Annotated in this window: 202 protein-coding genes, 4 tRNA genes and 1 pseudogene (1 of these 207 cut by a window edge); 145 read left to right on the forward strand and 62 right to left on the reverse strand. The window is 64.3% G+C overall.

Annotation, left to right across the window (positions count from 1 at the left end):
- Positions 1 to 298: 298 nt before the first annotated feature.
- The 3 genes from AC56LG_RS10145 to AC56LG_RS10155 all read right to left on the reverse strand — a co-directional run bounded on the left by AC56LG_RS10145 (position 299) and on the right by AC56LG_RS10155 (position 2,959).
- On the reverse strand, positions 299 to 931 hold the full coding sequence (locus AC56LG_RS10145; protein WP_497165995.1) for a DUF4276 family protein: 633 nt from the start codon (positions 929 to 931) through the stop codon (positions 299 to 301).
- Positions 931 to 2,151 carry an AAA family ATPase gene (locus AC56LG_RS10150; RefSeq protein WP_497165996.1) on the reverse strand — a complete coding sequence of 407 codons (1,221 nt, stop codon included), beginning with the start codon at positions 2,149 to 2,151 and terminating at the stop codon, positions 931 to 933. Before AC56LG_RS10150 ends, AC56LG_RS10145 begins: the two co-directional genes overlap by 1 nt.
- A gap of 361 nt (positions 2,152 to 2,512) precedes the next feature.
- Positions 2,513 to 2,959 (reverse strand): response regulator, encoded by a 447-nt coding sequence (locus AC56LG_RS10155; protein ID WP_497165997.1) that lies wholly within the window; start codon positions 2,957 to 2,959, stop codon positions 2,513 to 2,515.
- A gap of 158 nt (positions 2,960 to 3,117) precedes the next feature.
- On the opposite strand from AC56LG_RS10155, the gene AC56LG_RS10160 reads away from it, so the two are divergent.
- Positions 3,118 to 3,498 (forward strand): hypothetical protein, encoded by a 381-nt coding sequence (locus tag AC56LG_RS10160; protein ID WP_497165998.1) that lies wholly within the window; start codon positions 3,118 to 3,120, stop codon positions 3,496 to 3,498.
- 159 nt (positions 3,499 to 3,657) lie between these two features.
- On the forward strand, positions 3,658 to 7,788 hold the full coding sequence (locus AC56LG_RS10165; RefSeq protein WP_497165999.1) for a CheR family methyltransferase: 4,131 nt from the start codon (positions 3,658 to 3,660) through the stop codon (positions 7,786 to 7,788).
- Positions 7,789 to 7,803: 15 nt separating this feature from the next.
- On the opposite strand, the gene AC56LG_RS10170 is transcribed toward AC56LG_RS10165, so the two are convergent.
- From AC56LG_RS10170 to AC56LG_RS10180, 3 genes are all read right to left on the reverse strand, one after another.
- Positions 7,804 to 8,427: a LysE family translocator gene (locus AC56LG_RS10170; RefSeq protein ID WP_497166000.1), complete on the reverse strand. Its 624-nt coding sequence runs from the start codon at positions 8,425 to 8,427 to the stop codon at positions 7,804 to 7,806.
- A 177-nt stretch (positions 8,428 to 8,604) separates the two neighbouring features.
- Positions 8,605 to 11,190, reverse strand: a complete 2,586-nt coding sequence (gene cphA, locus AC56LG_RS10175) for a cyanophycin synthetase (protein WP_497166001.1) — start codon at positions 11,188 to 11,190, stop codon at positions 8,605 to 8,607.
- Between the two features lie 69 nt (positions 11,191 to 11,259).
- Positions 11,260 to 13,431: a cyanophycin synthetase gene (locus tag AC56LG_RS10180; protein ID WP_497166002.1), complete on the reverse strand. Its 2,172-nt coding sequence runs from the start codon at positions 13,429 to 13,431 to the stop codon at positions 11,260 to 11,262.
- 289 nt (positions 13,432 to 13,720) lie between these two features.
- Here AC56LG_RS10180 and AC56LG_RS10185 point away from each other — a divergent pair, with 289 nt between their 5' ends.
- From AC56LG_RS10185 to AC56LG_RS10210, 6 genes are all read left to right on the forward strand, one after another.
- On the forward strand, positions 13,721 to 16,000 hold the full coding sequence (locus AC56LG_RS10185; protein WP_497166003.1) for a cyanophycin metabolism-associated ABC transporter: 2,280 nt from the start codon (positions 13,721 to 13,723) through the stop codon (positions 15,998 to 16,000).
- Between the two features lies 1 nt (position 16,001).
- A complete protein-coding gene (locus tag AC56LG_RS10190) occupies positions 16,002 to 16,466 on the forward strand; it encodes a cyanophycin metabolism-associated DUF1854 family protein (protein ID WP_497166004.1) in 465 nt (154 codons plus the stop codon).
- Between the two features lie 230 nt (positions 16,467 to 16,696).
- A complete protein-coding gene (locus AC56LG_RS10195; RefSeq protein ID WP_497166005.1) occupies positions 16,697 to 17,098 on the forward strand; it encodes a GFA family protein in 402 nt (133 codons plus the stop codon).
- A 117-nt stretch (positions 17,099 to 17,215) separates the two neighbouring features.
- Positions 17,216 to 17,752, forward strand: a complete 537-nt coding sequence (locus tag AC56LG_RS10200) for a pyridoxamine 5'-phosphate oxidase family protein (protein ID WP_192050949.1) — start codon at positions 17,216 to 17,218, stop codon at positions 17,750 to 17,752.
- 154 nt (positions 17,753 to 17,906) lie between these two features.
- Positions 17,907 to 18,974 (forward strand): SDR family oxidoreductase, encoded by a 1,068-nt coding sequence (locus tag AC56LG_RS10205; RefSeq protein ID WP_497166006.1) that lies wholly within the window; start codon positions 17,907 to 17,909, stop codon positions 18,972 to 18,974.
- Positions 18,975 to 19,041: 67 nt separating this feature from the next.
- Positions 19,042 to 20,283 (forward strand): glycosyltransferase, encoded by a 1,242-nt coding sequence (locus tag AC56LG_RS10210; protein WP_497166007.1) that lies wholly within the window; start codon positions 19,042 to 19,044, stop codon positions 20,281 to 20,283.
- A gap of 79 nt (positions 20,284 to 20,362) precedes the next feature.
- Here AC56LG_RS10210 and AC56LG_RS10215 read toward each other — a convergent pair whose 3' ends face one another.
- Together AC56LG_RS10215 and AC56LG_RS10220 are read right to left on the reverse strand one after the other, a co-directional pair.
- The gene (locus tag AC56LG_RS10215; RefSeq protein WP_497166008.1) at positions 20,363 to 21,187 is read right to left on the reverse strand and encodes a CPBP family intramembrane glutamic endopeptidase; all 825 of its coding nucleotides are present in this window, start codon (positions 21,185 to 21,187) and stop codon (positions 20,363 to 20,365) included.
- 11 nt (positions 21,188 to 21,198) lie between these two features.
- Positions 21,199 to 21,681, reverse strand: coding sequence for a MarR family winged helix-turn-helix transcriptional regulator (locus tag AC56LG_RS10220; protein ID WP_497166009.1), 483 nt, complete (start codon positions 21,679 to 21,681; stop codon positions 21,199 to 21,201).
- Between the two features lie 312 nt (positions 21,682 to 21,993).
- Here AC56LG_RS10220 and uvrA point away from each other — a divergent pair, with 312 nt between their 5' ends.
- From uvrA to AC56LG_RS10285, 13 genes are all read left to right on the forward strand, one after another.
- Positions 21,994 to 24,516, forward strand: a complete 2,523-nt coding sequence (gene uvrA / locus AC56LG_RS10225) for an excinuclease ABC subunit UvrA (protein WP_497166413.1) — start codon at positions 21,994 to 21,996, stop codon at positions 24,514 to 24,516.
- Positions 24,517 to 24,627: 111 nt separating this feature from the next.
- Positions 24,628 to 28,098 carry a response regulator gene (locus AC56LG_RS10230; RefSeq protein WP_497166010.1) on the forward strand — a complete coding sequence of 1,157 codons (3,471 nt, stop codon included), beginning with the start codon at positions 24,628 to 24,630 and terminating at the stop codon, positions 28,096 to 28,098.
- 22 nt (positions 28,099 to 28,120) lie between these two features.
- Positions 28,121 to 28,951 carry a CheR family methyltransferase gene (locus AC56LG_RS10235; protein WP_497166011.1) on the forward strand — a complete coding sequence of 277 codons (831 nt, stop codon included), beginning with the start codon at positions 28,121 to 28,123 and terminating at the stop codon, positions 28,949 to 28,951.
- The gene (locus AC56LG_RS10240) at positions 28,948 to 29,559 is read left to right on the forward strand and encodes a chemotaxis protein CheB (protein ID WP_497166012.1); all 612 of its coding nucleotides are present in this window, start codon (positions 28,948 to 28,950) and stop codon (positions 29,557 to 29,559) included. The genes AC56LG_RS10235 and AC56LG_RS10240 overlap by 4 nt, the downstream gene beginning before the upstream one ends.
- Positions 29,556 to 30,770, forward strand: a complete 1,215-nt coding sequence (locus AC56LG_RS10245) for a hybrid sensor histidine kinase/response regulator (protein ID WP_497166013.1) — start codon at positions 29,556 to 29,558, stop codon at positions 30,768 to 30,770. The genes AC56LG_RS10240 and AC56LG_RS10245 overlap by 4 nt, the downstream gene beginning before the upstream one ends.
- A 343-nt stretch (positions 30,771 to 31,113) precedes the next feature.
- On the forward strand, positions 31,114 to 31,677 hold the full coding sequence (ahpC, locus tag AC56LG_RS10250) for an alkyl hydroperoxide reductase subunit C (protein ID WP_192050927.1): 564 nt from the start codon (positions 31,114 to 31,116) through the stop codon (positions 31,675 to 31,677).
- 101 nt (positions 31,678 to 31,778) lie between these two features.
- Entirely contained in the window at positions 31,779 to 33,371 is a 1,593-nt protein-coding gene (gene ahpF, locus AC56LG_RS10255) for an alkyl hydroperoxide reductase subunit F (RefSeq protein WP_497166014.1), read from the forward strand.
- 635 nt (positions 33,372 to 34,006) lie between these two features.
- A complete protein-coding gene (locus tag AC56LG_RS10260) occupies positions 34,007 to 35,713 on the forward strand; it encodes a RecQ family ATP-dependent DNA helicase (RefSeq protein WP_497166015.1) in 1,707 nt (568 codons plus the stop codon).
- A 132-nt stretch (positions 35,714 to 35,845) separates the two neighbouring features.
- A complete protein-coding gene (locus AC56LG_RS10265; RefSeq protein ID WP_497166016.1) occupies positions 35,846 to 36,892 on the forward strand; it encodes a ligase-associated DNA damage response exonuclease in 1,047 nt (348 codons plus the stop codon).
- Positions 36,885 to 38,525 carry an ATP-dependent DNA ligase gene (locus AC56LG_RS10270; protein WP_497166017.1) on the forward strand — a complete coding sequence of 547 codons (1,641 nt, stop codon included), beginning with the start codon at positions 36,885 to 36,887 and terminating at the stop codon, positions 38,523 to 38,525. Before AC56LG_RS10265 ends, AC56LG_RS10270 begins: the two co-directional genes overlap by 8 nt.
- Positions 38,522 to 40,990, forward strand: a complete 2,469-nt coding sequence (locus AC56LG_RS10275; RefSeq protein WP_497166018.1) for a ligase-associated DNA damage response DEXH box helicase — start codon at positions 38,522 to 38,524, stop codon at positions 40,988 to 40,990. Before AC56LG_RS10270 ends, AC56LG_RS10275 begins: the two co-directional genes overlap by 4 nt.
- Positions 40,987 to 41,637: a ligase-associated DNA damage response endonuclease PdeM gene (pdeM, locus tag AC56LG_RS10280; protein ID WP_497166019.1), complete on the forward strand. Its 651-nt coding sequence runs from the start codon at positions 40,987 to 40,989 to the stop codon at positions 41,635 to 41,637. Before AC56LG_RS10275 ends, pdeM begins: the two co-directional genes overlap by 4 nt.
- A gap of 72 nt (positions 41,638 to 41,709) precedes the next feature.
- On the forward strand, positions 41,710 to 42,825 hold the full coding sequence (locus tag AC56LG_RS10285; RefSeq protein WP_497166020.1) for an outer membrane lipoprotein: 1,116 nt from the start codon (positions 41,710 to 41,712) through the stop codon (positions 42,823 to 42,825).
- Positions 42,826 to 42,945: 120 nt separating this feature from the next.
- Here AC56LG_RS10285 and AC56LG_RS10290 read toward each other — a convergent pair whose 3' ends face one another.
- From AC56LG_RS10290 to AC56LG_RS10300, 3 genes are all read right to left on the reverse strand, one after another.
- Positions 42,946 to 43,743 (reverse strand): Crp/Fnr family transcriptional regulator, encoded by a 798-nt coding sequence (locus AC56LG_RS10290; protein WP_056332926.1) that lies wholly within the window; start codon positions 43,741 to 43,743, stop codon positions 42,946 to 42,948.
- A 445-nt stretch (positions 43,744 to 44,188) separates the two neighbouring features.
- Positions 44,189 to 44,833 carry a response regulator gene (locus tag AC56LG_RS10295; RefSeq protein ID WP_056332929.1) on the reverse strand — a complete coding sequence of 215 codons (645 nt, stop codon included), beginning with the start codon at positions 44,831 to 44,833 and terminating at the stop codon, positions 44,189 to 44,191.
- Between the two features lie 72 nt (positions 44,834 to 44,905).
- Positions 44,906 to 45,373 (reverse strand): universal stress protein, encoded by a 468-nt coding sequence (locus tag AC56LG_RS10300; RefSeq protein ID WP_497166021.1) that lies wholly within the window; start codon positions 45,371 to 45,373, stop codon positions 44,906 to 44,908.
- A 385-nt stretch (positions 45,374 to 45,758) separates the two neighbouring features.
- On the opposite strand from AC56LG_RS10300, the gene AC56LG_RS10305 reads away from it, so the two are divergent.
- From AC56LG_RS10305 to AC56LG_RS10405, 21 genes are all read left to right on the forward strand, one after another.
- Positions 45,759 to 46,619, forward strand: a complete 861-nt coding sequence (locus AC56LG_RS10305; protein ID WP_497166022.1) for a protein phosphatase CheZ — start codon at positions 45,759 to 45,761, stop codon at positions 46,617 to 46,619.
- A complete protein-coding gene (locus AC56LG_RS10310; protein ID WP_497166023.1) occupies positions 46,619 to 48,511 on the forward strand; it encodes a chemotaxis protein CheA in 1,893 nt (630 codons plus the stop codon). Before AC56LG_RS10305 ends, AC56LG_RS10310 begins: the two co-directional genes overlap by 1 nt.
- Positions 48,512 to 48,751: 240 nt before the next feature.
- On the forward strand, positions 48,752 to 50,152 hold the full coding sequence (gene leuC / locus AC56LG_RS10315) for a 3-isopropylmalate dehydratase large subunit (RefSeq protein ID WP_497166024.1): 1,401 nt from the start codon (positions 48,752 to 48,754) through the stop codon (positions 50,150 to 50,152).
- Between the two features lie 32 nt (positions 50,153 to 50,184).
- Positions 50,185 to 50,307, forward strand: coding sequence for a hypothetical protein (locus AC56LG_RS10320; protein WP_497166025.1), 123 nt, complete (start codon positions 50,185 to 50,187; stop codon positions 50,305 to 50,307).
- A 27-nt stretch (positions 50,308 to 50,334) separates the two neighbouring features.
- The gene (leuD, locus tag AC56LG_RS10325; RefSeq protein ID WP_497166026.1) at positions 50,335 to 50,982 is read left to right on the forward strand and encodes a 3-isopropylmalate dehydratase small subunit; all 648 of its coding nucleotides are present in this window, start codon (positions 50,335 to 50,337) and stop codon (positions 50,980 to 50,982) included.
- 13 nt (positions 50,983 to 50,995) lie between these two features.
- Positions 50,996 to 52,066: a 3-isopropylmalate dehydrogenase gene (gene leuB, locus AC56LG_RS10330; protein ID WP_497166027.1), complete on the forward strand. Its 1,071-nt coding sequence runs from the start codon at positions 50,996 to 50,998 to the stop codon at positions 52,064 to 52,066.
- 25 nt (positions 52,067 to 52,091) lie between these two features.
- A complete protein-coding gene (gene asd, locus AC56LG_RS10335; RefSeq protein ID WP_497166028.1) occupies positions 52,092 to 53,219 on the forward strand; it encodes an aspartate-semialdehyde dehydrogenase in 1,128 nt (375 codons plus the stop codon).
- 455 nt (positions 53,220 to 53,674) lie between these two features.
- A complete protein-coding gene (locus AC56LG_RS10340; protein WP_497166029.1) occupies positions 53,675 to 56,689 on the forward strand; it encodes a motility hub landmark protein FimV in 3,015 nt (1,004 codons plus the stop codon).
- Positions 56,686 to 57,486, forward strand: coding sequence for a tRNA pseudouridine(38-40) synthase TruA (truA, locus tag AC56LG_RS10345; RefSeq protein ID WP_497166030.1), 801 nt, complete (start codon positions 56,686 to 56,688; stop codon positions 57,484 to 57,486). The genes AC56LG_RS10340 and truA overlap by 4 nt, the downstream gene beginning before the upstream one ends.
- Positions 57,487 to 57,495: 9 nt before the next feature.
- Positions 57,496 to 58,221, forward strand: a complete 726-nt coding sequence (locus AC56LG_RS10350) for a phosphoribosylanthranilate isomerase (protein ID WP_497166031.1) — start codon at positions 57,496 to 57,498, stop codon at positions 58,219 to 58,221.
- A complete protein-coding gene (trpB, locus tag AC56LG_RS10355) occupies positions 58,172 to 59,449 on the forward strand; it encodes a tryptophan synthase subunit beta (protein ID WP_497166032.1) in 1,278 nt (425 codons plus the stop codon). The genes AC56LG_RS10350 and trpB overlap by 50 nt, the downstream gene beginning before the upstream one ends.
- A 194-nt stretch (positions 59,450 to 59,643) precedes the next feature.
- Positions 59,644 to 60,444, forward strand: a complete 801-nt coding sequence (gene trpA, locus AC56LG_RS10360) for a tryptophan synthase subunit alpha (RefSeq protein WP_497166033.1) — start codon at positions 59,644 to 59,646, stop codon at positions 60,442 to 60,444.
- A 118-nt stretch (positions 60,445 to 60,562) separates the two neighbouring features.
- On the forward strand, positions 60,563 to 60,838 hold the full coding sequence (locus AC56LG_RS10365) for a hypothetical protein (RefSeq protein ID WP_497166034.1): 276 nt from the start codon (positions 60,563 to 60,565) through the stop codon (positions 60,836 to 60,838).
- A 242-nt stretch (positions 60,839 to 61,080) separates the two neighbouring features.
- Positions 61,081 to 61,953, forward strand: coding sequence for an acetyl-CoA carboxylase, carboxyltransferase subunit beta (gene accD, locus AC56LG_RS10370; RefSeq protein ID WP_497166035.1), 873 nt, complete (start codon positions 61,081 to 61,083; stop codon positions 61,951 to 61,953).
- Positions 61,954 to 62,029: 76 nt separating this feature from the next.
- Positions 62,030 to 63,328 (forward strand): bifunctional tetrahydrofolate synthase/dihydrofolate synthase, encoded by a 1,299-nt coding sequence (folC, locus tag AC56LG_RS10375; RefSeq protein WP_497166036.1) that lies wholly within the window; start codon positions 62,030 to 62,032, stop codon positions 63,326 to 63,328.
- A gap of 11 nt (positions 63,329 to 63,339) precedes the next feature.
- A complete protein-coding gene (locus AC56LG_RS10380; protein WP_497166037.1) occupies positions 63,340 to 64,344 on the forward strand; it encodes an SPOR domain-containing protein in 1,005 nt (334 codons plus the stop codon).
- Positions 64,345 to 64,357: 13 nt separating this feature from the next.
- Positions 64,358 to 64,846, forward strand: a complete 489-nt coding sequence (locus AC56LG_RS10385) for a CvpA family protein (protein WP_497166038.1) — start codon at positions 64,358 to 64,360, stop codon at positions 64,844 to 64,846.
- A 76-nt stretch (positions 64,847 to 64,922) separates the two neighbouring features.
- Positions 64,923 to 66,449 (forward strand): amidophosphoribosyltransferase, encoded by a 1,527-nt coding sequence (gene purF, locus AC56LG_RS10390; protein ID WP_497166039.1) that lies wholly within the window; start codon positions 64,923 to 64,925, stop codon positions 66,447 to 66,449.
- Between the two features lie 15 nt (positions 66,450 to 66,464).
- Positions 66,465 to 67,706 (forward strand): cystathionine gamma-synthase family protein, encoded by a 1,242-nt coding sequence (locus AC56LG_RS10395; RefSeq protein WP_497166040.1) that lies wholly within the window; start codon positions 66,465 to 66,467, stop codon positions 67,704 to 67,706.
- A 95-nt stretch (positions 67,707 to 67,801) separates the two neighbouring features.
- Positions 67,802 to 68,611, forward strand: a complete 810-nt coding sequence (locus AC56LG_RS10400; protein WP_497166041.1) for a tetratricopeptide repeat protein — start codon at positions 67,802 to 67,804, stop codon at positions 68,609 to 68,611.
- A 63-nt stretch (positions 68,612 to 68,674) separates the two neighbouring features.
- Positions 68,675 to 69,436 carry a sel1 repeat family protein gene (locus AC56LG_RS10405; protein WP_497166042.1) on the forward strand — a complete coding sequence of 254 codons (762 nt, stop codon included), beginning with the start codon at positions 68,675 to 68,677 and terminating at the stop codon, positions 69,434 to 69,436.
- Positions 69,437 to 69,496: 60 nt separating this feature from the next.
- On the opposite strand, the gene lexA is transcribed toward AC56LG_RS10405, so the two are convergent.
- Complete coding sequence (gene lexA / locus AC56LG_RS10410) at positions 69,497 to 70,144, reverse strand: transcriptional repressor LexA (protein WP_497166043.1); 648 nt, start codon at positions 70,142 to 70,144, stop codon at positions 69,497 to 69,499.
- Positions 70,145 to 70,397: 253 nt separating this feature from the next.
- On the opposite strand from lexA, the gene rpsF reads away from it, so the two are divergent.
- From rpsF to AC56LG_RS10445, 7 genes are all read left to right on the forward strand, one after another.
- Complete coding sequence (gene rpsF / locus AC56LG_RS10415) at positions 70,398 to 70,793, forward strand: 30S ribosomal protein S6 (protein ID WP_497166044.1); 396 nt, start codon at positions 70,398 to 70,400, stop codon at positions 70,791 to 70,793.
- Positions 70,794 to 70,841: 48 nt separating this feature from the next.
- The gene (gene priB / locus AC56LG_RS10420) at positions 70,842 to 71,135 is read left to right on the forward strand and encodes a primosomal replication protein N (protein ID WP_497166414.1); all 294 of its coding nucleotides are present in this window, start codon (positions 70,842 to 70,844) and stop codon (positions 71,133 to 71,135) included.
- Between the two features lie 33 nt (positions 71,136 to 71,168).
- The gene (gene rpsR / locus AC56LG_RS10425) at positions 71,169 to 71,459 is read left to right on the forward strand and encodes a 30S ribosomal protein S18 (RefSeq protein ID WP_056332995.1); all 291 of its coding nucleotides are present in this window, start codon (positions 71,169 to 71,171) and stop codon (positions 71,457 to 71,459) included.
- Between the two features lie 36 nt (positions 71,460 to 71,495).
- A complete protein-coding gene (gene rplI, locus AC56LG_RS10430) occupies positions 71,496 to 71,948 on the forward strand; it encodes a 50S ribosomal protein L9 (protein ID WP_497166045.1) in 453 nt (150 codons plus the stop codon).
- A gap of 141 nt (positions 71,949 to 72,089) precedes the next feature.
- Positions 72,090 to 73,475, forward strand: coding sequence for a replicative DNA helicase (locus AC56LG_RS10435; protein ID WP_497166046.1), 1,386 nt, complete (start codon positions 72,090 to 72,092; stop codon positions 73,473 to 73,475).
- 77 nt (positions 73,476 to 73,552) lie between these two features.
- Positions 73,553 to 74,179 (forward strand): DUF47 domain-containing protein, encoded by a 627-nt coding sequence (locus AC56LG_RS10440; RefSeq protein ID WP_192050851.1) that lies wholly within the window; start codon positions 73,553 to 73,555, stop codon positions 74,177 to 74,179.
- 24 nt (positions 74,180 to 74,203) lie between these two features.
- A complete protein-coding gene (locus AC56LG_RS10445) occupies positions 74,204 to 75,214 on the forward strand; it encodes an inorganic phosphate transporter (protein ID WP_497166047.1) in 1,011 nt (336 codons plus the stop codon).
- A 294-nt stretch (positions 75,215 to 75,508) separates the two neighbouring features.
- Here AC56LG_RS10445 and AC56LG_RS10450 read toward each other — a convergent pair whose 3' ends face one another.
- The 3 genes from AC56LG_RS10450 to AC56LG_RS10460 all read right to left on the reverse strand — a co-directional run bounded on the left by AC56LG_RS10450 (position 75,509) and on the right by AC56LG_RS10460 (position 78,546).
- Entirely contained in the window at positions 75,509 to 77,287 is a 1,779-nt protein-coding gene (locus AC56LG_RS10450; protein WP_497166048.1) for a PhoH family protein, read from the reverse strand.
- Positions 77,288 to 77,521: 234 nt separating this feature from the next.
- On the reverse strand, positions 77,522 to 77,992 hold the full coding sequence (locus AC56LG_RS10455) for a peroxiredoxin (RefSeq protein ID WP_497166049.1): 471 nt from the start codon (positions 77,990 to 77,992) through the stop codon (positions 77,522 to 77,524).
- Positions 77,993 to 78,159: 167 nt separating this feature from the next.
- Positions 78,160 to 78,546, reverse strand: a complete 387-nt coding sequence (locus tag AC56LG_RS10460; RefSeq protein WP_497166050.1) for an Mth938-like domain-containing protein — start codon at positions 78,544 to 78,546, stop codon at positions 78,160 to 78,162.
- A 170-nt stretch (positions 78,547 to 78,716) separates the two neighbouring features.
- On the opposite strand from AC56LG_RS10460, the gene AC56LG_RS10465 reads away from it, so the two are divergent.
- Entirely contained in the window at positions 78,717 to 79,952 is a 1,236-nt protein-coding gene (locus tag AC56LG_RS10465) for a pyridoxal phosphate-dependent aminotransferase (protein WP_497166051.1), read from the forward strand.
- Positions 79,953 to 79,973: 21 nt separating this feature from the next.
- Positions 79,974 to 81,293, forward strand: a complete 1,320-nt coding sequence (locus AC56LG_RS10470) for a homoserine dehydrogenase (RefSeq protein ID WP_497166052.1) — start codon at positions 79,974 to 79,976, stop codon at positions 81,291 to 81,293.
- 3 nt (positions 81,294 to 81,296) lie between these two features.
- On the opposite strand, the gene AC56LG_RS10475 is transcribed toward AC56LG_RS10470, so the two are convergent.
- Positions 81,297 to 81,497: a hypothetical protein gene (locus AC56LG_RS10475; protein WP_497166053.1), complete on the reverse strand. Its 201-nt coding sequence runs from the start codon at positions 81,495 to 81,497 to the stop codon at positions 81,297 to 81,299.
- Between the two features lie 265 nt (positions 81,498 to 81,762).
- Here AC56LG_RS10475 and AC56LG_RS10480 point away from each other — a divergent pair, with 265 nt between their 5' ends.
- From AC56LG_RS10480 to AC56LG_RS10490, 3 genes are all read left to right on the forward strand, one after another.
- Positions 81,763 to 83,649, forward strand: a complete 1,887-nt coding sequence (locus tag AC56LG_RS10480; RefSeq protein ID WP_497166054.1) for an MFS transporter — start codon at positions 81,763 to 81,765, stop codon at positions 83,647 to 83,649.
- A 94-nt stretch (positions 83,650 to 83,743) separates the two neighbouring features.
- A tRNA-Pro gene (locus AC56LG_RS10485) sits at positions 83,744 to 83,820 on the forward strand.
- A gap of 172 nt (positions 83,821 to 83,992) precedes the next feature.
- Complete coding sequence (locus AC56LG_RS10490) at positions 83,993 to 84,592, forward strand: arsenate reductase/protein-tyrosine-phosphatase family protein (protein WP_497166055.1); 600 nt, start codon at positions 83,993 to 83,995, stop codon at positions 84,590 to 84,592.
- Here the strand turns inward: AC56LG_RS10490 and AC56LG_RS10495 are convergent.
- The 5 genes from AC56LG_RS10495 to AC56LG_RS10515 form a co-directional block, all read right to left on the reverse strand.
- Positions 84,589 to 85,677: a glycosyltransferase family 9 protein gene (locus AC56LG_RS10495; RefSeq protein WP_497166056.1), complete on the reverse strand. Its 1,089-nt coding sequence runs from the start codon at positions 85,675 to 85,677 to the stop codon at positions 84,589 to 84,591. The genes AC56LG_RS10490 and AC56LG_RS10495 overlap by 4 nt on opposite strands.
- On the reverse strand, positions 85,661 to 86,290 hold the full coding sequence (locus AC56LG_RS10500) for a D-glycero-alpha-D-manno-heptose-1,7-bisphosphate 7-phosphatase (RefSeq protein WP_497166057.1): 630 nt from the start codon (positions 86,288 to 86,290) through the stop codon (positions 85,661 to 85,663). Before AC56LG_RS10500 ends, AC56LG_RS10495 begins: the two co-directional genes overlap by 17 nt.
- 26 nt (positions 86,291 to 86,316) lie before the next feature.
- Positions 86,317 to 87,612 carry a glycosyltransferase gene (locus AC56LG_RS10505; protein WP_497166058.1) on the reverse strand — a complete coding sequence of 432 codons (1,296 nt, stop codon included), beginning with the start codon at positions 87,610 to 87,612 and terminating at the stop codon, positions 86,317 to 86,319.
- A gap of 168 nt (positions 87,613 to 87,780) precedes the next feature.
- Entirely contained in the window at positions 87,781 to 88,779 is a 999-nt protein-coding gene (locus tag AC56LG_RS10510; protein WP_497166059.1) for a glycosyltransferase family 2 protein, read from the reverse strand.
- 336 nt (positions 88,780 to 89,115) lie between these two features.
- Positions 89,116 to 89,973, reverse strand: a complete 858-nt coding sequence (locus AC56LG_RS10515) for a hypothetical protein (protein WP_497166060.1) — start codon at positions 89,971 to 89,973, stop codon at positions 89,116 to 89,118.
- A 354-nt stretch (positions 89,974 to 90,327) separates the two neighbouring features.
- On the opposite strand from AC56LG_RS10515, the gene AC56LG_RS10520 reads away from it, so the two are divergent.
- From AC56LG_RS10520 to AC56LG_RS10540, 5 genes are all read left to right on the forward strand, one after another.
- A complete protein-coding gene (locus AC56LG_RS10520; protein WP_056333040.1) occupies positions 90,328 to 90,618 on the forward strand; it encodes a KGG domain-containing protein in 291 nt (96 codons plus the stop codon).
- A gap of 197 nt (positions 90,619 to 90,815) precedes the next feature.
- On the forward strand, positions 90,816 to 91,181 hold the full coding sequence (locus AC56LG_RS10525; RefSeq protein ID WP_497166061.1) for a hypothetical protein: 366 nt from the start codon (positions 90,816 to 90,818) through the stop codon (positions 91,179 to 91,181).
- A 121-nt stretch (positions 91,182 to 91,302) separates the two neighbouring features.
- On the forward strand, positions 91,303 to 92,424 hold the full coding sequence (locus AC56LG_RS10530) for a M14 family metallopeptidase (protein ID WP_497166062.1): 1,122 nt from the start codon (positions 91,303 to 91,305) through the stop codon (positions 92,422 to 92,424).
- A gap of 14 nt (positions 92,425 to 92,438) precedes the next feature.
- Positions 92,439 to 92,915, forward strand: a complete 477-nt coding sequence (locus AC56LG_RS10535; RefSeq protein ID WP_497166063.1) for a CYTH domain-containing protein — start codon at positions 92,439 to 92,441, stop codon at positions 92,913 to 92,915.
- On the forward strand, positions 92,912 to 94,087 hold the full coding sequence (locus AC56LG_RS10540) for a serine hydrolase domain-containing protein (RefSeq protein ID WP_497166064.1): 1,176 nt from the start codon (positions 92,912 to 92,914) through the stop codon (positions 94,085 to 94,087). The genes AC56LG_RS10535 and AC56LG_RS10540 overlap by 4 nt, the downstream gene beginning before the upstream one ends.
- Positions 94,088 to 94,308: 221 nt before the next feature.
- Here AC56LG_RS10540 and AC56LG_RS10545 read toward each other — a convergent pair whose 3' ends face one another.
- On the reverse strand, positions 94,309 to 95,568 hold the full coding sequence (locus tag AC56LG_RS10545) for a DUF2863 family protein (RefSeq protein WP_497166065.1): 1,260 nt from the start codon (positions 95,566 to 95,568) through the stop codon (positions 94,309 to 94,311).
- 319 nt (positions 95,569 to 95,887) lie between these two features.
- Here AC56LG_RS10545 and AC56LG_RS10550 point away from each other — a divergent pair, with 319 nt between their 5' ends.
- Positions 95,888 to 98,221 (forward strand): TonB-dependent receptor, encoded by a 2,334-nt coding sequence (locus AC56LG_RS10550; protein WP_497166066.1) that lies wholly within the window; start codon positions 95,888 to 95,890, stop codon positions 98,219 to 98,221.
- A gap of 77 nt (positions 98,222 to 98,298) precedes the next feature.
- Positions 98,299 to 98,979 carry a Fe2+-dependent dioxygenase gene (locus AC56LG_RS10555; RefSeq protein WP_497166067.1) on the forward strand — a complete coding sequence of 227 codons (681 nt, stop codon included), beginning with the start codon at positions 98,299 to 98,301 and terminating at the stop codon, positions 98,977 to 98,979.
- A 226-nt stretch (positions 98,980 to 99,205) separates the two neighbouring features.
- On the opposite strand, the gene AC56LG_RS10560 is transcribed toward AC56LG_RS10555, so the two are convergent.
- The 5 genes from AC56LG_RS10560 to AC56LG_RS10580 all read right to left on the reverse strand — a co-directional run bounded on the left by AC56LG_RS10560 (position 99,206) and on the right by AC56LG_RS10580 (position 105,436).
- Positions 99,206 to 99,712, reverse strand: coding sequence for a hypothetical protein (locus tag AC56LG_RS10560; RefSeq protein WP_497166068.1), 507 nt, complete (start codon positions 99,710 to 99,712; stop codon positions 99,206 to 99,208).
- Positions 99,713 to 99,998: 286 nt separating this feature from the next.
- The gene (gene acnA / locus AC56LG_RS10565) at positions 99,999 to 102,707 is read right to left on the reverse strand and encodes an aconitate hydratase AcnA (protein ID WP_497166069.1); all 2,709 of its coding nucleotides are present in this window, start codon (positions 102,705 to 102,707) and stop codon (positions 99,999 to 100,001) included.
- An 87-nt stretch (positions 102,708 to 102,794) separates the two neighbouring features.
- Complete coding sequence (locus AC56LG_RS10570; RefSeq protein WP_497166070.1) at positions 102,795 to 103,358, reverse strand: hypothetical protein; 564 nt, start codon at positions 103,356 to 103,358, stop codon at positions 102,795 to 102,797.
- Complete coding sequence (locus AC56LG_RS10575) at positions 103,358 to 104,347, reverse strand: HpcH/HpaI aldolase/citrate lyase family protein (protein WP_497166071.1); 990 nt, start codon at positions 104,345 to 104,347, stop codon at positions 103,358 to 103,360. Before AC56LG_RS10575 ends, AC56LG_RS10570 begins: the two co-directional genes overlap by 1 nt.
- A 99-nt stretch (positions 104,348 to 104,446) precedes the next feature.
- Complete coding sequence (locus AC56LG_RS10580; protein WP_497166072.1) at positions 104,447 to 105,436, reverse strand: malate dehydrogenase; 990 nt, start codon at positions 105,434 to 105,436, stop codon at positions 104,447 to 104,449.
- 292 nt (positions 105,437 to 105,728) lie between these two features.
- On the opposite strand from AC56LG_RS10580, the gene AC56LG_RS10585 reads away from it, so the two are divergent.
- The 8 genes from AC56LG_RS10585 (at position 105,729) to rnk (ending at position 112,893) form a co-directional block, all read left to right on the forward strand.
- Positions 105,729 to 106,496 carry a GntR family transcriptional regulator gene (locus AC56LG_RS10585; RefSeq protein WP_497166073.1) on the forward strand — a complete coding sequence of 256 codons (768 nt, stop codon included), beginning with the start codon at positions 105,729 to 105,731 and terminating at the stop codon, positions 106,494 to 106,496.
- A 297-nt stretch (positions 106,497 to 106,793) separates the two neighbouring features.
- A complete protein-coding gene (gene sdhC / locus AC56LG_RS10590; RefSeq protein ID WP_497166074.1) occupies positions 106,794 to 107,216 on the forward strand; it encodes a succinate dehydrogenase, cytochrome b556 subunit in 423 nt (140 codons plus the stop codon).
- A gap of 2 nt (positions 107,217 to 107,218) precedes the next feature.
- Positions 107,219 to 107,587, forward strand: a complete 369-nt coding sequence (gene sdhD / locus AC56LG_RS10595) for a succinate dehydrogenase, hydrophobic membrane anchor protein (protein ID WP_497166075.1) — start codon at positions 107,219 to 107,221, stop codon at positions 107,585 to 107,587.
- A gap of 2 nt (positions 107,588 to 107,589) precedes the next feature.
- Entirely contained in the window at positions 107,590 to 109,368 is a 1,779-nt protein-coding gene (gene sdhA / locus AC56LG_RS10600) for a succinate dehydrogenase flavoprotein subunit (protein WP_497166076.1), read from the forward strand.
- 28 nt (positions 109,369 to 109,396) lie between these two features.
- Positions 109,397 to 110,107: a succinate dehydrogenase iron-sulfur subunit gene (locus tag AC56LG_RS10605; RefSeq protein WP_497166077.1), complete on the forward strand. Its 711-nt coding sequence runs from the start codon at positions 109,397 to 109,399 to the stop codon at positions 110,105 to 110,107.
- A 320-nt stretch (positions 110,108 to 110,427) separates the two neighbouring features.
- Positions 110,428 to 110,691, forward strand: a complete 264-nt coding sequence (locus AC56LG_RS10610) for an FAD assembly factor SdhE (RefSeq protein WP_497166078.1) — start codon at positions 110,428 to 110,430, stop codon at positions 110,689 to 110,691.
- 53 nt (positions 110,692 to 110,744) lie between these two features.
- Entirely contained in the window at positions 110,745 to 112,046 is a 1,302-nt protein-coding gene (gltA, locus tag AC56LG_RS10615; protein WP_497166079.1) for a citrate synthase, read from the forward strand.
- Positions 112,047 to 112,485: 439 nt separating this feature from the next.
- The gene (gene rnk / locus AC56LG_RS10620; protein ID WP_497166080.1) at positions 112,486 to 112,893 is read left to right on the forward strand and encodes a nucleoside diphosphate kinase regulator; all 408 of its coding nucleotides are present in this window, start codon (positions 112,486 to 112,488) and stop codon (positions 112,891 to 112,893) included.
- A gap of 3 nt (positions 112,894 to 112,896) precedes the next feature.
- On the opposite strand, the gene AC56LG_RS10625 is transcribed toward rnk, so the two are convergent.
- Positions 112,897 to 113,274 carry a hypothetical protein gene (locus AC56LG_RS10625; protein WP_497166081.1) on the reverse strand — a complete coding sequence of 126 codons (378 nt, stop codon included), beginning with the start codon at positions 113,272 to 113,274 and terminating at the stop codon, positions 112,897 to 112,899.
- 123 nt (positions 113,275 to 113,397) lie between these two features.
- On the opposite strand from AC56LG_RS10625, the gene AC56LG_RS10630 reads away from it, so the two are divergent.
- Both AC56LG_RS10630 and gluQRS read left to right on the forward strand, forming a co-directional pair.
- Entirely contained in the window at positions 113,398 to 113,892 is a 495-nt protein-coding gene (locus AC56LG_RS10630; RefSeq protein WP_497166082.1) for a nuclear transport factor 2 family protein, read from the forward strand.
- 43 nt (positions 113,893 to 113,935) lie between these two features.
- Positions 113,936 to 114,883 (forward strand): tRNA glutamyl-Q(34) synthetase GluQRS, encoded by a 948-nt coding sequence (gluQRS, locus tag AC56LG_RS10635; RefSeq protein ID WP_497166083.1) that lies wholly within the window; start codon positions 113,936 to 113,938, stop codon positions 114,881 to 114,883.
- On the opposite strand, the gene AC56LG_RS10640 is transcribed toward gluQRS, so the two are convergent.
- Both AC56LG_RS10640 and AC56LG_RS10645 read right to left on the reverse strand, forming a co-directional pair.
- Positions 114,858 to 115,322 (reverse strand): DUF421 domain-containing protein, encoded by a 465-nt coding sequence (locus AC56LG_RS10640; RefSeq protein ID WP_497166084.1) that lies wholly within the window; start codon positions 115,320 to 115,322, stop codon positions 114,858 to 114,860. The two genes, gluQRS and AC56LG_RS10640, sit on opposite strands and share 26 nt — an antisense overlap.
- A gap of 87 nt (positions 115,323 to 115,409) precedes the next feature.
- Positions 115,410 to 115,781, reverse strand: a complete 372-nt coding sequence (locus AC56LG_RS10645) for a hypothetical protein (RefSeq protein ID WP_497166085.1) — start codon at positions 115,779 to 115,781, stop codon at positions 115,410 to 115,412.
- A gap of 195 nt (positions 115,782 to 115,976) precedes the next feature.
- Between AC56LG_RS10645 and AC56LG_RS10650 the strand changes: the two genes are divergently transcribed.
- Both AC56LG_RS10650 and AC56LG_RS10655 read left to right on the forward strand, forming a co-directional pair.
- The gene (locus AC56LG_RS10650) at positions 115,977 to 116,210 is read left to right on the forward strand and encodes a hypothetical protein (protein WP_497166086.1); all 234 of its coding nucleotides are present in this window, start codon (positions 115,977 to 115,979) and stop codon (positions 116,208 to 116,210) included.
- A gap of 9 nt (positions 116,211 to 116,219) precedes the next feature.
- Positions 116,220 to 116,930: an RNA-guided endonuclease InsQ/TnpB family protein gene (locus tag AC56LG_RS10655; RefSeq protein ID WP_497166415.1), complete on the forward strand. Its 711-nt coding sequence runs from the start codon at positions 116,220 to 116,222 to the stop codon at positions 116,928 to 116,930.
- Here AC56LG_RS10655 and AC56LG_RS10660 read toward each other — a convergent pair.
- From AC56LG_RS10660 to AC56LG_RS10690, 7 genes are all read right to left on the reverse strand, one after another.
- Positions 116,832 to 117,401, reverse strand: coding sequence for a hypothetical protein (locus tag AC56LG_RS10660; RefSeq protein ID WP_497166087.1), 570 nt, complete (start codon positions 117,399 to 117,401; stop codon positions 116,832 to 116,834). The two genes, AC56LG_RS10655 and AC56LG_RS10660, sit on opposite strands and share 99 nt — an antisense overlap.
- 141 nt (positions 117,402 to 117,542) lie before the next feature.
- Complete coding sequence (locus tag AC56LG_RS10665; RefSeq protein WP_497166088.1) at positions 117,543 to 119,849, reverse strand: catecholate siderophore receptor Fiu; 2,307 nt, start codon at positions 119,847 to 119,849, stop codon at positions 117,543 to 117,545.
- A 353-nt stretch (positions 119,850 to 120,202) separates the two neighbouring features.
- Complete coding sequence (locus AC56LG_RS10670) at positions 120,203 to 121,540, reverse strand: sulfite reductase subunit alpha (RefSeq protein WP_497166089.1); 1,338 nt, start codon at positions 121,538 to 121,540, stop codon at positions 120,203 to 120,205.
- Positions 121,537 to 122,541, reverse strand: coding sequence for an FAD:protein FMN transferase (locus AC56LG_RS10675; protein WP_497166090.1), 1,005 nt, complete (start codon positions 122,539 to 122,541; stop codon positions 121,537 to 121,539). Before AC56LG_RS10675 ends, AC56LG_RS10670 begins: the two co-directional genes overlap by 4 nt.
- An 8-nt stretch (positions 122,542 to 122,549) precedes the next feature.
- On the reverse strand, positions 122,550 to 123,374 hold the full coding sequence (locus AC56LG_RS10680) for a DUF4198 domain-containing protein (protein ID WP_497166091.1): 825 nt from the start codon (positions 123,372 to 123,374) through the stop codon (positions 122,550 to 122,552).
- Positions 123,375 to 123,383: 9 nt separating this feature from the next.
- A complete protein-coding gene (locus tag AC56LG_RS10685) occupies positions 123,384 to 123,896 on the reverse strand; it encodes a DUF2271 domain-containing protein (RefSeq protein WP_497166092.1) in 513 nt (170 codons plus the stop codon).
- A gap of 43 nt (positions 123,897 to 123,939) precedes the next feature.
- Positions 123,940 to 124,605 carry a PepSY-associated TM helix domain-containing protein gene (locus tag AC56LG_RS10690; protein ID WP_497166093.1) on the reverse strand — a complete coding sequence of 222 codons (666 nt, stop codon included), beginning with the start codon at positions 124,603 to 124,605 and terminating at the stop codon, positions 123,940 to 123,942.
- A 291-nt stretch (positions 124,606 to 124,896) separates the two neighbouring features.
- Between AC56LG_RS10690 and AC56LG_RS10695 the strand changes: the two genes are divergently transcribed.
- The 6 genes from AC56LG_RS10695 (at position 124,897) to AC56LG_RS10720 (ending at position 132,943) form a co-directional block, all read left to right on the forward strand.
- Positions 124,897 to 127,761, forward strand: a complete 2,865-nt coding sequence (locus AC56LG_RS10695) for a 2-oxoglutarate dehydrogenase E1 component (RefSeq protein ID WP_497166094.1) — start codon at positions 124,897 to 124,899, stop codon at positions 127,759 to 127,761.
- A gap of 88 nt (positions 127,762 to 127,849) precedes the next feature.
- Entirely contained in the window at positions 127,850 to 129,118 is a 1,269-nt protein-coding gene (gene odhB / locus AC56LG_RS10700) for a 2-oxoglutarate dehydrogenase complex dihydrolipoyllysine-residue succinyltransferase (RefSeq protein ID WP_497166095.1), read from the forward strand.
- 78 nt (positions 129,119 to 129,196) lie between these two features.
- Positions 129,197 to 129,589, forward strand: a complete 393-nt coding sequence (locus tag AC56LG_RS10705; protein WP_497166096.1) for a PspC domain-containing protein — start codon at positions 129,197 to 129,199, stop codon at positions 129,587 to 129,589.
- Positions 129,586 to 131,019 (forward strand): dihydrolipoyl dehydrogenase, encoded by a 1,434-nt coding sequence (gene lpdA, locus AC56LG_RS10710; RefSeq protein ID WP_497166097.1) that lies wholly within the window; start codon positions 129,586 to 129,588, stop codon positions 131,017 to 131,019. The genes AC56LG_RS10705 and lpdA overlap by 4 nt, the downstream gene beginning before the upstream one ends.
- A 132-nt stretch (positions 131,020 to 131,151) precedes the next feature.
- On the forward strand, positions 131,152 to 132,249 hold the full coding sequence (gene zapE / locus AC56LG_RS10715) for a cell division protein ZapE (RefSeq protein WP_497166098.1): 1,098 nt from the start codon (positions 131,152 to 131,154) through the stop codon (positions 132,247 to 132,249).
- Between the two features lie 19 nt (positions 132,250 to 132,268).
- On the forward strand, positions 132,269 to 132,943 hold the full coding sequence (locus tag AC56LG_RS10720) for a hypothetical protein (RefSeq protein ID WP_497166099.1): 675 nt from the start codon (positions 132,269 to 132,271) through the stop codon (positions 132,941 to 132,943).
- Between the two features lie 37 nt (positions 132,944 to 132,980).
- Here AC56LG_RS10720 and AC56LG_RS10725 read toward each other — a convergent pair whose 3' ends face one another.
- On the reverse strand, positions 132,981 to 133,772 hold the full coding sequence (locus AC56LG_RS10725) for a PP2C family protein-serine/threonine phosphatase (RefSeq protein ID WP_497166100.1): 792 nt from the start codon (positions 133,770 to 133,772) through the stop codon (positions 132,981 to 132,983).
- Positions 133,769 to 133,957 carry a hypothetical protein gene (locus AC56LG_RS10730; protein ID WP_497166101.1) on the reverse strand — a complete coding sequence of 63 codons (189 nt, stop codon included), beginning with the start codon at positions 133,955 to 133,957 and terminating at the stop codon, positions 133,769 to 133,771. The genes AC56LG_RS10725 and AC56LG_RS10730 overlap by 4 nt, the downstream gene beginning before the upstream one ends.
- Here AC56LG_RS10730 and AC56LG_RS10735 point away from each other — a divergent pair.
- Both AC56LG_RS10735 and yoaA read left to right on the forward strand, forming a co-directional pair.
- Positions 133,956 to 134,156: a YdcH family protein gene (locus AC56LG_RS10735; RefSeq protein WP_056333185.1), complete on the forward strand. Its 201-nt coding sequence runs from the start codon at positions 133,956 to 133,958 to the stop codon at positions 134,154 to 134,156. The two genes, AC56LG_RS10730 and AC56LG_RS10735, sit on opposite strands and share 2 nt — an antisense overlap.
- Positions 134,157 to 134,196: 40 nt before the next feature.
- A complete protein-coding gene (yoaA, locus tag AC56LG_RS10740; RefSeq protein ID WP_497166102.1) occupies positions 134,197 to 136,227 on the forward strand; it encodes a DNA repair helicase YoaA in 2,031 nt (676 codons plus the stop codon).
- Between the two features lie 270 nt (positions 136,228 to 136,497).
- On the opposite strand, the gene AC56LG_RS10745 is transcribed toward yoaA, so the two are convergent.
- Positions 136,498 to 137,472, reverse strand: coding sequence for an NADPH:quinone oxidoreductase family protein (locus tag AC56LG_RS10745; protein ID WP_497166103.1), 975 nt, complete (start codon positions 137,470 to 137,472; stop codon positions 136,498 to 136,500).
- Between the two features lie 177 nt (positions 137,473 to 137,649).
- Between AC56LG_RS10745 and AC56LG_RS10750 the strand changes: the two genes are divergently transcribed.
- From AC56LG_RS10750 to AC56LG_RS10785, 8 genes are all read left to right on the forward strand, one after another.
- Complete coding sequence (locus AC56LG_RS10750) at positions 137,650 to 138,258, forward strand: toll/interleukin-1 receptor domain-containing protein (RefSeq protein ID WP_497166416.1); 609 nt, start codon at positions 137,650 to 137,652, stop codon at positions 138,256 to 138,258.
- An 8-nt stretch (positions 138,259 to 138,266) separates the two neighbouring features.
- Positions 138,267 to 140,885 carry a tetratricopeptide repeat protein gene (locus AC56LG_RS10755; RefSeq protein ID WP_497166104.1) on the forward strand — a complete coding sequence of 873 codons (2,619 nt, stop codon included), beginning with the start codon at positions 138,267 to 138,269 and terminating at the stop codon, positions 140,883 to 140,885.
- A 246-nt stretch (positions 140,886 to 141,131) separates the two neighbouring features.
- Positions 141,132 to 141,869, forward strand: coding sequence for a 5'/3'-nucleotidase SurE (gene surE, locus AC56LG_RS10760; RefSeq protein ID WP_497166105.1), 738 nt, complete (start codon positions 141,132 to 141,134; stop codon positions 141,867 to 141,869).
- Positions 141,866 to 142,741 carry a protein-L-isoaspartate(D-aspartate) O-methyltransferase gene (locus AC56LG_RS10765; RefSeq protein WP_497166106.1) on the forward strand — a complete coding sequence of 292 codons (876 nt, stop codon included), beginning with the start codon at positions 141,866 to 141,868 and terminating at the stop codon, positions 142,739 to 142,741. The genes surE and AC56LG_RS10765 overlap by 4 nt, the downstream gene beginning before the upstream one ends.
- Positions 142,742 to 142,775: 34 nt before the next feature.
- The gene (locus AC56LG_RS10770; RefSeq protein ID WP_497166107.1) at positions 142,776 to 143,702 is read left to right on the forward strand and encodes a peptidoglycan DD-metalloendopeptidase family protein; all 927 of its coding nucleotides are present in this window, start codon (positions 142,776 to 142,778) and stop codon (positions 143,700 to 143,702) included.
- 131 nt (positions 143,703 to 143,833) lie between these two features.
- Entirely contained in the window at positions 143,834 to 144,856 is a 1,023-nt protein-coding gene (rpoS, locus tag AC56LG_RS10775) for an RNA polymerase sigma factor RpoS (RefSeq protein ID WP_497166108.1), read from the forward strand.
- A gap of 130 nt (positions 144,857 to 144,986) precedes the next feature.
- Entirely contained in the window at positions 144,987 to 146,330 is a 1,344-nt protein-coding gene (rlmD, locus tag AC56LG_RS10780) for a 23S rRNA (uracil(1939)-C(5))-methyltransferase RlmD (protein ID WP_497166109.1), read from the forward strand.
- A 119-nt stretch (positions 146,331 to 146,449) separates the two neighbouring features.
- Entirely contained in the window at positions 146,450 to 148,177 is a 1,728-nt protein-coding gene (locus AC56LG_RS10785) for a hybrid sensor histidine kinase/response regulator (RefSeq protein WP_497166110.1), read from the forward strand.
- A 262-nt stretch (positions 148,178 to 148,439) separates the two neighbouring features.
- Here the strand turns inward: AC56LG_RS10785 and AC56LG_RS10790 are convergent, their stop codons facing one another.
- Entirely contained in the window at positions 148,440 to 149,126 is a 687-nt protein-coding gene (locus AC56LG_RS10790) for a Bax inhibitor-1/YccA family protein (RefSeq protein WP_192050697.1), read from the reverse strand.
- A gap of 275 nt (positions 149,127 to 149,401) precedes the next feature.
- Between AC56LG_RS10790 and ndk the strand changes: the two genes are divergently transcribed.
- The 20 genes from ndk to AC56LG_RS10890 all read left to right on the forward strand — a co-directional run bounded on the left by ndk (position 149,402) and on the right by AC56LG_RS10890 (position 170,182).
- Positions 149,402 to 149,815: a nucleoside-diphosphate kinase gene (ndk, locus tag AC56LG_RS10795; RefSeq protein WP_497166111.1), complete on the forward strand. Its 414-nt coding sequence runs from the start codon at positions 149,402 to 149,404 to the stop codon at positions 149,813 to 149,815.
- A 77-nt stretch (positions 149,816 to 149,892) separates the two neighbouring features.
- Positions 149,893 to 151,065 (forward strand): dual-specificity RNA methyltransferase RlmN, encoded by a 1,173-nt coding sequence (gene rlmN, locus AC56LG_RS10800; protein WP_497166417.1) that lies wholly within the window; start codon positions 149,893 to 149,895, stop codon positions 151,063 to 151,065.
- Between the two features lie 8 nt (positions 151,066 to 151,073).
- Positions 151,074 to 151,883 (forward strand): type IV pilus biogenesis/stability protein PilW, encoded by an 810-nt coding sequence (pilW, locus tag AC56LG_RS10805; RefSeq protein ID WP_497166112.1) that lies wholly within the window; start codon positions 151,074 to 151,076, stop codon positions 151,881 to 151,883.
- A 7-nt stretch (positions 151,884 to 151,890) separates the two neighbouring features.
- Positions 151,891 to 152,889 carry a RodZ domain-containing protein gene (locus AC56LG_RS10810; protein ID WP_497166113.1) on the forward strand — a complete coding sequence of 333 codons (999 nt, stop codon included), beginning with the start codon at positions 151,891 to 151,893 and terminating at the stop codon, positions 152,887 to 152,889.
- A gap of 46 nt (positions 152,890 to 152,935) precedes the next feature.
- The gene (gene ispG / locus AC56LG_RS10815; RefSeq protein ID WP_497166114.1) at positions 152,936 to 154,210 is read left to right on the forward strand and encodes a flavodoxin-dependent (E)-4-hydroxy-3-methylbut-2-enyl-diphosphate synthase; all 1,275 of its coding nucleotides are present in this window, start codon (positions 152,936 to 152,938) and stop codon (positions 154,208 to 154,210) included.
- Between the two features lie 149 nt (positions 154,211 to 154,359).
- Positions 154,360 to 155,703 (forward strand): histidine--tRNA ligase, encoded by a 1,344-nt coding sequence (hisS, locus tag AC56LG_RS10820; RefSeq protein ID WP_497166115.1) that lies wholly within the window; start codon positions 154,360 to 154,362, stop codon positions 155,701 to 155,703.
- A 52-nt stretch (positions 155,704 to 155,755) separates the two neighbouring features.
- Positions 155,756 to 156,415, forward strand: coding sequence for a YfgM family protein (locus AC56LG_RS10825; protein WP_497166116.1), 660 nt, complete (start codon positions 155,756 to 155,758; stop codon positions 156,413 to 156,415).
- Between the two features lie 86 nt (positions 156,416 to 156,501).
- Positions 156,502 to 157,656, forward strand: a complete 1,155-nt coding sequence (gene bamB / locus AC56LG_RS10830) for an outer membrane protein assembly factor BamB (protein WP_497166117.1) — start codon at positions 156,502 to 156,504, stop codon at positions 157,654 to 157,656.
- Positions 157,657 to 157,665: 9 nt separating this feature from the next.
- Entirely contained in the window at positions 157,666 to 159,003 is a 1,338-nt protein-coding gene (gene der, locus AC56LG_RS10835) for a ribosome biogenesis GTPase Der (protein ID WP_497166118.1), read from the forward strand.
- Positions 159,004 to 159,274: 271 nt separating this feature from the next.
- Positions 159,275 to 159,511, forward strand: coding sequence for an RNA chaperone Hfq (hfq, locus tag AC56LG_RS10840; protein WP_019141241.1), 237 nt, complete (start codon positions 159,275 to 159,277; stop codon positions 159,509 to 159,511).
- A 5-nt stretch (positions 159,512 to 159,516) separates the two neighbouring features.
- Positions 159,517 to 160,731, forward strand: a complete 1,215-nt coding sequence (gene hflX, locus AC56LG_RS10845; RefSeq protein WP_497166119.1) for a GTPase HflX — start codon at positions 159,517 to 159,519, stop codon at positions 160,729 to 160,731.
- Positions 160,732 to 160,736: 5 nt separating this feature from the next.
- On the forward strand, positions 160,737 to 162,035 hold the full coding sequence (hflK, locus tag AC56LG_RS10850) for an FtsH protease activity modulator HflK (protein ID WP_497166120.1): 1,299 nt from the start codon (positions 160,737 to 160,739) through the stop codon (positions 162,033 to 162,035).
- The gene (gene hflC / locus AC56LG_RS10855; RefSeq protein WP_497166121.1) at positions 162,035 to 162,907 is read left to right on the forward strand and encodes a protease modulator HflC; all 873 of its coding nucleotides are present in this window, start codon (positions 162,035 to 162,037) and stop codon (positions 162,905 to 162,907) included. Before hflK ends, hflC begins: the two co-directional genes overlap by 1 nt.
- A 313-nt stretch (positions 162,908 to 163,220) precedes the next feature.
- Positions 163,221 to 164,375 carry an ATP phosphoribosyltransferase regulatory subunit gene (locus AC56LG_RS10860; RefSeq protein WP_497166122.1) on the forward strand — a complete coding sequence of 385 codons (1,155 nt, stop codon included), beginning with the start codon at positions 163,221 to 163,223 and terminating at the stop codon, positions 164,373 to 164,375.
- A 3-nt stretch (positions 164,376 to 164,378) separates the two neighbouring features.
- Positions 164,379 to 165,695, forward strand: a complete 1,317-nt coding sequence (locus AC56LG_RS10865; protein ID WP_497166123.1) for an adenylosuccinate synthase — start codon at positions 164,379 to 164,381, stop codon at positions 165,693 to 165,695.
- Between the two features lie 21 nt (positions 165,696 to 165,716).
- Positions 165,717 to 166,256, forward strand: a complete 540-nt coding sequence (locus AC56LG_RS10870; RefSeq protein WP_192050664.1) for a phosphoribosyltransferase — start codon at positions 165,717 to 165,719, stop codon at positions 166,254 to 166,256.
- 157 nt (positions 166,257 to 166,413) lie between these two features.
- On the forward strand, positions 166,414 to 167,010 hold the full coding sequence (locus AC56LG_RS10875) for a MarC family protein (protein ID WP_497166124.1): 597 nt from the start codon (positions 166,414 to 166,416) through the stop codon (positions 167,008 to 167,010).
- A gap of 1 nt (position 167,011) precedes the next feature.
- Positions 167,012 to 169,054 carry a hybrid sensor histidine kinase/response regulator gene (locus tag AC56LG_RS10880; protein ID WP_497166125.1) on the forward strand — a complete coding sequence of 681 codons (2,043 nt, stop codon included), beginning with the start codon at positions 167,012 to 167,014 and terminating at the stop codon, positions 169,052 to 169,054.
- Positions 169,055 to 169,139: 85 nt separating this feature from the next.
- Positions 169,140 to 169,580, forward strand: a complete 441-nt coding sequence (locus tag AC56LG_RS10885; protein ID WP_497166126.1) for an FKBP-type peptidyl-prolyl cis-trans isomerase — start codon at positions 169,140 to 169,142, stop codon at positions 169,578 to 169,580.
- Between the two features lie 140 nt (positions 169,581 to 169,720).
- Positions 169,721 to 170,182: an RES family NAD+ phosphorylase gene (locus AC56LG_RS10890; RefSeq protein ID WP_497166127.1), complete on the forward strand. Its 462-nt coding sequence runs from the start codon at positions 169,721 to 169,723 to the stop codon at positions 170,180 to 170,182.
- A gap of 169 nt (positions 170,183 to 170,351) precedes the next feature.
- Here the strand turns inward: AC56LG_RS10890 and uvrB are convergent, their stop codons facing one another.
- Positions 170,352 to 172,457: an excinuclease ABC subunit UvrB gene (uvrB, locus tag AC56LG_RS10895; protein WP_497166128.1), complete on the reverse strand. Its 2,106-nt coding sequence runs from the start codon at positions 172,455 to 172,457 to the stop codon at positions 170,352 to 170,354.
- Between the two features lie 115 nt (positions 172,458 to 172,572).
- Here uvrB and AC56LG_RS10900 point away from each other — a divergent pair, with 115 nt between their 5' ends.
- On the forward strand, positions 172,573 to 173,784 hold the full coding sequence (locus AC56LG_RS10900; protein ID WP_497166129.1) for an amino acid aminotransferase: 1,212 nt from the start codon (positions 172,573 to 172,575) through the stop codon (positions 173,782 to 173,784).
- A gap of 52 nt (positions 173,785 to 173,836) precedes the next feature.
- Positions 173,837 to 173,912, forward strand: a tRNA-Asn gene (locus AC56LG_RS10905).
- A 105-nt stretch (positions 173,913 to 174,017) separates the two neighbouring features.
- Here AC56LG_RS10905 and AC56LG_RS10910 read toward each other — a convergent pair.
- Positions 174,018 to 174,926, reverse strand: a complete 909-nt coding sequence (locus AC56LG_RS10910) for a LysR family transcriptional regulator (protein WP_497166130.1) — start codon at positions 174,924 to 174,926, stop codon at positions 174,018 to 174,020.
- Positions 174,927 to 175,082: 156 nt separating this feature from the next.
- Here AC56LG_RS10910 and AC56LG_RS10915 point away from each other — a divergent pair, with 156 nt between their 5' ends.
- The 3 genes from AC56LG_RS10915 (at position 175,083) to AC56LG_RS10925 (ending at position 177,201) form a co-directional block, all read left to right on the forward strand.
- Positions 175,083 to 175,616 (forward strand): 2,4'-dihydroxyacetophenone dioxygenase family protein, encoded by a 534-nt coding sequence (locus AC56LG_RS10915; RefSeq protein WP_497166131.1) that lies wholly within the window; start codon positions 175,083 to 175,085, stop codon positions 175,614 to 175,616.
- Between the two features lie 90 nt (positions 175,617 to 175,706).
- On the forward strand, positions 175,707 to 177,050 hold the full coding sequence (locus AC56LG_RS10920) for an MFS transporter (protein WP_497166132.1): 1,344 nt from the start codon (positions 175,707 to 175,709) through the stop codon (positions 177,048 to 177,050).
- Positions 177,051 to 177,125: 75 nt separating this feature from the next.
- Positions 177,126 to 177,201 (forward strand) — tRNA-Asn (locus AC56LG_RS10925).
- Positions 177,202 to 177,424: 223 nt separating this feature from the next.
- On the opposite strand, the gene purT is transcribed toward AC56LG_RS10925, so the two are convergent.
- Entirely contained in the window at positions 177,425 to 178,639 is a 1,215-nt protein-coding gene (gene purT / locus AC56LG_RS10930; RefSeq protein WP_497166133.1) for a formate-dependent phosphoribosylglycinamide formyltransferase, read from the reverse strand.
- A gap of 136 nt (positions 178,640 to 178,775) precedes the next feature.
- Between purT and AC56LG_RS10935 the strand changes: the two genes are divergently transcribed.
- Positions 178,776 to 178,851: transfer RNA gene (locus AC56LG_RS10935), tRNA-Asn, on the forward strand.
- Between the two features lie 143 nt (positions 178,852 to 178,994).
- Here the strand turns inward: AC56LG_RS10935 and AC56LG_RS10940 are convergent.
- Complete coding sequence (locus AC56LG_RS10940; protein WP_497166134.1) at positions 178,995 to 185,024, reverse strand: ESPR-type extended signal peptide-containing protein; 6,030 nt, start codon at positions 185,022 to 185,024, stop codon at positions 178,995 to 178,997.
- Between the two features lie 403 nt (positions 185,025 to 185,427).
- On the reverse strand, positions 185,428 to 185,721 hold the full coding sequence (locus AC56LG_RS10945; RefSeq protein ID WP_497166135.1) for a hypothetical protein: 294 nt from the start codon (positions 185,719 to 185,721) through the stop codon (positions 185,428 to 185,430).
- Between the two features lie 170 nt (positions 185,722 to 185,891).
- On the opposite strand from AC56LG_RS10945, the gene AC56LG_RS10950 reads away from it, so the two are divergent.
- The gene (locus AC56LG_RS10950) at positions 185,892 to 187,544 is read left to right on the forward strand and encodes a response regulator (protein ID WP_497166136.1); all 1,653 of its coding nucleotides are present in this window, start codon (positions 185,892 to 185,894) and stop codon (positions 187,542 to 187,544) included.
- Between the two features lie 12 nt (positions 187,545 to 187,556).
- Here the strand turns inward: AC56LG_RS10950 and AC56LG_RS10955 are convergent, their stop codons facing one another.
- The gene (locus tag AC56LG_RS10955; RefSeq protein WP_497166137.1) at positions 187,557 to 188,012 is read right to left on the reverse strand and encodes a response regulator; all 456 of its coding nucleotides are present in this window, start codon (positions 188,010 to 188,012) and stop codon (positions 187,557 to 187,559) included.
- Positions 188,013 to 188,017: 5 nt separating this feature from the next.
- Positions 188,018 to 190,294: an ATP-binding protein gene (locus AC56LG_RS10960; protein ID WP_497166138.1), complete on the reverse strand. Its 2,277-nt coding sequence runs from the start codon at positions 190,292 to 190,294 to the stop codon at positions 188,018 to 188,020.
- A gap of 242 nt (positions 190,295 to 190,536) precedes the next feature.
- On the opposite strand from AC56LG_RS10960, the gene AC56LG_RS10965 reads away from it, so the two are divergent.
- Together AC56LG_RS10965 and AC56LG_RS10970 are read left to right on the forward strand one after the other, a co-directional pair.
- Positions 190,537 to 192,447, forward strand: coding sequence for a hybrid sensor histidine kinase/response regulator (locus AC56LG_RS10965; protein WP_497166139.1), 1,911 nt, complete (start codon positions 190,537 to 190,539; stop codon positions 192,445 to 192,447).
- Between the two features lie 21 nt (positions 192,448 to 192,468).
- Positions 192,469 to 193,383, forward strand: a complete 915-nt coding sequence (locus AC56LG_RS10970; protein ID WP_497166140.1) for a pyridoxal-phosphate dependent enzyme — start codon at positions 192,469 to 192,471, stop codon at positions 193,381 to 193,383.
- A gap of 157 nt (positions 193,384 to 193,540) precedes the next feature.
- Here AC56LG_RS10970 and AC56LG_RS10975 read toward each other — a convergent pair whose 3' ends face one another.
- Together AC56LG_RS10975 and AC56LG_RS10980 are read right to left on the reverse strand one after the other, a co-directional pair.
- Positions 193,541 to 194,728 carry an esterase/lipase family protein gene (locus AC56LG_RS10975; RefSeq protein ID WP_497166141.1) on the reverse strand — a complete coding sequence of 396 codons (1,188 nt, stop codon included), beginning with the start codon at positions 194,726 to 194,728 and terminating at the stop codon, positions 193,541 to 193,543.
- Between the two features lie 132 nt (positions 194,729 to 194,860).
- Complete coding sequence (locus tag AC56LG_RS10980) at positions 194,861 to 196,144, reverse strand: dienelactone hydrolase family protein (RefSeq protein WP_497166142.1); 1,284 nt, start codon at positions 196,142 to 196,144, stop codon at positions 194,861 to 194,863.
- Between the two features lie 251 nt (positions 196,145 to 196,395).
- Here AC56LG_RS10980 and AC56LG_RS10985 point away from each other — a divergent pair, with 251 nt between their 5' ends.
- The 3 genes from AC56LG_RS10985 (at position 196,396) to AC56LG_RS10995 (ending at position 199,140) form a co-directional block, all read left to right on the forward strand.
- Entirely contained in the window at positions 196,396 to 197,007 is a 612-nt protein-coding gene (locus AC56LG_RS10985) for a tRNA-uridine aminocarboxypropyltransferase (RefSeq protein WP_497166143.1), read from the forward strand.
- A 118-nt stretch (positions 197,008 to 197,125) separates the two neighbouring features.
- Positions 197,126 to 197,869 (forward strand): hypothetical protein, encoded by a 744-nt coding sequence (locus tag AC56LG_RS10990; RefSeq protein WP_497166144.1) that lies wholly within the window; start codon positions 197,126 to 197,128, stop codon positions 197,867 to 197,869.
- Positions 197,870 to 197,964: 95 nt separating this feature from the next.
- Entirely contained in the window at positions 197,965 to 199,140 is a 1,176-nt protein-coding gene (locus AC56LG_RS10995) for a PA0069 family radical SAM protein (RefSeq protein ID WP_497166145.1), read from the forward strand.
- 148 nt (positions 199,141 to 199,288) lie between these two features.
- Here the strand turns inward: AC56LG_RS10995 and AC56LG_RS11000 are convergent, their stop codons facing one another.
- The 6 genes from AC56LG_RS11000 to AC56LG_RS11025 form a co-directional block, all read right to left on the reverse strand.
- The gene (locus AC56LG_RS11000; RefSeq protein ID WP_497166146.1) at positions 199,289 to 199,591 is read right to left on the reverse strand and encodes an IS3 family transposase; all 303 of its coding nucleotides are present in this window, start codon (positions 199,589 to 199,591) and stop codon (positions 199,289 to 199,291) included.
- On the reverse strand, positions 199,591 to 199,761 hold the full coding sequence (locus tag AC56LG_RS11005) for a hypothetical protein (protein WP_497166147.1): 171 nt from the start codon (positions 199,759 to 199,761) through the stop codon (positions 199,591 to 199,593). Before AC56LG_RS11005 ends, AC56LG_RS11000 begins: the two co-directional genes overlap by 1 nt.
- Positions 199,762 to 199,855: 94 nt before the next feature.
- On the reverse strand, positions 199,856 to 200,104 hold the full coding sequence (locus AC56LG_RS11010; protein WP_497166148.1) for a hypothetical protein: 249 nt from the start codon (positions 200,102 to 200,104) through the stop codon (positions 199,856 to 199,858).
- A 74-nt stretch (positions 200,105 to 200,178) separates the two neighbouring features.
- Positions 200,179 to 200,562 (reverse strand): hypothetical protein, encoded by a 384-nt coding sequence (locus AC56LG_RS11015; RefSeq protein WP_497166149.1) that lies wholly within the window; start codon positions 200,560 to 200,562, stop codon positions 200,179 to 200,181.
- A gap of 104 nt (positions 200,563 to 200,666) precedes the next feature.
- The gene (locus AC56LG_RS11020; RefSeq protein WP_497166150.1) at positions 200,667 to 201,236 is read right to left on the reverse strand and encodes a gamma-glutamylcyclotransferase; all 570 of its coding nucleotides are present in this window, start codon (positions 201,234 to 201,236) and stop codon (positions 200,667 to 200,669) included.
- Positions 201,237 to 201,253: 17 nt separating this feature from the next.
- On the reverse strand, positions 201,254 to 202,177 hold the full coding sequence (locus tag AC56LG_RS11025) for a LysR family transcriptional regulator (RefSeq protein ID WP_497166151.1): 924 nt from the start codon (positions 202,175 to 202,177) through the stop codon (positions 201,254 to 201,256).
- A 92-nt stretch (positions 202,178 to 202,269) separates the two neighbouring features.
- Between AC56LG_RS11025 and AC56LG_RS11030 the strand changes: the two genes are divergently transcribed.
- Positions 202,270 to 203,295, forward strand: a complete 1,026-nt coding sequence (locus AC56LG_RS11030; RefSeq protein WP_497166152.1) for a fumarylacetoacetate hydrolase family protein — start codon at positions 202,270 to 202,272, stop codon at positions 203,293 to 203,295.
- Complete coding sequence (maiA, locus tag AC56LG_RS11035; RefSeq protein ID WP_497166153.1) at positions 203,292 to 203,936, forward strand: maleylacetoacetate isomerase; 645 nt, start codon at positions 203,292 to 203,294, stop codon at positions 203,934 to 203,936. The genes AC56LG_RS11030 and maiA overlap by 4 nt, the downstream gene beginning before the upstream one ends.
- A 40-nt stretch (positions 203,937 to 203,976) precedes the next feature.
- Here maiA and AC56LG_RS11040 read toward each other — a convergent pair whose 3' ends face one another.
- Positions 203,977 to 204,423, reverse strand: a complete 447-nt coding sequence (locus tag AC56LG_RS11040; protein ID WP_497166154.1) for a CBS domain-containing protein — start codon at positions 204,421 to 204,423, stop codon at positions 203,977 to 203,979.
- Positions 204,424 to 204,567: 144 nt separating this feature from the next.
- Here AC56LG_RS11040 and AC56LG_RS11045 point away from each other — a divergent pair, with 144 nt between their 5' ends.
- The 11 genes from AC56LG_RS11045 to AC56LG_RS11095 all read left to right on the forward strand — a co-directional run bounded on the left by AC56LG_RS11045 (position 204,568) and on the right by AC56LG_RS11095 (position 214,014).
- On the forward strand, positions 204,568 to 205,344 hold the full coding sequence (locus AC56LG_RS11045; protein ID WP_497166155.1) for a uracil-DNA glycosylase family protein: 777 nt from the start codon (positions 204,568 to 204,570) through the stop codon (positions 205,342 to 205,344).
- Positions 205,345 to 205,696: 352 nt separating this feature from the next.
- Entirely contained in the window at positions 205,697 to 206,170 is a 474-nt protein-coding gene (gene iscR / locus AC56LG_RS11050; RefSeq protein WP_192050599.1) for a Fe-S cluster assembly transcriptional regulator IscR, read from the forward strand.
- Between the two features lie 20 nt (positions 206,171 to 206,190).
- Complete coding sequence (locus tag AC56LG_RS11055; RefSeq protein ID WP_497166156.1) at positions 206,191 to 207,447, forward strand: IscS subfamily cysteine desulfurase; 1,257 nt, start codon at positions 206,191 to 206,193, stop codon at positions 207,445 to 207,447.
- Between the two features lie 24 nt (positions 207,448 to 207,471).
- Positions 207,472 to 207,858 carry a Fe-S cluster assembly scaffold IscU gene (gene iscU, locus AC56LG_RS11060; RefSeq protein ID WP_192050594.1) on the forward strand — a complete coding sequence of 129 codons (387 nt, stop codon included), beginning with the start codon at positions 207,472 to 207,474 and terminating at the stop codon, positions 207,856 to 207,858.
- Between the two features lie 28 nt (positions 207,859 to 207,886).
- Positions 207,887 to 208,210, forward strand: a complete 324-nt coding sequence (gene iscA, locus AC56LG_RS11065) for an iron-sulfur cluster assembly protein IscA (RefSeq protein WP_379725405.1) — start codon at positions 207,887 to 207,889, stop codon at positions 208,208 to 208,210.
- A gap of 6 nt (positions 208,211 to 208,216) precedes the next feature.
- Positions 208,217 to 208,732 (forward strand): Fe-S protein assembly co-chaperone HscB, encoded by a 516-nt coding sequence (gene hscB / locus AC56LG_RS11070; protein ID WP_497166157.1) that lies wholly within the window; start codon positions 208,217 to 208,219, stop codon positions 208,730 to 208,732.
- A gap of 193 nt (positions 208,733 to 208,925) precedes the next feature.
- Complete coding sequence (gene hscA, locus AC56LG_RS11075; RefSeq protein WP_497166158.1) at positions 208,926 to 210,815, forward strand: Fe-S protein assembly chaperone HscA; 1,890 nt, start codon at positions 208,926 to 208,928, stop codon at positions 210,813 to 210,815.
- Between the two features lie 162 nt (positions 210,816 to 210,977).
- Positions 210,978 to 211,319, forward strand: coding sequence for an ISC system 2Fe-2S type ferredoxin (fdx, locus tag AC56LG_RS11080; RefSeq protein ID WP_192050585.1), 342 nt, complete (start codon positions 210,978 to 210,980; stop codon positions 211,317 to 211,319).
- Between the two features lie 4 nt (positions 211,320 to 211,323).
- Positions 211,324 to 212,232 carry a class I SAM-dependent methyltransferase gene (locus AC56LG_RS11085; protein WP_497166159.1) on the forward strand — a complete coding sequence of 303 codons (909 nt, stop codon included), beginning with the start codon at positions 211,324 to 211,326 and terminating at the stop codon, positions 212,230 to 212,232.
- A 16-nt stretch (positions 212,233 to 212,248) separates the two neighbouring features.
- A complete protein-coding gene (gene ltaE, locus AC56LG_RS11090; RefSeq protein ID WP_497166160.1) occupies positions 212,249 to 213,271 on the forward strand; it encodes a low-specificity L-threonine aldolase in 1,023 nt (340 codons plus the stop codon).
- The gene (locus AC56LG_RS11095; protein WP_497166161.1) at positions 213,268 to 214,014 is read left to right on the forward strand and encodes an rRNA pseudouridine synthase; all 747 of its coding nucleotides are present in this window, start codon (positions 213,268 to 213,270) and stop codon (positions 214,012 to 214,014) included. Before ltaE ends, AC56LG_RS11095 begins: the two co-directional genes overlap by 4 nt.
- A gap of 119 nt (positions 214,015 to 214,133) precedes the next feature.
- Here the strand turns inward: AC56LG_RS11095 and AC56LG_RS11100 are convergent, their stop codons facing one another.
- From AC56LG_RS11100 to AC56LG_RS11115, 4 genes are read right to left on the reverse strand one after another with little or no spacing between them, the layout of a single operon-like run.
- A complete protein-coding gene (locus AC56LG_RS11100; protein ID WP_497166162.1) occupies positions 214,134 to 214,670 on the reverse strand; it encodes an RDD family protein in 537 nt (178 codons plus the stop codon).
- Positions 214,657 to 215,445: a DUF3106 domain-containing protein gene (locus AC56LG_RS11105; RefSeq protein WP_497166163.1), complete on the reverse strand. Its 789-nt coding sequence runs from the start codon at positions 215,443 to 215,445 to the stop codon at positions 214,657 to 214,659. The genes AC56LG_RS11100 and AC56LG_RS11105 overlap by 14 nt, the downstream gene beginning before the upstream one ends.
- Positions 215,442 to 215,837: a DUF3619 family protein gene (locus AC56LG_RS11110; RefSeq protein WP_497166164.1), complete on the reverse strand. Its 396-nt coding sequence runs from the start codon at positions 215,835 to 215,837 to the stop codon at positions 215,442 to 215,444. The genes AC56LG_RS11105 and AC56LG_RS11110 overlap by 4 nt, the downstream gene beginning before the upstream one ends.
- Positions 215,834 to 216,403: an RNA polymerase sigma factor gene (locus AC56LG_RS11115; protein ID WP_192050568.1), complete on the reverse strand. Its 570-nt coding sequence runs from the start codon at positions 216,401 to 216,403 to the stop codon at positions 215,834 to 215,836. The genes AC56LG_RS11110 and AC56LG_RS11115 overlap by 4 nt, the downstream gene beginning before the upstream one ends.
- Before the next feature lie 239 nt (positions 216,404 to 216,642).
- Between AC56LG_RS11115 and AC56LG_RS11120 the strand changes: the two genes are divergently transcribed.
- The 10 genes and pseudogenes from AC56LG_RS11120 (at position 216,643) to AC56LG_RS11165 (ending at position 227,739) form a co-directional block, all read left to right on the forward strand.
- Complete coding sequence (locus AC56LG_RS11120; RefSeq protein WP_497166165.1) at positions 216,643 to 217,533, forward strand: TauD/TfdA dioxygenase family protein; 891 nt, start codon at positions 216,643 to 216,645, stop codon at positions 217,531 to 217,533.
- A 13-nt stretch (positions 217,534 to 217,546) separates the two neighbouring features.
- Entirely contained in the window at positions 217,547 to 218,554 is a 1,008-nt protein-coding gene (locus AC56LG_RS11125; RefSeq protein ID WP_497166166.1) for an ABC transporter substrate-binding protein, read from the forward strand.
- Position 218,555: 1 nt separating this feature from the next.
- Positions 218,556 to 219,401 (forward strand): ABC transporter ATP-binding protein, encoded by an 846-nt coding sequence (locus AC56LG_RS11130; protein WP_497166167.1) that lies wholly within the window; start codon positions 218,556 to 218,558, stop codon positions 219,399 to 219,401.
- Positions 219,398 to 220,282, forward strand: coding sequence for an ABC transporter permease (locus AC56LG_RS11135; RefSeq protein ID WP_497166168.1), 885 nt, complete (start codon positions 219,398 to 219,400; stop codon positions 220,280 to 220,282). The genes AC56LG_RS11130 and AC56LG_RS11135 overlap by 4 nt, the downstream gene beginning before the upstream one ends.
- A gap of 570 nt (positions 220,283 to 220,852) precedes the next feature.
- On the forward strand, positions 220,853 to 222,583 hold the full coding sequence (locus AC56LG_RS11140; RefSeq protein WP_497166169.1) for an acetolactate synthase 3 catalytic subunit: 1,731 nt from the start codon (positions 220,853 to 220,855) through the stop codon (positions 222,581 to 222,583).
- Positions 222,584 to 223,075 carry an acetolactate synthase small subunit gene (gene ilvN, locus AC56LG_RS11145; RefSeq protein WP_192050554.1) on the forward strand — a complete coding sequence of 164 codons (492 nt, stop codon included), beginning with the start codon at positions 222,584 to 222,586 and terminating at the stop codon, positions 223,073 to 223,075. It abuts the gene before it with no gap.
- 129 nt (positions 223,076 to 223,204) lie between these two features.
- Positions 223,205 to 224,224: pseudogene (gene ilvC, locus AC56LG_RS11150) on the forward strand (ketol-acid reductoisomerase); the annotation flags it as partial.
- Positions 224,225 to 224,354: 130 nt separating this feature from the next.
- On the forward strand, positions 224,355 to 225,131 hold the full coding sequence (locus tag AC56LG_RS11155) for an SIMPL domain-containing protein (RefSeq protein WP_497166170.1): 777 nt from the start codon (positions 224,355 to 224,357) through the stop codon (positions 225,129 to 225,131).
- 139 nt (positions 225,132 to 225,270) lie between these two features.
- Positions 225,271 to 226,140, forward strand: a complete 870-nt coding sequence (pssA, locus tag AC56LG_RS11160; RefSeq protein WP_497166171.1) for a CDP-diacylglycerol--serine O-phosphatidyltransferase — start codon at positions 225,271 to 225,273, stop codon at positions 226,138 to 226,140.
- 54 nt (positions 226,141 to 226,194) lie between these two features.
- The gene (locus AC56LG_RS11165; RefSeq protein WP_497166172.1) at positions 226,195 to 227,739 is read left to right on the forward strand and encodes a 2-isopropylmalate synthase; all 1,545 of its coding nucleotides are present in this window, start codon (positions 226,195 to 226,197) and stop codon (positions 227,737 to 227,739) included.
- A 114-nt stretch (positions 227,740 to 227,853) separates the two neighbouring features.
- Here AC56LG_RS11165 and AC56LG_RS11170 read toward each other — a convergent pair whose 3' ends face one another.
- On the reverse strand, positions 227,854 to 228,576 hold the full coding sequence (locus AC56LG_RS11170) for a hypothetical protein (protein ID WP_497166173.1): 723 nt from the start codon (positions 228,574 to 228,576) through the stop codon (positions 227,854 to 227,856).
- Positions 228,577 to 228,676: 100 nt separating this feature from the next.
- Here AC56LG_RS11170 and AC56LG_RS11175 point away from each other — a divergent pair, with 100 nt between their 5' ends.
- Positions 228,677 to 229,322 carry the 5' portion of an alpha/beta hydrolase gene (locus AC56LG_RS11175; RefSeq protein WP_497166174.1) on the forward strand. Its footprint extends 221 nt past the window's final position, so 646 of the gene's 867 nt are visible here — the first part of the coding sequence; it begins with the start codon at positions 228,677 to 228,679; its stop codon lies beyond the right edge, outside the window.

Here is a 229,322-nt window from a genome sequence, read left to right on the forward strand (position 1 = left end):
TTCATGTTTACACCGACGAGCCGCTACCGCTGCAACGCGTAAGTGGGCTCGTATGGTAGCAAAATCTGCTCTACAAAACGAAACAGGCCCGCATGGATAGCGGCTTTCGGGAGGTCGAAATCTTCTATTTTGTGGAGCGGATTTGTGGTGCAACCCGCATGGATGAGCCATTTTTAGATACGGGTTCCCAAGCTGATGATCTTACTGCTATAAAGCGACACATCAAAGCTTTTGCTTACAATACTAAGTCTGGCCTGTGGTAATAAATTTATAATCTTTAAGAATTGATGGGCTTAAATTATTTAATTGCCGCTACGATAGAGTTAACACGTTGAGCATGATTAGGATGCGTTACATGCGGGTAGTTCCCGATCCCGCTTTGAACCATTTCAAACAAGGGAAGCGAGGATGGGCATGCCCGTGCAAGTGCTTTTAAGTCCAGATGCTCAGCAATGCCTTTGTTGTGGAACGTGTTTGTATAACGCGGCTTGCTATCTGACCGCCTGCAAAGTCGTTCTAGGAGTTCTTTTGGGTCAGGTTCGGCTTCGGGATTGGCGAACCTTTTGGTGATTCTTACTGAGCTAATCACACGAGTTACGGCACTTGGATCAGCTAATAGCCAAGCCTCGATCTCTTGCACAGGGACCAAAGCACAATACGATGCAACCACGCCGGATTTTTTGATAATCTTACTGACAATCTCTTGGTATCGAATTTGAGGAGACTCTTTATCAGAGTCATAGCAAATTACAAAGCGTGTGCAGCCCAGAGACTTCAAAACCTTTATGTCTTTATGTGCGTTCTTGAGCAAGTCGCCACATCCCCCATAGGGCTTATCTCGGATTTTTAGATTTGCAATTCCTGAGATACGGCGAATCAAAACTTTCAGCATTTCGATATCTGTTTCATCTTCACCTAAAACTCCGTACATCAGTCGTCCCCAATCATGCCAACGAAATCTGAAAGCGATCCTTCTTCGCGCAAATACGACTCTGCAATGCAGAGTTCTTCCTGGCTAAGGGCGCGTGCCATTGTCGCGCCGTCTTTCTTTGAAATGAAGTAGATTTCCTCAGGTTGTGCCCGGTTCAGGATAGTTGTTGAGTGGCTAGCTATCACGAACTGTGAGTGCTCTGCGTATGATCTAAATAGCGGAACGAGTTTATCCACAAGTCCAATGTGCACTCCATCTTCAGGTTGCTCGAGCAATGCGACCGATGCTTTATCATAAAGCATAGCGACCACCAAAAACAGAAGGCGCTTTGTTCCAAATGATAAATCGTTGACCGAAAACTGGTACATTCCAGTTGAGGTCGGCTGCGAAAAAGTGATGAAGTAGAATGAATTGTCTTTCGATGTGCCAGACGAATCAGCGCTACCACCCATCGGATATTCAGCAATATGAATGTCTTCAATTAGTCCTAGGCCGTTTGAGCCCATCAAATGCACCAACTCAGAAAATTTTTCAGGCCGGTTAAGTTTTAGGTCTACAATTTTATATAATACCGACGAGAGCGAATCCGGCTCGTTCGACTTCTCACTAAGCCACTTTAAATAGTTTCTCCCGAGGACAAAAACTTCGTCAATAGTTTCATCGAAATTGTGTAAGGGGTAATACTGAATCGAAGAAAAAAATCCTAACAGGGAACTTGCAATCTTCCTAAAGTAGCTATCCTCCGGAAATAATGCATTGATCGCAAGAATGCAGGGCACGGTTCTTGATATTTCAACTACGAGCTCTTCTCCAGCTTTAGGACCATGGAGCTTCAAGGACTCGCCGGTCCTGTGGATAATGAGTTTATTGCTTTTCCCAGTACATAGGTACACCCGCTCATCGATAGATGTGGTACTTTCAGGCAGCGTCCGGTCCCGCACAGTGTATTTCGTTATTTTGCTTACTTCATATCGGTATGAAGTGCCTTCGATAGAAAATGTTATCCCTACACTTCCGTCTTCCAGGCTTTTAGCCTGCCGCGCTTGAGACGAGGGTGTCTCTAGGCCGTGACAAGCAAATTTACAAGCCCACTCAATCGCTTTTAAAATGTTTGTCTTACCGGCGCCATTACGACCGATAAGCACAAGTACATCACGAATGTTGGCTAAGTGAACATTTCGGCAAGAACGAAATTGCCTAATGCTGATATCTGAAAGCATGGATTTTCTTATAGTCAAGGTTGCGGACTTCGTCACCAAATACCATGTCATTGATGAAATGGCAACGCGTATTGCTTAATAGTGTACGCTATTAGGCTTGCAGAGAGAGCTGGCTGCAGAAAAAAGTCTGATCTAACACAATCGACCAACTTGTCTCCGCGTAGCATTTGGCGTAACTTTCCGGGCTTCTAGACTCCTCTAGTAGGAGAACACGCTGAGCCATCATCGGGGTGACTTTTTCGGACGTTGCGCGGGCCGCGGCGGCGTTGATTTCGGTGGGGACGGTGGTCATGTGGGTTGTATTCGGGAAGGCAGGAACGGATCGCCGTACCAGGACCGCCATTCTACAACCTTCGGCTGCTCAGCTGCGCAGCAGCTTCATGATGGTCTCGATCCGGTAGGGCTTGGTGGTGAACAGGTAGCTGCGCTCGCGGTCGGCCAGCATGCCCGGCACCGTGAAGCCCGAGGTCAGGACGATCTTGATGCGGGGGAAGAACTCGCTGACGGCGTCGGCCAGCTGCAGGCCGTTCATGCCAGGCATCATGATGTCGGAAAAGACGGCGTCGATATCGCTGTCCCCTTCCAGGATGCGCAGCGCTTCCATGGCCGAGTTGGCGACCACGACGTCGAGGCCGCGGCTGGTGAGCAGCGCGTCGGCCAGGTCGGCCAGGTCGGCTTCGTCGTCGACGACCAGCACCTTGCGCACCAGGCCCGCGCCGGCGCCGGCATCTTTTTCATCGGCCCGCGCACCCATGGCCCCGGGTGGGACGGCGTTCGACAACCAGCGGACATGCGGCGTACCGTGCACGGCGACTCCATGATGTATCAACAGAATAACGATTATAGACCAGCGGGCGTGCCGTTCCGACACGTTTTGCTGCCGCATGGTCATGCCTGATGGCAGCTCGGCAAAATAAAGGGGGCATGCGCCCTTGATATCGGCAAAACAGCCATAAACCCATGTATATGGCTACCCAACGCAAAACCATCCTCGTCATCCACCCTTCGGCGCACGACCCGGCCGACATCCGCCGCCTGCTCGGCGCCATGGGCCACATCGCCGTTAGCGCGGCCGGCCGGCGCGCGGCGCTCAAGGCGCTTTGCACGGTGCGCTTCGACGTCATTCTCACGAGTATCGGCACGGTACAGCCGGGGGGCGAGCGCAGTTTCGTACAGGAGTTGCGCGCGGTCGCACCCGGGAGCGCCGTGGTCGGCTTCAACGAACAGGCGCCCGAGGCCGCCAACGAGGCCTGGATGGGCGAATGCGACGCCACCATCCGGGCGCCGCTGTCGTCCTCGAAGCTGCAGTGGGCGCTCGACTTCGAACTGCGCTATTTCGGGAGCTGAGCCGGTAGCCGGAGCGAGCGCGGGGCCGATTTCAGTAGCAAGCGCCAGAAAAAGATATAAATTTTTTCACATTCCAGCCAAAATACATAACGGATAGTCTAAACTTGGCATTTCATCTATCGCTCTGAAAACATGTCCGAATCCGCCGACGCGCCCAGCATGCCCATGTCAGCCGGCACTGTCCGCAGTACGCTCGCGTTTCCCGTGGTCGGCATCGGCGCTTCGGCCGGCGGCCTGCCGGCCCTGTTGCAGCTGTTCGAGAACATGCCGGCCGTGCACGAAATGGCCTTCGTTGTCGTCCTGCACCTGTCGCCCAAGCACCCCAGTTCCGCTGCGGCGATCCTGCAGCGCGCCACGCGCATGCCCGTCATCCAGGTCAATTCGCGTGTGCAGATCGAATCCGGCCATGTGTACGTGATCGCGCCCAACCAGCAGATGGCGATGCGGGACGGCTTGCTGCTGGTCGACGAGCTCGAACGTCCGCGCGGCCGCCACATCGCGATCGACATGTTCTTCCGAACCCTGGCCGAAACCCACCGCGAACGCGCGATCGCGATCGTGTTGTCGGGCACCGGGGCCGATGGGGCCGTCGGCCTGGCGCGGGTCAAGGAGCAGGGCGGCGTCACCCTGGTGCAATTGCCGGAGGATGCCGAGCACGACGGCATGCCGGCGGCCGCGATCCTGACCGGCGCGGTCGATTTCGTGTTGCCCGTGGTCGAGATGCCGCAAAAGCTGATGGAGCTGTGGAACAATGCACGGGCCATCGAGTTGCCGCCGGCGGGCGACGGCGAGCAGCCGGTCGCCCATGTGAGCGAGCCGGTCGATACCGTGGCCGCCGAAAGTGCGCTGCAGGAAATCATCGGCATGCTCCTGAACCACTCCGGCCACGATTTCCGCCATTACAAGCGCGCGACCGTCCTGCGCCGCATCGAACGGCGCCTGCAGGTGTGCGGAGTCCGCACCCTGCCCGAATACCGCGACGTGCTCGCCTCCAACAGCGCCGAGTACAAGTCGCTGCTGGCCGACATGCTGATCGGGGTGACCAATTTCTTCCGCGACCGCGAAGCCTTCGAGTCGCTCGAACGCGAGATCCTTCCCGACCTGTTCAAGGACAAGGGGCCGACCGACGAGGTGCGGGCCTGGGTGGCGGCCTGCGCCACCGGCGAGGAAGCGTATTCGATGGCCATGCTGCTGGCCGACCAGGCGGCGCTGTCGGAACATCCCCCTGTTTTCCAGGTGTTTGCCTCGGACATCGACGAGCGCGCCATTACCACTGCGCGCGCGGGCAATTACCCGGCATCGATCATCACCGACGTGACGCCCTCGCGCCTGCGCCAGTATTTCACCAAGGAAGACGACCGCTACCGGATCCGCAAGACGCTGCGCGACCGGGTCCTGTTCGCAGCCCACAACCTGCTGCGCGATCCGCCGTTCTCGCGCCTCGACCTGATTTCGTGCCGCAACCTGCTGATCTACCTGAACCGCGAGGTGCAGATCCGCGTGCTGCAGACTTTCCACTTCGCGCTGAAACCGGGCGGCTACCTGTTCCTGGGGAGCTCGGAGTCGGCCGAGTCGGTCGCGGAATTCTTCATCCCGGTCGACAAGAAGAACCGCATCTACCGCGCCCGCGGCGGCACCCGTACCCTGCAGTACCAGCCCCACCATGGGGCGGCGGCCACCACGCGCCTGGTCGACCCGATGCGCGTGAAGTTGCCGGGCAAGCGCCGCTTTTCGTATACCGAGCTGCACCAGCGCGCGCTGGCCCAGTTCGCACCGCCTTCGGCCGTCATCGACAGCGAGGGCAATATCGTGCACATGTCGGAAGAGGTCGGCCGTTACCTGCGCATGGGCGGCGGCGAGCCGTCGCGCAACCTGCTGGCCCTGGTGCTGCCGGAGTTGCGGCTCGAATTGCGCTCGGGGATCTACCAGGCGACACAGAACGCGGTCAGCGTCGAGTGCCGCCCGATCGAGTTGCCGGACAGGAAGGAGCTCGGCACCGTCGCCATGACGGTGCGCCCGTTCCGCGACGAAGAGGCCGAAACCGACTTCCTGCTGGTGCTGTTCAAGCATGTCGAGCAGACGGCCGACCAGGCGGCGGGGCTGCTGCCGAACGGCAGCCAGGACGTGGTGCTGTCCCAGCTCGAGGCCGAACTGCAGCGCAAGCGCATCCAGCTGCAGGAAACGATCGAGAGCGCGGAAGTCTCCACCGAAGAGCTGCGCGCCTCGAACGAGGAGCTGCAAGCCATCAACGAAGAGTTGCGCTCGGCCACCGAAGAGCTGGAAACCAGCAAGGAAGAGCTGCAGTCGGTGAACGAGGAACTCGTCACCGTCAACTACGAGCTGAAGGTGAAGGTCGAGGAGACCGGCAAGGCCAACGACGACCTGAACAACCTGATCGCCTCGACCGACATCGCGACGATTTTCGTGGACAGCGGTTTGCGCATCAAGCGCTTCACGCCGCGCGCGGCCGAGCTGTTCTCGATCATCGGGTCCGACATCGGCCGTTCGCTGCTCGACCTGACCCACCGCCTCGATTACGACCAGTTGGCCGAGGACGTCAATACCAGCTTCGACACGCTGCGCCTGGTCGAGCGCGAAGTGCGCAGCATCGAGGGCCGCCATTACATCGTGCGCATGCTGCCCTACCGCACCAACGAGGACCGCATCGAAGGCGCGGTGATGACCTTCTTCGACATTACCGCCCGGCGCGAAGCCGAGGAAAAGGCGCGCACCAGCGAGGCGCGCATGCGCATGGTGGCCGAAAGCGCCGCCGACTACGCCATCATCACGATGGACGAAGAAGGCCGCGTCACCAGCTGGAACAGCGGCGCGGCCCACCTGTTCGGCTGGACGCTGGAGGAAATGGAAGGCCACCACACGACGCGCCTGTTCGTGCCCGAGGACGTGGCCGCCGGCGTGCCGGCCGGGGAACTCGCGCGTGCGCGCGGCGACGGGCGCGCCGAGGACGAACGCTGGCACTTGCGCAAGGATGGCAGCCGCTTCTTCTGCAGCGGCGTCACGACCCCGCTGCGCAATGGCGGCTTCCACGGCTACGTGAAGATTGCGCGCGACGTCACCGAGCGCGAATTCAACGACGAGCACCCCACCACCGGGCGCCTGGAACGCGAGCGGGCGGCGCGCCAGGAAGCGCAGAACGCGGCGGCAATGAAGGACGAGTTCCTGTCGGTGATGTCGCATGAACTGCGCCATCCGCTGAACATGATCAACATTAACGTCGAGCTGCTCTCGCGCATGCCGGAAATCCGCAAGTCGGCGCCGTTCATGCGCGCCGCCGCCATCATCCGCAACGCGGTGCTCAGCCAGGCCAAGATCATCGACGACCTGATGGACATGTCGCGCATACGTACCGGCAAGCTGTCGCTGGCGATGGCGCCGGTGGCGCTGGGGCCGATGCTGCAGGGGATCGTCGACGTCCAGCGTGCCGACCCGGCCGCGCGCGAGATCCAAATCGAACTCGTCAACCAGGCCGAGGGACTGTACGTGCAGGCCGACCTGGTGCGCATCGAACAGGTGCTCATGAACCTGCTGAGCAATGCGGTCAAGTTCACCCCGGGGGGCGGGCGTATCGAAGTACGGCTCGAACGCGATGCCGACCTGGCACGCGTCGACGTGGCCGACACCGGCCAGGGCATCGCGCCGAGCTTCCTGCCGCACGTATTCGACATGTACGGCCAGAGCGTCTCCGTGACCACGCGTTCGACAGGCGGCCTGGGCATCGGCCTGGCGCTGGTGCGCGAGATTGTCACGCTCCACGGAGGGCGTGTGGAAGCCTTCTCGGAAGGCGTCGGCAAGGGCGCCCGCTTCAGCTTCTGGCTGCCGCTGCTCCACGGCGGCGCCGCCCTGTCGGCGGGCGGCGGGGGCAATGCCGAAGACTGCATGGCGGGCCTGCGCGTGCTGGTGGTCGATGACATGGAGGAGATGCTGACCGCGTTCCAGTCGCTGCTCGAGGTGAGCGGGGCGATCGTTTTCGGCGCCACCAGTGCCGAGCAAGGGCTCGCTTTCCTGGAGCGCGAGCAGGTCGACCTGCTGATTTCGGATATCTCGATGCCCGGGATGGACGGTTATGCGTTCATCGAGCGCATCCGCGCCAATCCGAAGCTGGCCGCCTTGCCGGCGATCGCGGTCAGCGGCGTACGGCGCGACAACGATGTCGCACGGACGCGCGGCGCGGGTTTCTCGGCCCATCTCGGCAAGCCGGTATCGATCGACCGCCTGCATGCGATCGTGGCCGAGCTGCTGCCGCGGCGGCCGGCGCCGGACGCATCCTGACCGGGATATGTCCCATCAACGCGACACGATCAGCTTGACGCCGAGCGCGACGAACACGGTCCCGGCCAGGCGGTCCAGCCATTTGCCGGCGCCGGGCTTGCGCTCGAGCCAGGCGCCCACGGCGCCGGCAAAATAGCCGAGCAGCCCGAACAGCACCGCTGCCTGCAGCGTGAAGGTCAGGCCCAGCGCCAGCATCTGGCCCGGCACGTTGCCGTTGGCCGCGATCACGAACTGCGGCAGCAGGGAGAGAAAGAACAGCACCACTTTCGGGTTGATGGCGTTCGCCAACAAGCCCTTCATGAACAGGCTGCGCAGCGACTGCGTGCCTGTGTCCTTGCTCGCTGCCTGGCCGCCCTGGCTGCGCAGCGCCCCGATCCCCAGGTAGACCAGGTACAGCCCGCCGCCGATGCGCAGCAGCGTAAACGCGGTGGGCGAGGCGGCAATGATCGCGCTGACGCCGATCACGGCCAGGAAGGTATGGCTCAGGCAGCCGAGCGCGCAGCCCAGGCCGAAGACCATGCCTTGTTTGCGGCCCTTCGACATGCCCAGGCCGAGGACCATCAGGTTGTCGGGGCCGGGGGAGGCGGTGAGGAGGAGGGCGGCGAGCAGGAAGCCGAAGAATTGTTCGGGTGCGAGCATGGGAGTGAGGTTGGTTGGGCGGTTAAGCGGAGGGACGTAAGGTGGGCGGCTTCGCCGCCCACGCGTTCAGCCAGTGCGAGATCAGCCAGACCAGCACATTATGCGTTAGTTGAACGCGTGGGCGGGAGACCCGCCCACCTTACGTCGCAGAGGCAAACGTTACGATATGCAGAGGCGTCAGTTTGCTTCCGCGACGCGTTTCGCAATATGCGCCAGCGCCTCATCGACCTGGTCGATCAGGATCAGGCACAAATCCCCCTCGCTCAGCCTGGCCAGCGCGCGGTCGATCGCAATGAACTCGCCATTGATCTCCTCGACGTGGCTGGTCCGGGTGGCGCCAGTCAGGCCCTGGCGCAGCAGGGCGACGACTTCGCCATCCGGCCGGCCGCGCTGGCACTGGTCCTGGTACAGCAGCACGTCGTCGAAGGCCTGGCCGAGGATTTCGGTTTGCTGGGTGATGTCCTGGTCGCGCCGGTCGCCGGCGCCGCTGATGACAACAAGGCGGCGCTTGGCCGGCATGTTCTCGACCGCCGACACCAGCGCCGCGATCGCGTCCGGGTTGTGGCCGTAGTCGGCGATCAGGGTCGCGCCACGGTAGTCGAAGACGTTGAAGCGGCCCGGCGCATTGTCGCTCTCGCCCACAAACGTTTTCAGGCCAAGGCGGATCTTGTCCCAGTCCAGCCCGACCGCCCAGGCGGCGGCCACCGAGGCCATCACGTTCTCGACCTGGAAGCCGATGACGCCGCCGCGGGTGATCGGCACCTCCTTGAGGTCGATCTTCGTCTCGTTCCGGCCCTGGGCGCAGACCAGCTGCGCATCTTCCACGTAGACGACGCGCCGGCCCTGGGCGCGGTGCATCGCCATCAACGGGTGGCCGCCATCCTGGGCGAAGAAGGTGACGTCGCCGCGGGTGTGTTCCGCCATCTCGGCCACCACCGGATCGGCCGCATTCAGCACGGCCATGCCGCCGGCCTTGACGTTCTGGACGATCACGCGTTTCAGCACGGCGAGATCTTCCAGCGTGGTGATGTAGTTCAGGCCGAGGTGGTCGCCAGCGCCGATGTTGGTCACCACCGCCACTTCGCAGCGGTCGAAGGCGAGGCCTTCGCGCAGCAGGCCGCCGCGCGCGGTTTCGAACACGGCGGCGTCGACGTCGGGGTGCAGCAGCACGTTGCGCGCGCTGCGCGGGCCGCTGCAGTCGCCGCTGTCGATGCGGCGCCCTTCGATGTAGACGCCGTCGGTGTTGGTCATGCCGGTGCGCAGGCCGGAGGCGCCCAGCAGGTGCGCGATCAGGCGCACCGTCGTCGTTTTACCATTCGTGCCGGTAACGGCGACGACCGGGATGCGGCCATCGTCGCCATCCTTGAACAGCGTGTCCATGATGGCGCCGCCGACGTCGCGGCCCTTGCCGAACGAGGGCGACAGGTGCATGCGCAGGCCCGGCGCGGCATTGACTTCGACGATGCCGCCGCCTTGTTCTTCGATGGGCTTGAGCACGCTGTCGCAGACCAGGTCGACGCCGCAGATGTCCAGGCCCACCATGTGCGCGGCGGCGATCGCGCGCTCGGCCACTTCCGGATGGACGTCGTCGGTGACGTCGGTGGCGCTGCCGCCGGTCGACAGGTTGGCGTTGTTGCGCAAGACCACGCGCTGGCCCTTGGCCGGCACCGTGTCGGCGTTCATGCCCTGCTTGGCCAGGCTGCCGAGCGCGATGTCGTCGAAGCGGATCTTGGTCAGCGAGGTGGAATGCCCGTTGCCGCGGCGCGGATCGAGGTTGACCTGGTCGACCAGCTGGCGCACCGTGTGCACGCCGTCGCCGACCACGATCGGCGGATCGCGCCGCGCGGCGGCGACCAGCTTGTCGCCGATGACGAGCAGGCGGTAGTCGTGGCCCGGCAGGTAGCGCTCGACCAGGATGTCGTCGCGGAAGCCCGACGCCGAGTGGAAGGCAGCCGTGATCTGTTCTTTGGTCGTGATGTTGACCGTGACGCCCTTGCCCTGGTTGCCATCCTTTGGCTTGACCACGACCGGCAGGCCGATCTCCTGGGCGGCGGCCCAGGCGTCATCCGGATCGACCACCGTGCGGCCGAGCGGGACCGGCACGCCGGCGGCGTCGAGCAGGCGCTTGGTCAGCTCCTTGTCCTGGGCGATGGTTTCGGCGATCGCGCCGGTGGCGTCGATCTCGGCGGCCTGGATGCGGCGCTGCTTGCTGCCCCAGCCGAACATCACCAGGCTGCCTTCGGTCAGGCGCCGGAACGGGATGTTGCGTTCGACGGCGGCCTGCACGATCGAGCCGGTGGACGGGCCGAGGCGCACGTCTTCGTCGAGGTCGCGCAGCTGGGTCAGCACCGCTTCGAGGTCGAAGGGCGCGTCGCTGCGCGCGGCGGCGATCAGTTGCTGCGCCAGGTCGAGCGCCAGACGGCCGACGTCTTCTTCCGAGTATTCGACCACCACCTGGTAGATGCCGGTTTCGACCGTGGCGGTGGTGCGGCTGAAGGTGACCGGGCAGCCGGCCGCAGCCTGCAGGGCCAGGGCCACGATTTCCAGTACTTCGGCCATCGGCACCGGGTCGAGCGCATCTTCTTCGTGGCCGAAGGGCTGCAATGGCCCAAGCTGGGGAAAGCGCGAACGCAGGCGCGACTCGAAGCCAGGCAGGCTGGCGATCGATTCTTCCTCCGGGGTGCAGGCGACGATCGCCTCGACCGAGGTGTGGTGGCTCCAGAGGTTAGGGCCGCGCAAGGCCCGTACGCGAGATACTTCCATAAACCGTCATTCCTTTAATGTGGGGAGGCTGTCCCCGGGTCCGGCGAACCGGCACTGCCAATTAATCAATTAATAAGCTGTTTTTTTCGTGGCATCGAAGGCGCGCAGGCCGCCGCAGATCAGGTCGTGCTCCAGGCCCAGCGCCCAGGCGGCAGCCGTCGCCGCCAGCACGCTGGCCGGATGCTTGACCGTGGCCGGCTTGATCTTGCCGAGGTCGAGCAGGACCGTCTCGTCGGCGCCGTCGGCCAGCACGATGCGGTTGTCGCGCGCAAAGACGATTCGCTCGCCGGCAGCGCGGTGCTGCGCCATGACCGGATTGGACTCGTCCATCGCGTAGAAGATCACGCGGCCATCCGACAGTTCGGCCAGCTTGACCACTTCCGGATCGGCCGCGTTCAGCACGGCCGAACCGTTCGACAGGATCACGTCGACCTGGCTGCGCACGACATTGGCCAGCGCTTCGTCGTCGTTGATGTGGAATTCAGTCACGTCGTCCAGCTTGCCCATGTCGGTCACCACGCCCACCGAACAGCGGTCGTAGGGCAGGCCGCCGGCCAGGATGCTGCGCGCGTTCGACTCGAACACGGCCGCTTCGACGTTGCGGTTGATGAGCAGGCGCTCGCCGGCGGCGAAGCCGGTACAGTCGCCCTTGTGGACCTGGCGGCCGTCGAGGTACAGGCCTTCGCCATTGGCCACGCCGGCGTGCTTGCCGGCGGCGTTGAGCAGGCAGCCGAGCAGGCGCGTGATCAGGCTGGTGCCGAGCGTGCCGGTGACGCCGACGACCGGAATGCGGCCGCTTTCGCCCTCGGCGAACAGGTGCGCGACAATCGCCTTGCCGACGTTGCGCGGCTGGCCGCTGCCCGGCTTCAGGTGGGCCAGCAGGCCCGGACTCGCATTGACTTCGATGATGGCGCCGCGCTGTTCGGCCAGCGGTTTCGAGATGTCGTTGCACACCAGGTCGATGCCGGCGATGTCGAGGCCGACGACGCGCGCCGCCAGGGCGGCTACGTGCGCCACTTCCGGGTGGATCAGGTCGGTGACGTCGTCCGAGACGTTGCCGTTCGGCTGGATCAGCACTTTCTGGCCATCCTGCGGTACCGAGTCGGGCGTCAATCCTTGGCGCTTCAGGTCGAGCAGGATTTCGTTGTCGCCCACGTTGACGGCGCCGAGCGGGTGTTCCTCGGTCTCGCCGCGGCGCGGGTCGGTGTTGATCTGGCTGGCCACCAGTGCGGTGACGTTTGACGCGCCGTCGCCCGTCACCCACAGCGATTCGCCGCGCGCCACCGCCACGACCTGCTTGCCGACCACCAGCAGGCGGTGTTCGTTGCCGGGAATGAAGCGCTCGACCAGCACGGCGCTGCTGTCGCCGGCTTCCGAGGCGATGGCGTAGGCGGTGTGGACGTCGGATTCGGTCATGAGGTTGAGCGTGACGCCGCGGCCATGGTTGCCGTCGACCGGTTTGACCACCACCGGCAGACCGATGTCCCGGGCTTCTTCCCATGCCGCTTCGGCACTGCGCACCAGGGCGCCTTCGGGCACCGGCACGCCGCACGAGGCGAGCAGGGTTTTGGTCAGATCCTTGTCGCTGGCGATCGATTCGCCGATGGCGCTGGTGCGGTCGGTTTCTGCGGTCCAGATGCGGCGCTGGGCGGCGCCGTGGCCGAGCTGGACCAGGTTGCCTTCGGTAAGGCGGATCGAGGGAATGCGGCGGTCGGTGGCGGCGTCGACGATGTTGGCGGTGGACGGGCCCAGGCAGTAGCGGTCTACCAGGTCGGTCAGGGCGGACACGGTGCCCGCCATGTCGAAGGCTTCATCGTTGATCGCAGCCATCATCAGGCGATGGCCGGCATCGAGGGCGGCGCGGCCGACGATGGCGTCGCGCGTACGGAAGGCCATCTTGTAGACGCCGTGCTGGCCAGTCGAGCGGGTCTTGCCGAAACCGGTCTTCATGCCGGCCATGTTCTGCAACTCGAGCACGATGTGTTCGAGGATGTGGCCGGCCCAGGTGCCGCCTTCGAGGCGTTCGAGGAAGCCGCCGCGCTCGCCGATGCCGCAGCGGTGCTCGACCAGGCCGGGCAGCAGCTTCGTGATGCGCTCGTTAAAGCCGGGCAGTTTGTTCGAAGGGAAGTCTTCCAGCTCGCCAATGTCGAGCCAGACCTCGATCACCGGACGATAAGTCCAGATATTCGGACCGCGCAGGTGAGTTACACGGAGAAACTTGATGTCATTCTTCTTTGTCATGTAATGATTCTTGCCCACAGTGTCCGCTCGTTCACCATGATGGCGTTGCCTATGTTTGCCTGCCTGTGCGTTACCGCACCCAATCCGGGTGAAGCGGCGCACTTGTTGTATACTTGCGGGCCGAAGCTTACAGCCCCATGCCGATTTCTGCCAAACGCCCACCGAATGGCGCTGCGCTCCGGTCCCGCAGTGGAACTTTTCCTCTGATCCATGTAAACCGCCGAGCCGGTCACCGCGTTACCCCTTAGTTACCCTTTCCAGAACTTGCCTGTCACGGGCGGCACCATCAATGACAACTCAACAACTCGCTCTTCCGACATCGCTGGCGGCTGCCGCCGGATTCCTGCCTGACGGTTGGGAAAATGACGTTCGGAAACAGCTTGCACCAGGGGAAAACGTTCTAACTGGCGTGGAGGTTGACCTCGACACGAAATTACGTTTCACAAAGGGCATCCTGGTGGTCACCAACCGCCGCCTGCTGGCGCGCGCACCCGGGGAAACCGCCTGGCGCGACTGGGCATTCAGGCCTGGCCTGGCGTTGCGCCACCACGATCACGCCGGCGTCGGCCACCTGGAACTGGTCGATGCGCACGGCTTGCTGGGGTCCTGGCGCTTCACGCTTGGGCAGAACCTGCATGCGATCCGCGTCGCCGACGCGTTTACGGACCAGATCAAGGGCGTCGAGACCGGCAATCCGGTGCTGGCGCCCGAACAGCACACCTGCCCGAGCTGCAAGGCGCCGCTCGAACCGAACCAGGAAGAATGCCCGATCTGCGCCAAGGTCGTGCATACGCCGCCGTCCACCTGGACCCTGTTCCGCCTGTGGCGTTTCGCGCGGCCATACAAGGTCCAGCTGCTGGTGGGTTTCCTGCTGATGCTGGGGTCGACGGCGGCGCACATGATTCCGCCCTATCTGACCAAGCCGCTGATGGACAACGTGCTGATTCCTTACCAGAACGGCCAGACCATCGACGACTCGCTCGTCTGGCTGTACATGGGCGGCCTGTTCGGCGCATCGATGCTGGCCTGGGCGCTGGGCTGGGGCAAGACCTATGTGCTGGCGCTCGCGTCCGAGCGCATCAGCGCCGACCTGCGCTCGACCACGTATGAACACCTGCTGCGGCTATCGCTGGAATATTTCGGCGGCAAGCGCACTGGCGACCTGATGAGCCGTATCGGCAGTGGCTCGGACCGGATCAGTGTCTTCCTGTCGCTGCACCTGCTCGACTTCCTGTCGGATGTGCTGTTGATCATCATGACCGGCGTGATCCTGTTCAGCATGAACCCGTGGCTGGCGCTGGTGACACTGGTGCCGCTGCCTTTCATCGCCTGGATGATCCACGTCGTGCGCGACAGGCTGCGCACCGGCTTCGAAAAGATCGACCGCGTCTGGGGCGAAGTCACCAACGTGCTGGCCGATACCATTCCCGGCATCCGCGTGGTGAAAGCCTTCGCTCAGGAAAAGCGCGAAGCCGCGCGTTTCCGCGAAGCGAACAAGCACAACCTGGCCGTCAACGACAAGCTGAACCGGGTCTGGTCGCTGTTCTCGCCCACCGTGTCGCTGCTGACCGAACTGGGCCTGCTGGTGATCTGGATCTTCGGCATCTGGCAGGTGTCGCAGGGCGACATCACGGTCGGCACGCTGACCGCCTTTATCGCCTACAGCGGCCGCTTCTACGTGAAGCTCGATTCGATGAGCCGCATCGTCTCGGTCACGCAAAAATCGGCCTCGGCCGCCAAGCGCATCTTCGACATTCTCGACCACGTGTCGAGCGTGCCAGACCCGGTCAATCCGGTGAAGGTGCCGAAAGTGTCGGGCAATATCGAACTGCGCGAAGTCGGTTTCCGCTACGGTAACCGGGCTGTGAACCGCGGCATTTCGCTGAATATCAAGGCCGGCGAAATGGTGGGGCTGGTCGGCCACAGCGGCTCCGGTAAAAGCACGCTGGTCAACCTGATCTGCCGCTTCTACGACGTGGCCGAAGGCGCGATCCTGCTCGATGGCGTTGATATCCGCAGCTTTGCCGTGGCCGACTACCGCCGCAACATCGGTCTCGTGCTGCAGGAACCCTTCCTGTTCTTCGGCACCATCGCCGAAAACATCGCTTACGGCAAGCCGGATGCGACCCGCGAAGACATCATCGCCGCCGCGCGCGCCGCGCATGCCCACGAATTCATCCTGCGCCTGCCGCAGGGTTACGATTCGATGGTGGGCGAGCGTGGCCAGGGTCTGTCGGGCGGCGAGCGCCAGCGCATCTCGATCGCGCGCGCCTTGCTGATCGATCCGCCGATCCTGATCATGGACGAAGCGACGTCCTCGGTCGACTCGGAAACCGAAAAGGAAATCCAGAAGGCGCTCGACAACCTGGTGCAGGGCCGCACCACGATCGCGATCGCGCACCGCCTGTCCACCCTGCACCGCGCCGACCGCCTGGTGGTGCTCGACCGCGGCGTGGTGGTGGAAGAGGGCAGCCACGACGAATTGATGGCGCGCGAAGGCGCCTACCACCGCCTCTACGAAGCGCAGGCGCGCAACGTGGACCAGGACATGGACGACAAGGACGATTGAGATGAGCACTTTTGCACTGCGCCGCGACAGCTTCGGCAAACTGGTGTTCACCGGCGACGACGGCGTCGACGTCGTCGGCGTGATTCCGGTACGCGCCTTTCCGATCCAGGCGCCGACCCGCGGCATCTCGCTGGTGCGCGATGGCGGCAAGGAAGTCGCCTGGATCGACGACCTGGCGACTGCGCCTGCGCACGTGCGCGATCTCGTCACCGAGGAACTCGAAGGCCGCGAATTCATTCCCGAGATCGAGCACATCCGCGAGGTATCGAGCTTCGCCACGCCCTGCACCTGGACCGTCAAAACGGACCGCGGCGAGACTGCCTTCGTGCTGAAGGTCGACGAAGACATCCGCCGCGTGGGAGAAGCCTCGCTGCTCATTGCCGACAGCCACGGCATCAACTTCCTGGTGCGGGATATGTTCAGGATCGATAAGCACAGCAGGAAAATTCTGGACCGGTTCCTGTAACCCGCGTACGCCAGCATTGGCATACACGTAGGGTGGACTCCCGAGTCCACGCGGTGCAAGGCCCGCATGTCGACGGCGCACGCGCTGTACCGCGTGGAGTCAGGACTCCACCCTACATATTGGGCCTCATCGAGCCGAACCCGACCCGGACAATTCCTAACGCGCGCTGCGCTTGAACCGCGCCGCAGCCTGGCTTATGCTGGTCCCATCCACGGACATCGGGAGGCAGCATGTTGCAAGGTGGCTGTTTTTGCGGCGCGGTGCGCTATGTCGTCGAAGGCGAACCCTTCAATAGTACGCTCTGCCATTGCAGCGACTGCCGGCGCATCGCCGGGGCGCCGGCGGTGGCCTGGTTCAGCGTTCCGGTGCAGTCAATGCGCTTTACAAAGGGCAACCCCGCGACCTTCCGCTCGAGCGAGCAAGTGCTGCGCGGCTTTTGCGCCAGCTGCGGCACGACCTTGACCTACCAGGCCGAGGGGTCGCGCGACGAAATCGACATCGCCACCGCCAGCCTCGATGACCCGGAAACCGCACCGCCGCGCGACCATACCTTTGCCGGTGAACGGCTGAGCTGGATACACACCGACGGTTTGCCTGCCTACCCGCGCACGCGTTCGGAGGGCGCAAGTTAGTCCGCGCCTGACCTGCCTTTGACCCGCGTTCGAGGGAATCAACGTGAAACTGCTCACAGACCGGCAAGCGCTGCGTGCATAAGCTGGGGCCATTACCAACTTGAATGGAAACCGACCATGGATTCGATCAACCGTAACCAGCCAGAACAAAACCACCGCGACCTCGCCGGCGCCGAAGCGCGCGAGCTGATCCGCGACATGGCCAAGGAAATTGAAACCTGCTTTTTCTGCACGACGGGCGGCACCGGGCAGAGCCGCGGCGTGCGTCCGATGAGCGTGCAGCAAGCCGACGACAACGGCCACCTGTGGTTCCTGAGCGCGAGCGACAGCCACACGAATGCCGAACTGGCGCACGACCCGGCCGTCAAACTGTTCTTCCAGCGCAGCGCCCATGCCGGCTTCCTGGAACTGGACGGCATCGCCACGGTGTCGACCGACCGCGCCAAGATCAAGGAACTGTGGGACCCGATCCTGAAAACCTGGTTCACCGAAGGCGAGGACGACCCGCGCATCACCGTCATCCAGGTCGTGCCGCGTGAAGGCTATTACTGGGACAACAAGCATGGCCAGGTGGTCGCCGGCGCCAAGATGCTGATCGGCGCGGCCATCGGCAAAACGCTCGACGACTCGATCGAGGGCATGCTGACGCCGTAAGCCTGCATCGACGGCAAGACACCCGACCGCAAGCCATGCGCGCCGGCCGGGGCAGCCGTGCGGGCGCGCACGGTTGACCGTTTTTCATCCCTCGCGCACGCCGTTTGCGACCCGCAGTTAAAATGGGTTCCATCGAAAAACGCAGGGGAATCACATGCAACGAACGGCTTTGGTAGTGGGCATCACGGGAATCGGCGGCAACCACGTCGCGCGCGAATTGCTGGCCAACGGCTGGAACGTGGTCGGCCTGTCGCGCCGCGCGCCGAAGGATTTGCCGCAGGTCCGCCACGTCGCGGCCGACCTGCTCGACCCGGCTGCGCTGTCCACCGCACTGGCCGACGTCGACCCGACCCACGTCTTCATCACCACCTGGATGCGCCAGGACACCGAGCAGGAAAACATCCGCGTCAACGCCGCCCTGGTGCGCAACCTGCTCGACGCGCTGTCGCCGAAAAAGAGCGTGCGCCACGTGGCGCTGGTCACCGGCCTGAAGCATTATCTCGGCCCGTTCGAAGCCTATGCCAGCTCGGGCACGCTGCCGGACACGCCGCTGCGCGAAAGCCAGCCGCGCCTGCCGCTGGATAATTTTTATTATGCGCAGGAAGACGAAGTGTATGCCGCGGCCGAGCGCGACCGCTTCACCTGGAGCATCCACCGCCCGCACTCGATCATCGGCCAGGCAGTCGGCAATGCCATGAACATGGGCACCACGCTGGCCGTGTACGCCACCATCTGCAAGGAAACCGGGCGGCCGTTCCAGTTCCCCGGCTCGGCCGCGCAGTGGAATGGCCTGACCGACGTCACCGATGCGCGCATGCTGGCCAAGCAGCTGGTCTGGGCCGCCGATACCGACGCCGCAAAAAACGAGGCGTTCAATATCGTCAACGGCGACGTGTTCCGCTGGAGCTGGCTGTGGCCGAAGCTGGCGGCTTATTTCGGCGTCGAGGCGGCTGGCTACAGCGGCGAGATCCAGCCACTGGAACCGGCGATGGCAAACGACGGTCCATTGTGGCGCGAGATCGCGACGCGCCACAACCTGGCCGAACCCGAGCTCGACCGCCTGGCGTCGGCCTGGCATACCGACCTCGACCTGGGCCGGCCGCTCGAAGTCATGACCGACATGGCCAACAGCCGCCGCCTCGGCTTTGCCGCTTACCAGGCCACCGACTCCTCGTTCTTCGCGCTGTTCGACCGCCTGCGGGCCGAACGCCTGATTCCTTGATGTTGCCGGCCGCGGCCTGACTGCGATGGACACGCGGACACAGGGCAGTTCCCGACTACCTCACGTCGTGCTGGTCACGATTGGCTCGGCCGGCGACCTGTTTCCCTTCATGCACCTGGCGCTGGCCTTGCGCGCGGCTGGACACCGGATCAGCTTCCTCGGGCCGGTGCAGCACGAACCCTTCGTGCAGGCCGCCGGCCTGCAGTTCCATGGTCTGCCGGCCGATCCGGCAGTGCTCGACCACCCGGACCTGTGGCATCCGACGCGTGGTTTCGGCGTGGTCTGGGAAGCGACGCGGCCGGCCATGGCCGAGGTTCCCGCCTTCATGGCCACGCTGCCGTCCGACGAAAAATGCACCATGCTGGTGCATCCACTGGCGCTGCCGGAAGCGGCCCTGTGCCGTGCCGCGCGTCCCGGACTGGCCATCGCGGCGGCCTATCTGGCGCCCTCGAACCTGCCCACTGTCCACGACCCGTTGCTGCTCGGTCCCTGGCGCGTGCCGCGCTGGGTGCCGCATGGCGCGCGCCGCTGGCTGTGGCGTACCCTCGCCAGCCGCTTCGTCGATCCGATCGCGCTGCCCGGCGTGAACGCGGCGCGGCGCACGGCCGGGCTGGCGCCGGTCGGCTCGCTATTGGACGCCATCGTGTCGATCGCCGACCTGTCGATCGCCCTGTTTCCGCCCTGGTTCGCGCCGACCCAGCCGGATTGGCCGCGCCCGCTGGTGCGCAGCAGCTTTCCCCTGTTCGATCCGGACCCGCATGCGGCTTTGTCAAGCGAGCTGCAGGGGTTCCTGGCGCAGGGCAGCCGGCCGCTCGTGTTCACGCCCGGCACCGGCAACCGCCAGGCGCGGGCGTATTTCCAGCACGCGCTGGCTGCTGTGCGCCTGCTGGGCGAACGCGCGATTTTCCTGACGCCGCATCGCGACCAGTTGCCTGCCGAACTGCCGCGCCACGTGCTGTGGCAGGACTACGTACCGCTGCGCGCCTTGTTGCCACAGGTGGCGCTGCTGGTGCACCACGGCGGCATCGGCACCACGGCCGAAGCCCTGCATGCCGGCACCGCGCAGCTGGTGGTGCCACTGGCGCACGACCAGTTCGACAACGGCGCGCGGGTCGAGGCGCTCGGGGTCGGGCGGTCGCTGCCGGCCACGCGCTTGAGCACGCGGCGCCTGGCTGCTTGCCTGGCGGGCTTGTTCGATGACGACGGATTGCGCGCGCGCTGCCGGGCGGTGGCCGGGAATTTTGCGGGGGATGATGGGGTGGAGGAGGTGGTAAAGGCGGTGGGAGGATTAGTCGCCGCACCTGGCTAGAAGATACGTGCGTAACGCGTGGGCTTTTCGAGCCCACGCGTTCGTGCAGCAGATCAGCCCCACCGTCTCCGAAAACCGCTTACTTCCCGTTCCGCCGCCGTGCCACCACGGCCAACACCACCCCCACAACGCTCCACGCCACCAGCGTCACCACCGACCCCTCGATCCCATACGCCCCGCCGGTCAGCCACGCCGGCCCGTTCGCGCCGACCTGTACCCAGCCCCGCGCGGCATGGCCCGACACCGGCACGGCAACGCCGGCATCGAGCAGATAATTCCACCCGAAGTGCAGCCCGACCGGCAGCCACAGGCGCCGCGTGACGAGCCAGGCGAAGGTGAATGCCAGCGAAGCCACGCCCGTCATCGTTGCGGCGAGCAGGCTGAAACCGTCGTTCGGCATGTGCGCAAGCACGAACAGCAGCGTCGACCCGACCAGCGCGGCTTTCCTGCCCCAGGATTGCTCGAGCAGCCGGAAGATCACCGCGCGAAACAGGATTTCCTCGAACAGGGCCACCATGATTTGCTCCGGCAGCGGCTTGAGCATCACGCCGGGCGCAGCCAGTCCGGTGACCGACCAGGCGCCGCTGGCCAGCAGGATGATGCTGCAGGACACCGCCAGCAGTGCGCCGATCCCGATCCCGCTGCCCAGTTCGCGCCACGCGCCCGCTGCCGATAATTCCGTGGGCGCGCGCCGTTCGACCTTGCGCACGTAGAACGCATAACCAGCGACTACGGCGGCGGCCGCCAGCAGCAGCGGCCAGGTGGCGCGCCACGGCTTGGGCACCGCGTTCGCCAGCACCATGGCCAATGCAAAGGGCACCAGCACGCACAGCAGGGCCAGCACGGCGCGCACCGAGGGCCGCGCCAGCATGCGTTCGCTGAAACGCGGGGAGGGAGTAGACATCGATGTGCTCGTCATGATTGCTCCTTGTCGTCAGGGGGAAGCGAAGCCCGGGCAGCGCGGATGCGTGCGCCGAACGGCCGTTGTTCGAGTGCGGCAATGGCGTGCGCCAGGGTGTCGGAGAGCGGATGCGGCAAGTCCGCGTCCAGGCCGGCGGCAGCGGCAGCCGTGGCGCGCCAGCAGCGCTGCAGGCGCGGCAGCAGGGCCTGGCCGCGTTTCGACAAGCGCACGATCTTCTGGCGCGCGTCGGTGGGCGACGGCGCGACGTCGACCAGGTCGTGCTTGCGCATCAGCGCCACCGTCTGCGTCGCCGCCGGCTGGGTAATGCCCGCGGCCGCCGCGATGTCGCCGACGCTCAAGGCGCCATTCGTCAGGGCGCGCATCACCGGCGTATAGCGCGGGCGGTAGTCGATGCCTTCCTCTTCGTAGGCGGCAGCGACGGCGCCGTCGAGCAATTCGATCAGGTGACGCAATTGGGTTCCGAGTCCTTGTTTCATGAACAAATAGTAACGCGAATACATAAGTGCTTATATTTTTTTAATGCATACGTCTGGTGAAGCGTCGCAAGGTCTCCGGGGCTGGTTGAACGCGTGGGCGGCGCTGACATGAGCGATGATCGTCAGGCGCCGGTGCAGCCGCCCATCCTACCGGTATGCCAGACGCGGTGAGACCGTCTCGGTGTGTCAACGCACCGTCAACTTCCCTCCAGCACGATTTAATACTTCCATCGACAGCACACGGCAGGGCAGGCAATGCGACGGAAAGCGGAAGGCAACCAGGAAGCAGGCGGGCAGACGGGCGGGCAGACGATGAGCGGCGCGGGGCGCCCCGGCTATGTGCGCGTGCGCGGTGCGCGCGAACACAACCTCAAGGACGTCAGCCTCGACATCCCGCGCGATGCGCTGGTAGTGTTCACTGGCGTGTCGGGTTCGGGCAAGTCCTCGCTCGCCTTTGGCACCCTGTACGCGGAAGCGCAGCGGCGCTACCTGGAATCGGTCTCGCCCTACGCGCGCCGCCTGTTCCACCAGATGCCGGTGCCGGAAGTCGACGAGATCGACGGCTTGCCGCCGGCGGTGGCCCTGCAGCAACAGCGCGGCTCGCCCACTACGCGCTCGTCGGTCGGCAGCGTGAGTACCCTGTCGAATTCGCTGCGCATGCTGTATTCGCGCGCAGGCGATTATCCGGCCGGGCAGGAGCTGCTGTATGCCGAATCGTTTTCGCCGAATACCCCGGAAGGCGCCTGCCCCGAATGCTCGGGCCTGGGCCGTGTGTATGAAGTGACCGAACAATCGCTGGTGCCGGACGATTCGTTGACCATCCGCGAGCGCGCGGTGGCGGCCTGGCCACCGGCCTGGCATGGCCAGAACCTGCGCGACATCCTGGTGACGATGGGTTACGACGTCGATACGCCCTGGCGCGAGCTGCCGAAGAAGGACCGCGACTGGATCCTGTACACCGACGAGACGCCGTCCGTACCGGTCTACGCCGGCCTGACGCCCGAGGAAGTGCGGCAAGCGCTGAAGCGCAAGGACACGCCCAGCTACCAGGGCACCTTCACCGGCGCGCGCCGCTACGTGCTGCAGACCTTCGCCACCACCGAAAGCGCCTCGATGAAAAAGCGCGTGGCGCGCTACATGGTGAGCACCGAGTGCCCCCTGTGCCGCGGCAAGCGCCTGCGCCAGGAAGCGTTGTCGGTCACCTTCGGCGGCGTCGACATCGCCGACATTTCGCGCATGCCGCTGGCGCGCCTGCACGACATGCTCGCACCGTATGCGACCGGCAAGGGCATCGAAGACAAGGCGCGCGCCAAACTGCATCCGGAACAACTGATCGTCACCCAGCGCATCGCCGAAGACCTGGTCGCGCGCCTGGACGTGCTGCTGGCGCTGGGCCTGGGTTACCTGGCGCTCGAACGCAGCACGCCGACGCTGAGTCCTGGCGAACTGCAGCGCCTGCGCCTGGCGACGCAGGTGCGCTCGAACCTGTTCGGCGTCGTCTACGTGCTCGACGAACCCTCGGCCGGCCTGCACCCGGCCGATACCGAGGCGCTCTTGAGCGCACTCGACCAGTTGAAAGCCTCGGGCAATTCGCTGTTCGTGGTCGAACACGCGCTCGACGTGATCCGCCGCGCCGACTGGATCGTCGATGTCGGCCCGGCCGCCGGCGAACAGGGCGGCGAAGTGCTCTACAGCGGCGAACCGGAAGGTCTGAAAAAGATCGAAGCCTCGCAGACGCGGCGCTACCTGTTCGACGACGCGCCGATTGAACAACGCACGCGGCGCGAACCGGCCGGCTGGCTGCGCCTGGAAGGCGTCACCCGCAACAACCTGAACAAGCTGAAGGTCGAATTCCCGCTCGGCGTCTTGACCGCTGTCTGCGGCGTGTCCGGGTCCGGCAAGTCGAGCCTGGTGAGCCAGGTACTGGTCGACCTGGTCGCACGCGAACTGGGGCAGGGAGCCCCGGCGGCGGAGCAGGAAGAAACCGATGACCTGGAACAGGAAGCGGCCATGCCGCTGGAAGGGCGCATCGTGTCCGGCATGGAAGCGGTGCGGCGCATGGTGCGGGTCGACCAGAAGCCGATCGGGCGCACGCCGCGTTCGAACCTGGCCACCTACACCGGCCTGTTCGACCAGGTGCGCAAGCTGTTCGCCGCAACGAAGATGGCCAAGGCGCGCCGCTACGACGCCGGCCGTTTCTCGTTCAACGTCGCCAAGGGCCGCTGCGAGAACTGCGCCGGCGAGGGTTCGGTCATGGTCGAGCTGCTGTTCCTGCCGAGCGTGTACGCGCCCTGTCCGGTCTGCGCCGGCGCGCGCTACAACGCCAGGACACTGGAAGTGACCTATAAAGACAAGAACATCGCCGAGGTGCTGGGCATGACGGTCGATGCCGCCGCCGAATTCTTCGCCGGGGAGGCGCTGGTCGAACGTTCGCTCGAAGTGCTGCGCGAAGTCGGCCTGGGTTACCTGCGCCTGGGCCAGCCGGCCACCGAATTGTCCGGCGGCGAAGCACAGCGCATCAAGCTGGCCACCGAACTGCAGCGCACCGGGCGCGGCAACACCTTATATATCCTGGACGAGCCGACCACCGGCCTGCACCCGTCCGACGTCGACCGCCTGATCCTGCAACTGGAACGCCTGGTCGATGCCGGCAACACGGTGGTCGTCGTCGAGCACACCATGCGCGTGGTCGCCGCCTGCGACTGGGCGATCGACATCGGGCCGGGCGCCGGCGACGAGGGCGGCACCGTGGTCGCGGCCGGTCCGCCGGAAACGGTGGCGCGCGCGGCGAAGAGCCGAACGGCGCCGTACTTAAGGCCTTATCTGCCGGCGTAAACACGTTGTAACTCTGCCGCTGCGCTGCCTGGGCAGCGCACGGTTGACGCGCCCGAGGAGGTGACATTTGCGTTACACTTAAGAACTTTTTTCTTAAGATTATCGCAATTCATGACCGGCACCTCGCTCGACAATTCCCAGTTCCGCCGCATCCTGACGCGTAACGTGGCCCTTCCGCTCGGCCTCTCCGTGCTCAGCGCGGCCGTCTTCGTGGCGGTCATCGCCTACCTGGTCAGCGTGCTGAACTGGGTCGAGCATTCGCAGGAAGTCATCGGCAAGGCCAACGAAGCCAGCAAACTCGTGGCCGACATGGAAGCCGGCATGCGTGGCTACGTGATTTCGGGCGACGAGAGTTTCCTTGCGCCCTACACGGTCGCCAAGCCGAAGGTCGACGTCGAACTGGACGGCTTGCTTCGTCAGGTCGCCGATAACCAGGCCCAGGCCGACCGCCTCAATCGCGTGCGCGGCGCCTATAACGAGTGGCTCAAGTTCACCAACGAAGTCATCGACCGCCGCCGCAGCAAGCAGGACGTGCTGGAGACCATCCTCAGCGGGCGCGGCAAGAGCCTGACCGACGACATGCGCGCCCAGTTTGCCGCCTTCGGCAACAGCGAGAATGCGCTGCTGGTCGAGCGTGGCGAAGAAGCGCGCTCGGTCATTACCTGGTCGGTGGCCTGCTTCCTGCTGTTCACGCTGGTGGTCGGCGGCCTGCTGGCCGCCTTTGGCCGGCGCGAACTGGTGCGCCTGTCGTCGAACTACGACGAGATCCTCCAGCACGAAAACCAGCACAATGCCGAGCTGCGCCACCTGAGCTGGCTGCGCAGCGGCCAGACCGAACTGGCGGCAAAGAGCATCGGCCTCAATTCCCTGGAAAACCTGGCCGAGGCCGTGCTCGACCATGTGGTGCGCTACCTCGGCGGTTCGGTGGCGGCGATGTATTTCCGGAACGAGGAGGGCGTGCTGCGCCGTATCGGCGCGTATGGCTTCTCGAACGACGAGGAACGCGCCAAAGTGATCCAGCCGGGCGCCTCGCTGGCCAGCCAGGCCGCCAACGAAAACCGCCTGATCCGCGTGAAGGAATTGCCCGAGGATTACATCCGCATCGTCTCCGGCCTGGGCGAGACGGCGCCGCGCGAAATCGTGATCGCGCCGTTCAACAACTTCGGCAAGGTCAAGGGGGTGATGGAGATCGGCTTCCTGCACCCGGTGCGCGAGCGCGACATCGAATTCCTGAAACTGGTCGGCGACGCCGTCGGCGCCTCGGTCGGCGCGGTGGTGTACCGCCAGCGCCTGCAGGATGCGCTGTCGGAAAGCCAGGCCCTGAACGAGGAACTGCAGGTGCAGCAGGAAGAGCTGCGCACCGCCAACGAGGAACTCGAAGAACAGTCGCGTGCGCTGGAAGAATCGCAGAGCAGCCTGGAAAACCAGCAGGCCGAACTTGAGGTAACCAACGACCAGCTGGCCGAACAGGCACTGAACCTGGACATGAAGAACGCGGCCCTGACCGAAGCCCAGGAACAGTTGCGCGCACGCGCGCTCGACCTGGAGCGCGCCAGCCGCTACAAGTCGGAATTCCTGGCGAACATGTCGCACGAACTGCGCACGCCGCTGAACAGCTCGCTCATCCTGGCCAAGCTGCTGTCCGACAACGTGCCGGGCAACCTGAACGAAGAGCAGGTCCGCTTTGCCCAGACGATTTATTCGGCCGGCAATGACCTGCTGCATTTGATTAACGACATTCTCGATATCTCGAAGGTCGAAGCCGGCAAGCTGGAACTGATGCCGGAAGACTTGCCGATCCGCCGCACGGTCGAGGGGCTGGGCCGCACCTTCGAGCCGCTGGCCAAGCAGAAGGATTTGCGCTTCGCGCTCACCGTCGAGCCGAACGTGCCGGCCACGCTGCACACCGACCGCCAGCGCCTGGAACAGATACTGAAAAACCTGCTGTCGAACGCCGTCAAATTCACCGAACAGGGCGAGGTCAGCCTGACGGTCAGCGGCACGGACGAAGGCTGGGTCCAGTTCACGGTGGTCGATTCGGGTATCGGCATCGCGCCCGAGGAGCAGGAACGCATTTTCGAAGCCTTCCACCAGGCCGACGGCACGGTCAACCGCCGCTTCGGCGGCACCGGCCTGGGGCTGTCGATTTCGCGCGACCTGACCAGCCTGCTGGGCGGCACGCTGGTGGTGTCGAGCACGCCGGGCGAGGGCAGTACCTTTACCTTGAGCATGCCGCGCAACGGCATGGTCTCGGCGGCGCCGCCGGCTCCGCGGGCGGCCGCGCCGCAGCCTCGTCCTGCCCGTCCTGCACATGCTCCCGTGGCGCCTGTCGCGCCGCAGGAGCAAGCCCCGGCAATGGTCTCGTTCCCGGACGACCGTGCGCGCCCGGCCGACGGCGTGCGCACCGTGCTCGTGATCGAGGACGAACCCGACTTCGCGCGCATCCTGTTCGACCTCGCGCACGACCTCGACTACCGCTGCCTGGTCGGCCTGACCGCGGGCGAGGGCCTGGAACTGGCCGCCAGCGAAAGCCCGGACGCGATCCTGCTCGACATCCGCCTGCCGGACAGCTCGGGCCTGTCGGTGCTGCAGCAATTGAAGGACAACCCGGCCACGCGCCACATCCCGGTGCACGTGGTGTCGAGCATGGACAATGCCGGCGAAGCGCTGCACCTGGGCGCGATCGGCTACGCCCTGAAGCCGACCAGCCGCGAAGAGCTGGAAGACGTGTTCCGCAAACTCCAGCAAAAGAGTTCGCAGCAGATCAAGCGCGTGCTGCTGGTCGAGGACGACGAACGCCAGCGCGACAGCGTGGTGCAACTCATCGCCGACGAAGACGTCAAGATCGACGCCGTCGGCTCGGGCGAGGAAGCGCTGGCGCTGTTGCGCACCGAGATTTTCGACTGCATGATCATCGATCTCAAACTTCCGGACATGCAGGGCAAAGAGCTACTGGAACAGATGTCGCAGGAAGACCTGTTCTCCTTCCCGCCGGTCATCGTCTACACTGGACGCAACCTGACGCGCGACGAGGAGGCCGAGCTCATGAAATATTCGCGCTCGATCATCATCAAGGGCGCGCGCTCGCCCGAGCGCCTGCTCGACGAAGTGACGCTGTTCCTGCACAAGGTGGAGTCGCAACTCTCGACCGAGCGCCAGCACATGCTGAAAACCGTGCGCGGGCGCGACCGCGTGTTCGAAGGGCGCACCATCCTGCTGGTCGACGACGACGTGCGCAACGTGTTCGCCCTCACCGCCGCGCTCGAGCAGCGTGGCGCCAACGTCGAGGTGGGCAGGAACGGATTCGAGGCGATCGCCAAGCTCGACGAAGTGCCGGGCGTCGACCTGGTGCTGATGGACGTCATGATGCCGGGCATGGACGGGCTGGAAGCGACGCGCCGCATCCGCGCCGATGGCCGCTTCAACCGCCTGCCGATCATCGCCATTACCGCCAAGGCGATGAAGGACGACCAGGAACAGTGCCTGGCCGCCGGCGCCAACGATTACCTGGCCAAGCCGATCGACCTGGCGCGCCTGTACTCGCTGCTGCGGGTCTGGATGCCGACCATGGAGCGGGTATGAGTTTGCGAGTGCGAGTCAGCCTATGAAACATCCGATCGAAGACATCGACATCGAACTGCGCATGCTGGTCGAGGCGGTCTACCTCAAGTACAACTACGACTTCCGCGACTACACGGGCGCGTCGCAAAAGCGGCGCGTGCTGGTGGCCTTGCGCGAGATGGAATGCGCGACCGTCTCCGAGTTGCAGGCCAAGGTGCTGCACCAGCCGGAAGCGTTCGCGCGGCTGCTGCAGTTCCTGACGATCCCCGTCACCGAGATGTTCCGCGACCCCGAATACCACGAGGCGCTGCGCACCCAGGTCGTGCCGCACCTGCGCACCTACCCGTCGCTCAAACTGTGGGTGGCCGGCTGCAGCACCGGCGAGGAAGTCTGGTCGCTGGCGATCCTGCTGCACGAAGAAGGCCTGCTCGAGCGCAGCCTGATCTACGCGACCGACATCAATCCGCAATCGCTGGACGCGGCCCGGCGCGGCGTGTTCCCGCTCGACCGCATGCGCCTCTATACCGAGAACTACCAGAAGGCGGGCGGCAAGCGCGCGTTTTCCGATTACTATACGGCGGCCTATGGCGGCGCCCTGTTCGAGCGCCACCTGGTCGAGAACGTGACCTTCGCCGACCACAGCCTGGCCACCGACAGCGTGTTCTCGGAAACCCATTTCATCAGCTGCCGCAACGTCATGATCTACTTTAACCGGCGCCTGCAGAACCGGGTGCTGGGCCTGTTCCACGAGTCGCTCTGCCACCGCGGCTTCCTTGCGCTGGGCAGCAAGGAAAGCATCGACTTTTCGAACCACGCAAACAAATTCGAATCGGTCGCGCGGCGCGAACGCATCTTCCGCAAGGTCGGGGTATGAGCGCGACGGCAGAGTCAATAGAGGCCGCCCTGGCGGGCCGCAGGGTCGAGGCGATCGTGATCGGCGCGTCGGCCGGCGGCGTCGATGCGCTCGTCGAGCTGCTGCCGGCGCTGCCGTCCGATTTCAAGCCGGCCACGGTGTGCATCCTGCACCTGCCCGCCGACCGCGAAAGCCGCCTGGCCGAACTGTTCGGCGCGCGCCTGTCGCTGCCGGTGCGCGAAGCGGTGGACAAGGCGCCGGTCGAAGGCGGCACCGTGTATTTCGCCGGCGCCGGCTACCACCTGTCGATCGAGCAGGACCGCGTTTTTTCCATCAGCTGCGAGCCGCCCGTACACTATGCGCGTCCGGCCATCGACGTGCTGATGGAGTCGGCTGCCGACGCCTATGGCGACGGATTGGCCGGCATTTTGCTGACCGGCGCGAATACCGATGGCGCCGACGGCATGCAAAGCATCTGGCGGCGCGGCGGCCTGACGGTCGTGCAGGACCCACGAGAAGCGCAGGCGAGCGCGATGCCCGACGGGGCGATCCGCAAATGTGCCCCGCACCTGGTCCTGCCGCTGGCCGCCATCCGCGCGCTGCTGCCCCAGCTGGAGACAAGAATATGAACGTCCAAACCAAAAGCAAACTTCTCATCGTCGACGATCTTCCCGACAACCTGCGCGCCCTCGACGCCCTGATCCGCGACGAGCAGCGGCTCGTGTTCCATGCCCACTCGGGCGACGAGGCGCTGGCGCTGCTGCTCGAGCACGAGTTCGCCCTGGCCATCCTCGACGTGCAGATGCCCGGCATGGATGGTTTCGAGTTGGCCGAACTGATGCGCGGCACCGAGCGCACCCGCCACATCCCGATCGTCTTCGTCTCGGCCGCCGGGCGCGAGCTGAACTACGCCTTCAAGGGCTATGAGACCGGTGCGGTGGACTTCCTGTACAAGCCGCTCGACCCGGACGCGGTGCGCGGCAAGGTGAACGTGTTCGTCGCGCTCGACCAGCAGCGGCGCGAGACGCGGCGCCAGATGGAAGCGCTGGAAAAGAGCCGGCGCGAACAGGAAATCCTGTTGCAGGAATTGAACGCCACCCAGGCCGAACTGCAGCGCTCGCTGCGCATGCGTGACGAGTTCATGTCGCTGGTCGCCCACGAGTTGCGCACGCCGCTGAACACGCTGTTTCTGGAAACGCAGATGCGCACCCTGCATCTCAAGCGCGGCAATCTGCAAGCCTTTGCCGGCGAGCAGATGGGCGCGATGATCAAACGCGACGAGCGCCAGATCAAGGCCATGATCCGTCTGATCGACGACATGCTCGACGTTACCCGCATGAGGAACGGCACGCTGTCGGTGCGCCCGGCCCAGGTCGAACTGATCGGCATGCTCGAACGCGTGGTGAGCGACCTGTCGCTGCAGGCGGCGGCCAGCGGCTGCGCCATTTCGCTGGCACCGCACGCGCCCGTCACCGGCTGCTGGGACGAGTTCCGCATCGAGCAGGTGGTGGTCAACCTGCTCACGAATGCGCTGCGCTACGGCGGCGGCTGCAACGTCGAGGTACGCGTGGTCGTGGAAGGCAAGTGCGCCCGCATCGACGTCATCGACCAGGGCAAGGGGATTTCGCCGGAAGACGTCGAGCGCATCTTCCAGCCGTTCGAACGCGGCGCACGCAACGGCGAGCCGAAAGGTCTGGGCCTGGGCCTCTACATCTCGCGCCAGCTGGCCACGGCCCACGGCGGCGAATTGACGGTGACGAGCACGCCGGGGCAGGGCTCAACCTTCAGCCTGGCGCTGCCGTGCGACGTGGCAGTGGCGTGCTCACCCGTCTCCGCCTGACGTCGAAAAACCCGGGATCAGGTCTGACATTTGGACTCCCGCCTTGGCGCGGCCTCAGCCATCATTGATGCGGCACCGTCGAGTTCGTGTCTAAATGTCAGCCCTGACCCCAGCCTTGCAGCCCCGCATTCAATTGGCGCGCGGTTGCAAAGACCGCGCGTTTCCCTCACACTGACAAGTCTCTTGCGAGATTGACAGCCCTGCCAGCCACGGCCGGACTTGTTTCCTCCTCGCGATAGTAGAAATTAATCGAAATCATCTGATCAATTAATTTTACAAGCGACCGCAAGCGCTTTACACTTGCATTCATCAACTTTGATTCAACACACAAACAGGAGCTTCCATGTCCCTTATCAACACCGAAATCAAGCCATTCAAAGCAACCGCTTACCACGCTGGCAAGTTCATCGATCTGACCGAAGAACAATTCAAAGGCACCTGGTCCATCCTGATGTTCTACCCGGCCGACTTCACCTTCGTCTGCCCGACCGAACTGGAAGACCTGGCTGACTTCCAGCCGCAGTTCGAACAGATGGGCGTCAAAGTCTACGGCGTGTCGACCGACAGCCACTTCGCCCACAAGGCATGGCACGACACTTCGGACGCGATCAAGAAAGTCAACTACCCGCTGATCGGCGACCCGACCGGCATCCTGGCCCGTAACTTCCAGGTCATGATCGAAGAAGAAGGCATGGCGCTGCGCGGCACCTTCGTCATCAATCCTGAAGGCCAGATCAAGGTCATGGAAGTGCACGACAACGGCATCGGCCGCGACGCATCGGAACTGATGCGCAAAGTCAAGGCTGCCCAGTACGTCGCTGCTCACCCAGGCGAAGTCTGCCCAGCCAAGTGGACCGAAGGCGCTGAAACCCTGACCCCGTCGCTGGACCTGGTCGGCAAGATCTAAGCAGTAGGTAGTAAGTAGTTAGCTAGTCATACCCGTTGTACCGGACACTGGCCCGCCTCAGCCGGCCAGTGTCCGACACTCACCGAATACAAGGAAAAACCATGCTGGATGCAAATCTCAAAAAGCAGTTACAAGCCTATTTGGAAAAAGTGGTGCAGCCGATTGAGATCGTTGCATCGCTCGACAACTCGCCCAAGGCGCGAGAAATGGAAGAACTGCTCAAGGAAATCACTTCCCTGAGCACCAAGATTACCTACCGTGAAGACGGCAAGGGCACGCGCAAGCCATCCTTTGCCATCAACCGTGTCGGCACCGACATCGGCATCGAATTCGCCGCGATTCCGCTCGGCCACGAATTCACCTCGCTGGTGCTGGCCCTGCTGCAAGTGGGCGGCCATCCGATCAAGTTCGACCAGGCAGTGATCGATCAGATCAAGAACCTCGACGGCGACTACGTCTTCGAAGCTTTCATCTCGCTGTCCTGCCATAACTGCCCGGAAGTGGTGCAGTCGCTGAACTCGATGTCGATCATCAATCCACGCATCAAGGTCACGACCATCGACGGCGGCCTGTACAAGGATGAAGTCGAGTCGCGCCAGATCCTGGCCGTGCCGATGATGTTCCTGAACGGCGAGCATTTCGGCCAGGGGCGCATGAGCGCCGAGGAAATCCTCGCCAAGCTCGACACCGGCGCCGGCAAGCGCAAGGCCGCTGAACTGTCCAAGAAAGAAGCCTTCGACGTGCTGATCGTCGGCGGCGGTCCTGCCGGCGCGGCCGCGGCAATCTACGCCGCCCGCAAAGGCATTCGTACCGGCGTCGTCGCCGACCGCTTCGGCGGCCAGGTGCTCGACACGCTGGCGATCGAAAACTTTGTCTCGGTGAAGGAAACCGAAGGACCGAAGTTCGCCGTCTCGCTGGAAGAGCACGTCAAGCACTACGACGTCGACATCATGAATTTGCAGCGCGCCGCCAAGCTGGAGAAGAACGACAAGCTGTTCGAAGTGACGACCGAAGATGGCGCCGTCCTGAAATCGAAGTCGGTCATCATCTCGACCGGCGCCCGCTGGCGCGAAATCAACGTGCCGGGCGAAAAAGAGTACAAGAACCACGGCGTGGCCTATTGCCCGCACTGCGACGGCCCGCTGTTCAAGGGCAAGCGCGTGTCGGTGATCGGCGGCGGTAACTCGGGCGTCGAAGCGGCCATCGACCTGGCCGGCATCGTCGAGCACGTGACCCTGATCGAATACGGCAACGAACTGCGCGCCGATGCGGTCCTGCAGCGCAAGCTCTACAGCCTGAATAACGTGGACGTGATCAAGGGTGCGCAGACGACGGAAGTCCTGGGCGACGGCAAGAAAGTCACCGGCCTGGTCTACAAGGACCGCGCCAGCGGCGAGTTGCATACGGTGGAACTGGCAGGTGTCTTCGTCCAGATCGGTCTGCTCCCGAACGCCGAATGGCTCAAGGGCACGCTCGACCTGACGCCGCACGGCGAGATCGAAGTCGACGCCAGAGGCGAAACCTCGATCCCTGGCGTGTTCGCGGCCGGCGACGTCACCACGGTGCCGTTCAAGCAGATCGTGATTGCCGTGGGCGAGGGCGCCAAGGCCTCCTTGGCAGCCTTCGACTACATGATGCGCCTGCCGACCGAAGAGACCGATGCGGTCGACATGCCGGCGCAAGCGGCTGCCTGATCTTCAGTAGTGCAGTAAATGGAAACGCCATCCCGGTGCAAGCCGGGGTGGCGTTTTTTTATTATTTGTTGGATGGATTGCCTACTGCATAAGCAGCCGGTATAAATAAAAAGCGCCATCCGGTCCGAGCGGATGGCGCTGTTGTCTGCTTATTAATTGCCGGTGCATCCGGTGCACCGGTCTGAAACTTGTTGCCTGGCGTTATCGTGCGCCGATCAGCCCGATGTTTTGCGACAATGATTTGGTCAAGACGTCATCATGTTCAAGACAACCGGCCACGCCTGTGGCGGAATTCGTTTAGTGAAACATCAGCACCGCTGCCCCCTGCAGCGCGTTCGTTTCATACACCAGCCAGGCTGCGGCGCCGGCGAGGGCAAGTTGGAGTGCGGTCAGGGTGGTGGGGATCGAGCGCATCATGATGGGTTCTCCTGCTTTCGGGTGTGTGTTTTCGCTTGGTATGGTGCCATTCTGAGGCCGGGCCACATTCCGTGGCATCGGCGGGGACTCCGCCGTTCTGTAGGAAAAGACCTTGTGGCGCTGTCTCAGCCGCAGGAAGGGGCTCAGAGAGCCGCTCCTACGCGGCCTTTGGCGTGCGTCCTATAGCCGGGTTCGCGCGTGCGAATTACAGTGCTCGCATGACCCGACACGATCCCCAACTCCTCCACAATGGCCTGCTCGCAGTGCGCCGCCATTCCATCAAAAAACTGCTGCGCTCCGTGTTCGGCATCGAACGCCTGCGCGATGGACAGCAGCGCGTCATCGACAGCGTCCTCGACGGTAAGGACACGCTGGCGATCATGCCCACCGGCGGCGGCAAGTCGCTGTGCTACCAGATTCCCGCGCACATCCTGAAGGGCACGACGGTCGTCGTCTCGCCCCTGATTTCGCTGATGAAGGACCAGCTCGAGAAGCTCGACGAGTTGGGCATTCGCGCCTGCCAGGTCAACAGCAGCCTGAACGCCGAGGAAGAGCATGGGGCCCTGGCCAGCATCGCCGCCGGCGAGTGCGAGATCGTGTTCTGCACGCCCGAGCGCCTGACCTCGCCCGATTTCCTCGACGTGCTCAAGCAAACGAAGATCGTGCTGGTCGCGATCGACGAGGCGCACTGCATCTCGCAGTGGGGCCACGATTTCCGCCCGGCCTATATCGAAATGGCGGCGGCGATTGCCGCGCTCGGCCAGCCGCCGGTGCTGGCGCTGACCGCCACCGCCACCGACGAGGTGATGGACGACATCGGCCGCCAGCTGAACCGGCCGCGCATGAACGTCATCAATACCGGCATTTACCGCCCGAATCTGCACTACAGCGTGCGCCAGGTGACCAACCTGGACGAGAAATTCCAGGAAGCGCGGCGCCTGGTGGCGGAAAACGAGGGCGTCGGCATTGTCTACGCCGCCACCGTCAAGGCGGCCGAGGAAATGCACCGCATCCTGGAAGAAGCCGGCGAATCGGTGACGATCTACCATGGCAAGTTGCCCAGCGCCGAGCGCAAGGCCAACCAGGACCTGTTCATGAACGACGAACGGCGCATCATGGTCGCAACCAATGCCTTCGGCATGGGCATCGACAAGAGCGATACCCGTTTCGTGGTCCACCTGCAGATTCCCGCCAACCTCGAATCGTATTACCAGGAGTCGGGGCGAGCAGGACGCGACGGCAAGGATGCCAGTTGCACGCTGCTGTTCCTGCAGGACGACAAGCGCCTGCAGCAGTTCTTCCTGGTCAAGCACTACCCGGACGCCGCCGAGATCCGCTCGGTGTATGACGCCGCCTGCGAACTGGCGGAAGAGGGCGCGGTCACGAGCGAGCGCATCGAGGAGAAACTGGTCGACCTGAACGAAGCGAAGATCAAGGTTTGCCTGAAGCTGCTGAAAGACGGCAAGCTGGTGCGCCAGAACCGCAAGCTCGAATTTGTCGTCACCAAGGCCGAGCCCAAGGCCGCCACCTTCGAAGCGCTGGCCGCCGTCTACGTGCAGAAGCAGGAACACGACCGCGAGTCGCTCGAAAAGATGGTTGGTTATGCGGTCAGCGGTTTCTGCCGCTGGAAGCTGATGCTCGATTACTTCGGCGACGAAGTCGAAGGCTTCGAGAAGTGCTGCAAGTGCGACAACTGCAAGAACCCGCCGTCGATGAACCTGGACGACATCGAGATCCGCGACGACGAGTTCGACCATGCGCCCGAGCCGGAACCGGCCGGCCCGCATTTCGAAACCGGCATGCAGGTGACGGTGCCGAAGTATGGGCAGGGCATCGTCGTCTCGGTCGCCGGCGACCAGATCGGCATCGACTTCCCGGACGGCGAGCATCGCTCCTTTATGGCAGACTTCGTCACGATTGTCTGAAAAGACTCCCATGGCTGCGTTGCAGCGTCTCGCCGTACTAGCGTACTGTCTTCGCGGTTCGCCGATGCGACGCTGCGCCTTGCCCTGGGAGCCTTGTCGGACGATCGTCAAAACGTATTGAGAAAGGACCGCATGGCAGATATGGTGGTGGTACGCAAGGAGGGGCTGTACTGCGTCCCTGGCGGGTTTTATATCGATCCCTGGCGCCCGGTCGAGCGCGCCGTGATCACGCATGCGCACGGCGACCATGCGCGCTATGGCCATGGCAAATACCTGACTGCCGCCAGCGGCGTGCACGTGCTGCGCTCGCGCCTGGGCGACATCAACGTCGACGGCCTGGAGTACGGGCAAACCGTGGTCCACAACGGCGTCACCATCTCGCTGCACCCGGCCGGGCACGTGCTCGGCTCGGCGCAGGTACGCATGGAATACGGGGGCGAAGTCTGGGTCGCGTCCGGCGACTACAAGATCGAGCCGGATAAAACCTGCGCGCCGTTCGAACCCGTGCGCTGCGACACCTTCATCACCGAATCGACCTTCGGCCTGCCCATCTACCGCTGGGACCCGGAGCAGTCGATCTTCGACGACATCAACCGCTGGTGGCAGAAGAACGCCGCCGAGGGCCGCCCGAGCGTGATCTTCGGCTATTCGTTCGGCAAGGCGCAGCGCATCCTGTCCGGGCTCGACCCGGCCATCGGGCCGATCGTCTGCCATGGCGCGGTCGAGCCCTTGAATCGCGTGTACCGGGAAGGCGGCATCGCGTTGCCGCCGACGCTGATGGTGAGCGACGTCGACAAGGCGGCGCTGAAGGGATCCATCATCGTCGCGCCGCCGTCCGCCTCCGGCTCGCCCTGGATGAAGCGCTTCGGCGATTACAGCGACGCCTTTGCCAGCGGCTGGATGCAGTTGCGTGGCGCACGCCGGCGGCGTGGCGTCGACCGTGGCTTCGTTCTGTCCGACCACGCCGACTGGCCGGGGTTGATGTCGGCAATCAGCGCCACCGGCGCCCAACGCGTCATCGTCACCCACGGCTCGATTCCGGTGCTAGTGCGCTGGCTCTGCCAGCAGGGGCTGGACGCGGCCGGCTTCGATACCGAATACGGCGACGATGACGATGATGTCGGTATCCCGCCCCAGCCGGCGGAGGCCGCGCCAGTGGAGGAGTCCGGCAATGCGTGAATTCGCCCGCCTGTTCGCCGAACTCGACGAAACCACAGCCACCAACCGCAAGCTCGAAGCGCTGCAGCAGTATTTTTCCACGGCCGCACCGGAAAACGCCGCCTGGGCCGTGTACTTCCTCGCCGGCGGCAAGCCGCGCCAGGCCGTTCCCACTAAGCTGTTGCGCCAGTACGCGATCGAATACGCGGTGCTCGACGAATGGCTGTTTGACGAGTCCTATAACGCGGTGGGCGACATGGCCGAAACCATCGCCCACATCCTGCCGCCGCCGGAAAAGAAGAGCGACGTCGGCCTGGCCGAATGGATGACGGAACGGATCGGCCCCTTGCGCGGCGCCGACCCCGCCGTCATCCGCGAAGCCCTGTTTGGCTACTGGAACGAGCTGACCACGCCCGAGCGCTTCCTGTTCTGCAAACTGATCGGCGGGGGTTTTCGCGTCGGCGTCTCGAAACTGCTGGTTACGCGCGCGCTGGCGGCGATTGCCGCGGTGGACAGCAAGCTGGTGGCGCAGCGCCTGATGGGCTGGACCGACGGCAGCGTACGTCCGACCGCGACCAAGTTCCTGCAACTGATCGCGGCGCAGTCCGACGAAGAACACAAGCTGCGCGGCGGCCAACCCTATCCCTTCTTCCTGGCGCACCAGTTGCAGGGCGACCCGGCGGCGCTGGGCGATGTGCATGACTGGCAGGTCGAGTGGAAGTACGACGGCATCCGCGCCCAGCTGGTACGGCGCGGCGCGCAAAACTACCTGTGGTCGCGCGGCGAAGACCTGATCAGCGAGCGCTTCCCGGAACTGTGCGGCGTGCGCCTGCCCGAAGGGACGGTGGTCGATGGCGAAGTGCTGGTCTGGGACCATGCCATTGACGCGCCCGCGCCCTTCGCCGAACTGCAGCGCAGGATCGGACGAAAAACCCTGTCGGCCAAATTGCTGGCCGAACTGCCGGCGGTGCTGGTCTGCTACGACCTGCTCGAACTCGACGGCGTCGACCTGCGCGCGCTGCCCCAGCACGAACGGCGCGCGCTGCTGGAAACGCAGGTGGCCGCGGTCGACCAGCCGCAGCTGAAGATTTCGCCGCTGGTCCATGCGCAGAACTGGGAAGCGCTGGCGACGCTGCGTATGGAATCACGCAACCGCGGCGTCGAAGGCATGATGGTCAAGGCGAAAAGCGCCCAGTACGGCGTCGGCCGCACCAAGGACGTCGGCACCTGGTGGAAGTGGAAGGTGGACCCGTATTCGGTCGACGCGGTGCTGATCTATGCCCAGGCCGGCCATGGACGGCGCGCCTCGCTCTACACCGACTATACCTTCGCCGTGTGGGACGACGACGAGGGCCATGGCGAGCGCAAGCTGGTGCCGTTCGCGAAAGCCTATTCCGGCCTGACCGATGCCGAGATCGCCCAGGTCGACAATGCGATCCGCAAGACCACGGTCGAAAAATTCGGGCCGGTGCGCTCCGTAAAACCGACGATGGTGTTCGAGATCGGCTTCGAAGGCATCGCGCTGTCCTCGCGCCACAAGGCGGGGATTGCCGTGCGCTTCCCGCGCATCCTGCGCCGGCGCGACGACAAGCTGGTGGACGATGCCGACACGCTCGACACATTGAAAGGCCTGCTGGCCGCCGCCGGTGCATGAGCGGGCCGACGCCGACAAAAGTCAAGGAGTGGTTCGCCGCGCGCGGCTGGAAGGCCTTCCCGTTTCAAAAGGAAGTGTGGAAGGCGGCGCTGGCGGGCCAGTCCGGGCTGCTGCATGCGAACACGGGCGCAGGTAAAACCTATGCCGTGTGGCTGGCAGCGCTGCAGCGTGGGGCTTTGAGTAAAGGCCGGATGAGCGGCCTGCGCGTGTTGTGGATCACGCCGATGCGCGCGCTCGCCGCCGACACCCAGCGCGCGCTGGAAGAATCGGCGGCGGCGCTGGCGCCCGAGTGGACCGTCGGTGCGCGCACCGGCGACACCGGTTCGGCCGAGCGCGCGCGCCAGTCGCGCAAGTGGCCGACAAGCCTGATCACGACGCCGGAAAGCCTGTCGCTGCTGCTCAGCCACGCGGCTGCCGAAGAACAGTTCAAGCACCTCGACATGATCATCATCGACGAGTGGCACGAGCTGATGGGCAGCAAGCGCGGCGTACAGGTGCAGCTGGCGCTGGCGCGGCTGCGCCATTGGCGCCCTGGCCTCGTGATCTGGGGCGTGTCGGCGACGATGGGCGACCTCGACCTGGCGCGCCAGGTGTTGTTGGGAGAAGTTGGGCAAAATTCGCCGGGCGTACTGGTCGAAGGCGATACCAAGAAACAGATCGTGGTCGATTCGTTGATCCCGAAGGACGTCGCGCGTTTTCCCTGGGGCGGACACCTGGGCCTGCAGATGCTCAAACCCGTGATCGACGAGATCGAGCATTACGACGCCACGCTGGTATTTACCAATACGCGCTCGCAGTCGGAGATCTGGTACCAGAACATCCTCGAAGCGCGTCCCGACTGGGCCGGCGTGATCGCGCTGCACCATGGCTCGCTGGCGCGCGAGGTACGCGACTGGGTCGAGATGGGCTTGAAAAAGGGCGAACTGAAAGCGGTGATCTGCACCGCCAGCCTCGACCTGGGCGTGGATTTTTTACCGGTCGAGCGCGTGCTGCAGGTCGGCAGCGCCAAGGGTATCGCGCGCCTGCTGCAGCGCGCCGGGCGCAGCGGCCACGCGCCGGGACGGGTCTCGCGCGTGACCCTGGTGCCGACCAACAGCATGGAGATCCTGGAAGCGGCCGGCGCCAAGGTGGCGGTGGCCGCGCGCAGGATCGAGGGCCGCTATGTGCCGAACAAACCCTTCGACGTGCTGGTCCAGCACATGGTCACCGTCGCCCTGGGCGGCGGCTTCCGCTCCGAGGCGTTTTACGAGGAGGTGCGGCGCGCCTGGTCGTACCGCCACCTGACCGAGGAAGAATGGCAGTGGGCGCTCGATTTCGTCGCGCGCGGCGGCCAGAGCCTGACCGTGTATCCGGAATACCGGCGCGTGCTGCCGGACGAGGAGGGCGTGTATCGCGTACCCGATACGGCGATCGGCCGCCGCCACCGCATGGGCATCGGCACCATCGTTTCCGACGCCACCATCCAGGTGAAATACGTCAGCGGTGGCCGCATCGGCAGCATGGAAGAGTCCTTCATCGGGCGCCTGAAACCGGGCGACCATTTCCTGTTCGGCGGACGCATCCTCGAATTCGTGCGCGTGCACGAGATGACGGCGTTCGTGAAACGCGCCACGGGAAGCCGCGGCGCGATCGCGCGCTGGCAGGGAACCAAGATGCCGATGTCCTCGGAACTCGCGCATGCCGCGCTCGAGCAGCTGCGCCAGGCGGCCGAGGGACGCTTCGAAGGACCGGAAATGGGGGCGATCCGGCCGCTGCTCGACATCCAGGCCAAATGGTCGGCGCTGCCCACCATCGACACCCTGGTGCTGGAATCGATGAAGAGCCGCGAAGGCTACCACCTGTTCGTGTACCCGTTCGCCGGGCGCTCGGTGCACATGGGCCTGGCCTCGCTGTTCGCTTACCGCATCGGGCGGCGCCAGCCGATCACGTTTTCGATTGCGATCAACGATTACGGCTTTGAACTCATGTCGCCGGAACCGGTCGACTGGGAGCGCGAATTCGCCGGCGCCACCGGGGCGGACGTTGGCCTGTTCGACACCGAGCACCTGCTCGAGGACGTGCTCGACAGCCTGAACGCGACCCAGCTGTCGCAGCAGCGTTTCCGCGAAGTGGCGCGCATTGCGGGCCTGGTGTTCCAGGGCTATCCGGGCCAGCCGAAATCGAACCGCCAGGTGCAGGCGTCGTCGTCGCTGTTTTTCGAAGTCTTCCGCAAGCACGACGCCGGCAACCTGCTGCTCACGCAAGCGCAGCGCGAAGTGCTGGAGCAGGAACTGGAATTGACCCGCCTGCGTGACACGCTGGCGGAACTCCATGCACGCAAAGTGGCGTATCGTGTCGTGAAACGCGCGACGCCGTTTGGCTTTGCGTTGATGGTCGAGCGCTTCCGCGAAAAGGTGAGCACCGAAAAACTGAATGACCGCGTGGCGCGCATGGTGCGCGAACTGGAGAAGGCTGCTGCCGTATGACGGTGTCCGAAGTTGAAGTTGCTGGTGAACGACTCTTGCTGTTGCCCGAAAAGGCCGTGTTCTGGCCGGCGCAATCGATGCTGATCATTGCCGACATCCACTTCGGCAAGGCGGCCTCGTTCCGCGCGCAAGGCATCCCGGTGCCGCGCGGCACCACCAGCGAAAACCTGCAAGGGCTCGACGCCCTGATCGATGCCCACGGCGCGCGCCACGTCGTCTTCCTGGGCGACTTCCTGCACGCGCGCGCCGCCCACGCGTCGAGCACCCAGCAGGCGATGCTGGCCTGGCGCGAGCGCCGCCGCGACCTGCGCCTGACCCTGGTGCGCGGCAACCACGACAAGCACGCGGGCGACCCGGCGGCCACCCTCGGCATCGAACTGGTGGACGAACCGCACATGGTCGGGCCGTTTGCCTTTTGCCATCATCCCGATGTCGACACGGGAGGCTATGCGTTGGCCGGCCACGTGCACCCGGCCTGGATGCTGGCCACGCGTTTCGATTCGCTGCGCCTGCCGTGCTTCGTGGTCGGCAGCGAGCGCATGATCCTGCCGTCGTTCGGCTCGTTCACCGGCGGCCACGTGGTCACGCGCGAGGCCGGAGACGCCATTTTCGTCACCTCAGGCGAGGCCGTGCACAGCGTTCGTTAGCGCACTGTTTTCTTTTGGGCATTGGCGTACTGTGTATGTACGTGAAGGCGGCCCATCGAAAGGAGACATGCCATGAAGCTTCGCCATACCCTGAGTGCCACGCTGGTTGCGCTGTTGCCGCTGTGCTCCATAGCGCTGGCGCCGGCTGCCGCGCATGCGCAGCAATATGAACGCGACAGCCGCGGACCGCTGATTCGCGGTTTCAATGTCGAGGAAGTGCGGCGCCTGGCGCCCGGCGTGGAGCTGCATTTCGACCTGTACGGCACGCCCGGCGGCAACGCCACGCTGCGCATCGACGGCGCCACGCGCAACGTGTACATGACGGAAACCGAACCCGGGCAATACGTCGGCACCTATGTCATCGGCGCGCGCGACCGCATCGTCAATACCAGCGCCGTCACCGCCAACCTGCGTGTGGGCAACCGCGTGGCGACCGACGTGCTGAGCGAATCGGTGGTGCGCGACGGCGCCCCGCGTCCGAACCGGCGCGGCGACCTGGCCTCGGTGCCGCGCATCGAACGCTTCGAAGTGCGCGCCAGCGACGAGCTGGCGCCCGGCAACGACCTCGGCTTCACCGTCTTCGGCACGCCCGGCGCCCGCGTCGAACTGACCATGGCGGGCGCGCGCGGCGTCTTTTTCCTGCCGGAAGTGCGTCCCGGCGAATATGCTGCCGACTACACGATCCGCCGCGACGACCGCATCGCCCCCGACAGCCGGGTGACGGCGACGATCCGCGCCAACGGCCGCTATACGGAGCAGGTGCTGGGCCGTCCGCTGCTGGCCGGTCCCACGCTGCGTCCGGTCGCAGGACCCGCCGTGGCCACCAGTGCGCCGGGCACGGCGCGCTACTGCACCAACTGCGCCACCGTGGAAGCGGTCAACGTGGTCGAAGTGAGCGGCCAGGGCAATTACCTCGGCACGGCGGCCGGCGCGGTGGTCGGCGGCCTGCTCGGCAACCAGGTCGGCAGCGGCAGCGGCCGCAAGGCGGCCACCGTGGCCGGCGCCGTCGGCGGCGCGGTCGCCGGCAACGCCATCCAGCGCAACGGACGGCAGGCCCAGCGCTACGAAGTCGTGGTGCGTTATGCGGGCAATGGAGCGACGCAGACGCTGCAGTATGACAACGATCCCGGCTTCCGCGTCGGCGATCCGGTACGCGTCAACAATGGCGTGTTGTCGCGGGATCAATAACGGAACGCACTTTCAACAATCCACAAAATAAAACAACTCCGACATTCTGGTCTCGCGAAGAAACCACCATGTCGGAGCTGTTTTTGCCCCTGCCGCACTTGCCGGCAAGGAGGCAATCAATCAGGCCGTGGCCAGCACCTGGTCGTCGCCGGCTGCGTCGAGCTCGGCTTTCTGCTTGGCGCCGGCTGCCTTGGTGCGCGAGCGCGACGGTGGCAGGCGGCGCAGGGTTTTCAGGGCTTCCGGGTCCTTGATGCCGATGGTACGCTGGTCGACGGTAATGAGCCCGATCTCGTTGAAGGCGGACAGGGTGCGGCTTACCGTTTCCAGCGTCAGGCCCAGATAGCTGCCGATCTCGTGGCGCGTCATGCGCAGGTTGAACAGCTTGCTCGAGTAGCCCATGGCGGCGAAACGGTCAGCCAGCGAGACCAGGAAGCGCGCCACGCGTGCCTCGGCGGAGAGGGCGCCGAGCATGCCAATCATGGCCTGCTCACGCACCAGCTCGCGGCTCATGACGCCGTACATCAGGTTTTCCAGCTCCATGTGCACGCGGCCGAGGGCGGTCAGTTTCTTGAACGGCAGCAGGATCAGGTCGCAGTCCGACAGCGCCACGGCTTCGGAGGCGTAGTGGCGGGTGTGGATGCCGTCGACGCCGAGCATGTCGCCCTTCATCGGGAAGCTCAGCACCTGTTCGTTGCCGAACTCGTCGATCAGCACCGTTTTCAGGAAGCCGGAGTTGACGATGTACAGAGTGTCGAAGGCCTGGCCGATGGTGTGGACGCGCTGGCCGGTCTTGAACTGTACGTGCTGGAACAGCAGTTCTTCGGAATTGATGGAGACCGCGGCCGGGATGTGCAGCAGGTCGCAGACTTCTTTCAGGTTGGACCACAGGCGGCCCTGGCGTTGGCGGCCTGCTTCCATTGGTGTGGAATGCATGGTCGACGAGGCGTTGCGTTGTTCTGGCGTTGGCTGGGACTGCATGCTCATCTCCGGTGAAGAAATCTTCTGGCAGGGCAGGTGGCTGGGGCCGCTACCGGGTGCTTCAATAGGATTCATCAAGCGGGAGGCTTGGCTTACGGAGAGAAATTAGATCGCAAGCAAGTCGATACGCTGAATTCAGTATGCCAACACGAGTTCGGCATGGGTATCAGCAATGGCTGAATGTGTAGGTAGGAGAGGAACTAGTAACGTAGGAATTTTCTTACCAAAACGGGGCGTCGCGGGCACTATCCGGTACAACAACTTGCTGGCAGGGCAGCAAAGCGTGGATTGCAGCGTGGCGGGCAAGGCACAAATGGCCGCCCGCCACTGTCAAACGTTGTTAATACGGCGAAGGCAATGCCGCCGTTTCAGAAGCTCGACCGGTTCAGGCTTTCAGAGGCGCCAGCAGACGATGCGCCACGGCATACTGCACCATTTCCGACAGCGACGTCATCCCCATCTTCTGCATGATGCGCGTCTTGTGGGTACTCACGGTCTTCACCGACAAATGCAGGTTGTTGGCGATTTCGGTGATCGACTTGCCGCCGACGAGCAGCGAAAACACTTCGAATTCGCGGTCCGAGAGTTGTTTGTGCAACAGCTGCTCGTTGGGCGCCATGATGTTCAGCGCCAGCTGCTCGGCCACTTCGGTACTGATGTAGGGCCGGCCCGAGGCCACCTTGCGGATCGCGCCGACCAGCTGGGTGCCCGCGCTCTCCTTGGTGAGGTAGCCCTGGGCGCCGGCGCGGATGGCGCGCACCGCATACTGTTCCTCTTCGTGCATGGTGAGGATCAGGATGGCCAGCTTGGGCGCCTCGCTGCGTACCTGGCGGATCAGGTCGACGCCGCTGCGCCCGGGCATCGACAAATCGAGCAGCAGCAGGTCGAAGCCGCCCTGGCGCACCAGCGACAGGACTTCGAAGCCGTTGGTCGCTTCGCCGACGATCTCGACGTCGAGCGCGCCGTCGAGGATCCGCTTCAGCCCTTCACGCATGATCGTGTGATCATCTGCGATGACGATTCTTATCATGAATGCACCCCCTTGCCACGTGGTCCGCGGCTTATAGTGTGCACGCCGCGGCGCGGCGTGCCGGCGCCGGCATCAGGTCGAGGCTGGCTCGTTGATCAGCCGGTGCACCAGTACCGGCTTGGTGGTATGCGACAACACTTTATTGGTGACGCTGCCCAGCAGGAGCTGGCCCCAGCCGCTGCGCCCGTGCGAACCCATGAAGATCAGGTCGCAGCCTTCCTGCTCGGCGACGTCGACGATCTTCAGGGCCGTGGCGTCGGAAAACGCGGTCATGCAGCTGTGCTGCAGTCCGGCCTGCTCGCAGGAGCGCATGATCCTGCCCATGTAGTCTTCGCCGGTGCGGCGCATCTGGCTGATGTAGTCGTCTTCGCTGGGATACGAGGGCGGAATGATCTCGACGTACACCGGGTACTGGTAGTCCGGTGCGACGAACAGGGCCAGCACTTCGGCACCCATCTGGTGCGCGAACTTGACCCCGGCGCAGGCAGTGTGCTGGGAAACGGCGGAGCCGTCGGTGGTGATCAGGATTTTCCGGTACATGATGAGCCCCTCCAATACGCTATGTATTCTGGCTGCTGCTGAATGTGCCGGGCTTGCGATAGCGCAACCTGTTGACTTCGCTCAATGATGAGCCCGCCTTCGCTGGAAGGCTTGCAAAAACAGTGCACAATCGACGCGACCACAAAAACAACACCTGACTTGTGAAAATATTCAGGAACGGCACGGTTTTATTGTCGCGGAATTAAGTTTCCTTGTCCATTTCGGCGTATTGCTTTTTCCGATATTTACCTACGGCAACTGCGCTGCTACACTCGCTAACGATTTTTGGGCTTCCGGCGGCGGCACGACGCGCGTGGAAGTCCGCATCCACCGGACCGAAGCACGCAAGATTGCGAGACATTCATATTATGGAGAAGCAGGGATTATGACCGACGCCGCCGACGATTTCGACGCACTATTCGAGGAAGTGGCAGCCCAGCGCGCCAGCGCGCCGGCCCCGGCTGCAGCGGCTGCAGCGGCTGCGCCCGCCTCTACCGCCACCGCCGATGAAGACGACCTGGACGCACTGTTCGACCAGATCGCTACCAACAAGCCCGCCGCGCCGGTTGCTCCGGCCGCGGCCGTTTCCGTCGCTACCGCGCCCGCAGCTGCGAGCGCTGCCGACGACGGCGCCGAGGGCGACAAGAACATGTACGAACGCCTCGGCGGCATCGTGCGCCTGCTGCACGACTCGCTGCGCGAACTGGGCTACGACCGCGCGTTGTCCGAGGCTTCGTCGCAGATCAACGACGCCCAGGACCGCCTGGAATACGTCGCCACCCTGACCGAGCAGGCCGCCAACAAGGTCCTGAACACCCTGGACGAAGGCATGCCGGCGCAGGACAAGCTGTCGAAGCAGGCGCAGGACATGTCGGGCCGCTGGGATGCGCTGTTCGCCGGCAAGCTGAGCCTGGACGAATTCAAGGCCCTGGCCGGCGACTCGCGCCAGTTCTCGCAAGCCGTGTCGGCAGCGACCGAGGCGGAAAAAGCGCGCCTGCTGGAAATCATGATGGCCCAGGACTTCCAGGACATCACCGGCCAGCTGATCAAGAAAGTAGTCGCGATCACCAAGACCGTGGAAAACGAGCTGGCCCAGCTGCTGCGCGATAACGCGCCGCCGGAAACGCGCGCCAAGCTGGCCGAGAAAGAAGCTGCACCTGTGCAATTGATGTCGGGCCCGTCCGTGCCGGAAGCGGCGCTGGACCAGGATAACGTCGACGACCTACTTGCCGATCTGGGATTCTAATGGACGATATGCTCAAGGACTTCGTCGTCGAGGCGATGGATCTGGCAGTCAATGTTGAAGAGCACCTCCTGCGCCTCGAACGCGATCCGGACAACAAGGAAACGCTGAACGCGGTGTTTCGTTCGTTCCACACGATCAAGGGCGGCGCCGGCTTCATGGGCCTGCCTGCGCTGGTTGCGGCCTGCCACCTGACGGAGAATCTGTTCGACGCCCTGCGTACGGGCGCCGCGCCGGTCACGCCGCTGTCGATCGAAGCGGCGCTGCAAGCTTCCGGCTTCGTCGCCGACCAGTTGAACGACCTGAACAACGGCGCCACGCCGGAACAGCTGGCGCCGATGCCGGCCGACCTCGAGCGCATCCTGACGGACGCGATCGAAGGCAAGGCGCAGGTGGCACAGGTGGCCGCGCCTGCTCCGGTAGCTGCACCGGTGGTTGCCGCCGCGCCGGTTGCCGCGCCTGCCGTCGCTGAAGACGGACTCGACTGGCCCGCGATGTACAACGCCGTGGTGCCGGCCAGCGCCGCGATTGCGACTGCCGCGACTGCCCCGGTTGCTGCAGCCACTGCCGCGCCGACGCCAGTCGCCGCGGTCGCGCCGCAAGCACCCGCCGCAGCACCTGTTGCGCAGCACGATGCCGCGCCGGCCGCGAAAGCCGGCTGGGATGGCGTCGACCGCCGCAACGACGTCAAGCCCGTTGCCGCCGCCCCGGCCAAGGACGAAAGCATCCGTATCGATGCCGTGAAACTCGACGCGCTGCTGGAAGTGGCCGGCGAATCGGTGCAGGCCGCCAACCAGGCTGCCGTGCTGCTCGAACGCCTGTCGCAGTTCAAGTTCGAAGGGCAGGCCGCCACCCTGATGGCGACGCTGACCGAAACGCTGGAACGCGCCTCGCGCTATTCGGCCGAACTGCAGCGCGCCACGCTGGCCACGCGCATGCAGCCAGTGGGCCGCCTGTTCCAGAAATTCCCGCGCCTGGTGCGCGAGCTGGCGAAAGACCTCGGCAAGGACGTCGAGCTGACCATCGAAGGCGCCGAGACCGAAGTCGACCGCGTCGTCGTCGACAGCCTCTACGATCCGCTGGTACACATGCTGCGCAATGCGCTCGACCATGGCGTCGAGTCGCCGCAGGAGCGTGTCGCCGCCGGCAAGCCAGCGAAAGCATTCATCCTGCTGAAAGCCTGGCAGGAAGCCAACAGCGTCATGATCGTGCTGCAGGACGACGGCAAGGGCATGGACCCGATCAAGCTGCGCCGCAAAGCCATCGACAAGGGCCTGATCGGCGAAAACGGCGCCCAGAGCGACGAAGACGCCTACCAGCTGGTGTTCCTGCCGGGTTTCTCGACCAAGGAAGTGGCGTCGTCGGTCTCGGGCCGCGGTGTCGGCATGGACGTCGTGAAAACGGCGGTGGAAAAGAACCGCGGCGCGATCCGCATCGATTCTTCGCTCGGCCACGGCACCAAGTTCGCGATCCGCCTGCCGATCGAACTGTCGATCGTGCCGACCATGCTGGTCTCGACGTCCGGCGCTTCGCTGGCGCTGCCGATGGCGGTGGTCGAGCGCGTGGTCGAACTGCCGGAAACCTTCTCGATGGTCGGCGGCGCCCCGGTGCTGAAAGACCAGGGCCGTCCGCTGCCGGTGCGCTCGCTGGCCGGTTCGCTCGGCTACGAGGAAGCGGTGGAACGCGTCGGCATCGTCATCAATGCGCCGCAGCCGTATATCCTGGCGGTGGAAGCGGTCGACGGTACCGCCGACCTGGTGATCAAGCCGATGACGGCGTTGACCGTCGAGGGCATCACCGGCACCGCGCGGTCGGCCGAGGGCGAACTGGTACTGGTGGTGGGCCTGTCGTTCCTGATGGATGGCTGCCGCAGCACGGTGCGCATGGCCGCATGAATGCACTAAACGAGTGAAAAAGGGGGACATTGGCCCTTGCAATAAAAGCCTGCGCAGCCGATGCGCAGGCTTTTTTTATTTGCACCTGAGCCGTTCCATGCAAATCTTGTTTGCCACACAAGTGATTTATTGGCAGAAACGTGCAAAACGGCCTTACTTCTGCCGCAGTGCACAATTATGGCATAATCAAAATCCCACTATCGACAGTGGCCGCACGTAAGACTCAGCACGGGACACAGCATGTTAAAAACGCTCTACGACAAACTCTGGGAATCGCACGTCGTGCGTGCCGATGCCGACGGCACCACGGTGCTGTATATCGACCGCCACCTGGTGCACGAAGTCACCAGTCCGCAAGCCTTCGAGGGTCTGCGCGAAGCCAACCGGGGCCTGTGGCGCAATGCCGCCAACCTGGCCGTGGCCGACCATAACGTGCCGACCACCGACCGCCGCGAAGGCATCGCCGACCCCACCTCGCGCCTGCAGGTCGAGACGCTCGACAGCAATGCGAAGAGCTTCGGGCTCACCTACTTCAACATGAACGACAAGCGCCAGGGCATCGTCCACGTGATCGGGCCGGAGCAGGGCGCGACCCTGCCGGGCATGACGGTGGTCTGCGGCGACTCGCACACGTCCACCCACGGCGCCTTTGGCTGCCTGGCGCACGGCATCGGCACCTCGGAAGTCGAGCACGTGCTGGCGACGCAGACGCTGCTGGCGAAAAAATCGAAGTCGATGCTGGTGCAGGTCGACGGCACGCTGCCGCCGGGCGTGACCGCCAAGGACATCGTGCTGGCCGTGATCGGCCGCATCGGCACCGCCGGCGGCACCGGTTACGCCATCGAATTCGGCGGCTCGACCATCCGTGCACTGTCGATGGAAGGGCGCATGACGGTCTGTAACATGGCGATCGAAGCGGGCGCGCGCGCCGGCATGATCGCCGTCGACGACACCACGATCAACTACGTGAAGGGCCGTCCATTTTCCCCAAGCGGCCCGCAGTGGGAGCAGGCCGTCAGCTATTGGCGCACCCTGCACACCGACCCGGGCGCGAAGTTCGACATGGTCGTCACCCTGGACGCGGCGCAGATCCGTCCGCAAGTCACCTGGGGCACCTCGCCGGAAATGGTGACCTCGATCGACGGCCGCGTGCCCGATCCCGACCAGGAAAAGGATGCCGTGCGTCGCGACGCCATGGAAAAGGCGCTGACCTACATGGCCTTGACGCCGAACACGCCGATCGAGAACATCCGCATCGACAAGGTCTTCATCGGCTCGTGCACGAATTCGCGCATCGAGGATTTGCGCGAGGCCGCCGCCATCGTGCGCGGACGCCAGCGCGCTTCGAATGTGAGACTGGCGCTGGTGGTGCCGGGTTCGGGCCTGGTCAAGGAACAGGCCGAGCGCGAAGGCCTCGACCAGATCTTCAAGGCCGCCGGCTTCGAGTGGCGCGAGCCGGGCTGCTCGATGTGCCTGGCGATGAATGCCGATCGCCTGGAGCCGGGCGAACGCTGCGCCTCGACCTCGAACCGCAATTTCGAAGGACGGCAGGGGCAGGGCGGACGTACCCACCTGGTGTCGCCGGCAATGGCCGCCGCGGCCGGGATCGCGGGCCACTTCGTCGACGTGCGCGCACTCTGAATAAATAATATAAACAGATTTACAGGACCATCATGAAAAAAGTATTCGCCCTCTCCCTGGTTGCCATCGTTCTCGCAGGCTGCAACACGATTTCCGGCATCGGCCGCGACGTGCAAAAGGTCGGCCAGGTCGTCACCGGCGCTGGCGGCAAGTAATTCCATTGAACGAACCGGGTAGAGGACATGGATAAATTCACCGTACATGAAGGCCTGGTGGCGCCGCTCGACCGCGCCAACGTCGACACCGACGCCATCATTCCGAAGCAGTTCCTGAAATCGATCCGCAAGACCGGCTTCGGCCCCAACTTGTTCGACGAGTGGCGTTACCTCGACCATGGCGAGCCGGGGCAGGACAACAGCAACCGTCCACTGAATCCGGACTTCGTGCTGAACCAGCCGCGCTACCAGGGGGCGTCGATCCTGCTGACCCGCAAGAACTTCGGCTGCGGCTCCTCGCGTGAACACGCGCCATGGGCGCTGCAGCAGTACGGTTTCCGCGCCATTGTCGCGCCGAGCTTTGCCGACATCTTCTTCAACAACTGCTACAAGAGCGGGCTGCTGCCGATCGTGCTGACCGAAGCGCAGGTCGAGCAGCTGTTCAATGAAGTAAAAGCATCGAGCGCTTTCAGGCTCGTGGTCGACCTGGAACACCAGGTGCTGCGCAGCCTGGACGGCAGCATCGGCTTCGAATTCGCGATCGACGACTTCCGCAAGTACTGCCTGCTGAACGGCCTGGACGACATCGGCCTGACGCTGCGCCACGCCGACGAGATCCGCGCCTTCGAAGAACGCCACCTGGCGCGCCAGCCCTGGCTGGCCAACACGATTTGACAAGAAAGCGACCATGAAGATTGCAATCCTGCCGGGCGACGGCATCGGTCCCGAAATCACGGCGCAAGCGGTGCGCGTGCTCGAAGCGCTGGGTGAATCCTTCGAGATGGAGCATGCCGAGGTCGGCGGCGCCGGTTATGCGGTGCATGGCCATCCGCTGCCCGCATCGACGCTGAAGCTGGCGAAGGAAGCGGACGCCGTGCTGTTCGGCGCCGTCGGCGATTATCAGTACGACACGCTCGAGCGCGCGCTGCGCCCGGAGCAGGCGATCCTCGGCTTGCGCCGCGAACTTGGCCTGTTCGCCAACCTGCGACCGGCGATCCTGTATCCGGAACTGGCCGGCGCCTCGACCCTGAAGCCGGAAGTGGTGGCGGGCCTCGACATCCTGATCATCCGCGAACTGACCGGCGACATCTATTTCGGCAAGCCGCGCGGCGTGCGCGAGTGCCCCGACGGGCCCTTCAAAGGCCAGCGCGAAGGTTTCGACACGATGCGCTATGCCGAAGGCGAAATCCGCCGCATCGCCCACGTGGCCTTCCAGGCTGCGCAGAAAAGGGATAAACGCGTGACCAGCGTCGACAAGGCGAACGTGCTGGAAACCTTCCAGTTCTGGCGCGACATCGTCACCGACGTGCACAAGGAATATGAGGATGTCGCGCTCGAACACATGTACGTCGATAACGCGGCCATGCAGCTGGTGCGCGCGCCGAAGAAATTCGACGTCATCGTCACCGGCAACATGTTCGGCGACATCCTGTCGGACGCCGCCGCGATGCTGACCGGCTCGATCGGCATGCTGCCTTCGGCCTCGCTCGACGCCAGCAATAAAGGCCTGTACGAACCCTCGCACGGTTCGGCACCGGACATCGCCGGCAAGGGCATTGCCAATCCACTGGCGACGATCCTGTCCGCCGCAATGATGCTGCGCTTCTCGCTGAACAAGGCCGAGCAGGCCGACCGCATCGAGACCGCCGTAAAGCGCGTGCTCCAGCAAGGATTGCGCACAGCGGATATATTCGAGGATGGCACGCAGCGCGTGAGCACGGAACAGATGGGCGACGCGGTCGTGCGCGCGCTCGGATAACTTTTAAAAACAAACGGGAAATAAAATGAAATTGGTAGGCCTGGTAGGTTGGCGCGGCATGGTAGGTTCGGTCCTGATGCAGCGCATGCAGGACGAGGGCGATTTCGACCACATCGAGCCGGTGTTCTTCACCACCTCGAATGCGGGCGGCGCCGCGCCAGCGATGGCGAAGAACGAAACCACGTTGAAGAGCGCGCACGAAATCGCCGAACTGGCGAAGTGCGAGATCATCATCTCCTGCCAGGGCGGCGACTACACGAGCGAGGTCTTCCCGCAGCTGCGCGCCAGCGGCTGGGACGGCTACTGGATCGACGCCGCCTCGACCCTGCGCATGAACGACGACGCCGTCATCGTGCTCGACCCGGTCAACCTCGACGTCATCAAGAACGCACTCGCGCGCGGCGTGAAGAACTACGTCGGCGGCAACTGCACCGTGTCGTGCATGCTGATGGGCCTGGGCGGGCTGTTCGAACAGGGCCTGGTCGAGTGGATGACCTCCATGACCTACCAGGCCGCGTCCGGCGGCGGCGCCCAGCACATGCGCGAGCTGCTGACCCAGTTCGGCACCATCAACGGCGCCATCAAGCCCCTGCTCGACAACCCGGCCTCGGCCATCCTCGAGATCGACCGCACGGTGCTGGCGACCCAGCACGGTTTGTCCGCTGACGAAACCAAACAGTTCGGCGTGCCGCTGGCCGGCAACCTGATCCCATGGATCGACAAGGACCTGGGCAACGGCCAGTCGAAGGAAGAGTGGAAGGCCGGCGCCGAGACCAACAAGATCCTGGGCCGCGGCGAAGGCTTCGGTACCGCTGCGATTCCAGTCGACGGCCTTTGCGTGCGCATCGGCGCGATGCGCTGCCACTCGCAGGCGCTGACCATCAAGATGACCAAGGACGTGCCGCTCGACGAGATCAACGACATCATCGCCTCGCACAACCAGTGGGTGAAGGTGGTGCCGAACACGCGCGAAGCGTCGATGCATGACCTGTCGCCGGCCGCCGTCACCGGCAGCCTGAACATCCCGGTGGGCCGCCTGCGCAAGATGTCGATGGGACCGGACTACCTGTCGGCGTTTACGGTCGGCGACCAGCTGCTGTGGGGTGCGGCCGAGCCGCTGCGGCGCATGCTGCGGATCGTGCTGGAGAAGTAAAACAACGCCCGCGAATGCGGGCGTTTTTGTTTTTGTAGGGTGGGCTTCGCCCACGCGGTACGACAGTTGATCAGCGGTTGTTCAACAATGGCACGCTCGCATAAGGTAAGAAGTTTGTCGTTTCGACGGAGTTACCGCCGTACCGCGTGGGCACACGTGCCCACCCTACGGTAGACTTGGCGATTCGATCACACCTGTTGGTGCCCTGATAATCTCTGCTCATCAATACGATATCTAAACATTATCGATAGCTCATCCATCCCACAGAATCACAAGCCTACGCCCCGCAGCGCTTGCATGCTCCAGTGCATGATGATATGTTGAGACTTCCGGGAAACCGTCCTTTCCCTCCTGCCAACCTTCTCGACACCAACTCCAACCCTATGCCACTGAACCGCCGCCCTCAGATCATGTCGTCCGCGTTGAAAACGCTTACCGCAGCGGTCGCCAGTGCAGTGTTGTTGACTTCGGTGGCAAACGCGGCGGGACTGGGTAAACTCACCGTCCTCTCGGCCCTCGGCCAGCCGCTGCGCGCCGAGATCGAACTGACCGCCGTCTCGAGCGAAGAAGCGTCGAACCTGGTGGCGAAACTGGCCAGTCCCGAAGCCTACCGCGCCGCCAACGTCGACTTCAATCCGGCACTGCTGTCGCTGCGCTTCGCGGTCGAGGGGCGCGGCGGGCGCCAGTTCGTGCGCATCACCTCGCCGCAGCCGTTGAACGAGCCCTTCGTCGACCTGCTGCTGGAGCTGTCCTGGGATGGCGGCCGCCTGGTGCGCGAATACACCTTCCTGCTCGATCCGGCCGAGCTGCGCTCGACGCAATCGGCGCAGGTGGCGCCGGCACCGGCTGCGCGTTCCGGTGCGGCCCAGACGCCAAGGCCGGCGCCGGCCGAGAGCGCGCGTCCGCAACGTGGCGCACGCGCCGACGAGACCGCGGGCGAACCGGCCGCACGAGCGGCTGGCACGGCTGCCAGCCCCTCGCGCTACCGCGTCAAGGCCGGCGACACGCTCAGCCGCATCGCAGGCAAACTGAAACCGGTCGACGTCTCGCTCGACATGATGCTGGTCGCCCTTTACCGCGCCAACCCGGACGCGTTCATCAGCAACAACATGAACCGCCTGAAGTCGGGTCAGATCCTGTCGGTGCCGAGCGGCGACAGCATGCGCGGCATCGATGCGGAAGAAGCACACGGTACGGTCGTGGCGCACGCGGCCGACTTCAATGCCTACCGCAGCAAGCTGGCCGGCCAGGTCGCCACCAGCGCGCCGGCACGCGAGGCGCCGGCAGGGCAGAGCGCGACCGGCCGCATCACGGCCAAGGTCGAGGAGCGCCCGACCGCCGCCAACGAATCGCAAGACCAGCTGCGCCTGTCGAAAGCGGCGCCGAACCGTCCGGCCACAGGCGCGGCGGCGCCGAACGCGGAAGACGCGATCGCCAGGGAAAAGGAATTGGCGGACGCCCAGACCCGCGTCAAGGAGCTGGAAAAGAACGTCAACGAGCTGGAAAGCCTGATCACGGTGAAGAGCCAGACCGGCGCCGACGCGACCCAGCGCGCCGCCGATGCGCCGGCCACGCCGGCAGCGCCGGTGGTCGTCGCCCAGGCCGACACCGAACCCAAGCCCGCACCGAAGATCAAGACCGCGCCGAAACCGATCGTGTTCGACACCCCGGCCGAGCCGGGCCTGCTCGACACCCTGATGGACAACATCCTGTACCTGGGCGCCGGCGCCGCCGTGCTGCTGCTGGCCGCGCTCGGCCTGTCGCAGCGCCGCAAGCAGAAGGTGGCCGTGCAGGCGTCGCCGAATCCGCCGACCATCCTCGGCAGCGCGGCCCAGCCGGGACAATCGATGTTCGCCGAAACCGGCGGCCAGAGCGTTGACACCCACGACAGCGTGTTCAACTCCAGCTTCGCGCCCTCGGCCAGCCAGCTCGATACCAACGAAGTCGACCCGCTCGCAGAAGCCGAGCTGTACCTCGCCTACAACTTCGACACCCAGGCCGAAGACATCCTCAAGGAAGCGCTGCGCAACGACCCGTACCGCCATCCGGTGCGCCTGAAATTGCTCGAGATCTACGCGGCGCGCAAGGACGTGCGCGCCTTCGAGACCCAGGCGACCGAGCTGTACAGCCTGTCGGGCGGCAAGGGCGACGAGTGGGCGCAAGCCGCCGCGCTCGGCCATACGCTCGATCCGGCCAACCCGATGTATGCGCAGGCCGCCGGCGGCGGTGCGGCGCTGGCCGTCGGTGCCGCGGTGGCGGGAGCCGGCGTGGCCACTGTCGCCGCAAACAACGATGCCGATCCGCAGGCCATGCTGTCGCAACAGCTCGAACAAGCCTTCCGCAGCCGCGAGGCATCGCCCGAGATCATCGAGCCCGATGCGACCGTGGACGCCGTCACCGGTGCGCCGCTGGGCAGCGACTTCGACTTCAACAGCCTGGGCCTGGACCACGATGCCACGGCGCTGCCGCAGGCCGATGCAAACAAGGCTGACGACAACCTTCTCGACTTCGACCTCGGCGGCCTGTCGTTCGAACCCGTAGCTGCCACCGCCACCGGCACGGCCAATGCCGTGCACGACGACCCGACCGCCGTGCCCGACCTGCAATTCGACATGGAGCCGTTCGCGCCGCTCGAGCCGGCATCGGGCACGCCAGTTGTCGCCAACAGCGCCAGCCTGGACGACCTCGCCTTCGACATCGACTTCGATTCGCCGCCGGCAGGCGCGCCGACGGCCGCACCGGTGTCCGACGAGGACGACGCCTTCGTCCTCGACCTCAGCAAGAGCGGCCCGGACACCGACATCGACATCGCCCAGCTGGCGCGCGAATTTGAACTGAACGAAGTAAATGAGCCGGCCGCACTGCCGCCGCTGCCGGACGTCCCGGCAACGCCAGCGGAATCCGACCTGAAGGACCCGCTGTTCGACCTCGACGCGATGGACTTCAGCCTGACCGACACGACCCCGGTGACGCCTGTGGGCGCGCGCCAGGAACCGGTGTTCGACTTCGGTTCGACCGACTTCGACCTGACCCCGCCGGTGGCCGACGCGTCGAAGGAGACGACGGCGCCCGTCGACAAGGACCCGCTGTTCGACCTCGACATGATGGACTTCGGCCAGCCGGCGGCAGCGGCCGCGCCGCAGGACGATCCGTTCGCGCTGGACGACGTGCCGGCGATCCCGAACCCGGGCACGCCGGTGCCGCGCTTCGACCTGTCCACCATGGACCTCGACCTGCCGCCCAACGACTTCGCCCTGACGCAGCCGGAGACGCCCGCAGGCAGCCCGGCAGGCACCACTGCCGAGCTGACCGCGGCGCAAATGGAAATGGAAACCAAGCTCGATCTGGCGATTGCCTACCAGGAGATCGGCGACAAGGAAGGTGCGCGCGAATTGCTCGACGAAGTCATCAAGGGCGGTAACGTCGAACAGTCCACCCGCGCCAGTGCCATGCGCGCCCAGTTAGCGTGACCCGGATTGCACTCGGACTCCAGTACGTCGGCACCGGCTGGAATGGATACCAGAAACAGCCAAGCCGTGACACCATCCAGGACGCCCTCGAGATCGCCCTCGAGAAGTTCGCGCGCACGAAGCTGAGTACTACCTGCGCCGGCCGCACCGATGCCGGCGTCCATGCGGTCGAGCAGGTCGTGCACTTCGATACCGAACTCGATCGACCGATGCAAAGCTGGGTGCGCGGCACGAATACCTTCCTGCCCGATTCGATCGCCGTGCGCTGGGCCAGCGAAGTGGCGCCCGACCCCGAGGGCCAGGAGTTCCACGCGCGTTATTCGGCGCGTTCGCGCACCTATCACTACGTGTTGTACAACAACCCGAATCCATCTTCGCTGCTGGCCGGGCGCGCCGGCTGGGTGTTCCGTCCGCTCGACGTCGAACGCATGCAGCAGGCCGCGCGCCACCTGATCGGCCTGCACGACTTTTCCTCGTTCCGCGCGTCGGGCTGCCAGGCCAATACGCCGATCAAGGACATGCAGGAAATCGGCATCGAGCGGCGCGGCGACATCATCGTGTTCACCGTGCGCGCCAGCGCTTTCCTGCATCACATGGTGCGCAACCTGGTGGGCGCGCTGATCTACGTCGGCGTCGGCCGCAACGAGCCGGACTGGATGGCCGGCGTGCTGGCCGCGCGCAACCGCGACGCCGCCGCGCCCACCTTCATGCCCGACGGCCTGTACTTCGCGAAAATCGATTACGATCCGAAGTGGGGATTGCCGCAGGAAGCGATCTCGCCTTTACCGTGGCTTTGAGGTTTTAGCATGCACCGTACCCGTATCAAAATTTGCGGCATCACGCGCGAAGAAGATTTGCGCGCCGCAGTGACCGCCGGCGCCGACGCGCTCGGCTTCGTGTTCTACCCGAAGAGTCCACGCTACGTGTCGCCGTCGAGGTTCGCCGAACTTGCAGCGGGCTTGCCGCCTTACGTCAGCTCGGTTGCCCTGTTCGTCAACGCCAGCCTGGAAGAGGTGAGGGCGGTGGTCGACGCCGGCCCGGTCGCGCTGCTGCAGTTTCACGGCGACGAAACAATGGACGAGTGCGCGCGCATCGCCGCTGCCGTGCAGCGCCCGTTCGTGCACGCCTACCGCGTCAAGCCGGACACGGCGCCATCGGATTTGCTAGAATGCGAACTCGCATACCGCGCCGCCAGTCCCTGGTTTTCCAGCCTCCTGCTCGATACCTACGTGGACGCCTACGGTGGCGCTGGAAAGGTCTTCGATTGGTCTCTTATCCCAAAAGAGCTCGCGCCTCGGGTCGTTTTGAGTGGTGGCTTGAGCGTGCAAAACGCGACTGACGCAGTCGCCCGCGTACGTCCCTGGGCCGTCGACATCAGCAGTGGTGTCGAGGAGGCCAAGGGTATCAAGGACGCCCGCAAGATCGCTGGTTTCATCGCCGCGGTGCGGGCAGCCGATGCCAACATTGAAAGCGAACATTCCCATGAAATCAGTACAGGAAGCAGCCCTGGAGACCCAGGAAGCCGTCCTTGAACGGTCGATCAACGCACTGTTCCAGACCGTCGACTATCAATTCCCCGATGCGAAAGGCCACTTCGGCCCCTACGGCGGCAGTTTCGTCGCCGAGACGCTGACCCACGCGCTGGCCGAGCTGAACGAAGCCTACGCGCGCTATTCGCAGGACCCTGAATTCCTCGACGAATTCCGCTATGAGCTGGCGCACTTCGTCGGCCGTCCGTCGCCGGTCTACCACGCCAAGCGCTGGTCGGAACTCGCCGGCGGCGCGCAAGTCTTCTTCAAGCGTGAAGACCTGAACCACACCGGCGCCCACAAGATCAACAACGTGATCGGCCAGGCTTTGCTGGCACGCCGCATGGGCAAGCAGCGCATCATCGCCGAAACCGGCGCCGGCCAGCACGGCGTGGCCACCGCCACCATCTGCGCCCGTTTCGGCCTCGAATGCGTGGTCTACATGGGCAGCGAAGACGTCAAGCGCCAGGCCCAGAACGTCTACCGCATGAAGCTGCTGGGTGCGACCGTCGTGCCGGTCGAGTCGGGCAGCAAGACCCTGAAGGACGCGCTCAATGAAGCGATGCGCGACTGGGTCACCAACATCGAAAACACCTTCTACATCATCGGCACCGTCGCCGGACCGCACCCGTATCCGATGATGGTGCGCGACTTCCAGTCGGTGATCGGCGAGGAATGCCGCGTGCAGATGCCGGAAATGACCGGCCGCCAGCCCGACTACGTGGTGGCCTGCATCGGCGGCGGTTCGAACGCGATGGGCATTTTCTATCCCTACATCGACGAACCGGGCGTGAAACTGGTCGGCGTCGAGGCGGCGGGCGAGGGACTCGATTCGGGCAAGCACGCCGCGTCGCTGACGGCCGGTTTCCCGGGTGTGCTGCACGGTAACCGCACCTACCTGCTGCAGGATGCGAACGGCCAGATCATCGAGACGCATTCGGTCTCGGCCGGCCTGGATTATCCAGGCGTCGGTCCCGAACACGCATGGCTGAAGGATTCGCTGCGCGCCGAGTATGTGTCGGTGACGGACGACGAAGCGCTGCAGGCCTTCCACGACTGCTGCCGCATCGAAGGCATCATTCCGGCGCTGGAATCGTCGCACGCGATCGCGTATGGCGTGAAGCTGGCGGCCACGCTGCCGAAGGACCAGCTGATCCTGGTAAATCTGTCGGGGCGCGGGGACAAGGACATGCATACGGTGGCGCAGCGGATGGGGCTGGATTTTAGTTAATCCGCGCCATTCGACTGTTCGTTGAACGCGTGGGCGGGAGACCCGCCCACCTTACGGCCCTCCGAACTACGTTACGGATAAGCGTAGGGATGTAAGGTGGGCAGGGTAATTTCAGCCAATGGCTGAAATTACGCCCACGCGTCCAACAAACGCATGCACACCGTCACATCGATTACTCCAATAGAGAACAAAGCATGTCCCGAATCGAACAAACCTTCGCCGCCCTGCGCGCGCAAAACAAAACCGGTCTCGTCACCTTCATCACCGCCGGCGACCCCGGTCCCGAGATGACCGTCCCGCTGATGCACGCGCTGGTCGCGGGCGGCGCCGACGTGCTGGAACTGGGCGTTCCCTTTTCCGATCCGATGGCCGAAGGCCCGGTCATCCAGCGCGCCTGCGAGCGCGCACTGACCTTCGGCATCGGCCTGGGCGATGTCTTCAACTACGTGCGCGAATTCCGCAAGACGAATAGCGACACCCCGGTCGTCCTGATGGGCTACGCCAACCCGATCGAACGCATCGGCCCCGACAACTTCATCGCCCGCGCCAGAGAAGCCGGCGCCGACGGCGCCATCGTCGTCGACTACCCGCCGGAAGAGTGCGAAGCCTTTGCCGACGCCATGCGCGCCAATGGACTCGACCTGATCTTCCTGCTGGCCCCGACTTCGACGCAAGAGCGCATCCGCCAGGTGGCGCGCTACGGCAGCGGTTTCAGCTATTACGTGTCATTGAAGGGCGTGACCGGCGCCGGCAGCATCGATACCGAGGACGTCGCGCGGCGCGTGGCCGCGATCCGCGAACACGTCAGCCTGCCGATCGGCGTCGGCTTCGGCATCCGCGATGCGCAGACGGCGAAGGCGGTGGCCTCGGTGGCGGACGCGGTCGTGATCGGCAGCCGCATCATCCAGGAGCTGGAGAATACGCCGAAGGAGGATGGCCCCGAAGCCGTGCGCGCCTTCTGCGCCAACATCCGCGCGGCGCTCGACGGCGCGTAAGGCCTGCGTACTGCTTTCTGCGTTCGCTCAACGGGACAACTGCGCCGTATGCATAGGGCGCCGCGTCGGATTACGGTACATTTAATTTCCGTATCCCAACATTTCATGGAGCCGTTGAATGAAGAAGCAGATCAAAAGCGTGTCGCTGGTCCAGAACGCGAAAGTAGTTGCAGCAATTTATCTCGTCATATCCCTGCCGCTTCTTGTGATCATGCTGGCAATCGGCGGCGTGGCAAATCAGGTGGGCATGTCGATGGCGGCCATGTGTGCTTTTGTGGCCGCCTATGCCGGTAGTGGTTTCATCTTCACGCTGATCGGGGCGGGAATCTACAACCTGGTCGCCGCGCGCGTGGGCGGCTTCGAAATCACGACCGCCGAGGTCAAAGAGGCTTGACCCCGTACGCGCTCGACGCGCGGCGCAGCACAGCCGGTCCCGGGAAACCGGCGCCGGCTTTTTTATTCGTGTGCGCGCTGTTTTACGGCTGGTGTATAACTTCCTTTGCGATGCCGTCGGCAGGGCGGGGTCCTGATGAGAGAGCTCAGGAACAATTGATTGCCAGACAAGCAAGCGGTGACAAGCCCGGCGCTAGCGGCTACACTACGCCCCATTCCAGAAACGCCGCACAGGAGAAGAACATGAGTTGGTTGGAAAAACTGCTGCCCCCACGAATCCAGCGCTCCGATGCCGCCAACCGCAAGACCATGCCCGAGGGCCTGTGGGTCAAGTGCCCGTCGTGCGAAGCGGTGCTCTACCGCGCCGACCTCGAGTCGAACCTGCACGTCTGCCCGAAATGCGACCACCACATGCGCATCCGCGCCCGTGCCCGCCTCGACGCGCTGCTCGACGAAGGCGGCCGCTATGAAATCGGCCAGGAAGCGCTGCCGGTCGATACCCTGAAGTTCAAGGACAGCAAGAAGTATCCGGATCGCCTGAAAGCGGCGATGGACGCCACCGGCGAGACCGATGCGCTGATCGTCCAGGGCGGTTCGATCATGAGCCTGCCGGTCGTGGTGGCCTGCTTCGAATTCGAATTCATGGGCGGCTCGATGGGCTCCGTCGTCGGCGAGCGTTTCGCGCGCGGCGCCCAGATCGCCCTCGAGCAGAAAGTGCCGTTCATCTGCATTACCGCCACCGGCGGTGCGCGCATGCAGGAAGGCTTGCTGTCGCTGCTGCAGATGGCGAAAACCACTGCCATGCTGACCAAGCTGTCGGAGAAAAAACTGCCGTTCATCAGCGTGCTGACCGACCCGACCATGGGCGGCGTCTCCGCCTCGTTCGCCTTCATGGGCGACGTCGTGATGGCCGAGCCAAAAGCGCTGATCGGCTTTGCCGGCCCGCGCGTGATCGAAAACACCGTGCGCGAAAAGCTGCCGGAAGGTTTCCAGCGCGCCGAGTTCCTGGTGCAAAAGGGCGCCGTCGACATGATCGTCGACCGCCGCAAGATGCGCGAAGAAATCGCGCGCCTGCTGGCCCTGCTGCAGAACCAGCCAGCCGAAGTCATCGCGTAACTAGCGTCTAACATGCCCACGGCCGACTGTCCGCAATGCGGGCCGTCGGCCGTTCGTCCTTCAAAAGTCCTCGCACATGTCTACTCTTCCTACTACCTTGCCCGCCTGGCTGGCCCTGCTCGAATCGCGTCACGCCGAAACCTATATCGACATGGGCCTGGACCGCGTGCGCGCCGTCAAGGAGCGCATGGAACTGGCGTTCACCTGCCCGGTCATCATGGTTGCCGGCACCAACGGCAAGGGCTCGACCTGCGCGATGCTCGAATCGGTCCTGCTGCACGCCGGCTACCGCGTCGGCCTCTACATCAAGCCGCACTTCCTCGACTTCAACGAGCGCGCCCGCATCAATGGCGAGATGGCCAGCGACGCGGTGCTGGTCGAAGCCTTCGACTTCGTCGAAGCCCAGCGCGGCGACATTTCGCTGACCTATTTCGAATTCACCACGCTGGCGATCATGCACCTGCTGTCGAAAGCGGGCGTCGACGTGGCGATCCTGGAAGTCGGCCTGGGCGGGCGCCTGGACGCGGTGAACGTGATCGACGCCGACGTCTCGATCGTCACCAGCATCGACATCGACCATTCGGCCTACCTGGGCGAGACGCGCGAGGAAATCGGCTTCGAAAAGGCGGGCATCTTCCGCGCCGGCAAAGTCGCGATCTGCAGCGACCCGCTGGCGCCGCAATCGCTGATCCAGCATGCGAGCGACATCGGCGCCGACCTGTGGCTGATCGGGCGCGATTTCAATTACCAGGGCGACCAGCAGCAGTGGAGCTATGGCGGTCGCACCCAGCGCCGCAATTCGCTGGCCTATCCGGCCCTGCGCGGCGCCAACCAGCTGTTGAACGCCTCGGCCGCGCTGGCCGCACTCGAAGCGCTGCGCATGCAATTGCCTTGCGGCGCGCAGGAAGTGCGATCGGGCCTGGCGCTGGTCGAATTGCCGGGCCGCTTCCAGGTGCTGGCGGGACGCCCGACCACGGTGCTCGACGTCGCCCACAATCCGCATGCCTCGGCCACGCTGGCCCAGAACCTCGGCAACATGGGCTTTCACCGCTATACCTATGCCGTGTTCGGCATCATGGACGACAAGGACATCGCCGGCGTGATCGCGCCGATGGCCGGCCTGATCGACCACTGGTGCCTGGCCGACCTGCCGTCGCCGCGCTCGGCCAAGAGCAGCGCCCTGGCCGAAAAAGTCGCCGCATTGCGCCCCGCGGGCGCGAAAGAGGCCGATTTTTCGGTGTCCAGCTTTGCCGAACCGGCGGCCGCATTCGCAAATGCGATGAGCCGTGCCGAGGAGAATGATAGAATTGTGGTCTTTGGCTCGTTCTACACCGTTGCCGGCGTGATGGCCGCCCGAAAAAACTCTCTTCACTGACATACAGACGCATGGGCTTGTTCTCGATTTTCAGCAAAAACAAGCAAGATACCGCCCAGGACAGTGGCCGTTTTTCCCGCGACGACGACGAGCTCGGCCGCCAGGCCCGGGCCAGGCGCGCGTCGCATGCCAACCAGGCCAATGAAAGTGGGCAGGGCGGTTCGCGCCGCAGCCGCAGCGGTGGCGACCCCATGCTGCCGGAAAAGAAGCGTGCACGGCGCCGCCTGGTCGGGGCGGTCGCATTGGCGCTGGCCGCCGCGGTCGGCTTGCCGATGCTGCTCGACTCCGAGCCGCGGCCGCTGAACGGCGACATCGCCATCCAGATTCCATCGAAAGAAAAAGCGCCCGCGCTGCCGTTGCCGGCCAGCCCGGTGCCGGCCGCCGAGAGCGTCGACCAGGACGAGGAAATCATCGCGCCGCCGCCGGAGACGCCTGCGCCCCGTTCTGCCGCCACGCCGGTTGCCCGTATGCCGGTGGAGGACGAACCTGCGCCGCTGGTGTATGACGAACCCGCCATCAAGCCGGCCAAGCCCGAGCCAAAAGTCGTCGAACACAAGCCCGAACCCAAGCCTGTCGAGCACAAGCCGAAGCCGGAGCCCAAGCCCGTCGAGCGCAAGGTAGTCGAAAAGCCGGCTGAAAAGCCGCCGGTCAAGAAGCCTGAAGAAAAGCCCGTTGCGCCCAAGGCGAAGGACAGCGAAGCGGCCCGTGCCCTGGCGCTGCTAGAAGGTAAGCCTGCGGCCAAGCCGGCCGAATCGCACCCGCGCGTCGAGGACAAGGCCGAAGCCAAGTCCGAAGCCCATCAGCGCTTTGTGGTCCAGGTCGCCGCCCTCGCCACCCAGGAAAAGGTCGACGAACTGCAGGCACGCCTGCGCGCCGGCGGCATCAGTTCCTTTACGAAAAAGTCCGGCGCCCTGATCAAGGTGCAGGTTGGTCCGTTCGGCAGCCGCGAAGAAGCCGACCGCACCAAGGCCAAGCTCGGCAGCCTGGGCCTGGGCGGGTTCCTGGTACCGGTTTGATGTTTCAGGTACTGTGACGATTTTCGATTACCTGGTGTTGTTCGTGCTAGTGGCTTCGGTTGTGATCAGCACCATGCGTGGTTTAGTAAAAGAAATCCTGTCCCTGGTGGGGTGGGTCGTCGCCTTTGTCGTCGCCAACGCCTATGGTGCGCGCCTCGCGCCGCTGTTGCCGGATATGATTCCGGGCGACACGGCGCGGCTGATCGCGGCCTTCGTGGTCCTGTTCCTCGGCGTGCGCATCCTGATGGGTTTGTTGTCGCTGGCGATCGGCGCCCTGATCGACGCCGCCGGCCTGGGCCTGGCGGACCGCGGCCTCGGCGGCCTGTTCGGCCTGGCGCGCGGGATTGTAATCGTGCTGGCCGCCGTCATATTGTGTTCGATGACCGCCATCCCCCAACAAGCTTTCTGGAAAGACGCGCTGTTGTCCCCACTGGCCGAGGCCGGCGCGCGCACCGTCAAGCCATTTCTCCCTGATGCGCTGGCGCAGCACATAAAGATGTGAACCATCCGTTTTGAGTTTTCGATTTACATTCCCGATTTACCTTTCTGTTACTGCATTCAGTTCTTAGGAGCGCACCATGTGTGGCATCGTCGGCGTCGTCTCGCAAACCCCCGTCAATCAATTGTTGTACGACGCATTGCTGCTGCTGCAGCACCGCGGCCAGGACGCGGCAGGGATTGCAACCAATCACAGCAGCATGTTCGCAATGTACAAGGCCAACGGCCTCGTACGCGACGTGTTCCGCACCCGTAACATGCGCTCGCTCCATGGCAATACCGGTATCGGCCACTGCCGCTATCCGACCGCCGGCTCCTCGAGCGAGGAAGAAGCGCAGCCGTTCTACGTGAACGCCCCGTTCGGCATCACGCTCGCGCACAATGGCAACCTGACCAACCAGGCCGAGTTGAAAGAAGCGCTGTTCCGCAACGACCGCCGCCACATCAACACCAATTCCGATTCGGAAGTGTTGTTGAACGTGCTGGCCCACGAAATCCAGGAAGCGGCCAACGGGTATTCGCTCGACGCCGAAGCCGTCTTCAAGGCGGTCGGCATCGTGCACCGCCGCGTGCGCGGTGCCTATGCCGTCGTCGCGCAAATCGCTGGTCATGGCATGCTTGCCTTCCGCGATCCGTACGGCATCCGTCCGCTGTGCCTGGGCATGAACGAGGGCGAGAACGGCATCGAATACATGGTTGCCAGCGAATCGGTGGCGCTCGAAGGCAGCGGTTTCCGTTTCCTGCGCGACATCGCGCCGGGTGAAGCCGTGTTCATCGGCGAAGACGGCAGCTTCCACGAGCGCCAGTGCGCCGAGAATCCGTCGCTCAATCCGTGCGCCTTCGAATATGTGTATCTGGCGCGTCCGGACTCGGTGATCGACGGCGCTTCGGTGTATGCCACGCGCTTGAAGATGGGCGAATATCTGGCCGACAAGATTCGCAAGGAAATCCCGGTCGAGGAAATCGACGTCGTGATGCCGATTCCCGATTCGTCGCGTCCGGCCGCGATCCAGCTGGCGCTGAAACTCGGCGTCGAGTACCGCGAAGGATTCATCAAGAATCGCTATATCGGCCGTACGTTCATCATGCCGGGGCAAGGCATGCGCAAGAAATCGGTGCGCCAAAAGCTCAACGCCATCGGTTCCGAATTCAAGGGCAAGAACGTCCTGCTGGTCGACGATTCGATCGTGCGCGGCACCACCAGCCGCGAGATCGTGCAGATGGCGCGCGAAGCGGGCGCCCGCAAAGTGTTCTTCGCCTCCGCCGCGCCGCCGGTGCTGTTCCCGAACGTCTACGGCATCGACATGCCGACCCGCGAGGAATTGATCGCCTACGGGCGCACGGTGGAAGAAGTGTGCGCCGAAATCACGGCCGACCGCCTGGTCTACCAGGACGTCGACGCCCTGAAACGGTCGATTTCGGACGTGAATCCGGCGCTGTCGAATTTCGAGGCTTCGTGCTTCGATGGCGTGTACGTCACCGGCGACGTCACCCCGGCCTACCTCGACAACCTGGAGCGCGCGCGTCATAACGGCGGCAAGGGTGTTTCCCAGGAAGACGTGGTGCGCACCCAGCTGAACCTCAATCCCGCGGTTCCCGCCGAATAAAGGACTGGAACGCACATGAGCGACAAGAAAACCTACGGTTTCACCACCACGATTTTGCACAACGACCGCCGCAAGGCGATCGAGCAGGGTTCGTTGCACAAGCCCGTCCATACCTCGGTCGCGTTCGGCTACAACGATGCGCGCCAGCTGGCCTCGGTGTTCCAGGGCAAGGAGCCGGGCTTCCGCTACGGCCGCCAGGGCAACCCGACGGTGGCGGCGCTCGAAGACAAGATCACCCGGATGGAAGACGGCGTCGCGTCCTTGTGCTTCGGCACAGGCATGGCGGCCATCGGCGCGCTGTTCCAGGCGCTGCTGAAAGAGGGCGACCACATCGTCTCCTCGAGCTTCCTGTTCGGCAACACCAACAGCTTGTGGCAGACGGTGGCGGGGCAGGGCGCCGACGTCGACTTCGTCGATGCCACCGATGCGGCCAATGTCGAGGCGGTGCTGAAGGAAAACACACGCCTGGTGTTCGTCGAGACGATCGCCAATCCGCGCACCCAGGTGGCCGACCTGGCGCGCATCGGCGAACTGTGCCGCGCGCGTGGCATCCTGTACGTGGTCGACAACACCATGACCACGCCGTATCTGTTCCGTCCGAAAGCGGTCGGCGCCGGACTGGTCGTCAATTCGCTCACCAAATCGATCGCCGGCCACGGCATCGCCCTCGGCGGCGCGCTGACCGACACCGGCCTGTACGACTGGAGCGCTTTCCCCAACATCGCCGCCAACTTCCGCAAGCAGCCGCCGGCCGCCCAGGGCATGGCGCAATTGCGCGCGAAAGCCCTGCGCGACTTCGGCGCCGCCCTCGGACCGGAAGCGGCGCACCACATCGCCGTCGGCGCCGAAACCCTGGCGCTGCGCATGGAACGCACTTGCGCCAACGCGCTGGCGCTGGCGCGCATGCTGGAGAGCGACGAGCGTGTCTCCGCCGTTCACTATCCTGGCCTGGCCTCGCATCCGCAGCATGGCTTGACGAGCGAGCTGTTCCGCTCGGCCGGCTCGCTGCTCAGTTTCGAGTTGCGCGCGGATATCGACCCGTTCGATTATCTGAACCGCCTGCAATTGGCGATCCCCGCCAGCAACCTGGGCGACACGCGCACGCTGGTGATTCCGGTGGCGCACACGATCTTCTTCGAGATGGGGGCCGAGCGCCGCGCCAGCATGGGCATTGCCGAGTCGCTGATCCGGGTTTCCGTGGGCATCGAGGATACGCAGGATCTGCTGGAAGATTTCCGCGCGGCGCTCGGCGCATGAGCCCTGCATCGCGCCTGATGTTTCGCTTGTAACAAGAATTGCATAATGCATACCGGCGTTTTACCATGAACTTCTAAACATTCATTGGAGGTGGTATGCGCCGGATCCTGCTTTCCTTGTTGCTCGTCAGCTCTGCCGCGCTGGCGGACGATATGGCCGATGCAAATAGATACCTGATGGCGAACGAGTTCGGCAAGGCCTTGCCGCTCTACACCCGGCTGGCCAATGCCGGCAATGCCGACGCCCAGTTCCGTCTCGGCGAAATGGTGTGGTTCGGCGACGGCACTCCACAAGACCTGGAAGCCGCCCGGCGCTGGTTCGAGAAATCCGCCGCGGGCGGCAACGCCGACGCCAGGGAAGCCCTCGCGGCCCTCGAGCGCCGCAAGACGCGTGGCGGCGAGATCGCCTATTGGACGGGCCAATACGATGGCGCCGACCTGCGTTCCGGCCAGTTCGCCTGCCCATCTCCTGTCATTCCCGCCGTATCGACCACCAATGCCGATGTCGGCGCCACCCGCACGGCAATCGAGGGCTGGCGCATTTGCTATAACGGTTTTGTTGCCAACCTGAACGCGACGGCGCCGATCGCAAAGCGCATTCCCGCCGACGTGCTCGACATGATGACCCCGCGCGAAATCGAGAGCGCACGCACGCACATCGAGTCGGTCTACCGGACTGTGCTGACCCAGAGCGAACGCGACGCGGACACCGTGAAGCGGCAGCAGCTTGCATGGGAATCGGCGACGGGCCGCTACGTCAAGGAAGAAAACGAGCGCACCGAGCGCGCGACCCGCGAAGAGACGCGTCTTATCGTCGACAATCAGCGGCGCCAGATGGAACAGTTGCGTACATTTAACCCACCACCGCCGCCAGCGCCGGTAGCCCCATCCAATAGCGGGCGCTGACGTCAAGGTTGAGTCGGGCGGGGCTGCGGGGTATTATCGTGCATTCGAGCAAACCTGTTCCCCATGAAAAAACTCCTGCTGTCGCTGGCATTCTGCCTTGCCATTCCCGCCCACGCCGACGAACTTGCCGACGCCAACGCCCTGTTGGCGCGTAAGGCTGTTCCCGAGGCGATGCGTCTCTACACCAAGCTCGGCAATGCCGGTAACCCCGCCGCCCAGCAGCGCCTGGGCGAGCTCTACCTGAGTGGCGAAGCCGGCCAGGTCGACGAGGAGAAGGCGGCGGCCTGGTTCGCCAAGGCGGCCGCCAAAGGCAACACCGGCGCCGCCGCCAGCCTGGAGCGCATCAAGGCGCGCACGGCGCAGCGTGCCGAGATCGAGCATTGGGTCAAGCGCTACGATGGCGAAGACATCAAGGCGGGCCTTTCCCGCTGTGTCGTCCCACGGCTGCCGGCGGTATCGAAGCAGAACGACGAGATCGATCGGATCGCGGCGCGTATCGAGAAGTGGCAAACCTGCTACAACGACTATATCGCCACCCTGAACGCGGCTGAACCGTTGGCGAAACGCATGCCGGCCGCGATCGCCGCGCTGCTCACGCCCGCCGAAACGGCGGCGGCAACGGCCCGTTTCGACGAGGTATTGGCCTCGGCCAAGGAAGAAGCCCGTATCGGCGCCAAGCTGGCACTGGCAGACATCGCCGCCTGGCGCAGTGCCACCGATGCGTATGTGAAGGAACACAACGCCATCGTCGGCACCGCGCCATCCGAAGAGCGGGCGCGCGATATCGAGGCGCGCAAGCGCAACTACGCCCCGTCGGGCAGATAGGAAACACCAAAGGAAAAGGCCGCTGACGCGGCCTTTTTTGTCATGTAGGTGCGGAAGCGGTCAGTGCCAGCTGCGCATCAAGCCCACTGCCAGGCCTTCGAGCGCGAACTCGTCGCCCGGTTCGACGCGGATGACCGTGAAGTCCGGGTTTTCCGGCAGCAGTTCGATCGTTTCGCCGGTCTTGCGATAGCGCTTGACGGTGACGTCGTCGCCGATGCGGGCGACCACGATCTGGCCATTCTTGGCGCTGTCGATCTTTTTGACGGCGAGGAAGTCGCCATCCATGATGCCGGCGTCGCGCATCGACCAGCCGCGCACCTTCAGCAGGAAGTCGGGACGCGCGCCGAACATGGCCGGGTCGATGTTGTAGGTGGCTTCGACGTGTTCCTGCGCCAGGATCGGCGAACCCGCCGCCACGCGGCCGACCAGCGGCAGCGACATCAGCAGGGCGGCCGGGACGTGCGGCACCGGCAGCGGCGCCGGTGTGCTTGCCGGGGCGCCGATCAGTCGGATGCCGCGCGAGGTGCCGGAGACGATTTCGATGGCGCCTTTGCGCGCCAGGGCTTGCAGGTGTTCTTCGGCTGCGTTGGCCGACTTGAAGCCCAACTCCCTGGCGATTTCGGCGCGGGTCGGCGGAAAGCCGGTATTGTCGATCGCTTCCTTGATCAGGTTGAGGATCTGTTCTTGCCTTGCGGTGAGCTTGAGCATGGTGTTACGGCATGGTTGTATGAGTAGACTGTATTTTTGTACAGTATTTAGGGGAATGCAAGGGGAATTCTGATTATTTGTCACGCACTGTGCGATTCCTGCCCGGCAAGTGTCGCGCAGGGACGACGGCTTGCCGGAGTTCGCCGGTGATTGCGCCAATGCCGTAGTCGCGCTATAATTGCCGGCTTTCCCTTCCCACACTCGTCTTGACGCCGAGGTGGGCATTTGTTTAAACGTCCTCAAGGAGTGTTGCATGCGTCATTATGAAATCGTTTTTATCGTCCACCCGGACCAAAGCGAGCAAGTCCCGGCGATGATCGAGCGTTACAAGGCCAGCGTCACCGCGCGCGGCGGTAACATCCATCGCGTCGAAGACTGGGGCCGTCGCCAGATGGCTTACTCGATCCAGAAGCTGCCGAAGGCACACTACATCTGCATGAACATCGAGTGCGACAACGAGACCCTGGTCGAGCTGGAAACCGCATTCAAGTTCAATGATGCCGTGCTGCGTCATCTGACCGTGAAGATGAAGAAAGCTGAAACCGCTCCATCGCCAATGATGAAGTCGGTCCAGCGCGAAGACGCGGCCAAGAGCCACCGCTCGGAAGCCCCAGCGGCTGCCGCAGCTTCAGCCCCAGCTGCTGCCTAATTTTTTTGCCAGGAAGCGTGAACGGGCCGCGTGCCCCGCGTTGAAGAAGTGAACCAGTTACAAGTCGTCGCCACCATCGCTGAACGCGACGTACTGCGCTACACCCCCGCCGGCGTGCCGGTTGTCTCGGCGATCCTGATGCACAGTTCGCAGCAGGTCGAGGCAGGGGTCGAGAGGCTGGTCCAGTTCGAAATTTCCGCGTTCGCCGCGGGTGAGATTTCGGGCCGCTTCGCCAGCGCGGAATTGGGTGCCGCCCACCAGTTCACGGGATTCCTGGCCAAAAAGAATCGCAACAGTAAAGCCCTGGTGTTTCACATCATTGATTTCAGTGCCGCCGCTTAATTAGCGGCCACCATTTAGATACAGGAGCCTCAAATGGCATTCGGTAAAAAGTTCGACAAAAACAAGGCCAAAGAAAAACTGAAGCGCAAACAGCAGAACCCGCTGTTCAAGCGCAAGAAATTCTGCCGCTTCACCGCTGCAAACGTGGAACAGGTCGATTACAAAGACGTCGACACCCTGAAGGACTTCGTCCAGGAAAACGGCAAGATCATGCCAGCACGTCTGACCGGCACCAAGGCGCACTACCAGCGTCAGGTCGATACCGCGATCAAGCGCGCACGCTACCTCGCGCTGCTGCCGTACACCGACCTGCACAACGCTTAATCGCGTCGTACAGTTCAGAACATCCTGGAGAAAAATATGCAAGTTATCCTTTTGGAAAAAGTTGTTAACGTCGGCAACCTGGGCGACGTGGTCAAGGTCAAGGACGGTTACGCACGTAACTTCCTGATCCCGCAAAAGATGGCCCGCCGTGCTACCTCGTCGGCTGTTGCCGAGTTTGAAGTCAAGCGCGCCGAGCTGGAAAAAGCTGCAGCCGAAAAGCTGTCGGCTTCGCAAGCCCAGGGCGACAAGCTGAACGGCATGACCATCACCATCGCCCAGAAAGCCGGCGTTGACGGTCGCCTGTTCGGTTCGGTCACCAACTTCGACATCGCCGAAGCGCTGACCAAGCAAGGCTTCGCAGTCGAAAAAGCACAGGTTCGCCTGCCGACCGGTCCACTGAAGACCACCGGCGAGCACCCAGTTGCCGTCGCACTGCATACCGACGTCGTCGTGGAAATCACGATCGCTGTCGTCGGCGAAGCTGCTTAATCAGCACAACTGAGCAGCACAGCCGAGTACACGCAACACCTTGTTGCGTAAAAGGAAAAGCCGGGTTCGCCCGGCTTTTTTTATGCGTGGAAACTAACCAATTATTTCAGCCGTGTGACGGGAGGGGTTATAATGCCCGCCATGAATACCCCCGCAGATCCGCAAATCGAATCGCTGCGCATTCCCCCGCATTCCATCGAAGCAGAGCAGTCCGTCATCGGCGGTCTCCTGCGCGATAATGCGGCCTGGGACCGCATTGCCGACTTCATGCACGCGGACGATTTTTATCGCTACGACCACCGCATCATCTTCGAACAGATGGTGCGCCTGATTAACAGCGGCAAGCCGGCCGACGTGATTACCGTCTACGAGGCCATGGTCTCGCTCGGCAAAGCCGAAGACGTGGGCGGCCTCCAGTACCTGAACGCGATGGCGCAGAACACGCCGTCCGCCGCCAACATCCGCCGCTACGCCGAGATCGTGCGCGACCGCGGCATCCTGCGCAAGCTGATCACCGTCGCCGACGAAATTTCCGGCAACGCGTTCAATCCGCAAGGCAAGGAAGTCAAGCAGATGCTTGACGAAGCCGAATCGAAGATCTTCGCCATCGCCGAGTCCGGCGCCCGTGGCGCCCAGGGCTGGAATCCGATCCAGCCGCTGCTCACGCAGGTGGTCGAGCGCATCGACGAACTGTACTCGCGCGAGAACCAGGGCGAAATCACCGGCGTGCCGACCGGCTTCATCGACCTCGACCGCATGACGTCGGGCCTGCAGCCGGGCGACCTGGTGATCGTCGCCGGCCGTCCGTCGATGGGCAAGACCGCGTTCTCGGTGAACATCGGCGAGAACGTCGCCATCGAAGCCGGCCTGCCGGTCGCCGTGTTCTCGATGGAGATGGGCGGCGCCCAGCTGGCCATGCGTATGCTCGGTTCGGTCGGCCAGCTCGACCAGCACCGCCTGCGTACCGGCCGCCTGAACGACGAGGATTGGCCGCGCCTCACGCACGCGATCCAGAAGATGAACGATGCCCAGCTCTACATCGACGAGACGCCGGCATTGAATCCGATCGAGATGCGCGCACGCGCGCGCCGCCTCGCGCGCCAGTGTGGCAAGCTCGGCCTTATTATCGTCGACTACCTGCAGCTGATGCAGGGTAGCCAGCCGGGCGACAACCGGGCGTCCGAGATTTCCGAGATCTCGCGTTCGCTCAAGGGCCTGGCGAAAGAATTGCATTGCCCGGTGATCGCGCTGTCCCAGCTGAACCGCTCGCTGGAACAGCGTCCGAACAAGCGTCCCGTGATGTCCGACTTGCGCGAATCCGGCGCAATCGAGCAGGATGCGGACGTGATCATCTTCCTGTATCGCGACGAGGTTTACAACCCCGACTCGCCCGATAAAGGTACCGCCGAAATCATTATCGGCAAACAGCGTAACGGTCCGATCGGCGCGATTCGCCTGACCTGGATCGGCCAGTACACCAAGTTTGGCAACTACAGCGGTAACCTCGCCGTTTATCAAGGCGATTAAGCCGCCAATGCGCCGTCGCCGGGACCAGTGGTCCCGGCCCCTCGCAGTCCCAAGAGTTTTATCACGGAGAATCTTTAATGTTTGGACGCCTGATGCCCACCGAGGGCAAGTTTTTTGATTTGTTCAACCAGCACGCCGCGCTGTGCGTGAAGGGTGCGCAAGAAATGGTTGGCCTGATGACCAACTTCGACGACCTGGAAACCCGCACGCACGCCGTCGAAAGCATCGAAAAGCAGGCGGACAAGGTCACCTACGCCACGGTCGACCTGCTGCACAAGACCTTCATCACCCCGATCGACCGCGACGACATCCACAAGCTGATCACGCGCATGGATGACATCCTCGACATGATGGAAGACGCGGCCCAGACCATCTCCCTGTACGACCTGCACGCCGTCACGCCGGAAGCCAAGCGCCTGGCCGAGCTGTGCCTGTCCTGCTGCGAGCGCGTGCAAGCCGCCGTCGGCCTGCTGCACGACATGGGCAATGCCCAGAAGATCGTCGCCATCTGCGAAGAAATCGACCGCCTGGAATCGGACGCGGACCACGTGATGCGCGCCGCCATGAGCAAACTGTTCCGCGACGAACCGGACGTGCGCAACCTGATCAAGATGAAGGCGATCTACGAGATTCTCGAGACCGTCACCGATCGCTGCGAAGATGTCGCCAACATCATCGAAGGCATCATCGTCGAGAACGCGTAACGTCCGCGCAGAACAAGAATAATCATGGAACATTTAACGATCAGCATTTATGTGCTGGGTCTGCTGGTGCTGCTCGCACTGGTCTTCGACTTCATGAACGGCTTCCACGACTCGGCGAACGCGATCGCGACCGTCGTCTCGACCGGCGTGCTCAAGCCCCAGTCGGCCGTCGCGATGGCCGCCTTCTTCAACTTCATCGCCATTTTCGTGGTCAGCATGAAGGTGGCGCAAACGATCGGCAAGGGCACGATCGATCCGCACGTGGTGGACCATTACGTGATCTTCGGGGCCCTGGTCGGGGCCATCGTCTGGAATATCATTACCTGGTACTACGGCATCCCGTCGTCGTCCTCGCACGCGCTGATCGGCGGCCTGGTCGGCGCCGCGGTGGCGAAATCGGGCACCGGCGCGCTGGTCGCGGCCGGCCTGTGGAAGACCGTCATCTTCATCGTCGTCGCTCCCTTGCTCGGCTTCGTGCTCGGGTCGATCATCATGCTGCTGGTGTCCTGGATCTTCGTGCGATCCACGCCGCGCAAGGTCGACGTCTGGTTCCGCCGCCTGCAGCTGGTGTCGGCAGCCGGCTATTCGCTCGGCCACGGCGGTAACGACGCGCAAAAGACGATGGGCATCATCTGGATGCTGCTGATCGCATCCGGCCACGTCAGCCCGACCGACACCCTGCCACCGGCCTGGGTCATCATCTCCTGCTATGCGGCGATCAGCTTCGGCACGCTCTTCGGCGGCTGGCGCATCGTGAAAACCATGGGCCAGAAGATCACCAAACTGAAACCGGTCGGCGGCTTCTGCGCCGAAACCGGCGGCGCGATGACCCTGCTGATGGCAAGCTTCTGGGGCATCCCGGTCTCGACCACCCACACCATCACCGGCGCCATCGTCGGCGTGGGCGCCTCGCAAAAGGCTTCGGCCGTGCGCTGGGGCGTGGCGGGCAGCATCGTCTGGGCCTGGATCTTCACCATACCGGCATCGGCCTTCATGGCGGCGGTGGCGTGGTGGATCGGTACCCACATCATGTAATGACGTTCTTGCGAACGTAAAAACGCCCGGCCTTTGTGCCGGGCGTTTTTGTTTTTGCTCGCGACCGTGGCGTACCGTAGGGTGGGCACTTGTGCCCACGCGGTCCGGGGCGTGACCGGTGGATGCTCATGCAAATGATTGAATCGCTTGCTGTGCCGCTGATGATGGGCCGCCGTTATATCAACCGGTGATCCGCGTGGGCACAAGTGCCCACCCTACGGTGCGCATCTGCCGTAGAGATAAAAAAAGCCTGCGGGCCGTCCGGCGCGCAGGCTTTTGGAAAGCGAAAACCGCTTACAACACGTCGCTCGCGTGATCCGCCAGGCGCGAACGCTCGCCGCGCGCCAGCGTCACGTGCCCGCTGTGCGACCAGCCCTTGAAGCGGTCGACCACATAGGTCAGGCCGCTCGAGCCTTCGGTGAGATATGGCGTGTCGATCTGCGCGATGTTACCCAGGCACAGGATCTTGGTGCCGGGACCGGCGCGCGTGACCAGCGTCTTCATCTGCTTCGGCGTCAGGTTCTGCGCCTCGTCGATGATCAGGAACTTGTTCACGAAGGTACGGCCGCGCATGAAGTTGAGCGACTTGATCTTGATGCGCGAACGGATCAGGTCCTGCGTTGCCGCGCGGCCCCAATCGCCGGCGTCGGAGTCGGTCTTGTTGAGCACTTCGAGGTTGTCGTCGAAGGCACCCATCCATGGCGACATCTTTTCTTCCTCGGTACCCGGCAGGAAGCCGATGTCCTCGCCCACCGGCACCGTCACGCGGGTGACGATGATCTCGTTGTAGAGCTTGGTTTCCAGCACCTGCGCCAGGCCTGCGGCCAGCGCCAGCAGGGTTTTACCGGTACCGGCCTGGCCCAGCAGGGTGACGAAATCGCACTCCGGGTTCATCAACAAGTTCAGGGCGAAATTCTGCTCGCGGTTGCGCGCGGTGATGCCCCAGACGCTGTTCTTGGTATGGCTGTAGTCGCGCAGCACCTGGAACACGGCGGTCTTGCCGTTGATCTCTTTTACTTGCGCATACAGTGGCGCCTCGCCGCCAGAGGGCTCGAGGAAAACGAACTGGTTGGTCAGCAGGCTCGGGATGAACGGGCCGGTTACGCGGTAGAACATCGCGTTGTTGCCGTTCTTGTTTTCCTGCCACGACTCCATGTTCTTGCTGTGCTTGTCCCAGAAATCGTCCGGCAGCTGGACGATGCCCGAATACAGCAGGTCGGTGTCTTCCAGCACGTGGTCGTTGAAATAATCTTCGGCCGGCAAGCCCAGCGCACGCGCCTTGATGCGCATGTTGATGTCCTTCGACACCAGCACGATGGCGCGTTCCGGCTGCTCGGCGGCCAGCGCTTTCACCACACCCAGGATCTGGTTGTCGGCCTTGCCGACCGGCAGGCCTTCGGGGAGCAGGGGACCGCTTTGCAGCCTGGTCTGGAAGAACAGGCGGCCCTTGGCATCCTTGTTGCCGAGCTTGGCCAGTTCGATGCCCGACTCGATGCCGTCGTCGTCGATGTCGGCGATCAGGGCGTCGAGCGTGCGCGAAACCTGGCGTGCATTGCGCGCGACTTCCGACATGCCCTTCTTGTGGTCGTCGAGTTCTTCGAGCGTCATCATCGGCAGGTAGACGTCGTGTTCCTCGAAGCGGAACAGGCTCGTTGGATCATGCATCAGCACGTTGGTGTCGAGTACGAACACCTTGGTCTTGCCGGAGCGGTCGGCCTTGCGGCTGGTGGACGACTTGACGTTGACCTCGACCGGCTTGTGCTTGGCTGGATGCGGTTCGTCCTGGTCGGTTTCCTTGAGCTTGGCGACGGTGCCGGTCTCGGCATGCGCTGGCCAGGTCGACGTTTCGCCCTTTGGTGCAGGCACGGCGGCCAGCGGCGCGGCCTTTCCCTTGCGCGCACGGCTCGATTTGGAGGCGGGTACGGCTTTACCGCTGATCAGGTCTTCGACGGGATCGGCTTCGGCCGGCGCTGCGGCAACGGCGCGCACGGGAGACTTGCCGGGTTCGGCTTTCGGGTATTCGTTCACCGGCAGCAATGTGGCCGGCTTGGTTGGCATTTTTGGTAGTGGCATCAGGTTCTCAATCTAATAAAGTGGAGGACGCTCGCGCCAGTGCGTAAGCAGCACTGGCGGGCGGAGTAGATGCAACTGAGGTAAAGAAACTTGCGAACTGCACTTGCGAAAGGCGCGGGCCAGGGCCGCAAAGAGCGGCGTGGCAGGCAGCCAGGTTGGAGTGATGCTGATCTAAAACGGGTTGACTCAAAATAACGGGGTTCGTCCAGTAAGTTGGTGCACTGGAGCCATAATTTACGGCTGGCTCTTCACAAATTCGAGCACTTCATCGACGTGATCAGCGACCTTCACGCCACGCCATTCTTTCACCAATCGGCCGTGAGCGTCAACGACAAACGTACTGCGCTCGACCCCCCGTACCTGCTTGCCGTACATCATTTTGTTCTTCATGACGCCAAACTGGTTGCACATCTGTTCTTCGGGGTCGGAGATCAGTTCGAAGGGCAGGCCGAGCTTGGACTTGAAGCCTTCGTGCGAGCGCAGCGAATCGCGGCTGATGCCATACACTTCGGCGCCGGCGGCCACGAACTCGTCGTGCTTGTCGCGGAAGGCCATGCTCTCGGTGGTGCAGCCGGGGGTATTGTCCTTGGGGTAGAAATACAGCACCGTATATTTGGCTGGACGTCCCGTGAACTGGAAGGTCTGGTCGCCGGTCATGGCGGCGGAAAAGTTCTCTACGGTTGCTGCGCTGGGGCTGTCGGCCACGGGGTTCTCCTGGACTGGTGGGGCAGGATCGGCCTCGTGCCATCCTGCATAGCGCTCATGATAATCAAGCATTGGCGCCGATGCCAGTCTGGCATGCCGAACTGTCAAGCGCCAACCCGATATGCGGGCGCAACGCGGCCATTCAATAGGGCGCTGCGTCGCCCGTATCAGGCGGTTGCAGCGGCGTCGATGATCAGTGCCAGCGTCACCTTGCGGCCTTCCCCCATCAGGACGTTGTAGGTGCGGCAGGCGGCCTGGCTGTCCATCGACTCGACGCCGATGTGCTGCGCCGACAGGGCCTGGATCAGGCGCGGATGCACGAAGCGCTGGCGTTCGCCGGTGCCGAGGATGACGACGTCGGGTGCGTCGGCCGCGATCTGCTCGAAGTGCGCGGCCTGCAAATCCTCGAAGCGGGTCACGTCCCACGGGCGCGGCGGGACTTCCGGCATCACCAGCAGGCTGTGGTTGAAGCGCTCGGCGTTGATTTCCACGCCCGAGGCATCGTAGCCGGTGACGGTCTGGTATTGCTGGGTGCTGTCGGAATGAAGTTTCATGGCATTGCTGGGTGAGGGCGAATGGGCTGCCATTGTAACCTTTCTGTCACTTTTGCCCCGCATGCGCGCGGGGCGGGGCGAAGGTTGCGCAAATCGGTCGCTTTCGGCAGAATGGTATTTTTCGCACTGCAACATGCAGGCGGCAGTAGCTGACAAAAAGGGTGATAAATTTGCGACCGATTCTCAAATCGAACAAGCTCGACGATGTCTGCTACGAGATCCGTGGCCCGGCCCTGGCCCAGGCGCGCCAGATGGAAGACGACGGCCACAAGATCATCAAGCTCAATATCGGCAACCTTGCCGTCTTCGGTTTCGATCCGCCCGACGAAATCATGCAGGACATGATCCGCAACATGCACGGCGCCGCCGGCTATACGGATTCGAAGGGCCTGTTTGCGCCGCGCAAGGCGGTGATGCATTACACCCAGCAAAAGAAAATCGCCGGCGTCGGCATCGACGACATCTATCTCGGCAATGGCGCCTCCGAACTGATCGTCATGGCGATGCAGGGCCTGCTGAATAACGGCGACGAAGTGCTGGTACCGGCGCCGGATTATCCGCTCTGGACCGCCGCCGTCAGCCTGGCCGGCGGCGCGCCGGTGCACTACATCTGCGACGAAGGGGCCGGCTGGATGCCGGACATCGCCGACATGCGCAAAAAGATCACGCCCAACACGCGCGCGATCGTCGTCATCAACCCGAACAACCCGACCGGCGCCCTGTATCCGCGTGAAATCCTGCTCGAGATCGTTGAGCTGGCGCGCCAGCACAGCCTGATCGTCTATGCCGACGAGATCTACGACAAGGTGCTGTACGACGGCGCCCGCCACGACTCGATCGCCTCGCTGGCCGACGACGTGCTGTTCGTGACCCTGAATGGCCTGTCGAAGAATTACCGCTCCTGCGGCTACCGCGCCGGCTGGATGGTGGTCTCGGGTGAAAAGCGCCATGCCAAGGATTACATCGACGGCCTCAACATGCTGGCCTCGATGCGCCTGTGCGCCAACGCCCCCGGCCAGTTCGCGATCCAGACCGCACTCGGCGGCTACCAGAGCATCGACGACCTGGTCGGCCCCGGCGGGCGCCTGCTCAGGCAGCGCGACCTTGCCCACAAGCTGTTGACCGATATTCCGGGCGTTACCTGCGTCAAGCCAAAAGCGGCGCTGTACATGTTCCCGCGCCTGGACCCGGCGATGTACCCGATCGCCGACGACCAGCAGTTCATCTGCGAACTGCTGGGCGAGGAAAAGGTATTGCTGGTGCAGGGCACCGGCTTCAACTGGCACTCGCCCGACCACTTCCGGCTGGTGTTCCTGCCCAATTCCGACGACCTGACGGACGCTTGTGCGCGCATCGCACGCTTCCTCGACGGTTACCGACGGCGCGCATCGACAACCCTGCGCTGACAACCCATCATCTAGAAGACCATGAAACCCATCAAAGTTGGCCTCCTCGGCATCGGCACCGTCGGTGCCGGCACTTTTAATGTGCTGCAACGCAACCAGGAAGATATCCGCCGCCGCGCCGGCCGCGGTATCGAGATCACGATGGTTGCCGCCCGCAATACCGAACGTGCCGCGCGCCTGACCGGCGGACATTGCCAGATCGTCGACGATCCCTTCCAGGTCGTCGACAGCCCGGACGTCGACATCGTCGTCGAACTGATCGGCGGCTACGAATTGCCGCGCGAACTAGTGCTGCGCGCCATTGCCAACGGCAAGCACGTGGTCACCGCCAACAAGGCTTTATTGGCACTGCACGGCAACGAACTCTTTGCCGCCGCCCAGGAAAAGGGCGTGATGGTTGCCTTCGAAGCGGCCGTCGCCGGCGGCGTGCCGATCATCAAGGCGCTGCGCGAAGGCTTGACCGCGAACCGCATCGAATCGGTGGCCGGCATCATCAACGGCACCACCAATTTCATCCTGTCCGAAATGCGCGACAAGGGCCTCGATTTCGGCGTTGTCCTGAAGCAGGCCCAGGAACTCGGCTATGCCGAAGCGGACCCGACCTTCGATATCGAAGGCGTGGACGCGGCCCATAAACTGACCCTCATGTCGGCGATCGCCTTCGGCATCCCGGTACAGTTCGACAAGGCCCACGTCGAGGGCATCAGCGCGCTGCAGGCGGTCGACATCCGCTACGCCGAACAGCTCGGCTACCGCATCAAGCTGCTCGGCATCACGCGCCGCGCCACGGTCGACGGCGTCGAGGGCATCGAATTGCGCGTGCACCCGACCCTGATCCCGGCCGCACGCCTGATCGCCAACGTCGAAGGCGCCATGAACGCCGTGCTGGTCGAAGCCGACGCGGTCGGTTCCACCCTGTATTACGGCAAGGGCGCCGGTTCCGAGCCGACTGCCTCGGCGGTGATCGCCGACCTGGTCGACGTAACGCGCCTGGCCACGGTCGACCCGTACTGCCGCGTGCCGCACCTGGCCTTCCAGCCGAACGAGATGACGGACGTGTCGATCCTGCCGATGGCCGACATCACGACCAGCTACTACCTGCGCGTGCGCGTAAACGACCAGCTCGGCGTGATGGCCGACCTGACGCGCGTGCTGGCCGATGCCGCCATCTCGATCGACGCCGTGCTGCAAAAGGAAACCCGCGGCGACGAGCATACCGACATCATCATGATCACCCACGAGACGCGCGAGAAGCAGGTCGACGCGGCGATTGCCCGCATCGAGGCGCTCGCTTCGGTGGTGGGGAAAGTGATCCGGATCAGGCTGGAGACACTGAGCTAAGATCTACCTCCTGTGCCCGTCCGCGGCGGGCGGGTGACTTCCCCCGATCAGGAAGTCGAGGGCAAATTCGTCGACGGTAGGGGCGGGCATGCCGTCCTCGCCGTCGAGCGAAGCGGTGGTGAGGTCGAGCAGCGCGTGCTCGATGTCGTCGTACGGCGCGTCAGGCGCGTCGCGCAGGATGGTGGGGAGCTTGTGCGAATTCATCCGAGCATTCTACTCACGCTGCGCTGCACAACAAGCAGTCGACACTTTACCTTTGCGGTCCATCAACAGGGTTTCCTGCGCTCACTCCAATTGCTTTTGTGGAACAACGGCGAGAAATCGGTAATGGTGCGTTTCCTGCTACCGTTCGTCTTACTGTGCAATACTTTGCGCTAGCATCACAGCCTGATGATTTTAGGCAACATAAAGATTGTAGCGCGCTCCTCCCTGTTGTAAATTACGCATCTCTCCACCACGGGCCACCTTCATGAGCCAGTCGAGCCAATTTTCCCTGTTGTCCCAGCGCCGCTTCGCGCCGTTCTTCTGGACCCAGTTTCTCGGCGCCTTCAATGACAACCTGTTCAAGACCGCGCTACTGGTTGCCCTGACCTACGACGCACTGTCCTGGACCACGCTCGATCCCGGCTTGTTGAACAACCTGATCCCGGGCCTGTTCATCCTGCCCTATGTCGTGTTTTCCGCCACCGCCGGCCAGATCGCCGACAAGGTGGAGAAGGGCAGGCTGGCGCGCTTCGTCAAGCTGCTCGAAGTAGCCATCATGCTGGTGGCCGGCATCGGCTGGCTGACGCATACCCTGTGGCTCCTGATCGCGGCCGTGGTCGGCATGGGCGTGCATTCGACCCTGTTCGGGCCGGTGAAATACGCCTACCTGCCGCAGCACCTGAAATCGGAAGAACTGGTCGGCGGCAACGGCGTGGTCGAGATGGGTACTTTTGTCGGCATCCTGCTGGGCGAAGTGGCGGGCGCCTTGCTGGTGGCCCATAAACCCTTCGGCATCGAACTCGTCGCCGGCGCCAGCCTGCTGATGGCGTTGATTGGCCTGGCGGCCAGCTGGCGTATCCCGGCCTCGCCGCCGCCAGTGCCTGAGCTGAAGATCAACTACAACTTCGTAACCGAGTCGGTGCGCAACCTGCGCTTCTCGAGCGGCAACCGCACCGTGTTCCTGTCGATGCTGGGCAATTCCTGGTTCTGGTTCTACGGCGCCCTGGTGCTGTCGCAATTCCCGGTATATGCCAAGAATTACCTGCACGGCGACCACAGCGTGTTCGTGCTGCTGCTGACCGTGTTTTCGCTCGGTATCGGCGTCGGTTCGCTGCTGTGCGAAAAACTGTCCGGCCGCAAGGTCGAGATTGGCCTCGTGCCCTTCGGCTCGATCGGCCTGTCGCTGTTCGGCATCGACCTGTATTTCGCCAGCATGGCCTATACCAACACGGCCACCGTCGACGCTTTTGCTCTCGTGGCCCAGCCGGGCGCGCTGCGCATCCTGGCCGACCTGGTCCTGATCGGCATCTTCGGCGGCCTGTTCATCGTGCCGCTGTTTGCGCTGATCCAGACCCGCTGCGACCCGAAGCACGTCTCGCGCACGATCGCCGGCATGAACATCCTGAACGCCCTGTTCATGGTGGCCGCCGCCGGCGTCGCCATCCTGCTGCTGGGGCAGGGCTTCTCGATCCCGGAAATGTTCCTGATTACGGCCCTGCTGAACGCCGCGGTGGCGATCTACATCTTCTCGCTGGTGCCGGAATTCCTGATGCGCTTCCTGGCCTGGCTGCTGATCCACACCATCCACCGCGTCAACACGGTCGACGTCGAACGCATTCCCGACGACGGGCCGGCGGTGCTGGTCTGTAACCACGTCAGCTATGTCGACGCGATCGTCATCGGCGCGGCCAGCCCACGCCCGATCCGCTTCGTGATGGACCACCGCATCTTCAAGACGCCGTTCCTGGGCTGGATCTTCCGCACCGCGAAAGCGATCCCGATCGCCCCGAGCAAGGAAGACCCGTTCATGATGGAGCGCGCCTATGTCGACATCGCCGAAGCCCTGCACCAGGGCGACCTGGTCTGCATCTTCCCCGAAGGCAAACTGACGACGACGGGCGAGATGAACGAATTCCGCGGCGGCGTCGCGAAAATCGTCGAGCGCAGCAAGGTGCCGGTGATCCCGATGGCGCTGCGCGGCCTGTGGGGCAGCGTGTTTACGCGCGATCCGGGCAACCTGTTCGAGCGTTCGTTCTCGCGCGGCCTGCGCTCGAAGCTGGCGCTGGCGGTCGGCATGCCGGTCAAGCCGCAGGAAGCGACGCCCGAGTACCTGTACGAGCAGGTACGGGTGCTGCGCGGGGACTGGAAGTAGGGTGTGGACGCCGGCGCCTGCGTCTCGGCACTTGTCCTGGCTATCACAAAAACCTGAGAAAAATTTTCGGCCTCGGGTATAATGGCTGACTAGTCGGGGCGTAGCGCAGCCTGGTAGCGTACGTGCATGGGGTGCACGGGGTCGGAGGTTCGAATCCTCTCGCCCCGACCAAAGAATCAAACGAAAAAGGCCAATCTTCGGATTGGCCTTTTTCGTTGGCGCAGCCGTCATGAGCGCATTGCCCCGGCACCCTTGACTATCCATGTGCGTGTCACGAAACCGTAACGATCCGGTAACACAAGCGCTTTACCCTTCTGACTACTCTGGATGGTAAAGGAATGCGATGAATACATGGATCGATCGCCGTTACGGCACCTCACGCGGACTGGTCCGGGCGCTGCTCGGCCAGCTCGAACTTGCAACGGGGCGGTTGCGGCCGTTCGCCTTGCGGCGGCCGGACCAGGTGCGGCGGGTCGTGTTCGTATGTAGAGGCAATATCTGCCGCAGTGCCTTTGCCCACCACGAGGCGCTGAAATACGGGATGAACGTCGCCTCGTTCGGCCTGTCGACCAGCACCGGCCGTCGCTGCCCGGCCGCGATGATTGCGGCCGCCGCACGCGCCGGCGTCGACCTGGACGCGCACCGGGCGCGTTCCTGGACCAGGTTCGAGGTGTGCAGCGGCGACTTGTTCCTGGTGACGGAAGTTCGCCAGGCACACGAACTGCGCCGGCTCCTCGGCGCGCGCGACGACGTGCAGGTGTGCCTGCTCGGCATGTGGTGCACGCCAGCCATGCCGCACCTGCATGACCCCTATAAGCTCAACGATGCTTATCTGGACCGCTGCCTCGAGCGCATCGGCCAGGCGGTACGCAAGCTGGGCGCCGAGCTGGCGGCCGTGCCCACGCTGGCAGAGTACAAATACAGCAGCAGGAAACCGGCTTAGGTCACCGCCGCTGGCCTGGTCCGCCAGCGTTCTGTCTGCTTGAGCAGGTTGCACACGGCATCGGTGATGCGCGCCGGCTGGTCCGTTCCCTCGTCATGCCTGGTGCCGAGGCCCTCGCCTTCCTCCATGTCGAGGCTGAGCATGCGGCCCGGCACTTTCCAGGGCGTTTGCTCCAGGCCGGCCGCTGCGTCGAGGCAAACGACGGGTGTGCCGACGGCGGCCGCCAGGTGGTTCGTGCCTGGGTCCTTGCTGAGCAGCAGCGACGCCTGCGCCAGCAGGGCGCCGAGTGCGCCAATGCCTAACTGCCCGGCGAGCGAATGCACGCGCGCGTCGAGTGGGAACGCAAGCGCCTCGATCAATGCCATCTCGCGTGGGCCGCCGGCCAGCACCAGCGGACAAGCGATGCGTTCGTGCAGTGTGCGGATCAGTGCGTTCCATTGCTGCGGCGACCAGCGCCTGGCCCGGGCGCCGGCGCCGGGATGCAGCAGCAGCCAGCGGCCGGCCGGATCGATGCCGGCCGCCTGCAGGCGCGTGCGCACCTGCGCCAGGTCTGTATTGGCTGGCACGAAGGCAAGCCGCTCGTCGGCGATCTCGGCGCCGAGGCGGCGTACCAGGTCGAGCTGGCGTTGCACCGGGTGGCGCAGCAGGGCGCCCGGCTCCGGGTCGGCGATCCAGTGCGTCAGCAGCCCGGACGGATCGTCGCGGCAGCAGGCGGCGCGCAGGGGGATGCCGGCGAGCTGGCACAGCAGGGCTGCAGGCAGGGCGCTGGCGTTGCGGTTCGCAAAAATGACGGCGCCGTCGAAGCGCTGCGCCCCGAGCGTGGCGATCCAGTCGAGGTGGGCGGAAGGCGGCGCCGGCGCGCCGTTGTTCATCCATGGGGCTTCGTAGGCGAGCACGGCATCGACGTCGGGCAGATACGGGCCGACGGCCGCCCCGGAAGGCGAGGCCAGCAAGGTCACCCTGCGCCCCGGACATTGCGCGCGCAGGGCGCGCAGCGCCGGCGTACACAGCAGGACGTCGCCGGGCGAACCCAACTGCACGCACAGCAGGTGCGCCGCACGGTTCCAGTCAGTCGTCATGGTCATGCTCATCGTCGTTATCATGCGCATGGTGGTGGCCGGCAATCAGGACGGCGGCGGCGTACAGGTCGGGCGCCATGCGGGTGGGGATGCGGCGCGGCCCGAGCCGCCATTCGGTTTCGACGCCATTGTCGAGCAGTACGGTACGGCAGCCGGCACGATTGCCGGCCTCGACGTCGTGCAGGACATTACCGATCATCCAGGAGGCGCGCAGGTCGATGCCGTGCTCGAAGGAAGCTTTCAACAGCAGGCCGGGCAGGGGCTTGCGGCAATGGCATTCGACGGCATACGGCGCAACGCTGCCCAGCGGATCGTGCGGGCAATAATAAAAGCCGTCGAGGCTGAGGTTTTCGCGAAACAGCAGGTCGGTCAGGCGATCGCTCACGCCATGCATCGTCGCCTCCGGCAAGCGTCCCTGGGCGATGCCCGCCTGGTTGCAGACAACAAATAAACGGTAGTCGAGCCGGGCCAGCAGGCGCAGGGCCGGGCCGGCGCCGCTGCTGAGGCGGATGCGGCGCGGCTCCAGGCGCCGCTCTTCCTGCCATCCTGCGCGCATGTGCGCATCCTGCGCCAGGTTGTCGACCAGCGCGCCGTCCTTGTCGAGAAAAATCGCTTTCATGCGCAAACCACCATGTTCATGTCTTCCTAAAAAGGGGTGAAGCCCGACGCTGTGCCGGGCCGGGTTTCGTCGAGGACCGTCGCGTAGACGGCGCAGGCCTGCTGGGCGACGGCGCGCCAGGTGTAGTGGCGCCAGGCGCGCAGCAAGCCTTCCTCGCCCATGCGCCTGCCCAGTGCCGGGTCGGCGTGGAGGAGGGCAAGGCGTTCGGCCAATGCACGCGGGTCGCGCGAGGGGATCAGGAAGCCGGTGACGCCGTCCACGATCGTGCTCTTGATCCCGCCGACCTCGGCGCCGATCACCGGCCGCGCACAGGCCATCGCCTCCACCGGGGTGATGCCGAAGGGCTCGTACCAGGGCATGCTGACGAAGACGTCGGCGGCGCCGTACCACAGGCGCAGGGCGGCGCGCGGCTGCTGGCCGACAAAGCGCACGTACGCATCGATGCCGAGCTGGTGCGCGAGTCCCTTGAGACGGGCCAGTTCGGCGCCGTCATTCTCATCATCGGCGCCGACGACCAGCAGGTCGGCATCGATGCGGTGCCGCTCGCGCAGCATCGCCAGGCCCTGGAGCGCGGTATCGATGCCCTTGCGCGGCGCCAGGCGCCCCAGGTGCAGCACCGTAAAGCGCCCGGGAGGCAGGCCCAGTTGGGCGCGCGCGGCAAGCCGCGGCAGCGGCCACAGTTCGTTCGGGTCGAAGCCGCGCGGCGCGACGGCGATGCGCTGCGGGGCGGCGCCATACAACTGTTCCATGTCGAGCCGGTCTTGCGCGCATTGCGCAATGACACGGTCGGCCTCGCGCATCAGGGCGCTTTCGATACGGCTGCGTTCGGGCGGAAAGGCATCGCAGGCTCCCAGGCGGCGTGCGGCGCCGAGCGCGTGAAAGGTGATCACGTACGGAATGCCGAGCGCCAGCTTGAGCTGCTGGGCGACCATGCCGGACATGAAGAAATTCGCGTGCACGATGTCGTAGGGAGCGGGCAGGCGCCGGGCAAAGCGGATCACGAAGCGCGCGAAGCGGTCGATGTACGGCAGCAACTGTTCCTTCGGCAGCGGATGCGCGGGCCCGGCCGGCACGTGGATCAGGCGCACCTTGTCGCCCAGCGCCACGATCTGCCTCAGTGCCGGCGCGTCGCGCCGCGTAAAGATGTCCACGTGTACGCCTGCCAGCGCCAGTTCGCGCGCGAGGTTGGCAACGTACACGTCCTGGCCGGCGTGCTTGGCCTTGCCTGGCGCGGCCAGCGGCGAGGCATGCTCGCTGATCAGGGCAAGGTGCGCTGGCCGGACGACGGGCACGGCGCGCAACAGCGCTTCGTTCAGTTTCATGCGCAGCCTCCCAGGCCGGTAAGTTCGCGAAACGAAGCGTCCCCGTCGGCATTAAAGCACTCGATCGAAAAGCGTTGCCGGGCGCGGCGCCGGGCCGCCTGCGACAGGGAATACACATCGCGGCCACGCGTGTGCCAGGTGAGGATCTCGAGCCGGCGCATGGCAGCCTCAGGTGAAGCGGACGCGGTAGCGGATGGCCCCGGCCAGGCGCCAGAACACCGCCAGTGGCGGGATCAGGGCCGAGGTGACGACGATGTCGGCCACTTGCGATGCGCTGTGCGCCGCGCCGCGCAGGCGTTGCAGGCACAGCCGCGCCGTGAGCGCCAGCCAGAGCAGGCCGGCAAGGAGCGCCAAGATGCCGTTACCGGCCAGCAGGCTCCCCAGCCAGACCAGCAGCGCGATGGTGGCCAGGTAGTAATCCCAGGGCGGCGAGGCGGCGACACGCTCGCGGTACAGCTGCGGATGCTTCTTGTAGAGCAGGGCGTCGAACACGGCCGCGCGCGTGCGGCCGAGGCTGGCGCCCCAGGGCGCCGGCTGCATCGGCAGCAGCACCAGCGCATCGGGCGCGTGCACGATGCGCGCGTCGAGCGCGAGCAGGCGGAAGTACAGGTCGGCGTCGCAATGCGTGGCTTGCTCGAAGCGTTCGTCGAAACCGTCGAGCCGCTCGAGCAGGCTCCTGCGGCAAAAGCAGTTGGCGATGCTCAGGGTCTCGCGCTCGGCCGCGGGCACGGCGTGGCCGGCTTCGGCGAAGCGCGCCGGCACGCGCATGTCGAGCCGACCGCACAGCACGTCGACGTCGTCGCCAAAGGCGGCCAGTCCCTGCGCCAGCCAGGACGCCGCCGGCACCGCATCCTCGTCGGTAAAGGCGATGAGCGGTCCCTGGGCACTGCGCCAGCCCAGGTTGCGCGCGGCGGCCGGGCCATGCCGGTTGGAGTTGGGCAGATAGACCAGGCGCGGGCCGCGCTCGAGGGTGCGGGCGCGCCAGCCGGCCACCAGGTGCAGCGTGTTGTGGTTGGGTTCGTCGTCGACGATGATGACTTCGAAGGCACTTGCGGGCAGGGTCTGGCGGGTGAGGGCATCAAGGCAACGGTCGAGCAAATCCATCCGTCCGCTGGTCGGCACCACGACCGATAATTCGATCGCGCCAGAGGCTGTCCTTGGGGTCATACCTGAGGTCATACCTGGCATGCTGCTCTCCGGTGGGTTGAACGGGTGCTTTCCTGATGAGAGTGGTTCGATTACACGACGAACGGTCGAGTTCCGGCGCCGTCGCGTGCGCTCAATCTGGATCAAGTTCGCGCCACAAAGGAACACGCGCGTGGACCGGGAAGCCATGCGCGGCGCATAAAACATTGCTCGATAAGTGAAGGACTGGTCCTACATCGAAGCGCAGTCGGCCGACGAAACGCGGGACGAAAAAAAACCCGCGTGGAGCGGGCAGAGGAGCACCCGGTAGCGCTTGCACGCTACCGGAACAAGACAGGTTAATTCAGAATAATCCGATCATCCGCGCGAAAATCCGGTGTCGTCATCCATCTTGCGGTCGCCCGCCAGGCGGTTTGCGCCGGCCGGGCTCTTCGGATAACCGCCGGCGGCATCGTTCGACTCGTGCACGCCGTCCGGATCCTGCGCCATGCTGCCGCCCGGCTTCCAGCCCGGGTTGTCGCCGCGTGGACCGGCGTTGCCCGGGCTGCGCGGCAAGCCGCCCATGCTGTCGTTCGACTGGTGCATGTCCTCGGTGCCGGCTTCGCGGCCGCCTTCCCCGGTTTGCGAACCGGCGCGGTCGGTGCTGGCACTGCCGGCGGGATTGTCCTGAGTCCGCCCCGTGGATTCCTGACCAATGCTTGACTGCATCGACTGCACGGCGCCGTGATGGTGGCCGAGCGAGCCTCCCTGCAGCTCGGGCTGGCGCGCATCCTGCGGATTCATATGGTGCGTGGCCTGGGTGTTGCCCGCATGCGTACCCTCGTGCCGGAGCAGGTCGGTGCCGCTGTCGGCCGGACGGCGGCCGACTGGTTGCTCCAGTTGGCCGTAGGCGACCGAGCGTTGTTCCATCTGGCGCTGGTGGCTGTCGGTAATGCCTTGCACCGGCCCGCTGCCGCCGCTCTGCTGCGATTGCATCGAGCCGCCCGGCAAGTCCCAGCGGCTGCCGTCTTCGGCAAACTGTCCCGGACCCATGCCGCTTTGCTGGGTGCCCATCTGATCGATGCCCTGATTGCCTTGCTGCTGCACGGCGCCCTGCGGATAGGTATGGTCGAGCGGCGCATCGGGCGCGGTCTTGCCCTTGGCATTGGCGTTCCATTTCTCGTTGCCGCCGTTATTCGTCTGGTTGTTCATTTCGCTGCGTTGGTTCGCGTCCATGTCATTTCCTTTCAAAAACGATTTTGCTGGCGGGACTGTCTCGACAGAATGTCCGTCGGCACCGCCCAATCTTGCCATGATGCGCGCCAGCGCGTAGGTTCAGTATAGGAAGACGCAGCGGTAGTGTGTAGGACGAATACTGATGGGAAAAGTGATCAAAAGCAGTCAATTTCGTAAGTGCATTTTCTGTCGCCTGTAGTCCTACAAAGTCATCTGAAAATGTCCTATACCCTCATCTAATTCGCATGCCTACTATGAATTCGACGTTCGCTCATCTGCGTTAGCGCAAATGTGTGAGGGCCAAGCCTGCCGCAGGACGCGGCGGTTTTATAAGTGAACAGGGAGAACACGATCATGGCTTCGAGTAACCAGGGTAACAAGCAGGGCGGTAATCAATCCAACAGCCAAAGCGCGGGCGGCACCCGCAACCGCGGTTTCGCATCGATGGACCCACAGCGCCAGCGCGAAATCGCCAGCCAGGGTGGCAAGGCAGCCCACCAGAAGGGTACCGCGCACGAATTCACTTCCGAGGAAGCACGCCGCGCCGGCAGCATGAGCCACGGTAACCGTCAATCGGCCAGCGCCGGTTCGGGCAGCAGCTCGCGCAGCTCCTCGAAGAGCGGCGGCCGCAGCTCGAAAGAGTAAGCGGCTTTGCCGGGCGCCGCGCCGGCTGCAACCGGCACAGCGTGCAGCAACACGGATTATTTACGGGGAGCGTTTGCTCCCCGTTTTCTTTCCGAAGGCATACTAATTTGGGGTAGAATCGCTGCGCCTTTTTAAACAACTCTCGAGGGAACATCGTGGTGAAAGAAGCGGTCATTCGTCAAGTTAAGAGCATGTCCATGTCATGCGATCGCGTCGGCAATTCGCTGCTCGCCAAGTTCTCCACGGAAGGCGCAAGCGAGGTCTGCCTGCATATCCCTGCGTCCATCGTGTTCTGGCTATTGAAGCACATGCCGGTCAACCAGGATCCGACCCTGCAGCCGCCGGCGGCGCCAACCCCGCAAATCACCCAGCAGGACTGGGACAATCCCGCCAACCCGCGCGCGCTGACGCTGAACTGCCGCGAACTGCCGGGCAAGCTGCGCATGTCGTTCAACCTCGAGCGGGGCCCGAACATGGTCTTCGTCCTTGACCGCAGCAACGTCGAACTGATGCGCCAGATCATGGGCCACTACAGCCGCGACCTGATCGACCTCGACGCATAAGCATTCCCTTTGCAGTGCAGCCCTGTTCTGCACGAGGGGCTGCCTCGAACCGCCCAGTCAATGCCACGCAGTTATTCAAGTATCATTCTCCACTTCGCGAACAGCCCATAAAGGATCAGCCATGCCTATCAAAATCAGCCAGCATTTCGATTCGGGCGCCATCGAGGTGGTGCAGGCGGACAGCGCGCAACAGATCGACCTGAACCTGCGCCGCGACAACAACGCCGACATCCACCAGTGGTTCCACTTCCGCCTGCAGGGCGCGCGCGGCCAGGCTTGCACGATCCGTTTCCTGAACGCCGGCCAAGCCACCTATCCGAAGGGCTACGAGGATTACCAGGTTGCCGCCAGCTACGACACCGAGAACTGGTTCCGCGTGCCGACCAGTTTCGACGGGCAAGTCATGACTGTCGAGCACACGCCCGAACTCGACAGCATCTACTACGCCTATTTCGAGCCCTACAGCTGGGAGCGCCACCTGCGCCTGCTGGGCGAAGTGGCGGAAAACCCGATCGCGCGCGTGCACGACATCGGCACCACGATCGATGGCCGCGACATGAACCTGGTGGTGATCGGCAACCCGGCAGCCGAGAAAAAGATCTGGGTCATCGCGCGCCAGCACCCGGGCGAAACCATGGCCGAATGGTATGTCGAAGGCTTGATGGATGCGCTGCTCGACGACGCCAATCCGATCGCGACCAAACTGCTGCAGCGCGCCGTGTTCTACATCGTGCCGAACATGAATCCGGACGGCTCGGTGCGCGGCAACCTGCGCACGAATGCCGCCGGCGCCAACCTGAACCGCGAGTGGATGACGCCATCGCTCGAACGCAGCCCGGAAGTGCTGTGCGTGAAGAACAAGATCCACGAGCTAGGGGTCGACATGTTCTTCGACATCCATGGCGACGAGGCACTGCCGTACAACTTCGTGGCGGGCAACGAAATGCTGGCCGATTTCACGCCCGAGCGCGCCGCGCGCCAGAAGGCCTTCGTCGACCAGTACATGGCAGCCAGCCCCGACTTCCAGAACGTGTATGGCTACGCGGCCAGCAAGTACAACGAAGAACTGCTGACGCTGGCCTCGAAATACATCGGCCACACCTTCAAATGCCTGTCGCTGACGCTGGAAATGCCCTTCAAGGACAACGCCAACCTGCCCAACAGCTATACCGGCTGGAACGGCGCGCGCAGTGCAGCCCTGGGTGCGGCGCTGCTGCAGCCGATCCTGCAATCGCTGGACTAAGGCGGGAGCCGAGCGTGGGCGTCGAGATTGAGCGCAAGTTCCTGCTGCAAGGTGAGGGCTGGCGCACGCAGGGCCAGCCGGTCCTGCTGCGCCAGGGCTACCTGAGCGCCGACCCGGCGCGCGTCGTGCGCGTGCGCATCCAGGGTGACGCGGCATTTTTGACCATCAAGGGCAAGAGCGAAGGCGCCACGCGCGGCGAGTGGGAGTACCCGATTCCGGTGAGCGAGGCGGCCGAGCTGCTCGACAGGTTGTGCCAGCCGCCGCTGGTCGAGAAATACCGGCGCCGCATTACGGTGGGCGCACACACCTGGGAAGTCGACGAGTTCCTCGGCGCCAATGCCGGGCTGGTCGTGGCCGAGATCGAACTGGCGGGTGAGAACGAAACCTTCGACAAGCCCGACTGGGTCGGCGCCGAGGTGACGCACGACGCCCGCTATTTCAATTCCAACCTGATCCGCAATCCGTATTCTTCGTGGAAAGACAGCGCATGAGCATCAGCACCAATCGGCGCAGTGCGCTCGTCCTTGGCGCGCTGGCGCTGTTTGCCGGTGTCGGCGTCAGTGCTGCGCCGGCAGCGCCTTCGCAGTCTGCTTCGCAGTCTGCTTATTTCCCGCCGGCCGGCGAATGGGCACGCAAGGCCCCCGCCGAACTCGGCATGGACGCGGCGGCGCTGGCGGCCGCCATCCGGTATGCGCAGAACAACGAAACCGCGCGCGCCGTCGATTTTTCCGACCAGGAAGCGACCTTCGGCAGCCGCCTTGGTTCGATGCCGACACGCCGCGCCCGCACCAACGGCCTGGTCATCTACAAAGGTTATGTGGTGGCCGAATTCGGCGACACGGCCTTTGTCGACCCGACCTATTCGGTGGCGAAAAGCATGTTGTCGACGGTGGCCGGCGTGGCCCAGAGGGAAGGGCGCATCGGCAAGCTCGACGAGCCTGTCGGCAAGCGCGTGAACGACGGCGGCTATGCGTCGCCGCGCAATGCGCAGGTGACGTGGAAGCACCACCTGCAGCAGGAAACCGAGTGGGAAGGCAGCCTGTGGGGCAAGAACGCTGACTTCATCGGCAAGGAGCAATTCGGCGCCGGCGAACGCAAACCGCGCACGCTGGGTGCGCCGGGCAGCTTCTACGAATACAACGACGTGCGCATCAACCGCCTGGCGTTGTCGCTGCTACGTGTGTTCGACAAAGCGGTGCCGCAAGTGTTCCAGGAAGAAGTAATGGACGTCATCGGCGCTTCGAACACCTGGAAATGGGTCCCGTACAACAACAGCTATGTCGAACTGAACGGCAAACAAGTGCCGTCGGTCAGCGGCGGCACGCGCTGGGGCGGCGGCATGTGGATCAATTCCTGGGACATGGCGCGCTTCGGCTACTTGTGGCTGCGCGGCGGCGCCTGGAATGGCCGCCAGGTCGTACCTGCCGGCTTCGTCAAGGAAGCCTTGACGCCGAGCGCGCATGGGCCGGATTACGGTTATCTGTGGTGGCTCAATACCAAAGGCAAGAACCTGCCGGGCATGCCGGCGACTGCCTTTGCCGCGCTGGGGGCGGGCAGCAATACGATCCTGGTGTCGCCGGAGCATGAGCTGGTGATCGTCTGGCGCTGGCATGGCGGTAACGTGGCCGAGTTCGGCAAGCGGGTGATTGGCGCGATCCGCTAAGCGGGTTTTGTAGGGTGGGCACTTGTGCCCACGCCGTCGTACTTTAACGGACCGCGCGCTCAACAGCGTCAGCTTTGCATGCACGTGGGATGCAAAATTCGTGGTTGGTATGCATGCGTTATACCGCATGGGCTCAAGAGCCCACCCTACGATTCAGTAAGCCTTATCATGAAAAACGGCGCTTATTCAGCGCCGTTTTTCATGAATCGATACTGCGAAGATCAGTGGAAATGCTCGCTGCCTGCCGGCGTATCTTCCGGCATCTCCGCATGCACCAGCTCGCCGGTCGGATCGGCAAACAAGGGCGAACCGCAATCGTCGCAATATTCGGCGACATACAGTTCGTTGATGCGTTTGATGTGGGTGACACCCGCTTCGTTCAGGTGCGCCGTGATTTCGTTGATCGGGCTCAGCGGCGCCGGCAGCAGGCCGCCCGCGGGGCCTTCCATCGGCGTGCCTTCCTCGTCTTCCTGGCCGTACAGCGGCCAGACGATGCCGTACACGACTTCGGCGCTCTGGCGTAGGGTGAAGCCGACGCGGTATTCGTCGATCTGGCCATCGGCCGCTTCCTCGCCGAAGCCGGCGATCACGGCGCGCAGGTCGGATGCCTCGACGTCGAGCGTGTTGGTGAGATAGTGCACGGCGGCGCGGATCGAGACCGGGCGGATCGCCTTGTCGGCTTCGCGGCAGGCGACGTAATATGCTTCCGGCAGCAGCAGTTCGACGCCGCAGCCGGGCAGCAGGCGCGCCACGTTGGAGGTAGCCTGGTCGCGCCAGGCGGCGAGGGCGTTGGTGCGTTCCTTTTCGAAATCGATCTGGTGCTGCGGCTCTTGCCAGCGGAACAGCGGCGCGCCGACCGGGGCGACCAATGCCACCAGCAGGTAGCGCGTGTCGGCCAGGAAGGGCGCCGTTTCCGGCGTGCGCACGGCCGGCTTGACGCTCGTGCCCTTGTGCGCGGCCTGCGCCAGCTTGTGGGTCAGGCCATACGTTTCGGCATGGGTGCGCGGCAACTGGTCGATCGCGTACAGGGTCGGCGCCATCGCCATCTGCGTGCCTTCGGCCAGCAGGTGCGCGGAGAAATGGGCTGACAGCGTGGTCAGCAGTTCCGCCGGGATCGTGCCCGAGCCGATCGAAAAGCGCGTCCAGGCCAGGATCGGCGCGGCCACCAGCAGGGCTTGCCAGGTGACTTCGGCGCCGTCGTTGGCCTGCTCGACCATCGCCGACGATTCGCTTACCGCCTCGACGCCGTCCATCAGCACGTCGTAGGCAGCCAGGTCGTCCTTGAACAGGGCGTTGAGTGCGGCGTCGATGCTTTCCTGGTGGTTGGTCTTGAGCAGTTTCTGCAGCTGCGCATCGAGTTGGCGTTCCCAGGTGCGTTCTTCGACGCGGCTGGCGGACTGGACGATGGCCTGGGAAATGCTCGAGAGACGCTGGCTTTCTGCGGAAAGTTTGTTGGATGAATCTTTGGAAGGACGACGCATACGCTGGAGAGTCTCTTGTAAATAGGTGAGGATCGAAGGGCAGGATCGAAGTGCCAAGAGGTCATGATAAACCCTTATCCCCGATATTGTAGTTGATTCGGCCACATGCCATGAACACAACGGCCGCTGCCAGTCCCTCTATATTGTGGTGCCAAGCGGACAATCAAGCTGCCACAGCGCATGCTGTCGGCCATTCAACCCCATCAATACTTGCCAGATCATTCAATAAAAATCATAATACGAATCGTTCTCATTACTTCTACGGTTTCGCCTGCACACGCGCAGGCGCGGCCGGACAGGCAAACCCTTACCGATGACCATGACCACGATCCGCCCGGCAGTCCAGAACACCTCCTTCATCCGCAGCCGCAAGCACGCGCGCGCCACCGCTCCGGCATTGACCGGTTCCGCGCTCGCGGTGCTGGCCACGCTGGCCGCGCCGCTGGCGCTGGCCGACGGCGGCAACGCGGAGGTCGACCAGCAGCAGCCGGTCGCGAAAGTGGAAGTCACCGGCACCGCCCGCCGCGACGTGCAGGCGCCGGTCGTGTCGAGCTCGGACAAGTTCACCGCACCGCTGCTGGACACGCCGAAAGCCGTCACCGTCATCCCCCAGGAAGTACTCTCGCAAACGGCGGCCGTGACCTTGACCGACGCCCTGCGCACCGTGCCCGGCATCACCATCGGCGCGGGCGAGGGCGGCAACCCGGTCGGCGACAACGTTTTCATTCGCGGCTACAACGCCCAGACCGACACCTATGTCGACGGCATCCGCGATTCCGGTTCGCAATCGCGCGAAATCTTCAACCTCGAGCAGGTCGAAGTGGTGAAGGGGCCGAACTCGGCCTACGGCGGCCGTTCCTCGGCGGGCGGCGGTATCAACCTGGTGAGCAAAACGGCCCAGCAAGAGAATTTCAATAACGCCACCGTTGGCCTGGGCACCGACAAGTACCGCCGCGTGACCGGCGACATCAACCGCACGCTGGGCAACAATGCCGCCTTCCGCCTGAACGTGATGGCGCACGAAGCGGACATCGCCGGCCGCAATGTCGTCGGTGGCGACCGCTGGGGCATCGCACCGACGATCACGTTCGGCCTGACCGGCCCGACGAAAGCCATCCTCAGCTATTACCACATGGAGTCGAGCGAGATCCCGGACACCGGCATCCCGTTCAACAATCCATTCGCCAGCGGCATCAATGTCCCGCGCAACGGCAACGGCACCCCGATCGACGTTCCGCGCGACACCTTCTACGGCCTAGTGAACCGCGACTTCCGCGACACCGAAACCGACATCGGCACGATCGACCTGCGCCACGACTTCGGCAACAACATGGTGCTGCGCAATGTCACCCGCTACGGCAAGTCGAAGAACGACTTCGTCTGGACCCAGCCCGACGATTCGAAGGGCAATGCTGTCCTGTTCGGCACCGTCTGGCGCCGCGCCAACACCCGCGTCACCGATACCGAGACGATGGCCAACGCCACCAGCCTCACCGGCAAGCTGAACACGGGCGCCATCAAGCACAGCTACAACGTCGGCGTCGAGCTCAGCCGCGAGTCGACCGATCGTTCTTCGTACCTGTTCACGCCCGGCACCAACAACCCGCTGACCAACACCTTTACCTGCCCGACCTCGGGCGCGCCGACGCTGTACAACTGCACCACGGCCGTCAACCCGAACCCGTACGACCCGTGGGTGTATACCCGCAGCGTGTCGCCGGCGCGCACCGACGTCAAGACCAACACCCGCGCCGTCTACGGTTTCGATACCATCGAATTCAATCCGCAGTGGATGCTGAACCTGGGCGTGCGCTGGGACGAGTTCAAGACCCAACTGCACACGGCGGCGAACGGCACCACGGCCGCCACCAATGCCCGGGTCGACACCAGCTTCACCACCTACCAGGCCGGCCTGGTCTACAAGCCGAGCACCAACGGCAGCATCTATGTGTCGTACGCCACCTCGGCCACGCCACCGGGCAACGACGCCGGCGACGGCTTCGATGCACTCACGGTCGCCGTGCAAAACCTGCAGCCGCAGGAGAGCAAGAACTTCGAGCTCGGCACCAAGTGGGAAGTGCTCAACAGTCGCCTGTCGCTGAATGCGGCCCTGTTCAAGAGCGAGATGAACAACGCCCGCGTCACCGCGCCGGACGGCACCACGCAAAACGTCGGCCGCCGCGAACTGAAGGGCCTGGAGCTGGGCTTCTCGGGCAAGCTGACCAATGCATGGCAAGTGTTCGGCGGCTATACCTGGCTCGACGCGATCGTGGCCGACAACGGCTTCGTCAACGTCGGCACCGCAGGGGCGCCGCGCTACGAAGCGTCGCCATTCAACGGCAACGTGTTCCCGACCACGCCGAAACACAGCGCCTCGCTCTGGACCTCGTATGCCTTCAACAAGGAATTCAGCGCCGGCATCGGCATGAACTATGTCGACCGGGTCTACGCCAACGTCAACAACAACAAGTACGCGCCGAGCTACACCCGTTTCGATGCGATGGCCAGCTATAACCTGAACAAGAATGTCTCGTTCCAGCTGAACATCCAGAACCTGGGCGACAAGCTGTACTTCGACCGCGTCTCGTCGCCGCACTACGCTGGCGTGGGTGCCGGCCGCTCGGCAAGCCTGACTGCCAACCTGAAGTTCTGAACCTGCCAGATATGTTTCGCACGGCCCTCCTTGCTTGAAGCGGGGAGGGCCGTGCTTTATTGAAAAGGCTTGATGTCATGATGCTGCACATCCCCGGCGTACTCAGCCCCGAACAAGTCGCACAGATGCGCGCGCGCCTGGCGGCGACCGACTGGATCGACGGCCGCGCCAGCGTCGGCCCCCAGGGCGCGCAAGTGAAACGCAACCGCCAGCTGGCGGAAGGCTCGCCGCTCGCCGTCGAACTGGGCCAGGTCATCAGCGCCGCCCTGATGGCGCACCCGCTGTTCTTTTCCAGCGTGCTGCCGCTGCGCATCCTGGCGCCGTACTTCAACAGCTACGGCGGCGGCGAGCACTACGGCCTGCACGTCGACGGCGCCATCCGCGCTCAGCGCCCCGGCTTGCCGGCGATCCGCGCCGACGTCTCGACCACTGTTTTCTTGAGCGAGCCAAGCGAATACGAAGGCGGCGAACTGGTCGTGGTCGACGCCTACGGCACCCATGAGGTCAAGTTGCCGGCGGGCGACGCCATCGTCTACCCATCGGGCAGCGTGCACCAGGTGCTGCCGGTCACGGGCGGCGAACGCATCGCCTCCTTCCTGTGGACCCAGAGCATGGTGCGCGACGACGCCAAGCGCGCCATGCTGTTCGAGCTCGATACGCACATCCAGGCATTGCGCGCGGCGCATGGGGAATCGGAGGCGACCGTCGGGCTGACCGGGCATTATCACAACCTGCTCAGGATGTGGGCGGAGGTATGAGTTAATCGGGTAGGGCCGTAGGGTGGGCGCCCCGTGCCCACGCGTGAAGCCTGCATCTTGTTGGCTGGGTCTTTCTTGAAACGAAGCCAACACGGTGCAACGTTTACGCGTGGGCACGGGGCGCCCACCCTACAGTTCGAGCGCAGAGGGTAGGGTGGACGACTCCGCCGTTCGCGCGGTGATAAGCACAACAGGATCCGTCGCGCGAGGTATTCGATGCGGGTCTCTACCGCCGCAGCACCAGCGCCCGCGCATAAATGAAACGCACGCCGTAATAGATCGCCGCGCCCGCTGCCGCGAAGATGGCCGCCGCGATCATCGGCAGCACTGCCCCGAAGGTCCAGGTCATGCCGACCACGAAGCCCAGCACGCAGGCGGCGCGGTGGATCGGGTAGAACAGCGCAAGCAGGGCCAGGCCCTGCACCATGTTTTCGGTCGCCGTGCTTTGCCCGGCCGTGAACAGCAGCGACAGCACGGCGCCGAACACCAGCGCGCCCGTGAACGCGGCGAAATCGCCATGCGCGGCGTGGGGCCGGGCCTGGCGCCGGCGCTCGACACGGCCGAGGAGGAACCAGGCCAGCAGCGGCAGGGTCAGCAGGCCCCACCAGTTCGACACCACGGGCAGGCCAGGGTCGGCCAGCAGGTGGTGCGCCGGCACGCCGCCGTGGAGATGCTGCCAGCCGAGCAGCAGGGCCATCACGGCCGTGATCGCAATCGTCGCCTTCGTACGCATACAGCCCCCAGGGTTGGTTCCTCTTCCATTCTCCATATTATTAGTGAATTGGCAAGCAAAATTGGGTATGCATGCGGGAGGCATGTCGCTGTCGTCAACCAGAGGGACGTAGGGTGGGCGGCTATACCAGACACTGTGCATGAACGCGGCTGTTGGGCCGCCCACGCTACGTCCTGCTGCAAACGGTAGCGAAAAATAAGAAGGGCTGGAACCCGTGAAGGTTCCAGCCCTTGTCGACCCTGAGGGACCCCGATCAGGGGACCCTCAGGGCTTGTCCCTACCTTGATTACGCAGCCAGCAGCTGGCGCAGCACGAACGGCAGGATGCCGCCATGCTTGTAGTAGTCGACTTCGATCGGGGTATCGATACGCAGCAGCACCTGCACGTCCTGCGACGAGCCATCTTCGCGGTGGATCACCAGGGTGGCCAGCTGTTGTGGCTTGATCTCGCCTTCCAGGCCCTTCAGGTCGAAGGTTTCCTTGCCGGTGATGCCCAGGGTTTCGACGCTGTCGGTGCCGATGAACTGCAGCGGCAACACGCCCATGCCGACCAGGTTCGAGCGGTGGATGCGCTCGTACGAACGCACGACGACCGCCTTCACGCCCAGCAGCTGGGTGCCCTTGGCTGCCCAGTCGCGCGACGAGCCGGTGCCGTACTCTTCGCCGCCGAATACCATGGTCGGGGTGCCTGCCGCCACGTACTGCATAGCCGCGTCGTAGATCGACATCTGTTCGCCGGATGGCTGGTGGATCGTGATGCCGCCTTCGACTGCCGAACCGTCAGGCTTGGCCGGGATCATCTTGTTCTTGATGCGCACGTTGGCAAAGGTGCCGCGCATCATGATCTCGTGGTTACCGCGGCGCGAGCCGTAGGAATTGAAGTCGGCTTTGAGCACGCCGTGATCCTTCAGCCACTTGCCCGCTGGACCGTCTTCCTTGATGGAGCCGGCTGGCGAGATGTGGTCGGTCGTGATCGAGTCGCCGAACACGCCCAGCGCGCGGGCGCCGGTGATGCCGGTGGCGGCCGCTTTCGGGGTCATCTCGAAGTCGCTGAAGAACGGCGGCTCGGCGATGTAGGTCGACTCGGGCCAGTTGTACACTTGGCCTTCGGTCGACGACACGCGTTCCCACAGTGCGCCCGGGTTGCCCTTGACGTCGGCGTAGTTCTTCTTGAACACTTCCGAGTTCATCGCGAAGCGCATCAGCTCGCCCACTTCCTGGCTCGAAGGCCAGATGTCGCCCAGGTAGACGTCGACGCCGTTGGTATCCTTGCCGACTGGTTCGGTCATCAGGTCGCGCGTCATGTTGCCGGCGATCGCGTAGGCGACGACCAGCGGTGGCGAGGCCAGGAAGTTCGAACGGATGTTCGGGTGGATACGTGCTTCGAAGTTACGGTTGCCCGACAGGACGGCCGAGGCGACGATGTCGTTCTGGACGATCGCGGCGTTCAGTTCCGGGGTCAGGTCGCCGGCATTGCCGATGCAGGTGGTGCAGCCGTAGGCGGTCACGCCGAAGCCCAGCTTTTCCAGGTAAGGCAGCAGGCCGGCGGCGGTCAGGTACTCGGTGACGACGCGCGAGCCAGGAGCCAGCGACGACTTGATGTGCGGAGCGACGGTCAGGCCGCGCTCGACGGCTTTCTTGGCCAGCAGGCCGGCGGCCAGCAGCACGCTCGGGTTCGAGGTGTTGGTGCACGAGGTGATGGCGGCGATCAGGATGTCGCCGTTCTTCACGCGCACGCCGTTGGTGGTCTCGTAGACCTTCGACAGGTCTTCAGGCGCCTTGTTGAAGCCGTTTTCGGTGGTCGGCTTGCTGAACAGTTCGGTGAAGTTGTTCTTCACGTTGCCCAGTTCGATACGGTCTTGCGGACGCTTCGGGCCTGCCAGCGACGGGGTCACGGTCGACAGGTCGAGGTGCACGATGCGGGTGTAGTCGATCTCGCCTTCCTGCGGGATGCCGAACATGCCCTGGGCCTTGTAGTAGTTCTCGAAGGCGGTCAGTTCTTCTTCGGTACGGCCGGTGCCGCGGAAGTAGTCGACGGTGGCTTCGTCCACAGGGAAGAAGCCCATGGTCGCGCCGTATTCGGGCGCCATGTTGCCGATGGTGGCGCGGTCGGTGGTCGACAGCGAACGGGTGCCTTCGCCGAAGAACTCGACGAACTTGCCGACGACTTTTTCCTTGCGCAGCAGTTCGGTGATGGTCAGCACCAGGTCGGTCGCGGTGCAGCCTTCGCGCAGCTTGCCGGTCAGGTTGACGCCGATGACGTCCGGGGTCAGGAAATAGACCGGCTGGCCCAGCATGCCGGCTTCGGCTTCGATGCCGCCCACGCCCCAGCCGACGACGCCGACGCCGTTGATCATGGTGGTGTGCGAGTCGGTGCCGACCAGGGTGTCAGGGTAGTAGGTGTCGCCGTGCTTCATGACGCCGCGCGCCAGGTACTCGAGGTTGACCTGGTGGACGATGCCGAAGCCTGGAGGCACGACGCCGAAGGTGTCGAATGCCTGCATGCCCCACTTCATGAACTGGTAGCGCTCGTTGTTGCGCTGGAATTCCAGTTTCATGTTCAGGTCGAGCGCGCCCGGCTCGCGGAAGTGGTCGATGGTGACCGAGTGGTCGACGACCAGGTCGACCGGCACCAGCGGCTCGATCTTCTTCGGATCGGCGCCATTGCGGGCGGCAACGTTGCGCATCGCGGCCAGGTCGGCCAGCAGCGGCACGCCGGTGAAGTCCTGCAGCACGACGCGGGCAACGACGAAAGGAATCTCGTCGGTGCGCTCGGCGGTCGCGTTCCAGTTCGCCACCTGGCGGACGTGTTCTTCGGTGACCTTCTTGCCGTCGCAGTTACGCAGCACGGATTCGAGGACGATACGGATCGACACCGGCAGGCGCGACAGGTTCACGCCCAGGCTTTCGCCCAGCGCCGGCAGCGAATAGAACTGGCCGGACGCACCCGCTGCCAGCGGGAAGTCCTTCAGCGTGTTCAGGGTGTTGCGAGACATAAGCTCTCCTTCAGTAGGGGTCTCTTGTTATTGCGTCAATTCGTTATAAGAATATCGGGCAACGGGCGCCGATGCCCGAACTGTTCGTCAGGCGTCGGCTTTCTTCGGTTCCGAGGCGGCAGCAACGACAGGCTTGCTTTGCTCGGCATTCTTGCATTCATTGGCCAGCTGGCGGTTCAGGCGCGAGTCGAGCAGGATGCCCTTCGACGGGATGCCGATCCAGATTAGGCGGAAATTGGTGTTCTCGAAACGCATCGCGCCGGTGGTGGTGCCGACCCGCTCCAGGCGGTGCAGGCGCTTCTTCCAGCGCAGCGCGATGTGGGCGTCGTCCTTTTCGTTCGAGTAGATCGTGACTTTGTTGTTCAGTTCGCAGGTGTACTCGGTGACGACGGTGTCGGTGATGTCCGGTTCGGCTTCATCGGCCGGCGCCCAGTTGTCGGCAGTGGCGGCAGTGGCGGCGGTCGCTGCCGCCGCGGCGGCTACTTTCTTCGACTTCGACGGTTTCGAGGCTTTGGCTTTCTTCGCCTTCAGGACGTCTTCGGCCTTGGGGTGGTTTTTCTCGGGAGCAGCCGAGGCGGGAGCAGCGCACAGGGCAACAGCCGCGAACGCGAAAGCGCCGGCGGCGAACAGGTGTTTGGGGGAGGTGGCCATTAGTGGGATTCCGTTTGGTTGACGATTGCCGCCGCGGATTCAGGCAGCGCCAGGCCGGCCAGCTTCGCGCGCTGCAAAACGGTCCAATAATATCGGTAGCTGGCGCGGTCGTGCAAGCGCCCATGTTGAGCAATCGGACCCCAGTTCACCGCCATCGCTTCCTGCAAAATGTTGGTGGCTTCGTTCACTTCCGACAGACGGGGCGTAAACGCCTTGACGATCGGTTTGATCTGGTCCGGATGGATGCTCCACATGCGCGTAAAGCCGAATTCGCCGCCGGCGCGTTGTGCGTCATTTGCAACAATTGCGCTGTCTTTGATCTCGGTCGTCACATTATGCGAGGCCACCTTGCCGTGCGCATGACATGCCGCAACCATCTCCAGCTTGGCGCGGACAACCAATGGGTGAGAAAACTGTCCCGGGGTGCGCATCGCGGCCGCCGGGATCGCACCGAAGTGCGAAGAAACGAAATCCATGATGCCGAACGACAGGCACTCGACCTGGGGCAGGGCGGCAATGGCGTAGGCGTCGTGCAATGCGCCGTGGGTTTCGATCAGCACGTGTACAGGCAGCGCCGCGCGGCCGTTCGGCACCGCGACGCGGTTGATGATGTCCAGCGCGCGCCGCACGTCGTCGATACCGTTCGGTTTCGGCAGCACGACGTAAGCCAATTTGTTGGCCGCGGCGCCGACGATGGCGACCACGTCCTGAATAAAATGCGGGCTGTCGATGTCGTGCAGGCGCACGCCGATGCGTTGATGACGGTTGTCTTCGCTATTGACGAGCGCGGCGACCAGCTGGGCGTGCGCGGTTTCGTAGCCGGCGGCGGCGCCGTCCTCGCAATCGAAGGTGATGTCGAAGACAGGGCCAAGCTCTTGTTGCAGGGCCATCGACTTGCGCATCAGCTTCTCCGAGCCGCAATAGTGATCGCAGGCGGGAAGCAGGAGCGGTTGGCGTTTGCCCTGGAATAAAACCTCGGAAGGGTGCATGGTGAATTCAGTAGTAGAAACAGCCGTGCCGCCCAGGAGGCGGCACAGAAAGTTCAGCGGATGGGCATGCCGTGCCGGCCCATCCGCCGTGAAGACAACTCAGGCCAGCAGGTGGGCCACGCCTTCGCGCTCTTCCGTCAGCTCTTTGAGCGTCAGGTTGATGCGCTCTTGCGAGAATTCGTCGATTTCCAGGCCCTGGACGATGCTGTACTCGCCGTTTTCGACGGTGACCGGGAAGCCGAACATGGTGCCTTCAGGGATGCCGTAGGAACCATCCGATGGGATGCCCATCGTGGTCCACTTGCCGCCGGTGCCCAGGTGCCAGTCATGCATGTGGTCGATCGCTGCGTTGGCGGCCGATGCGGCCGACGATGCACCGCGGGCGTCGATGATGGCGGCGCCGCGCTTGCCGACGGTCGGCAGGAAGGTGTCGCGGTTCCATGCGTCGTCGTTGATCGCTTCCTTGACCGACTGACCGTCGATGGTGGCGAAGCGGTAGTCGGCGTACATGGTCGGCGAGTGGTTGCCCCAGACGGCCATCTTTTCGATCGAACCGACCGGCTTGCCCAGCTTGGCAGCCACTTGCGACAGCGCGCGGTTGTGGTCCAGGCGCAGCATGGCGGTGAAGTTCTTCGCTGGCAGGCTCGGTGCCGATTTCATCGCGATGTAGGCGTTGGTGTTGGCAGGGTTGCCGACGACCAGCACCTTGACGTTGCGCGCAGCGACGGCGTCGAGCGCCTTGCCCTGCACGGTGAAGATCTGGGCGTTGGCTTCCAGCAGGTCCTTGCGTTCCATGCCTGGGCCGCGTGGACGGGCGCCGACCAGCAGGGCGAACTCGACGTCCTTGAATGCGGTCATCGGGTCGCTATGCGCGGTCATGCCAGCCAGCAGCGGGAAGGCGCAGTCGTCGATTTCCATCATGACGCCCTTGAGGGCCTTCTGTGCTTTTTCGTTGTCGATCTCGAGCAGCTGCAGGATGACCGGCTGGTCTTTGCCCAGCATGTCGCCGTTAGCGATACGGAACAGCAGCGAATAGCCGATCTGGCCGGCAGCGCCGGTAACGGCAACGCGCATTGGGGTTTTAGCCATGATGAATCTCCAAAAGTGGGAATGAAAACGGTCGAAGCCGAGGATACGCCTGTCTGGGAAAACTGCAATGATACCAAAACGGACATGAATCCTGGTGGGTGTCCGCATTAACTAACAGGATGCCAACACTGGGTTAGCCAGCGCGGTGAAGCCTGCATGGACGCCCGATCGACCGCGAGTGTAGTCCTCGCCTGTTCTACCTGTCAATTGATATCATATGTCTTATATAAGACACATATGTTGCCATGCGCACACTGGACGGAACGGGGCTTTTGTGGTGAAATCGTGGTCTATGAATTCCGTCCCGACCAACCCTTCCGGCGAGGGCCCAGGCAGCAATGCTTCGCCATCGTTCCGGCCGCTGTATCAGCAAATCAAGGCGCTGATCACGCAGAGCCTGCAATCTGGGGAGTGGAAGCCGGGCGAACTGATGCCGAGCGAAGTCGAACTGGCGGCCCGTTTCAAGGTCAGCCAGGGCACGGTGCGCAAAGCCATCGACGAGCTCGCTGCCGAGAACCTGGTGGTGCGCCGGCAAGGGAAGGGCACCTTCGTTGCCACCCACCACGAAGAACGCGCGCACTTCCGCTTCCTGAAACTGATGCCCGACGAGGGCGTACCCCATCATCCCGAGAACCGCATCATCGAAGTCAAGCGCATCCGTGCGCCGGCCGAGGTGACGCGCCTGCTCGAGCTGAAATCGGGCGACGCCGTCGTCTACATCAAGCGCCTGATGTGCTTCGACGGCGCGCCCACTATCCTCGAAGAGCTGTGGCTGCCGGGGCAGGTGTTCAAGGGGCTGACGGCCGAGCGGTTGGTCGAGTACAAGGGTCCAATGTATGGCCTGTTCGAGTCGGAATTCGGCACGCGCATGATCCGGGCGACCGAAAAGATCCGCGCGGTCGGGGCCGATGCGGTGGCGGCGCAGTACTTGAACGTGGCCGAAGGCACGCCCCTGCTGGTGGCGGACCGGGTGTCGTTCACCTACGGCGACCGGCCGGTGGAGTTGCGGCGCGGGCTGTATCTGACGGCGCAGCATCATTACCAGAACGAGTTGTCGTGATTTTGTAGGGTGGGCACTTGTGCCCACGCGGTGATACGCATTGGCTCCGATATCGTGCCGGATGATCTTGCAGCTACCTATCACCGCGTGGGCTCAAGAGCCCACCCTACGTGAAACAATGCGCCGTCAGCACGTTCGTTCGTATGCGTATAAAATATGTTGTTAGCAAGAAATCACCAAACAAAACCCGGTTCCACGTTTGTCCCACGAATATTCGGAGAACGTGTCTTGGTGCGCCGCAAAAAATCGGCGAAAATTAAGGGTTAATCACATTTTGTCAGTTAAGGGAGGTGTTGTATGTCCGAAGCCATAACAAAGCAGCAAAAGAGAGGACAGCCGATTCGTAATATCAATATTGCGGATATCACTACGCATTACAAGATGCCGCCATCGGCAATCGTGTCGATCCTGCACCGCATCAGCGGTTTCGGGCTCTTCCTGATGTTGCCTTTCCTGTTGTACCTGCTCCAGGAAAGCCTGCGTTCGGAAATCTCGTACTACCACTTCGGCGGCATCGTCGACAACGCCTTCACCAAGATCATCCTGCTGGGCCTGATCTGGGCCTACGCGCACCATTTCACCGCCGGCATCCGCCACCTGTTCATGGACAACCACTTTGCCCTGGACAAGGACGCCGCCCAGAAGACCGCACGCTGGGTGCTGGTCATCAGCCTGGCCCTGACCGCCCTCTGTGGCCTGAAACTGTTCGGAGTATTCTAATCATGGCAAGCAAGAATAATATCGGCCAGCGCCGCCTCGTGGTCGGCGCCCACTACGGCGTGCGCGATTGGCTGGCACAGCGCCTCACCGCCATCGTCATGGTGATCTACACCGTGATCCTGCTCGGCACCTTCCTGACCGCAAACAATTTCACCTACGAAGGCTGGGCCTCGCTGTTCTCGCGCCAGTGGTTCAAGCTCTTCACGCTGGTCACCTTCCTCGGCCTGTACTACCACGTCTGGGTCGGCGTGCGTGACATCTGGATGGACTACGTCAAAAACGCCGGCATCAAGCTGGCCTTGCAGTTTGCTACGGTGCTCTGGCTGCTCGCCTGCGCCGCCTGGACTGTGCAAATTCTCTGGAGTGTTTAATCGTGGCAGCATTTAATTCTGCAATCCCTACCCGCCAGTTCGACGTCGTCATCGTCGGCGCGGGCGGTTCCGGCCTGCGCGCCGCACTGCAACTGACCGAAGCCGGCCTGAACGTCGCCGTGCTGTCGAAAGTCTTCCCGACCCGCTCGCACACCGTGGCGGCGCAGGGCGGCATCGGCGCTTCGCTGGGCAACATGAGCGAAGACGACTGGTACTGGCACATGTTCGACACCGTCAAGGGTTCGGACTACCTGGGCGACCAGGACGCCATCGAATTCATGTGCCGTGAAGCGCCAAAAGTCGTCTACGAACTGGAACACTTCGGCATGCCGTTCGACCGCAACACCGACGGCACCATTTACCAGCGTCCGTTCGGCGGCCACACCGCCAACTTCGGCGAAAAGCCGGTCCAGCGCGCCTGCGCCGCGGCCGACCGTACCGGCCACGCACTGCTGCACACCCTGTACCAGCGCAACGTCCGTTCGCGCACCCACTTCTTCGTCGAATGGCAAGCCCTCGACCTGGTGCGTAACGCCGACGGCGACGTGCTGGGCGTGGTCGCCCTGGAAATGGAAACCGGCGACGTCATGATGCTGCAAGCGAAGACCACCATCTTCGCCACCGGCGGCGCCGGCCGCATCTTCGCCGCGTCGACCAATGCCTTCATCAACACCGGCGACGGCCTGGGCATGGCGGCACGCGCCGGCTTGCCGCTGCAGGACATGGAATTCTGGCAGTTCCACCCGACCGGCGTGGCCGGCGCGGGCGTCCTGATCACCGAAGGCGTGCGCGGCGAGGGCGGTATCCTGATCAACTCGAACGGCGAACGCTTCATGGAGCGCTATGCGCCGACCCTGAAGGACCTGGCGCCGCGCGACTTCGTCTCGCGTTCGATGGACCAGGAAATCAAGGAAGGCCGCGGCGTCGGCCCGAACAAGGACCACGTGCTGCTGGACCTGCGCCACATCGGCGCCGACACCATCAAGAAGCGCCTGCCTTCGATCCTGGAAATCGGCCACAAGTTCGCCAACGTCGATGCGACCAAGGAACCGATTCCTGTCGTCCCGACCATCCACTACCAGATGGGCGGCATCCCGACCAACATCCACGGCCAGGTCGTTGCCCCTGACGGCACCGGCGGCCAGAAGATCGTCAACGGTCTGTACGCGATCGGCGAATGCTCGTGCGTCTCGGTGCACGGCGCCAACCGCCTGGGCACGAATTCGCTGCTCGACCTGGTGGTGTTCGGCCGCGCGGCCGGCAACCACATCGTCGGCCAGAACCTGAAAGCGCAAGGCAACCGCGCCCTGCCGAAGGACTTCGCCGACTACGCGCTGGACCGCCTGAACCGCCAGGAAAACTCGAGCGGCGGCGAAAAGGTGCAGGACGTCGCCAACGACATCCGCGCCACCATGCAGAAGTACTGCGGCGTGTTCCGCACCCAGGCCCTGATGGACCAGGGCGTGACCGAAATCATGAAGCTCGACGAGCGCCGCAAGCACGTCTCGTTCAAGGACAAGTCGAAGGTGTTCAACACCGCCCGCATCGAAGCGATCGAACTCGACAACCTGATCGAAGTGGCGAAGGCCACCATCGTCTCGGCCGCGGCACGCAAGGAATCGCGCGGCGCGCACGCCCACAGCGACTACGAGCAGCGCGACGACGAAAACTGGATGAAGCACACGTTGTTCTTCTCGGAAGGCAACCGTCTCGACTACAAGCCGGTCGTGACCAAGCCGCTGACGGTCGATACCTTCAAACCGAAGCCACGTACGTTCTGATCCACGAAAAATTATTTAGGTAAACCACATGGCACGCACAGTCCAACTGAAGATCTACCGCTACGATCCGGACAAGGATTCGAAGCCTTACATGCAAGACGTCACCGTCGAACTGAAAGACACCGACAAGATGCTGCTCGACGCGCTGCAGCGCATCAAGTCGGACGTCGACGATTCGCTGGCCCTGCGCCGCTCGTGCCGCGAAGGCGTCTGCGGTTCGGATGCGATGAACATCAACGGCAAGAACGGTCTCGCCTGCACCACCAACCTGAACGAACTGACCCAGCCGATCGTGCTGCGTCCGCTGCCGGGCCTGCCGGTCGTGCGCGACCTGATCGTCGACATGACCCAGTTCTTCAAGCAGTACCACTCGGTCAAGCCGTTCCTGATCAACGAATCGATCAAGCCGGAAAAAGAGCGCCTGCAGTCGCCCGAAGAGCGCGAAGAGCTCGACGGCCTGTACGAGTGCATCCTGTGCGCCTGCTGCTCGACCTCGTGTCCGTCGTTCTGGTGGAACCCGGACAAGTTCGTCGGCCCGGCCGGCCTGCTGCAAGCCTACCGCTTCATCGCCGACTCGCGCGACGAAGCCACCAACGAGCGCCTGGACAACCTGGAAGACCCGTACCGCCTGTTCCGCTGCCACTCGATCATGAATTGCACGGACGTCTGCCCGAAGGGTCTGAATCCGAACAAGGCGATCGGCAAGATCAAGGAATTGCTGGTTCGCCGGGCGATTTAAGGTTGTTGTTTTCGACCGGCGCGGTATGGCCGGCTGTGAACGCGTGGAGTCGGGACTCCACCCTACGTCCCAGGCGACTCGGCGATCGTAGGGTGGAGTCCTGACTCCACGCGGTACACCGCATGAAAGCAGGCGACGCATGAACTCGCCGCCCGCAAACCAGGCAGCACCGGACACCGCATCACGTCCATCACGGGAGCGCAATTTCGGATATATTCCCCCGCATTGCGCCCAAAGTATTGCAATAAATACAGTAGAAGTACGGTACTGCCGATTCCCGGCAGCCGGAGTATAGTGTTGACCCAACAACGGACTCTAGAGTGACGCATCAATCCGACCCTGCCAACCGTGCCCGCCTGCGCTGGCGTGCGCGCCGTGGACTGCTCGAAAACGACCTGATCCTCACGCGCTTCCTCGATGCGCATGAGGCGAGCCTGACGGATGACGACGTCGACGCGCTGACCCGCTTGCTCGACCTGGCGGACAACCCGCTGCTGGACCTGCTGCTGGGCCGCGCCGAGCCCGAAGGCGAGGTCGACCTGCCGCAGGTGCATGCCTTGCTGGCGCGCCTGCGCGAAGCGTGAGCGAACTCGTTTCGTCTTATATTTTGTAGATCCACTCCCAAGAAGGAAGTGCCATGAATATCTCTGATACCAAAGCCACCCTGTCGTTCTCCGACGGCAGCCCATCGATCGACATGCCGATTTACAAAGGCACGATCGGCCCGGACGTCGTCGACATCCGCAAGCTGTACGGCCAGACCGGCAAGTTCACCTACGACCCGGGCTTCATGTCCACCGCCGCCTGCAACTCGAGCATCACCTACATCGACGGCGACAAGGGCGAGCTGCTGTACCGCGGCTACCCGATCGAACAGCTGGCCGAGAACTGCGACTTCCTGGAAACCTGCTACCTGCTGCTGAACGGCGAACTGCCGAACGCAGAGCAGAAGAAGACCTTCGACGACACCGTGACCAAGCACACGATGATCCACGAGCAGATGAACTTCTTCTTCCGTGGCTTCCGCCGTGACGCGCACCCGATGTCGGTCCTGGTCGGCACCGTCGGCGCGCTGGCGTCGTTCTACCACGACTCGCTCGACATCAACGATGCCAAGCAGCGCGAAATCTCGGCCATCCGCCTGATCGCCAAGCTGCCGACCCTGGTCGCCATGGCCTATAAATACTCGGTCGGCCAGCCGTTCATGTACCCACGCAACGACCTGTCGTACAGCGCCAACTTCATGCACATGATGTTCGCGAATCCGTGCGAAGAGTACAAGGTCAACGACGTGCTGGTGCGCGCCCTGGACCGGATCCTGATCCTGCACGCCGACCACGAGCAGAACGCATCGACCTCGACCGTCCGCCTGGCCGGTTCGTCGGGCGCCAATCCGTTCGCCTGTATCGCTGCCGGTATCGCCTGCCTGTGGGGCCCTGCCCACGGCGGCGCCAACGAAGCGGCACTGACCATGCTGAAGGAAATCGGCTCGGTCGAGAACATCCCTGCCTTCATCGAGAAGGTCAAGGACAAGAACTCGGGCGTCAAGCTGATGGGCTTCGGTCACCGCGTCTACAAGAACTTCGATCCACGTGCAAAACTGATGCGCGAAACCTGCCACGAAGTGCTGGAAGAGCTGGGCCTGCAGGAAGACCCGCTGTTCAAGCTGGCGATGGAACTGGAACGCATCGCGCTGGAAGACGAATACTTCGTCTCGCGTAAACTCTACCCGAACGTCGACTTCTACTCGGGCATCGTGCAGTCGGCCCTGGGCATCCCGGTCTCGCTGTTTACCGGTATCTTCGCGATGGCGCGTACCATCGGCTGGATCGCCCAGTGGAACGAGATGATTGCCGATCCGGAGCAGAAGATTGGCCGTCCGCGTCAGCTGTTCGTGGGTTCGCCGGTGCGGGACGTGCCGGGGATGGACAAGCGTTAATACCGTTTAATCGGTTTCAGGGAAAGCGGGCTGCGGCCCGCTTTTTCGTTTATGGTCGTGCGGTTGACGAATGGGCCGGGGCGGCTATACTGGGGTTTGTCTCGTCTCGTCTCCGCTCCACCGGTCGTTGCACGCTTTGCGGTATGCATGCGCTGTACCGCGTGGGCTCGAGAGCTCACCCTACGGTGTGCTGCTGCTAACGGTATTCTATTCCGACCTATGAACTCATCTCCCATCTGCCAGGCTGGTGGTTCGCCCCTGAACGAGGGAGGTCGTCGTTCGTCCATTCGTATTCTCACCACGCGAGATCTCGCCTGGCTCTCCCGGGCTCGGTGAGGACATCCGGCCGGCCGCGCGCCATCCGTCCTCCCGAGCCACCTCCACTGTATAGACCTACTCCGCACCGCGGAGCCTTCCCTTTTCAACTATGGAGTTACACATGAGACCACCGATCGTCGTATCCTCGCTCGACATGGAGCGCCTTGAACACCTGCTCGATTCGCTGCCTGCCGCGCAGGCAGGAACGCGCGACACCCTGCTCGACGAACTGGCGCGCGCCGAGCTGGTCGAGCCGGAAGACATGCCGCAGGATGTCGTCACCATGAATTCGCGCGTTCGGTTTGTTCTCGACAATGCGCCGCAGGAGTTCGACCTGTCGCTCGCCTATCCAAAGGACATCGATGGCGCCGGCGACAAGCTGTCAGTACTGACGCCCGTCGGCAGTGCGCTGCTGGGGCTGAAAGTGGGCGACAGCATCGCGTGGACGCGCCCGGACGGCGGACGCTTCGACGTGACCGTGCGCGCGATCGTGTACCAGCCGGAGCGCGCCGGCGACCTGCACCGCTGATTTTTAACGGCAGACGCCGCGCACCTTGGCCACCGCGATGAAGGGGAGGGCCAGTACGCCGCCCAGGAAGAAGGTCGGCTGGTTTTTCAGGCCATCCGCGTGCAGGCAGTCCGGCAGGCGCGCATTGGCGAAGTCCCTGGCAAAGTTTTCGCGCGGGGTGGCGTCGGGGGCGGCTACACTGAAGCGGCGTCCTGTGTCGCGTGGCTCGGCTGGCAAGTCGGTGATGGCGGTGCGGATGGCGTCCCGGTCCAGGCGCGCACGTAGCGATACGGTGGGCTGCGTTGTCTTGGCGGCCTCGGCTTTGGCAGGCAGCGTGGGCGCGGACGGTTGCGCAAGAACCGTAGAGGGCAAAGCGAGCACGCACAGCAGGAATAGGCGCATACGCAATTGAGAAGGAGTAATGTTGCTGAATGTATACCTTAACTGAAAAAGTTTAGCAATTTGTACACTTGGTTACATATGGCTGTGTAGAATCTGATTTTTCCGTCAACATTCAGCACACTCATGAAACGTCTGTTGCTTGCCTGCTCCCTGTTCCTGTGCGCCCTGGTGGCACAGGCCGATCCCGTACTGAAAAAACAGGTGAATGCCTTTGTCGACCGCTGGCACAGCGATGCCGCCCATGCGCGTCCGGCCTATTTCGACAAGATCGCCAGGGACGGCATCTATATCGGCACCGACAAGAGCGAGCGCTGGCGCCGCGACGAGTTCAAGGCCTGGGCCAAACCCTACTTCCAGCGTAAATCGGCCTGGGCCTTCAAGGCGCTGCGCCGCAATGTCTATTTTTCCGACGACCGGTCGATGATCTGGTTCGACGAACTGCTCGACACGCAAATGGGCACCTGCCAGGCCAGCGGCATCATGCGCCGCAAGGGCGACAGTTTCGAGATCGTGCACTACCAGCTGTCGATGGCGGTGCCAAACGAAGTCGGTGACCAGGTAACGCGCCTGATCAAGGACTTTGAGGCAAAGGATGGCTGGAAGGGCGGACCAAAGTAACCCCTGTGGTAAGGTATCGCCGTCCCAGCTACTCCGTACCACCGTGAGCACCACCTACATTGGCCGTTTCGCGCCTTCTCCCACCGGGCCGCTGCATGCCGGCTCGCTGGTGGCGGCCGTCGCCAGCTATCTCGACGCGCGCGCCCACCACGGCCGGTGGCTGGTGCGTATCGAGGACATCGACGAAGGCCGCAGCGTGGCCGGCGCCGATACGGCGATCCTGGCACTGCTCGGTTCGCTCGGCATGCATTCGGATGTCGAGGTCGTCTGGCAGAGCCGCCGCAAGGACCTGTACGCGGCCGCGGCCGAGCGCTTGGGCAGGCATGCCTATCCCTGTGGCTGCAATCGCCGCGAAATCCTCGATTCGCGCCTCGGCGTCGCGCCCGACGGCGCCGCGATCTATCCGGGCACCTGCCGCCATGGCCTGGCGCCGGGGCGCTCGATGCGCAGCCTGCGCCTGCGCGTTCCCGATGCCGGCGCCGACAGCATCTCCTTCATTGACCGCTTTGCCGGCCCCATGACGCAGCATCTGCACAGCGAGTCGGGCGACTTCGTGTTGAAGCGCGCCGACGGCTACTGGGCTTATCAATTGGCGGTGGTGGTCGACGATGCCGAGCAGGGCGTGACCGACATCGTGCGCGGCGCCGACCTGATCGATTCGACCGCACGCCAGATCCACCTGCAGCGCTTATTGGGCGTGCCGACGCCGCGCTACCTGCACGTGCCGGTGGTGCGCAATGCCGATGGCGAGAAGCTGTCGAAGCAGACCGGCGCGCTGGCCGTGCTGCCGGGCGACGAAGCGGCGGCAATCGATGCCTTAATGGACGCCGTGCGCTTCCTCGGACTGCAGTTCGCACGGCCGTCCTCGCTCGCCGCCTTTTGGGCGCGGGCGATTCCCGCCTGGTCGGCCATGCTGGCCGAACGGGAAGCGCGCGCTGCCGCATCCCAGGCGCGCCACGCCGGGGTTACTTCTTCTTTTTCTGGATCGTGATCTCGCCATCCGCCTCGAGAAACGCGGTCTCCATGTCCGCACGCGTGCAGTCGGCCGTACGCAGCGATTGCTCCAGGTCGGACTCGGTGATGCGGCACTGTTTGACGACCTTGTCGAAGAACTGGCCGTCGCGGCCGATCTGGATGGCGGTGCCGTCGAGGATGACCGAGGCGCGTTTGCTCAAGGCGGAGAGCATGGCCACGGCCGAGTTGAGGACGATCAGGGTCGCTGCGATGATCAAGCCGCCACCGAGCGAATCGTCGCCGCCCGATAGCGAGTTCGAGACCGCTTCCGACAGCAGCATCACCACCAGCAGGTCGAACGGCGTCAGCTGGCCGACCGTGCGCCGGCCCGACAGACGCACCATGACGAGCAGCGCCAGGTAGACGACCGCACCGCGAACGACGAATTCCCACCATTCCAAATCCATATCGAACATCGCAGCCCCATTGACTGAAATCTGATGCGCCGATTCTAATCATTTTGCTAACAAGATGGCGTTCGTCAGGCATGGGGCGGCTTGCCGTCAGCGTTCGCTGCGATTGTATTGATAACTGCGCAGCTGGAAGACCATGCGGCCGTCGATCCGTTGGCACTGGCCGCGCATGGTCTCGCCGGGGCCGGACGTGAAGGTAAGCTTGCTGCCGTTTGCCTTGCTCTTGCAGGCGGCGTGCGCCTCGGCTGGAATTTCCGGAAGTGGTGGCGGTACCGGCGGTGCGACGCTGGCGGCAGTGCCGGCATCGGGGACGCAGGCGGCACGTAGCGACAGCGGGGCCGGTGGTGGCGGTGGCGCGCTCCAGGTCGTGTCCTGTGCTGGCTTGGCGTCGGCGTCGTCGGTAGCCGCGCCGATGCCCGGGATGAGCATCAGGGCGACAAGTGCGATTGAAACTGAGTTCAATTTATTCTCTTTGCGGCCGGCACTGCGCGCTTCGCCTACAACTGGGCGCTGGCCGAATGGCAGCGGCAGTCCGAAGCATGTAAAGCCGACCCGGCCCTGCCGAAGCCGAATGAGGCGGCACTGCGCCGCCAACTGAACGCCATCAAGCGCGCACAGTTTCCGTGGATGTTGGAGGTAACAAAGAACGCCCCGCAGATGGCGATTATTCAGCTGGGCCGGGCCTCCCAGAACTTCTTCGAAAAGCAAGCACGCTATCCGAGATTCCGCCGCAAAGGTATCGATGACCGCTTCACCTTGACCAACGACCAGTTTCGCGTCGATGGCAAACGCATCCGTATTCCGAAACTCGGGTGGCTGAGAATGCGCGAAACCCTACGTTTCACCGGAAGGATCGTTTCTGCATCCGTCTCGCGCACGGCCGGCCACTGATATGCCAGCATCACCGTCGACACCAAAGACGCACATCTACCGCCAGTCGAAAACCAAGGCGCGGTAGGCATCGATTTCGGCGTGACGCACTTGGCCATCTTGTCGACTGGAGAAAAAGTCGCGGGTCCGAAAGCACTGCACACCTTGCTGGAACGGTTACGGCGCCTGTCACGCAGCCTGTCACGCAAGGTCAAGGATTCGTGCAATCGTAAAAAAGCAAAGGCCAGACTGGCGCGCCTGCACGCCAGGATTGCCAACGTGCGCGCGAACGGCTTACACCAGCTCAGCGCCAGTATTGTCCGGCGCTTTCATACCATCGGCATCGAGGACTTGCACGTCAAGGGCATGCTCCGCAATCGCTGCCTGTCGCGTGCAATTGCCGACATGGGTTTTGCCGAACTGCGTCGCCAGCTTACCTACAAAGCTGAACGACGCGGTGGAAAAATTATTGTCATCGACCGCTGGTACCCCAGCAGCAAGACCTGTTCGTGCTGTCGTTACAAGCTTGAGGCACTTGACCTGGCCATCCGTCAGTGGACGTGCCCTGAATGCGCAGCGCTGCACGACCGCGACATCAATGCGGCAATCAACCTGAGAAATATGGCGGTGAGTTCCACCGTGTCAGCCTGTGGAGGGGAAGGCGCTGGCCCTGTGTGTGAAGCGCAGGACGAAACCGGCCCCGGTGAAGCAGGAATTCAGCGAAAAGTTAACGATGCGTAGCTTTGTGTAAGTCTGGGAGAACGGTGATGCGCGACTGCAGTGGCGCGGCGGCGTCGGACGCTCTGTCGGCGATTGCAGGCGGCAACAGTGGTGGCAGGGGCGGCGGGGCTGGTGGCGCGATAGATGGAACGGCGTCTGCGCGGTAAAAGGCAACACCGGTGCAACCGGTGCAACCGGCGCAGGCGACTTTGCAAGGGCGCGCGCTTCGCGCGCATCCTGCAAACGCGCCAGCTCGTGCGCAATCCAGTCGCGCCTGCCGCTCGCCGGCACGAAATCCCAGCTGCCGTGCCGGGCGTAGCGCCGCGCCAGCGCGTTCGACAATTCGTCGAGCCGGTCGAGTTCGATCTGGACGGCGTAGTCGTCGAAACCCTCGAGCACGTTCTGGCGCAGCAGATGGACGGCACTTGCCGCCACCGCCAGGATGGCCAGCAAGACCGAGGCAAACAGGCGGAGGCCGATCGATATTTTCAAGGAGCGCGCAGTGGAAGGACTGGCATGCCATTCTAGGCCAGTTGCGCGGCCGGACGAAAAAAAACGCCCGCCACCGCGAACGGCGAGGGGCGCAAAATCTCAGGGAGGAGATACGAGATTCGTTGAAAGAAGCGTAAAGGCTTAGAAGCGCAGGTTGGCCGTCAGGCTGGCCGCGCGCGGCGTGCCGGGCGTGTAGCGGTAGCCGCTCTTGTTGATCGCCGCGACATAGCGCTCGTCGCCGACGTTGTAGACGTTCAGGCGCAGGTCGAGATTCGGGGTGACGGCGTACGAGGCCATGGCATCGAACACCCAGTACGAATCGGCATAGGCCGGGGTGCCGACGGCGCCGTCGGTGCCGCGCAGCAGGCGGCCCGAATAACGCGCACCGCCGCCGACCTTCAGGCCGAAGGGCAGGTCGTACGAGGTCCACAGCGTGAACGCATTTTTCGGCGTGTAGGTCAGGGCGTTTTCGCCGCCGGCCGTGATCAGGCGGCCCGCTTCGACGCTGGTGTCCATGTACAGGTAGCCGGCGCTGACCAGCCAATTGCGCGCCAGTTCGCCCACCACGCCCAGTTCCACACCCTGCACGCGCTTCTTGCCGGTCTGGTAGTACTGCAGGTCGACCGGGTCCTGTTCGACTTCGTTCTTCACCTCGGTGCGGAACAGGGCAGCCGACAGCGACAGCTTCTGCTTGAACAGGTCGAGCTTGGCGCCGATCTCGGTGCTGCGCGTTTCCTGCGGATCGTAGATCGGGTTCTGCGCGCTGTTGAGGTTACCCGACACCGTGAAGTTCGCGCCCGGCGGCTGTTTCGAACTGGCCGCCATCGCGTACACGCTGCTGTTGGCGGTCGGCTTGTAGAGCACCGACAGCTTGCCGTTGACGAGCGTGTCGCCGACCTTGAAGTGGGTCGGCACCAAAGCGGTGGTGACGTTGTTGACGATGGTCGCCGCCACCGCCGTGTAGTCGCCGCTGTAGTGGTCGGCGCGCACGCCGCCGTTGATGATCCACTTGTCGCCGATCTTGATGGTATCGAAGACGTACAGGCTTTGCGTGTCGACCGTGGCGTCGTTGTAGGCGCCGCTACGGCGCGGCGCGACGCCGACCAGCGCGGCGTTCGGGTCCGGGTTGTACAAGCTGGTGCGGCCGGCCACGCCGACCGTGCCCAGGCTCGCCGGGATGTAGGTGTAGCTCAGCTGGCTCTCGCTGGTGAGTTCGAGGCCGGTCACCAGCGTGTGCTGCAGCGCGCCGGTGCCGAATTGCGAGGTCAGCGCGGTCTGGTTGGTGAGGATCTTGTTGGACTGGTCCTTGATGGTGCGCGTATTGCGCACCAGGGTCCAGGCGCTCGGGTCGTTCAGGGTGGCCGGGGTGGTGCCGATGTTGGCCGAGGTGCCCATGAAGGCGGTCAGCAGGTAGTCCTGGCTGGTGCGGCCATAGCGCGCGATATTGTGCAGCTTGAAGCCCGGCGCGAAGTCGTGCTCGATGCGCACGGTGGCCATGTCGGCCTTGATCTTGTCGTAGTCGGCGCTGGAACCGTAGAAGTTATGCGGATCGACGATTGGCGCCGCGCCGATTTCGGGACGGGTGCGGTCCGGGCTGGTGTAGCCGGGCAGGCCGACCGTCGGTACGCCGCCATCGGGGATGTTGTCCTGGTCGACGTGCAGGTAATCGAGCACCACGCGGGTCGGGCCGTTCAGGCCGAAGCCCAGGCTCGGTGCAATCGCCCAGCGCTTGTCGTTGACGACGTCGCGCGCGGCGTGGCCGGAATCCTGCGCCACCGCGTTCAGGCGCAGGGCGATGCCGCGCTCCTGGTTGAGGACCGTGTTCACATCCGCCGTGAGGCGCTTCTGCTTGCCGCTGCCGACGGTGGCCGAGCCCGACAGCGCATCCGTCATGTTGGCTTTTTTCGAGACCAGGTTGACCGAGCCGGTCGGCGCGCCGCGGCCATTGTCGGTACCAGCCGGACCTTTCACCACGTCGATCTGTTCCAGGTTGAAGACGTCGCGCGAGACCGAGCCGACGTCGCGCACGCCATCCACAAAAATGCTGCCCGAGGTGTCGAAGCCGCGCATGAAGATGGCGTCGCCGGTATTCGTGTTGCCGTTCTCGCCGAGGAAGAAGGCGCCGACGCCGGGCGTATTGCGCAGCGCTTCGGTCAGCGTCAGGGCGCCTTGCTGCTCGATCAGTTCCTTCTTGATGACCTGCACCGATTGCGCGGTGTCGACCAGCTTTTCGGTGTACTTCGGCGAAGCCGCACGCTCGGCCTTGAAGTCGTTGTCGGTCTTGCCGACGACTTCGACCTTCGACACCGGCGCGCTGGCCGCGTCGTCGTGCACTTGCGGGGCGTCGGCGGCGCCGGCCGCCAGCGGCAGCAGCATCGTCGCCAGGGCGGCGATCACGTGCTGGTTGAAACGGCTGGGGGCGTGCTTGCGGCTCTTGATCGGTTGCATGGTCTTCCTGTCTTCTCTCGTGTTTGGAGGACGCCTGCGGATGCGGGCGCTTCTTGTTTGACTGACGAGCATTCTAGTGAAGATGTTAAGATATGTAAACGAGAATCGTTATCATTCGCGTTCCTATTTTGTGGCTTGTCGGGTCGTCGCGGTCGACGGTCTTGCGGAGGCGGTATGCCAAGGGATGAGCACGTACGCGTGGGTATGCCACCCTACGGTGGAGGTTTGTTTTGGCGTTCCAGGTATTCCGATACACCACTGGCCCATGTGTAACGTAGGGCGGGCATGCCCGCGTCAGGCAGATGCGTAACCCGCGGCGCGACCGGTGGCTGCTTGCGCGGGCAGGACGTCGATCAGTAAACGTCGCGCCGATAGCGCCCCTGCGCGGCCAGCGCATCGAGCGCGTCAGCCCCCATCGCAGCGCCCAACGCCTCGTGCACACCGCTCGCCATCCCCTGCAGGCTGCCGCAGACATAGATCGCCGCCCCACGCGCAATCCATGCACGCAGGTCGTCGCCGCGCTCGGCCAGCAGGTGCTGCACGTAGCGCGGACCGCCATCGTCACGCGAAAAGGCGAGGTCGAGGTGGGTGAGGGCGCCGGCCTTCCGCCAGGCGTCGAGTTCTTCGCGCAGCAGGAAGTCGTGGCGGGCGTTGCGTTCGCCGAATACCAGCCAGTTGTCGTGCACCCCGGCGTCGATGCGCGCCCTGAGCAGGGCGCGCAGGCCGGCGAGACCCGTGCCGTTGCCGATCAAGATCAAGGGGCGCGCAGCGTTCTCGCCGAGGCGGAAGCGCGCATGGGCACGCACCCGCAGCGCGATGGTCGCGTCGAGACCGGCGTCGAGGCAGAGCCAGCCGGAGGCGGCGCCGGCGCTGCCATCGGCATGCTGCTGCAGGCGCACCAGCAGTTCGATGCGTCCTTCGTGGGGCACCGAGGCGATCGAGTATTCGCGCGGCTGCGCTGGGTCGGCCGGGGCGCAGACCTGCACCAGGTCGCCCGCCTCCCAGTCGGGCAGGGCGCCGGCGCGCGGCACCAGGGCGATGCGGTACAGCGGGGCGCCGGCGCTGCCGGGATTGAGCAGGACCCGTTCGGCAATGCGCCATTCGCCGTAGGCCGGTGCTTCCCAGTCGGGCAGGTCGCTGGTGCCGGCCAGGTGGCTCAACTGGTGCTGCCAGGCGGCGATGGCATCCGGGTTGCCGCGGTCGACGTCGATGCGCTCGAACAGGGCGGTGGCGCCGTGCGCCCCCAGCCAGGCGTCGAGGGCGCGGCCGAAGCCGCAGTAGTTGGCGTAGCTGCTGTCGCCCAGCGCCAGCACGGCGTAGTGCAGGTGCGACAGGTCGGGTGCGCCGGCCATGGTCACGCCGGCGAAGCGCGCGGCGGTGTCGGGCGAATCGCCCTCGCCATAGGTGCTGGCGATGAACAGGACGCGGGTGGCGCCGGCCAGCGTGGCGGCGTCCAGGTTCGAGACGCACACGGCGCGCGCCGACAGCCCGCCGGTGGCCAGGGTGGCGGCGGTCTGCCGCGCCAGGTAGTCGGCATTGCCGGTCTGGCTGGCGTAGACCACCAGCCAGTCGGCGGTGCCCGCAGTCGCCGCGGCGACGGGCCTGCGCAGCATGGCCGCGCACAGGCCGCCCCAGGCGGCGATCAGGGTGAGGGCGCCGGCCCAGCGCGCGGGGTCGATGGTGAGCATCATTGCAGCATGGCCTGGTAGGCCTGCGTCGTCAGTTCGTCGAGGCCGCCGCGGCGGCGCAGCAGCAGGCGCGCGGCGAGATGGCGTTCTTCGGCAAACGCCAGGCCCGCTTCCGCGCCGAGCACGGTGATGGTGGTGGAGAGCGCATCGGCCGCCATGCAGCGCGGGTGCAGTACCGTGCAGGAAGCAACGTCGTTGGCGACGGGATAGCCGCTGCGCGGGTCGAGCGTGTGCGAGGCGCGCAGCGCGCCGTGTTCAAAATAGCGGCGGTAGTCGCCGGAAGTGGCGACCGCCAGGCCGTGCAGGGCGGCGACCGTCGGCGTGCTGTCCAGGCCGGGCACACCCTCGAGCGTGACCCACCAGGGCTGGCCATCGGGCTTCATGCCGGCCCCGCGCAGCTCGCCGCCGATCTCGACCACGTAATGGCGCACGCCGTGCTGTTCCAGGCACCAGGCGAGGCGGTCGACGGCGTAGCCTTTCGCGATGGACGAGAAGTCGAGCAGGGCGCCGCCGGGCTGCAGCAGGCGCGCGTTGGCACGGTCGAATTCGGGGTGCAAGGCAGCGCGTCGCGCCAGCACGGCGTGCACCGCGTCGGGCGCCGGCGCATAGAAATCCGTCTGGTTGTAGCGCCGCTCGGGACCGAAACCCCACAGGTTCACCAGGGCGCCGGCGAAGGGATCGTAAGCGCCGCCGCTGTCTTGGGCCACCTGCAGTGCATAGTCGAGCACTTCCACGAAGCGCGGCGGCAGCGCGTGCCAGCTGCCGCCTGGGGAACAGTTGTAACGGCCAAGCACGGAGTCCGATTCCCAGTGGCTCATCTCGGCGACGATGCCGTCGAGTTCAGCCTGCATCTGCTGCCCGAGATCGCTGCGCACGCCGGGCGGCTGCAGCAGACGCGTCGACCAGCTCGTTCCCATGGTCGATCCCGACGCCTCGTACAGCACGCTGCCGCCGGGGATGGCGACAGGGTCGATGGCGAGCGGAATGAGAACGATGTTCTGCAAAGGAAACTTTACTCCGGCAAGGCTTCGAGCGTGGCGGTATAAGCGTAGCGCTTGCTCTCCGCCGGCCCCGTGTCCGGCGCGCCCTTGCCCGGATTCGGCGGGTAGGCCGCGTTCATCCAGTACATGTTGGCGGCCGGCAGCTTGAAGCTGGCTTCGCCCCTGGCGTCCGTCGTCAGGCGGATTTCGTTGGCCACGCCGCGGTAGCGCACGCCGCCCGGTACCAGGCTGAACGGCAGGTTCGGCAGCGGTTTGCCATCCAGCAGGAAGCGCACGCGCATGGTTTCGTTGGCGCGCAGGTCGTTCGGGTGGGTCAGCGGCACCATTTCCAGGCCGGCGTTGGTCGGCTTGAGCGCGCCTTCGCTGGGCGTGTGGTTGGTGACGAAGGTTTCGATACGCTGGTGGGTCAGCGTCTTGCGCACGTCGGTGGCGCCGGCCGGCACCTGCCTGGCGAAGTCCGCCTCGCTGCCGCGGAAGCGTTTCACTTCATTGCCAATCTTGTAGCTGCCCATGGCATTGTTGCTGACCAGGGCGATGCGGTAGGTGCCTTCCTGCGGCAGCGGCAGGTCGATCGAGGAGCGCATCTTGCCCATCACGGCGGCCGGGGCCGGCGCGGTGGAGCCGTCGGGGGCGGTGACGGTGACGCCGTCCATGCGCAGCGGCATGTGGTCGACGTCGAACAGGCCTTCCGAGACGGCGCCGTCGATCGTGACCCAGCCCTTGTCTTCGACGATGGTCGAGGTCGGCAGCATCCACGGACGGTGGGCGCTGGCCGCGCCGGCGGTGGCGAGCAGGATCAGGCCGAGTACACCATGTTTGATGAATGAGTTATTCACGATGCTTCCTTATTGGATGTTGAGGGAGACAGCGCCGAGCTCTTCCTTGCCGTTGGCGCTGGCCGCGACCTTGCCCTTGGCCGGCAGCGTGAACGGCACGCGCACCAGTTCGCGTCCGCCCGCTTCGCGCGCGGCTTCGACGACCAGCTTGTAGTCGCCGGCCGGCAGCTTGTCGATGCCGGTTTTCGCCGGGCCAAAACTCAAGGTATGGGTGCCGGCGGCGCGGGTGGCGCCGGAAACGCCGTCGATCGGCAATTGGGCTTCGCGGCCCGCTTTGCGCCACCAGGTGCGCATGTCCTTTACCCATTTCTCGCCGGCATTGTCCTTCTTCTTGACGTCGTACAGCACGGCCAGCGTGGAGGCAACGGCGCCGTCGCCCTTTTCGATCCACATCGCGACATATGGCTTGTGGTATTCGGCCACGTTCAGTTGCGGCAGTTCGAATTTCACCGACAGGTCGGCAGCCACGGCGCCGCCCGAGATCAGGGGCAGGGCAAGGGCGAGCGAGGGAGACAGTTTCATGCAATGCCTTCTATATAGAGGTGGTAGACGAAGAGATGGAGAATCAATGAATGAACAGCAGCGCCAGCACGGCCGGCAGCACGATGCCGAAGCCGATCACGGGCCAGGTCGACGGCCGGTTGGCGGCATGGATCTTCATGATCAGGAAACCGGTGATGCAGAACACCAGGCAGGCGAATGCGAAGATGTCGATGAACCAGCTCCACACCGGGCCGGTATTGCGGCCCTTGTGCAAATCGTTAAGCCAGGAAATGGCGCCGCGCGAGGTGACTTCGTATTCGGCGGTCCCCTCGAAGCTGACGCGCAGCCAGGCGTCGCCGCCCGGACGCGGCAGGGCGATGTAGGCGTCTTCCTCGCTCCATTCGGCCGAGCGCCCGCGCAGGTCGACCGGGAAGGCGCTGTTGGCCCATTCGGCCAGCTGTTGCGGCACCGGCGCCTCGGCGTCGGCGTGCTGTTCGGCATAGCTGCGCAGGTCGGGCAGCAGCACCGCCGGCACCGTTGCCTTGCTGCGCGTGACCTCGGGTTTGGCTTCGATTTGCGCCGCATGGTTCAGCGTGAAGCCGGTAATGCTAAAAAGCAACATCGTCATCAGGCAGATGGCCGAACTGATCCAGTGCCACTGGTGCAGCGTCCTCAGCCACAGCGAGCGCCGCGCACCGGGCATGGCGGGCGCAGACGGGGCGGAGCGCGGCGGGTTCTGGACAGACATGCAAGATTCCTGTTGAGTACACAACGCAAATGATAACTATTATCATTTAGGTGGTCAACAAAATTCAGTCCACGCCTTATGCGGGCCGTATGTTGCGTTACAATAGCCCGGTCTTGCGTATCCGTCAGGTGACTGTTGCGCAATGACATGAGGTGGCGAGAAACTCCCGCCCCATCTGTCCTTCCCCCCACAACTTGAGTAGTAGTGCGATCCGCTAACCGGTCAGGCCGTGTCGCGGAAGGTTAGATTAACCCGCCAAACTCGCGAAGCGCGAAGAAAAGGTGAGCAAGAATGATGCAACAACAATTTGCAAACTCGTACCTGTTCGGCGGTAATGCGCCGTACGTGGAAGAGTTGTACGAAGCCTATCTGAACAATCCAGGCTCGGTGCCCGACAACTGGCGCGCCTATTTCGACAGCATGCAGAACGTGCCTGCGGTCGACGGCAGCTCGCGTCCCGACGTGATCCACTCCTCGGTCATCGCCTCGTTCGCCGAGCGCGCCAAGCAGGGCCCGATCCGCACCGTGACCGCCAGCGCCGGCGAAGCCGACCCGGAAATGGCACGCAAGCGCGTCGCCGCGACCCAGCTGGTCGCCGCCTACCGCAATCTTGGTTTGCGCTGGGCCAACCTGGACCCGCTGCAGCGCCAGGAGCGTCCACCGATCCGTGAACTCGATCCGTCGTTCTACGGTTTCACCGACGCCGACCTCGACACCCAGTTCAACATCAGCAATACCTATTTCGGCGGCGACAGCGCATCCCTGCGCGACCTGCTGCAAATGCTGCGCGACACTTACTGCCGCTCGATCGGTGCGGAGTTCATGTACGTCAGCGACCCGACCGAAAAGCGCTGGATCCAGGAGCGCCTGGAGTCGATCCGTTCGACCCCGACCTTCACGGCCGAGAAGAAGCGCCACATCCTCGAGCGCCTGACGGCCGCCGAAGGCCTGGAGCGCTACCTCCACACCAAATACGTCGGCGCCAAGCGCTTCTCGCTCGAAGGCGGCGAGTCCTTCATCGCCTCGATGGACGAAACCATCCAGCGCGCCGGTGAAAAAGGCGTGCAGGAAATCGTCATCGGCATGGCCCACCGCGGCCGCCTGAACGTGCTGGTCAATACCCTCGGCAAGGCGCCGTCGGAGCTGTTCGAAGAATTCGAAGGCAAGCACGCCGACGACCTGCCGTCGGGCGACGTCAAGTACCACCAGGGCTTCTCGAGCGACGTCTCGACCCCGGGCGGCCCGGTCCACCTGTCGCTGGCGTTCAATCCTTCCCACCTGGAAATCGTCAACCCGGTCGTCGAAGGTTCGGTCAAGGCGCGCATGGAACGCCGCGGCGACCGCAAGGGCAAGCAAGTGCTGCCGATCCTGGTGCACGGCGACGCCGCATTTGCCGGCCAGGGCGTGGTCATGGAAACCCTGAACCTGGCGCAGACCCGCGGCTACGGCACGGGCGGCACGGTCCACATCGTCATCAACAACCAGATCGGCTTCACCACCTCCGACCCGCGCGACGCCCGTTCGACGCTGTACTGCTCGGACGTCGTCAAGATGATCGAAGCGCCGGTGCTGCACGTCAATGCCGACGATCCTGAAGCCGTTGTTCTTGCTACGCAAATTGCACTCGATTACCGCGTCGAGTTCGGCAAGGACGTCGTGGTCGACATCATCTGCTACCGCAAACTGGGCCACAACGAGCAGGACACGCCTGCGCTGACCCAGCCGCTGATGTACAAGAAGATCGCCAAGCACCCGGGCACCCGCAAGCTGTACGCGGAAAAGCTGGCCACGCAGGGCACCATCGCCGCCGACGAAGGCGACAAGCTGGTCGCCGCCTTCCGCGACGCGATGGACGCCGGCAAGCACACGGTCGACCCGGTGCTGACCAACTTCAAGAACCAGTTCGCCGTCGACTGGGCGCCGTTCCTGAACAAGAAGTGGACCGACGCGGCCGATACCGCCGTGCCGCTGACCGAACTGAAGCGCCTGGCCGAACGCATCACCAAAGTGCCGGAAGGCTTCAAGCCGCACTCGCTGGTCGACAAGGTGCTGGCCGACCGCGCCACCATGGGCCGCGGCGAAATGAACCTCGACTGGGGCATGGGCGAACATTTGGCCTACGCGTCGCTGCTGTCGTCGGGCTATGCGATCCGCCTGTCGGGCCAGGACGCCGGCCGCGGCACCTTCGTGCACCGCCACGCCGTGCTGCACGACCAGAATCGCGAGCGCTGGGACCAGGGCATCTACCTGCCGCTGGCCAACGTGTCGGACAACCAGGCACAGTTCACCGTGATCGACTCGGTGCTGTCGGAAGAAGCGGTGCTCGGCTTCGAGTACGGTTATTCGACCGCGGAACCGAACACGCTGACGATCTGGGAAGCCCAGTTCGGCGACTTCGTCAACGGCGCGCAAGTCGTGATCGACCAGTTCATCGCTTCGGGCGAAGTGAAGTGGGGCCGCGCTTCGGGCCTGGTCATGATGCTGCCGCACGGCTACGAAGGCCAGGGTCCGGAACACTCGTCGGGCCGCATCGAGCGCTTCCTGCAACTGTGCGCGGACAACAACATGCAAGTCGTGCAGCCGACCACGGCCGCGCAGATCTTCCACCTGCTGCGCCGCCAGATGGTGCGCCAGTTCCGCAAGCCGCTGGTCATCTTCACGCCGAAGTCGCTGCTGCGTAACAAGGACGCCGGCTCGCCGCTGACCGACCTGGCCAAGGGCGCCTTCCAGACCGTCATCGGCGAAACCGACGACAAGATCGAAGCCTCGAAGGTCAAGCGCGTGATCGTCTGCTCCGGCAAGGTCTATTTCGACCTGGTCAACGCACGCAAGACGCGCGGTGTGTCCGACGTCGCGATCATCCGCATGGAACAGATGTACCCGTTCCCGCACAAGTCGTTTAGCGCCGAACTGAAGAAATTCAGCAACGCGACCGAAGTCGTGTGGGCACAGGACGAGCCGCAAAACCAGGGTCCGTGGTTCCAGATCCAGCACAACATCTTCGAAAACATGGACGAAGGTCAGCGCCTGGCATACGCCGGCCGTCCGGCCTCGGCGGCTCCGGCTGTCGGCTACTCGGACAAGCACGTGGCGCAGCAGAAGGAATTGCTCGACACGGCGTTCTCGAAGCTCAAGGGCTTCATCCTGACTAAGTAATATCGTCCAGCGAAAACCGGTCGCCGCAAGGCGCCCGGTTTTTTAGCTTGTTTTCAAGACAGTACAAAATAATTAAACGGAGTTTTACATGGCACAAATCGAAGTCAAGGTCCCGCAACTGTCGGAATCGGTCGCTGAAGCAACCCTGCTGTCCTGGCACAAGAAGGTCGGCGAGCCGATCGGTCGCGACGAAAACATGATTGACATCGAAACCGACAAGGTGGTCCTTGAACTGCCGGCGCCAAGCGCAGGCGTGATCGTGCAACTGCTGAAAGCCGATGGCGCCACCGTCGTTGCCGGCGAAGTCATCGCCATCATCGATACCGAAGCTTCGGCACAGACCAGCCCGCTGGCAGTCAAGGCGATCCCGTCGGCCGCACCGAACGCACCGATCGAAACCGCTGCCGCTGCACCTGCACCAGCTGCCGCCACCGGTGGCGCGATGTCGGGCGTGGCGATGCCTGCCGCCGCCAAGATCCTGGCCGACAACAACATGAGCGCCGCCGGCATGGACGGCTCGGGCCGCGACGGCCGCGTGACCAAGGGCGACGCCCTGAACGCGGTTGCCAACAAGCCGGCTGCTGCGCCAGCCACCGCACCAGCTGCTCCAAAGCCAGCGCTGCAGCAAGTGGCCGCACCGGTCGCACAACTGGGCGACCGTCCGGAAGAGCGCGTGCCGATGAGCCGCCTGCGCGCCCGTATCGCCGAGCGCCTGCTGCAATCGCAGTCGACCAACGCCATCCTGACCACGTTCAACGAAGTCAACATGGCGCCGGTGATGGATCTGCGCGCCAAGTACAAGGACAAATTCGAGAAAGAGCACGGCGTCAAGCTGGGCTTCATGTCCTTCTTCGTCAAGGCTGCCGTTGCCGCACTGAAGAAATACCCGATCCTGAACGCATCGGTCGACGGTAACGACATCGTCTACCACGGCTACTTCGACATCGGTATCGCCGTCGGTTCGCCGCGCGGCCTGGTGGTGCCGATCCTGCGCAACGCCGACCAGATGTCGATCGCCGAGATCGAGAAGAAGATCGGCGAATTCGGCCAGAAGGCGAAAGAAGGCAAGCTGACCCTGGAAGACCTGTCGGGCGGTACCTTCTCGATCTCGAACGGCGGCACCTTCGGGTCGATGCTGTCGACTCCGATCATCAACCCACCGCAGTCGGCCATCCTGGGCGTGCACGCAACGAAAGACCGCGCTGTCGTCGAAAACGGCCAGATCGTCATCCGTCCAATGAACTACCTGGCGATGTCGTATGACCACCGCATCATCGACGGCCGCGAAGCCGTGCTGGGCCTGGTCGCGATGAAGGATGCGCTGGAAGATCCGGCACGCCTGCTGCTGGACTTGTAATTCCCGTTGTAGAAGTCATGTCAGGAAGTGGACGCGCCCGATTCGCGGCGCGTCCACTTAACATTGGGAGCACCCACCATGATCTCAGATGAAATCCGGCGCTTGCACGAACTGCACCAGGCCGGTGCATTGACCACCGACGAGTTTGAACGCGCCAAGGCCAAAGTCCTGGCCGGCGCCAACCCGAACGAACGCGTCAATCTGAACAAGGATGGCAGCGGTAGCAACAGCAGCGGCTACGGCTTCACTACCCGCAACGGCGCCGGCGACTTTTCGTCGCTGCGCCGCTCGCGCGCCGACCGCTGGCTCGGCGGCGTGTGCGGCGGCCTGGCCGGCACCCTGGGCCTGGACGCCTGGATCTGGCGCCTGCTCTTTGCCGTGTTCACCATCCTCACCTCCGGATTCGGAGCGCTGGTGTATCTCCTGATGTGGATTTTTGTCCCAGAAGAACAATTAAGGAATCATTCATGAGTAACGAAAAACAATTCGACGTCGTCGTCATCGGTGGCGGTCCTGGCGGCTACATCGCGGCAATCCGCGCGGCCCAGCTGGGTTTCAAGGTTGCCTGTATCGACGAGTGGAGCAACGCAGCCGGCAAGCCTGCCCCAGGCGGCACCTGCACCAACGTCGGTTGCATCCCCTCGAAAGCGCTGCTGCAGTCGTCGGAACACTTCGAACACGCCGGCCACGCCTTCGCCGAGCACGGCATCAACGTGTCGGGCCTGGAACTGAACCTGCCGCAAATGCTCAAGCGTAAGGATTCGGTCGTCAAGGCGAACAACGACGGCATCCTGTACCTGTTCAAGAAGAACAAGGTGTCCTTCTTCCACGGCCGCGGCGCGTTCGCCGGCACCGCGGAAGGCGGCTACACCATCAACGTCACCGGCCCGACCACGGACACGCTGACTGCGAAGAACGTGGTGGTTGCTACTGGTTCGAATGCACGCCAGCTGCCGGGCGCGGAATTCGACGAGAAACTGATCCTGTCGAACACCGGCGCACTGGCGATCGACGCCGTGCCGGGCAAGCTCGGCGTGATCGGCGCCGGCGTCATCGGCCTGGAAATGGGTTCGGTCTGGCGCCGCGTCGGTGCCGACGTCACCGTGCTGGAAGGCCTGCCGACTTTCCTCGGCGCCGTCGACGAGCAGATCGCCAAGGAAGCCCATAAACTGTTCACCAAACAGGGCTTGAAGATCAACCTGGGCTGCAAGATCGGTGCCATCACCAAGGGCGAGAACGACGTCACGGTGGCCTACGCCGACGCGACCGGCGCCGAGCAGACCGCCACCTTCGATCGCCTGATCATCTCGATCGGCCGCGTGCCGAACACCATCGGCCTGAACGGCGAATCCGTCGGCCTGCCGCTGGACGAGCGAGGCTTCATCATCGTCGACGACGAATGCCGCACCAGCCTGCCGGGCGTGTGGGCGGTCGGCGACGTCGTGCGCGGCCCGATGCTGGCGCACAAGGCCGAGGAAGAGGGCGTTGCGGTTGCCGAGCGTATCGCCGGCCAGCACGGCCACGTCAACTTCAACACGATTCCATGGGTGATCTACACCTCGCCGGAAATCGCCTGGGTCGGCAAGACCGAGCAGCAACTGAAAGCCGAAGGCGTGGCATACAAGGCCGGCACCTTCCCGTTCCTGGCCAACGGCCGCGCGCGCGCTCTGGGTGACACCTCGGGCATGGTGAAATTCCTGGCCGACGCGACCACGGACGAAATCCTGGGCGTGCACATCGTCGGTCCGGTCGCATCGGAACTGATCTCGGAAGCCGTGGTCGCGATGGAATTCAAGGCGTCGTCGGAAGACATCGCCCGCATCTGCCACGCGCACCCGTCGCTGTCGGAAGCCGTGAAGGAAGCGGCGCTGGCGGTGGACAAGCGTTCGCTGAATTTCTAAGCAATACCGTAGGGTGGGCACTTGTGCCCACGCGGTGATACGTACCGGCTCCGTGATCGTGTTCGACGATCTCGCCGTCGCGTATCACCGCGTGGGCATGAATGCCCACCCTACGTTTTACGACTGCGTCAAATGAACGTCCAAGAGTACTACCAGCACGCCCTCACCGAGCGCGGCTTCACTTCCGACCCCGCCCAGCAGGCCGCGGTCGACCGCCTCCAGCAGGCGTACGACGACTGGGTCCAGTACAAGGCCCAGCGGTCGTCCGCTTTCAAGCGCCTCCTCAACCGTCCCGACGTGCCGAAGGGCGTCTACATGTGGGGCGGGGTGGGGCGCGGCAAGTCCTTCCTGATGGACTCCTTCTATTCCGTGGTCCCGGTGGTGCGCAAGACGCGCCTGCACTTCCACGAATTCATGCGCGCCGTGCATGGCCAACTCGATGAACTGAAAGGCGTGGCCGATCCGCTCGACGAAGTCGCCAAGCGCATCGCCAGGAAGTACCGCCTGATCTGCTTCGACGAATTCCACGTTTCCGACATCGCCGATGCGATGATCCTGTACAACCTGCTCTCGGCCCTGTTCAACAATGGCGTCAGCTTCGTCATGACCTCGAACTACGAGCCGTCGACGTTGTATCCGGACGGCCTGCACCGCGACCGTATGTTGCCGACGATCAGGCTGTTGCAGGAAAAGCTCGACATCCTGAACGTCGACGCCGGCAACGACTACCGCAAGCGCGCGATGGAACAGGTGCAGGCGTATTACACGCCGCTCAACGCCACCTCGGACCGCATGCTGCGCGAAGCCTATGCCAAGGTCGCCGACACCGCCGACGAAAGCCCGATCGTGCACATCGAGAAGCGCGAGATCCGCGCGCTGCGCCATGCGGGCGGCGTGATCTGGTTCGATTTCGCGACCCTGTGCGGTGGGCCGCGCTCGCAGAACGATTACCTGGAACTGGCCACGCGTTTTCATACCGTGATCCTGTCCGGCATCCCGGCCATGTCGGCCGGGCAGTCGTCGGAAGCGCGCCGCTTCACCTGGCTGATCGACGTGTTCTACGACCACAAGGTCAAGCTGATCATGTCGGCGGCGGTCGAACCGGAAGAACTCTATACGCAGGGTATGCTGGCGAACGAATTCCACCGTACCGTCTCGCGTATCATCGAAATGCAGTCGCGCGAATACATGCTGGCCGAACGGCGTGGCGCGGCCGATGCGATTGCCTAAAAGAACAACAGGGAAAAAGATGATACGAGCACAACGCATGTTGCGCCATGGCGGCGCATTCCTGGTGGCGGCCTTGCTGGCCGCCTGCGGCACCCAGCGTCCCGCCGCCGTGAGCACACCTCCCGCGCCGACCACCTCGGTGGCCCAGGCCAACACGCGCCTGGCCGACGTGGCTGCCGAACGCGCCGCCATCGAAGCGCGCCATGCCGAACGGGAAATCGTCTGTTACGAGAAATTCTTCGTCAATAACTGCCTCGAAGAAGCCAAGGAACGGCGCCGCAGCGCGCTGGCCGCCCAGCGCGCGATCGAGATCGAAGCCGAATATTTCCTGCGCAAGAACAAGGTCGACGAGCGCGACAAGGCGATGGCCGAAGCCGAGGCCAGGTTCCAGGCCGAGGAAGCCGCAGCAGCCGCCGAGCCTGCCGCGGCGCCGAAGGCGATCAGCCCGGTGCCGCCGCCGCGTCCTTCGTCGGTGCCCGACCGCATCGCCAAACGCAATGCCCGCGCGGCCCAGGAAGCAGCGGCCGAGCCGGCCAACGCCGCCGCCCGCGCCGCGAATGCCGCCGCGTTCGAAGAGCGCCGCCGCAAATCCGAAGAGCGCCAGCGCGAAGTCGCCCAGCGCAAGGCCGAACGCGACGCCAAACGCGCCGCGCAGCAAGCCGAGAAAGACAAGGCGGCCGCGCCAACCCGCTGAATCGATAAGGCCCGGCGCGCTGCGCGCCGAGCCTTTATTAACCTCGCGGTACCCCGAACGCTCCCACGCCCTCCGGCAACGCCTTTACCAGCTTCACGATCACCATCGAGCAATTCCCGCCTTTGCCCTGGGACCGCTCTGCCGCCTTGCTGATCAACATCTCCGACGCCTGGCGCGGCGTCGAGCGCGTCAGCGCCGCGCCCAGCTCCGCATCGGTAAAGAAATGCCACAGGCCGTCCGAGCAGAGCAGGAACTGGTCGCCCGGCGCCATCCCCATCTGCCAGCCGACCGTCACGAACGGTTCCTTGCGGCTATTGCCCAGCACATTGAGCAGCATCTTCGAGCGGCGGTGGTTGCGCGCCGCCTCGGGCGGCAGCTTGTCCGCCACCAGTTGCTCGATATAGGCGGCGTCGTCGGTACGCAGCCCCGGTTCGCCATTCTCGAAGCGGTACAGGCGCGAGTCGCCCACGTGGGCCCAGACCGCTTCGCCGTGCGGCGAGATCAGCAGGCCGACGAAACTGGCGTGCGCTTCCTCGCCGGTGGTGACCGCGTTCATCTTGATGACGAGGTGGGTTTCCTGGACGATATCGCGCAGCAGTTGGGCCAGGCGTTCCGGGTTCGGCGTGTCGCCCGGCTTGAAGCTGTCGAACACTTGCTTGGCCGTATGCAGCACCTGGTCGGCGCCGGCCGGGCCGTTCAGGCCGTCGGACAGCAGCGCCAGTACGTGGCCCGGGGCCCTGGCGCCGGTCAGCAGGGCAACCCGGTCGTTTTGCCGCGGACGGTTGCCGATGTGTTGCGCGGTTCCCGCTTCGATCTTGAAGAGATTCATAAACTTTGATGCTTTCCGTGGCTTGGGAGCCGATCTTTGTTGGCGGCAACCTCTTGGTAGATTAAACTATGCACCGAGAAGCCCCAGAGTTGCAAGCCCATAGGTTCATTACGGAACAGCGCTTCGCCGCCGTCCCGCCGCCACCCGCCCTCGTTGTTGAAAAACTCGTTTGGAACCGCCATCATGACCGATGTCCAAGACATCCAGCGCCGCATTATTGAACTCGACGTCGAGCACCGCGACCTGGACGCAGTCATTGCCATGCTGACCGCGGACGGCCATGCCGACCAGCTCCAACTGCGCCGCCTGAAAAAGCGTAAACTGCAGCTGAAAGACCATATCACCCTGCTGAAAATGCAACTCGTGCCGGACGTGCCGGCCTGATTGCTGTTCGGCCCGCATTCAAGCGCACCATCATTTCATTTTGACAGATCATCTTCCCGTGCCCGGCGCCGCCGGCGCCGACCTCCCTGCCGACCACCCGCCGCAAGCGCCAGCCGGCAAGTACGATGCCGAGCTCGACCGCCTGTTCGGGATCGGCGGCCCGCTTGCGCCCGCCGTCGGCACCTTCAAGCCGCGTACCTCGCAGACCGAGATGGCGAAAGCCATCGCCACCGCGATCGACGGCCAGAAAGTCCTCATGGCCGAGGCCGGCACCGGCACCGGCAAGACCTTCGCCTACCTCGTCCCGGCACTGCTGTGGGGGGGCAAGACGATCGTCTCGACCGGTACCAAGAACTTGCAGGACCAGTTGTTCCTGCGCGATATCCCGACCATCCGCCAGGCCCTCAAGGCCCCCGTGTCGGTGGCACTGCTCAAGGGCCGCTCGAACTACGTCTGCCACTTCCACCTCGAGCGCACGCTGCAGAACGGCCGCCTGACCTCGCGCGACGACGTCGGCCACTTGCGCGAAATCTCGCGCTTCATCAAGATGACCAATTCCGGCGACAAGGCGGAACTGGCCAAGGTGCCGGAAACCGCCTCGGTCTGGAACCTGGTGACGTCCACGCGCGATACCTGCATGGGCGCCGAGTGCCAGTACTACCAGGATTGCTTCGTCATGAAGGCGCGAAGGGAAGCGCAGCAGGCCGATGTGGTCGTGGTCAACCACCACCTGTTCTTTGCCGACGTGGCTTTAAAAGATACCGGCGTCGCCGAGCTGCTGCCGTCGGCCAACACCGTGATCTTCGACGAGGCGCACCAGCTGCCCGATACCGCGACCCTGTTCTTCGGCCAGTCGGTCTCGACCTCGCAAGTGCTGGAACTGTGCCGCGACGTGCTGGCCGAGGGCCTGGCCCATGCGCGCGGCCCCGATTGGGCCAAGACCGTGACCGTGGTCGAAAAGGCGGCGCGCGACCTGCGCCTGACCTTCCCCGAGGGCGGCACGCGCATGTCGCTGCCGCAAGTGCCGCCGACCTCCGCCTTCTTCCCGGCGCTGCAGACGCTGAAGGACGAGCTCGACGGCCTGATCGACGTACTCGAAGAGCAAGCCCAGCGCGCCGAAACGCTGGAAGCCTGCCGCGTGCGCGCGGTCGAATTGAAGGCATCCTACGACGCCTGGAAGGCCGATCCGAAGGCCAAGGTGCCCGAGGGCGAGGCGGCGGTGCTGTGGGTCGAGGCCTTTGCCTCGTCGCTGCAGTTGCACAAGACGCCGCTGTCGATCGCGCCGATCTTCCAGAACCAGCGCGAAGGCACGCCGCGCACCTGGATCTTCACTTCGGCGACGCTGGCGGTGAAGAACGACTTCAAGCACTTTGCCGACCAGATGGGCCTGACCGGCGAACCGGCGCTGACCTGGCCGAGCCCGTTCAACTACGGCGAGCAGGGCGTGCTGTACGTGCCGACCGGAATGCCGGAACCTAATTCGATGGGCTACACCGACGCCGTGGTCGATTGCGCACTGCCGGTGATCGAGGCGGCCGGCGGGCGTACCTTCTTCCTGTGCACGACGATCCGCGCCGTGAACCGCGTCGCCGAACGCCTGCGCGCCGAATTCGAGGCGCGCGGACTCGCGTTCCCGCTGTTCGTGCAGGGCGAGCGCGGGCGTACCGAACTACTCGATTCGTTCCGGAGCGCCGGCAACGCCGTGCTGGTCGGCAGCCAGAGTTTCTGGGAAGGCGTCGACGTGCGCGGCGACGCGCTCTCGCTCGTCATCATCGACAAACTGCCCTTCGCCCCGCCCGACGACCCGGTGCTGGCGGCGCGCATCGAGGTGATGGAAAAGCAGGGCATGAACGGCTTCATGCATCACCAGTTGCCGGAAGCGATCATCACCCTGAAGCAGGGCGCGGGACGGCTGATTCGCGACGTGGATGACCGCGGCGTGCTGATGATTTGCGATCCGCGCCTGATCAGCAAGCCGTATGGGCGACGGATCTGGCAGAGCCTGCCGCCGTTCAAGCGGACGCGGGTGCAGGAAGAGGTGATTCAGTTCTTCAAACCGGCTGCCGAATAACCGTACTGTCTGCTATATACCTGTAGAGGTTGTGAAAAAATCGTCAGGGCAAGGCGCGCCGCCGAAGACAGTACGTGGGTACGGCAAGGCGGCGCAACGCCGCCATGGCGATTTTTTCACAACCTCGTAGGGTGGGCGGCTCGTAATTCAGGCCATTGGCCTGAATCACCCCACGCGGTGATCGTTATCGGCTCCGCTAACGCGCCGGATGATCTTGCTGCTAACTATCACCGCGTGGGCGGGGGACCCGCCCACCCTACGTCCCTTCGATCACGGGACGATGACCACTTTCCCGGTCACCTTGCGCGCGGCCATGTCGTTCAACGCCTGCGCAGTGTCCGCCAGCGCATAGCGCTTCGACACCAGCGGCTTGAGTTTGCCCTCGGCCATCCAGCCCAGCATCTCGCGCATCGCGGCCAGGTTCATCTGCGGCTCGCGGCGCGCGAAATCGCCCCAGAACACGCCGACCACCGAGGCGCTTTTCAGCAGCATCAGGTTCCAGGGCAGCTTCGGAATGTCGCCGGCCGCGAAGCCGATCACCAGGTGGCGGCCGCGGTAGGCGATCGACCGCAGCGCCGGTTCGCTGTAGGGGCCGCCGACCGGGTCGTAGATCACGTCCGGACCCTTGCCATTCGTTGCCGCTTTCAGCGCCTCGCGCAGGTCTTCCTGCGTGTAGTCGATCAAGACGTCGGCGCCGTGTTCGCGGCATACCGCCAGCTTGTCGGCGCTCGAGGCGGCCGCGATCACGCGCGCACCCAGCGCCTTGCCGATCTCGATCGCCGCCAGCCCGACGCCGCCGGCCGCGCCCAGCACCAGCATCGTTTCGCCGGCCTTCAATTGGCCGCGATCGACCACCGCATGGTGCGAGGTGCCGTAGGTGAGGGTGATCGCGGCGGCGGTGTCGAAATCCATGCCGGGTGGCATCGGCATCAGGACCGTGGCGGGCGCCAGCGCCTGTTCGGCAAAAGCGCCGGTCTGGGTAAAGCCGATCACGCGGTCGCCCACCGCGACGCCGCGCACGTCGTCGCCGACAGCGCGCACTACGCCGGCGAACTCGTTGCCGGGCGTGAACGGCAGTGGCGGTTTCACCTGGTACTTGCCCTGCACCGTCAGCACGTCGGGGAAATTCACCCCGGCCGCGCGCACGTCGACGGCGACCTGGCCGGGGCCGGGCACGAGGTCGGGCAGCTCCTGCAGTTCGAGACTATCGGCCGGACCCCAGTCCTTGCAAACCATTGCTTTCATTCCATCTCCTCCTGTTGGTGTTAATTGTCCGTTTAATTATGCCTCACGGAATCGTATTGCTGGCAATGCGCCTGCGAGACCGATGCGTTTGTGCGCCCGCAAAATGACGAGGGAACGCGACGCTAGAGTGATGGATGCGTCTGCGGGCCGGCAGGCGTCTTGACGAGGGGAATGGCAATGGCAATCCGGTACGGCTGCTTTTTCAGCTACGCCCATGGAAAACACGCGTTGATGCAGCGCTTCAAGACGGCGCTGGCGGACGCGTTGCACTGCTATCTCGAACCCTATTTCGACACCGAGGAGGAACTTTTCGTCGATACCGAGCAGCTCGGCGGCGGGGACGACCTCGACCACAAGATCGCGCGCGCGATGTGCGAGAGCGTGTGCATGGTCCTGATCTACACCCCCAAATACGAAGCGCACGCTTACACGCGGCGCGAATACGAGGCGATGCGCCTGATTGAGGCCGAGCGTAGCAAATGGTACACGCTGCCCAGCCACCTGATCATCCCGGTCATCATGACCCAGCACCCCGATCGGCTACCGCCGCAGATTTCGAACTCGACCTTCTATGTGGATTTTTCGCATTTCACGATGGCCACGGCCGACCTGAAATCGAACCCCGATTTTCTGCCCGATATCGGCAAGATGGTGAAACGGATCGCCACCCATTACCAGTACCAGAAAATGTACACACCTCCTGGGCATGACTGCAACCAATTCGTGCTCCCCGATGTCCCACCAGAGTGGCGTGCCGTCCCGGATCTCACTTTCCCGAAAAAATGAGGAGCTCCATGGAAATTAACCGTTTGACGTTGCCGCCGATCGGCGGTTCCGGCGAAGTGACCACCTTCTACAGCTTCGAAAGCGGCGCCGCGCGCAGCATCGCACTGGCCGACAGCGCCGTGCTGCTGGCAGGGCGCCAGAATGCGACCACGCCGGTGCTGATGATCGACTGGGATACCGAAGCGCCCGGCCTGCACCACCTGTTTCCGATCCGCGACGAGCGCTACGCCAGCCACGAGCACGCGCGCACCGACGACCGCGGCGGCCTGCTTCATGCCGGCCGCGCCGCGCCAGGCCGGCATGAAGCAGGGCGCAGCGACGTCCGTCCCGAGGGCGCGCGTCCCGGCCTGCTCGAATATTTCGAGGCTTGCCGCGAACAGCTCAAGGCCCTCGGGCGCACCGGCGGCGGCGACCATGAAGAGCGCGCCCGGCTGGTGCTCGATGCGATCGATTGGGAAGCCTATGTCGAGCGCGTCGACCAGAGCCGCACGCTGTACCTGATGCGGGCGGGCTGCTTCGACGACAGTTACGGCGAACGCGCCGACCGCATGGATTGGGACGGCCTGTTCGCGGCCTGTCCGGCCCTGTTCCGCGCCTTTGCCGCGCACCTGACGCGCCATTTCCGCCACGTGCTGATCGACTGCCGCGGCGGGCGTTCGGCGGCGGTGAGCGTCTGCACCACGTTGCTGCCCGACCGCCTGGTCGGCCTGTTCACGCCGAACGGCCGCAGCCTCGAAGGGCTTGCCGGCGTCGTCACGCGCGCCATCGACTACCGCTGCAGCCATGAGGAAGCCCAGCGTCCGCTGTTGGTGTATCCGGTGCCTTGCGGCGTCGATGGCGTCGATGCCGAGCGCCGCCTGCAGTGGCGCCGCGGCGACCCGCAGAAAGGTGTCGCCGGCTACCAGCCGCGGCTCGAACAGCTGCTGCGCGATTGCTACGGGCTGGCGCAGATCTCGCTCGACAGCTATCTCGACGAAGTGCAGATGCATGGTGCCATCGCCTGCGGCGCCGCCCAGCACCTCGGCACGCTGCCGGAACGCGACGGCGACCGCCTGTCGCAAACCCGCGCCATCGAGGCGCTGCTCGGCTGGGCGGCGGCGGGGCGCTTCCCGTGGCAGTCGCGTCTCGAAATCGACCTGCTCGACGCGGTCGAGGCCGCGCGCGCGCGCCTGGCCGCCGGCGAGCGGCGTGGCGGCGCGCCGTCGGCGTTCGACCCCAACGCGGTGCTGCTGGCGCGCGAACTGCTGCGCCTGGGCGAACTGTACCTGCACGGCGGGCGCCTGGCCGGCGCCTGCGACTGCTTCGCCGAGAGCACCACGCTGCGCCAGCGCCTGCTCGGCGACGACCATCCCGACACCCGCGCCAGCCGCGCCGCGCTGGCCGCCGTGTTGCGCGACAGCGGCCAGCTGGCCCAGGCGCGCCAGCAATACGAAGCGCTGCTTGAACGCAGCCTGGCCGTGGCCGGGGCCGACCATCCGGAAACCCTGGCCGCGCGCTCGGGCCTGGCCGCCACGCTGGCGCGCCAGGAAGAGTTCGGCGCCGCCCTCGGCCTGCACGACCTGGTGCTCGACGCCTGCGAGCGCCTGTACGGACCCGACCACATCGCCACGCTCGACGCGGTGGCCGGCCAGGCCCGTACCCTGGCGCTGCAGGGCGAGTATTCGCGCGCGCGCATGCTCTACGAGCGCGTGCTCGAAGGAAGGCAGCGCATGCTCGGCACCGAACACGAAGACACGCTGCGCTGCACCCAGCAACTGGCCGCGCTGTTGCGCGACATGGGCGACCTCGGCAATGCGCGCAAGCTGCAGGAGAGCGTGGTGCGGGTGCGCGAACGCCAGGCCGGGATGGACGCGGCACTGACCTTGCAGGCGCGCGAGGCGCTGGCCGAGATCTTCGCCGCCCAGGGCGACCTGGGCGCGGTGCGCGACATGCAGCAGTCGCTCGCCATGGCGCGCGAACGGCGCCTCGGTTCCGAACATCCCGATACCCTCGGCGTGCTGCTGCGGCTGGCCTCGACGCTGAGCCAGCAGGGCGAACTCGAGGAAGCACGGCGCCTGCAGCAGCACGTGGTCAACCTGCACGAACGCCTGCGCGGCATGGACGACCAGGAAACCCTGCGCAGCAAGCAGATGCTGGCGCAAACGCTGTCGAGCCAGGGCAACAGCGCCGCCGCGCGCCGCCTCGAGCAAAGCGTGGAGGAGGGCAACCGCCTGATACAGATGCGCGCGATGTCGTCCGGTCCCCACGACGCGCTGGCCGACGCCGGATTCTCCTGGCTTCCGCCTCCGAGCCTGCCCGGCCTGAAGGAAGGGCCAAGGCGCACGCCCGCCGGACCGCCCGGGGCGGCGGCCGACGAGCCGCTCGAGCACAAGCTCGGGCAGTTGCACAAGCTGGTCGAGGAAGGGCAGGCCAGGGAAGCGCGCCAGCTCGCCGACCGGCTGCGCGAACTCATCCTGCATCCGACGGTTGCCCAGCCGCTGCGGCGGCGCGGGGTGGCGCTGATCAAGCAGGTCTACCAGGACGACGGCGACAAGGATGCGCTACTGGCCTTTGCCCAGGATGAGGTCGCGTTGCTGGAAGGCGCGCTGATCGAGGCATCCGGCGGCCGTCCGCTGGCGCTGCGCTGAGGATAGCGAAGATGCGGGTTTGACAATTTCCGGACGCGGCCTCGTTCCGCAGAAGAGGCCGCGGCGCCGCATGAAGCGAACTCGACAGGAACGCAGCGTCGTTTCAGGACAACGTTGCTACGTCATCATGAACGCCGCCCCGGCGGGGCGTAGCACCGCTGCGGGACAAGGCGCTACCGCCCCGCTGCCGAGAAATTATGTCCTCCGAATGCGCGTGAAAAGCGTTGCTTCAGGTAAAATCGGTGGATGCGAATTCTTATCAGTAACGACGACGGCTATCTCGCCCCTGGTATCAATGCCCTGGCGGAAGCCCTGGCGAGCATCGCCGAAATCATCGTGGTCGCGCCCGACAGCAATCGCTCGGGCGCGTCGAACTCGCTGTCGCTCGACCGTCCGCTGACGGTCAACCGCGCCGCCAACGGTTTTTATTTCGTCAACGGCACCCCGACCGATTGCGTGCACATCGCCCTCACCGGCATGGGCGACGCGCTGCCCGACCTGGTCGTTTCCGGCATCAACAACGGCCAGAACATGGGCGACGACACCTTGTATTCCGGCACCGTCGCGGCCGCCACCGAAGCCTATCTGTTCGGCATCCCGGCCATCGCGTTTTCCCAGGTCAACCATGGCTGGGAGCACCTCGATGCCGCCGCCCGCGTCGCGCGCGACGTCGTCCAGCGCCGCTTCGACATGCTGCCGTCGCCCTTCCTGCTGAACGTGAACATCCCGAACCTGCCCTACGAGGCGCTCGGGCCATTGACCCCGACCCGCCTCGGGCGCCGCCACCAGGCCGAACCCGTGATCCGTTCGCAGGATCCGCGCGGGCGCGAGATCTTCTGGATCGGCGCCCCCGGCGCCTGCCGCGATGCGAGCGAGGGCACCGACTTCCATGCTACCCAGCATGGCATGGTGTCGATCACGCCGCTGCAGGTGGACCTGACGCACAAACCCCAGCTCGAACTGCTGGCACAGGGACTGGCATGACAGAACGCGGCAAAGCCCCCGGAGGCAGTACCTTCCCTTTGCCGCTGTCGTCGGTGACCGGCGGCGGCGCGCGCAAACCAACGACGCCGGCGCCGATCGCCACGCCGCAGACCGCGACCCAGAACGCCGCGCGCGCCGTCGGCGGGGCCCAGCCGCCCAAGGCGGCGCAACCCGGCCCGAAACTGCCCGGCTACGCTCCGAACACCCAGAGCGCCCCGGCCGCCCAGCGTTCCGACCTGGCGGCGACCGAAGCGATCCGCCGCGCGATGGTGGCGCGGGTGGCCGGCCAGGGCGTGCGCGATCCCGTGGTGCTGGGCGCGCTCGAAGCGGTGCCGCGCCACCTGTTCATCGAGCCGGCCTTGTCGAGCCAGGCCTATGTCGACGCCTCGCTGCCGATCGGCCACCACCAGACGATTTCCCAGCCGTATATCGTGGCGCGCATGATCGAAGCGATGCGCGACGGCAAAAACATGAACCGCGTGCTCGAGATCGGCACCGGCTGTGGCTACCAGGCGGCGGTGTTGGCACGGGTGGCGCAAGACGTGTATTCGATCGAGCGCATCAAGCCCCTGCATGAGCTCGCCAAGTCCAACCTGCGACCATTGCGCCTGTCCAACCTGCGTTTGCACTACGGAGATGGTATGCTCGGGCTCGCACAGGTTGCGCCATTCGACGGAATCATCCTCGCCGCGGCCGGGATGGAAGTGCCGCGCGCTCTCCTGGAACAGCTCGCCATCGGCGCGCGCCTGGTAGCCCCGGTCGGCGGCCAGGTCCAACACCTGCAACGGATCACCCGCACCGGCAAGTCGGCGTGGGCCAGCGAAACCCTGGAAGCCTGCCACTTCGTGCCTTTGAGGCCTGGCACCGCTTGACCGCTGCACAGTACGTTATACATATTAGATGAGAATGAAACAAACACCCCGTTTAGTCCTGCTGACCCTCACGCTCGGCCTGTTTGCCGGCTGTTCCTCCACCCCCCGCCACGCACCGATCGTCGAGCGTCCCGTCGGTTCCGCCGCCAAGACGCGTCCGGCGCCGGCACGCGACGAGGCACGTCCCGATGCGAAAGGCTTCTATACCGTGCGCCGCGGCGACACGCTGCTGCGCATCGCCTTCGACCATGGCCAGAGCTACCGCGACCTGGTCACCTGGAACAACCTGGCCGATCCGGACGACATCAAGGTCGGCCAGGTGCTGCGCGTGACGCCGAGCGAACGCCAGGCCAGCACGTCCGTCGTGACCCAGCCGGTGCCGATGCCGCCGGACAGCCGCCCATCGGTGCCGCGCAAGACCACGCCGCGCGCCGACAAGAAGACCTACGACGACACCGCCGATGCAGGACGCAGCGAACGGTCCGGCGAGCGCGCCGAAACCGTGGCGGCCGCCGCGGCGGCGCCGCCCGCGGTAGCCGCCGCGGCCGCGACCGGTTCGCGCGTCGGCAGCACCGTGACCGCGACCGACGACGAGAAGCTGAGCTGGATGTGGCCGTCGGACGGGCGCATCATCGCCACCTTCGACGAAGGCAAGAACAAGGGCATCGATATCGCCGGGCGCGCGGGACAGCAAGTCATGGCGGCGGGCGCCGGCAAAGTAATGTACGCTGGTAGCGGTATCCGAGGTTATGGTAATCTCGTCATCGTTAAACACAGCAACAGCTTGCTGTCGGCCTATGCCCACAACCGCGCGATCGTCGTCAAGGAAGGCGACAACGTGGCCAAGGGGCAAGTGATCGCCGAGATGGGCGATTCCGATGCCGATACGGTGAAGCTGCATTTCGAGATTCGCCAGCAGGGCAAACCGGTCGATCCGTCGAGGTTCTTGCCTAGCCGATAGTAGAGCGCTTGTAAAAAGTGGCAGGGCAAGGCGCAGCGCCGCATCGGCGGACCGCGAAGACAGTACGCCGGTACGGCGAGACGATGCAACGCCGCCATGGCGGTTTTTACATGCGCTCGTAGAGAGGGCCAATGACGCTGCCGCCGCATTCCGAAGACCAAGACGTTTCAGACGAACTGCCTGACGATCTGGACGGCGAGGGCGCGTCAGGCATGGACGCCCCGGCACGCGACGGCGCCGGGGGCGAGCCGCTGCTGCCCGGCGCGGCCGCCGAGGTCGACAGCGTCGACGAGCTCAAGAAAGTGCTCGCCGCCGAACTGTCGACCGACACCACCCAGCATTACCTGAACCAGATCGGCACCCGGCCGCTGTTGTCGGCCCAGCAGGAATCGCACTACGCGACCCTGGCCAAGGCAGGCGACTTCGATGCCCGCCAGAAGATGATCGAGCATAATTTGCGGCTCGTGGTCTCGATCGCCAAGCACTACATCAACCGCGGGGTGGTCCTGCTCGACCTGATCGAGGAGGGCAACATCGGCCTGATGCGCGCCATCGACAAGTTCGAGCCGGAGCGCGGTTTCCGCTTCTCCACCTACGCCACCTGGTGGATTCGCCAGAGCATCGAACGCGCCATCATGAACCAGGCGCGCACCGTGCGCCTGCCGGTGCACATGGTGCGCGAACTCAATGGCGTGCTGCGCGCCAAATATCACCTGGAAGCCCGGCACCACGACGGCAAGGATGCCAGCGTCGAGGACATCGCCAGCCTGGTCGGGCGTCCGCCGGAAGAAGTGCAGGACATCCTGGCCCTGTCCGAGCATGCCGCCTCGCTCGACGCGCCGCTCGACAACGATCCGGGATCGAGCCTGATGGACATGCTGCCGGGCGAAAGCGAAGACGGTCCCGATGCGCGCGCCGAGCAGCACGAGATGACCGAACTGGTGCGCGACTGGCTGACGCGCCTGCCGGAAAAGCAGCGCCTGGTCGTGATGCGCCGCTTCGGGCTCGACAACGACGACCCGGCCACGCTGGAAACCCTGGCCGAGGAGATGGGCGTGACGCGCGAGCGCGTACGCCAGATCCAGCAGGAGGCGCTGGTCAAGCTGAAGCGGGCGATGGCGGCCCGTGGCGTGGTGCGCGATTCCTTGTTATGATGCGGCCGGTTCTGTGAGCTGATCAGGCTCGCTTCCGCATCCGCTTTCCATTGTTCACGCTTTACGCGTGGGCACGGGGCGCCCACCCTACATTACGGTCCTGCACGGGCAAGCATTGCCCATCCTACCTATGCAAGAAACTTTCATCGAAATCAAATCCCTCGACGCGGATGCGCGCGGCGTCGGCCACCTCGAGAACGAGGACGGCACCCAGGGCAAGGTCGTCTTTGTCGAAGACGCCTTGCCGGGCGAGCGCGTCAGCTACGAGGTCAAGAAGAAGAAAAAGAACTGGGAAGCGGGGCGCATGGTCACGCTCCAGCGCGCCTCGTCGATGCGGGTCGAACCACGCTGCCAGCACTTCGGTTACTGCGGCGGCTGCTCGATGCAGCACCTCGAGCCGACCGCGCAGGTGGCGATGAAGGGGCGCACGCTGGAAGACAACCTGTGGCACCTGAGCAAAGTGAAAGCGGAAACCATCATGCGCCCGATGTATGGGCCGACCTGGGGCTACCGCTTCCGCGCGCGCCTCTCGGTGCGCTGGGTGGCGAAAAAGGAAACCGTGCTGGTCGGCTTCCACGAGCGCGCCTCCGCGTTTGTCGCCGACATCACCTTCTGCCATATCCTGCCGCCGCACCTGGGTGGCATGCTGGTGCCGCTGCGTAACTTGATCGGCGCGCTGTCGATCTACAACCAGGTGCCGCAGATCGAAGTGGCGGTCGGCGAGGAAAGCACGGTGCTGGTGCTGCGCATCATGGCGCCGATGAATGCCAAGGACGAAGAGCTGCTGAAAGCCTTTGCCGACGAGTGGGGCATCCAGTGGTGGCTGCAGCCGAAGGGGCCGGAAACCGTGTACCCGTTCTACCCGATCGGCAAGGAGTTGTACTACACGCTGCCCGAGTACGGCGTGCGCATGCCGTTCAAGCCGACCGATTTTACCCAGGTGAACCACCAGATCAACCGGGCCTTGGTGCACAAGGCGCTGACCCTGCTCGACGTGCAGCCGCAAGACCGCGTGGCCGACCTGTTCTGCGGCCTGGGCAACTTCACGCTGCCCCTTGCCACCCAGGCGCGCGAAGTGGTCGGCATCGAAGGCAGCACCACGCTCACCACGCGTGCGCTGGAAAACGCCAAGGCCAACGGCCTGTCGGACAAGACGACCTTTTATACGCGCAACCTGTTCGAGGCAACGGCCGAGGACCTGGTGCGGCTGGGCCGCTTCGACCGCATGTTGATCGACCCGCCGCGCGACGGCGCGATTGCGCTGGCCGAGGCGCTGGCGCACCTGCGCGAAGGCGGCAACGCCGACTTCCTCCCCAAGCGCATCGTCTACGTGTCGTGCAGTCCGTCGACGCTGGCGCGCGACGCCGGGGTGCTGGTGCACCGCGCCGGCTACGTGATGAAAAAGGCGGGCGTGGTCAACATGTTCCCGCATACCTCGCACGTCGAATCGATCGGGGTATTCGACCTGCCTTGATGCGCATGTGCCGCTGTACGTGCGCTGCCGTACGCCCGTTATTGTGTGCATATTGACGCGTAACCGAGCATGTTGCACTCTTGATGACTGGGCCGCCCCTGGCCGCACAAGAATGCAACATGACTATTTCAATACCCCCGGAGCAGTACCGCCGGATTTTCGAGTCCGCTCCCGGCGCCTTCCTGCTGCTCCTGCCCGATGCCGGCTACACCATCGCCGGCGTCAGCGACGATTACCTGCGCGGTACGCTGCGCCGGCGCGACGAGATCGTGGGCCGCCCCGTATTCGAGGTGTTTCCCGATAACCCGCTGACGCCGGAAGCCAATTCCACCCGCAACCTGGGCCGTTCGCTCGCGCGCGTGCTGGCCACGCGCGCGCCCGACGTGATGCCGATCCAGCGCTACGACGTGCCGCGCGCCGATGGCGAGGGTTTCGAGCTGCGCTACTGGAGTCCGGTCAACGCGCCGGTACTGGCCGACGACGGCAGCCTGCTGTACATCGTGCACCGGGTCGACAACGTCACCGAGTACGTGCAGCAGGGCGAAGAAAACCTGCGCCAGCGCAGCGTGAGCGAGCAACTGTCGGCCGAGAAGCTGCGCATGGAAGCGGAAATCGTCCAGCGCAGCCGCGAACTCGATACGCTCAACTCCAGCCTGCACGAAGCGAATGCCGCGCTCTCCGAGTATGCGCGCGGCGCGCGCGAGGAAGCCGAGCGCAAGAACGAGTTCCTCGCCATGCTGGCGCACGAACTGCGCAATCCGCTGGCGGCGCTGTCGTCGGCCTTGCAGGTCTGGGAAGTGACGGGCGCCGACGCGCGCCGCCAGCAGGAATTGCAGGCCGTTTGCCGGCGCCAGATGGGCAACCTGACGCGCCTGGTGGACGACCTGCTCGAGATGTCGCGCATGGACCGCGGCGAAGTCGAGCTGCAACGCGCGCCGCTCGACCTGCGCGACGTGCTGGACAGCGCGCTGCACGCCACCCGCGCACTGTTCGACCGTCACAGCGTGACCCTGGCGACGCGCATCGTCCCAGCCGCGCCGGCTGCGCTGCGGATGATCGGCGACGCCACCCGGCTCGAGCAGGTGCTGGTCAACCTGCTCGGCAATGCCGCGAAGTACAGTCCGCGCGGCGCCGCGGTCGAGGTGCGGCTCGATGCGACCGAACGCGATGGCCGCGGCTGGGCGCGCATCGAGGTGGCCGATGCGGGCAGGGGAATCCCGCCAGATAAGCTGGAAGCGATCTTCGGCATGTTCGTGCAGGTCGACACCCGGATCGACCGCGCCCGCGGCGGCCTCGGCATCGGCCTGAGCCTGGTGCGCGCCCTGGTCGAGCTGCACGGCGGCCGCGCCTGGGCCGAGAGTGCCGGCATCGGATGCGGCAGCCGCTTCATCGTCGAGTTGCCGCTGGCGCCCGTGTTCGAGGCCGACCCGCCCATTGCGCCTTCCTCCGCATCCGCGTTGCCGCCGGCCGGCGCGGCCGTGCGCGAGGTGCTGGTCATCGAAGACAATGCCGACGCCCGCGACACGCTGTGCGCCTTGCTCGCCGCCTCCGGCTACGCCGTGACAGCCGCCGCCGACGGCCACGATGGGCTGGCGCAGATCGTCCGCAACCGGCCGGACGTGGCCATCGTCGATATCGGTTTGCCGGGCCTGGATGGCTTCGAAGTCGCACGCGGCGCACGCCAGGCCCTGGGGCGCGCCGCGCCGCGGCTGGTCGCACTCACTGGCTACAGTTCGGCGGAAGTAGGGCGCGCCGCACTCGAGGCCGGATTCGACCTGCACGTCGTCAAGCCGATCAGCCTGGCATCGCTGGCAGAGGTGCTGGCCGCCAGGTCGCCGCAGCCTTGAAAAGAATGCTCGGACCGGTAAGGTGGGCGGCTCTACCTTGGGTACGTGCCAGTCCGCTGCCGTGATGCCGCCCACGCGTTCAACCGCCCTCCGAAACATCGCGACGAATCGCCGACCGGTCGAACGCGTGGTGGCGCAAAGGCTTCTGGTCCGCGAACGGGAGCGGTTTAGCCGCCCACCTTACAGGTCCGCGCATCGTTCTCGATAAAAAGACGCAAAAAAGCCGACCCGCAGGTCGGCTTCGTCGTTCCAGCCGCGCCGCTCAGTCGCGGTCGCCGCCCAGGCCCAGCAGGGCCAGCAGGTTGCTGAAGATGTTGTACACGTCCAGGTAGATCGCCAGCGTCGCGGTGATGTAGTTGGTTTCGCCGCCGTTGACGATGCGCTGCACGTCGTACAGGATGAAGGCCGAGAAGATACCGATGGCCAGCACCGAGAACACGATCGACAGCGCCGACATCTGCAGGAAGATGTTGGCGACGCCCGCCAGCAGCAGCACGATCACGCCGGCGAACAGCCAGCTGCCCATGCCCGAGAAGTCGCGCTTGGTGGTGGTGGCGATGCTGGCCATCACGGCGAACACGACCGCGGTGCCGCCGAAGGCGGTCATGATCAGCTGGCCGCCGTTACTGTAGCCGAGCGTATGGCGCAGCAGCGGCGTGAGCATCAGGCCCATGAAGAAGGTGAAGCCCAGCAGCACGAAGACGCCGACCGCGGAATCCTTGGTCTTCTGGATCGCGAACATGAAGCCGAAGGCGACCGCCAGGAAGATGACGAAGCCCATGCCGCCGCTAAGCATCGGCAGTTGCATCGACACGCCGATGTAGGCGCCGAGCACGGTCGGGATCATCGACAGCGCGAGCAGCCAGAAGGTGTTGCGCAGGACTTTGTTGCGCGTGACCTGGCCTACGGCCACGTCGTAAGCGGGTTGCTTTTGCAGGATGGGATTCATGTTGCCTCCGGGTTGGTAAATATATTCCACTCAAGAATAGCATGGCGCCGCTGCGGGATGACTGGCCTTAAGCTATTCATAAGGGAGCCCGCCTAAGGTAGCGCCGGTAGCGCCGCATTGACAAGGCCGTTTTTCGCCGCCACTCTACCACCTTGGCCGTCGCCGCCGCAATATCCTCGATATGGGGCGAGGTATGGTAAAATCAAAGGTTGATTGAGTTCTCTTCTTCTCGACTTCTTCTCGATCCAAACCTTTCTTTTTATTGGAGTTTTTACATGGCAATCGAACGCACCCTGTCGATCATCAAACCAGACGCAGTCGCAAAAAACGTCATCGGCCAAATCTACACCCGCTTCGAACAGGCTGGCCTGAAGATCGTTGCAGCCCGCATGACCCAGCTGACCCGCGAGCAGGCCGAAGGCTTCTACGCCGCTCACAAAGAGCGCGGCTTCTTCAACGACCTGGTCAACTTCATGGTCTCCGGTCCAGTCATGATCCAGGCCCTGGAAGGCGAAAACGCCGTCCTGGCGCACCGCGACCTGATGGGCGCGACCGATCCGAAGAAGGCCGAGAAGGGCACCATCCGCGCCGACTTCGCCGATTCGATCGATGCCAACGCCGTCCACGGTTCGGACGCCGTCGAAGCCGCACAAGTTGAAATCGCTTACTTCTTCCCAGAACTGAAGTAATCGCTTCACGTTTCAACCGCTCGCCTGCTGCCTCGGGCCCGGCGAGCGGGTTCGCATTATCTTTAGTACACAGGACAATCATGACGACGCTCACCAATCTGCTGGACTTCGATCCCGCGCAACTCGTCGCTTACTGCGCCGAATTGGGTGAGAAGCCGTTCCGCGCCAAGCAACTGCAGCGCTGGATCCATCAGTTCGGCGCCGCCAGCTTCGACGAGATGACCGATCTGGCCAAGTCGCTGCGCGAAAAACTGAAAACCCGCGCCGAAGTCCGCGCGCCCGGCATCATCAGCGACCACACCTCCACCGACGGCACCCGCAAGTGGCTGGTCGACGTCGGCAACGGCAATGCGGTCGAAACCGTGTTCATCCCGGAAGAAAACCGCGGCACGCTGTGCATTTCCACGCAAGCCGGCTGCGCCGTGAACTGCCGCTTCTGCTCGACCGGCAAGCAGGGCTTCAACCGCAACCTGACGGTCGCCGAGATCATCGGCCAGCTGTGGATGGCCGAGTTCGAGCTGCGCCGCACCAAGGGCATCGAGCCGGGCCCGAAGGGCGAGCGCCAGATCACCAACGTCGTGATGATGGGCATGGGCGAGCCGCTGCTGAACTACGAGCCGACCGCTACCGCGCTCAAACTCATGCTCGACGATAACGCCTACGGCCTGTCGCGCCGCCGCGTGACCCTGTCGACCTCGGGCGTGGTGCCGAACATCGACAAGCTGTCGCAGGACGTGCCGGTGGCGCTGGCCGTGTCGCTGCACGCGTCGAACGACGCCCTGCGCGACATCCTGGTGCCGCTGAACAAGAAATACCCGCTGCGCGAACTGATGGCCGCCTGCAAGCGCTATCTGGAATTCGCGCCGCGCGACTTCATCACCTTCGAGTACTGCATGCTCGACGAGTTCAACGATTCCGACGAGCATGCGCGCGAACTGATCGCCCTCGTCAACGACCCGGTCGTCGGCGTGAACTGCAAGTTCAACCTGATTCCGTTCAATCCGTTCCCGGAATCGGGCCTGAAGCGTTCGAAGAATCCGCGCATCAAGGCTTTCGCCCAGATCCTGATGGATGCCGGCATTGTCACCACCGTGCGCAAGACGCGCGGCGACGACATCGACGCCGCCTGCGGCCAGCTGGCCGGCGAAGTGCAGGACCGGACTAAAGTGGCCCAGCGCATGGAAAAGATGGCCGAATACCAGAAGAAGTTCGGCGCCGATTTCGGGCGCATCGTGGAGATTCCTTCTTGAAGCGGGCCGTGGCAGGCAGGATCGTTGCAAACACCTGCGCGGCTGCATGCGCGCTGGGCTTGCTGACGGCCTGTGCCACGGGCAACGGTGGCAGTGGTGGCGGCGAACTGAAGACCGCGTCCGACCAGACCGCGGCCGAGAAGCGCGCCAACATCCGCCTGCAGCTGGCGGTCGGTTACTACCAGCAGGGCAAGTACGACATCGCGCTCGACGAAATCAAGCAGGCGATCGCCGCCGACCCGAACTACGCCGACGCCTACGGGATGCGCGCGCTGATCTACACGGCGATGGGGCAGGTGCCGCTGGCCGACGACAATTACCAGCATGCGCTGCGCCTGGCGCCGCGCAACCCGGAACTGGCGAACAATTACGGCGCCTTCCTGTGCCAGACCGCCAACCGCCCGGGCGAGGCGATCCGCCAGTTCGATGCGGCGCTGAAGAACCCGTCCTACCAGACGCCGGTGAGCGCGCTCGTGAATGCGGGCGTCTGTAGCTTGAAGACCAAACATATCGATGCGGCCGAGCGCTACCTGCTCGACGCACTGCGCTACAACCCCGATCTGCCGGCCGTGTCCAACGGCCTGGCGCGGGTCTATTTCGAGCGGCGCGATTTCAACCGCGCCGGTTTTTTCATTAACCGCCTGACAGAGGTGTCGAAGCTCGACAACCTGTCCGCCGATGCGCTGTGGCTCGCCCTGCGGGTGCAGCGCAAACTGGGCGACCGCTCGATGGAGGCCAGCCTGGTAGCGCAGTTGCGGCGGCGCTTCCCGGGTTCGCCCGAATACCTGGCGTACGAGCGCGGGGCTTTCGATGAGTGAGACGACAATGACTTCAGAGCGCACGGAACAAAGCGCCACTTCGAACCAACACCACAGCCACCCGGGCGCGACCCTGGCAGCCCAGCGCGAAGCGATGGGCTGGACCGTCGAGCAGGTGGCCGAGCAGCTCAAGCTGGCCGTGCGCCAGGTGGTGGCGATCGAAGCGGGCGACTATGCGGCCCTGCCGAGTCCCGCCGTGACGCGCGGTTTTGTCCGCGCTTACGCCAAGATCCTGCGCCTCGACCCGGCGCCGCTGGTGACCCTGGTGCCGATGGATACGCCGGCCCCGGTCGAGTCGACCGGCGCGGTGCGGCGCGACCTGCCGAGCTCGCGCGGGGCCCTGTTTTCGCACTCGCGCTATCCGACCCACGGCAAGCGCTCCGGCGCGCCGCTAGCCTGGATCGCCGGCGTCGTGGTGGTGGCCGCGGCCGGCTTCGCGGCCTGGCATTTCGGCCTGGTCGCGCTGCCCGGCAGCACGACGGCGCCCGCCGGTGGCGACGCCACGCTGAACGCGCCGTTCGAGACCACCACCAACAGCATCCCGGCGACCGATACCACGCACAACCCGAGCGTGCCGCTGATCTCGGTGCCGGCCCCGACCGATGGCGCCGCCGCGCCGGCCACGGGCGCAGCGACACCGGCTCCGGCCACCCAGGTGCCGCCGGCGCCCGCAAACACCGCCACGCAAGCCACCGTGACCGCGACCACGGTCGCGCCGGCCGCCGCCACGCCCGTCGCGCCGGCTGCAGCTGCTCCCGCGGCGGCCGGCGCCAACACCCTGGTGCTGAACGTGCGCGAGGATTCCTGGATCGAAGTGCGCCCACAAGGCGGCAAGGCCCTGATCTCGCGCCTGGTGCGCGCGGGCAGCACCGAGACGATCGAAGTGCCGGGCACGGCGACCCTGGTGGTCGGCAATCCGACCGGCGTCTCGGCCACGCTGCGCGGCGCCGCCGTGGCGTTGCCGCCGGTGCCGGGCAAGACGATTTCCCGAGTCACGATCAAATAACGACCAGCCCCGGCAGCGTCCGGGGCGAACGATGGACGAACAACGAATGACTTCTACGAACCTGCCAATTCCTTCGGGCCCGATGGCGCGCCGCGCAAGCCGCCGCGTGCTGGTCCAGCATGGCGAACGCAAGGTCTGGATCGGCGGCGATGCCCCGGTGGTGGTGCAATCGATGACCAACACCGACACCGCCGACGTGATCGGCACCGCCATCCAGATCAAGGAGCTGGCGCGCGCCGGTTCCGAGATGGTGCGCCTCACCGTCGACAAGCCGGAAGCCGCCGCCGCCGTGCCGGCGATCCGCGAACAGCTCGACCGCATGGAAGTGGACGTGCCGCTGGTCGGCGACTTCCACTACAACGGCCACATCCTGCTGCGCGACTTTCCCGAGTGCGCCGCGGCGCTGTCGAAATACCGCATCAATCCCGGCAACGTCGGGCAGGGCGCCAAGCGCGACACCCAGTTCGCCCAGATGATCGAAGTGGCGATCAAGCACGACAAGCCGGTGCGCATCGGCGTCAACTGGGGCAGCCTGGATCAATCGCTGCTGGCGCGCATCATGGACGAGAATGCCGCGCGCGCCAATCCGTTCAGCGCGCAAGCCGTGATGTACGAGGCGCTGATCACCTCGGCCATCGAGAACGCCGTGCGCGCCGAAGAAGTCGGCCTGGCACGCGACAAGATCATCCTGTCGTGCAAGGTGTCGGCGGTGCAGGACCTGATCGCGGTCTACCGCGAGCTGGCACGCCGCTGCGACTACCCGCTGCACCTCGGCCTCACCGAAGCCGGCATGGGCAGCAAGGGCATCGTCGCCTCGACCGCGGCCTTGTCGGTGCTGCTGCAGGAAGGCATCGGCGACACCATCCGCGTGTCGCTCACGCCGGAGCCGGGCGGCGACCGCACGAAAGAGGTCGTGGTTTCCCAGGAAATCCTGCAGACCATGGGCCTGCGCAAGTTCACGCCGATGGTGATCGCCTGCCCGGGTTGCGGCCGCACCACCTCGACCGTGTTCCAGGAACTGGCCGACAACATCCAGACCTTCCTGCGCGATTCGATGCCGGAATGGAAGAAGTCGTATCCGGGCGTGGAAGCGATGAACGTGGCCGTGATGGGCTGTATCGTCAATGGTCCGGGCGAATCGAAGCACGCCAACATCGGCATCAGCCTGCCGGGTACCGGCGAATCGCCGGCGGCGCCGGTGTTCGTCGATGGCCAGAAAGTGGCCACGCTGCGCGGCGAGCGGATCGTGGATGAGTTCCAGAACATCGTTTTGGAATACGTGAAGAAAAACTACGGCCACCAGGGCGAGATCATCGTTTAACGTATGGGGTCATTGAAGCCAATGGCTTCAATGACGGATTCACCGGGCTCTTGAGCCCACGCGTTTCGTGCTTATGCACACTGCACCATCAATCGAATACCGTACCGCGTGGGCACAAGTGCCCACCCTACAAAAGCAAAGCAGAAAACATGTCCAAACCAGAAAAAATCGTCGCCATCAAAGGCATGAACGACATCCTTCCCGCCGACGCACCAATGTGGGAGCTGTTCGAAAACACCGCCGAAACGATCCTGAAAAGCTACGGCTACCAGAAGATCGTCACGCCCATCGTCGAAGAAACCGGCCTGTTCAAGCGGGCGATTGGCGCCGTGACCGACATCGTCGAGAAGGAAATGTATTCCTTCACCGATTCGATGAACGGCGACGAACTGACCCTGCGCCCTGAAGGCACGGCCGGCGTCGTGCGTGCGGTGCTCGAGCACAACATGGTGTACGACGGTCCGAAGCGCCTCTGGTACAAGGGCCCGATGTTCCGCCACGAGCGTCCGCAGCGTGGCCGCTATCGCCAGTTCTTCCAGTTCGGGGCGGAAGCGGTGGGTTTTGCCGGCCCGGACATCGACGCCGAGCTGATCATGCTGTGCCGCCGGCTGTGGGACGACCTCGGCCTGCAGAACGTGCGCCTGGAGCTGAACTCGATCGGCAATGCCGAAGAGCGCCTGCGCCACCGCGCCGACCTGATCGCCTATTTCGAATCGCATGCGGAGATCCTCGACGCCGAAGCCCAGCGCCGCCTGCACAGCAATCCGCTGCGCATCCTCGACACCAAGAACCCGACCATGCAGGAGATGGTGAACGGCGCGCCGCAACTGCTGTCTTACCTGGGCGAAGAATCGCTGGCGCACTTCGAAGGTGTGAAAAAACTGCTCGACCGCAACAACGTGCAGTACACGGTGAACCCGCGCCTGGTGCGTGGCCTCGATTACTACAACCGCACCGTGTTCGAATGGGTCACTGAAGAACTCGGTTCGCAAGGCACCATCTGCGCCGGCGGCCGTTACGATCCGCTGATCGAAACCTTCGGCGGCAAGGCCACGCCAGGCGTCGGTTTCGCGATGGGTATCGAGCGCATCATCGAGCTGATGAAGGGCCTGGGTGAGCCGGCACAACCGAGCCAGTGCGACGTCTACATGGTGCACCAGGGCGAAGAAGCGCAGGTGCAAGCCTTCATCCTGGCCGAGCGCCTGCGTGATGCCGGCCTGGACGTTGTGTTACATTGCGCTACGCCAACTGGCGCCGGCAGCTTCAAGAGCCAGATGAAAAAGGCCGACGGCAGCGGCGCATCGTTCGCCGTGATCGTGGGCGAGGACGAAGTGGCGAACAATGTGGCGCAGGTGAAATCGTTGCGCGGGGAAGCCGGCGAACAGCAGCAGGCCAGTGTCGCGTTTGACGCCGTCGTCGACCACATCGTCGACGCCATCGTCGGCGACCATGACCATGACCACGACCACGAGCACGTGCATTACCATCCGTAAGCAGGCGCAGAGAAGACCGACCGATTCACATATCACTACATAGACGAACGACATGGCATACGACCTCGAAGAACAAGAACAGATTGCGAGTTTCAAGGCTTTCTGGTCCAAATACGGCAACCTGATCACCTGGGTGCTGATCCTCGCCCTCGGCTCCTTTGCTGCCTACAACTTCTGGAATTCGCATACCCGCAAGCAGTCGGTCGAAGCGTCGGCGCTGTACGACGAACTCACCGATGCCGTCACCGCCAAGGACAATGCCAAGAGCCAGCGCATTGCCTCCGATATCCAGTCGAAGTACAAGCGCACCGCCTATGCGCAGATGAGCGCGCTGGCCGCCGCCAAGACCGCGTTCGAGACCAACGACCTGAAAACCACGAAAGCCCAGCTGCAATGGGTGCTCGACAACGGCAAGGACGACGCGTACCAGTCGGTGGCGCGCCTGCGCCTGGCCGGCGTGCTGCTCGACGAGAAGAATTTCGATGGCGCGATGAAGCTGCTGAATGAGAAATTCCTTCCGCAGTTCAGCGCCGAAGTATCGGACCGCAAGGGCGACGTGCTGGTCGCGCAGAACAAGATCGCCGACGCCCGCGCCGCCTACGTCGCCGCGCTGGCCGCCATGGGTCCGAAGCATCCGGGCAGCCAGCTGGTGCGCATCAAGCTCGAAGCCATCGGCGGCACCGCCCCGGCCGAGCCGAAAGCTGCGGCTTAACTCCTTCGATTAGCGCCAGCCCACGTCCGCTGCAAGGTGGACGTGGGCTTTGCCTCCTCTAGACTTTGGAACAAGGTAAAAGAAAAATGCGTATTACCCGTAAGCTGGTAGGTGTCGGTGTCCTGGCCCTGATGACGGGCTGCTCGACCTTGAGCTCGCTCAATCCGTTTGCATCGAAAAACAAAAGCGCCGAGCCGGCCAAGCTCGTCGAACTGAAGGGCACGATGGCGGTACGCACCGCCTGGAAACTTGACCTCGGCAAGGCGCGCGGCTACCAGTTCTCGCCTGCGCTGGCCGGCAACACGGTGGTCGTCGCCGGCGCCGACGGCAGCATCGCGCGCGTCGAGGCCGCCGACGGCCGCCAGCTGTGGCGCATCAAGGCCGGCGCCGACCTGACCGCCGGCGTCGGTACCGACGGCAACGTGATCGTCGTCGGCGCCACCGATGGCGTGCTGATGGCCTTCGACATGAATGGCAAGGCGCTGTGGACGACCCAGCTGTCGAGCGAAATCCTCTCCGCACCGGCCGTGGGGCAGGGCATCGTCGTGGCGCGCTCGATCGACAACCGCATCGTCGGCATCGACGCCACTACCGGCCAGAAGAAATGGACCGTGCAGCGCACTGCGCCGGCACTCACCCTGCGCACGGCGCCAGGCATGGCGGTCTATGACAAGGACGTCATCGTCGCCCAGCCGGCCGGCAAGCTCGGCGCCTTCCTGATCGCCACCGGCGCCCCGCGCTGGGAAGTCGAAGTCGGCACCGCACGCGGCGCCACCGAACTCGAGCGCGTGACCGACCTCGGCGGCATGCCGACGATTTTCGAATCCGACGTCTGCGCCGTGGCCTACCAGGGCCGCGTCGCCTGCTACGACGTGGCCAGCGGCTCGCCGCGCTGGACGCGCGACCTGTCCTCGACGGTCGGCGTGGCGGTCGACCAGCGCTTCGTCTTCGCCGCCGACGACAAGGGCGCTTTAAATGCCTTCAACCGCGATGGCGGCGCCAGCGCCTGGACCAACGACAAGCTCGCCTTCCGTGGCCTGTCGACGCCGGTCTCGTACGGGCGCGCCGTTGCCGTTGGCGACTACCAGGGTTATGTCCACTTCCTCTCGCGCGAGGACGGCAGCTTCCTCGCGCGCGCCGCGACCGATGGCAGCGCCATCAGCGGCACGCCTCTGGTTGCCGGATCGAACCTGATTTTTCAAACACAAAATGGAACTGTGACCGCCATCGCGGTCGAATAGAATAACTACATGAAGCCGGTAATTGCACTCGTTGGTCGCCCGAACGTCGGGAAGTCGACCCTATTCAACCGCCTGACCCGTTCGCGCGACGCGTTGGTGGCCGACCTCCCTGGCCTGACGCGCGACCGCCACTACGGCGAAGGGCGCATCGGCGAGCGGCCGTTCCTGGTGATCGACACCGGCGGTTTCGAGCCGGTCGCCAAGGAAGGCATCATGCACGAGATGGCGCTGCAGACGAAGCAGGCGGTGGCGGAAGCCGACGTCGTGATCTTCATCGTCGACGGCCGCCAGGGCCTGACGCCGCACGACAAGACCATCACCGACTTCCTGCGCAAGTCGGGGCGCCAGGTCATGCTTGTGGTGAACAAGTCGGAAGGCATGAAATACACCTCCGTCACCGCCGAGTTCTATGAACTGGGCATGGGCGATCCGTACGTGATTTCCGCCGCCCACGGCGACGGCGTGACCGACCTCGTGGTCGAAGCGCTCGACCAGGCGTTTGCCTCGCGTCCGCACGAGGAAGAAGAGCTGGAAAACCAGGACCACGGCGTCAAGATCGCCCTGGTCGGCCGTCCCAACGTCGGCAAGTCGACCCTGATCAATACCCTGGTCGGCGAACAGCGCGTGATTGCCTTCGACATGCCGGGCACCACGCGCGACTCGATCGAAGTGCCGTTCGAGCGCGACGGCAAGCAGTACACGCTGATCGACACGGCCGGTATCCGCCGCCGCGGCAAGGTGTTCGAAGCGATCGAGAAATTCTCCGTCGTGAAAACGCTGCAGTCGGTGTCGGAAGCGAACGTGGTCGTGCTGATGCTCGACGCCCAGCAGGACATCTCCGAGCAGGACGCCCACATCGCCGGCTTCATCCTCGAATCGGGGCGCGCCCTGGTTGTCGCCGTCAACAAGTGGGATGGCTTGACCAGCGACCAGCGCGACGAGGTCAAGAACACCATGGACCGCAAGCTCGACTTCCTCGGCTTTGCGGAGACGCGTTTCATTTCGGCGCTGAAGGGCACCGGCATCAAGCAGCTGATGGCCTCGGTCGACACGGCCTACGCCGCCGCGACCGCCAACCTGTCGACGCCGCGCCTGACGCGTGCGCTGCAGGAAGCGATCGAGAAGCAGGAACCGAAGCGCAAGGGCGGCACCCGTCCGAAGATGCGCTATGCCCACCAGGGCGGCCAGAACCCGCCGGTCATCGTCATCCACGGCAATGCGCTCGATGGCGTTACCGAGCCCTATAAACGTTACCTGGAAAAGCATTTCCGCGAAACGTTCAACCTGGTCGGCACGCCGCTGCGGATTGAACTGCGCAGCGGGAAAAACCCGTTCGCCAAAGAGTAGGGTGGGCACTTGTGCCCACGCGGTGATACGCGGCGGCAAGATCATCCGGCAAGACATCGGAGCCCGTGCGTATCACCGCGTGGGCTCGAGAGCCCACCCTACGAACCGAGCCGGTTTAATTGTTTCTTAAGCGTAGCAGTACGACAAGGACGCGTAAAACAGGTTACAGTAACCCCAGGCCATCGTTCGCAAAGCTGAATCTTGCCCCGTCCACTTGAAAAGGAGGCGTCTGCCTCCATTTAGTAAACTACAACAACATTACGGAGCTGTTATGAGCAACAAAGGGCAACTGTTACAAGACCCATTCCTCAATGCCTTGCGCAAAGAGCACGTCCCGGTCTCGATCTACCTGGTCAACGGGATCAAGCTGCAAGGCCACATCGAGTCGTTCGACCAGTACGTCGTCCTGCTTCGCAACACCGTGACCCAAATGGTATACAAGCATGCCATTTCCACCGTCGTCCCGGCCCGCGCCGTCAATCTCAACCTCGAATCCGAAGCTGAGTAAGGCCGATGGCTGACGCCCCCGGTACCAACGACACGCGCGCCGTCCTGGTCGGCGTCGATTTCGGCGCGGTCGATTTCACGGCCAGCCTCGAAGAGCTGGCCTTGCTGGCCAGCTCTGCCGGCGCCGAGCCGATCGACACGATCACGGCCAAGCGCAATGCTCCCGATCCCGCTTACTTCGTCGGCAGCGGCAAGGCCGACGAAATCGGCGTCGCCGCCAAGGCGCTCGGCGCCGAACTCGTCATCTTCAACCACGCACTCTCGCCGGCGCAGCAGCGTAACCTCGAGCGCCGTCTCGAGCTGCGCATCATCGACCGCACCAGTCTGATCCTCGACATCTTTGCCCAGCGCGCCCAGAGCCACGAGGGCAAGCTGCAGGTCGAACTGGCGCAGCTGCAGCACCTGGCCACGCGCCTGATCCGCGGCTGGACCCACCTGGAACGGCAAAAGGGCGGTATCGGCCTGCGCGGTCCCGGCGAAACCCAGCTCGAGACCGACCGCCGCCTGATCGGCGAGCGCGTCAAGGCGCTGCGCACGCGCCTCACCAAACTGCGCAAGCAGCACGAGACCCAGCGCCGCGCCCGTGGACGCAACAATACCTTCTCGGTGTCGCTGGTCGGCTATACCAACGCCGGCAAGTCGACCCTGTTCAACACGCTGACCAAAGCCGGCGTGTATGTGGCCAACCAGCTGTTCGCAACGCTCGACACCACTAGCCGCCGCCTGTACCTGGGCGACGAAACCGGCAGCGTCGTCATTTCCGACACGGTCGGGTTCGTGCGCGAGTTGCCGCACCAACTGGTCGCCGCCTTCCGCGCCACGCTGGAAGAAACGATTCATGCAGACGTGCTGTTGCACGTGGTCGACGGTTCCTCGCCGACGCGCATGGAACAGATCGAGCAAGTCAACGAAGTCTTGCGCGAAATCGGTGCCGACCACATTCCGCAGATCCTTGTGTGGAACAAGATTGATGCAGCCGACCTCCAGCCTGGGGTCGAGCGTGATGAACATGATAAAATCAGCCGCGTTTTTATCAGCGCCAGGAGCGGCGCCGGCCTCGATCTGCTGCGCGACGCCATCGTCGAGGCAGCCGCATCGGCAGCCCGTCCGATCCCGGGCTCGAGCCCCAGGAACGAAGAGCAGGACGATGCAGCGCCGGACATTTTCCCTGGAGATGACGGCGAAAGTAATCCAACCTCCACCCATGTAGGGCCGCACTGAAGCCTATGCTTGTTTCCTTATTAAAAAGATTCGGCGTCAAATTGTCGCTGAACGATCCACGCTGGGGCAAAAATCCCGAAGGCGACCATAAAGCCCAGGAAGGCCGCCGCCCCGGCGAAGGTCCTCCCGACCTCGACCAGATGTGGCGCGACTTCAATGCGCGCCTGAACCGCCTGTTCGGCAACCGCGGCAATAACGGCGGCGGCGACGCCGGCGGTCCGTACCGCGGCGAAGGCCGCGGCGCCGGCATTACCGCTTCCGTGATCGGTTTCATTGTCCTGCTGATCTGGCTGGCATCCGGCGCCTTCATCGTGCAGGAAGGGCAGGTCGGCGTGGTCACCACCTTCGGCCGCCTCTCGCACACCACCGGCGCCGGTTTCAACTGGCGCTGGCCGGCCCCGATCCAGGCCCACGAAACGGTCAACGTTTCGCAAGTGCGTACCGCCGAAGTCGGTTACCGCGACAACGTGCGCAACAAGCAGGGCGCCGAATCGCTGATGCTGACCGACGACGAAAACATCATCGACATCCAGTTCGCCGTGCAGTACACGCTGAAGGACCCGGTCGCCTGGGTCTTCAACAACCGCGACCAGGATACGACCGTGCACCAGGTGGCCGAGACGGCCATTCGCGAAGTGGTCGGTAAGAGCAAAATGGACTTCGTGCTGTACGAGGGCCGGGAAAAGGTCGCGCTCGACGTGCACAACATGATCCAGCAGATCATCGACCGCTACAAACTCGGCGCCCTGATCACCAACGTGACCATGCAGAACGTGCAGCCGCCGGAGCAGGTGCAGAGCGCATTCGACGACGCCGTGAAAGCCGGCCAGGACCGCGCCCGTGCCCGCAACGAGGGTGAGGCGTATGCCAACGACGTGATCCCGCGTGCCCGTGGCGCCGCCTTCCGCCTGCTGCAGGATGCCGAAGCCTACCGCTCGATGGTCGTCGAAAACGCCACCGGTAACGCCTCGCGCTTCAACCAGGTGGTGACCGAATATGCGAAAGCCCCGGGCGTCACACGTGATCGCATGTACATCGATACGATGCAGCAGATCTTCAGCAGCACCAGCAAGGTGATGGTCGACGCCAAGTCGGGTTCCAACCTGCTGTACCTGCCGCTCGACAAGCTGATCGCGCAGGTTGCCGCCAACGACGCCGCCACGGGCAGCGCCCGTTCCGGCCCGGTGCAGGCGCCGCAGGAGCAGGCCGCATCGCCGAGCCAGGAAGTGATGCAGACGATTGAACAGGTGCGTCAGCGCGACAGCCGCGCGCGCGATTCCTCACGCGACAGGGAGAGCCGTTAATGAACCGCCTCGTAACCATTTTCGTGGCGGGCTTCATCGCCCTGATGCTGCTGTCCTCGACCGTCTTCGTCGTCGACCAGCGCCGCTTTGCCATCGTCTTTGCACTCGGTGAAGTGCGCGAAGTCATCGCCGAACCGGGCCTGCACTTCAAGCTGCCGCCGCCGTTCCAGAACGTGATCTATCTCGACAAGCGCGTCCTGACCCTGGACACGCCCGACGCCGACCGCTTCATCACGGCCGAGAAGAAGAACATCCTGGTCGACGCTTTCGTCAAATGGCGCATCGTCGAACCACGCCTGTACTACGTCAGCTTCAGCGGCGACGAGCGCGCCGCGGCCAACCGCATGTCGCAGATCATCAAGGCGGCCCTGAACGACGAAATCACCAAGCGCACCGTGCGCCAGGTGATTTCCGGCGAGCGCGGCGCCGTGATGCAGGCGGTGCAGAACAAGGTCATCGCCGAAGCGAAGCAGATCGGCGTCGGCATCGTCGACGTGCGTCTGAAACGCGTCGACTACATCGAGCAGATCAACGCCTCGGTCTACGACCGCATGCGCGCCGAGCGCGTCCGCGTCGCCAACGAACTGCGTTCGACCGGTTCCGCCGAAAGCGAAAAGATCCGCGCCGACGCCGACCGCCAGCGCACCGTGATCCTGGCCGAAGCCTTCCGCGAAGCCGAGAAGATCAAGGGCGAGGGCGATGCCAAGGCGTCCGCGATCTATTCCGAGTCGTTCGGCAAGAGCCCCGAGTTCTACAAGTTCTATCGCTCGCTGGAGGCCTACCGCGCCAGCTTCAAGGCGCATGGGGATGTGATGGTGATCGATTCGAATTCGGAGTTCTTCAAGTATTTCAGGGCTCCCGGGAGCAAGTGAGCAAGTAAGCAAGTAAGCAATCCAAAAACGCCGCGTACACCGCGGCGTTTTTTTGCGTTCCGACTGATTGGACGCCGTACACGTGGAGTCGGGACTCCACCCTACGTATCGTGATAATCGTAGGGTGGAGTCCTGACTCCACGCGGCGCAACGTCCGAATCGCAGCGCACGTTGCCCCAGTCGTAAGCCCCGTATTGCCATCCGCTCCCTGTCTTGCTTCATTTTCGGGTAAAATTGCCGATTCGGCGCCGCCTCCGTCCTGCACGAGCGCGTCACGTTGCCTCATTTCTAACAATTCCCACAGCTGTTGCCCATGCCGAACTGGCTTTTGCCTGAGAATATCGCCGACGTATTGCCGTCGGAAGCACGCAAGATCGAAGATCTGCGGCGCCAGATGCTCGACACCTTCCGCCTCTATGGCTACGAGCTGGTCATGCCGCCGTTGCTCGAATACGTCGAGTCGCTGCTGGCCGGCGCCGGCCAGGATACCGACCTGCGTACCTTCAAGCTGGTCGACCAGCTGTCCGGACGCCTGCTCGGCCTGCGCGCCGACATGACCACGCAGGTCGCACGCATCGATGCGCACCTGTTGAATCGGGATTCGATCACCCGCCTTTGCTACGCCGGCAGCGTGCTGCATACCCGTCCGTCGGGCCTGCACGCCACCCGCGAGCCGATCCAGATCGGCGCCGAGATCTACGGCCACGCCGGCCTGGAAGCCGACGCCGAGATCCAGGAGCTGGCGCTGGCATCGGTCGCCCTGGCCGGCTTCAGCGAAGTGCGCCTCGACATGGCCCACGTCGGCGTGCTGCGCGCGTTGCTGGGCGAAGACGCTGTCGCCAAAAAGGATGAAGCCCAAATCACCGCACTGCTGCGCGCGAAAGACGTGCCCGGCCTGGACGAGATCACGCGCGCCTACGCACCGGCCACCCGCGCCGCGCTGATGGCGCTGCCGAGCCTGTATGGCGACGTCGAAGTGCTGGCGCGCGCCAAAGAGGTGCTGCCGGCGCTGCCGGGCATTACGCGCGCCCTGGCCGAACTGGCCGCGCTCGCCGCTGGCGCCATCGGCAGGGCACAAGTGGCGATCGACCTGGCCGACCTGCGCGGCTACCAGTACGAAAGCGGCGCCATGTTCGCGCTGTATGTGCCGGGCCTGCCGAATGCGGTGGCGCGTGGCGGCCGTTACGACCACGTGGGCGAAGCATTCGGCCGCGCGCGTCCGGCCACCGGCTTCTCGCTCGACCTGCGCGAGCTGGCGCGCCTGCTGCCGACGGCCGAGCGCAAGCATTCGATTCGCGCCCCGTGGGGTAACGCGCCCGAGCTGCGCGAAAAAATCGCTGACCTGCGCAAGGCAGGCGAAGTCGTGATCCAGTCCATGCCGGGTCACGATAATGTTCAGGACGAGTTCGAGTGCGACCGCGTGCTCGTCCTCGAAGATGGAAATTGGATTCTCAAAAACTTAGGTTAAGTGATGTCAAATACAAACGTGGCAAAGAACGTCGTTGTCATCGGCACCCAGTGGGGCGATGAAGGCAAGGGTAAGATCGTCGACTGGCTGACCGATCACGCAGCGGGCGTCGTCCGTTTCCAGGGCGGCCATAACGCCGGCCATACGCTGGTCATCAAGGGCCAGAAAACGGCACTCCAGCTGATCCCTTCGGGCATCATGCGCGAAGGCGTGGCCTGCTACATCGGCAACGGCGTCGTCGTCTCGGTACCGGACGTGATGCGCGAAATCGACAAGCTGGCCGCCGCCGGCGTCGAAGTCGTCTCGCGCCTGAAGATTTCCGAGGCGTGCCCGATCATCCTGCCGTACCACGTCGCCATCGACCAGGCCCGTGAAGCCAAGCGCGGCGTCAACAAGATCGGCACCACCGGCAAGGGCATCGGCCCGGCCTACGAAGACAAGGTCGCGCGCCGCGCGATCCGCATCGCCGACCTGCTCAACGAAGAGCGCTTCGCCGAAAAGCTCAAGGAAAACCTCGAGTACCACAACTTCGTGCTGGTGAACTACCTGGGCGGCGAAGCGATCGACTTCCAGAAGACCTTCGACGACGCGATGGCCCTGGTGCCGCGCCTGCGTCCGATGGTCGGCGACGTCTCCTCGGCACTGTACGCCGCGCACAAGGCCGGCGGCAGCCTGCTGTTCGAAGGCGCGCAAGGTTCGCTGCTCGACGTCGACCACGGTACGTATCCGTTCGTCACCTCGTCGAACTGCGTGGCCGGCAACGCCGCCGCCGGCGCCGGCGTCGGTCCTGGCATGCTGCACTACATCATGGGCATCACCAAGGCCTACACGACGCGCGTCGGTTCGGGTCCGTTCCCGGCCGAACTGCCGACCGATGCAGGTGTCGGCGAGCACCTGTCGCGCGTGGGCCACGAGTTCGGCACCGTCACCGGCCGCGCCCGCCGCTGCGGCTGGTTCGACGCCGCGCTGCTGCGCCGCTCGGTCCAGATCAACGGCGTGTCGGGCATGTGCCTGACCAAGCTCGACGTGCTGGACGGCATCGAGACCCTGAAGCTGTGCACCGGCTACAAGATCAACGGCGTCGATGCCGACATCTTCCCGGTCGGCGCCGAAGAAGCCGCCCTGTGCGAGCCGGTCTACGAAGAAATGCCGGGCTGGACCGAAACCACGGTCGGTGCCAAGTCGATGGAAGAGCTGCCGGCCAACGCGCGCGCCTACATCAAGCGCATCGAAGAACTGGTCGGTATTCCGGTCGACATGGTCTCCACCGGTCCGGACCGCGAAGAGACCATCGTCCTGCGCCACCCGTTTGCAGCTTAAATAAGAATAGGAATGACTGAAATGAACACCCCTGCATCGACCGACAAGGACCTCTGGGTTTCGTGGGACCAATACAATCGCCTGGTCGAGCGCCTGGCGCTGCAAGTCTATGAATCGAACTGGAAGTTCGACATGGTGCTGTGCCTGGCGCGCGGCGGCGTGCGTCCCGGCGACGTGATCTCGCGTATCTTCGACGTGCCGCTGGCGATCCTGTCGACCAGCTCCTACCGCGAGGAAGCCGGCACCAAGCAGGGCAACCTGGACATCGCCAAGTACATGACGATGACCAAGGGCCCGCTGGCCGGCCGCATCCTGCTGGTCGACGACCTGGCCGATTCCGGCGTCACCCTGCAAAAGGTGCGCCAGCACCTGACCGACAACTACGCCGACGTCACCGAAGTGCGCTCGGCCGTCATCTGGGTCAAGGGCACCTCGGCCTTCAAGCCGGACTACCACCTGGAAGACCTGCCGCACAACCCGTGGATCCACCAGCCGTTCGAGGATTACGACGGCCTGCGTCCGCATCAGTTGTCGGCGTGGATGAAGAAGTTCGAGAAGTAATCGCAATCGCGGCCCGGCGCCCGACAATGCGAAAAGGCCAGTGCACTTTCGGTGCGCTGGCCTTTTTTCTTGTATAGCCCATTGTGCTACTGCGAATATGTGAATCGGTTAAGATTGCCGAAAATGCTCCACCAGACACTCCATAACAAGAACAACCATGACCCAAAGCTTTTTTCAAACTTTCATCCTGCTCATCCTCGTCACTGACCCCTTCGGCAACGTCCCTTTGTTCGCCACCGCCCTCAAGGACACACCGGTTCACCGCCGCGGCCGCGTGGTGGTGCGCGAATGCGCTATCGCCTTTTTACTGCTGCTGGTCTTCATGTTCTTCGGCCAGCACTTCCTCGCTGCGCTGCACCTGAGCCCGATCGCGCTGCGCATCGGCGGTGCCGTGATCCTGTTGATCATTGCGATCCGCATGATCTTCCCGCATCCCGACGGCGTGCTCGGCAAGAGCGAGCATGGCGAACCGTTCATCGTGCCGCTGGCGATTCCGGCGCTGGCCGGGCCGTCGGCGCTGGCCACCGTGCTGCTGTTCAGCGCGAATTCGCTGTCCGAGACCATGGTGCACGTGGCGGCGCTGGCGGCGGTCGGCGTGGTCTGGCTGGCGGTGTTCCTCAGCGCCGAGCGCCTGCAGCAGAAGCTGGGGCCGCAGGTGATGACGGCGTTCGAGCGCCTGATGGGCCTGATCCTGACAGCAATGTCGGTCGAAATGCTGCTGGGCGGTATCCGCGAATTTGTGAAGACGCTTTGATATGATTAATCCAGGCACGGCAGTAAGTACACACGATAGCGCGGGGGAGCCGTCGCTACGCTTCCTGAGCGGCGGCGGCGAGGTGGGCGCGCTGATGCGCTCGCAGGACTGGTCGCGCTCGCCCCTGGGCGAGCCTTCGACCTGGCCGCCGGCATTGCGCAGCATCGTGTCGCTGATGCTCGGTTCGGGATTCCCCATGTTCTGCGCCTGGGGGAAGGACCTGGGCTTCCTCTACAACGATCCTTATCTTCCTGTACTGGGCGACAAGCACCCGGCCGCACTCGGCGCGCCGTTCCACGCTATCTGGTCCGAGATCTGGGACGACATTCATCCGCTGATCGAGCGCGCGCTCGCCGGCCAGGCGACCTACATGGAAAAGCTGCCGCTGGTGATGCGCCGCCACGGCTACGACGAGCAGACCTGGTTCACCTTCTCGTACTCGCCGGCGCGCGACGACAATGGCGAAGTGGCGGGCATGCATTGCGCCTGCGTCGAGGTGACCGGACAGGTGCTGGCCGAGCGCTACCGCGACGAGGAGAACAAGCGCCTTATGACCCTGTTCGAGCAGGCGCCCGGCATCATCGCTGTACTGCGCGGCCCCGAACATTTGTTTGAAATTACAAACAAAAGTTATAACGACCTGATCGGCCGCTCCGACCTGGTTGGCAAGACCGCGCGCGAAGCCTTGCCGGAAGTGGAAGGGCAGGGATTCTTCGAGCTGCTCGACCAGGTCTACACCAGTGGCGAGCCTTTCGTTGGCCACGCGGTGCCGCTCGACGTGGCGCGCGAGCCCGGCGCGGCGCTCGAACGCCGCTACCTGGACTTCATCTACCAGCCGATCCGCGACGCGGTCGGTAACGTGGTCGGCATCTTCGTCGAAGGCAGCGACATGACCGTGCGCAAGCAGGTCGAAGACGACTTGCGCGCCGCCAACCGCCAGAAGGACCAGTTCCTGGCGATGCTGGCGCACGAGTTGCGCAACCCGCTGGCGCCGATCACGACCGCGGCCCAACTGCTCAAACTCGGCACGCTCGACGCCAAGGGTGTGAGGAACGCCAGCGAGATCATCGCGCGCCAGGCCGAGCACATGACCGACCTCGTCAACGACCTGCTGGACGTGTCGCGCGTCACGCGCGGCCTGGTCACGCTCGAAAAGGAAGAGCTCGACGTCAACGCGGTGGTAGCCGGTGCGCTCGAGCAGGTGCGCCCGCTGATCGAATCGAAGCGCCATTCGCTGACGATGCAACTGTCGGGCGAACCGGTGCATGTGATGGGCGACCGCACGCGCCTGGTGCAGGTGCTGTCCAACATCCTCAACAATGCCGCCAAGTACACGCCGTCCGGCGGCGAGATCGTCATGCAGGTCAGCGCGCCGGGCGACCAGGTCGTAGTCTGCGTGACCGACAACGGCATCGGCATCGAGCCCGAGGTGTTGCCGTATATCTTCGAGCTGTTTACCCAGGCCGAACGCACGCCGGACCGTTCGCAAGGAGGCCTGGGGATCGGCCTGGCGCTGGTGAAAAGCCTGGCCACGCTGCATGGCGGCAGCGTCGAGGCGCGCAGCAAGGGGCCGGGGCAGGGCAGCCAGTTCGAGATCCGCCTTCCGCGCCTGCATGCGGGCACGGCGGCGCCGGGTGCGGCGATTGGTGCGGATAGCGCGGCGCAGGCGGAACCGCTGCGCGTGATGGTGGTCGACGACAACCAGGATGCGGCGCAGATGCTGGCCATGCTGCTGGAAGTGCAGGGCCATGCCGTGTCGGTGGAATACGACGGCCGCGGCGCCCTGCAGCGTGCGCGCCTGGAGCGGCCGCAGGTCATGCTGCTCGACATCGGCCTGCCCGATACCGATGGCTACGCGCTGGCACGCAAGCTGCGCGCGTTGCCGGAACTGGCGGGCGCCACCCTGGTCGCGTTAACCGGCTACGGCCAGGACGACGATCGCCGCCAGGCCGAGGAAGCCGGTTTCGACCATCACCTGGTCAAGCCTGCCGACCTGGCGCAAGTGGGCGAGATCCTGGCGTCGGTGCAGGGAAAGGCGCCTTAAGCCGGTCCGTCTTGTGCGATCTGCGCGATTCGGCAATACTGCCGCACGGCCATGCGCCGACGACATACTCGATAAAGGACAACACATGAAATACGTAATCCCGGCCCTCGGCCTGGCCCTGGTCATCGTCGCCGGTAGCGCCAGCGCTGCCCAGGCCACCCCGGCAGCACCTGCGGCCCGCGCCGCGCAACTGCAGACGATCGACACCGTCGTCGGCAAGGGCAAGCAAGCCGCCAGCGGCAACACGGTCGTGGTCCACTACACCGGCTGGCTGTACGAACCGAAAGCGCCAAAGCAGCGCGGCAAGCAGTTCGACAGCTCGGTCGGCGGCGACCCGTTCACCTTCCCGCTGGGCATGGGCGGCGTCATCAAGGGCTGGGACCAGGGCGTGGCCGGCATGAAGGTCGGCGGCAAGCGTACGCTGATCATCCCGTCGGAACTGGGCTATGGCCAACGCGGCGCCGGTGGCGTGATTCCACCGGGCGCGACGCTGCTGTTCGATGTCGAATTGATCGACGTGAAATAAGCACCGCCTCCGGTGCTATCCATGAAACGGCCTGCGGGCCGTTTTTTCATTGGCGGGCGAGATTTTCCAACCGGATTCGTGTGGGAGGCTGCCGAGGCTGCATTGTATGCTGGGACATTAGCGTGGAGGCATAAGTACCAATGAGAGCCTGGAGAATTGCAATCGAAAAAGCCGCCCTCGACCGCGACTGCAAGGGCGCACGCGAGAGTGGCGGCCACTGGCACAGCGAGGGTCAGCCGGCGCTGTATGCCGCGATGACGGTGGAGCTGGCGGTGCTGGAAAAGTTCGTCCACACCGAAGAAATCGAAGAAGAGCCGCTGGTGCTGGTGGCGATCGATTTGCCGGACGATCCGGCGCTTGGGTTGGATGTGTCGGCCGAGGAATTGCCGGAAGGGTGGGATGCGCTCGACGATGGCGGCAGCGCGACCGCGTTCGGCACGGCGTTCCTGAAGAAGCGCGATTACCTGTACATGCGGGTGCCGTCGGTGATCGTGGGGGAGGGTGTGAATCTCGTGATCAATCCGGCGCACCATGGGTATGAGCAGGTCAAATTGAGTATTGCGCGGACGTTCAGGTTCGATCCGAGGATGTTCAAGCGGTAAGGCAGGGAGGCGGTTCGCAGGATTGCAGGCAGGGTAACGCGTGGAGTCAGGACTCCACCCTACGAATACCTCTGACCGTAGGGTGGAGTCCCGACTCCACGCGGCACCGCATGCCGGCCGGCGGCGGCCTCGTACACATAAAAAAACGGCGCCACCGGCGCCGTTCGTCTTACTTGCCCAACATCGACACCACGTTGTCCGCTCCCGGCGCCCCAAACGCTTGCTGCTTGAGCACATGCAACTGGTCGCGCACCTGCGCCGCCTTTTCGAACTCGAGGTTCTTGGCGTGGTCGACCATGAGCTTTTCGAGGCGCTTGATTTCTTTCGAAATCTGCTTCTCGCTCATCGATTCCACCTTGGCCGTCGCCTCGGCATCCGCCACCCCCTGCGCACCCTCGACCATGGCTTTCTGGGCGGCGTTGCTGTAGACGCCGTCGATCATTTCCTTGATCTTCTTCTGCACGCCTTTCGGAGTGATGCCGTTCGCCTCATTGAAAGCGATCTGCTTGGCGCGGCGACGTTCGGTTTCGTCGATGGCGCGGCGCATCGAATCGGTCACGTGGTCGGCGTACAGGATCGCCACGCCGTTCAGGTTACGCGCCGCGCGGCCGATGGTCTGGATCAGCGACCGTTCGGAACGAAGAAAACCTTCCTTGTCGGCATCCAACACCGCAACTAATGATACTTCCGGCAAGTCCAGGCCTTCGCGCAGCAGGTTGATGCCGATCAGGACGTCGAAAGTACCGAGGCGCAAGTCGCGCAGGATTTCCACGCGCTCGACGGTCTCGATATCGCTGTGCAGGTAGCGCACCTTGATGCCGTGGTCGGACAGGTATTCCGTCAGCTGCTCCGCCATGCGCTTGGTCAGCGTGGTGACCAGCACGCGCTCGTTCTTCTTGATGCGGTCGTTGATCTCGCTCATCAGGTCGTCCACCTGCGACAAGGCGGGCTTCACCAGGATGACCGGATCGACCAGGCCGGTCGGGCGCACCACCTGCTCGACCACGTTGTCGGCGTGCGAATTCTCGTATTCGGCCGGCGTGGCCGAGACGAAAATCGTCTGGCGCATCTTGCCTTCGAATTCCTCGAATTTCAGCGGCCGGTTGTCCAGCGCCGACGGCAAACGGAAGCCGTAGTCGACCAGGTTGGTCTTGCGCGAACGGTCGCCGTTGTACATGGCGGACAACTGGCCGACCAGCACGTGCGACTCGTCCATGAACATCAGCGCGTCCTTCGGCAGGTAATCGACCAGGGTCGGCGGCGGTTCGCCCGGCATCGCACCCGACAGGTGGCGCGAATAGTTTTCGATGCCCTTCGTAAAACCGATCTCGGCCATCATTTCGAGGTCGAAGCGGGTACGCTGCTCGAGGCGCTGCTCTTCGATCAGCTTGTTTTGCTGGCGGAATTCTTCCAGGCGATCCTTCAGCTCGGCCTTGATCGATTCCACCGCGCGCAGGACAGTCGAGCGCGGGGTGACGTAGTGCGAACCCGGATACACCGTGAAGCGCGGGATCTTCTGGCGCACGCGGCCGGTCAGCGGGTCGAACAATTGCAGCGATTCGATTTCGTCGTCGAACATCTCGACGCGGATCGCCAGTTCGGCGTGCTCGGCCGGGAAAATGTCGATGGTGTCGCCGCGCACGCGGAAAGTACCGCGTCCGAAATCCATCTCGTTGCGCGAATACTGCATCTGGATCAGGCGCGCGATGATGTCGCGCTGGGCCACTTTATCCTTGTGGCGCAGCGTCAGGATCATCTTGTGGTATTCGTTCGGATTACCGATACCGTAGATCGCCGACACGGTGGCGACGATGACGACGTCGCGCCGTTCCATCAGCGATTTCGTGCACGACAGGCGCATCTGCTCGATGTGCTCGTTGATCGACGAATCCTTTTCGATGAACAAATCGCGCTGCGGCACATAGGCTTCCGGCTGGTAGTAATCGTAGTACGACACGAAATACTCGACCGCGTTTTGCGGGAAGAATTCGCGCATCTCCGAATACAGCTGGGCGGCCAGGGTTTTGTTCGGTGCGAACACGATCGCCGGACGGCCGGCGCGGGCGATCACGTTGGCCATCGTGTAGGTTTTACCGGAACCGGTCACGCCGAGCAGTGTCTGATACATCAGACCGTCTTCGATGCCTTCGACCAGGCCGTCGATCGCCGTCGGCTGGTCGCCGGCAGGCGGGAAGGGCTGGTGCAGTTTGAATGGTGAGCCCGGGTAGGTGATGACCGTCGGTTCCGGGGCATTTGCAATGGATAAATCAGCCATACTTTCAGACCTTTGCTAGAATGGGGACTCGTTTGCGGCACTGCAGCAGAGGTATCGCTGCCGCGCCGCTGTCTATACAACTGCTGCGATCCACCGACAAAACCAGTTTATCACGATGACTTCTTCCGCCTCCGCCAGCCTCTTCGGCGCCATCGACATGGCCCCGCGCGACCCGATTCTGGGCATCACCGAAGCATTCAACGCCGACACCAACCCGGCCAAGATCAACCTGGGGGTCGGCGTCTACTACGACGATAACGGCAAGGTTCCTCTGCTGCAGTGCGTCCAGCAGGCCGAGGCGAAATTGATGGAACAGTTGTCGCCGCGTACCTACCTCCCGATCGAAGGCCTGGCAGCGTACGACAAGGCTGTGCAAGAGCTTGTATTTGGGGCCGGCAGCGCCGTAATTCAAGAGAAGCGCGCGATTACCGTGCAGGCGATCGGCGGCACAGGCGCCCTGAAAATCGGCGCCGATTTCCTCAAGCGCTTTTCGCCCGAGTCGCAAGTCTTCATCAGCGACCCGAGCTGGGAAAACCACCGCGCCCTGTTCGAATCGGCCGGTTTCATCGTCAACAACTACACCTACTACGACCCGGCCACCCACGGCGTGAACTTCGATGGCATGCTGGCATCGCTGCGCAAGATGGATGCCGGTTCGATCGTCGTGCTGCACGCCTGCTGCCACAACCCGACCGGCGCCGACCTGACCCAGGAGCAGTGGGGCCAGGTGATCGAGGCCGTGCAGGCCGGCGGCCTGATTCCCTTCCTCGACATGGCCTACCAGGGCTTCGGCGCGGGCATCGCGGAAGATGGCGCCGTGGTGCGCCGCTTCGTCGAGGCCGGCGGTCCGCTGCTGGTGTCGAACTCGTTCTCGAAATCGTTCTCGTTGTACGGCGAGCGCGTCGGCGCGCTGTCGATCGTCGCATCAAGCAGCGAAGAAGCGGCGCGCCTGCTGTCGCAGGTAAAGCGCGTGGTGCGCACCAACTACTCGAGCCCGCCGTCGCACGCCGGCAAGGTGGTGGCGATGGTGCTGTCGACGCCGGAACTGCGCCAGCTGTGGGAAGACGAACTGTCCGGCATGCGCGTGCGCATCAAGCAGATGCGTGAAGCGCTGGTCGAAAAGCTGGCGCAAAAAGCGCTGGGCCGCGACTTCGGTTTCGTGCGCGAGCAGGTCGGCATGTTCTCGTATTCGGGCTTGACGCAAGCGCAGGTCGGCAAGCTGCGCGACGAATCGATCTACGCCGTCGACACCGGCCGCATCTGCGTTGCCGCGCTGAATTCGAAGAACATCGATCTCGTCGTTGACGCAATCGCAAAAGTCCTCTAAAATCCTGGCTCTTCGCTGCTGAACTTTGTTCGGTGGCAAAGAGCAACACAATTCCCTGATAGCTCAGTCGGTAGAGCGACGGACTGTTAATCCGCAGGTCCCTGGTTCGAGTCCAGGTCGGGGAGCCAGAATTCAAGAAGAGCGTCGAGTGATCGGCGCTCTTTTTTTTTCGTTTCCGATGGGCGCGGTGTTTCATGCGGTACGGCGCATCCAGGCCAGCAATGTCGCCGCATTCACCGCCCGCGCGCGCCCTCCGCCGAAAACTTCTCCGACATGAACGCCAAAAACGCCTGCACCCGCGGGCTGAGGTGCTTGCGCCCCTGGTACACCAGGTACAGCGGCTCCTGCGCCGGCGACTGGTAATCCGCCAGCACCGGCACCAGCCGCCCGCTGCGCAAGTCCTCGCCCACGTGAAAGGCGGCCAGGCGCACCAGGCCCAGTCCATGGCGGGCAAGCTGCAGCAGCATGTCACCCTGGTTGGCGCCGACGTTGCCGGCCGCGGCGACGGTGCGCGTCTCGCCGTTTTCCAGTACCGGCCAGGCATTCCAGTGGGTGCGCTGGCTGAAGTTGAGGCAGTTGTGGTGGGCCAGGTCGTCGGGCGTGTGCGGCGTGCCGTGGCGCGCCAGGTAGGCGGGCGCGGCGCAAATGATCCAGGCGCTGTCGAGCAGGCGGCGTGCGACCAGCGCCGAATCGGGCAGGGGACCGCCCTGGATCGAGACGTCGATGCGCTGCTCGGCGAAATCGACCGGCTCGTTGGTGAGATGGAATTCGACGCGCAGCTTCGGGTGGTGCGCCAGGAATTCGCCGACGATCGGCGCCAGCTGGTACTTGGCGAAGGTGACCATCGAATGCACGCGCAGGGTGCCGCTGACCTCGCCCGAACAGGCCAGCACGGCGTTCTCGGCGCTGCGCAGCGCGGCGAAGATGGTTTGGCCTTCGTCGTAGAGCACGCGGCCTGCCTCCGTGAGCGTGAGCGCGCGCGAGGTGCGGTGGAACAGGCGTGCGTGCAGGCGGTCTTCCAGGCGCGATACCAGCTTGCTCACGGCCGAGGGCGACAGCTCCAGGCGCCGCCCGGCGGCCGAAAAGCTGCCGCTGTCGACGGCCGCCACGAACACTTCCAACTCGCTCAACTGTATCGACACCTGCATCCCCGCCTGACTTCTACCTGTGAAATTTCGTCACTGTCCAATGACCATTATCGCATTGTCCACCTGGCCTGCGCGGCGCAAGATGGGTCCCTGTCCGGCGCCCCTGCGCCATCCCGGCGCCCGGCGCCAACCGAACAAGGAGAACCCAGCGTGTCCAAGTCGACCGAACGTACCCACCCGAGCAGCCTGGTGGGCTTTGCCCAGCCGATTCCCCGCTTTGCCATCGACGACCTGGTCGTGCCCGATGCCGTGCCCGACGACGAACGCGAATGGGTGCCGCAGGCGCCGAACGTCTGGTTCCGTCCGCTGATCCTGAACGTGACGCAAGGCTATTTCGTCAACGTGCTGCGCGTGCGCAAAAGCGGTGTGCTCTCGCGCCACCGCCACGACGGCCCGGTGCATGCCCACGTGCTCAAGGGCCGCTGGTACTACCTGGAACACGACTGGACCGCGATCGAAGGTTCCTACGCGCACGAGATTCCGGGCGAGATCCACACCCTGTACGTGCCCGAAGACGTGACCGAGATGATGACGCTGTTCCACGTCACCGGCGCCTACACCTACCTCGACGAAGAGGGCAAGCCGACCGGTTACGAGGACGTGTTCACCAAGCTGGAAGCGGCGGTGAAGCACTACGAAGCCGTGGGCCTGGGCACCGATTACGTGCGCCGTTTCATCCGGTAAGCGCACGGTCGCTGGACCACGCTTGCTTGAATAGAGGAGACAGCCCGCCGATGCAGCGGGCTTGCAATCATGAAAAAAAGGAGCAGCAACATGAGTACCGATACCCCCGGCATCGTCATCCCGCTCGGGCGCAGCGTCGCGCAGGACGAGCAGGCGCAGGTCTACCGCAGGGTCAGCCTGCGACTGATTCCCTTCCTGTTCATCTGCTACGTCGCGGCCTATCTCGACCGCATCAACATCGGCTTCGCGCAATTGCAGATGAAGACCGACCTCGGTTTTTCCGACGCCGTGTATGGCCTGGGCGCCGGCATCTTCTTCTTCGGCTACGCGCTGTTCGAAGTGCCGAGCAACCTGCTGCTGGAAAAGATCGGCGCACGCAAGACGCTGCTGCGCATCATGGTGCTGTGGGGCCTGACCTCGGCCGGCATGATGTTCGTGACCACCCCGACCCAGCTGTACATCGCGCGCTTCCTGCTGGGCTTGTTCGAAGCCGGCTTCTTCCCGGGCATCATCCTGTACTTCACCTACTGGTACCCGTCGAAGATGCGCGCCAAAATCATCGCGCTCTTCATGTCGGGCATGGCGGTGGCAGGCATCGTCGGCGGTCCGCTGTCGGGCTGGATCATGAACGACATGGCCGGCGTCAACGGCTGGCATGGCTGGCAGTGGATGTTCCTGATCGAAGGTATTCCGGCCGTGCTGCTGGGCGTAATGGCCTGGTTCCTGCTCGACGACCGCCCAGGCCAGGCCAAGTGGCTGTCCAGCCGCGAAAAGGCCATCATCGAGCAGACGCTGCAGCAGGACCAGCGCGACCTCGGCCCGGCCCACCACGGCTCGCTGCGCGAAGCGATGCGCGACCCGAAGATCTACATCCTGGCCTTTGCCTACTTCACCTTCATCGCCGGCACCTATGTGATCACGTTCTGGCTGCCGACCATCGTCAAGAGCTTCGGCGTGAGCGACCCGCTGCGTATCGGCCTGCTGACCGCGATCCCGTACATCATCGGCGCCATCGGCATGGTGGTCTTGAGCAAGAACTCGGACCGTACCCGCGAACGCCGCTGGCACGCCGCCTGCGCCGCCTTCCTCGGCGGTGCGGGCCTGGTGGTGGCCAGCCTGCTGTCGGGCCACCTGGCGCTGGCGCTGGTCGCCCTGTCGTTCGCCACGATCGGCATCCTCGCCACCATGCCGCTGTTCTGGGCCATGCCGACCGCCTACCTGTCGGGGCCGGCGGCGGCGGGCGGCATCGCGCTGATCAACTCGCTCGGCCTGATCGGCGGCTTCGTCAGCCCGTTCGTGATCGGCTGGTTCAAGACGGCCACCGGCAGCGTCAACTACGGCCTGTATTTCGTGACGGCGCTGATGGTGCTGGGCGGGATTGCGCTGCTGGTCGGCGTGCCGGCCAGGGCGCTGCGCGAGAAGCAGGAAGGGTGATTCGCTGGGGCGCACCAAGAACTTTCGTGCGCCCCTTTGCTGATCGCAGCTGAGCCGTTATAATGCGGTCTCAATTCCCTGATAGCTCAGTCGGTAGAGCGACGGACTGTTAATCCGCAGGTCCCTGGTTCGAGTCCAGGTCGGGGAGCCAGAATACGAAAAAGAGCGCCGTGCAAACGGCGCTCTTTTTTTACGCAAACTCTGCTCATCGTTCCGCGTGGGCATGCCCACCCTACAACCGCGGGTCCCTGGTTCGAGTCCAGGTCGGGGAGCCAGAATTCAGCAGTAAGCAAAAGGCCGCGTCGATGACGCGGCCTTGTTCGTTTCCGGTGCTGCCGAGACTGGCGGCGCGGATGCGCGCCGCCTGCAGATGTTTATTCGCGGCCCGCTACCGGCCTCACCTTCGCCGCCGCCGCCAGCGCCCGCTCGCGCGCCGTCTCCACGTCAGCCGCCGTCGCCAGCGCTACCCCCATGCGCCGCCGTGCGAACGATTCCGGCTTGCCGAACAGACGGATGTCGGTGTCGGGCACCTGCAGCGCCTCGGCCACGCCTTCGAAGGCGATGCCCTGCGCGTCCAGCTGGCCGTAGATCACCGCCGAGGCGCCCGGCGCGCGCAGCGCCGTGTTCACCGGCAGGCCGAGTACGGCTTTCGCATGCAGTTCGAATTCGCTCTGCACCTGGGTCGCCATGGTCACCATGCCGGTGTCGTGCGGACGCGGGCTCACTTCCGAGAACCAGACCATATCTCCCTTGACGAACAGCTCGACGCCGAACACGCCCAGGCCGCCCAGGTTGCCCGTGACCTTTTCCGCAATCTCGCGCGAACGCTCGAGCGCCAGCGCATTCATCGGGTGCGGCTGCCAGGATTCGACGTAATCGCCCTGCACCTGCTTGTGGCCGATCGGCTCGCAGAAGCTGGTGACGACTTCGCCGTCGGCGCCGCGCGAGCGCACCGTCAACAAGGTGATCTCGTAGTCGAAGTCGATGAAGCCTTCGGCAATGACACGGCCGGCATCGACGCGTCCGCCGGCGGCGGCGTAGTCCCAGGCGGCCTGGACGTCGGCGGCACTGTCGAGCTTGGACTGGCCCTTGCCCGAGGACGACATCACCGGTTTCACGACGCAGGGAAAGCCGACGAAGGCGCAGGCTTCCTGCAGCTCTTCCAGGCTGCTGGCGAAGCGGTAGGGCGAGGTCGCCAGGCCCAGCGTTTCGGCGGCAAGGCGGCGGATGCCTTCGCGGTTCATGGTCAGTTGGGTAGCGCGCGCGGTCGGGATGCAGGTGATGGTGCCGGCCGCTTCCAGCTCGGCCAGGGTGTCGGTGGCGATCGCCTCGATTTCCGGGATCACGAGGTCGGGCCGCTCTTGCGCGATCAGGGCGGACAGCGCCGCGCCGTCGGTCATGTCGATGACGTGGGCGCGGTGCGCAACCTGGTGGCCCGGCGCGTTCGGGTAGCGGTCGACGGCGATGACTTCGACGCCGAGGCGCTGCAGGGAAATGATGACTTCCTTGCCGAGTTCGCCGGAGCCGAGCAGCATCACGCGCGTGGCGGAAGGCGAGAGGGGAGTACCGAAAGTGCGGGGAGTGGTCATGGTGGTATCGAGCTAGGTTTCAAGGTAGGTGCGGGGTGCTGCGACTATAGCAAAGCGGGCCGGGGAGGGTGCGGGCTTACTATTTTCGTACAGGACTCGCCAAACCGCGATCCGCCCGCTATAATGTTGCCTCAATTCCCTGATAGCTCAGTCGGTAGAGCGACGGACTGTTAATCCGCAGGTCCCTGGTTCGAGTCCAGGTCGGGGAGCCAGAACATGGGAAGGGCCACGTCGATGACGTGGCCTTTTTCGTTTACGCGCATCGAGCACCCTCAATGAAAAAACACCATGGCCTCGCGGCGCATGGTGTTCTGGTCCATCGATTGGCGGCCCCAAGCGCCGCCGCAGTCACGGCTTAGAAGCTGATGCGCACGCCGCCTGCGATGCTCAGGTCGGTGCGGCCATCGCGCACTTCGCCGCTCACGCTATAGAAGCTGTTCGCGCGCTTGCCGTGCGCGACGCCGCCGTTCAGGCCCAGCTGGGCAAAGCCGCGGCCCGCTTGCGGAGCGGCGATGTCCATGCCGCTGCCGGCGAGGCCAGCCGCCACGGTGGGACGCAGCAGGTCGCCCGCATCGTAGCCGAGGCCGACGCTGTAGTGCAGGCCGGCCGCGCCCTGGGCGGCGCCGCCTTGCAGCGTGCCGCTCAAGCCCACGATCGCACGGCTGCCGCTGGCGCGGTAGGCAGCCAGGTCCAGCGCCGCCGTCCCGTTGCCTTCGGTGGCCGCGTCGCGTTCGCTGCGCTGCCAGGACAGGCGGGCAAACGGTGCTGCGCCGCCGAGCTGGCCGAGGCCGGCAAGGCGCACGCCGATACTGGCCAGCACGCTCTTGCCGTCGGCCGCGCTGCTCAGTTGGCCGGCGCCGAGCGGATCGGCCCGTTGCGTGTCCCACTGGCTGCGGCCGGCGCCGACCAGCGCATCGATGCGCGCGCTGCCGACGGCCTGTTCGGCGTAGATGAAACCGATGTTCTGGTCGAGGTCACCGGAACCGGCGCGTGCGTCCAGGTTGGCCGTGTCATGGGTGAAGCCGGCGCCGATGCGCGTGTTGCCGGTGCGCAGGACGTCGAGCCCGACGGTCAGCTGGCCGCGGTTCGCATCCGCTGCGCTGGCGCTGGCGTCGGCTTTCCACTTGCTGCGCTCGGCGCCGAGATCGGCCCAGAGCGCGCTCGCCGCCGTGCCGCCGAAGCGGCGCGCCAGCGTGTCCTGCAGCGACTGGCCTGCCAGCGGCGCCAGGGCCGCCATGGCGCCATGCACCTCGCCGCTCAGCGCGCGGGCGGTCGAACCCAGGCTTGCAGCCTGGCCCGTCGCAGCGGCGTAGGCCAGGGTCGACTGGCGCGCGCTCGCGGTGCCGGCCTGGTCGGCGTCGACCAGGCGGTCGAGCACGGCGCCCGCGGCCTGGGCATTGCGGTTCTCGCCGAGGTCCTGTACGTGGCTCGCGTAGGAGCTCGGCAAGACCAGCAGGTCGATGCTGTTGCCGCCATTGCCGTTGTAGAACACGGCCATGCGCGTGCCGGCGCGCAGTCCGGCCGGCTGCAGCAGCGTCGCGAAGCGGCCCTCGATGCCGCCGGCGGCCGTCACGATGCGGTAGCGTTCGCCGATCGACGGCAGGTAAGGCGTGTAGCTGTCGCTGCCGGTGATGGCGGTCAGGTTTGGCGCCAGCGTCGCGCCGGTGGCGTGGAAGCTGGCCGTGCCGGTCAGCAGCAGGCGCGAGTAGTTGCCTGGGCCGCTGGCGGTGCCGGTGCCGTTGATGTCTTCCTGGAAGGTACTGCCCGGGGTCATGATCACCGGTGCGCTGCTGGTCAGGGTGCCCGGCGAATTGCCCGGCGCCAGGGTGCCTTGCACGATGGTCGGCGCATCGATGCTGCCGGCGCCGCGCAGGGTAGCGCCGCTGGCCACGAACACCTGGCTCGAGTTCAGCTTGCCGTTGGCACGCAGTTCGCCTGCGCGCACGCAGACGCCGCTGGCGATCGTGCTGGCGCCGGCCAGATTCAGGGTGCCGCCGCCTTCCTTGATGAAGCAGTTGTCGCCGGCCGCGCCATTGATTGCGCCGGTGATCGTCGTGGTGGTCGCAGCGCCGATACGCATGCTGGTGCCGCCGGCGAGGGACACGTCCTGGGCCAGGGCGAGGTTCGCCGTGGTCGCGAGCGTGCCGTCGCGCAGGGCCAATGCGCCGCTGCCGAGCGCCTTCGAGGACGCCGCGGTCAGCGTGCCGCCTTCGATGCTGGTGGTGCCGCTGAAGCCGCTGTTGTCGCCGCCCAGCACCAGTGTGCCCGCACCCTGCTTGACCAGGTTGCCGCTGCCGGCCAGCTTGCCGCTCAAGGCCAGCGTGGTGTTGCCGGCGGTGTCGAGCAGGCCATTGCCGGCCAGTGTCAGCGCGCGGCTGTTGGCCAGCGAGCCGGTGCTGCGCAGGGTGCCGCCGTCGAGGACCAGGCCGTTGCCGGCGTTGCCCAGGTTGGCGTCGGCGCCGATCTGCAACTGCGCGCCATTGCCGACCGTGACCGTGCCGCTGAAGGTGTTCGCGCCGGACAGGGTGGCATTGCCGCCGGCGATGCCGACGCCGCCGTTGCCTGCGATCACGCCACTAAAGCTGCCGGCCGCATTCGCCAGCACCAGGTCCTGGCCAGCCAGCGCGACGCGGCCATTGCCTTCGAGGCTCTGGAGAATGCCGGGCGCGTTGCCGCCCATGACCAGCAAGCCGTTGGCGAGCACCTTGCTGGAGGCGGCGATGCTGCCGGCGCCGCTCAGCGTCAGGCTGCCGTTGGCGCCGATCTCGGTGGCGCCGGTATAGCTGTTGTTCCCGGACAGGCCGAGCTGGCCGCCGCTGACAGCGAGCGCGCCGCTGCCCTGGATCACGCCGCCAAAGGTATCGGCGGCGGCGCTCACGGTGAGGGTCCGAGCGCCGAGCGTGGTGGTGCCGCTGCCGGCCAGCGACTGGATGCTGGCGCCGGCGGTGGCGCCGATGTCGAACGCGCCGTCGTTGATGATGGCGCGCGAGGCCGCGACGCTGCCATTGCCTGCCAGGACGAGCGATGCGCCGCTGCCGACCGAGGTGGCGCCGGTGAAGTCGTTGGCGCCGCTCAGCGTTTGCACACCTCCCGTGATCGCCACGCCGCCGTTGCCGCTGATCGTGCCGTCGAAGCTGCCGCTGGCACTGGTCAGGGTCAGGTCCTGGCCGCCGAGCACGGTGCTGCCGTTGCCTGTCAGTGCGGTAAGCGCAGCGCCATTGCTGGCGCTGATGTCGAACACGCCATTGTTGGCGAGGCCGTTGCTGCTGGCGATGCTGCCGTTGCCCGACAAGGCCAGGGTGGCGCCGCTGCCGATCAACGTCGCGCCGGTGAAGCCGTTGGCGCCGCCCAGGGTCTGGGCGCCGCCCGTGATCGCCACGCCGCCGCTGCCGTCGATCGTGCCGTCGAAGCTGCCGCTGGCATTGGTCAGGGTCAGGTCCTGGCTGCCCAACACCGTGCTGCCGTTGCCGGTCAGTGCAGTCAGGGCTGCGCCATTGGTGGCGCTGATGTCGAACACGCCGTTGTTGGCGAGACCGCTGCTGCTTGCAATGCTGCCAGCGCCCGACAGGACGAGCGAGGCACCATTGCCGAGCGTCGTCGCGCCGGTGTAGCCGTTGGCGCCGCCGAGGGTTTGCGTGCCGCCCGTGATCGCCACGCCGCCATTGCCGCTGATGCTGCCGTCGAAGCTGCCGCTTGCGTTGGTCAGGGTCAGGTCCTGGCCACCCAGCACGGTGCTGCCGTTGCCGGTCAGTGCCGCGAGGGCCGCGCCATTGCTGGCGCTGATGTCGAACACGCCGTTGTTGGCGAGGCCGCTGCTGCTTGCAATGCTGCCATTGCCCGCCAGCGTCAGGGTGGCGCCATTGCCAACGGCCGTCGCGCCAGTGAAGCTGTTAGTGCCGCTCAAGGTCTGCGCGCCGCCGGTGATCGCCACACCGCCATTGCCGCTGATGCTGCCGTCGAAGCTGCCGCCAGCATTGGTCAAGGTCAGATCCTGGCCGCCGAGCACGGTGCTGCCGTTGCCAGTGAGGGCGGCGAGAGCCGCGCCATTGCTGGCGCTGATGTCGAACACGCCATCGTTGGCAAGACCGCTGCTGGCGGCAATGCTGCCGTTGCCGGCCAGAACGAGCGATGCGCCATTGCCGACCGAGGTCGCGCCGGTGTAGCCGTTGGCGCCGCCCAGGGTTTGCGCGCCGCCGGTGATCGCCACGCCGCCGTTGCCGCTGATGCTGCCGTCGAAGCTGCCGGCCGCGTTAGTCAGGGTCAGGTCCTGGCCGCCCAGCACCGTGCTGCCATTGCCGGTGAGGGCGGCGAGGGCCGCGCCATTGCTGGCGCTGATGTCGAACACACCGTTGTTGGCAAGACCGCTGCTGCTTGCAATGCTGCCATTGCCCGACAGGACGAGCGAGGCGCCATTGCCGACTGAGGTCGCGCCGGTGTAGCCGTTGGCGCCGCCCAGGGTCTGCGTGCCGCCGGTAATCGCCACGCCGCCGTTGCCGCTGATGGCACCGTCGAAGCTGCCGCTGGCATTGGTCAGGGTCAGGTCCTGGCCACCCAAGACGGTGCTGCCATTGCCGGTGAGGGCGGCGAGGGCCGCGCCATTGCTGGCGCTGATGTCGAACACGCCGTTGTTGGCGAGGCCGCTGCTGGCGGCAATGCTGCCGTTGCCGGCCAGGACGAGCGAGGCGCCATTGCCGACTGAGGTCGCGCCGGTGTAGCCGTTGGCGCCGCCCAGGGTTTGCACGCCGCCGGTGATCGCCACGCCGCCGTTGCCGCTGATGGCACCGTCGAAGCTGCCGCTGGCATTTGTCAGGGTCAGGTCCTGGCCACCCAAGACGGTGCTGCCGTTGCCGGTGAGGGCGGCGAGGGCCGCCCCATTGCTGGCGCTGATGTCGAACACGCCGTTGTTGGCGAGGCCGCTGCTGGCGGCGATGCTGCCGTTGCCCGACAAAGCCAGGGTGGCGCCATTGCCGACGGCAGTCGCGCCGGTATAGCCGTTGGCGCCGCCCAGGGTCTGCGCGCCGCCCGTGATCGCCACGCCGCCATTGCCGCTGATGCTGCCGTCGAAGCTGCCGCTGGCATTGGTCAGGGTCAGGTCCTGGCCACCCAGCACGGTGCTGCCGTTGCCGGTGAGGGCGGCGAGCGCTGCGCCATTGCTGGCGCTGATGTCGAACACGCCGTTGTTGGCGAGGCCGCTGCTGCTTGCAATGCTGCCGTTGCCCGACAAAGCCAGGGTGGCGCCGTTACCGACGGCGGTCGCGCCGGTATAGGTGTTGGTGCCGCTCAAGGTGACGGTACCGCCGCCGTTAGCGCTGACGATGTCCAGCGTGCCGCCATTGCCGGTGTTGCTGATGACACCGCTGAAGGTCGAGTCCTTGCCATTGGCGTCGATGGTGCCGCCCGCTTCGGTGATGGTGAAGTCCTGGGTGAAGCCGCCGTTGTCGGTGTCCATCGTCAGGGTGCCGCCGTCGAATGCCGGAGCGACCGTGCCTGCGATGATGTCCGAGGCATTGGCCGGCGCATTGCCTTTGATGGCGATGGGGCCGGTTGGACCGCCGCCGCCAGCCGGCACGATGGCCGAACCGGTAAAGGTGCCGGCGACGCCGGTCACGTAGAACTGCGGATCGAGGCCGGTATCGTCCCAGTTGTAGTCGGCATAGCTGACCTTGTAATCGCCGGCGGTATCGACCGTGAACGAGGTCGTGACCCAGGCGGTCGAGCCATAGCTGCCGAGAATCATTGTGCCTGGCTGCGGACCCGTCACGTCGCTCGAACTGCTGCCGTTGCGCGCCAGCGAGATCAGGTTCTGGGTGCCGGCGCCGGAGATCGCGAACAGCACGCCGTCGTTGAAGGGCTGGTAATCCGATGCGGCATAGGCCCAGGCGAAGGAATAGGTGCCGGGATTGAAATTGAAGGTCTTGCTGATGATGCCAAAATTGGTCACCGACGCGCCGAGCAGGCCGGATACGGTGCCGGCGCTCAGGCCAAAGGCCGCATCGGCCGCGGCGGCGCCGTTGACCGAACTGCCCGATGGCGCCAATTTGACCATGCTGTTGCCGGCCGCGGGCGTCAGCGAGAATGGATTGCCTCCGATGTTATAGCTGTCGGTGCCGCTCAGGACCGTGGTGCTGCCATGGGTGGTCCAGCCGTTCAGGCTCGTGAAGTCGAGGAACGCGGTGCCGGCCTGTGCCTGCGCGCCCAGCGGGAAGGCGATCAGCAGCGCTGCAGCCAGCGGAGTCGCCTTGATGGCCGTGAGCTGCGTGACGATGCGGCGAATTCCAGCCGACACGGCCGAGCGAGGACCTTTGCCGCGAGCGTGGGCAAACTCTGCAACCGGGACGAGCATGCTGGTATGTTTATTCCATACAAGGCGAAATTGATGGTTCATTGATCACTCAAAGTTGGGATGAGATGGGGGAAACGGTAAATTCGAAACAAGGTTCGAGTTTAACGGTAGGTTTCCTTAATGAACTAAAAATTTCTGTATGCAAATCTGGCAAGATAATGGAGGCACTAGCAAAAGAGACAACAAAGTCCGCGGAATAAAGCGGAGATACGCCAACGATCGCAGATGTTGTATTGTGGAAACTTGGATATGTGGTGTCTCTGTCTATCCCGAGTAAATTGCTCAGGCAGACAGAAAGCGTCGCCGGAAAACGACACTGTTTTACAAGAAAGGAAAGATCAGGCTGCCTGCAGGAGAATGCGCATGCTCTCGCAAGCGCGCGGACAAGCCGGCCGGCGTACGAGCGCCCGGTTGCGGCGGCGCCGTACAAGTAAAATCAAATTCGTCACTTTCGCCGCTTCTTGTCGTTCGACGTGTAAGTGCGCGTATAGAAGTCCGGCGGCTTCTTCGCCACCCAGTCGATGAAGGCGCGGATCTCGTCGTGGCCGCGCAGCGCCTCCCAGGTGTGATAGGTGCGCAGCAGCTCGCGCTCGGTGAAGGCCGAGTGGATTTTACGGTGGCAGATCTTATGGATCGGGAACTGTTCCTTGCCCTTGAACGTCTTCGGCACCAGATGGTGGCGGTCGATGTTGACGGTGCCCAGTTCGCGACCGCACAAGGGGCAGAGTGGATCGTGCACGAGGCTCCCCGACGGCAAAATGCATTGTCAATACAAGATGGTGGCAAATCTCTAGCTGTCAAGCATAATCGTGAAATTGATGAACCCGCTATTCACATTGGTGTAGAATCAATGCTTCACAAAATGCAACCTGGCCTCTCTAATGTCCGCAATAGTGGGCTCTCCAGCCGATGATCGAAGACGATACCAGTACCTGTTCGATCCTTCTGATCGATGACGAACCATTCGCCCAGCAAATCATCGAGCATGGGCTGAAAACCTGCGTCAGGCACGTTCTGCACTACGAGTCGAGTCCCGCGCGCGCGGTCGACCTGGTGCGCACGCTGCAGGTCACGGTGGTGCTGGTCGACCTGCGCATGCCCGATCTCGACGGTTTCGAGTTCACGCGCCGCCTGCGCGCCTGCCCCGATACCGAACACATCCCCGTCATCATGCTGTCGTCCGAGGACGACCCCGAGATCAAGGCGCAGGCGTTTGCCGCCGGCGTCAACGATTACATGGTGAAGTGGCCCGATTCGCGCGAACTCGTCGCCCGCGTCCAGTACCACAACGCCGCCTGCATCGCCCGCCGCGAGCGCGACGCCGCCTTTGCCTCGCTGCGCGTGAGCCAGCAGCAGCTGGCCGCGAGCGAATCGGCGCTGCACCAGGCGCAGAAGATGGAAGCCATCGGCCAGCTGACCGGCGGTGTGGCGCACGACTTCAACAACGTCTTGCAGATCATCGGCGGCAACCTGCAACTGCTGAAACTGGTCGGCGGCCTCAACGAGGCGGCGCGTACCCGCGTCGAGATGGCGCTCGCCGGCGTCGAGCGCGGGGCCAAGCTGTCCTCGCACCTGCTCGCGTTCGCGCGGCGCCAGCCCCTGCAGGCGATCGTGCTCAATCCCGGCCACCTGCTGCGCCAGATGGACGACATGATGCGCCGCGTGCTGGGGCCGAACGCGCGCATCGTCACCGACATCGATCCGGCGCTGTGGAGCACGGTCGCCGATCCGGACCAGCTCAACAACGTGCTGCTGAACCTGGCCATCAATGCGCGCGATGCGATGGGTGGCGCCGGTACGCTGCATATCCGCGCCGGCAATGCCGGCGGCGCGACACCGGTACGCGGCATCGAACTGCCGCCCGGCGCCGCCGCCGGCGAGTACGTGTTCATCGAGATTGCCGACAGCGGCAAGGGCATGCCGCCCGAGATCCTGCAGCGCGTCTTCGAACCCTTCTTCACCACCAAGCCGGTCGGGCAGGGCACGGGCCTGGGCCTGTCGATGGCCTACGGTTTCGTCAAGCAGTCGGGCGGCGACATCGCCATCGTCAGCGAAGTCGGCCGCGGCACCAGCGTGCGCATCTTCCTGCCGCGCAGCGCCACCGAAGCGGCGCAGCCGGAAGCGCATGTGGACGTGCCGCTCTACGGCGGCCTGGAAACGATCCTGGTGGTGGAGGACGAGGAAGACGTGCGCAGCTCGACCTGCGCGATCCTGTCCGCGCTCGGCTACCAGGTGCTGGAAGCGGCCGACGCGGCCGGAGCGGTGGCGATCGTCGAAAGCGGACGCCATATCGACCTGGTGTTTTCCGACGTGGTGATGCCGGGGCCGGTGAGCAGCCTGCAACTGGGCGAGATCGTGCGCACTCATTTGCCGCAGGCGCAGCTTTTATACACCTCGGGCTATGCGGAAGGGGTACTGGCGCACGAGGGCAAGGTCAGCGCCTCGGTGCACCTGCTGCAAAAACCCTATCATCCGGACGCGCTCAGTGCGCGCATCCGTCATTTGCTGCGCCGTGCAAAGGCCGGCGCCGACGCCGGTACGCAGGCCGTACCGGCAGCCTGATTCAAGGATGCCTCAGGTCGGACGCACGTAGCGCTGCGAGCCCGGCGGCGGTTCGTTCAGCACCGCCCAGAAGATGCCCAGGTCGGCGATCGCGCGCACGAATTCCTTGAAATCGACCGGCTTGACGACGTAGGCGTTCACGCCCAGCTCGTAGCTGCGGATCAGGTCCTGTTCTTCTTTCGACGAGGTCAGCATCACCACCGGCATGCTTCTCAGCCTGTCGGTCTTGCGCACTGTCGCCAGCACTTCGAGGCCGTCGACTTTCGGCAGTTTCAGGTCGAGCAGGGTGATGGCCGGATTGCCTTCCGGGCGCTCGGCGAATTCGCCGCGGCGCAGCAGGTAGTCGAGCGCTTCGGCGCCGTCGCGCACGACCACGACCTCGTTGGCCAGCTGGCTGCGCGCCAGCGCCACCAGGGTCAGTTCGAGGTCGTGCGGATTGTCTTCGACCAGCAGGATGGGTTTTAGCATTGTGTTTAAGCTCGCGGTTGCGTTGAAAGTGCGAGTGTTCGCGGAATACTGAAGGAGAAAGTCGCGCCCTGGCCCTGGATCGAATCGGCCCAGGCGCGCCCGCCATGGCGCTCGACGATGCGGCGCACGTTGGCCAGGCCGATGCCGGTGCCCTGGAAGTCTTCCATCCGGTGCAGGCGCTGGAATACGCCGAACAGCTTGTGCACGTAATCCATGTTGAAGCCGGCGCCGTTGTCGGCGAAGTGGAAGACGGTGTCCGCTTCGTCCTGTTCGGCCCAGACCCGGATGACGGCCGGGTCGCGCTGGCCGGTGAATTTCACGGCGTTCGACAGCAGGTTCATTACCGCCAGGTGCAGAAAAGTAGGGTCGGCCGTGATGCGCGGCAGCGCTTGCAGGTCCCATTCGATGTTGCGGCCCTTGACGTCGATGGCCAGCTTGTCGATGCAGGAGGAGACCAGTTTCGACATGTCGACCTCGACCGGGCGCAGGGCGGCGCGGCCCATCTGCGAGAAGCTCAGCAAATCGTCGACGAGCTTGCCGGCCAGGCGCGCCGATTCCTTGATGTTGGTGAGGAAGCGCTGGCGCATGGTCGCGTCTTCGCTGCCGCTCGACTCCAGCAGCAGGTCGGAAAAGCCGACGATGTGGCGCAGCGGCGCGCGCAGGTCGTGCGAGACCGAATACGAAAACGCTTCCAGTTCCTTGTTGGCGCGCCCGAGTTCCTCGGCCAGTTCAGCCATCTGTTCGGCGCGTTCGAGCGCGATGCCGAGCAGGGCGCTGCGGAATTCGCCGGTGAGTTCGATCTCGGCCACGTGCCAGGGCAGGCTGACGCCGTGGATCTCTTCGCGCCAGGTGGCGAAGCTGGTGCGCGGGGTGAGCTGGACCAGGGTGCCGGGTGCGACGGCGTCGCTGCGCGACGCCTTTTCATGCGGATTGCCGGCCCATTCGATCGTATGCACCACTTCGGGCCGGAACCACAGCAGGTAGTGCTTGTGCAGGCGCGAAATCGGCATCGCCAGCAGGCCGCTGGCATTACGCTTGAGCGCCGCGCCGCGCGGGTAGATGCCTGAGAGCGCGTCGGTATGGAAGATGTCGGCGCCATGGCCTTCCGCTTCGAGCCAGGACACCAGGTTGCGGATCGCCGCCACCTCGGGCGTGTCGCCGAAGGTCAGCACGCGCTCCTCGGCCACCACCGCCACGCCGCCGGCGCGCGCAAAGCGCAGCAATTCAGGGAATACGCCGCTCATGTTGTCGATGACGTCGGCGCCCTTGGTGAGGTTGCCGAGCATGGCGACCATCATGCGCCGCACATCGAGGCGGAACTGCAGTTCGCTCGCGTCCTCGCGCGACTCGATGCACAGCGCCAGCACTTGCCCGAGCTGCTCGCAGGCGGTGCGCTTCTCGAACGGCAGCGGGCAGGCTTCCTCGTTATGGCAGGAGATCAGGCCCCACAGTTTGCCCTTGACCATCAGCGATACCGACATCGAGGCCAGCGTGCCCATGTTACGCATGTATTGCAGGTGCACCGGCGAGACGCTGCGCAGGGCGGCAAACGAGAGGTCGTTGCGCTGCCCGGTGACGGGATTGTCGCCCGGAACCAGCGGCGACGGGACGTAATTCGCGTCCTGGATCAGGCGGATGCGCGACAGCGTGTACAGCTCGCGCGCCTGGGCCGGGATGTCCGAGGCCGGGAAGCGCTGGCCCAGGTACGAGTGGTAGCCGTCTTCCTTCGACTCGGCCATCACGTGGCCATGGCCGTCGCGGTCGAACTGGTAGACCATCACGCGCCCGAAACCGGTCACCATGCGCACGTGATACGCTGCCAGTTCGGCCAGCGATTCGGTCGTTTGCGACTGGTCCACCTTGAGCAGGAAGTCGCCCAGCAGCGGGTAGAGGTGGCGGAAGTCCGGCGCTTCGGCGCGTTCGACGGCTTCGCATTCGAGGATCAGGACGCCATCCCAGGCGTGGCCGAGCGCGTCGAAATGCAGGCCGTTGCCGGCCGTGATCGTGCCCAGGTAGAACGGCCTGTCGCCGAGGGTACCGCCGGTCAGCGCCGGCAGCAGGCGTGCGGCCGCCTCAACGCCGATGACCTGCGCCAGCGGCTGGCCGGTAGCGGCCTGCGCATCGACCCCAAGCCAGCGCGCCAGGTTGGCGCTGGCTTGCAGCACGTCTCCGGCGCCGGACAGCGTCAGCAGGAAGCCGTGCGGCTGGATGCTGCCGGGCGTGCGGATCGGTTCCCGGTCACAGCCGGACAGGTCGAGCGGTGCAGTTGCGGGTGGAGTCATGGAGCGCGTGCGCGTGAGGCGGGGTTACAAAGACGATATTCTAGCGTGAAAGACATGCGCCGGTGCATTGGAATGCAGGCACCGGCAGGGCATCGCGGCAATGGCACGAATCATCATGTTTTTGAGGCGATCCGCGCTTGACCTGCCCGGCAAGGCATGGTCTTTCCGGCAAGCTTCGCGTGGCCGATGGCGGGCTTTTCGGTTTATGATTGTGTGTTACCCGCCAACGCAGCCACGTGTCCATGAATAATCGAATCGCCGCCAAGAAGAAGCTGACCGAAGAACAGCGCTTCCAGTACCTGATTTCCGGCATCAGCGACTACGCGATCTACATGCTCGACCCCGACGGCCACGTCAGCAGCTGGAATGCCGGCGCCCAGCGCTTCAAGGGCTATCTGGCGCCGGAAATCCTGGGCGAGCATTTCTCGCGCTTCTATACCCCCGAAGACCGCGCCACCAACCTGCCCGAGCGGGCATTGTCCACCGCCCTGGCCGAGGGCAAGTACGAAGCCGAAGGCTGGCGCATGCGCCAGGACGGTACCCGCTTCTGGGCCAGCGTCGTGATCGACCCGATCTACGACGAGCAGGGCACGCTGCTGGGTTACGCCAAGATCACGCGCGACATCACCGACAAGCGCCAGGCCGAGCAGGCATTGCGCGCCAGCGAGGAACGCTTCCGCCTGCTGGTGCAGGGCGTGACCGACTACGCCATCTACATGCTCTCGCCCGAGGGCACGGTGACCAACTGGAACGTCGGCGCCGAGCGCATCAAGGGCTACAGCTACGACGAAATCGTCGGCCAGCATTTTTCGACCTTCTACACCGAGGAAGACCGCGCCGCCGGCCTGCCCGCGCGGGCGCTCGGTACCGCCGCACGCGAAGGGCGCTACGAATCCGAGGGGTGGCGCCTGCGCAAGGAGGGCACCCGCTTCTGGGCGCACGTCGTGATCGACGCCATCCGCGGCGACATGGGCGAACTGATCGGCTTCGCCAAGATCACGCGCGACCTGACCGAAAAGAAAAAGGCCGACGCCGCGCTGGCCGAGGCCAACCTGGCGCTGTTCCAGGCGCAGAAAATGGAATCGATCGGCCAGCTCACAGGCGGCATCGCGCACGACTTCAACAACCTGCTGTCGGTGCTGGCCAGCGGCCTCGAGGTGCTGAGCCTGGGCCGCGGCGGCAACGCGGACGCCAAGACACTGGACAGCATGCGCCGCGCGATCAAGCGCGGCGCCACGCTGACCCAGCAATTACTGGCCTTTGCGCGCCAGCAGCCGCTGCAGCCGGAAACGCGCAGCGTGAACCGCCTCATTTCCGGCTTCGAGTCGGTGCTGCGGCGCGCCGTGAATGCGGCGATCGATTTCCACGTGCGGCTCGACCCGCAGGTGCGCAATACCGTCATCGACAGCGCGCGGTTCGAATCGGCGATTTTAAACCTGGTCGTCAATGCGCGCGATGCCATGCCAGACGGCGGCAGCCTGCAGATCGAGAGCGCCAACGTCGACCTCGCCGAGCAGGAAGTGCGCGGCCTGGCGGCGGGGCCCTACGTGCGGGTGACGGTGACCGACACCGGTACCGGCATGTCGCCGGAAACGGCGGCGCGCGCCTTCGAACCCTTCTACACGACCAAGGAAGTCGGCAAGGGCACGGGCCTGGGCCTGTCCCAGGTCTACGGCTTCATCAAGCAGTCGGGCGGCGAAGTCGTGATCGGCAGCACGCCCGGCGCAGGCACGGCGATTTCCATTTTCCTGCCGGCCGCGCCCGGCCAGGACGGCGAGGATGCACGCAAGGACAGCTCGGAACTGGTGCTGATCGTCGAAGACGAACCCGACCTGATGGACGTGGCCTCGGCGCTGTTCATCAGCATGGGCTATGACGTCGTCACGGCGTCGGACGCCAACGAAGCATTGACCCTGCTGGGCGGGCGCGCCGTCGACATCCTGTTCAGCGACATCATCATGCCGCACGGGATGAACGGCGTCGAACTGGCGAACCATACACGCCAGCATTATCCGAAAGTGAAGATCATCCTCGCCTCGGGCTACCCGCTGCCGGCGCTGGTGCTGGGCGACACCAACCTCGAGGATTTTGCCTTCGTCAACAAGCCGTACCGGCTGTCGGACCTGGCGCGCGCCTTGCGCACGGCGGTCTGAGGTTTCGCGGGTTTTCGCGCCATGCCACTGCACATCGCGACACCGCTGCTGGCTTCCGCCGCATTTCCCGGCGCACGCGTCTGGCTCAAGATGGAAGCGCTGCAGCCGAGCGGCTCGTTCAAGCTGCGCGGCATCGGCCACGCCTGCGAAAGCTGGGCCGCACGCGGGGCGCGGCGCATCGTCGCCTCGTCCGGCGGCAATGCCGGACTGGCCGCGGCCCACGCCGGCCGCCGCCTTGGCTTGCCGGTGCTGGTGGTGGTGCCGGAAACCACCAGCGCCCGTGCACGCGCCTTGCTGGCGCGCGAAGGCGCCGAGGTGCTGGTGCACGGGCTGTCGTTCCAGGAGGCGAATGCCCATGCGCTGTCGCTGCTCGGCGAACAGGATGCCTTTATCCACCCCTTCGACGACCCGCTGCTGTGGGAAGGCCACGCGAGCATGATCGACGAGGTCGCGCGCGCCGGCGTGCGTCCGGATGCCGTAGTGCTGGCCGTCGGCGGCGGCGGATTGCTGGCCGGCGTGGTGGCAGGCTTGCGCCGCCAGGGCTGGAATGAGGTGCCCGTGTTCGCGGTCGAAACCGCCGGCGCCGATTCGTACGCACAGTCGCTCGCCGCCGGCGAACGGATCGAATTGCCCGCCATTGCCAGCATCGCCACCTCGCTCGGTGCGCGCAAGGTGGCGCAGCACGCCTTCGAGCTGGCGCGCACGCACCCGGTCACGCCGGTGGTGGTGAGCGACCATGATGCGGTGGCGGCTTGCCTGCGCTTCATGGACGACCATCGGGTTGTGGTGGAGCCGGCCTGCGGTGCGGCGCTGGCGCTGGCGTACCGGGAAGCGGGGCCGCTGGCTGGTTTCGGGAACGTGCTGGTGATCGTTTGTGGCGGGGCGACGGCGACTGTGGCGCAGTTGCAGGCCTGGGGTACGCAGCTGCGGATGTAGGGTGGACCGGACCACGTGAGGCCGGTTTCCGTCCACGCGTCGACAAGTAGCGGCTCCGTTTTCGTGCCGGATGATCTTGCCGCCAACGATCACCGCGTGAGCGGCGCACGCGCTGGCGCTGTTCATCATGGCGTGGTGGAGCCGACCACCCTACACCTCATAGTCCGAAAAGGATATCGCTTATGCGCTCGTAGATGACATCTGCCGACGGCCCATTGTTCGGCCAGTTCAGCACGTCGAAGTGGTCGTAGCCGCGGTAGGTCCCCAGGTAATTCAAGATTCCCGGTTCCGGCCTGCCGTCGAAGTCCTGCACCGGATGCCCGGCGGGGGCGCGCATGCTGACCGTGTTGACGACGCCGTCGTTGGCGAACCAGGCGCGGTCGATGCGTACCCGGCCCGGCGTGTCCTGGGTGTAGCCGCCCATCCCATGCTGCAGCATCGAAGGCACGATCCACTCGCCGGCATAGGTTTTGTAATAGGAGAACATGTCGCTGCGCGGGTACTGGTAGTAGCGGTTCTGCAGCGGTGCAATGAGGCGGTCGGTGCCGTTGCAGCAGGGGGCGCCGGCTTCGGTGGCCTGCGTGCCGATCGAAAAATAAACCACGTGCGGCGAAGTGCGCGCCCAGGCGTTGAAGTTGCGTGCGCCGTCGGGGGCGAGTTCCCAATTCGCCAGGTCAGCCAGCAGCCAGTCGCGCAGTGGCGAGCGCAGCTGGGGCAGGAGGTCGAGCACGGCGTCGCGCAGGGTGGTGCCGTTGTGCGGCGACGCGATCGTGGTGACGCTGCGGATCCAGCCGACCTTGCCGCCGCGGTAGAGCTCGCCCCTATACCCGTTCGCATCCGTGGCGTTGACGTCGCCGTGTTCCAGCAGTTCCACCAGCGCCCGGATCGTGGTGCCGCCCTGGCTGTGGCCGATCATGTGCAGCGGATGCGCCGCATCCCAGGCCGGGTACAGCGCCGGCGGATAGCCCTGCGGATTGTCCGCCGGGTCGGCCGCCCAGCACTGGACGGCACGCACCGACCCGTCAGCGGCCAGGCGCTGCGCGCCGTAATCGACGCAGCCGCCCTTGAGCTGGGCGTACAGTTCGGCCGCGCGCTCGCGGTTGGTGGCAATTGCGCCGACCACGGCGGTGAACACCGTGCGCGGCCCGTTGTAGCTGCGCAGGTGATCGGCGACGTCGCCTTTGCCGCCCCAGTACAGGAAGCCGCTGCGCGGGAACTGGTCGGGGCCGAAGCCGAGGAAGCCGTGCACCAGCACGATCGGATCGTTGTTGGCGGCGCGCGCGGGCTTCCATCGCGGCACCAGCAGCAAGATCAGGGCGAACAGGCTCCAGAACGAACGCGGCATACAGCACTCCGAAGGGGCGATTGGCCCATTGTCGGAGTGTGAGATAAGGATGGGTTTGCGCCAGATCGAAGGTGCGCGGGGAAGGCCGGGGCGGCGCACCAGAACAGTGCGCCGCCGGCTTGACGAAGCGAATTACTGCGCAGTAGCAACTGGGTGATTCGCTACCGGCGCCGCCTGGCGCGCTCCGGTACTACCCACCGCGCCCGGCGCATTGGCATCGGCCGGTGCGGCGATCGAGGCGGTCATGCTGGCTTTCTCGGCGGCGTCGACCCGGTTGCCGTTCCAGACGATGTAGTCGTCGATCGAATACAGCTTGCACGGCTCGCTGCTCTTTGCCGAGCAGGTGGCCAGCGCGCGCGCTTCCGGCGCTTCGCCTTCCTCGGCCCAGGTCCAGGCGCCGCTCGGCGAGACGGCAAAGGCGCGCGGCGTCATCTTGGTCAGATAGTCGGCGTAAGCCTTGCGGCCGTTCTCCGACAGGAAGGGCACGGCTTCGATGTCGTCCAGCTGCGCATACTCGGTGCGCGGCGGGGTCGGCGGCGGCGGCACGCTGTGGATCACCTCGGTCGGCATGCCGACGGTCTTCAGGAAGCGCATCGTGTCGTCGAGCCAGATCTTTTCGCCGTCGCGGCTGGCGAGCATGCCGTGGGCATCGCGCTTGAACGAAGGGAACTCGACCAGGCGCGCCTTGCCGCCGGCCTGGATGAAGGCTTCGTGCAGGCGGTTGGCCAGGTCCGGGCCGAACAGCGAATCGTTCTCGCCATACATCCACAGGCTGGGCACACGGCTGTTGGCGCCGTACTCGGCAAAGGCCGAGACCAGCGCCGAGCGCCAGGCGCAGCGGTCGCTGTCGTCACGCAGGCCGCCGGCGAAATTGATCAGGCCGCGCACGCCGGGCAGGTCCTGGGTGCCGAGCGCCATCGTCGCCAGGCCGCCGTAGGACTGGCCGGCCACGATCACGTGTTTGGCATCGACCCAGGACTGGGTGCGCGCATAGTCGAGCGTCGAGCGGATGTCGTCGGCCTGCAGGTAGCCGTTGGCCGTCATGTCGCAGCCGCGGTCGCGGTAGCGCCCGGTCGAATTCGCAAAGCCCTGGCGCATCGGCACCATCACCGCATAGCCGCGTTTCACGAAGGCGGTCGCCATGTGATAGAAGCGGTCGCGCGGCTGGGCGCTCGGGCGGCCCGGGTCCTTGCCGTGGTTGATGACCAGCAGCGGGAAGGGGCCGGGGCCGTTCGGGCGGAACACGGTCGTTTCCAGCATCGCGCGGTTTTCAGGACCAGCCGGCACCTGCACGATCTGCTCGTTCATGCGGTAATCGAGTTCGAGTTCCTGCTCGATCGCGATGCCGGGCAACAAGGCCAGGCTGGCGAGCAGGCCGGTGGTGATCTTGCGAACTGAGGAGGAAAGGCTAAGCATTGGCAACTCTGGACATACCGCGGATGCGGCAGCATTGCTGGAAGGAATGAATTGATTCTAGGCACCTGAGCGGGCCAGAGCAATATCCATTTCGGCAATTCCAGAGGTAAATTTTTGTGTGTGGTTAAGATGCTTATTTCTATCGACAACAAAGCGTGAGCAAGGGGGCAAGCTTGCCGTTTTATCAGCATTGGATGTGGTGGCGCGGGGCGCTGGCTACGCTACAATCGTGGCCTTTTGCACCCCTTTCGATGACATCTGATCAGCCCTCGCGCCGCGCCGCCTGCGCAACCTGCCTGCGCGCGCAAAGCGCCTGCATCTGCGCATGGGTGCGGCCGGTGGTGGTGCCGGCCGGCTTGCTGGTCCTGCAGCACCCGCTGGAAGTGGCGAACGCCAAGAACAGCGCGCGCCTGCTGCACCTGTGCGTGAGCGGCAGCCGGCTGGCGGTGGGCGAGGCGTTCGATCCGGCCGCCCTGGAGGCGATGCTGCATGCCGAAGGACGCACGCCGGTGCTGCTGTATCCGGAAACACCGGGAGCGCTTGTCGCCGACAGCGCCAGCCTGCCGCCCCCAGCCCAATTGCTGATCGTCGCGCTCGACGCCACCTGGCGCAAAAGCCGCAAGATGCTGTACCTGAACCCGGCCTTGCAGCGCCTGCCGCGCCTGGCGCTGAGCGGCATGCCGGCCTCGCAGTACCGCATCCGCAAGGCCCATGCCCCGGACCAGCTCTCGACGCTCGAAGCAAGCGCCTGGGCGCTGGGCCAGGCAGGCGGCGATCATGCGCCGCTGGCGCCGCTGTTCGAGGCCTTTGCGGGTTTCGTCGACCAGCAGGCGGCGTATTTGCCGCGTCCGGTGTCAATATAGAAATTCTCGCGGAACTCGGTTAATCTCGCTACACGACGATGTCTTGAGGAAAGAGTGAACCGTTGCCGGATCGTGTCAGGACAGCGTTGACCACCTGATCAACCTGACGAGATTTCGCATGCATCCGTTCCTCCGCCTTGCCTCCATGTTGGCCGCACTTGCGGTCGCCGGCGCCGTCCATGCGGCCGAGCCGGCCCAGGTATTCATCGACAACGGTGAACTCAACTATATCGGCCCTGTCTCCGCCGAATCGAACCGTCAAGCCTTCAATCTGTATGCAGCGCAGGACAAGAAGCCGACCGTTTTCCATATCCGCAGCCGGGGCGGCGACACCGATGCCGGAATCGAACTGGGAAAGTGGGTGCACCAGCAGGGCGTTACGGTCAAGGTGCTGGAATTCTGCTTTTCTTCCTGCGCGAATTACGTGTTCACCGCGGCACGCAACAAGATCGTCAGCAATTTCGCCGTCGTCGGCTATCACGGCGGCCTGAGCAGCGCCGATTTCACTCCAGACAAAGATCAGGAGGCAATGTTCGTCGCCTTGCCAGCCGCGCAACGCGACGCGGCGCGTGCGCAGTTTCTGGCCCAGTTGAAGGCCTCGGTCGAACCGAAAATACAGGCCGAAAAGGCATTTTTCGACGAGATCGGCGTGCAGCAGCGCGTGACCACCCTGGGGCAGACGCCGTACTATGAACAACGCTACGGCAACACCGAGGCCATCGGCTGGTCGTACAGCGTGGCCAGTTTCGCGCGGCTCGGCGTGAAGAACATCACGGTCGTCAACCCGCCGTGGAAGCCGCGTTCGCTGGCTTCCAGCCGCTTTGTCTTCCTGGTCGACGTCAAGGACGCAGCGCGCAAATAAGCGCGGACGGGGCGCAACACCGCTGACACGCGCCGCTTGAGTTCACAAAAAGACGGGCGTATAGTACTGTATAAATATACAGTACGAGGTGTCCAATGGACCTGTGCGAACGAATAATTGACCGAGAATACAGCGCCGAGCAGCCAATCTTGCCGCCGCGTCCGCTCGCAGCGCGCAAGGGGCGCGGCGCCGTCTCGAACCTGCAAGGCCGTTACGAAGTCAATGGCCGCGAAGCCTTCGAGGACGGCTGGGAAAGCGGGATCGAGATTGGCAGCGCGTCTGCCTTCAAGACCCAGGTAACGGACGAAGTCGCCAAGAGCATCCTGTCGCGCAATGCCTCGCCCGACATCCCTTTCAGCGTGTCGCTCAATCCCTACCGCGGCTGCGAGCACGGCTGCATCTATTGCTTCGCGCGGCCGACCCACAGCTACCTCGGCCTGTCGCCCGGCCTCGACTTCGAAACCCGGCTGTTCGCCAAGACCAACGCGGCCGAACTGCTGCGGCGCGAACTGGCCCATCCCGGCTACAAGCCCGAACACATCGCCATCGGCGTCAATACCGACGCCTACCAGCCGTGCGAGCGCGAGTATCGGCTCACGCGCCAGGTACTGGAGGTGCTGAGCGAATGCCAGCATCCGGTCGGGATGATCACCAAGTCGTCCCTGATCGAGCGCGACATCGACCTGCTGGCGCCGATGGCCGCCAAGGGACAAGCCATCGCTGCCATGACCCTGACGACGCTCGACTCGGAAATCTCGCGCACCCTGGAACCGCGCGCGGCGGCACCCGCGCGGCGCCTGCGCACCATCCGCACCCTCACCGAAGCCGGCATTCCGGTAAGCGTCAGCGTGGCGCCGATCATTCCCTTTGTCACCGAACCGGAAATCGAGCGCATCCTGGAAGCAGCGCGCGACGCCGGCGCTGTCAGCGCGCACTACACCGTGCTGCGCTTGCCGTTCGAAGTCAATCCGCTGTTCCAGCAATGGCTGGAAACCCATTTCCCCGAACGGGCCCAACGCGTCATGAACCGTGTGCGCGAGATGCGCGGCGGTAAGGATTACGACAGCGATTGGGGCAAGCGCATGAGCGGCGAGGGCGTATGGGCGGATCTGATCCGCCAGCGCTTCACCAAGACCGTCGAGCGCCTGGGGCTGGGCAAGCTGGGTAGCCGTTTCGGGGGCCTGGATGCCTCGCAGTTCCGGCGGCCGCTGGTGGTGCCGGCCGCGCTGGGCAAGGCAGGGAAGAAAGCGGGGCAGCTGGATTTGTTTTAATCAGCAAACGAGCCTTGATAGTAGCGGAAGCTCAGCCATGGCCGCCCACCCGACTCCACTGGCGTGGTTGCAGGTTGGGCTTGGCGAGATGGATGCGGCAGTAGGGGAGGCTTTGCTCGGCGGGTTAATGTATTCGATGCTGCCTGGCTTACTTCGCCTTCAAAGCACTTGCATTTCTTTGACCAGACAAGGCCTTCAGATCCAGTTCCACCATGAGGCGCTGAACCGCCTTGTGATTGACGTGTTTGCCCAGCTGGCGCAGCGCGGCCGTTATGCGACGGTAGCCGTAGCGCCCCTTGTGACGCTCGAACTCGGCCTTGATCATCGCCTTCAATTCGGCGTCTTTGTCGCCTGCCTTGAGCACACCGGCCTGGTAGTAGTAGGTGCTACGTGCCAGACCGGCAAGCTTGAGCAGACCGTTGATCCGATATTGCTGCCCTAGTTCCTGCACTATTTCCGCTTTTTCGGAGCGGCTGATTTCTGCCGTGTCTGGACCAGGGCATCGAGCTTTTTTAGGTAAGCCAACTCCATGCGCAGGTGCTGAAGCTCGGCCAGCAGTTCTTCGCGGCTGCGCTCGTCTTCGCCAGCGGGGACTGCTGGCTTTGTCGTCGGTATCGTCATCTGCTTCGGTCTTCGTGTCAACGAGGTGGCGTCGAGGTGTCGCTTCCCCTGCGGGCGTGCGCGCGCCAAACGCCGACAATTGAATAACAGCCGATTACTGCCCCAGGCAAATAATCCTGGTGGCGTATTCCTTGGCATTGCTCTTCTTGCTCGCCGCCCAGTCGATCACTTCCTGGGCCTCGGCCACCGTCATGACCGTGGCTTTTTCCTTGTTCTTGATAAAGGAAACGCCTTCGAACTTGCCTTCCTTGCTGCGCATGACGCGGGCAAACACGGGCGGCTTCTTGTCGCCGTCGGCGATCTTGTTTTGTTGAACGAGGTAACGCTGGTCTTTGGTATCCATATGGCGCTTATGCAATTGAAAAATACAGGCCGCATTTTACGGCCTGGCGCGCCTGGCGTCAGCCAGGAACGTGCTCAGCGTCCAGTGCGGTTCAGCCAACGCGGGTCGGGGCCAGGTCGGCGTTGATCCCTGCGATCGGCGGAGACGACCTCGACCGAACTCTTCGAACCGAACAGGTAGCCGACGATGGTGCCTGCCAGCGTGAACAGGGCGGTGAAGCCCTTTTCGAATATTTGCTGGCCCGGGCCATCTTTGATCTCGCGATCGGCGAAGTAGAGCAGGGAAATAAACACGAACAGCATGGTAATGCCGGTGAAGGTTGCAGCCGCAAACCTCAGCTTCCTCGTTTCGGCGTCCGCGCTTTCCGGCGTCGACATGATGACCCATGCCCCGAGTGCCATGACGAAAATGACGGCTCCCAGCGCCAAATAGACAAGCGCGTCAATGCTCGTGATCATTGGATATTCCCCGGTCAGATGTCGAAAGATTAACTTTGGACATCATAATGCTTCGTCCTGACGGATGGTATTTTTTCTGCTGCCACGTTGAGGGACATGGCCGCTTATCCTCCGCACAGCTGCTCCAGGTGCCGTTCTATCTCATACACGTGCGCATCATCCTTGCCCAGCGCCCGCAAGGCCCTGGCCAGCTCCAGCAGGTACTCGCTGTTCGGTCCGCTCGGTCCGCGCGCCGCGGCGATCTGGACGGCAATCTCGCGCTCGGTGGCCGGTCCGAGGAAGGCGGCGTTCTCGTGCGTCGCGATGTACACCAGGCCTTCCTCGCTGCCGCCGTCGTCGAACACGATGTCTATCGCCAGGCGCAGGTAGCCGTTCTTTTCGCGATGGTCGAGGTGGGCGAACTCTTCCGGCGTGACCAGGTAAGCCATGCCGTGGCAGACCGCGCCGTCTTCCGGCACCAGCGTGACGACGCGGCCGGGTGCGGTTTCGGTGCCGCGGTGGTCGTGCGAACCCTGCCAGAAACGGCGTGTCCAACCCTGGATACTAGCGGGGCGGCGCCTCAGGTAGGGGAAATCGGCCTTGAAGATCAGCGAGCCGTAGCCGAACAGCCAGACCTCGTGGTGGCCGTCGAATTTGTCCATGCGTTGGTTGATGGCGATCGTGTTATGTGACATGCGCCGATTCTAGCCAATCACACGCCCGGCTGCTCGCGCGCCTGGCTGCGCTTGGCGTCCACGTACGGAAACAGGAAATCGATGAAGCTTTCCGCCGCCGGCGACAGCGAGCGTCCCGCGCGCGTGTAGACGAAGAAACGCCGCGTCAGGCGCGGCTCCTCGAGCGGACGCATGTGCAACCCGTGCATGCGCACCAGCGGTTCGGCATACGGAAGGCAGACCGTGATGCCGAGGCCGGCCCCGACCATCGCCAGCGCGGTCGTCATGAAGGTCACTTCATTCACAGGCTTCAGGGGAACCTCGCGCAGCAGCGCCTGCATGTCGGCCAGCAGGCGCTGGGTAAATTGTCCCTGCAAGGCGATGAACGGGTGGCGCGCGACGTCCTGCCAGGTCACGCGCTCGTTCGCCTCCAGGGGATGGCCTTGCGGGAACACCAGCGAAAACGGCATCTCGAACAGTTCGCGCGCTTCCAGTTGCGGCGCGGCTTCACGCTCGGGGCCGATGCCGAAGTCCGACTCGCCGCTGAGCACGCGCGCGATCACGTTGTCGACCGGACTGTCGGCCACCCGGACGTCGATGTCCGGATAATCGGCACGGTACGCGGCCACGGCTTCGGGCACCAGGGTGCAGCACATCAGTTGTGGCGCGGCAATGCGCACGATGCCCTTGCGTAGCTGCGTGTGGTCCGCCACGTTCGCCAGCGCACCGTCGAGGTCATCGATCATCTGGCTAAATAGCGGGTACAGTTCGCGGCCGATCTCGGTCAGCACGATGCGGCGCGTGGAGCGGTCGACCACGCGCGCGCCGAGCGTCTGTTCGAGCTCCTTGATCAATCCCGACAAGGCCGATTGTGTGACGTGCATGGTCTGTGCGGCCGACGTAAAGTGACCGGTCTTGGCGAGTGCCACGAATGCGCGCATCTGGCGCAGGGTCGGATTCATAAGAGACTCTGATAAATAATGCGAAAAATATTGTTTGTATGATAGTCCGGTTTGATTTGTAATGTGTGCATCTACGCAATGGGAAACTCGCCATGAAACTCGCCACACTCAAAACCGGCGGCCGCGACGGCACGCTGGTCGTCGTCAGCCGCGACCTCGTCACCTGCCAGGCCGTCCCGAAGATCGCGCGCACCCTGCAATCCGCGCTCGACGACTGGGACGCCGTCGCGCCGAAGCTGGCAGCCATCTACGACCGCCTGAATGCCGGCAGTGCCGACAATGCCGAGTCCTTCCTCGAGATGGAATGCCACTCGCCGCTGCCCCGTGCCTATCAATGGGCCGACGGCTCGGCCTACATCAACCACGTGGAACTGGTGCGTAAAGCACGCAATGCCGAGGTCCCGGCCTCGTTCTACACCGACCCGCTGATGTACCAGGGCGGCGGCGATTCCTTCATCGGCCCATGCGACCCGATCGCGGTCATGAGCGAGGACTGGGGCGTCGACCTGGAAGCGGAGGTGGCGGTGGTCACGGGGCCGGTGCCGATGGGCGCCAGCCTCGAGCAGGCGGCAGCATCGATCCGCCTCGTCATGCTGGTCAACGACGTGTCGCTGCGCAACCTGATCCCGAACGAACTGGCCAAGGGCTTCGGTTTCTACCAGTCCAAGCCGGCCAGCGCATTTTCTCCGGTGGCGGTCACGCCGGACGAACTGGGCGACGCCTGGCATGACAGCAAGCTGCAGCTGCAGCTGCTGGTCACGATCAACGACCAACCCTTCGGCAAGCCGAACGCCGGCGAAGACATGACCTTCAGCTTCGCGCAACTGATCGCCCACGCCGCCAAGACGCGCGAACTGGGACCCGGCAGCATCATCGGTTCGGGCACGGTGTCCAACAAGCAGGGCAACCTGCACGGCTCGTCGATCGCCAACGGCGGCGTCGGCTATTGCTGCCTGGCCGAGGTGCGGATGTACGAAACCATCGAACACGGCGCGCCGCAAACGCCGTTCCTGCGCTTCGGCGACAGCGTGCGCATCGAAATGCTTGACGCTGCCGGCGCCAGCATCTTCGGCGCCATCGACCACGAAGTCGCGCATTATCACGGGAGGAAAGAATGAAGCTTTATACGTATTTCCGCAGCTCCGCCGCCTACCGCGTGCGGATCGCCCTGAACCTGAAGGGCCTGGGCTACGATGCGGTGCCGGTGCACCTGTTGAAGCATGGCGGCGAGCAGCGCCAGGAAGAGTACCGCCAGATCAATCCGAGCGGCCTGGTGCCGGCCTTCCAGGACGAGCGCATCACGCTGACGCAGTCGATGGCGATCATCGAATACCTGGAAGAGCGCTTCCCGGCCGTGCCGCTGATGCCGCAGGATGCGCCCGGCCGCGCCCGCGTGCGCGAACTGGCGCAGATCATCGCCTGCGACATCCACCCGCTGAACAACCTGCGCGTGCTGCGCCACCTGGTGCACGAACTGAAGCTGAGCGAAGAGCAGAAAACCGCGTGGATCCGCCACTGGATCGGAGAAGGCCTGGCCAGCCTCGAATCGCACCTGGCGCGCGACCCGGCCGCCGGTCCGTTCTGCCACGGCGCCGCCCCGACCATCGCCGACTGCTTCCTGGTGCCGCAGGTGTTCAATGCTCAGCGCTTCGACATCGACCTCGGCGCCTATCCGAACATCAGCCGCATCTATGCATTGTGCGTCGACCTGCCGGCGTTTGCTGCTGCGCATCCGTCGCAGCAGCCGGACGCGGAGTAACCGAACCGGCGGGCGCCAGTGCGTCCGCCGCAGTTCTATTTCATGACTGCCCGGTCGTCGAGCGGTCCGGCTCCGACGGCGTCGAAATTTCGTCGAGCGTGAGGTCGACGTCGGCCGCATGCCTGGTGGCGACGTCGCCCAGCGAGACGATGCCGATCACTTTCGATTGTGCGTCGAGCACGGGAATGCGGCGGATCTGGACGTCGCCCATGGTGTCGAGCACTTCCTCCACGCTCTGGTCGGCCGTGCAGGTGCGCACGTCGGTGCTCATCACGTCGGCAACCTGGGTCGAGACAGGATTCTGGCCGACGGCGACCGAGCGCACGGTGATGTCGCGGTCGGTGATCATGCCGACCAGCTGGTCGCCATCGAGCACGGGAATGGCGCCCACGTTCAGTTCGTCCATCAATTGCGCGGCGCGCTGCACGGTGTCCTGCGGCGAAATGGTCTGCACGTCGCGCGTCATGATGTCCTGGATGGTTTGCATGGTCGGTCTCCTCTGGTGCGTGTGAAAGGGGCGATCAATATGCCCGATTTCCCGGCGTGGCTACGCCAGATTGACGCGCGGAACCTTGGCGCCGAGCTTGCTCGCGCCCGGCTACAATGGCGCTCTTTTTTGCTGCCATGCACCATGAATAATCCTGCCATTCCCACCCCGATCCTGGATGCCCTCGACCTGGCCGACCCTTCCTGGCGGCCGCACCTGTTGCGCGGCCTGGAGGCGGTCATGGCCGCCAATCCCGGCTACCTGCCGGCCCTGGCCGAGGACGACTACCTGCCGACCCGGGGACGCCTGTTCGCCGCCTTTGCCCAGCCGCTCGCACAGGTCCGGTATGTGCTGGTGGGGGAGGGGCCGTATCCGCGCGCCGACAGCGCCACCGGGGTGAGCTTCATGGATGGCGCCGTCGGCGCGTTGTGGAGCGAGGCCGGGTTGTCGAAACCGGTCAACCGGGCTACTTCGCTGCGCAACTTCATGAAGATGCTGCTGGTGGCGGACGGGCAATTGCAGCAGGACGACACCGGCGGCGCGGCCATGGCGCCGGTGGCAATTGCCGCGCGTTCGAACGGATCGATCCAGACCCTGGCGCAATTGCAGGACAACCTGACGGCGCAGGGCTTCCTGCTGCTGAACGCGGCGCTGGTGTTTCGCAAGCACGTGGCGCCGGCGGTCGATGCGCGCGGCTGGCTGCCGTTCCTGCAGACGGTGCTGGCGGTGCTCGCCGACGTCGATGCGCCGCCGACGCTGGTGTTGTGGGGAAAGATTGCCGAGCAGTTGAGGAAGCTGCCGCAGACCGAACGCTTGCCGCAGGTGTATGCGGAGCATCCGTATAACCTCTCGTTCATCGGGCATCAGGGGATGCAGCGGCTGTTCGGGCCGATGCAGTTGCTGCGATTGCGAGCGCGGTAGGGAGGCGTCGCGTATCACCGCGTGGAGTGCGCACGCGTCGCGTTGGTGCATTCGATAGAGTAGAGCACGCCACCCTACGAACAGCCCGAATGTAGGGTGGACTGCTCCACCATTGACCGATGAACAACCTCATCGCCTGCGCAGTCCACGCGGTGATACGCACCGGCTGACCACTCGAAAACGCACCGCCACCCACCTGGCCGTTTTTGGGCCCGCCAAGACAAGCCCCCCGACATTTGCTATACTTGACTAAATCGTTCAACTAATCAGGTCTTTATGCATCAGCAGCGAAGACCTTGAAAAGCGAGTACGAAATGAACAAGGGCAATATTTTAACATTACCGGGGTTGTGATGCGTCTGACCACCAAAGGCCGTTTTGCTGTCACTGCGATGATCGATCTTGCCTTGCGCCAGGGCAATGGTCCCGTCACGCTGTCAGGCATCAGCCAGCGCCAGGCCATTTCGCTGTCCTACCTGGAGCAGCTGTTCGGCAAGCTGCGCCGCCACGACATCGTCGAATCGATCCGTGGTCCGGGCGGCGGCTACAGCCTGGCGCGTCCGGCGGAAAAGGTGACGGTGGCCGATATCATCATCGCCGTCGACGAGCCGCTCGACGCCACCCAATGCGGCGGCAAGGAAAATTGCCACGGGTCCGATGCCGCCAGCGGCATCCGCTGCATGACGCATGACCTGTGGACCACGCTCAACGCCAAGATGGTCGACTACCTCGATTCGGTCTCGCTGCAAGACCTGGTCGACCAGCAGAAGCAAAAAGAACAAGCCGTCGTCGTGGTGCACCGCGCCGCTGCTACCGCACAAACTTGAAGTGATACTGGAGTGAACTGATGAACGCACCTTTGGACAAGAAAATCGAGCAGAGCTTCGTGACTGCGCCGCATTTCCCGATCTACATGGATTATTCGGCGACCACGCCGGTCGACCCGCGCGTGGCCGACAAGATGATCCCGTTCCTGCGCGAGCAGTTCGGCAATCCGGCTTCGCGCAGCCACATGTACGGCTGGTCGGCCGAGGCGGCCATCGAAGAAGCGCGCGGCCACGTCGCCGCCCTGGTCGGCGCCGATCCGCGCGAAATCATCTGGACCTCCGGCGCGACCGAGTCGAACAACCTGGCCCTGAAGGGTGCGGCCCACTTCTATAAAACGAAGGGCAAGCACATCATCACGGTCAAGACCGAACACAAGGCAGTGCTCGACACCGTGCGCGAACTGGAACGCCAGGGCTTCGAAGCGACCTACCTCGAGCCGCAGGACAACGGCCTGATCACGATCGAGCAGCTGGAGGCGGCGATCCGCCCGGACACGATCCTGGTCTCGGTCATGCTGGTCAATAACGAGATCGGCGTGATCCAGCCGATCGACGCGATCGGCGAACTGTGCCGCGCGAAAGGCATCATCTTCCACTGCGACGCCGCGCAAGCGACCGGCAAGGTGCAGATCGACCTGTCGACCACCAAGTGCGACCTGATGACCTTCACCGCGCACAAGACCTATGGTCCGAAAGGCGTCGGCGCCCTGTACGTGCGCCGCAAGCCGCGCATCCGCCTGGAAGCGCAGATGCACGGCGGCGGCCACGAGCGCGGCCTGCGTTCGGGCACGCTGCCGACCCACCAGATCGCCGGCATGGGCGAAGCCTTCCGCCTCGCGAAGATCGAGATGGACGACGAACTGGTGCGCGTGAAGGCGCTGCGCGACCGCCTGGCCAAGGGCCTGATGGAGATCGAAGAGGTCTACATCAACGGCGACATGGAACACCGCGTGCCGCACAACCTGAACGTCTCGTTCAACTATGTCGAAGGCGAATCGCTGATCATGGCGATCAAGGACATCGCCGTGTCGTCGGGTTCGGCCTGTACCTCGGCCAGCCTGGAACCGTCGTACGTGCTGCGCGCCCTCGGCCGCAGCGACGAACTGGCGCACAGCTCGATTCGCTTTACCATCGGCCGCTTCACGACCGAAGAGGACATCGATTTCACGATCGAGCTGCTGAAATCGAAGGTCGGCAAACTGCGCGAACTGTCGCCGTTGTGGGACATGTTCAAGGAAGGGATCGACCTGAATTCGATCCAATGGGCAGCCCACTAATTACAGAACACTAGGAGCATCAACATGGCATATTCGGACAAAGTACTCGACCACTACGAGAACCCACGCAACGTCGGCGCCTTCGACAAGGGCGATGAATCGATCGGCACCGGCATGGTCGGCGCACCGGCCTGCGGCGACGTGATGAAGCTGCAGATCAAGGTCAACGAGCAGGGCCTGATCGAAGACGCGAAGTTCAAGACCTATGGCTGCGGTTCGGCCATCGCCTCGAGCTCGCTGGTGACCGAGTGGGTCAAGGGTAAGACCCTGGACCAGGCACTGGCCATCAAGAACACGCAGATCGCCGAAGAACTGGCGCTGCCGCCGGTGAAGATCCACTGCTCGATCCTGGCGGAAGACGCGATCAAGGCCGCCGTCGCCGACTACAAGACCAAGCACGCAACCGTTTAACTAGTAGACTCAAGCTGGAGAGGAACGCATGGCAATCACACTGACCGAAAAAGCGGCGAAGCACATCAACCGCTATATCGAGCGTCGCGGCAAGGGCCTCGGGCTGCGTTTCGGCGTGCGCACCACCGGCTGCTCCGGCCTGGCCTACAAGCTGGAGTACGTCGATGAGGCGGCGCCCGAGGACAACGTCTTCGAGTCGCACGGCGTCAAGGTCTTCGTCGACCCGAAGAGCCTGGCCTACATCGACGGCACCGAACTCGATTTCGCCCGCGAGGGACTGAACGAAGGCTTCCGCTTCAACAACCCGAACGTCAAGGACAATTGCGGTTGCGGCGAGAGCTTCCGTATTTAAGTCGTGATGCAGAACCACTTTGAGCTGTTCCAGCTGCCGGCGCGCTTCGACGTCGACCTTGCCGCGCTGGACGCGGCCTACCGTGAAGTGCAAGGCCGCGTGCACCCGGACCGCTTCGTGAACGCGACCGACGCCGAAAAGCGCGTCGCCATGCAATGGGCCACGCGCGCCAACGAAGCCTACCAAACGCTGAAGCACCCGCAAAAGCGCGCGCAATACCTGTGCGAACTGAACGGCGTCGACCTGCAGACCGAGTCGAACACGGCGATGCCGATGGCCTTCCTGATGCAGCAGATGGAATGGCGCGAAGCCCTCGGCGACGCACGCGCGGCCAAGGATGCCGAAGCGCTGGACGAACTCGACGCGCAGGTACGCGCCGAGCGCAAGGGAATGCTCAAGCGGGTAGGGGAGCAGCTCGACGCCGGCGATTTCGATGCGGCAGCGCAGGGCGTGCGTTCGCTGATGTTCCTCGACAAATTCGGCGACGAAGTACAGTACGCGTTCGAGGCGATCGAAGGGTAAAAGACCGATCCGGCATGCCGGAGGGACGTAGGGTGGGCTCTTGAGCCCACGCGGTCCGGCTCCTGAGCAGCCGCGACGCGTGATACATGGTGCTGGTGGATGTCGCGTGTATTCACCGTCCGCATCCGCGTGGGCACGAGTGCCCACCCTACGGTTAACCAGCATCAAACAATAACAACCAGGTAACACGAACATGGCACTTTTGCAGATCTCCGAACCCGGCATGTCGACCGCGCCGCACCAGCACCGGCTGGCGGTGGGCATCGACCTGGGCACCACCAATTCGCTCGTCGCCACTGTGCGCAGCGGGATTCCCGAAGTGCTCAGCGACGAGGACGGCCGCGCACTGCTGCCATCGGTCGTGCGTTATCTCCCCAACGGCAACGCCCACATCGGCCGCAAGGCGCAGGCGCAGCGTACGGTCGATCCGAAGAACACGATCGTCTCGGTCAAGCGCTTCATGGGCCGCGGCCTGAAGGACATTGCCCACGCCGAAAACCTGCCCTACGACTTCGTCGACGGCGAAGGCATGGTCCAGATCCGCACGGTCGCCGGCGTGAAAAGCCCGGTCGAGACCTCGGCCCAGATCCTCGCGACCCTGCGCCAGCTGGCCGAGGATTCGCTCGGCGACGACCTGGTCGGCGCGGTCATCACCGTGCCCGCCTACTTCGACGACGCCCAGCGCCAGGCGACGAAAGATGCCGCCCAACTGGCCGGCCTGAACGTGCTGCGCCTGCTGTCCGAGCCGACCGCCGCGGCGATCGCCTACGGGCTCGACCACGGTTCCGAAGGCGTCTACGCCGTCTACGACCTGGGCGGCGGCACCTTCGACATCTCGATCCTGAAGCTCTCGAAAGGCGTGTTCGAAGTCCTGTCCACCGGCGGCGACTCGGCCCTGGGCGGCGACGATTTCGACCATCGCCTGTTCTGCTGGATTACCGAGCAAGCCAAGCTGGCGCCGCTGTCGGAAGAAGACACCGCCACCCTGATGGTCAAGGCGCGCCAGGCCAAGGAACTGCTGTCGACCAACGACGAAACGACGGTCGACGCCGTACTGAACTCGGGCGAACTGGTGCACGTGAACGTCACCGCGCAGACCTTCGCCGAGATTACCAGGCACCTGGTCGCCAAGACCATGAACGCGATCCGCAAGGCCATGCGCGACGCGAATGTGAGCGTGGAAGACGTCGACGGTGTGGTGATGGTCGGCGGCGCGACGCGCATGCCGCACGTGCGGCGCACCGTTTCGGAATTTTTCCACACCATCCCGCACGCGAACATCGACCCGGACCGCGTGGTGGCGCTGGGCGCCGCGATCCAGGCCAATCTGCTGGCCGGTAACCGCGCCGCCGGCGACGACTGGCTGCTGCTGGACGTGACGCCGCTCTCGCTCGGCATCGAGACGATGGGCGGGCTGGTCGAGAAGATCATCCCGCGCAATTCGACGATTCCGTGCGCGCGTGCGCAGGAATTCACGACGTTCAAGGATGGCCAGACCGCACTCGCCGTGCACGTGGTGCAGGGCGAACGCGAGCTGGTGTCGGATTGCCGCTCGCTGGCGCGTTTCGAGCTGCGCGGCATCCCGCCGATGGCGGCCGGCGCCGCGCGCATTCGCGTCACGTACCAGGTCGACGCCGACGGCCTGCTGTCGGTCGCCGCGCGCGAGACGCGTTCGGGCGTGGAAGCGTCGATCACCGTCAAGCCGTCGTACGGCCTGGGCGACGACGACGTCGCACGCATGCTGCAGGAGTCGTACAGCTCGGCGCAGGTCGACATGCAGATGCGCGCGCTGCGCGAAGAGCAGGTCGAAGCCGAGCGCATCCTGCTGGCGACGCAGTCGGCGCTCGATTCCGACGCCGGCCTGCTCGATACGGCCGAGCAGGCGTCGGTATCCACGCTGCTGCAGGACGTGCGCAATGCGATCGCAGGTTCCAACGATACGACAGTGGAGCCGGGCCAGCGGCAGAATGCGCTGCACGACGCGGTCCAGGCGCTTGCGCATGGCACCGAAGAATTCGCCGCGCGGCGCATGGACAAGAGCGTGCGCCAGGCGCTGGCCGGCAAGTCGCTGGACGAGGTTTGATTTCGTAGGGTGGGCTCTTGAGCCCACGCGGTGATACGTACGGGCTCCGTTATCGTGCGCGATGATCTCGCCGCCGCGTATCGTCGTGTGGGCACGGGTGCCCACCCTACGCACCGCCGTCCGCGCATACGAAACGATATAAATTATTATAGAGGTAACAACGTGCCACAAATCGTCATCCTGCCCCACCCGGTCTTCTGCCCCGACGGCGCCGTCCTCGACGCCCCCGCCGGCAAGTCCGTCTGCGACGTCATGTTAGAGAACGACATCGACATCGAACACGCCTGCGACCGCGTCTGCGCCTGCACCACCTGCCACGTGATCGTGCGCGAAGGCTTCGACTCGCTCAACGAGCAGGAAGAAAAAGAAGAAGACATGCTCGACAAGGCCTGGGGCCTGGAGCCGAACTCGCGCCTGTCGTGCCAGGCGATCGTGGCGGAAGAAGACCTGGTGGTCGAGATCCCGAAGTACACGATCAACCACGCCGCCGAAAAGAACCACTGATCCCATGAAGCGCGCCGACAAGAAACCGGACGCGGCACCGGAATTGCCGCCCGAGGTCCGTCCCGGCCAGTCGATCGAACTGCTCAAGGAACTGCACATCCTCACGCGCGACGCCAGGCTGAACCAGGACAGCCGGCGCAAGCTGAAGCAGGTCTACCACCTGATCAACTTCATCGAGCCGCTCGTGAACGACGTGCGCGCGGAAAAGGGCACGGTCTCGCTGGTCGACCATGGCGCCGGCAAGTCCTACCTCGGTTTCATCCTGTACGACCTGTTCTTCAAGGGCCTGCAAGATGCTTCGCACATCTACGGCATCGAAACACGCGACGAACTGGTCGCCAGATCGACCGAGCTGGCGGCGCGCCTGGGCTTTGCGAACATGTCCTTCCTGCCGCTGTCGGTGGCCGAATCGACCACCTCGGACAAGCTCCCCGAGACGATCGACATCGTCACCGCGCTGCATGCATGTAACACCGCCACCGACGACGCCATCGATTTCGCGCTGAAGAAAAAGGCGAAGCACATGGTGCTGGTGCCGTGCTGCCAGGCCGAAGTGGCGTCGGTGCTGCGCAAGAACAAGGGCAGGGACCTGAAAAGCCCGCTCACCGAAATCTGGCGCCGTCCGATCCACACGCGCGAGTTCGGCAGCCAGGTGACGAACGTGCTGCGCTGCCTGCAATTGGAGGCCCATGGCTACGAGGTAACCGTCACCGAACTGGTGGGCTGGGAGCACTCGATGAAGAACGAGCTGATCGTGGCCACCTATAAAAACCTGCCGCGCCGCCGCCCGGGAGAACGCCTGCAGGAAGTGCTGTCGACGCTGGGCCTGGAAGAGATGGGCCAGCGTTTCTATGCCTCGCAAGCAGAGCGAGCCGACGCTGTTTCAACTGACACGAATGAATTGCCGACCTGAGACCATGAGCGAAAACATGAAGTGGATCGACCTGCGCAGCGACACCGTCACCCAACCGTCAGACGCCATGCGTGCGGCCATGGCCGCCGCCGAAGTCGGCGACGACGTCTACGCCGACGACCCGACCGTCAACCGCCTGCAGGACTACGCGGCCGATTTGTTCGGTTACGAGGCCGGCATGTTCGCGCCGAGCGGCACGCAAACCAACCTGATCGCCCTGATGACCCACTGCGGCCGCGGCGACGAATACCTGGTCGGCCAGGAAGCGCACACCTATAAATACGAAGGCGGCGGCGCCGCGGTGCTGGGCTCGATCCAGCCGCAGCCGATCGCGAACCAACCCGATGGCAGCATCGCGCTGGCCGACATCGAAGCCTACATCAAGCCCGACGACATGCACTTCGCCCGCACACGCTTGCTGGCGCTGGAAAACACGATCGGCGGGCGCGTGCTCGGCCAGGACTACATCGCCGCCGCCACGGCGCTGGCGCATGCGAAAGGCCTCGCCACCCACCTCGACGGTGCGCGCATCGCCAACGCGGCCGTGAAGCAGGGCGTCTCGTTGCGCGACGTCGTGAAGGGCTTCGATACCGTCTCGGTGTGCCTGTCGAAGGGCCTGGGTGCGCCGGTCGGCTCGGTGCTGCTGGGTCCCAAAGCGTTCATCGAGCAGGGTAAGCGCTGGCGCAAGATGCTCGGCGGCGGCATGCGCCAGGCCGGCGTGCTGGCCGCGGCCGCGCACCACGCGCTGCAGCACAACGTGGGCCGCCTGGCGCAAGACCACGAGAACGCGGCGCTGCTGGCGCGCGGACTGGGCGAGATCGAGGCGCTGAACGTCGGTACGCCGCAGACCAACATCTTCTGGATGGACATTCCGGCCGCCGCCTGCGCACCGCTGAGCGCGCACCTGGCACGGCAGGGCATCCGCGCCTCGATCGGTCCGCGCACGCGCCTGGTGACCCACCTGGACGTGTCGCGCGCCGACGTCGATACCGTCGTCGGCGCCTTTAAAACCTTCTTCCAGAACTGGCGCGCGGCATGACCGAGGCGTCAAATAAGGAAGGAATCCGCCTGGCCAAGCGCGTCGCCGAACTGGCAAGCTGTTCGCGCGCCGAAGCCGAGCGCTACATCGCCAACGGCGGCGTCAGCGTCGACGGCCTCGTGGTCGAAGATCCCGCCGCGCGCGTGACAGCGGCGCAAAGCGTGGCGCTGCTGCCGGGCGCCAGCATGGACGAAGCGCCACCAGTGACGATCCTGCTGCACAAGCCGGCCGGGATGAATTCGGGCGTCGGCGTGCGCGGCATCACGGCGCTGGATTGCCTCACGCCCGAGTCGCTGGTCGTCGGCGGCCACGGCCAGCCGCGCTTTCTGAAGCGCCACCTGGCGCGCCTGACGCTGTGCACGCCGCTCGAAACCGACGCCAGCGGCCTGCTGGTCTACAGCCAGGACTTCCGCGTCGTGCGCAAGCTGCTCGACGACGGCGAACGCGTCGAGCACGAGTACGTGGTCGAGGTGTCAGGCGGGATCAGGGAGGGCGGCCTGGCGCTGCTGAACCATGGTCTCACCTTCAGCGGCAAGCCGGTCAACCCGATGAAGGTCAGCTGGCAAAGCGAAGGACGCCTGCGCTTCGCCGCCAAGGGCATGCGCGCCGGCCAGATCGAACACATGTGCGCGGCGGTGGGATTGACCGTTACCGACATCAAGCGTTTGCGCGTGGGGCGGATGTCGATGGGCGGGCTGCCGCAAGGGCAGTGGCGGTATCTGACCGAGTACGAGCGGTTTTGATTCAGGCGCTGTAACGCGTGGAGTCAGGACTCCACCCTACGAAAAACCACCAAATGTAGGGTGGAGTCCCGACTCCACGCGTTACACCATTCGCAACCAGGCAGCGTTCAACGCAGCCGTTATTTTTTATTCCCCACCTTCGGCAACGCAATCAACCTCGTCCCCGCAATCCGATCATGCAGGAACTGCCGGTCCCTGTCGAGAAACGCCGTCGCCCCCCAGGCCACCAGCCCGACGCTCAGCACGACCGCCCACTCCCTGACGTGGTGCAGGTTGAGCACCCAGCCGACCACCAGCGCCGGCGCGAACCAGCCCCAGGCCAGCAGGTAGCGGATCAGTGCATTCTTGAACGGCACCCGGGCCGAGCCCACTTTCACCACCTTGATGCGCCAGGTCTTCATGGCCAAGGTAAAACCGCTGCCGCTCCAGGCGTGCACGAAATAGGCCGCCGTCACCAGGAACAGGAAGACCATCAGCCCGGCGCGGTAGGCGGGCCCCTGGCGGTTGCCGGTGGCGAAAATGTAGATGAAGACCGCCAGTGCCTCGACCGCGATCAGCAGGAAGGCTTCATACACCATGGCGATGACGCGGCGCCTGACGGTCGGGGTGCCGATGACGGCAGGGGCGGGTGCTGCGCTGGGATTAGCCGTTTGCATTCGATGGCACGGGAGCGGTGGCAGGTTGGGCAGTGGGGGCGGGCGCGCTCGGTGCGGCCGGCGCCGAGGCGGGTGGCGGCGAGCCGACCGGGGCAGGCGCCGGCACCGGCTGGGTGATCGCCGGCGCGGCCGGGATCGTGGCCGGCGCCTGCAACGAGATGCAGGAAGCGCCGCGGCGCGTGGTGCCGGCCGGGCAGCTCGTTGGAGCGACGATGGTGTTCGCGGGCGCCGGACTGGTGGCCGTGGCCGGGTTCTTGCGCGCGGCCGATTGCGCCAGGCGCTGTTTCTCGCCGGGGGTGAGCTGCTTGTAGCTTTCCCAGTTGGCGGCGCGGTCGCCGGGCGCGAGCTTACGGGCCTTGTTGTAGTTTTCGCGCGCCAGGTCGCGCTGCTCGGGCGTCAGGCGCATCCACTGGCGCATGCGTTCGTGCACGCGGCCCTGCTCGACCGGGTTCATCGAGCCGAAACGGCGCGACATCTCGAGCCATTTTTTCTTGCGCACGCCATCCAGCGCATCCCATTCGGGATGCAGTGGGGCCAGGGCGACCTGCTGGGCCGGCGTCAGGTCGCGCCACAGCGGCTTGTCGGCAAGGCGCGTGTTCTTCGCAGGCGTGCCGGGAACGCTGGCGGTCGTGGCCGCACTGCGCGCGCCATCGGGACCGCCGCTTCCTTCGTCATGCCAGACCAGCCAGATGAGCCACGCCGCGAACACGGCCAGCAGCGCCGCCACCGCGGCTATCCAGCCGGATCGGCGGGGCTTGGAAGGGGGTGTCGTCATTGCTGGCGCTGTTGCGACTCCAGGTAGGCATTGAAGCCATGGTCGAGGTAAGCCGTCAGCGGCAGTTCGTCGGCCAGCACGGCCGCGTCGAGTTCGGCCAGTTCCGCGATGCGCTGCTGCTGGTCGTACTGGTACAGTCCGCCCAGGCCGACCACCAGCGCCAGCAGGGGGATGGCCACGCCCAGACGTCCGAGGCCCGCCCCGGAGAAATGAAAATCGATATTCAGGAAGCGGCGACGTTTGTGCGCGGCGGGCGCGTCGGCTTTCTTGCGCGACAGCGCGAGCGCGCGTGCGGCGGCCAGGCGCTCGGTGGTGGACGCCGGCAGCGCGTCGAGGTTTTCGTCCAGGGCGTGGCGCAGTTTGTACGCCAGGTTGATGTCGTCGGTATTCATAATTTTATTCCCTTGGCCCGCAGGGCATCGGCGAGGGTATGCGTAGCGCGAGAGCAATGTGTTTTGACACTGCCCTCCGAACACCCCATTGCCGCGGCCGTTTCAGCCACGTCCATATCCTGCCAGTAACGCATAAGGAAGGCTTCGCGTTGACGCGCCGGGAGCTTTTGTATCTCCGCTTCGATCAGGCGCAAGGTCTGTGCGCGCTCGACCTGATCCATGCTGGATTCCGCCGCGGCCGATCCTTCTTCCGCTTCGTACGCATCGAGTATATCAAAGTCCTCATCCTCATTTCCACGGCGGCCGAGACCGGAGAACAGGCTCACCCAGGTATTGCGCACCTTTTCGCGGCGGAAGTAATCGAGGATCGTCGTCTGCAGGATGCGCTGGAACAGCATGGGCAATTCGGCGGCCGGCTTGTCGCCGTATTTCTCGGCGAGCTTGATCATCGCGTCCTGCACGATGTCGAGCGCGGCTTCGTCCTTGCGCACCGCATACACGGCTTGCTTGAAGGCACGCCGTTCGACATTCTCGAGGAAGTCGCCTAGTTCTTTGTCTGTCGCCATGCGATGAAGGAAGGTGATGCGCCCGGATGCTTGGCCCGTGCTTTATGGAAAACTCACGAATCCTAGCAAAAATCCCCTCCGCCTGCACCCTAATTGCTCAGTGAAGCTCATCAGTGACGCGCATCAGTACAGCGTTGGCTTTCGAAAAACGCATGAGCATAGTCGGAATCATTCGTTCTCAAGCCCATCCGGGCTGGATAACCTGAATCCAACTTTGACTTCCACTCAGCGCAGCCATCATGCCTCTCGATAATCCGACTCTCGTCACATCCTTGCGTCAGGACTTCGACATCCGCCCGCTCCAGGCCCCGCTCGGCGCCGAGGTGCTCGGCCTCGACCTGACCCGTCCGCTCGGCACCGCCGACCTCGCCCGCGTGCACCGCGCCCACCTCGACCACCACGTGCTGGTGTTCCGCGACACCCGCATCACCCCGGCCCAGCAGGTCGAATTCTCGCGCCGCTTTGGCGAGTTGCAGATCCACGTGCTGCGCCAGTTCCAGCTGGCCGGCACGCCGGAAGTGCTGGTGATCTCGAACATCCGCGAAAACGGCGAGCCGATCGGCCTGGGCGACGCCGGCCATTACTGGCATTCCGACCTGTCCTACAAAGCCACCCCGAGCCTGGGCTCGATGCTGCATGCGCAGGAATTGCCGCAGGATGGCGGCGACACCCTGTTCTCCAACCAGCACCTGGCCTGGGACACCCTGCCGGACGACCTGAAGCGCGAAGTGGAAAACCTGCAGGCCGAGCACAGCTACCTGGCGCGCTACGAAGACTTGCGCAAATTGAATCCATGGCGCCCGGCGCTGACCCAGGCGCAGATCGACGACGTGGTGCCGGTGCGCCACCCGGTCGTGCGCACCCATCCGGAAACGGGGCGCAAGGCGTTGTTCGTCAGCGAGCATTTCACCACGCGCATCCTCGATATTCCGGAAGAACGCAGCCGCGCCTTGCTCGACGCCCTGTTCGCGCACAGCACCAGGCCCGAGTTCATCTACCGCCACCAGTGGCAGCCGCATGACATGGTGTTCTGGGACAACCGCTCGCTGATGCACCTGGCCGCCGGTTGTCCGCCCGAACAGCGCCGCAAGCTGTATCGCACCACGATCGCGGGCGACGTCCCGTTCTGAATCTGGAGAATCCATGTTGAAAATTAAAGAATTTGCGGCTGCATTGTTGGCCACCTCGCTGGTTGCCACCGCACCTGCCGCCCAGGCCGAAGGCAAGATCCGCATCGCCGAACAGTTCGGCGTGGTGTACCTGCTGCTCAATGTCGCGCAAGACCAGAAGCTCATCGAAAAGCACGGCAAGAAGCATGGCGTCGACATCGACGTCGACTGGGTCAAGCTGTCGGGCGGCGCAGCCGTCAACGATGCGCTGCTGTCGAATTCGGTCGACGTGGTCGGCGCCGGTCTCGGTCCCTTGATGACGATCTGGGACCGCACCAATGGCCGCCAGAACGTGCGCGCGGTCGCGTCGCTCGGCAATTTCCCGTACTACCTGATCAGCACCAACCCGGCGGTGAAATCGATCGCCGACTTCCGCCCGAAAGACCGCATCGCGCTGCCGGCAGTGACTGTCTCGGTGCAGGCGCGCATCCTGCAAATGGCGGCCGCCAGGCAGTGGGGCCCGGCCCAGTTCAAGAAACTCGACGGGTTCACGCAAGCCGTGCCGCATCCGGACGCGGCCGCCGCCGTGATCGCCGGCGGCACCGAGATCAACGCCCACTTCGGCAATCCGCCATTCCAGGACCAGGAACTGGCCGGCAACCCGAAAGCGAAGATCGTCCTCGACTCCTACCAGGTGCTGGGCGGCCCGAGTTCAGCGACCGTGCTGTACGCTACCGAAAAATACGTGAAAGCCAATCCGAAGACCTACCGCGCCTTCATCGATGCGCTGGTGGAAGCGGCGCAGCTGGCCAGCACCAATCCGGAAGCGGCGGCCGACGCCTACCTGCGCGTGAACAAGGGCAGCATCGACCGCGCGCTGCTGGTGAAAGTCATCAAGGATCCGAAGGTGCAGTTCAAGGTGGCGCCGCAGAACACGCTGGGCCTGGCGCAATTCCTGCACGAGGTCGGCGCGATCAAGAACAAGCCGGCCAGCTGGAAGGATTATTTCTTCGAGCATCCGGCACTGGCCTCGGGGAGTTGAGATGCGAGTTGATACAAACGCGCCTCCTTTGCAGGTCGTGCCGCCCCAGGGCCCGCTGCTGCGCACCGAGCACGTGACGATCGAGTACGAAGGCGCACAAGGCACGGTGCGCGCCACCGAGAACGTCAGCTTCGACGTGCACCGGGGCGATCGCTTCGTGCTGCTCGGCCCCTCGGGCTGCGGCAAGTCGACGTTACTAAAAGCCGTGGGCGGCTTCATCGCGCCGCGCGCCGGCAGCCTGCGCCTGGGGGGCAAGCCGATCGTCGGGCCAGGGCCGGACCGCATCGTCGTGTTCCAGGAATTCGACCAGCTGCCGCCCTGGAAGACGGTCGAGAACAACGTCATATTCCCGATGCTGGCGGGCGGCATGAAGAAGCTTGATGCGCGCGAGCGCGCCCGTCACTGGCTGGGCAAGGTCGGGCTGGCGCGCTTCGCCGATGCCTACCCGCACACCCTGTCGGGCGGGATGAAGGCGCGCGTGGCGATTGCGCGCGCACTGGCCATGCAGCCGGAAATCCTGTTGATGGACGAGCCCTTCGCCGCCCTCGACGCACTGACCCGGCGCACGATGCAGGAGCAGCTGCAGATCCTGTGGGAAGAGATCGGCTTCACGATGCTGTTCGTGACCCACTCGATCGAGGAAGCGCTGGTCGTGGGCAACCGCATCCTGCTGCTGAGCCCGCACCCGGGCCGCGTTCGTGCCGAACTCAACAGCCACCAGTTCGATCTGGGCAGCGCCGGCAGCGCCGAATTCCAGGCGGCCAACGAACGCATTCACCGTCTGCTGTTCGACACCGGCCCGGCCTCGGCGCCGTCCCACTCCGCACCTTTGACTGTCCACGCATGAACGCTTTCCGAGATCCCCCGATTCGTCCCGAATACGAGCTGGCGCTGGCTGCGCCTGCCGCCGCCGGCGCAGCAGCGCAGGTAAGTAGCGCCGCGCCCGGCTCTTCGCTTTTTACCGGCTACGCCTGGCTGCGCAAGGCCGGCATGCTGCTGGCGCTGGCCGTGATCTGGGAATTGCTGGCGCGCTGGTACGACAACGACCTGCTGCTGCCCACCGCGCTGCAGACCGCCAAGGCGCTGGTCGAGGGCATCGTCACGGGCGAACTGTTCGGCTACATCGGCGTGTCGTTCGCGGTGCTGACCCAGGGCTACCTGATGGGCGTGGCCGGCGCTTTCCTGCTGACCTGGCTGGCGGTGTCGAACCGCGTCGGGCGCGAACTGATCGAAACGCTGACCTCGATGTTCAACCCGCTGCCGGCGATCGCCTTGCTGCCGCTGGCGCTGCTGTGGTTCGGCCTGGGCAAGGGCAGCCTGATCATGGTGCTGATGCATTCGGTGCTGTGGCCGCTGACCCTGAACGCCAGCGCCGGTTTCCGCGCGGTGCCGGACACGCTGCGCATGGCAGGGCGCAACTACGGCATCAACGGCCTGCGCTTCGTGCTGCAGATCCTGATTCCGGCGGCGCTGCCGGCGATCCTGTCGGGCCTGAAAATCGGCTGGGCCTTCGCCTGGCGCACGCTGATCGCCGCCGAACTGGTGTTCGGCACCACCTCGGGGCAGGGCGGGCTGGGCTGGTTCATCTTCCAGAGCCGTAACGAGCTGTTCACCGACAAGGTGTTCGCGGGGCTGGCGGCGGTGATCATCATCGGGTTGGCGGTGGAGAACATCGTGTTCCAGACGCTGGAGCGGGTGACCGTGCGCAAGTGGGGGATGGAACGCTGATAGTGGCGAGTTCAGGCGGTGGTGGTTCACCGCCGCACGTACGCGTGGACTCGGGAGTCCACCCTACGAACAGCCACGAATCGTAGGATGGAGCGGGCGGCGAACCGCTCCCGACTCCACGCGTTCACCATCCGCACAACGCCTGCGCCAACCCCATCGCTGCACCGCACGATCCTTCTTCCCACACGCACCCAACCGGTGCATATTCTCTTTTCAATTTTTTATCTTGACCAAAATGGTGCAACGCAGTAAGGTGTTCTTCACGCTTTGCACCCCCAAAGCTTCACCGTCAGCCAGACCGGCACACAAGGCCTGTTCGGCAATGACACGCTTTCATTTGTAGGCAGTTTGCTCCAACCCGCGCCACAAGCGCGAGAGATGCGTCGAGCCGCTACAGACACTCAGCCAAACGAGTTGCGCCCAGCGCCGTTCCAAAGGGTATCAATGGATATCCGGGAGTTCGACGTGACCGCAGAAAGAAGGGAAGCTGAAGGCGCTGTGGGGCAAACCGTATTTCGTTAGGAACGGGCATCCGATCAAACTCCCTCTGGGTCTTGAAAGGAATGATTCATGAATAACGAAGCTTCATCAGCGCCCATCACCGGGGCTGAAATCGTCGTCCGTTGCCTGGCCGAAGAAGGCGTGAAACACGTCTTTGGCTATCCCGGCGGCGCAGTGCTGTACATCTACGACGCCATCTTCCAGCAAGACAAATTCCAGCACGTGCTGGTGCGCCACGAGCAGGCCGCCGTCCATGCGGCAGACGCCTATTCGCGTAGCTCGAACACCGTCGGCGTCGCCATCGTCACTTCCGGTCCGGGCGTCACCAATGCCGTCACGGGTCTCTCGACCGCCTACATGGATTCGATTCCGATGGTGGTCATCAGCGGCCAGGTGCCGAGCCATGCGATCGGCCAGGATGCGTTCCAGGAATGCGACACGGTCGGCATCACCCGCCCCGTGGTCAAGCATAATTTCCTGGTCAAGGACGTCAAGGAACTGGCGACCACGCTCAAGAAAGCCTTCTACATTGCCCGTACCGGCCGTCCGGGTCCGGTGCTGGTCGATATCCCGAAGGACATCAGCATGCACAAGTGCATGTTCGAGTATCCGCGCGAAATCGAGATGCGCTCCTATAAACCGGTCGACAAGGGCCACGCCGGCCAGATCCGCAAGGCCGTGCAGTTGCTGCAAACCGCCGAGCGTCCGATGATCTATGCCGGCGGCGGCGTGATCCTGGCGAATGCCTCGAACGAACTGAACCGCCTGGTCGAGAAGCTCGGCGCGCCGGTGACCAACACGCTGATGGGCCTGGGCGGATCGCGCTCTAGCAGCGCGCAATTTGTCGGCATGCCCGGCATGCACGGCACGTACGAAGCGAACATGGCGATGCAGCACTGCGACGTGCTGATCGCGATCGGCGCCCGCTTCGACGATCGCGTGATCGGCAACCCGAAGCACTTCGCCAGCCATCCGCGCAAGATCATCCACATCGACATCGACCCTTCGTCGATCTCGAAGCGGGTGAAGGTCGACATCCCGATCGTCGGCAACGTCAAGGAAGTGCTGACCGAATTCCTGGCGCAACTCGATGCCGCCGGCACGCGTGCCAATTCCGCGCCGCTGGCCGCCTGGTGGAAGCAGGTCGAGGAATGGCGCGGGCGCGACTGCCTGAAGTACGAAGACTCGAACCTCGTCATCAAGCCGCAATCGGTCATCGAAAAGCTGTGGCAGGTGACGAACGGCGACGCCTTCATCACCTCCGACGTCGGCCAGCACCAGATGTGGGCCGCCCAGTACTATCCCTTCGACAAGCCGCGCCGCTGGATCAATTCCGGCGGCCTGGGCACGATGGGCGTCGGCCTGCCGTATGCGATGGGCGTGCAGATGGCCAACCCGGATGCGACGGTCGCCTGCGTCACCGGCGAAGGTTCGATCCAGATGTGCATCCAGGAGCTCGCCACCTGCAAGCAATACCACCTGACGCCAAAGATCATCCTGCTCAACAACCGCTTCCTCGGCATGGTGCGCCAGTGGCAGCAGATCGATTACGGTTCGCGCTATTCCGAGTCGTACATGGACTCGCTGCCGGACTTCGAGAAGCTGGCCGAAGCCTACGGCCACGTCGGCATGCGCATCGAAAAGCCGGGCGACGTCGAAGGCTCCCTGAAAGAAGCGTTTGGAATGAAAGACCGCCTCGTGTTCATGAACTTCATCACCGACCAGAGCGAGAACGTCTGGCCGATGGTCAAGGCCGGCAAGGGCCTGTCTGAAATGCTGCTCGGCTCGGAGGACCTGTAAATGAGACACATCATCTCGGTTCTCCTGGAGAACGAAGCCGGCGCCCTGTCGCGCGTGGTGGGCCTGTTTTCGGCCCGTGGCTACAACATCGAAACCCTGACCGTGGCGCCGACCGAAGACGCGACCCTGTCGCGCATGACGATCGTGACCTCCGGCTCGGACGACATCATCGAGCAGATCACCAAGCACCTGAACCGCCTGATCGAAGTGGTGAAAGTGGTCGACCTGACCGAGGGCCAGCACATCGAGCGCGAACTCATGCTGCTCAAGGTGCGCGCGGTCGGCAAGGAGCGCGAGGAAATCAAGCGCACCGCCGACATCTTCCGCGGCCGCATCATCGACGTGACGGAGAAGAGCTACACGATCGAACTGACCGGCGCCAAGAGCAAGCTCGACGCCTTCATCGACGCCATCGACCGCGCCTCCATCCTCGAGACCGTCCGCACCGGCGGCTCCGGCATCGGCCGCGGCGAACGCATCCTGAAGGTGTGACCCGCCACTGGCTTCGATCGACGTAGGGTGGACTCCGTCCACGCGTAAACGTCGCACAGCCAACAGCCCAACAAATGAACAGCCACCCCGTGGCCCAAAAACGTAACTAACCAAAATACAGGACAAAAGACCATGAAAGTTTTCTACGACAAAGACTGTGACCTCTCCCTCATCAAAGGCAAGAACGTCGCCATCATCGGCTACGGCTCGCAGGGCCACGCGCACGCCCAGAACCTCTCTGAATCCGGCGTGAAAGTCACCGTCGGCCTGCGCCGCGGCGGCGCGTCCTGGAACAAGGTCGAGCAGGCCGGCCTGCAGGTCGCCGAAGTCGACGAAGCAGTGAAAAACGCCGACATCATCATGATCCTGCTGCCGGACGAAAACATCGCCCAGGTCTACAAGGAAAACGTCGAACCGAACGCCAAGCAGGGCGCCGTGCTGGCATTCGCCCATGGCTTCAACGTCCACTACGGCCAGGTCGTGCCGCGCGCCGACCTCGACGTCATCATGATCGCGCCGAAAGCGCCGGGCCATACCGTGCGCGGCACCTACCGCCAGGGGGGCGGCGTGCCGCACCTGATCGCCGTCTACCAGGATAAATCCGGCGCCGCGCGCGACATCGCGCTCTCGTACGCCATGGCCAACGGCGGCGGCCGCGCCGGCATCATCGAAACCAACTTCCGCGAAGAGACCGAGACCGACCTGTTCGGCGAGCAGGCCGTGCTGTGCGGCGGCGCCGTCGAATTGATCAAGGCCGGCTTCGAGACGCTGACCGAAGCGGGCTACGCGCCGGAGATGGCGTATTTCGAGTGCCTGCACGAACTGAAACTGATCGTCGACCTGATCTACGAAGGCGGCATCGCCAACATGAACTACTCGATCTCGAACAACGCGGAATACGGCGAATACGTCACCGGCCCGCGCATCGTGACCGAAGACACCAAGAACGCGATGCGCCAGTGCCTGAAGGACATCCAGACCGGCGAATACGCGAAGAGCTTCATCCTCGAAAACAAGGCCGGCGCCCCGACGCTGATCTCGCGCCGCCGCTTGACGTCCGAGCACCAGATCGAGGAAGTCGGCGCGAAGCTGCGCGCGATGATGCCGTGGATCGCGAAGAATAAACTCGTGGACCAGTCGAAGAACTAATGAGGAAGGGAAGGGCCGGTTTTCGTAAGGGCGCCAATACAGTTGCAACTTTCCATTACAAAATCACGACGGAAAGCAACGCGACGGTATCGTATAAGTAAAGCCACTTTTACTTAGCCTGGAGAAAACCATGTCCCTTCCAAAACTCGTCCTCATCGCCAGCCTCGTCATGGCAGCCCATGCCGAAGCGCAAACGGGGCCGGCGCCCGCATCTGCCCCGTCCACTGCCGGCACCATGGTCATCGTGCCGGCCAACGGCGAAGTACGCCACGCCAACGACCAGGCGACGGTGACCTTCGCCGTCGAGGAGTTCGACAAGGACAAGGCGGCAGCCGCCGCCCGTGTGAACCGCAAGATGAAGGAGGGCACCGAGATCGTGCGCCGCGCCGATCCGAAAGCCGAGCTGAAGACCCAGGGCTATTACACCTACCCGGTCTACCCCGAGCCGCCGGTGCAGCCGCTGCCTGCGAGCCGCACGCCAGTCAAACCCGTGCCGAGCGGCTGGCGCGTCGGGCAATACCTGGAGGTGAAGACGACCAACCTGGCCGAGTTGCCGAAAACGGCGGCCGCGGCGCAGAAGGTGTTACAGATCAACGGCATCAACTTCGGCCTGGCCCCGGCCACCGAAAAGCTGCTCGACGACCAGCGTATTGCCGAGACCTACCGCAACCTGAACGAGCGCATCGTCTCGATCGCGCGCGCGATGGGGCGGCAGCCGGCGGATGCGGTGCTCGATACGGTGGATTTCGAGGGCTCGGGCAATTACGGCGGCCGGCCCGAGATGCAGTCGGTGATGGTGGCCGGATCGCGCATGAAGGCCGCGGACGACGCCATGCCGGAACCGAGTTTCGAACCGGGAGAAACGACGCTGCAGATGCGATTGGTTGGAAAAGTGAAGTTCAAGTAAGGATTCATCCCGGCAAGCCTGCGCGTTTGCTGGCTGAAATCCAATAGTATCCGTTCGCTAACATGCCGTGTGCGCCTCTATAATGGGGGCAACGGCGCTGGAAGTCAGCAGCGCGATCACTACTTGAATACGGAACCTTATGCCAGCCTTTCCACGACGTAAGAAAAATGGAACATCGCCCCGTGCGACACGATTTTCCCGCCTGAAGCGCTTCGGCCGCCGGGCGGAAGACAAGGGCGGCCCGCGCGGGCGCGGCATTTATTTGTTGCCGAACGCTTTTACGACCGGCGCGCTGTTCTGCGGTTTCTACGCGATCGTGATGGCGATGAACCAGCGCTTCGAGCACGCCTGCTGGGCCGTGTTCATCGCGATGATTCTCGACGGGCTCGATGGGCGCGTGGCGCGCCTGACGAATACGCAGTCGGAGTTCGGCGCGCAGTACGACAGTTTGTCGGACATGGTGTCGTTCGGCGCCGCGCCGGCGCTGGTGATCTATGAATGGTCGCTGCGCGGGCTCGGCAAGCTGGGCTGGATCGCCGCCTTCGTGTACTGCGCCGGCGCGGCGCTGCGCCTGGCGCGCTTCAACACGAATATCGAGGTGGTGGACAAGCGCTTCTTCCAGGGCTTGCCCAGCCCGGCGGCGGCGGCGCTGGTGGTCGGCTTCATCATGTTCATGACCGACCCGGACATCAACATCAGCGCGCGCCAGGTGGATTGGGTGAGCTGGTGCATCGCCATCTTCGCCGGCCTGACGATGGTGTCGAACGTGCCGTTTTACAGCTTCAAGGACGTGAACTTCCGCAAGTCGGTACCGTTCATCGTGGTGTTCCTGATCGCGCTGGCCTTTGCGCTGGTGGCGATCGATCCGCCCAAAGTCCTGTGGCCGATTTTTGTAGTCTACGGGTTGTCGGGGTATATCGTGTTCGTGATCCAGCGCGCCAAGGGCAAGCGGGTCTCCCTCATCCCGACCGACGATCCGATCGAGAACGATAAAGCCGAGCGCCGCTAGGGGTCCCGTGGACCATCGGCGCTCGTTCATCAACAAGCGCTGACGGAGTACTCCATGTTCGACCCTGACCGCCTCATCATTTTCGACACCACCCTGCGCGACGGCGAGCAATCGCCGGGCGCCTCGATGACCAAGGACGAAAAAGTCCGCATCGCGCGCCAGCTCGAACGCCTGCGGGTCGACGTCATCGAAGCCGGCTTCGCCGCCGCTTCTCCCGGCGACTTCGACGCCATCCGCGCCATCTCGAGCGCGGTGCGCGACTCCACCATCTGCTCTCTCTCGCGCGCCAACGACCGCGACATCGCCCGCGCCGCCGAAGCCCTGCAGCCGGCGGCGAGGAAGCGCATCCACACCTTCATCGCCACCTCCGATCTGCACATGAAGATGAAGCTGCGCATGGAGCCGGAGCAGGTGCTGGAGCAGGCGAAGCTCGCCATCCGCTACGCGCGCAACCATACCGACGATATCGAATTCTCGCCGGAAGACGGCAGCCGCTCGGACGAGGACTTCCTGTGCCGCGTGCTGGAAACCGTGATCGCCGAGGGCGCCACCACCATCAACTTCCCCGACACGGTCGGCTACGCCACGCCCGAAGTCTTCGGCGCCACCATCCGCCGCCTGCGCGAACGCGTACCCAACTCCGACAAGGCCATCTGGTCGGTGCACTGCCATAACGACCTCGGGCTTGCGGTCGCCAATTCGCTGGCCGGCGTGGCGATTGGCGGCGCGCGCCAGATCGAGTGCACCATCAACGGCCTCGGTGAACGGGCGGGCAATACCGCGCTGGAAGAAGTCGTGATGGCGCTGCGCACGCGCGCCGACTACTACAAGCTCACCGTTGGCATCGACACCACGCAAATCGTGCCGGCCTCGAAAATGGTCTCGCAGATCACCGGCTTCGCGGTACAGCCGAACAAGGCGGTGGTCGGCGCGAACGCCTTTGCCCACGCCTCGGGCATCCACCAGGACGGCATCCTGAAGGCGCGCGAAACCTACGAGATCATGCGCGCCGAAGACGTCGGCTGGCACGCGAACAAGATCGTGCTCGGTAAACTCTCGGGCCGCAACGCCTTCAAGGCGCGCTTGCAGGAACTGGGCATCGACCTGGAATCCGAGGCCGAAGTGAACGCCGCCTTTGCCCGCTTCAAGGAGCTGGCCGACCGCAAGAGCGAGATTTTTGATGAGGACATCATGGCGCTGGTCTCGGCCGAAGACCATGCCTCGGGCGGCGAGTATTTCCGCTTCGTTTCGCTGGCGCAGCGTTCCGAAACCGGCGAGCTGCCGCACGCGCGCGTCGTGTTCTCGATCGACGGCCAGGAATTCGCCTGCGAAGGTTCGGGCGACGGTCCGGTCGACGCCACCGTGAACGCCATCGAAAGCCAGGCCAAGACCGGCGCCGACCTGATCCTGTTCTCGATCAACGCGATCAGCAACGGCACCGAGTCGCAAGGCGAAGTGACGATGCGCCTGTCGCGCCAGGGGCGGATCGTGAACGGCGTCGGAGCGGACCCGGACATCGTCGTGGCCTCGGCCAAGGCGTATCTGTCGGGGCTGAACAAGCTGCACTCGAAGGTGGAGCGCGCGCATCCGCAGTTGTGATGCTTCGAGGCGCACGGGCCGCGTGATAACACCAGTGGCCGTCGTGTAACGTAGGGTGGGCTCTGCCCACGCGTTCGCACCATCCGCACAGCGCCGCCACGAAGCTCGGTGGCATCAATCCCACTTCTGCGCCTTGGCCGGCTCCTCATGCGGCGGGCAATTGGTCAACTTCGGCTGGATCCCGTCGCGCATCGTGTCGCGCCCATCCGGTCCGTGATTCGATTCGTAGGTCACGCAATAGGTGCCGTTCGCCGTGATCACCTTGTGGCGCCTGCGCCCGTACCCACCCGGGTCCAGGATCTCCTGCGTCTTCGGCGCCTGATACCACCGGTTCGGCGCCATCTCGGCCGCGTGCGCAATGCCGCGTTCCAGCTTCATCTGCGCCGTTTCGACCGGCGCGCGGATGCCGCGGCGCGGGTTTTGCGCGCGCAGTGCATGGTCGGCGGCGCCGGCCTCGGCGCGCGCTGCGCGTAACAGGTCGGCGCTCGATACGGTCGGGGCAGGTGGCGCGTCCGCTATCGGTGTCGCGGCCGGAACATTTGACTCGGCCGCAGGCTCCGGCACGGGTTGGGGTGCGACCGGCGGCGTCGTGCGTGCCGCCGGCGCGCCGCGTGCAATGGGAGCGGCGCTCTGCACAGGGGAGGGCAGCACGGGGGCAGTGCGCTCGGGAGCCGGCAGCAGGCGCAGGAACTGCATGCGCCGCGGTTCGTCATTCTCCTGCACCGCTACCGGCCGCGACAGCTGCCACAAACCGACCAGCAACACATGCACGGCCAGCGACAGGCCAATGCCGGACAGTGCGCGCGGTTGCCGGAAGCTGGAAAGTGCGGTTGCCATAAGCCTGCAGTATAGGTCGGCTTCTTGTTGATGTGGAAACAACCGCGTATGCATGTCCAGCAGCGCGCCGCATCCCCGGCAGCGGCCCCATACTCGGCGCATGACCAGATTCATCTACTACGCCGGCGCGCTGCTGCTGGCCGGCGCCATCTCCGCCTGTTCGCCGCTCTCGCTCGTCAACGCCGTCTCGCCCGCCGGCGCCGTGCAGGCCACCACGGCGCTGCGCTACGGCGCGGACCCACGCAACATGCTCGACGTCTACCGTCCTGCGGCGAACGCCGACAAGGCGCCGGTGATCGTCTTTTTCTACGGCGGCAACTGGGTCAGCGGCCAGCGCGAAGACTACGCTTTTGTCGGGCGCGCCCTGGCCGCGCGCGGCTTCGTGGTCGTCGTGCCCGACTACCGCCTGTATCCGCAGGTGCGCTATCCCGATTTCCTCGACGATGGCGCGGCCGCCGTCGCCTGGACCGCGCGCGAGATCGCCGGCCACGGCGGCGACCCGCAGCACGTCTTCGTGATGGGCCACAGCGCCGGCGCCTACAACGCCGCCATGCTGGCGCTCGATCCGCGCTGGCTGGGAGAGCAGGGCCTGAAGCCGGACATGCTGCGCGCCTGGATCGGCATGGCGGGACCGTACGATTTCCTGCCGGTGCAGAACCGCACCACGCAACCCGTGTTCGATGCGCCGAACACCCCGGCCGATTCGCAGCCGGTCAACCACGTCGGCACGGCGTCGCCGCCCGCAC

The sequence above is a fragment of the Telluria sp. ZB2R32 genome (genome assembly GCF_059685715.1).

Excerpts from the sequence above, each read along its gene's own strand:
- AC56LG_RS11125 (WP_497166166.1), top strand. The coding sequence starts at position 217,547 with ATGTTGAAAATTAAAGAATTTGCGGCTGCATTGTTGGCCACCTCGCTG.
- AC56LG_RS11055 (WP_497166156.1), top strand. The coding sequence starts at position 206,191 with ATGAACGCACCTTTGGACAAGAAAATCGAGCAGAGCTTCGTGACTGCG.
- AC56LG_RS10690 (WP_497166093.1), bottom strand. The coding sequence starts at position 124,605 with ATGTCTGTCCAGAACCCGCCGCGCTCCGCCCCGTCTGCGCCCGCCATG.
- AC56LG_RS10970 (WP_497166140.1), top strand. The coding sequence starts at position 192,469 with ATGCCACTGCACATCGCGACACCGCTGCTGGCTTCCGCCGCATTTCCC.
- AC56LG_RS10190 (WP_497166004.1), top strand. The coding sequence starts at position 16,002 with ATGAGCACTTTTGCACTGCGCCGCGACAGCTTCGGCAAACTGGTGTTC.
- AC56LG_RS10975 (WP_497166141.1), bottom strand. The coding sequence starts at position 194,728 with ATGCCGCGTTCGTTCTGGAGCCTGTTCGCCCTGATCTTGCTGCTGGTG.
- ltaE (WP_497166160.1), top strand. The coding sequence starts at position 212,249 with ATGAAGTGGATCGACCTGCGCAGCGACACCGTCACCCAACCGTCAGAC.
- AC56LG_RS10230 (WP_497166010.1), top strand. The coding sequence starts at position 24,628 with ATGACCGGCACCTCGCTCGACAATTCCCAGTTCCGCCGCATCCTGACG.
- AC56LG_RS10555 (WP_497166067.1), top strand. The coding sequence starts at position 98,299 with ATGATGCTGCACATCCCCGGCGTACTCAGCCCCGAACAAGTCGCACAG.
- AC56LG_RS10525 (WP_497166061.1), top strand. The coding sequence starts at position 90,816 with ATGTCATGCGATCGCGTCGGCAATTCGCTGCTCGCCAAGTTCTCCACG.
- AC56LG_RS10495 (WP_497166056.1), bottom strand. The coding sequence starts at position 85,677 with ATGACCATGACGACTGACTGGAACCGTGCGGCGCACCTGCTGTGCGTG.
- AC56LG_RS10650 (WP_497166086.1), top strand. The coding sequence starts at position 115,977 with ATGGCGATTATTCAGCTGGGCCGGGCCTCCCAGAACTTCTTCGAAAAG.
- AC56LG_RS10875 (WP_497166124.1), top strand. The coding sequence starts at position 166,414 with ATGACCCAAAGCTTTTTTCAAACTTTCATCCTGCTCATCCTCGTCACT.
- leuB (WP_497166027.1), top strand. The coding sequence starts at position 50,996 with ATGAAGATTGCAATCCTGCCGGGCGACGGCATCGGTCCCGAAATCACG.
- AC56LG_RS10170 (WP_497166000.1), bottom strand. The coding sequence starts at position 8,427 with ATGCTCGCACCCGAACAATTCTTCGGCTTCCTGCTCGCCGCCCTCCTC.
- ilvN (WP_192050554.1), top strand. The coding sequence starts at position 222,584 with ATGAGACACATCATCTCGGTTCTCCTGGAGAACGAAGCCGGCGCCCTG.
- AC56LG_RS10220 (WP_497166009.1), bottom strand. The coding sequence starts at position 21,681 with ATGAAACAAGGACTCGGAACCCAATTGCGTCACCTGATCGAATTGCTC.
- zapE (WP_497166098.1), top strand. The coding sequence starts at position 131,152 with ATGAACGTCCAAGAGTACTACCAGCACGCCCTCACCGAGCGCGGCTTC.
- AC56LG_RS10305 (WP_497166022.1), top strand. The coding sequence starts at position 45,759 with ATGACCGACGCCGCCGACGATTTCGACGCACTATTCGAGGAAGTGGCA.
- trpA (WP_497166033.1), top strand. The coding sequence starts at position 59,644 with ATGTCCCGAATCGAACAAACCTTCGCCGCCCTGCGCGCGCAAAACAAA.
- AC56LG_RS11130 (WP_497166167.1), top strand. The coding sequence starts at position 218,556 with ATGCGAGTTGATACAAACGCGCCTCCTTTGCAGGTCGTGCCGCCCCAG.
- maiA (WP_497166153.1), top strand. The coding sequence starts at position 203,292 with ATGAAGCTTTATACGTATTTCCGCAGCTCCGCCGCCTACCGCGTGCGG.
- AC56LG_RS10405 (WP_497166042.1), top strand. The coding sequence starts at position 68,675 with ATGAAAAAACTCCTGCTGTCGCTGGCATTCTGCCTTGCCATTCCCGCC.
- hisS (WP_497166115.1), top strand. The coding sequence starts at position 154,360 with ATGTCCAAACCAGAAAAAATCGTCGCCATCAAAGGCATGAACGACATC.
- AC56LG_RS10245 (WP_497166013.1), top strand. The coding sequence starts at position 29,556 with ATGAACGTCCAAACCAAAAGCAAACTTCTCATCGTCGACGATCTTCCC.
- rplI (WP_497166045.1), top strand. The coding sequence starts at position 71,496 with ATGCAAGTTATCCTTTTGGAAAAAGTTGTTAACGTCGGCAACCTGGGC.
- AC56LG_RS10900 (WP_497166129.1), top strand. The coding sequence starts at position 172,573 with ATGACTTCTTCCGCCTCCGCCAGCCTCTTCGGCGCCATCGACATGGCC.
- AC56LG_RS10995 (WP_497166145.1), top strand. The coding sequence starts at position 197,965 with ATGGACCTGTGCGAACGAATAATTGACCGAGAATACAGCGCCGAGCAG.
- leuD (WP_497166026.1), top strand. The coding sequence starts at position 50,335 with ATGGATAAATTCACCGTACATGAAGGCCTGGTGGCGCCGCTCGACCGC.
- AC56LG_RS11165 (WP_497166172.1), top strand. The coding sequence starts at position 226,195 with ATGTTCGACCCTGACCGCCTCATCATTTTCGACACCACCCTGCGCGAC.
- AC56LG_RS10570 (WP_497166070.1), bottom strand. The coding sequence starts at position 103,358 with ATGGCCACCTCCCCCAAACACCTGTTCGCCGCCGGCGCTTTCGCGTTC.
- AC56LG_RS10605 (WP_497166077.1), top strand. The coding sequence starts at position 109,397 with ATGGCACGCACAGTCCAACTGAAGATCTACCGCTACGATCCGGACAAG.
- hfq (WP_019141241.1), top strand. The coding sequence starts at position 159,275 with ATGAGCAACAAAGGGCAACTGTTACAAGACCCATTCCTCAATGCCTTG.
- leuC (WP_497166024.1), top strand. The coding sequence starts at position 48,752 with ATGTTAAAAACGCTCTACGACAAACTCTGGGAATCGCACGTCGTGCGT.
- AC56LG_RS10920 (WP_497166132.1), top strand. The coding sequence starts at position 175,707 with ATGAGTACCGATACCCCCGGCATCGTCATCCCGCTCGGGCGCAGCGTC.
- AC56LG_RS11135 (WP_497166168.1), top strand. The coding sequence starts at position 219,398 with ATGAACGCTTTCCGAGATCCCCCGATTCGTCCCGAATACGAGCTGGCG.
- AC56LG_RS10860 (WP_497166122.1), top strand. The coding sequence starts at position 163,221 with ATGCCGAACTGGCTTTTGCCTGAGAATATCGCCGACGTATTGCCGTCG.
- AC56LG_RS10750 (WP_497166416.1), top strand. The coding sequence starts at position 137,650 with ATGGCAATCCGGTACGGCTGCTTTTTCAGCTACGCCCATGGAAAACAC.
- AC56LG_RS10580 (WP_497166072.1), bottom strand. The coding sequence starts at position 105,436 with ATGGCTAAAACCCCAATGCGCGTTGCCGTTACCGGCGCTGCCGGCCAG.
- hscA (WP_497166158.1), top strand. The coding sequence starts at position 208,926 with ATGGCACTTTTGCAGATCTCCGAACCCGGCATGTCGACCGCGCCGCAC.
- AC56LG_RS10265 (WP_497166016.1), top strand. The coding sequence starts at position 35,846 with ATGGCAGATATGGTGGTGGTACGCAAGGAGGGGCTGTACTGCGTCCCT.
- AC56LG_RS11155 (WP_497166170.1), top strand. The coding sequence starts at position 224,355 with ATGTCCCTTCCAAAACTCGTCCTCATCGCCAGCCTCGTCATGGCAGCC.
- iscR (WP_192050599.1), top strand. The coding sequence starts at position 205,697 with ATGCGTCTGACCACCAAAGGCCGTTTTGCTGTCACTGCGATGATCGAT.
- AC56LG_RS11105 (WP_497166163.1), bottom strand. The coding sequence starts at position 215,445 with ATGACGACACCCCCTTCCAAGCCCCGCCGATCCGGCTGGATAGCCGCG.
- AC56LG_RS11040 (WP_497166154.1), bottom strand. The coding sequence starts at position 204,423 with ATGCAAACCATCCAGGACATCATGACGCGCGACGTGCAGACCATTTCG.
- iscA (WP_379725405.1), top strand. The coding sequence starts at position 207,887 with ATGGCAATCACACTGACCGAAAAAGCGGCGAAGCACATCAACCGCTAT.
- AC56LG_RS10695 (WP_497166094.1), top strand. The coding sequence starts at position 124,897 with ATGATGCAACAACAATTTGCAAACTCGTACCTGTTCGGCGGTAATGCG.
- ispG (WP_497166114.1), top strand. The coding sequence starts at position 152,936 with ATGACTTCTACGAACCTGCCAATTCCTTCGGGCCCGATGGCGCGCCGC.
- AC56LG_RS11020 (WP_497166150.1), bottom strand. The coding sequence starts at position 201,236 with ATGTCACATAACACGATCGCCATCAACCAACGCATGGACAAATTCGAC.
- AC56LG_RS10810 (WP_497166113.1), top strand. The coding sequence starts at position 151,891 with ATGACTTCAGAGCGCACGGAACAAAGCGCCACTTCGAACCAACACCAC.
- AC56LG_RS10885 (WP_497166126.1), top strand. The coding sequence starts at position 169,140 with ATGAAATACGTAATCCCGGCCCTCGGCCTGGCCCTGGTCATCGTCGCC.
- pdeM (WP_497166019.1), top strand. The coding sequence starts at position 40,987 with ATGACGGTGTCCGAAGTTGAAGTTGCTGGTGAACGACTCTTGCTGTTG.
- der (WP_497166118.1), top strand. The coding sequence starts at position 157,666 with ATGAAGCCGGTAATTGCACTCGTTGGTCGCCCGAACGTCGGGAAGTCG.
- lpdA (WP_497166097.1), top strand. The coding sequence starts at position 129,586 with ATGAGTAACGAAAAACAATTCGACGTCGTCGTCATCGGTGGCGGTCCT.
- asd (WP_497166028.1), top strand. The coding sequence starts at position 52,092 with ATGAAATTGGTAGGCCTGGTAGGTTGGCGCGGCATGGTAGGTTCGGTC.
- AC56LG_RS10865 (WP_497166123.1), top strand. The coding sequence starts at position 164,379 with ATGTCAAATACAAACGTGGCAAAGAACGTCGTTGTCATCGGCACCCAG.
- AC56LG_RS10450 (WP_497166048.1), bottom strand. The coding sequence starts at position 77,287 with ATGCCACTACCAAAAATGCCAACCAAGCCGGCCACATTGCTGCCGGTG.
- AC56LG_RS11120 (WP_497166165.1), top strand. The coding sequence starts at position 216,643 with ATGCCTCTCGATAATCCGACTCTCGTCACATCCTTGCGTCAGGACTTC.
- bamB (WP_497166117.1), top strand. The coding sequence starts at position 156,502 with ATGCGTATTACCCGTAAGCTGGTAGGTGTCGGTGTCCTGGCCCTGATG.
- AC56LG_RS10720 (WP_497166099.1), top strand. The coding sequence starts at position 132,269 with ATGATACGAGCACAACGCATGTTGCGCCATGGCGGCGCATTCCTGGTG.
- AC56LG_RS11100 (WP_497166162.1), bottom strand. The coding sequence starts at position 214,670 with ATGCAAACGGCTAATCCCAGCGCAGCACCCGCCCCTGCCGTCATCGGC.
- AC56LG_RS11115 (WP_192050568.1), bottom strand. The coding sequence starts at position 216,403 with ATGGCGACAGACAAAGAACTAGGCGACTTCCTCGAGAATGTCGAACGG.
- AC56LG_RS10295 (WP_056332929.1), bottom strand. The coding sequence starts at position 44,833 with ATGATAAGAATCGTCATCGCAGATGATCACACGATCATGCGTGAAGGG.
- rpsR (WP_056332995.1), top strand. The coding sequence starts at position 71,169 with ATGGCATTCGGTAAAAAGTTCGACAAAAACAAGGCCAAAGAAAAACTG.
- AC56LG_RS10735 (WP_056333185.1), top strand. The coding sequence starts at position 133,956 with ATGACCGATGTCCAAGACATCCAGCGCCGCATTATTGAACTCGACGTC.
- AC56LG_RS10235 (WP_497166011.1), top strand. The coding sequence starts at position 28,121 with ATGAAACATCCGATCGAAGACATCGACATCGAACTGCGCATGCTGGTC.
- AC56LG_RS10505 (WP_497166058.1), bottom strand. The coding sequence starts at position 87,612 with ATGAAACTGAACGAAGCGCTGTTGCGCGCCGTGCCCGTCGTCCGGCCA.
- AC56LG_RS10150 (WP_497165996.1), bottom strand. The coding sequence starts at position 2,151 with ATGCTTTCAGATATCAGCATTAGGCAATTTCGTTCTTGCCGAAATGTT.
- AC56LG_RS10200 (WP_192050949.1), top strand. The coding sequence starts at position 17,216 with ATGGATTCGATCAACCGTAACCAGCCAGAACAAAACCACCGCGACCTC.
- AC56LG_RS10625 (WP_497166081.1), bottom strand. The coding sequence starts at position 113,274 with ATGCGCCTATTCCTGCTGTGCGTGCTCGCTTTGCCCTCTACGGTTCTT.
- AC56LG_RS10470 (WP_497166052.1), top strand. The coding sequence starts at position 79,974 with ATGAAACCCATCAAAGTTGGCCTCCTCGGCATCGGCACCGTCGGTGCC.
- AC56LG_RS11005 (WP_497166147.1), bottom strand. The coding sequence starts at position 199,761 with ATGACGATACCGACGACAAAGCCAGCAGTCCCCGCTGGCGAAGACGAG.
- AC56LG_RS10165 (WP_497165999.1), top strand. The coding sequence starts at position 3,658 with ATGCCCATGTCAGCCGGCACTGTCCGCAGTACGCTCGCGTTTCCCGTG.
- AC56LG_RS10520 (WP_056333040.1), top strand. The coding sequence starts at position 90,328 with ATGGCTTCGAGTAACCAGGGTAACAAGCAGGGCGGTAATCAATCCAAC.
- AC56LG_RS11110 (WP_497166164.1), bottom strand. The coding sequence starts at position 215,837 with ATGAATACCGACGACATCAACCTGGCGTACAAACTGCGCCACGCCCTG.
- AC56LG_RS10215 (WP_497166008.1), bottom strand. The coding sequence starts at position 21,187 with ATGTCTACTCCCTCCCCGCGTTTCAGCGAACGCATGCTGGCGCGGCCC.
- AC56LG_RS10500 (WP_497166057.1), bottom strand. The coding sequence starts at position 86,290 with ATGAAAGCGATTTTTCTCGACAAGGACGGCGCGCTGGTCGACAACCTG.
- AC56LG_RS10460 (WP_497166050.1), bottom strand. The coding sequence starts at position 78,546 with ATGAAACTTCATTCCGACAGCACCCAGCAATACCAGACCGTCACCGGC.
- AC56LG_RS10310 (WP_497166023.1), top strand. The coding sequence starts at position 46,619 with ATGGACGATATGCTCAAGGACTTCGTCGTCGAGGCGATGGATCTGGCA.
- AC56LG_RS10145 (WP_497165995.1), bottom strand. The coding sequence starts at position 931 with ATGTACGGAGTTTTAGGTGAAGATGAAACAGATATCGAAATGCTGAAA.
- AC56LG_RS11015 (WP_497166149.1), bottom strand. The coding sequence starts at position 200,562 with ATGATCACGAGCATTGACGCGCTTGTCTATTTGGCGCTGGGAGCCGTC.
- AC56LG_RS10185 (WP_497166003.1), top strand. The coding sequence starts at position 13,721 with ATGACAACTCAACAACTCGCTCTTCCGACATCGCTGGCGGCTGCCGCC.
- AC56LG_RS10685 (WP_497166092.1), bottom strand. The coding sequence starts at position 123,896 with ATGAAACTGTCTCCCTCGCTCGCCCTTGCCCTGCCCCTGATCTCGGGC.
- sdhC (WP_497166074.1), top strand. The coding sequence starts at position 106,794 with ATGTCCGAAGCCATAACAAAGCAGCAAAAGAGAGGACAGCCGATTCGT.
- AC56LG_RS10940 (WP_497166134.1), bottom strand. The coding sequence starts at position 185,024 with ATGAACCATCAATTTCGCCTTGTATGGAATAAACATACCAGCATGCTC.
- AC56LG_RS10490 (WP_497166055.1), top strand. The coding sequence starts at position 83,993 with ATGAATACATGGATCGATCGCCGTTACGGCACCTCACGCGGACTGGTC.
- AC56LG_RS10180 (WP_497166002.1), bottom strand. The coding sequence starts at position 13,431 with ATGACAAAGAAGAATGACATCAAGTTTCTCCGTGTAACTCACCTGCGC.
- AC56LG_RS10890 (WP_497166127.1), top strand. The coding sequence starts at position 169,721 with ATGAGAGCCTGGAGAATTGCAATCGAAAAAGCCGCCCTCGACCGCGAC.
- AC56LG_RS10530 (WP_497166062.1), top strand. The coding sequence starts at position 91,303 with ATGCCTATCAAAATCAGCCAGCATTTCGATTCGGGCGCCATCGAGGTG.
- AC56LG_RS10965 (WP_497166139.1), top strand. The coding sequence starts at position 190,537 with ATGAATAATCGAATCGCCGCCAAGAAGAAGCTGACCGAAGAACAGCGC.
- uvrA (WP_497166413.1), top strand. The coding sequence starts at position 21,994 with ATGAGCGGCGCGGGGCGCCCCGGCTATGTGCGCGTGCGCGGTGCGCGC.
- AC56LG_RS10320 (WP_497166025.1), top strand. The coding sequence starts at position 50,185 with ATGAAAAAAGTATTCGCCCTCTCCCTGGTTGCCATCGTTCTCGCAGGC.
- AC56LG_RS10790 (WP_192050697.1), bottom strand. The coding sequence starts at position 149,126 with ATGAATCCCATCCTGCAAAAGCAACCCGCTTACGACGTGGCCGTAGGC.
- AC56LG_RS10640 (WP_497166084.1), bottom strand. The coding sequence starts at position 115,322 with ATGTTCGATATGGATTTGGAATGGTGGGAATTCGTCGTTCGCGGTGCG.
- AC56LG_RS10440 (WP_192050851.1), top strand. The coding sequence starts at position 73,553 with ATGTTTGGACGCCTGATGCCCACCGAGGGCAAGTTTTTTGATTTGTTC.
- AC56LG_RS10785 (WP_497166110.1), top strand. The coding sequence starts at position 146,450 with ATGACTATTTCAATACCCCCGGAGCAGTACCGCCGGATTTTCGAGTCC.
- accD (WP_497166035.1), top strand. The coding sequence starts at position 61,081 with ATGAGTTGGTTGGAAAAACTGCTGCCCCCACGAATCCAGCGCTCCGAT.
- AC56LG_RS10870 (WP_192050664.1), top strand. The coding sequence starts at position 165,717 with ATGAACACCCCTGCATCGACCGACAAGGACCTCTGGGTTTCGTGGGAC.
- AC56LG_RS10480 (WP_497166054.1), top strand. The coding sequence starts at position 81,763 with ATGAGCCAGTCGAGCCAATTTTCCCTGTTGTCCCAGCGCCGCTTCGCG.
- AC56LG_RS11085 (WP_497166159.1), top strand. The coding sequence starts at position 211,324 with ATGAAGCGCGCCGACAAGAAACCGGACGCGGCACCGGAATTGCCGCCC.
- AC56LG_RS10990 (WP_497166144.1), top strand. The coding sequence starts at position 197,126 with ATGCATCCGTTCCTCCGCCTTGCCTCCATGTTGGCCGCACTTGCGGTC.
- AC56LG_RS10285 (WP_497166020.1), top strand. The coding sequence starts at position 41,710 with ATGAAGCTTCGCCATACCCTGAGTGCCACGCTGGTTGCGCTGTTGCCG.
- AC56LG_RS10540 (WP_497166064.1), top strand. The coding sequence starts at position 92,912 with ATGAGCATCAGCACCAATCGGCGCAGTGCGCTCGTCCTTGGCGCGCTG.
- AC56LG_RS10960 (WP_497166138.1), bottom strand. The coding sequence starts at position 190,294 with ATGACTCCACCCGCAACTGCACCGCTCGACCTGTCCGGCTGTGACCGG.
- AC56LG_RS11170 (WP_497166173.1), bottom strand. The coding sequence starts at position 228,576 with ATGGCAACCGCACTTTCCAGCTTCCGGCAACCGCGCGCACTGTCCGGC.
- AC56LG_RS10510 (WP_497166059.1), bottom strand. The coding sequence starts at position 88,779 with ATGACCCCAAGGACAGCCTCTGGCGCGATCGAATTATCGGTCGTGGTG.
- AC56LG_RS10475 (WP_497166053.1), bottom strand. The coding sequence starts at position 81,497 with ATGAATTCGCACAAGCTCCCCACCATCCTGCGCGACGCGCCTGACGCG.
- AC56LG_RS11025 (WP_497166151.1), bottom strand. The coding sequence starts at position 202,177 with ATGAATCCGACCCTGCGCCAGATGCGCGCATTCGTGGCACTCGCCAAG.
- odhB (WP_497166095.1), top strand. The coding sequence starts at position 127,850 with ATGGCACAAATCGAAGTCAAGGTCCCGCAACTGTCGGAATCGGTCGCT.
- AC56LG_RS10300 (WP_497166021.1), bottom strand. The coding sequence starts at position 45,373 with ATGTACCGGAAAATCCTGATCACCACCGACGGCTCCGCCGTTTCCCAG.
- rpoS (WP_497166108.1), top strand. The coding sequence starts at position 143,834 with ATGACGCTGCCGCCGCATTCCGAAGACCAAGACGTTTCAGACGAACTG.
- AC56LG_RS10545 (WP_497166065.1), bottom strand. The coding sequence starts at position 95,568 with ATGCGTCGTCCTTCCAAAGATTCATCCAACAAACTTTCCGCAGAAAGC.
- AC56LG_RS10160 (WP_497165998.1), top strand. The coding sequence starts at position 3,118 with ATGGCTACCCAACGCAAAACCATCCTCGTCATCCACCCTTCGGCGCAC.
- AC56LG_RS10260 (WP_497166015.1), top strand. The coding sequence starts at position 34,007 with ATGACCCGACACGATCCCCAACTCCTCCACAATGGCCTGCTCGCAGTG.
- AC56LG_RS10270 (WP_497166017.1), top strand. The coding sequence starts at position 36,885 with ATGCGTGAATTCGCCCGCCTGTTCGCCGAACTCGACGAAACCACAGCC.
- purF (WP_497166039.1), top strand. The coding sequence starts at position 64,923 with ATGTGTGGCATCGTCGGCGTCGTCTCGCAAACCCCCGTCAATCAATTG.
- AC56LG_RS10290 (WP_056332926.1), bottom strand. The coding sequence starts at position 43,743 with ATGGAAGCAGGCCGCCAACGCCAGGGCCGCCTGTGGTCCAACCTGAAA.
- AC56LG_RS10955 (WP_497166137.1), bottom strand. The coding sequence starts at position 188,012 with ATGCTAAAACCCATCCTGCTGGTCGAAGACAATCCGCACGACCTCGAA.
- AC56LG_RS10770 (WP_497166107.1), top strand. The coding sequence starts at position 142,776 with ATGAAACAAACACCCCGTTTAGTCCTGCTGACCCTCACGCTCGGCCTG.
- gltA (WP_497166079.1), top strand. The coding sequence starts at position 110,745 with ATGAATATCTCTGATACCAAAGCCACCCTGTCGTTCTCCGACGGCAGC.
- hscB (WP_497166157.1), top strand. The coding sequence starts at position 208,217 with ATGCAGAACCACTTTGAGCTGTTCCAGCTGCCGGCGCGCTTCGACGTC.
- AC56LG_RS10445 (WP_497166047.1), top strand. The coding sequence starts at position 74,204 with ATGGAACATTTAACGATCAGCATTTATGTGCTGGGTCTGCTGGTGCTG.
- AC56LG_RS10515 (WP_497166060.1), bottom strand. The coding sequence starts at position 89,973 with ATGGACGCGAACCAACGCAGCGAAATGAACAACCAGACGAATAACGGC.
- AC56LG_RS10195 (WP_497166005.1), top strand. The coding sequence starts at position 16,697 with ATGTTGCAAGGTGGCTGTTTTTGCGGCGCGGTGCGCTATGTCGTCGAA.
- hflC (WP_497166121.1), top strand. The coding sequence starts at position 162,035 with ATGAACCGCCTCGTAACCATTTTCGTGGCGGGCTTCATCGCCCTGATG.
- AC56LG_RS10630 (WP_497166082.1), top strand. The coding sequence starts at position 113,398 with ATGAAACGTCTGTTGCTTGCCTGCTCCCTGTTCCTGTGCGCCCTGGTG.
- purT (WP_497166133.1), bottom strand. The coding sequence starts at position 178,639 with ATGACCACTCCCCGCACTTTCGGTACTCCCCTCTCGCCTTCCGCCACG.
- AC56LG_RS10665 (WP_497166088.1), bottom strand. The coding sequence starts at position 119,849 with ATGCAACCGATCAAGAGCCGCAAGCACGCCCCCAGCCGTTTCAACCAG.
- AC56LG_RS10350 (WP_497166031.1), top strand. The coding sequence starts at position 57,496 with ATGCACCGTACCCGTATCAAAATTTGCGGCATCACGCGCGAAGAAGAT.
- surE (WP_497166105.1), top strand. The coding sequence starts at position 141,132 with ATGCGAATTCTTATCAGTAACGACGACGGCTATCTCGCCCCTGGTATC.
- AC56LG_RS10395 (WP_497166040.1), top strand. The coding sequence starts at position 66,465 with ATGAGCGACAAGAAAACCTACGGTTTCACCACCACGATTTTGCACAAC.
- AC56LG_RS10745 (WP_497166103.1), bottom strand. The coding sequence starts at position 137,472 with ATGAAAGCAATGGTTTGCAAGGACTGGGGTCCGGCCGATAGTCTCGAA.
- rpsF (WP_497166044.1), top strand. The coding sequence starts at position 70,398 with ATGCGTCATTATGAAATCGTTTTTATCGTCCACCCGGACCAAAGCGAG.
- lexA (WP_497166043.1), bottom strand. The coding sequence starts at position 70,144 with ATGCTCAAGCTCACCGCAAGGCAAGAACAGATCCTCAACCTGATCAAG.
- hflX (WP_497166119.1), top strand. The coding sequence starts at position 159,517 with ATGGCTGACGCCCCCGGTACCAACGACACGCGCGCCGTCCTGGTCGGC.
- AC56LG_RS10585 (WP_497166073.1), top strand. The coding sequence starts at position 105,729 with ATGAATTCCGTCCCGACCAACCCTTCCGGCGAGGGCCCAGGCAGCAAT.
- AC56LG_RS10365 (WP_497166034.1), top strand. The coding sequence starts at position 60,563 with ATGAAGAAGCAGATCAAAAGCGTGTCGCTGGTCCAGAACGCGAAAGTA.
- AC56LG_RS11140 (WP_497166169.1), top strand. The coding sequence starts at position 220,853 with ATGAATAACGAAGCTTCATCAGCGCCCATCACCGGGGCTGAAATCGTC.
- AC56LG_RS10240 (WP_497166012.1), top strand. The coding sequence starts at position 28,948 with ATGAGCGCGACGGCAGAGTCAATAGAGGCCGCCCTGGCGGGCCGCAGG.
- AC56LG_RS10980 (WP_497166142.1), bottom strand. The coding sequence starts at position 196,144 with ATGCTTAGCCTTTCCTCCTCAGTTCGCAAGATCACCACCGGCCTGCTC.
- AC56LG_RS10705 (WP_497166096.1), top strand. The coding sequence starts at position 129,197 with ATGATCTCAGATGAAATCCGGCGCTTGCACGAACTGCACCAGGCCGGT.
- AC56LG_RS10950 (WP_497166136.1), top strand. The coding sequence starts at position 185,892 with ATGATCGAAGACGATACCAGTACCTGTTCGATCCTTCTGATCGATGAC.
- AC56LG_RS10400 (WP_497166041.1), top strand. The coding sequence starts at position 67,802 with ATGCGCCGGATCCTGCTTTCCTTGTTGCTCGTCAGCTCTGCCGCGCTG.
- AC56LG_RS11030 (WP_497166152.1), top strand. The coding sequence starts at position 202,270 with ATGAAACTCGCCACACTCAAAACCGGCGGCCGCGACGGCACGCTGGTC.
- AC56LG_RS10380 (WP_497166037.1), top strand. The coding sequence starts at position 63,340 with ATGGGCTTGTTCTCGATTTTCAGCAAAAACAAGCAAGATACCGCCCAG.
- rnk (WP_497166080.1), top strand. The coding sequence starts at position 112,486 with ATGAGACCACCGATCGTCGTATCCTCGCTCGACATGGAGCGCCTTGAA.
- AC56LG_RS10275 (WP_497166018.1), top strand. The coding sequence starts at position 38,522 with ATGAGCGGGCCGACGCCGACAAAAGTCAAGGAGTGGTTCGCCGCGCGC.
- AC56LG_RS10825 (WP_497166116.1), top strand. The coding sequence starts at position 155,756 with ATGGCATACGACCTCGAAGAACAAGAACAGATTGCGAGTTTCAAGGCT.
- ahpF (WP_497166014.1), top strand. The coding sequence starts at position 31,779 with ATGCTGGATGCAAATCTCAAAAAGCAGTTACAAGCCTATTTGGAAAAA.
- ndk (WP_497166111.1), top strand. The coding sequence starts at position 149,402 with ATGGCAATCGAACGCACCCTGTCGATCATCAAACCAGACGCAGTCGCA.
- AC56LG_RS11095 (WP_497166161.1), top strand. The coding sequence starts at position 213,268 with ATGACCGAGGCGTCAAATAAGGAAGGAATCCGCCTGGCCAAGCGCGTC.
- AC56LG_RS10765 (WP_497166106.1), top strand. The coding sequence starts at position 141,866 with ATGACAGAACGCGGCAAAGCCCCCGGAGGCAGTACCTTCCCTTTGCCG.
- iscU (WP_192050594.1), top strand. The coding sequence starts at position 207,472 with ATGGCATATTCGGACAAAGTACTCGACCACTACGAGAACCCACGCAAC.
- AC56LG_RS10985 (WP_497166143.1), top strand. The coding sequence starts at position 196,396 with ATGACATCTGATCAGCCCTCGCGCCGCGCCGCCTGCGCAACCTGCCTG.
- rlmD (WP_497166109.1), top strand. The coding sequence starts at position 144,987 with ATGCAAGAAACTTTCATCGAAATCAAATCCCTCGACGCGGATGCGCGC.
- AC56LG_RS11045 (WP_497166155.1), top strand. The coding sequence starts at position 204,568 with ATGAATAATCCTGCCATTCCCACCCCGATCCTGGATGCCCTCGACCTG.
- cphA (WP_497166001.1), bottom strand. The coding sequence starts at position 11,190 with ATGGAAGTATCTCGCGTACGGGCCTTGCGCGGCCCTAACCTCTGGAGC.
- AC56LG_RS10435 (WP_497166046.1), top strand. The coding sequence starts at position 72,090 with ATGAATACCCCCGCAGATCCGCAAATCGAATCGCTGCGCATTCCCCCG.
- hflK (WP_497166120.1), top strand. The coding sequence starts at position 160,737 with ATGCTTGTTTCCTTATTAAAAAGATTCGGCGTCAAATTGTCGCTGAAC.
- pssA (WP_497166171.1), top strand. The coding sequence starts at position 225,271 with ATGCCAGCCTTTCCACGACGTAAGAAAAATGGAACATCGCCCCGTGCG.
- AC56LG_RS10575 (WP_497166071.1), bottom strand. The coding sequence starts at position 104,347 with ATGCACCCTTCCGAGGTTTTATTCCAGGGCAAACGCCAACCGCTCCTG.
- AC56LG_RS10730 (WP_497166101.1), bottom strand. The coding sequence starts at position 133,957 with ATGATGGCGGTTCCAAACGAGTTTTTCAACAACGAGGGCGGGTGGCGG.
- AC56LG_RS10560 (WP_497166068.1), bottom strand. The coding sequence starts at position 99,712 with ATGCGTACGAAGGCGACGATTGCGATCACGGCCGTGATGGCCCTGCTG.
- uvrB (WP_497166128.1), bottom strand. The coding sequence starts at position 172,457 with ATGGCTGATTTATCCATTGCAAATGCCCCGGAACCGACGGTCATCACC.
- AC56LG_RS10725 (WP_497166100.1), bottom strand. The coding sequence starts at position 133,772 with ATGAATCTCTTCAAGATCGAAGCGGGAACCGCGCAACACATCGGCAAC.
- AC56LG_RS10205 (WP_497166006.1), top strand. The coding sequence starts at position 17,907 with ATGCAACGAACGGCTTTGGTAGTGGGCATCACGGGAATCGGCGGCAAC.
- AC56LG_RS10880 (WP_497166125.1), top strand. The coding sequence starts at position 167,012 with ATGATTAATCCAGGCACGGCAGTAAGTACACACGATAGCGCGGGGGAG.
- AC56LG_RS11010 (WP_497166148.1), bottom strand. The coding sequence starts at position 200,104 with ATGGATACCAAAGACCAGCGTTACCTCGTTCAACAAAACAAGATCGCC.
- AC56LG_RS10755 (WP_497166104.1), top strand. The coding sequence starts at position 138,267 with ATGGAAATTAACCGTTTGACGTTGCCGCCGATCGGCGGTTCCGGCGAA.
- acnA (WP_497166069.1), bottom strand. The coding sequence starts at position 102,707 with ATGTCTCGCAACACCCTGAACACGCTGAAGGACTTCCCGCTGGCAGCG.
- trpB (WP_497166032.1), top strand. The coding sequence starts at position 58,172 with ATGAAATCAGTACAGGAAGCAGCCCTGGAGACCCAGGAAGCCGTCCTT.
- sdhD (WP_497166075.1), top strand. The coding sequence starts at position 107,219 with ATGGCAAGCAAGAATAATATCGGCCAGCGCCGCCTCGTGGTCGGCGCC.
- AC56LG_RS10550 (WP_497166066.1), top strand. The coding sequence starts at position 95,888 with ATGACCACGATCCGCCCGGCAGTCCAGAACACCTCCTTCATCCGCAGC.
- folC (WP_497166036.1), top strand. The coding sequence starts at position 62,030 with ATGTCTACTCTTCCTACTACCTTGCCCGCCTGGCTGGCCCTGCTCGAA.
- ahpC (WP_192050927.1), top strand. The coding sequence starts at position 31,114 with ATGTCCCTTATCAACACCGAAATCAAGCCATTCAAAGCAACCGCTTAC.
- AC56LG_RS10670 (WP_497166089.1), bottom strand. The coding sequence starts at position 121,540 with ATGATGCTCACCATCGACCCCGCGCGCTGGGCCGGCGCCCTCACCCTG.